The organism is Bradyrhizobium sp. Ash2021, from assembly GCF_031202265.1.
Classification (GTDB): domain Bacteria; phylum Pseudomonadota; class Alphaproteobacteria; order Rhizobiales; family Xanthobacteraceae; genus Bradyrhizobium.
In genome coordinates this window covers 6,595,700-6,823,158 of sequence record NZ_CP100604.1, presented here as the reverse complement: position 1 = coordinate 6,823,158, position 227,459 = coordinate 6,595,700, and the positions used below count along the sequence as shown (strand labels likewise).

203 protein-coding genes and 21 pseudogenes (2 of these 224 running past the window's edge) are annotated in these 227,459 nt (G+C 60.9%); 141 read left to right on the top strand and 83 right to left on the bottom strand.

Going from position 1 to position 227,459, the window contains the following annotated elements; genetic code table 11:
* A pseudogene (locus NL528_RS32980) lies at positions 1-740 on the top strand (IS630 family transposase) (its annotated part extends 334 nt beyond the left edge of the window); the annotation flags it as partial.
* A gap of 418 nt (positions 741-1,158) precedes the next feature.
* On the opposite strand, the gene NL528_RS32975 reads toward NL528_RS32980, so the two are convergent.
* Positions 1,159-1,854 (bottom strand): hypothetical protein, encoded by a 696-nt coding sequence (locus tag NL528_RS32975; protein WP_309178531.1) that lies wholly within the window; start codon positions 1,852-1,854, stop codon positions 1,159-1,161.
* A 19-nt stretch (positions 1,855-1,873) separates the two neighbouring features.
* Between NL528_RS32975 and NL528_RS32970 the strand changes: the two genes are divergently transcribed.
* The 7 genes from NL528_RS32970 (at position 1,874) to NL528_RS32940 (ending at position 6,774) form a co-directional block, all read left to right on the top strand.
* Positions 1,874-2,086 (top strand): hypothetical protein, encoded by a 213-nt coding sequence (locus tag NL528_RS32970; protein ID WP_309178530.1) that lies wholly within the window; start codon positions 1,874-1,876, stop codon positions 2,084-2,086.
* Between the two features lie 1,477 nt (positions 2,087-3,563).
* The gene (locus NL528_RS32965) at positions 3,564-3,734 is read left to right on the top strand and encodes a hypothetical protein (RefSeq protein WP_154070762.1); all 171 of its coding nucleotides are present in this window, start codon (positions 3,564-3,566) and stop codon (positions 3,732-3,734) included.
* Between the two features lie 45 nt (positions 3,735-3,779).
* The gene (locus NL528_RS32960) at positions 3,780-3,959 is read left to right on the top strand and encodes a hypothetical protein (RefSeq protein ID WP_309178528.1); all 180 of its coding nucleotides are present in this window, start codon (positions 3,780-3,782) and stop codon (positions 3,957-3,959) included.
* On the top strand, positions 3,956-4,114 hold the full coding sequence (locus tag NL528_RS32955) for a hypothetical protein (RefSeq protein ID WP_309178527.1): 159 nt from the start codon (positions 3,956-3,958) through the stop codon (positions 4,112-4,114). Before NL528_RS32960 ends, NL528_RS32955 begins: the two co-directional genes overlap by 4 nt.
* A 267-nt stretch (positions 4,115-4,381) precedes the next feature.
* On the top strand, positions 4,382-5,455 hold the full coding sequence (locus NL528_RS32950; protein WP_309178526.1) for an integrase core domain-containing protein: 1,074 nt from the start codon (positions 4,382-4,384) through the stop codon (positions 5,453-5,455).
* Positions 5,456-5,558: 103 nt separating this feature from the next.
* Positions 5,559-5,984 (top strand): hypothetical protein, encoded by a 426-nt coding sequence (locus tag NL528_RS32945; protein WP_375143920.1) that lies wholly within the window; start codon positions 5,559-5,561, stop codon positions 5,982-5,984.
* A gap of 181 nt (positions 5,985-6,165) precedes the next feature.
* Positions 6,166-6,774, top strand: coding sequence for a helix-turn-helix domain-containing protein (locus NL528_RS32940; RefSeq protein WP_309178525.1), 609 nt, complete (start codon positions 6,166-6,168; stop codon positions 6,772-6,774).
* Here NL528_RS32940 and NL528_RS32935 read toward each other — a convergent pair.
* The 3 genes from NL528_RS32935 to NL528_RS32925 all read right to left on the bottom strand — a co-directional run bounded on the left by NL528_RS32935 (position 6,765) and on the right by NL528_RS32925 (position 8,700).
* The gene (locus tag NL528_RS32935; RefSeq protein ID WP_309185104.1) at positions 6,765-7,160 is read right to left on the bottom strand and encodes a VOC family protein; all 396 of its coding nucleotides are present in this window, start codon (positions 7,158-7,160) and stop codon (positions 6,765-6,767) included. The genes NL528_RS32940 and NL528_RS32935 overlap by 10 nt on opposite strands.
* A 75-nt stretch (positions 7,161-7,235) precedes the next feature.
* On the bottom strand, positions 7,236-7,931 hold the full coding sequence (locus NL528_RS32930) for a glutathione S-transferase N-terminal domain-containing protein (protein WP_309178524.1): 696 nt from the start codon (positions 7,929-7,931) through the stop codon (positions 7,236-7,238).
* A 139-nt stretch (positions 7,932-8,070) separates the two neighbouring features.
* Complete coding sequence (locus tag NL528_RS32925; RefSeq protein WP_309178523.1) at positions 8,071-8,700, bottom strand: glutathione binding-like protein; 630 nt, start codon at positions 8,698-8,700, stop codon at positions 8,071-8,073.
* 466 nt (positions 8,701-9,166) lie between these two features.
* On the opposite strand from NL528_RS32925, the gene NL528_RS32920 reads away from it, so the two are divergent.
* The 11 genes and pseudogenes from NL528_RS32920 to NL528_RS32875 all read left to right on the top strand — a co-directional run bounded on the left by NL528_RS32920 (position 9,167) and on the right by NL528_RS32875 (position 17,195).
* Entirely contained in the window at positions 9,167-10,834 is a 1,668-nt protein-coding gene (locus NL528_RS32920; RefSeq protein ID WP_309178522.1) for a PQQ-binding-like beta-propeller repeat protein, read from the top strand.
* Positions 10,835-10,915: 81 nt separating this feature from the next.
* Positions 10,916-11,347 carry a c-type cytochrome gene (locus tag NL528_RS47305; protein ID WP_375143919.1) on the top strand — a complete coding sequence of 144 codons (432 nt, stop codon included), beginning with the start codon at positions 10,916-10,918 and terminating at the stop codon, positions 11,345-11,347.
* Positions 11,348-11,442: 95 nt separating this feature from the next.
* Positions 11,443-11,523, top strand: a complete 81-nt coding sequence (gene pqqA, locus NL528_RS32915) for a pyrroloquinoline quinone precursor peptide PqqA (protein ID WP_074277548.1) — start codon at positions 11,443-11,445, stop codon at positions 11,521-11,523.
* A 170-nt stretch (positions 11,524-11,693) separates the two neighbouring features.
* A complete protein-coding gene (locus NL528_RS32910; RefSeq protein WP_309178521.1) occupies positions 11,694-12,371 on the top strand; it encodes a glutathione binding-like protein in 678 nt (225 codons plus the stop codon).
* 166 nt (positions 12,372-12,537) lie between these two features.
* The gene (locus NL528_RS32905; protein ID WP_309178520.1) at positions 12,538-13,233 is read left to right on the top strand and encodes a glutathione S-transferase family protein; all 696 of its coding nucleotides are present in this window, start codon (positions 12,538-12,540) and stop codon (positions 13,231-13,233) included.
* 93 nt (positions 13,234-13,326) lie between these two features.
* On the top strand, positions 13,327-13,617 hold the full coding sequence (locus NL528_RS32900) for a DUF1330 domain-containing protein (protein WP_309178519.1): 291 nt from the start codon (positions 13,327-13,329) through the stop codon (positions 13,615-13,617).
* 146 nt (positions 13,618-13,763) lie between these two features.
* Complete coding sequence (locus NL528_RS32895) at positions 13,764-14,057, top strand: ribbon-helix-helix domain-containing protein (protein WP_309185103.1); 294 nt, start codon at positions 13,764-13,766, stop codon at positions 14,055-14,057.
* A 122-nt stretch (positions 14,058-14,179) separates the two neighbouring features.
* Positions 14,180-14,440: pseudogene (locus NL528_RS32890) on the top strand (VOC family protein); the annotation flags it as partial.
* Positions 14,441-14,539: 99 nt separating this feature from the next.
* Positions 14,540-15,823 carry an IS256 family transposase gene (locus tag NL528_RS32885; RefSeq protein WP_309176990.1) on the top strand — a complete coding sequence of 428 codons (1,284 nt, stop codon included), beginning with the start codon at positions 14,540-14,542 and terminating at the stop codon, positions 15,821-15,823.
* Between the two features lie 37 nt (positions 15,824-15,860).
* Positions 15,861-16,001 (top strand): annotated as a pseudogene (locus NL528_RS32880) (lactoylglutathione lyase); the annotation flags it as partial.
* Positions 16,002-16,178: 177 nt separating this feature from the next.
* On the top strand, positions 16,179-17,195 hold the full coding sequence (locus tag NL528_RS32875; protein ID WP_309178518.1) for an integrase core domain-containing protein: 1,017 nt from the start codon (positions 16,179-16,181) through the stop codon (positions 17,193-17,195).
* Positions 17,196-17,235: 40 nt separating this feature from the next.
* Here NL528_RS32875 and NL528_RS32870 read toward each other — a convergent pair whose 3' ends face one another.
* The gene (locus tag NL528_RS32870; protein ID WP_309178517.1) at positions 17,236-18,519 is read right to left on the bottom strand and encodes a S41 family peptidase; all 1,284 of its coding nucleotides are present in this window, start codon (positions 18,517-18,519) and stop codon (positions 17,236-17,238) included.
* Positions 18,520-18,883: 364 nt separating this feature from the next.
* On the opposite strand from NL528_RS32870, the gene NL528_RS32865 reads away from it, so the two are divergent.
* A complete protein-coding gene (locus NL528_RS32865) occupies positions 18,884-20,677 on the top strand; it encodes a Rieske (2Fe-2S) protein (protein ID WP_309178516.1) in 1,794 nt (597 codons plus the stop codon).
* A 142-nt stretch (positions 20,678-20,819) separates the two neighbouring features.
* Here NL528_RS32865 and NL528_RS32860 read toward each other — a convergent pair whose 3' ends face one another.
* On the bottom strand, positions 20,820-21,305 hold the full coding sequence (locus tag NL528_RS32860; protein WP_309178515.1) for an adenosine-specific kinase: 486 nt from the start codon (positions 21,303-21,305) through the stop codon (positions 20,820-20,822).
* A 606-nt stretch (positions 21,306-21,911) separates the two neighbouring features.
* On the bottom strand, positions 21,912-22,118 hold the full coding sequence (locus NL528_RS32855) for a DUF2905 domain-containing protein (RefSeq protein WP_249727198.1): 207 nt from the start codon (positions 22,116-22,118) through the stop codon (positions 21,912-21,914).
* Positions 22,119-22,271: 153 nt separating this feature from the next.
* On the opposite strand from NL528_RS32855, the gene NL528_RS32850 reads away from it, so the two are divergent.
* From NL528_RS32850 to NL528_RS32835, 4 genes are all read left to right on the top strand, one after another.
* Entirely contained in the window at positions 22,272-22,787 is a 516-nt protein-coding gene (locus NL528_RS32850) for an SAM-dependent chlorinase/fluorinase (protein ID WP_309178514.1), read from the top strand.
* A complete protein-coding gene (locus tag NL528_RS32845; protein ID WP_309178513.1) occupies positions 22,784-22,999 on the top strand; it encodes an SAM hydroxide adenosyltransferase in 216 nt (71 codons plus the stop codon). The genes NL528_RS32850 and NL528_RS32845 overlap by 4 nt, the downstream gene beginning before the upstream one ends.
* A 503-nt stretch (positions 23,000-23,502) precedes the next feature.
* Positions 23,503-24,543, top strand: coding sequence for a radical SAM protein (locus tag NL528_RS32840; RefSeq protein WP_309178512.1), 1,041 nt, complete (start codon positions 23,503-23,505; stop codon positions 24,541-24,543).
* An 882-nt stretch (positions 24,544-25,425) separates the two neighbouring features.
* Positions 25,426-26,229, top strand: coding sequence for a class I SAM-dependent methyltransferase (locus tag NL528_RS32835; protein WP_309178511.1), 804 nt, complete (start codon positions 25,426-25,428; stop codon positions 26,227-26,229).
* A 293-nt stretch (positions 26,230-26,522) separates the two neighbouring features.
* Here NL528_RS32835 and NL528_RS32830 read toward each other — a convergent pair.
* Both NL528_RS32830 and NL528_RS32825 read right to left on the bottom strand, forming a co-directional pair.
* Positions 26,523-27,114: pseudogene (locus NL528_RS32830) on the bottom strand (malonic semialdehyde reductase).
* A gap of 65 nt (positions 27,115-27,179) precedes the next feature.
* Positions 27,180-27,539 carry a GYD domain-containing protein gene (locus tag NL528_RS32825; RefSeq protein ID WP_161852522.1) on the bottom strand — a complete coding sequence of 120 codons (360 nt, stop codon included), beginning with the start codon at positions 27,537-27,539 and terminating at the stop codon, positions 27,180-27,182.
* 173 nt (positions 27,540-27,712) lie between these two features.
* Here NL528_RS32825 and NL528_RS32820 point away from each other — a divergent pair, with 173 nt between their 5' ends.
* The 3 genes from NL528_RS32820 to NL528_RS32810 all read left to right on the top strand — a co-directional run bounded on the left by NL528_RS32820 (position 27,713) and on the right by NL528_RS32810 (position 29,519).
* On the top strand, positions 27,713-28,030 hold the full coding sequence (locus NL528_RS32820) for a hypothetical protein (protein WP_309178510.1): 318 nt from the start codon (positions 27,713-27,715) through the stop codon (positions 28,028-28,030).
* 135 nt (positions 28,031-28,165) lie between these two features.
* Positions 28,166-28,429 carry a hypothetical protein gene (locus NL528_RS32815; protein WP_309178509.1) on the top strand — a complete coding sequence of 88 codons (264 nt, stop codon included), beginning with the start codon at positions 28,166-28,168 and terminating at the stop codon, positions 28,427-28,429.
* A gap of 160 nt (positions 28,430-28,589) precedes the next feature.
* Positions 28,590-29,519, top strand: coding sequence for a glutamate cyclase domain-containing protein (locus NL528_RS32810; RefSeq protein WP_309178508.1), 930 nt, complete (start codon positions 28,590-28,592; stop codon positions 29,517-29,519).
* Between the two features lie 530 nt (positions 29,520-30,049).
* Here NL528_RS32810 and NL528_RS32805 read toward each other — a convergent pair.
* From NL528_RS32805 to NL528_RS32780, 6 genes and pseudogenes are all read right to left on the bottom strand, one after another.
* Positions 30,050-30,832, bottom strand: coding sequence for a 3-hydroxybutyrate dehydrogenase (locus NL528_RS32805; protein ID WP_309178507.1), 783 nt, complete (start codon positions 30,830-30,832; stop codon positions 30,050-30,052).
* A 42-nt stretch (positions 30,833-30,874) separates the two neighbouring features.
* Positions 30,875-32,481, bottom strand: a pseudogene (locus tag NL528_RS32800) (MDR family MFS transporter).
* 58 nt (positions 32,482-32,539) lie between these two features.
* Positions 32,540-33,663 (bottom strand): annotated as a pseudogene (locus tag NL528_RS32795) (HlyD family secretion protein).
* Between the two features lie 32 nt (positions 33,664-33,695).
* The gene (locus NL528_RS32790) at positions 33,696-34,082 is read right to left on the bottom strand and encodes a DUF3734 domain-containing protein (RefSeq protein WP_309178506.1); all 387 of its coding nucleotides are present in this window, start codon (positions 34,080-34,082) and stop codon (positions 33,696-33,698) included.
* 520 nt (positions 34,083-34,602) lie between these two features.
* Complete coding sequence (locus NL528_RS32785; protein ID WP_375144088.1) at positions 34,603-36,504, bottom strand: sigma-54-dependent Fis family transcriptional regulator; 1,902 nt, start codon at positions 36,502-36,504, stop codon at positions 34,603-34,605.
* Between the two features lie 399 nt (positions 36,505-36,903).
* Positions 36,904-38,751, bottom strand: a complete 1,848-nt coding sequence (locus NL528_RS32780; protein ID WP_309178503.1) for a sigma-54-dependent Fis family transcriptional regulator — start codon at positions 38,749-38,751, stop codon at positions 36,904-36,906.
* A gap of 318 nt (positions 38,752-39,069) precedes the next feature.
* Here NL528_RS32780 and NL528_RS32775 point away from each other — a divergent pair, with 318 nt between their 5' ends.
* The 10 genes from NL528_RS32775 (at position 39,070) to NL528_RS32730 (ending at position 48,804) form a co-directional block, all read left to right on the top strand.
* Positions 39,070-40,113: an NAD(P)-dependent alcohol dehydrogenase gene (locus NL528_RS32775; protein ID WP_074271293.1), complete on the top strand. Its 1,044-nt coding sequence runs from the start codon at positions 39,070-39,072 to the stop codon at positions 40,111-40,113.
* Between the two features lie 95 nt (positions 40,114-40,208).
* Positions 40,209-40,535, top strand: a complete 327-nt coding sequence (locus NL528_RS32770) for a hypothetical protein (RefSeq protein ID WP_309178502.1) — start codon at positions 40,209-40,211, stop codon at positions 40,533-40,535.
* Positions 40,528-40,761 carry a hypothetical protein gene (locus NL528_RS32765; protein ID WP_309178501.1) on the top strand — a complete coding sequence of 78 codons (234 nt, stop codon included), beginning with the start codon at positions 40,528-40,530 and terminating at the stop codon, positions 40,759-40,761. The genes NL528_RS32770 and NL528_RS32765 overlap by 8 nt, the downstream gene beginning before the upstream one ends.
* A 122-nt stretch (positions 40,762-40,883) precedes the next feature.
* Positions 40,884-42,554, top strand: a complete 1,671-nt coding sequence (locus NL528_RS32760; RefSeq protein WP_309178500.1) for an aromatic/alkene/methane monooxygenase hydroxylase/oxygenase subunit alpha — start codon at positions 40,884-40,886, stop codon at positions 42,552-42,554.
* 122 nt (positions 42,555-42,676) lie between these two features.
* Complete coding sequence (locus tag NL528_RS32755; RefSeq protein ID WP_309178498.1) at positions 42,677-43,717, top strand: FAD-binding oxidoreductase; 1,041 nt, start codon at positions 42,677-42,679, stop codon at positions 43,715-43,717.
* Between the two features lie 72 nt (positions 43,718-43,789).
* Positions 43,790-44,875 carry an aromatic/alkene monooxygenase hydroxylase subunit beta gene (locus NL528_RS32750; RefSeq protein ID WP_309178497.1) on the top strand — a complete coding sequence of 362 codons (1,086 nt, stop codon included), beginning with the start codon at positions 43,790-43,792 and terminating at the stop codon, positions 44,873-44,875.
* Positions 44,876-44,911: 36 nt separating this feature from the next.
* A complete protein-coding gene (locus tag NL528_RS32745; RefSeq protein ID WP_309178496.1) occupies positions 44,912-45,265 on the top strand; it encodes an MmoB/DmpM family protein in 354 nt (117 codons plus the stop codon).
* Between the two features lie 91 nt (positions 45,266-45,356).
* Positions 45,357-46,373, top strand: coding sequence for an amidohydrolase family protein (locus NL528_RS32740; protein ID WP_309178495.1), 1,017 nt, complete (start codon positions 45,357-45,359; stop codon positions 46,371-46,373).
* Positions 46,370-47,122, top strand: coding sequence for an iron-sulfur cluster assembly protein (locus NL528_RS32735; RefSeq protein WP_309178494.1), 753 nt, complete (start codon positions 46,370-46,372; stop codon positions 47,120-47,122). The genes NL528_RS32740 and NL528_RS32735 overlap by 4 nt, the downstream gene beginning before the upstream one ends.
* A 44-nt stretch (positions 47,123-47,166) precedes the next feature.
* Positions 47,167-48,804 carry a molecular chaperone GroEL gene (locus NL528_RS32730; protein WP_309178493.1) on the top strand — a complete coding sequence of 546 codons (1,638 nt, stop codon included), beginning with the start codon at positions 47,167-47,169 and terminating at the stop codon, positions 48,802-48,804.
* A gap of 164 nt (positions 48,805-48,968) precedes the next feature.
* On the opposite strand, the pseudogene NL528_RS32725 reads toward NL528_RS32730, so the two are convergent.
* Together NL528_RS32725 and NL528_RS32720 are read right to left on the bottom strand one after the other, a co-directional pair.
* A pseudogene (locus NL528_RS32725) lies at positions 48,969-49,184 on the bottom strand (tyrosine-type recombinase/integrase); the annotation flags it as partial.
* Between the two features lie 208 nt (positions 49,185-49,392).
* Positions 49,393-50,778 carry an IS1380 family transposase gene (locus tag NL528_RS32720; protein ID WP_309185101.1) on the bottom strand — a complete coding sequence of 462 codons (1,386 nt, stop codon included), beginning with the start codon at positions 50,776-50,778 and terminating at the stop codon, positions 49,393-49,395.
* A 984-nt stretch (positions 50,779-51,762) separates the two neighbouring features.
* Between NL528_RS32720 and NL528_RS32715 the strand changes: the two genes are divergently transcribed.
* A complete protein-coding gene (locus tag NL528_RS32715; protein WP_309178492.1) occupies positions 51,763-52,425 on the top strand; it encodes a phosphoribosyltransferase in 663 nt (220 codons plus the stop codon).
* Positions 52,426-52,586: 161 nt separating this feature from the next.
* Here the strand turns inward: NL528_RS32715 and NL528_RS32710 are convergent, their stop codons facing one another.
* Positions 52,587-53,036, bottom strand: coding sequence for a YbhB/YbcL family Raf kinase inhibitor-like protein (locus tag NL528_RS32710; RefSeq protein WP_309178490.1), 450 nt, complete (start codon positions 53,034-53,036; stop codon positions 52,587-52,589).
* Between the two features lie 297 nt (positions 53,037-53,333).
* Here NL528_RS32710 and NL528_RS32705 point away from each other — a divergent pair, with 297 nt between their 5' ends.
* The gene (locus tag NL528_RS32705) at positions 53,334-54,353 is read left to right on the top strand and encodes an MBL fold metallo-hydrolase (RefSeq protein ID WP_309178489.1); all 1,020 of its coding nucleotides are present in this window, start codon (positions 53,334-53,336) and stop codon (positions 54,351-54,353) included.
* A gap of 79 nt (positions 54,354-54,432) precedes the next feature.
* Positions 54,433-55,512: a CapA family protein gene (locus tag NL528_RS32700; protein WP_309178488.1), complete on the top strand. Its 1,080-nt coding sequence runs from the start codon at positions 54,433-54,435 to the stop codon at positions 55,510-55,512.
* Between the two features lie 210 nt (positions 55,513-55,722).
* On the opposite strand, the gene NL528_RS32695 is transcribed toward NL528_RS32700, so the two are convergent.
* Positions 55,723-56,892: a saccharopine dehydrogenase NADP-binding domain-containing protein gene (locus tag NL528_RS32695; RefSeq protein ID WP_309178487.1), complete on the bottom strand. Its 1,170-nt coding sequence runs from the start codon at positions 56,890-56,892 to the stop codon at positions 55,723-55,725.
* Between the two features lie 581 nt (positions 56,893-57,473).
* Between NL528_RS32695 and NL528_RS32690 the strand changes: the two genes are divergently transcribed.
* Entirely contained in the window at positions 57,474-58,154 is a 681-nt protein-coding gene (locus tag NL528_RS32690) for a protein-L-isoaspartate(D-aspartate) O-methyltransferase (protein WP_309178486.1), read from the top strand.
* Between the two features lie 30 nt (positions 58,155-58,184).
* Positions 58,185-58,574, top strand: a complete 390-nt coding sequence (locus NL528_RS32685) for a hypothetical protein (RefSeq protein WP_309178485.1) — start codon at positions 58,185-58,187, stop codon at positions 58,572-58,574.
* A 216-nt stretch (positions 58,575-58,790) separates the two neighbouring features.
* Here NL528_RS32685 and NL528_RS32680 read toward each other — a convergent pair whose 3' ends face one another.
* The 4 genes from NL528_RS32680 to NL528_RS32665 all read right to left on the bottom strand — a co-directional run bounded on the left by NL528_RS32680 (position 58,791) and on the right by NL528_RS32665 (position 64,871).
* Positions 58,791-59,537: a C13 family peptidase gene (locus tag NL528_RS32680; protein WP_309178484.1), complete on the bottom strand. Its 747-nt coding sequence runs from the start codon at positions 59,535-59,537 to the stop codon at positions 58,791-58,793.
* A 395-nt stretch (positions 59,538-59,932) separates the two neighbouring features.
* Complete coding sequence (locus NL528_RS32675) at positions 59,933-62,356, bottom strand: DNA topoisomerase (protein ID WP_309178482.1); 2,424 nt, start codon at positions 62,354-62,356, stop codon at positions 59,933-59,935.
* 194 nt (positions 62,357-62,550) lie between these two features.
* Complete coding sequence (locus NL528_RS32670) at positions 62,551-63,000, bottom strand: GrlR family regulatory protein (RefSeq protein ID WP_309178481.1); 450 nt, start codon at positions 62,998-63,000, stop codon at positions 62,551-62,553.
* 215 nt (positions 63,001-63,215) lie between these two features.
* Positions 63,216-64,871 (bottom strand): transposase family protein, encoded by a 1,656-nt coding sequence (locus NL528_RS32665; RefSeq protein ID WP_309178480.1) that lies wholly within the window; start codon positions 64,869-64,871, stop codon positions 63,216-63,218.
* Here NL528_RS32665 and NL528_RS32660 point away from each other — a divergent pair.
* Positions 64,870-65,142, top strand: coding sequence for a hypothetical protein (locus NL528_RS32660; RefSeq protein WP_309178479.1), 273 nt, complete (start codon positions 64,870-64,872; stop codon positions 65,140-65,142). The two genes, NL528_RS32665 and NL528_RS32660, sit on opposite strands and share 2 nt — an antisense overlap.
* Before the next feature lie 646 nt (positions 65,143-65,788).
* On the opposite strand, the gene NL528_RS32655 is transcribed toward NL528_RS32660, so the two are convergent.
* Positions 65,789-65,968, bottom strand: coding sequence for a hypothetical protein (locus NL528_RS32655; protein ID WP_309178478.1), 180 nt, complete (start codon positions 65,966-65,968; stop codon positions 65,789-65,791).
* A 124-nt stretch (positions 65,969-66,092) separates the two neighbouring features.
* On the opposite strand from NL528_RS32655, the pseudogene NL528_RS32650 reads away from it, so the two are divergent.
* Positions 66,093-67,159, top strand: a pseudogene (locus NL528_RS32650) (IS256 family transposase); the annotation flags it as partial.
* On the opposite strand, the pseudogene NL528_RS32645 reads toward NL528_RS32650, so the two are convergent.
* The 6 genes and pseudogenes from NL528_RS32645 to NL528_RS32620 all read right to left on the bottom strand — a co-directional run.
* Positions 67,117-67,914, bottom strand: a pseudogene (locus tag NL528_RS32645) (IS5 family transposase); the annotation flags it as partial. The pseudogenes NL528_RS32650 and NL528_RS32645 overlap by 43 nt on opposite strands.
* A 619-nt stretch (positions 67,915-68,533) precedes the next feature.
* Positions 68,534-71,365, bottom strand: a complete 2,832-nt coding sequence (locus NL528_RS32640; protein WP_309178477.1) for an EAL domain-containing protein — start codon at positions 71,363-71,365, stop codon at positions 68,534-68,536.
* The gene (locus tag NL528_RS32635) at positions 71,365-72,258 is read right to left on the bottom strand and encodes a transporter substrate-binding domain-containing protein (protein ID WP_309178476.1); all 894 of its coding nucleotides are present in this window, start codon (positions 72,256-72,258) and stop codon (positions 71,365-71,367) included. Before NL528_RS32635 ends, NL528_RS32640 begins: the two co-directional genes overlap by 1 nt.
* Before the next feature lie 124 nt (positions 72,259-72,382).
* Entirely contained in the window at positions 72,383-73,093 is a 711-nt protein-coding gene (locus NL528_RS32630; RefSeq protein ID WP_309178475.1) for a VTT domain-containing protein, read from the bottom strand.
* Between the two features lie 3 nt (positions 73,094-73,096).
* Positions 73,097-74,494, bottom strand: coding sequence for a pyridoxal-phosphate dependent enzyme (locus tag NL528_RS32625; RefSeq protein ID WP_309178474.1), 1,398 nt, complete (start codon positions 74,492-74,494; stop codon positions 73,097-73,099).
* A gap of 1,289 nt (positions 74,495-75,783) precedes the next feature.
* A complete protein-coding gene (locus NL528_RS32620; protein WP_309178473.1) occupies positions 75,784-75,963 on the bottom strand; it encodes a hypothetical protein in 180 nt (59 codons plus the stop codon).
* A gap of 351 nt (positions 75,964-76,314) precedes the next feature.
* Between NL528_RS32620 and NL528_RS32615 the strand changes: the two genes are divergently transcribed.
* Positions 76,315-76,551 (top strand): hypothetical protein, encoded by a 237-nt coding sequence (locus NL528_RS32615; protein WP_309178472.1) that lies wholly within the window; start codon positions 76,315-76,317, stop codon positions 76,549-76,551.
* An 806-nt stretch (positions 76,552-77,357) separates the two neighbouring features.
* Complete coding sequence (locus NL528_RS32610) at positions 77,358-77,660, top strand: hypothetical protein (protein WP_309178471.1); 303 nt, start codon at positions 77,358-77,360, stop codon at positions 77,658-77,660.
* A 629-nt stretch (positions 77,661-78,289) separates the two neighbouring features.
* Here NL528_RS32610 and NL528_RS32605 read toward each other — a convergent pair.
* Complete coding sequence (locus NL528_RS32605; RefSeq protein ID WP_309178470.1) at positions 78,290-78,535, bottom strand: PilZ domain-containing protein; 246 nt, start codon at positions 78,533-78,535, stop codon at positions 78,290-78,292.
* A 1,363-nt stretch (positions 78,536-79,898) separates the two neighbouring features.
* On the opposite strand from NL528_RS32605, the gene NL528_RS32600 reads away from it, so the two are divergent.
* On the top strand, positions 79,899-81,809 hold the full coding sequence (locus NL528_RS32600) for a S9 family peptidase (RefSeq protein ID WP_309178469.1): 1,911 nt from the start codon (positions 79,899-79,901) through the stop codon (positions 81,807-81,809).
* 1,068 nt (positions 81,810-82,877) lie between these two features.
* On the opposite strand, the gene NL528_RS32595 is transcribed toward NL528_RS32600, so the two are convergent.
* Positions 82,878-83,117 carry a hypothetical protein gene (locus NL528_RS32595; RefSeq protein WP_171985686.1) on the bottom strand — a complete coding sequence of 80 codons (240 nt, stop codon included), beginning with the start codon at positions 83,115-83,117 and terminating at the stop codon, positions 82,878-82,880.
* 48 nt (positions 83,118-83,165) lie between these two features.
* On the opposite strand from NL528_RS32595, the gene ltrA reads away from it, so the two are divergent.
* Together ltrA and NL528_RS32585 are read left to right on the top strand one after the other, a co-directional pair.
* A complete protein-coding gene (gene ltrA / locus NL528_RS32590; RefSeq protein ID WP_309185100.1) occupies positions 83,166-84,695 on the top strand; it encodes a group II intron reverse transcriptase/maturase in 1,530 nt (509 codons plus the stop codon).
* Between the two features lie 206 nt (positions 84,696-84,901).
* Positions 84,902-85,213, top strand: a complete 312-nt coding sequence (locus NL528_RS32585; RefSeq protein WP_309178468.1) for a DUF3237 domain-containing protein — start codon at positions 84,902-84,904, stop codon at positions 85,211-85,213.
* A 58-nt stretch (positions 85,214-85,271) separates the two neighbouring features.
* Here NL528_RS32585 and NL528_RS32580 read toward each other — a convergent pair.
* Positions 85,272-86,404, bottom strand: a protein-coding gene (locus NL528_RS32580) for an IS3 family transposase (protein WP_143206051.1) whose coding sequence is annotated in 2 segments (ribosomal slippage) — positions 85,272-86,149 and positions 86,149-86,404 — 1,134 coding nt in all. Because the reading frame shifts where the segments join, the coding sequence is not laid out codon by codon here.
* On the opposite strand from NL528_RS32580, the gene NL528_RS47300 reads away from it, so the two are divergent.
* A complete protein-coding gene (locus NL528_RS47300; RefSeq protein ID WP_375143918.1) occupies positions 86,378-86,638 on the top strand; it encodes a DUF3237 family protein in 261 nt (86 codons plus the stop codon). The two genes, NL528_RS32580 and NL528_RS47300, sit on opposite strands and share 27 nt — an antisense overlap.
* Before the next feature lie 285 nt (positions 86,639-86,923).
* Positions 86,924-88,048 (top strand): annotated as a pseudogene (locus tag NL528_RS32575) (IS256 family transposase); the annotation flags it as partial.
* A gap of 33 nt (positions 88,049-88,081) precedes the next feature.
* On the opposite strand, the gene NL528_RS32570 reads toward NL528_RS32575, so the two are convergent.
* Together NL528_RS32570 and NL528_RS47295 are read right to left on the bottom strand one after the other, a co-directional pair.
* On the bottom strand, positions 88,082-88,546 hold the full coding sequence (locus NL528_RS32570) for a hypothetical protein (RefSeq protein ID WP_309178467.1): 465 nt from the start codon (positions 88,544-88,546) through the stop codon (positions 88,082-88,084).
* Between the two features lie 228 nt (positions 88,547-88,774).
* A complete protein-coding gene (locus NL528_RS47295) occupies positions 88,775-89,290 on the bottom strand; it encodes an SIR2 family protein (RefSeq protein ID WP_375144087.1) in 516 nt (171 codons plus the stop codon).
* A 463-nt stretch (positions 89,291-89,753) separates the two neighbouring features.
* Between NL528_RS47295 and NL528_RS32560 the strand changes: the two are divergent.
* A pseudogene (locus tag NL528_RS32560) lies at positions 89,754-90,833 on the top strand (IS630 family transposase).
* Positions 90,834-91,066: 233 nt separating this feature from the next.
* Positions 91,067-91,366 (top strand): cupin domain-containing protein, encoded by a 300-nt coding sequence (locus NL528_RS47290; protein WP_375143917.1) that lies wholly within the window; start codon positions 91,067-91,069, stop codon positions 91,364-91,366.
* A 193-nt stretch (positions 91,367-91,559) separates the two neighbouring features.
* On the opposite strand, the gene NL528_RS32555 is transcribed toward NL528_RS47290, so the two are convergent.
* The 3 genes from NL528_RS32555 to NL528_RS47285 all read right to left on the bottom strand — a co-directional run bounded on the left by NL528_RS32555 (position 91,560) and on the right by NL528_RS47285 (position 93,401).
* Positions 91,560-91,721, bottom strand: coding sequence for a hypothetical protein (locus NL528_RS32555; RefSeq protein WP_309178465.1), 162 nt, complete (start codon positions 91,719-91,721; stop codon positions 91,560-91,562).
* A gap of 93 nt (positions 91,722-91,814) precedes the next feature.
* Positions 91,815-93,098, bottom strand: coding sequence for an IS256 family transposase (locus NL528_RS32550; protein WP_309176722.1), 1,284 nt, complete (start codon positions 93,096-93,098; stop codon positions 91,815-91,817).
* A gap of 219 nt (positions 93,099-93,317) precedes the next feature.
* On the bottom strand, positions 93,318-93,401 hold the full coding sequence (locus NL528_RS47285; protein ID WP_375144086.1) for a hypothetical protein: 84 nt from the start codon (positions 93,399-93,401) through the stop codon (positions 93,318-93,320).
* A 213-nt stretch (positions 93,402-93,614) separates the two neighbouring features.
* Between NL528_RS47285 and NL528_RS47280 the strand changes: the two genes are divergently transcribed.
* The 4 genes from NL528_RS47280 to NL528_RS32535 all read left to right on the top strand — a co-directional run bounded on the left by NL528_RS47280 (position 93,615) and on the right by NL528_RS32535 (position 98,099).
* Entirely contained in the window at positions 93,615-93,932 is a 318-nt protein-coding gene (locus NL528_RS47280; RefSeq protein WP_375143916.1) for an integrase core domain-containing protein, read from the top strand.
* Between the two features lie 279 nt (positions 93,933-94,211).
* Complete coding sequence (locus NL528_RS32545) at positions 94,212-95,030, top strand: gluconate 2-dehydrogenase subunit 3 family protein (RefSeq protein ID WP_309178464.1); 819 nt, start codon at positions 94,212-94,214, stop codon at positions 95,028-95,030.
* A gap of 42 nt (positions 95,031-95,072) precedes the next feature.
* Positions 95,073-96,839: a GMC family oxidoreductase gene (locus NL528_RS32540; RefSeq protein ID WP_309178463.1), complete on the top strand. Its 1,767-nt coding sequence runs from the start codon at positions 95,073-95,075 to the stop codon at positions 96,837-96,839.
* Between the two features lie 30 nt (positions 96,840-96,869).
* Positions 96,870-98,099, top strand: a complete 1,230-nt coding sequence (locus NL528_RS32535; protein WP_309178462.1) for a cytochrome c — start codon at positions 96,870-96,872, stop codon at positions 98,097-98,099.
* A gap of 551 nt (positions 98,100-98,650) precedes the next feature.
* Here NL528_RS32535 and NL528_RS32530 read toward each other — a convergent pair.
* Complete coding sequence (locus NL528_RS32530; RefSeq protein ID WP_309185344.1) at positions 98,651-99,241, bottom strand: hypothetical protein; 591 nt, start codon at positions 99,239-99,241, stop codon at positions 98,651-98,653.
* Here NL528_RS32530 and NL528_RS32525 point away from each other — a divergent pair.
* Positions 99,173-99,394: a hypothetical protein gene (locus NL528_RS32525; RefSeq protein ID WP_309185099.1), complete on the top strand. Its 222-nt coding sequence runs from the start codon at positions 99,173-99,175 to the stop codon at positions 99,392-99,394. The genes NL528_RS32530 and NL528_RS32525 overlap by 69 nt on opposite strands.
* Positions 99,327-99,803 (top strand): hypothetical protein, encoded by a 477-nt coding sequence (locus NL528_RS32520; RefSeq protein ID WP_309185098.1) that lies wholly within the window; start codon positions 99,327-99,329, stop codon positions 99,801-99,803. Before NL528_RS32525 ends, NL528_RS32520 begins: the two co-directional genes overlap by 68 nt.
* 4 nt (positions 99,804-99,807) lie before the next feature.
* Here the strand turns inward: NL528_RS32520 and NL528_RS32515 are convergent, their stop codons facing one another.
* The 4 genes from NL528_RS32515 to NL528_RS32500 all read right to left on the bottom strand — a co-directional run bounded on the left by NL528_RS32515 (position 99,808) and on the right by NL528_RS32500 (position 104,823).
* Positions 99,808-101,610, bottom strand: a complete 1,803-nt coding sequence (locus NL528_RS32515) for an NAD(P)/FAD-dependent oxidoreductase (RefSeq protein WP_309178461.1) — start codon at positions 101,608-101,610, stop codon at positions 99,808-99,810.
* Between the two features lie 879 nt (positions 101,611-102,489).
* Positions 102,490-103,668, bottom strand: coding sequence for a LysM peptidoglycan-binding domain-containing protein (locus tag NL528_RS32510; protein WP_309178459.1), 1,179 nt, complete (start codon positions 103,666-103,668; stop codon positions 102,490-102,492).
* 537 nt (positions 103,669-104,205) lie between these two features.
* A complete protein-coding gene (locus NL528_RS32505; RefSeq protein ID WP_309178458.1) occupies positions 104,206-104,424 on the bottom strand; it encodes a hypothetical protein in 219 nt (72 codons plus the stop codon).
* A 177-nt stretch (positions 104,425-104,601) separates the two neighbouring features.
* Complete coding sequence (locus NL528_RS32500; protein ID WP_309178456.1) at positions 104,602-104,823, bottom strand: hypothetical protein; 222 nt, start codon at positions 104,821-104,823, stop codon at positions 104,602-104,604.
* 61 nt (positions 104,824-104,884) lie between these two features.
* Here NL528_RS32500 and NL528_RS32495 point away from each other — a divergent pair.
* Positions 104,885-105,080: pseudogene (locus NL528_RS32495) on the top strand (SDR family oxidoreductase); the annotation flags it as partial.
* Between the two features lie 21 nt (positions 105,081-105,101).
* Here NL528_RS32495 and NL528_RS32490 read toward each other — a convergent pair.
* From NL528_RS32490 to NL528_RS32475, 4 genes are read right to left on the bottom strand one after another with little or no spacing between them, the layout of a single operon-like run.
* Positions 105,102-105,809: a substrate-binding domain-containing protein gene (locus tag NL528_RS32490; protein ID WP_309178455.1), complete on the bottom strand. Its 708-nt coding sequence runs from the start codon at positions 105,807-105,809 to the stop codon at positions 105,102-105,104.
* Positions 105,806-107,947, bottom strand: coding sequence for a molybdopterin cofactor-binding domain-containing protein (locus NL528_RS32485; protein WP_309178454.1), 2,142 nt, complete (start codon positions 107,945-107,947; stop codon positions 105,806-105,808). The genes NL528_RS32490 and NL528_RS32485 overlap by 4 nt, the downstream gene beginning before the upstream one ends.
* Positions 107,944-108,414 carry a 2Fe-2S iron-sulfur cluster-binding protein gene (locus NL528_RS32480; RefSeq protein ID WP_309178453.1) on the bottom strand — a complete coding sequence of 157 codons (471 nt, stop codon included), beginning with the start codon at positions 108,412-108,414 and terminating at the stop codon, positions 107,944-107,946. Before NL528_RS32480 ends, NL528_RS32485 begins: the two co-directional genes overlap by 4 nt.
* Before the next feature lie 26 nt (positions 108,415-108,440).
* Positions 108,441-109,415, bottom strand: coding sequence for a tripartite tricarboxylate transporter substrate binding protein (locus tag NL528_RS32475; protein ID WP_309178452.1), 975 nt, complete (start codon positions 109,413-109,415; stop codon positions 108,441-108,443).
* Positions 109,416-109,561: 146 nt separating this feature from the next.
* On the opposite strand from NL528_RS32475, the gene NL528_RS32470 reads away from it, so the two are divergent.
* The 5 genes from NL528_RS32470 (at position 109,562) to NL528_RS32450 (ending at position 115,805) form a co-directional block, all read left to right on the top strand.
* Complete coding sequence (locus tag NL528_RS32470) at positions 109,562-110,632, top strand: extracellular solute-binding protein (RefSeq protein ID WP_309178451.1); 1,071 nt, start codon at positions 109,562-109,564, stop codon at positions 110,630-110,632.
* 5 nt (positions 110,633-110,637) lie between these two features.
* On the top strand, positions 110,638-112,011 hold the full coding sequence (locus tag NL528_RS32465; protein WP_309178450.1) for an MmgE/PrpD family protein: 1,374 nt from the start codon (positions 110,638-110,640) through the stop codon (positions 112,009-112,011).
* A gap of 6 nt (positions 112,012-112,017) precedes the next feature.
* On the top strand, positions 112,018-112,770 hold the full coding sequence (gene fabG / locus NL528_RS32460; RefSeq protein WP_309178449.1) for a 3-oxoacyl-ACP reductase FabG: 753 nt from the start codon (positions 112,018-112,020) through the stop codon (positions 112,768-112,770).
* Between the two features lie 84 nt (positions 112,771-112,854).
* On the top strand, positions 112,855-114,951 hold the full coding sequence (locus tag NL528_RS32455; RefSeq protein WP_309178448.1) for a molybdopterin-dependent oxidoreductase: 2,097 nt from the start codon (positions 112,855-112,857) through the stop codon (positions 114,949-114,951).
* Between the two features lie 71 nt (positions 114,952-115,022).
* Positions 115,023-115,805, top strand: coding sequence for an enoyl-CoA hydratase/isomerase family protein (locus tag NL528_RS32450; protein WP_309178447.1), 783 nt, complete (start codon positions 115,023-115,025; stop codon positions 115,803-115,805).
* Between the two features lie 74 nt (positions 115,806-115,879).
* Here NL528_RS32450 and NL528_RS32445 read toward each other — a convergent pair whose 3' ends face one another.
* Positions 115,880-116,974, bottom strand: a complete 1,095-nt coding sequence (locus tag NL528_RS32445) for a hypothetical protein (RefSeq protein WP_309178446.1) — start codon at positions 116,972-116,974, stop codon at positions 115,880-115,882.
* A gap of 1,878 nt (positions 116,975-118,852) precedes the next feature.
* On the opposite strand from NL528_RS32445, the gene NL528_RS32440 reads away from it, so the two are divergent.
* The 11 genes and pseudogenes from NL528_RS32440 to NL528_RS32390 all read left to right on the top strand — a co-directional run bounded on the left by NL528_RS32440 (position 118,853) and on the right by NL528_RS32390 (position 129,450).
* Positions 118,853-119,140, top strand: coding sequence for a helix-turn-helix domain-containing protein (locus NL528_RS32440; RefSeq protein ID WP_309178445.1), 288 nt, complete (start codon positions 118,853-118,855; stop codon positions 119,138-119,140).
* 1,007 nt (positions 119,141-120,147) lie between these two features.
* On the top strand, positions 120,148-121,098 hold the full coding sequence (locus tag NL528_RS32435) for a zincin-like metallopeptidase domain-containing protein (RefSeq protein WP_309178444.1): 951 nt from the start codon (positions 120,148-120,150) through the stop codon (positions 121,096-121,098).
* A gap of 101 nt (positions 121,099-121,199) precedes the next feature.
* A complete protein-coding gene (locus tag NL528_RS47275; RefSeq protein WP_375143915.1) occupies positions 121,200-121,634 on the top strand; it encodes a hypothetical protein in 435 nt (144 codons plus the stop codon).
* Positions 121,634-122,704 (top strand): toprim domain-containing protein, encoded by a 1,071-nt coding sequence (locus NL528_RS32425; protein ID WP_309178443.1) that lies wholly within the window; start codon positions 121,634-121,636, stop codon positions 122,702-122,704. The genes NL528_RS47275 and NL528_RS32425 overlap by 1 nt, the downstream gene beginning before the upstream one ends.
* A 1,183-nt stretch (positions 122,705-123,887) precedes the next feature.
* Positions 123,888-124,667 (top strand): hypothetical protein, encoded by a 780-nt coding sequence (locus NL528_RS32420; protein WP_309178442.1) that lies wholly within the window; start codon positions 123,888-123,890, stop codon positions 124,665-124,667.
* Positions 124,668-124,678: 11 nt separating this feature from the next.
* Complete coding sequence (locus NL528_RS32415) at positions 124,679-125,143, top strand: DUF6152 family protein (protein WP_309178441.1); 465 nt, start codon at positions 124,679-124,681, stop codon at positions 125,141-125,143.
* Positions 125,144-125,147: 4 nt separating this feature from the next.
* Positions 125,148-125,654 carry a DUF6644 family protein gene (locus NL528_RS32410; RefSeq protein ID WP_309178440.1) on the top strand — a complete coding sequence of 169 codons (507 nt, stop codon included), beginning with the start codon at positions 125,148-125,150 and terminating at the stop codon, positions 125,652-125,654.
* Positions 125,654-126,157, top strand: a complete 504-nt coding sequence (locus NL528_RS32405) for a DUF6644 family protein (protein ID WP_309178439.1) — start codon at positions 125,654-125,656, stop codon at positions 126,155-126,157. The genes NL528_RS32410 and NL528_RS32405 overlap by 1 nt, the downstream gene beginning before the upstream one ends.
* A 184-nt stretch (positions 126,158-126,341) precedes the next feature.
* Positions 126,342-126,626 (top strand): hypothetical protein, encoded by a 285-nt coding sequence (locus tag NL528_RS32400; RefSeq protein WP_309178438.1) that lies wholly within the window; start codon positions 126,342-126,344, stop codon positions 126,624-126,626.
* A 269-nt stretch (positions 126,627-126,895) separates the two neighbouring features.
* Positions 126,896-127,074: pseudogene (locus NL528_RS32395) on the top strand (ferredoxin--NADP(+) reductase); the annotation flags it as partial.
* 267 nt (positions 127,075-127,341) lie between these two features.
* Positions 127,342-129,450, top strand: a complete 2,109-nt coding sequence (locus NL528_RS32390) for a methyl-accepting chemotaxis protein (protein ID WP_309178437.1) — start codon at positions 127,342-127,344, stop codon at positions 129,448-129,450.
* A 318-nt stretch (positions 129,451-129,768) separates the two neighbouring features.
* Here NL528_RS32390 and NL528_RS32385 read toward each other — a convergent pair whose 3' ends face one another.
* From NL528_RS32385 to NL528_RS32380, 3 genes are read right to left on the bottom strand one after another with little or no spacing between them, the layout of a single operon-like run.
* On the bottom strand, positions 129,769-130,716 hold the full coding sequence (locus NL528_RS32385; RefSeq protein ID WP_309178436.1) for an alpha/beta hydrolase: 948 nt from the start codon (positions 130,714-130,716) through the stop codon (positions 129,769-129,771).
* A 59-nt stretch (positions 130,717-130,775) separates the two neighbouring features.
* Complete coding sequence (locus tag NL528_RS47270; protein ID WP_375143914.1) at positions 130,776-130,970, bottom strand: SDR family oxidoreductase; 195 nt, start codon at positions 130,968-130,970, stop codon at positions 130,776-130,778.
* Positions 130,942-131,496 (bottom strand): SDR family NAD(P)-dependent oxidoreductase, encoded by a 555-nt coding sequence (locus NL528_RS32380; protein ID WP_375143913.1) that lies wholly within the window; start codon positions 131,494-131,496, stop codon positions 130,942-130,944. Before NL528_RS32380 ends, NL528_RS47270 begins: the two co-directional genes overlap by 29 nt.
* 502 nt (positions 131,497-131,998) lie before the next feature.
* On the opposite strand from NL528_RS32380, the gene NL528_RS32375 reads away from it, so the two are divergent.
* Complete coding sequence (locus NL528_RS32375; protein WP_309178435.1) at positions 131,999-132,802, top strand: glucose 1-dehydrogenase; 804 nt, start codon at positions 131,999-132,001, stop codon at positions 132,800-132,802.
* Between the two features lie 118 nt (positions 132,803-132,920).
* Positions 132,921-134,519, top strand: coding sequence for a flavin-containing monooxygenase (locus NL528_RS32370; protein ID WP_375144085.1), 1,599 nt, complete (start codon positions 132,921-132,923; stop codon positions 134,517-134,519).
* Between the two features lie 958 nt (positions 134,520-135,477).
* Here the strand turns inward: NL528_RS32370 and NL528_RS32360 are convergent.
* Positions 135,478-135,615, bottom strand: coding sequence for a hypothetical protein (locus tag NL528_RS32360; protein ID WP_309178433.1), 138 nt, complete (start codon positions 135,613-135,615; stop codon positions 135,478-135,480).
* 89 nt (positions 135,616-135,704) lie between these two features.
* Positions 135,705-136,280 (bottom strand): annotated as a pseudogene (locus NL528_RS32355) (IS3 family transposase); the annotation flags it as partial.
* A gap of 19 nt (positions 136,281-136,299) precedes the next feature.
* Here NL528_RS32355 and NL528_RS32350 point away from each other — a divergent pair.
* The 3 genes from NL528_RS32350 (at position 136,300) to NL528_RS32340 (ending at position 140,057) form a co-directional block, all read left to right on the top strand.
* Positions 136,300-137,431 (top strand): IS3 family transposase gene (locus NL528_RS32350; protein ID WP_309178432.1). Its coding sequence is split into 2 segments (ribosomal slippage): positions 136,300-136,559 and positions 136,558-137,431, totalling 1,134 coding nucleotides; the frame shifts between segments, so codons are not numbered across the junction.
* Positions 137,432-137,501: 70 nt separating this feature from the next.
* Positions 137,502-139,481 (top strand): acyltransferase family protein, encoded by a 1,980-nt coding sequence (locus tag NL528_RS32345; protein WP_309178431.1) that lies wholly within the window; start codon positions 137,502-137,504, stop codon positions 139,479-139,481.
* A 372-nt stretch (positions 139,482-139,853) separates the two neighbouring features.
* Complete coding sequence (locus tag NL528_RS32340; RefSeq protein WP_309178430.1) at positions 139,854-140,057, top strand: hypothetical protein; 204 nt, start codon at positions 139,854-139,856, stop codon at positions 140,055-140,057.
* 336 nt (positions 140,058-140,393) lie between these two features.
* Here the strand turns inward: NL528_RS32340 and NL528_RS32335 are convergent, their stop codons facing one another.
* Entirely contained in the window at positions 140,394-141,329 is a 936-nt protein-coding gene (locus NL528_RS32335; RefSeq protein ID WP_309178429.1) for a LysR family transcriptional regulator, read from the bottom strand.
* On the opposite strand from NL528_RS32335, the gene NL528_RS32330 reads away from it, so the two are divergent.
* From NL528_RS32330 to NL528_RS32285, 10 genes are all read left to right on the top strand, one after another.
* Positions 141,313-142,602, top strand: a complete 1,290-nt coding sequence (locus NL528_RS32330; protein WP_309178428.1) for a muconate/chloromuconate family cycloisomerase — start codon at positions 141,313-141,315, stop codon at positions 142,600-142,602. The genes NL528_RS32335 and NL528_RS32330 overlap by 17 nt on opposite strands.
* A 2-nt stretch (positions 142,603-142,604) precedes the next feature.
* Positions 142,605-142,895, top strand: coding sequence for a muconolactone Delta-isomerase (gene catC, locus NL528_RS32325; protein WP_309178427.1), 291 nt, complete (start codon positions 142,605-142,607; stop codon positions 142,893-142,895).
* A 39-nt stretch (positions 142,896-142,934) separates the two neighbouring features.
* A complete protein-coding gene (gene catA, locus NL528_RS32320; RefSeq protein ID WP_309178426.1) occupies positions 142,935-143,864 on the top strand; it encodes a catechol 1,2-dioxygenase in 930 nt (309 codons plus the stop codon).
* A 53-nt stretch (positions 143,865-143,917) separates the two neighbouring features.
* Positions 143,918-145,261 (top strand): benzoate 1,2-dioxygenase large subunit, encoded by a 1,344-nt coding sequence (gene benA / locus NL528_RS32315; RefSeq protein ID WP_309178425.1) that lies wholly within the window; start codon positions 143,918-143,920, stop codon positions 145,259-145,261.
* Positions 145,262-145,353: 92 nt separating this feature from the next.
* Positions 145,354-145,878, top strand: a complete 525-nt coding sequence (gene benB, locus NL528_RS32310) for a benzoate 1,2-dioxygenase small subunit (RefSeq protein WP_309178424.1) — start codon at positions 145,354-145,356, stop codon at positions 145,876-145,878.
* Between the two features lie 26 nt (positions 145,879-145,904).
* Positions 145,905-146,921, top strand: coding sequence for a benzoate 1,2-dioxygenase electron transfer component BenC (gene benC, locus NL528_RS32305; RefSeq protein ID WP_309178423.1), 1,017 nt, complete (start codon positions 145,905-145,907; stop codon positions 146,919-146,921).
* Positions 146,918-147,706 (top strand): benzoate diol dehydrogenase BenD, encoded by a 789-nt coding sequence (gene benD / locus NL528_RS32300; RefSeq protein WP_309178422.1) that lies wholly within the window; start codon positions 146,918-146,920, stop codon positions 147,704-147,706. Before benC ends, benD begins: the two co-directional genes overlap by 4 nt.
* Before the next feature lie 10 nt (positions 147,707-147,716).
* Positions 147,717-148,550, top strand: a complete 834-nt coding sequence (locus NL528_RS32295) for a 3-keto-5-aminohexanoate cleavage protein (RefSeq protein WP_309178421.1) — start codon at positions 147,717-147,719, stop codon at positions 148,548-148,550.
* Positions 148,551-148,871: 321 nt separating this feature from the next.
* Positions 148,872-149,045 carry a hypothetical protein gene (locus NL528_RS32290; RefSeq protein WP_309178420.1) on the top strand — a complete coding sequence of 58 codons (174 nt, stop codon included), beginning with the start codon at positions 148,872-148,874 and terminating at the stop codon, positions 149,043-149,045.
* A complete protein-coding gene (locus tag NL528_RS32285) occupies positions 149,042-149,236 on the top strand; it encodes a (2Fe-2S)-binding protein (RefSeq protein ID WP_309178419.1) in 195 nt (64 codons plus the stop codon). The genes NL528_RS32290 and NL528_RS32285 overlap by 4 nt, the downstream gene beginning before the upstream one ends.
* Positions 149,237-149,419: 183 nt before the next feature.
* Here NL528_RS32285 and NL528_RS32280 read toward each other — a convergent pair whose 3' ends face one another.
* Positions 149,420-150,709, bottom strand: a complete 1,290-nt coding sequence (locus tag NL528_RS32280; RefSeq protein ID WP_309178418.1) for an MFS transporter — start codon at positions 150,707-150,709, stop codon at positions 149,420-149,422.
* A gap of 92 nt (positions 150,710-150,801) precedes the next feature.
* Here NL528_RS32280 and NL528_RS32275 point away from each other — a divergent pair, with 92 nt between their 5' ends.
* Positions 150,802-151,275: a MarR family transcriptional regulator gene (locus NL528_RS32275; RefSeq protein ID WP_309178417.1), complete on the top strand. Its 474-nt coding sequence runs from the start codon at positions 150,802-150,804 to the stop codon at positions 151,273-151,275.
* Positions 151,276-151,742: 467 nt separating this feature from the next.
* A complete protein-coding gene (locus NL528_RS32270) occupies positions 151,743-152,327 on the top strand; it encodes a hypothetical protein (protein WP_309185342.1) in 585 nt (194 codons plus the stop codon).
* Positions 152,328-152,389: 62 nt separating this feature from the next.
* Here the strand turns inward: NL528_RS32270 and NL528_RS32265 are convergent.
* The 4 genes and pseudogenes from NL528_RS32265 to NL528_RS32250 form a co-directional block, all read right to left on the bottom strand.
* Positions 152,390-152,716 (bottom strand): annotated as a pseudogene (locus NL528_RS32265) (NAD(P)H-binding protein); the annotation flags it as partial.
* 59 nt (positions 152,717-152,775) lie between these two features.
* Entirely contained in the window at positions 152,776-153,528 is a 753-nt protein-coding gene (locus NL528_RS32260; protein WP_309178416.1) for a cupin domain-containing protein, read from the bottom strand.
* Positions 153,529-153,610: 82 nt separating this feature from the next.
* Positions 153,611-153,805: pseudogene (locus NL528_RS32255) on the bottom strand (VOC family protein); the annotation flags it as partial.
* Between the two features lie 424 nt (positions 153,806-154,229).
* On the bottom strand, positions 154,230-154,778 hold the full coding sequence (locus tag NL528_RS32250) for a hypothetical protein (protein WP_309185339.1): 549 nt from the start codon (positions 154,776-154,778) through the stop codon (positions 154,230-154,232).
* On the opposite strand from NL528_RS32250, the gene NL528_RS32245 reads away from it, so the two are divergent.
* The gene (locus tag NL528_RS32245; RefSeq protein WP_309185096.1) at positions 154,671-155,573 is read left to right on the top strand and encodes a transglutaminase family protein; all 903 of its coding nucleotides are present in this window, start codon (positions 154,671-154,673) and stop codon (positions 155,571-155,573) included. The two genes, NL528_RS32250 and NL528_RS32245, sit on opposite strands and share 108 nt — an antisense overlap.
* A 40-nt stretch (positions 155,574-155,613) precedes the next feature.
* Here the strand turns inward: NL528_RS32245 and NL528_RS47265 are convergent, their stop codons facing one another.
* Positions 155,614-156,033, bottom strand: coding sequence for a hypothetical protein (locus NL528_RS47265; RefSeq protein WP_375143912.1), 420 nt, complete (start codon positions 156,031-156,033; stop codon positions 155,614-155,616).
* 297 nt (positions 156,034-156,330) lie between these two features.
* On the opposite strand from NL528_RS47265, the gene NL528_RS32235 reads away from it, so the two are divergent.
* From NL528_RS32235 to NL528_RS32225, 3 genes and pseudogenes are all read left to right on the top strand, one after another.
* Positions 156,331-156,516, top strand: a complete 186-nt coding sequence (locus tag NL528_RS32235; RefSeq protein WP_247832865.1) for a hypothetical protein — start codon at positions 156,331-156,333, stop codon at positions 156,514-156,516.
* A gap of 435 nt (positions 156,517-156,951) precedes the next feature.
* A pseudogene (locus NL528_RS32230) lies at positions 156,952-157,152 on the top strand (DUF4167 domain-containing protein); the annotation flags it as partial.
* A gap of 543 nt (positions 157,153-157,695) precedes the next feature.
* Positions 157,696-157,857 (top strand): hypothetical protein, encoded by a 162-nt coding sequence (locus tag NL528_RS32225; protein WP_309178414.1) that lies wholly within the window; start codon positions 157,696-157,698, stop codon positions 157,855-157,857.
* Positions 157,858-157,975: 118 nt separating this feature from the next.
* On the opposite strand, the gene NL528_RS32220 is transcribed toward NL528_RS32225, so the two are convergent.
* From NL528_RS32220 to NL528_RS32210, 3 genes are all read right to left on the bottom strand, one after another.
* A complete protein-coding gene (locus tag NL528_RS32220; protein WP_309177718.1) occupies positions 157,976-159,319 on the bottom strand; it encodes an IS5 family transposase in 1,344 nt (447 codons plus the stop codon).
* Positions 159,320-159,687: 368 nt separating this feature from the next.
* Positions 159,688-160,077 carry a type II toxin-antitoxin system VapC family toxin gene (locus NL528_RS32215; protein ID WP_309178413.1) on the bottom strand — a complete coding sequence of 130 codons (390 nt, stop codon included), beginning with the start codon at positions 160,075-160,077 and terminating at the stop codon, positions 159,688-159,690.
* Entirely contained in the window at positions 160,058-160,339 is a 282-nt protein-coding gene (locus NL528_RS32210; RefSeq protein WP_309178412.1) for an AbrB/MazE/SpoVT family DNA-binding domain-containing protein, read from the bottom strand. The genes NL528_RS32215 and NL528_RS32210 overlap by 20 nt, the downstream gene beginning before the upstream one ends.
* Before the next feature lie 328 nt (positions 160,340-160,667).
* Between NL528_RS32210 and NL528_RS32205 the strand changes: the two are divergent.
* A pseudogene (locus NL528_RS32205) lies at positions 160,668-160,787 on the top strand (ATP-binding protein); the annotation flags it as partial.
* Positions 160,788-160,961: 174 nt separating this feature from the next.
* On the opposite strand, the gene NL528_RS32200 reads toward NL528_RS32205, so the two are convergent.
* Positions 160,962-161,165: a VOC family protein gene (locus NL528_RS32200; RefSeq protein ID WP_309178411.1), complete on the bottom strand. Its 204-nt coding sequence runs from the start codon at positions 161,163-161,165 to the stop codon at positions 160,962-160,964.
* A gap of 464 nt (positions 161,166-161,629) precedes the next feature.
* Between NL528_RS32200 and NL528_RS32195 the strand changes: the two genes are divergently transcribed.
* Positions 161,630-162,982 (top strand): dihydroorotase family protein, encoded by a 1,353-nt coding sequence (locus tag NL528_RS32195; RefSeq protein ID WP_309178410.1) that lies wholly within the window; start codon positions 161,630-161,632, stop codon positions 162,980-162,982.
* Between the two features lie 12 nt (positions 162,983-162,994).
* A complete protein-coding gene (locus tag NL528_RS32190; RefSeq protein WP_309178409.1) occupies positions 162,995-164,275 on the top strand; it encodes a Zn-dependent hydrolase in 1,281 nt (426 codons plus the stop codon).
* Positions 164,276-164,315: 40 nt separating this feature from the next.
* Here NL528_RS32190 and NL528_RS32185 read toward each other — a convergent pair whose 3' ends face one another.
* On the bottom strand, positions 164,316-166,160 hold the full coding sequence (locus tag NL528_RS32185) for a LysR family transcriptional regulator (protein WP_309178408.1): 1,845 nt from the start codon (positions 166,158-166,160) through the stop codon (positions 164,316-164,318).
* 97 nt (positions 166,161-166,257) lie between these two features.
* Here NL528_RS32185 and NL528_RS32180 point away from each other — a divergent pair, with 97 nt between their 5' ends.
* Genes NL528_RS32180 through NL528_RS32155 form a run of 6 tightly spaced genes read left to right on the top strand, consistent with a single transcriptional unit; the run spans position 166,258 to position 172,232 of the window.
* Positions 166,258-167,769, top strand: a complete 1,512-nt coding sequence (locus NL528_RS32180; protein ID WP_309178407.1) for a UbiD family decarboxylase — start codon at positions 166,258-166,260, stop codon at positions 167,767-167,769.
* A gap of 40 nt (positions 167,770-167,809) precedes the next feature.
* The gene (locus NL528_RS32175) at positions 167,810-168,994 is read left to right on the top strand and encodes an ABC transporter substrate-binding protein (protein WP_309178406.1); all 1,185 of its coding nucleotides are present in this window, start codon (positions 167,810-167,812) and stop codon (positions 168,992-168,994) included.
* 59 nt (positions 168,995-169,053) lie between these two features.
* Entirely contained in the window at positions 169,054-169,923 is an 870-nt protein-coding gene (locus NL528_RS32170; RefSeq protein WP_309178405.1) for a branched-chain amino acid ABC transporter permease, read from the top strand.
* Positions 169,920-170,768: a branched-chain amino acid ABC transporter permease gene (locus tag NL528_RS32165; RefSeq protein ID WP_309178404.1), complete on the top strand. Its 849-nt coding sequence runs from the start codon at positions 169,920-169,922 to the stop codon at positions 170,766-170,768. Before NL528_RS32170 ends, NL528_RS32165 begins: the two co-directional genes overlap by 4 nt.
* Entirely contained in the window at positions 170,765-171,532 is a 768-nt protein-coding gene (locus NL528_RS32160; RefSeq protein ID WP_309178403.1) for an ABC transporter ATP-binding protein, read from the top strand. Before NL528_RS32165 ends, NL528_RS32160 begins: the two co-directional genes overlap by 4 nt.
* Positions 171,519-172,232 carry an ABC transporter ATP-binding protein gene (locus NL528_RS32155; RefSeq protein WP_309178402.1) on the top strand — a complete coding sequence of 238 codons (714 nt, stop codon included), beginning with the start codon at positions 171,519-171,521 and terminating at the stop codon, positions 172,230-172,232. The genes NL528_RS32160 and NL528_RS32155 overlap by 14 nt, the downstream gene beginning before the upstream one ends.
* 27 nt (positions 172,233-172,259) lie before the next feature.
* Here the strand turns inward: NL528_RS32155 and NL528_RS32150 are convergent, their stop codons facing one another.
* On the bottom strand, positions 172,260-173,417 hold the full coding sequence (locus NL528_RS32150; protein WP_309178401.1) for an IS630 family transposase: 1,158 nt from the start codon (positions 173,415-173,417) through the stop codon (positions 172,260-172,262).
* A 151-nt stretch (positions 173,418-173,568) separates the two neighbouring features.
* On the opposite strand from NL528_RS32150, the gene NL528_RS32145 reads away from it, so the two are divergent.
* The 5 genes from NL528_RS32145 to NL528_RS32125 all read left to right on the top strand — a co-directional run bounded on the left by NL528_RS32145 (position 173,569) and on the right by NL528_RS32125 (position 178,901).
* Positions 173,569-174,636, top strand: a complete 1,068-nt coding sequence (locus NL528_RS32145; RefSeq protein ID WP_309178400.1) for a DUF917 family protein — start codon at positions 173,569-173,571, stop codon at positions 174,634-174,636.
* Positions 174,637-174,655: 19 nt separating this feature from the next.
* Complete coding sequence (locus NL528_RS32140; RefSeq protein WP_309178399.1) at positions 174,656-175,261, top strand: glutathione S-transferase family protein; 606 nt, start codon at positions 174,656-174,658, stop codon at positions 175,259-175,261.
* Positions 175,262-175,263: 2 nt separating this feature from the next.
* A complete protein-coding gene (locus tag NL528_RS32135) occupies positions 175,264-176,922 on the top strand; it encodes a urocanate hydratase (protein ID WP_309178398.1) in 1,659 nt (552 codons plus the stop codon).
* Positions 176,923-177,074: 152 nt separating this feature from the next.
* Positions 177,075-178,076 (top strand): ornithine cyclodeaminase family protein, encoded by a 1,002-nt coding sequence (locus NL528_RS32130; RefSeq protein ID WP_309178396.1) that lies wholly within the window; start codon positions 177,075-177,077, stop codon positions 178,074-178,076.
* A gap of 12 nt (positions 178,077-178,088) precedes the next feature.
* Positions 178,089-178,901 (top strand): PhnD/SsuA/transferrin family substrate-binding protein, encoded by an 813-nt coding sequence (locus NL528_RS32125; protein WP_309178394.1) that lies wholly within the window; start codon positions 178,089-178,091, stop codon positions 178,899-178,901.
* 9 nt (positions 178,902-178,910) lie between these two features.
* Here NL528_RS32125 and NL528_RS32120 read toward each other — a convergent pair whose 3' ends face one another.
* From NL528_RS32120 to hutI, 3 genes are read right to left on the bottom strand one after another with little or no spacing between them, the layout of a single operon-like run.
* Positions 178,911-179,498, bottom strand: a complete 588-nt coding sequence (locus tag NL528_RS32120; protein WP_309178393.1) for a HutD family protein — start codon at positions 179,496-179,498, stop codon at positions 178,911-178,913.
* A gap of 14 nt (positions 179,499-179,512) precedes the next feature.
* Positions 179,513-181,177: a urocanate hydratase gene (gene hutU / locus NL528_RS32115; protein WP_309178392.1), complete on the bottom strand. Its 1,665-nt coding sequence runs from the start codon at positions 181,175-181,177 to the stop codon at positions 179,513-179,515.
* Between the two features lie 25 nt (positions 181,178-181,202).
* Positions 181,203-182,441, bottom strand: coding sequence for an imidazolonepropionase (gene hutI / locus NL528_RS32110; protein ID WP_309178391.1), 1,239 nt, complete (start codon positions 182,439-182,441; stop codon positions 181,203-181,205).
* Positions 182,442-182,553: 112 nt separating this feature from the next.
* On the opposite strand from hutI, the gene NL528_RS32105 reads away from it, so the two are divergent.
* Positions 182,554-183,915 carry a formimidoylglutamate deiminase gene (locus NL528_RS32105; RefSeq protein WP_309178390.1) on the top strand — a complete coding sequence of 454 codons (1,362 nt, stop codon included), beginning with the start codon at positions 182,554-182,556 and terminating at the stop codon, positions 183,913-183,915.
* The gene (gene hutC, locus NL528_RS32100; protein ID WP_309178389.1) at positions 183,912-184,652 is read left to right on the top strand and encodes a histidine utilization repressor; all 741 of its coding nucleotides are present in this window, start codon (positions 183,912-183,914) and stop codon (positions 184,650-184,652) included. The genes NL528_RS32105 and hutC overlap by 4 nt, the downstream gene beginning before the upstream one ends.
* Positions 184,653-184,680: 28 nt before the next feature.
* Here hutC and NL528_RS32095 read toward each other — a convergent pair whose 3' ends face one another.
* Genes NL528_RS32095 through NL528_RS32085 form a run of 3 tightly spaced genes read right to left on the bottom strand, consistent with a single transcriptional unit; the run spans position 184,681 to position 187,410 of the window.
* On the bottom strand, positions 184,681-185,721 hold the full coding sequence (locus NL528_RS32095; RefSeq protein ID WP_309178388.1) for an ABC transporter substrate-binding protein: 1,041 nt from the start codon (positions 185,719-185,721) through the stop codon (positions 184,681-184,683).
* 29 nt (positions 185,722-185,750) lie between these two features.
* Positions 185,751-186,599 (bottom strand): ABC transporter permease, encoded by an 849-nt coding sequence (locus NL528_RS32090; protein WP_309178387.1) that lies wholly within the window; start codon positions 186,597-186,599, stop codon positions 185,751-185,753.
* 16 nt (positions 186,600-186,615) lie between these two features.
* On the bottom strand, positions 186,616-187,410 hold the full coding sequence (locus NL528_RS32085) for an ABC transporter ATP-binding protein (protein WP_309178386.1): 795 nt from the start codon (positions 187,408-187,410) through the stop codon (positions 186,616-186,618).
* Positions 187,411-187,618: 208 nt separating this feature from the next.
* On the opposite strand from NL528_RS32085, the gene NL528_RS32080 reads away from it, so the two are divergent.
* The 6 genes and pseudogenes from NL528_RS32080 to NL528_RS32055 all read left to right on the top strand — a co-directional run.
* Positions 187,619-188,230: a UbiX family flavin prenyltransferase gene (locus NL528_RS32080; protein WP_309178385.1), complete on the top strand. Its 612-nt coding sequence runs from the start codon at positions 187,619-187,621 to the stop codon at positions 188,228-188,230.
* Between the two features lie 270 nt (positions 188,231-188,500).
* Positions 188,501-190,009 (top strand): hypothetical protein, encoded by a 1,509-nt coding sequence (locus NL528_RS32075; RefSeq protein WP_309178384.1) that lies wholly within the window; start codon positions 188,501-188,503, stop codon positions 190,007-190,009.
* Positions 189,906-190,343 carry a DUF3363 domain-containing protein gene (locus NL528_RS32070; protein ID WP_309178383.1) on the top strand — a complete coding sequence of 146 codons (438 nt, stop codon included), beginning with the start codon at positions 189,906-189,908 and terminating at the stop codon, positions 190,341-190,343. The genes NL528_RS32075 and NL528_RS32070 overlap by 104 nt, the downstream gene beginning before the upstream one ends.
* On the top strand, positions 190,280-190,768 hold the full coding sequence (locus tag NL528_RS32065; protein ID WP_309178382.1) for a DUF3363 domain-containing protein: 489 nt from the start codon (positions 190,280-190,282) through the stop codon (positions 190,766-190,768). Before NL528_RS32070 ends, NL528_RS32065 begins: the two co-directional genes overlap by 64 nt.
* A 106-nt stretch (positions 190,769-190,874) precedes the next feature.
* A complete protein-coding gene (locus NL528_RS32060; protein ID WP_375143911.1) occupies positions 190,875-192,017 on the top strand; it encodes a GSU2403 family nucleotidyltransferase fold protein in 1,143 nt (380 codons plus the stop codon).
* Positions 192,018-192,402: 385 nt separating this feature from the next.
* Positions 192,403-192,644, top strand: a pseudogene (locus NL528_RS32055) (conjugal transfer protein TraG); the annotation flags it as partial.
* 34 nt (positions 192,645-192,678) lie between these two features.
* Here NL528_RS32055 and NL528_RS47260 read toward each other — a convergent pair.
* The 4 genes and pseudogenes from NL528_RS47260 to NL528_RS32035 form a co-directional block, all read right to left on the bottom strand.
* Positions 192,679-192,891, bottom strand: a pseudogene (locus tag NL528_RS47260) (glycosyltransferase); the annotation flags it as partial.
* A gap of 403 nt (positions 192,892-193,294) precedes the next feature.
* A complete protein-coding gene (locus NL528_RS32045; protein WP_309178379.1) occupies positions 193,295-193,723 on the bottom strand; it encodes a heme-binding protein in 429 nt (142 codons plus the stop codon).
* 14 nt (positions 193,724-193,737) lie between these two features.
* The gene (locus NL528_RS32040) at positions 193,738-196,701 is read right to left on the bottom strand and encodes an FAD-linked oxidase C-terminal domain-containing protein (protein ID WP_309178378.1); all 2,964 of its coding nucleotides are present in this window, start codon (positions 196,699-196,701) and stop codon (positions 193,738-193,740) included.
* Between the two features lie 62 nt (positions 196,702-196,763).
* Entirely contained in the window at positions 196,764-197,552 is a 789-nt protein-coding gene (locus NL528_RS32035; RefSeq protein ID WP_309178377.1) for a GntR family transcriptional regulator, read from the bottom strand.
* Positions 197,553-197,671: 119 nt separating this feature from the next.
* Between NL528_RS32035 and NL528_RS32030 the strand changes: the two genes are divergently transcribed.
* From NL528_RS32030 to NL528_RS32000, 7 genes are all read left to right on the top strand, one after another.
* Positions 197,672-198,901: an alanine--glyoxylate aminotransferase family protein gene (locus NL528_RS32030; RefSeq protein ID WP_309178376.1), complete on the top strand. Its 1,230-nt coding sequence runs from the start codon at positions 197,672-197,674 to the stop codon at positions 198,899-198,901.
* A 61-nt stretch (positions 198,902-198,962) separates the two neighbouring features.
* Positions 198,963-200,255, top strand: a complete 1,293-nt coding sequence (locus NL528_RS32025; RefSeq protein ID WP_309178375.1) for an MFS transporter — start codon at positions 198,963-198,965, stop codon at positions 200,253-200,255.
* Between the two features lie 110 nt (positions 200,256-200,365).
* On the top strand, positions 200,366-201,439 hold the full coding sequence (locus NL528_RS32020) for a hypothetical protein (RefSeq protein WP_309178374.1): 1,074 nt from the start codon (positions 200,366-200,368) through the stop codon (positions 201,437-201,439).
* 353 nt (positions 201,440-201,792) lie between these two features.
* The gene (locus NL528_RS32015; RefSeq protein WP_309178373.1) at positions 201,793-202,992 is read left to right on the top strand and encodes an aminotransferase class V-fold PLP-dependent enzyme; all 1,200 of its coding nucleotides are present in this window, start codon (positions 201,793-201,795) and stop codon (positions 202,990-202,992) included.
* A gap of 43 nt (positions 202,993-203,035) precedes the next feature.
* Positions 203,036-203,833, top strand: coding sequence for an enoyl-CoA hydratase/isomerase family protein (locus NL528_RS32010; RefSeq protein WP_309178372.1), 798 nt, complete (start codon positions 203,036-203,038; stop codon positions 203,831-203,833).
* A gap of 262 nt (positions 203,834-204,095) precedes the next feature.
* A complete protein-coding gene (locus tag NL528_RS32005) occupies positions 204,096-204,530 on the top strand; it encodes a hypothetical protein (protein WP_309178370.1) in 435 nt (144 codons plus the stop codon).
* A 718-nt stretch (positions 204,531-205,248) separates the two neighbouring features.
* Entirely contained in the window at positions 205,249-206,196 is a 948-nt protein-coding gene (locus tag NL528_RS32000) for a Bug family tripartite tricarboxylate transporter substrate binding protein (protein WP_375144084.1), read from the top strand.
* A gap of 16 nt (positions 206,197-206,212) precedes the next feature.
* On the opposite strand, the gene NL528_RS31995 is transcribed toward NL528_RS32000, so the two are convergent.
* Positions 206,213-206,866, bottom strand: a complete 654-nt coding sequence (locus NL528_RS31995) for a class II aldolase/adducin family protein (RefSeq protein ID WP_375143910.1) — start codon at positions 206,864-206,866, stop codon at positions 206,213-206,215.
* Positions 206,867-207,024: 158 nt separating this feature from the next.
* Between NL528_RS31995 and NL528_RS31990 the strand changes: the two genes are divergently transcribed.
* The 4 genes from NL528_RS31990 (at position 207,025) to NL528_RS31975 (ending at position 211,260) form a co-directional block, all read left to right on the top strand.
* On the top strand, positions 207,025-207,900 hold the full coding sequence (locus tag NL528_RS31990) for an S-methyl-5'-thioadenosine phosphorylase (RefSeq protein ID WP_309178365.1): 876 nt from the start codon (positions 207,025-207,027) through the stop codon (positions 207,898-207,900).
* 41 nt (positions 207,901-207,941) lie between these two features.
* Positions 207,942-209,039: an S-methyl-5-thioribose-1-phosphate isomerase gene (mtnA, locus tag NL528_RS31985; protein ID WP_309178364.1), complete on the top strand. Its 1,098-nt coding sequence runs from the start codon at positions 207,942-207,944 to the stop codon at positions 209,037-209,039.
* Positions 209,040-209,177: 138 nt separating this feature from the next.
* On the top strand, positions 209,178-209,720 hold the full coding sequence (locus tag NL528_RS31980) for a tripartite tricarboxylate transporter TctB family protein (RefSeq protein ID WP_309178363.1): 543 nt from the start codon (positions 209,178-209,180) through the stop codon (positions 209,718-209,720).
* 22 nt (positions 209,721-209,742) lie between these two features.
* Positions 209,743-211,260, top strand: coding sequence for a tripartite tricarboxylate transporter permease (locus NL528_RS31975; RefSeq protein ID WP_309178362.1), 1,518 nt, complete (start codon positions 209,743-209,745; stop codon positions 211,258-211,260).
* Between the two features lie 42 nt (positions 211,261-211,302).
* On the opposite strand, the gene NL528_RS31970 is transcribed toward NL528_RS31975, so the two are convergent.
* Entirely contained in the window at positions 211,303-212,265 is a 963-nt protein-coding gene (locus tag NL528_RS31970; RefSeq protein ID WP_309178361.1) for an SDR family oxidoreductase, read from the bottom strand.
* A gap of 510 nt (positions 212,266-212,775) precedes the next feature.
* Positions 212,776-213,969, bottom strand: coding sequence for a CoA transferase (locus NL528_RS31965; RefSeq protein ID WP_309185095.1), 1,194 nt, complete (start codon positions 213,967-213,969; stop codon positions 212,776-212,778).
* Between the two features lie 415 nt (positions 213,970-214,384).
* On the opposite strand from NL528_RS31965, the gene NL528_RS31960 reads away from it, so the two are divergent.
* Positions 214,385-214,762 (top strand): tetratricopeptide repeat protein, encoded by a 378-nt coding sequence (locus NL528_RS31960; protein ID WP_309178360.1) that lies wholly within the window; start codon positions 214,385-214,387, stop codon positions 214,760-214,762.
* Between the two features lie 237 nt (positions 214,763-214,999).
* Here the strand turns inward: NL528_RS31960 and NL528_RS31955 are convergent, their stop codons facing one another.
* The 3 genes from NL528_RS31955 to gspD all read right to left on the bottom strand — a co-directional run bounded on the left by NL528_RS31955 (position 215,000) and on the right by gspD (position 218,885).
* On the bottom strand, positions 215,000-215,677 hold the full coding sequence (locus NL528_RS31955) for a hypothetical protein (RefSeq protein WP_309178359.1): 678 nt from the start codon (positions 215,675-215,677) through the stop codon (positions 215,000-215,002).
* Between the two features lie 206 nt (positions 215,678-215,883).
* On the bottom strand, positions 215,884-216,444 hold the full coding sequence (locus NL528_RS31950) for an A24 family peptidase (protein ID WP_309178358.1): 561 nt from the start codon (positions 216,442-216,444) through the stop codon (positions 215,884-215,886).
* 62 nt (positions 216,445-216,506) lie between these two features.
* The gene (gene gspD / locus NL528_RS31945; protein WP_375144083.1) at positions 216,507-218,885 is read right to left on the bottom strand and encodes a type II secretion system secretin GspD; all 2,379 of its coding nucleotides are present in this window, start codon (positions 218,883-218,885) and stop codon (positions 216,507-216,509) included.
* A gap of 187 nt (positions 218,886-219,072) precedes the next feature.
* Here gspD and NL528_RS31940 point away from each other — a divergent pair, with 187 nt between their 5' ends.
* The 9 genes from NL528_RS31940 to gspM are packed head-to-tail and all read left to right on the top strand — an operon-like array spanning position 219,073 to position 226,563.
* The gene (locus NL528_RS31940) at positions 219,073-220,761 is read left to right on the top strand and encodes an ATPase, T2SS/T4P/T4SS family (RefSeq protein ID WP_309178356.1); all 1,689 of its coding nucleotides are present in this window, start codon (positions 219,073-219,075) and stop codon (positions 220,759-220,761) included.
* A gap of 4 nt (positions 220,762-220,765) precedes the next feature.
* Entirely contained in the window at positions 220,766-221,980 is a 1,215-nt protein-coding gene (locus NL528_RS31935; RefSeq protein ID WP_309178355.1) for a type II secretion system F family protein, read from the top strand.
* A 19-nt stretch (positions 221,981-221,999) separates the two neighbouring features.
* Positions 222,000-222,452: a type II secretion system major pseudopilin GspG gene (gene gspG, locus NL528_RS31930; protein ID WP_309178354.1), complete on the top strand. Its 453-nt coding sequence runs from the start codon at positions 222,000-222,002 to the stop codon at positions 222,450-222,452.
* Positions 222,415-222,909: a prepilin-type N-terminal cleavage/methylation domain-containing protein gene (locus NL528_RS31925; RefSeq protein ID WP_309178353.1), complete on the top strand. Its 495-nt coding sequence runs from the start codon at positions 222,415-222,417 to the stop codon at positions 222,907-222,909. The genes gspG and NL528_RS31925 overlap by 38 nt, the downstream gene beginning before the upstream one ends.
* Positions 222,887-223,288, top strand: a complete 402-nt coding sequence (locus tag NL528_RS31920) for a prepilin-type N-terminal cleavage/methylation domain-containing protein (RefSeq protein ID WP_309178352.1) — start codon at positions 222,887-222,889, stop codon at positions 223,286-223,288. The genes NL528_RS31925 and NL528_RS31920 overlap by 23 nt, the downstream gene beginning before the upstream one ends.
* Positions 223,285-223,989, top strand: a complete 705-nt coding sequence (locus tag NL528_RS31915) for a hypothetical protein (protein WP_309178351.1) — start codon at positions 223,285-223,287, stop codon at positions 223,987-223,989. The genes NL528_RS31920 and NL528_RS31915 overlap by 4 nt, the downstream gene beginning before the upstream one ends.
* A 29-nt stretch (positions 223,990-224,018) precedes the next feature.
* Complete coding sequence (locus NL528_RS31910) at positions 224,019-224,924, top strand: type II secretion system protein GspK (protein WP_309178350.1); 906 nt, start codon at positions 224,019-224,021, stop codon at positions 224,922-224,924.
* The gene (locus NL528_RS31905) at positions 224,921-225,976 is read left to right on the top strand and encodes a PilN domain-containing protein (protein ID WP_309178348.1); all 1,056 of its coding nucleotides are present in this window, start codon (positions 224,921-224,923) and stop codon (positions 225,974-225,976) included. Before NL528_RS31910 ends, NL528_RS31905 begins: the two co-directional genes overlap by 4 nt.
* Positions 225,973-226,563 carry a type II secretion system protein GspM gene (gene gspM, locus NL528_RS31900; RefSeq protein WP_309178347.1) on the top strand — a complete coding sequence of 197 codons (591 nt, stop codon included), beginning with the start codon at positions 225,973-225,975 and terminating at the stop codon, positions 226,561-226,563. The genes NL528_RS31905 and gspM overlap by 4 nt, the downstream gene beginning before the upstream one ends.
* 68 nt (positions 226,564-226,631) lie before the next feature.
* Here the strand turns inward: gspM and NL528_RS31895 are convergent.
* A pseudogene (locus NL528_RS31895) lies at positions 226,632-226,991 on the bottom strand (autotransporter outer membrane beta-barrel domain-containing protein); the annotation flags it as partial.
* A 67-nt stretch (positions 226,992-227,058) separates the two neighbouring features.
* Here NL528_RS31895 and NL528_RS31890 point away from each other — a divergent pair.
* Positions 227,059-227,459, top strand: the start of a protein-coding gene (locus NL528_RS31890) for an IS701 family transposase (RefSeq protein WP_309176838.1). Its footprint extends 832 nt past the window's final position; 401 of the gene's 1,233 nt are visible here — the first part of the coding sequence; the start codon lies at positions 227,059-227,061; its stop codon lies beyond the right edge, outside the window.

Sequence of the window (227,459 nt, the reverse complement as noted above, 5' to 3'; positions counted from 1 at the left end):
CCGCAACCATGATGGCGAAGAGGCCGGCATCAGCGCCAGCTCGGTTCAGCGTATCTGGCGAGCGCACGGGCTGCAGCCGCATCGCGTCCGGCAATTCAAGCTCTCGAACGACCCCAACTTCGTCGAGAAGCTGCATGACGTGGTGGGGCTTTACGTCAATCCACCCGAGCATGCCATCGTGCTCTCGGTCGACGAGAAGAGCCAAATCCAGGCGCTCGATCGCACCCAACCGGGCCTGCCCCTCAAGAAGGGGCGCGCCGCCACTATGACACACGACTACAAACGCAACGGCACCACTACCCTGTTTGCCGCCTTCGACGTGCTCGAAGGCAAGGTCATCGGACGCTGCATGCAGAAGCATCGGCATCAGGAGTTCATCCGCTTTCTCAACCAGATCGAGGCTCAAGTCCCAGCCAAAAAAAGCGGTCCATGTCATCCTCGACAACTATGCGACCCATAAACACCCGAAGGTGCGCAAATGGCTCGATCGCCATCCGCGGTTCACCTTCCATTTCACGCCCACCTCGTCATCGTGGCTCAATGCCGTCGAAGGCTTCTTTGCCAAACTCTCCAAACGGCGCCTCAAACGCGGCGTCTTCCGGTCGGTCCGTGAACTCAAGGCCGCCATCAACCGCTTCCTCGACCAAACCAACAATGATCCCAAGCCCTTCACTTGGACCGCAGATCCAGACAAAATCGTCGCCGCCGTCAAACGAGGGCACCAACTGTTAGATTCGATCCACTTAGGTGGCGGCTTATCAATTGTTTGGGGCTTCGGTGGGGTGCTCACGCCCTCTCCCAGCGCTGTGTCTGCCCCAGCGCGCGAGCAAGTCTCAAGCGAGCTTCTCGAGACAACGAAGGGGCTTGAGGTAACTCAACAACAGGCCGTCGATCAATTGCAGGTCGTTCAAGACCAGCTGGTCGCTCAGCAGACCGAAACGAAAAAGCTTTCCGAGCAGATCGCGACGCTTACTGATAAGCTGGACGCCCTCCAGCAGTCGGTTGCTAATATCCCGGCGCCGTCCGTTGCCGCACCCCTTCCAACACCGAAGGCGCCGCCCTCCAAGAAATAGTTCCAGAAAAGGGCGAGAGCGGACATAGCCGCTGCATGACTCTAGGAAGCCCGCTGGTGAGTCCGGGATTTGGGGGATGCTTGTGTCATTTGCCTTCCGAAATCCGCTGTAGGCCGTCCTTAGTCAGGACGATGCCGCCCAAGACTTCCTTCGCGTAGCCGATATCCTTGAGCCGGGATTGAATGCGGGACGGAATGTGATGGGTGATCGGATGCGCGGCGAGCTGCCGCAGGGCCTCAAATTCCAAATCATTTAGCTCCGGGGGCAGAATTTGATCCATGCCCCCAATATGCGCCCGGCTCCCACGTTTTCCAGTCAGTAAGTCTGCCACAACTACCAGAACTTGCGAAGGCCGTTCGCCGGGCTTGAGAGAGTCGCTGGTGAGTCCGGCTTTCTCGGGCTGGAATTTGCCGGGCTTCACCTTCGGCTGATCCACGCGAGCTTCGCGAAACTCTGTCGGCCCCTTGGTTAGCCGTCGTCGGCGCTGGGCTTGTTCTTCCGGCGGTGCAGCGGGATCGATAATCTTTTCGATTGCCTTTGTGGCGAGCTCCTGAGCGCGCAACCTCCGGCCGGGCTTGCCGATGAGCTGCGCGGGCGTCTTGACCCTGAGCCCGAGCGCGACCAGGCGGCGAATGGCATGCGCTCTGGCGCCGATCTCACCGGAAGCGCAACCGGCAGCGGCTGGCCTCACACGCGAGACGGCTGCGGCGGTAGCTTTATCCACAACTCGGCGGCGCTGGTGTCGTGTTTCGGCGCCGCCGGGGTTCAGGATCAGAATCATCAGAACAATAGGAGCCAACATGGGAAACGAGAAGCCCGCGAGTTTGAGCCCCAAAGTCGAGAGGCGGATCGCAGAGATTGAAGGGATGAACCTTGATGAGGTTCAAGCGCTCACAGCCCGCATGATGTCCGAAATCGTCAAGGGAGACATAACCACGAGAGAGGCGCGTGCGATCGACCGCGCTGTCGGCCGAAGATTGAAGGCGATCGAGCAAGAACTGTTGGGCGCATGAGCTCGAAAAGAACCCTTGCGCAGGACCGCCGGCATGCAGCGGTGCATGAGGCCGGCCACCTTGTCGTTGCTGCCAGTTGCATCTGCATGGATAGCTCCAAACGAGCCTTCCGGCGATGACGAACGAACTTGGGTCGGTCGCGTGCAGTTTGTGACCGGCCTTAACCGTCTTGGCCCATTGGACCGGTGCATGGTTGGGGTTGCGGGCGATGTTGCAGAACATCTATGGCGCGGCGGATGGATCGAAGACTTCTTCCCGGACGGAATGTCCGAAAGCGATTGGCGTTTGGCCGGACGCGTTCCTGACGAGCCTGACGATGCACTTATGGATGCAGTCGGCGAAGTTGGGCAGCTATTCCACCGCGGAGGACCGGGCTGGCGGCAGCTTATCGCCGAATCCAGGCGGCTCATCCTTGCCAGCCGACCTCCGGCTTAGCTGCGGGACTCGCCCATGCGCCGGCGCCGATCGATGAAAACCCGGAACCGGCAGCGGCTGGCCGCTCATTCAAGACGGCTCAAGCGGTAACGCTAACGAGGGGCGCGGGTTCAGGTCCGCGCTCGCGAGCCCGCCGGTTCCACGCCGGCGGGTTTTTGCTTTTGTCGGGCGTGGTGACCCGTTGATGCTGCTGCTGCCCTTCAAGGCGATGCTCTTTGGCCGGGCCGGAAAATCTGGCCGCCCACCGCCGCTCGAACCTTCTCTCAAGGTCCAGAGGGATATCGCACATAACCAAAGCTCCGGGTTTGCTGTCGCCCCCGGGTCAAAGGCCTCAACGCGCGCGGGTCTTTAAAGGTCCATCCAAAATGGCGTTTCGAGGAATCAGCGCTGGCGCAACGTGCGATAGAAGGGATCGACCGGCACCATGACAGCCTGCAAGCCGAACCCGCACCAGCGACCCTCTTAAGCCGGTGGTGGGGCCGGGTGATCCGTTATCGGTTATCGGGCCGTCGCGCGCTTCTGCCTTGGGGGCTCTGTTGGCTGAACTACAGGAGCCTGCTGAGTACTCGCGAACGATTGTTGTAGGACTTCGATTTTGGCGCTCAGCGCTGTGACGTCGTCGGACAACCGCTTCACCTCGGCCCGATCGGATGAGACCGTTTGTTGAAGGGCCCCCAGTTGACCGACGGCCTGCTGTAGGGACGCCTGCAGGTCATGGATCGCCTGAGCAGTCGGATCTGGTGGTGGTGCGGTCACTTTGTGCTGCTTCACAGGAATAGTTTCGTAAACGCCCAAAGGTACGATTAAGGCGACGGCTAGCAACGTGAGGACGAAGATACGCCCGCTCCGAGAGTGGCGATTAGGTCCTGGTGGACGCTCGTATCTCGATTGATCGCCCATGAAACAAAAATCCTGGTTTGCAGGGTTCTGACATTTACGCGGCCCGGCTCAGCTTAAACGATTCCCCGGCCGCGCCAGCGTGGCGCACCGTGCGATTGCCGGGGAAAGACGAAATAAAGTTCGACAGCATAACGAGGGCGCCATGATTTCAGTTTTGATAGGGGTTTTAATTATCGTCGTCGTCGGCGCAATCTGCTTTTGGGCCATCGACAAGTTCGCCACCGACGGTCGACTAGCAAATCTGCTCAAGTTGCTCGTGGTGCTCGTTTGCCTCGGCGCGATTGTGCAACGAGTGCTGCCGCTGACATATTAACGAATGCCCCCCGCTGGTCGAGCTCGGGCTGAAGGCGAAGGTCAAATGAATGCGGAGCGGCTGCGGGAGTTAGAAGAAATCGCAGCAAAGCTGTTGGCGCTTGCTCGTGAACTTCCGCCGGGTGAGGAGCGGCACAAAGCTTTTCAACAGATCGGAAGCTTTCAGACCCGCATAGACACGCTGAAAAATATTATTACGCGCGGGCTCAAGGCGAAGGGGAAATGATAGACGCTCTCTCGGCCCTGCAATATCCGCACTGGTTGATGGTAGCCGGAGCCGTCCTGGTGGTGCTCGGTTTTATCGGTTACGCGCTGCGAAAGAACACGGAACCGAATCCAAAAGTTGGACCGAAAGAAAACTCGCAACGCGACGCGGACTAGGCCGGGTGCCTCTTATGTGTCTTGCCCTAAGGCAGCCCGAATCACGGACGCAGTTGCCTTCAACGACGCGCAGTCGTCGGCGCTGACCCCAGACTCTGCCTCATCCGAGATTTCGAGCCCCCAGCCCCTCTGGGATGGGGCTTTTCTCATCTTGGTCGCCATAGGCTACGCAGTTGTCCCTGTCGGAAACCTAATCCGGCTGGCAAGTGAGGCCGAATCGCGCGATGTTTCTGGCTTATGAGAGAAGCTTGCAGCCTGGTCTGGACGGTGCTGGTGCTATTGTTCCAGTCGCGGGCCTCGTTGGAAGCTGAGATCCTGATCCTTCGTCATCAGCTTAACATCCAGCGACGGCACCTGCCAAAGAGACTGACTTTCAGTGCCATGGATCGCCTCATCTTTGTTGGGCTGTCTCGTTTGGCGCCAAGTACCCTCAATGCGCTGACGATTGTGAAGCCGGAGACTGTCGTCCGTTGGCATCGTGCCGGGTTCAGATCTTACTGGCGCCGGAAATCACGACTTCGTTCCGGCCGACCGACGGTTGCGATCGAAATACGACGGCTGGTCCGCGAGATGAGCATTGCCAATCCTCTGTGGGGAGCGCCTCGAATCCATGGAGAACTCCTCAAGCTCGGCATCGTAATCGGACAAACCAGCGTGGCCAAGTACATGGTCAGGCGACGAGACCCGCCGTCCCAGGGCTGGAGGACATTCATCCGCAACCACGCTGACGGGATCGCTGCGATGGATATGTTCGTCGTGCCGACAATCTCGTTTCGCCTGCTCTATGGAATGCTGATCATGGGACACGGCCGGCGACATATTCTGTGGTTTGGTGTCACAACGCATCCAACCGCAGAATGGATCGCAAATCAGGTCACGGAAGCATGCGGGTGGGAACAGGCTCCCCGCTGTTTCATTCGTGACCGGGACGGGGCCTATGGGGAGATCCTTATTCGCAGACTCCGATCGATAGGCATCCGCGATCGACCGACGTCGCCACGCTCCCCTTGGCAAAATGGATATGCTGAAAGGCTGATCGGTTCGATCCGCAGGGAATGCCTTGACCACGTCATTGTATTCAGCGAGCGCCACCTTCGTCACCTGCTGCTCTGTTACATGAACTATTACAATGCGACCCGCACGCATCTATCCCTGGAGAAAGATGCGCCGGTCTCGCGCGCCGTCGATCGCGCCGGATACATTCTTTGTCGCCCAATCTTGGGCGGACTTCATCATCACTACGTCCGGGTTAGGTTTTCGCTACACACGGGGCTGTTTCCTTTCACTTCCGTGGTGCGCGGCCACTCGGTCTGCATTTTCTTGGCGGTCAGTCAGCGTTAGCGTCCTTGTAAGAGGGAGAGGCGGGCCGGGATGGGTTTGAGCCGGCGCGGTCGAGAGAGCGCCCTGCGGCTAGATCCTTCCCCGCTCTCTGAGGCTCCCCCCCATGACGATCATTCCCGCAGCCGTGGCCGCCGTTGCGGCCGCGCCGCTTCCCGTTACACCCAGTTCTCTGAACAAGGCCGGCGCGATCGCTAGCGCCGCGCAACATCTTCTTCTGCATCTAGAGCGCGGTCAGTGCGTCGTTGCGCCGATGCTGCGCACAGCGATGGAAAACGCCTTTGGCACCTCCGACTCTGATGGGGGATGGGACTGGAAGACGGCCTACGACGCCTGTGAAGCAGCCACTGTCCTGTTCCTTCGCAAGTTCGGTCCGGCCATGCGTGCGCATGCCGATTCGCCCGCCGCGATCCTGCCGATGCTGGCAAAGATCGCCGGCCTTCTTCCCACCCACACCCGCCGTTCGGAAGAGAGCGAGGCGCTTCAGCAGTTTAGCACGTCCATCGCGCTTGGATTGCCTGATTGTCTGTAAATCCCTGGGCGGACACGAAGTGTAAGTTTCCGTCGAGCGCGCGCCCTTCTGGTCTCGACCTCCCTTCTCATCTCCAGGTCTCGAGGTCATGCGCTAATTCTTGAGGCCGCCCATCTTGAATTCCGCCGTTTGTCGGAATATTTCACTCAGAACGATGTTAGCCCATAAGGACTTATAAAACGTGGCCCGTCCCCGCGAATTCGACTATGACGATGTTGTAAGAAAGGCCACGCACCTGTTCTGGCGGCGGGGTTATCAGAACACGTCCATCGACGACATCGAGACTGCAACAGGGCTCACCAAGGGCAGCCTTTACAAGGCATTCGACAACAAACGCGATTTGTTCAAGAAATGCCTCGACCATTATATGGTCCGCGACTCCTACAAGGCGATTTTCCTGCGCATGGTCGATCGGCCTCTGATCGAAACCTATGCGCACCTCCTCGATTTGCTGATTGAGAGCGTCAACAACGACGCGAAGCGGCCTTGCGGCTGCCTGGCAACGAACGTGATTCGTGAACTAAGCGCCTCCGACAGCGTGCTGGCCACGGAGGCATCCGAGGGCCTTGCTGGCATGCAACAGGCGATGGAATTTCGACTGAGCTGGGCGAGGGATAAGGGTGAGCTTAATCAAGATATCGACGTCAAGGCCCTGGCGTCTCTGATGATGGTGACGCTGCAGGGCATGGTTGTTCTGTCGACGTCCACGAAGGATGCAGCGTCCATGCGACGTGCTCGCGATATGGTCGTCGGCATGCTGGAAAACAGCCGCCCTAAGCGTCACCAATAGCGGCCGTGCCGCTCCAAGACCTCGATCTTGTATCCGTCGGGGTCTTGAATGAAAAAGAACCGCGCCATCAGCTTACCGTCACGGAGGAATTCCTTGACCTCTCCGGGCTCAAACCCGAGTCCCTTAAGCCGGTCGCGCTCGGCACCACAATTATCCACACATACGGCAAGATGACCGAATCCATCGCCGTGGGAGTACGGAGTCGCACGCCCTTTGTTGAGCGTCAGCTCGACTTCGAAATCATCCTCCGGATTACGCAGGTACACTAGCTCGAAATCATCGAAATCAAAATGACCAACGATCTTCAGGCCGAACGCCTTGTTGTAGAAATCGATCGCGCGTTCGATCTTGATGACTCGGATCATCACATGAATTATCTTGGCCATCGTCAAATCTTTTTTGCAGTTATCGAAGTTTCTCCCGGCCCGATCGGCAATCGGCCATTGATCTTTCCGGTCCAATCAGCGTCCGACGATTCCTTGGATCTTCGAGACCAATTTGCCGGTCTCCTGCTCATCGGCGATGTTGTAGTGCACCACGTGCGGCACTGTTACGCCCTTGGCGCAACCCGGGCGCTTCTCGATTGCTGCCATCCAGCGACGTAGATTCGACACATCGTCAACCGACACACCGGCCCAATTGTGAATCCGGCACCAGCTCCAATTCGCAATGTCGGCAATGGAGAAATCCCCGGCGAGCCATTCATGCCTGGCCAATTGGACATCGAGAACGCGATAGAGGCGCTGTACCTCGTTCTGGTAGCGATCAATGGCGCCCTGTAGGCGCTCGGGAAAGTAACGGTAGAACACGTTGGCCTGCCCCTGCATGGGGCCCACGCCTCCGATTTGGAACATCAACCACTGAAGGACGCGCGACCGCGCTTTGGCTTCGGTCGGAAGGAGCCGGCCCGCCATCTCCGCAAGATAGATCATGATCGCACCTGATTCGAAGATCGCGAAGTCTCCCGCCGAGCGATCGACGATGACCGGGATGCGTCCATTCGGATTGAGCGCCAGATAGAACAACGTCTTCTGCTCGCCCTTCATGATGTCGATTGGCACGACGTCATAGGGGATTGCCAGTTCCTCAAGCGTGCACGATGCCTTCCACCCGTTGGGCGTCGCCCAAGTGTAGAGATTGATTGCTGGCTCATTCATTCGGGTTTTCCTGTTTCAGGTCGCATTAGTACCGTGCGGCCAAAGACGTGTCTCGTCCCTTGACGGCGCGGAAGGAAAAGCCCGCGGGGAGAGTGGCAACCGCATGCGGGTGCGACTCTCGTCCGCGAGTCCTGAGCAGCTAAGCGGCAACCGGCAGCGGCGTTCCGTCAGGCGCGTGCTTCGGCACGCTGTCGCGCACGCTGGGCCGTTTCTGCATCTCGTCGTACCAACGCTGGACATGCGGGGCATTGTCCGGAATAGGCATATTGAGGGCAAGCCCGAAGTCGACAGTGACGATGGTTGTGATGTCAGCGACCGAGAACGTATCGCCGGCGACGAACCTGTTGTTGGCGAGTTGGGTGTTGAACTTCTGGTGGAAGTGAGCGACGCGCATCTTGCCGCGCTCGATCAGCGCGGAGATCTGCGGGATCTTCGCGTGGTAGCCGGGAAGGCCACGGTCGACGAAATTGAGATGGGAGTTCCGGAATATCTCGGCGTGGCCGATAAGGCCCTCGTCATAAGCGCGGCGCTCCCAGGCGCTGATCGTTGCCTTCTCAAGTGCCGTTCTCCCCATCAGCGCAGGCTGCGAATGGAGCGCTTCGAGGTAAGTCCAAATGGCGAGCGCTTCGCCGATCTGAGTGCCGTCCTCCAATTCCAGCATCGGCACCATGTAGTGCCGATAGCGCGCCTCGAAGGACTCATTCAACGCGATTTTCGGAGTAATGCACTCCACCCGTTCGATTTCCAAGTCCTTCTCGATCAGGAACATTCGAACGCGGCGAGCATTCGGCGCGAAGTCCCAATCATAGAGTTTCATTGATTTGAGCTTCATGGTTTTCGATCTCCCCAGGAAAACACGTTTCGGTCTCGTGAGCGAAACGGTGCGCGGATTTTCTAATAGGCCTTCCCTCATTACGGCGGGAATCACCTTCTCGACGGGACAGCGACTCTTTCCTTCGCTAGGCAAGTCAACGTTGACCAAAGTCGCACGTTTGGAACCTTGTAGTTCCTAACAATGAAGCGTGATGTACCGACGGTCAAGCTATTTTTGAGTTTGTAGCCACATTTTCGATTGACAAAAGGAACTCCATAGTTCCTAATTTTGGCAGCGCGGGATCGGCGGGCATCCGCTTCTCCGCGTATTCAATCGACCGCTCGATGCGTCGGCGTCGCCGATGGAAATAAGATCAACGAAAACAGCGGCCAGCGACGCAACCGCCGGCCAAGGAGGAAACATGAAAAGGACCTGGATCGGCGCGAGATTCGCGCTCGCAGTCGGCATTGGTGTTGCCGTCACGACAATGATGGGAAAAACCGTTGCTGCTGAGGACAATCCGGCGGATTGGCCCTCGTATTATCGCGACAATTCCGGCTGGCGTTACAGTCCGCTCAAGCAAATCACCACAGTGAACGTCAAAGATCTAAAGGTCGCCTGGCTACATCAGCCTGGCGATATTCAGGACGGGCTTCAGTCGACACCAATTGTGGTCAACGGCGTCATCTACTACATCGCGGCTAACAACAATGTCTTCGCGGTAAACGGCAAAACTGGGGAGACGATCTGGCACTACCAGCCGAAGCTCAACCCGATGATCAAGCAGACCTTCTGGGCCATGCGGAACCGAGGCGTCACGGTCGGCCACGGGATGGTCTACATCGGCACTGCCGACGGGCGCTATGTCGCGGTCGACCAAAAGACCGGCAAGGAACGCTGGCAGACGCAGATCACAGACTTCAAAAACTGCTGGGGCTGCAATTTCTCGGTCGCACCGCAGCTCGCCGGAGACATTCTCTTCTCCGGTCACACTGGTGGTGATTCACCCATTTCGGCGAAGATCTACGGGGTAAACGCTCTCACCGGCAAACTGGAGTGGACCTTCGACATCCTCAAGAACGATCAGAAAAGCTGGCCGGGCGACACCGGCAAATTCGGCGGCGGCGGAAGCTGGGGCGCGGGCGTATACGACGAGAAAACGGGCACCATCTACATCGGTACGGGCAACGCTGCGCCTGACTACTATCCGGAGGGTCGGAGGGGCGACAATCTTTATACCGACTCGATCTTGGCTCTCGACGCCAAGACGGGGAAGCTAAAGTGGTACCATCAGGAAGTACCCAATGACGCTTGGGACCACGACTCCACGTATGAGATCATGACGATAAACCAAAGCGGCAAAGACAAGCTCGTTCACTTGAACAAGGGTGGCTTCGTCACCGTCCTGGATAAAGAGACCGGTAAGGTCGAGAAGGTTTGGAGGTTCGCTAAGAACGTTACGTGGGTCGATAACGTTGATCCAAAGACCGGCGCGCTGATCGGGCGTCACGAAGCAGTGACGACGAAAACAAGCTTGGAGTGCCCATCTCCGCTCGGCGCTCGCAGCTGGCAGCACGCCGCCTACAATCCGAACACCAGGCTCTGGTACTCCAATGGGTGGGAGGTCTGTGCCAATGTGAAGTCTGGAGATCAGAACCCTGCTGAGGTCGGTCTCGCCGCCATGTACTTCGGCGCACCCGAATTCGAGATCGTCGCCCCTGCCGACGGACCCTCGGCCCGGCTCGACGCACGAGATCCGTTCACCGGAGAGGTCAAATGGTCGGTCGAATACAAGAAGGTCCCCGGCATTTCGCCGGTGCTTACGACAGGAGGAGGCCTTGTGTTTAACGGCGACGCGCTCGGCAATTTCTATGCTTATGACGCAGCGACCGGCAAGGAGTTGTGGAAGCTCGCCGCTGGTTCCGGAATCCGATCGGGCCCCGTAAGCTACGAGGTCGACGGCGAGCAGTACATCCTGGTCGGGAGCGGTCTCGGCGGTCTCGCTCCCAACTTCGCTGTTGGAGCATTTCCCTCCATGGGCGGTCTGCCGAGTGGTGCTGTGTTGATGGCTTTGAAGCTCGGACACTGAGTTTGTGCCTAAGCGGCGGGGGTGAGAGTTCGCTCTCTCGCCCCTCACTATTCCAACTATTGAGCATAACGGAAACAGAGCATGTCGTACCGGTTCCGAATGTTGCCGCCCCGCCGCGGGCGGAAATCGCGAAGCCTTGGCGTTGTGATCGGGATGGGTCTCGCGTTAGCGGCGCTCTTGCCGCAAACTTCCGTCGCCGCAGCGTCGGATGAACCAGATCTGCCTCAGGCAGGCCAAGACATAATCGCAACACCCGGCTCTGTGGCGGACGGGCAGAAGCTCTTTGGGCTCAACTGCACCTACTGCCACGGGGCTCGAGGAGTTGGCGGCCGCGGCAAACCCTTGCAGTGCCGCGACGATCTAACGGCTGCCACCGTCTACCAGACCATCACAGAGGGACGCGACTCGGCGGGCTTGTTCATGCCGTCGTGGAACGGTTCGATCGCCGAGCCCGATCGATGGAGGCTTGCCGCCTACATCCTTTCGCTTCGGAACTTGCCGAACTGCAAGTAATGCCCATTGCATCGCAGCGAGGCCAGAGAAGCAATCCGACGTCACCTCGCAGCCCAATCTCGAACGGCGAAATACGTAACCTTGGAGGAAGATCAATGACCTGGAAAACACCGAAGATCGTTGAAGTGTCGGTTGGCATGGAGATCAACATGTACGCCTGCGCAACACGCAAGTAAGCGACCCGCAACGACCTGCCCGGCTCCAGCGCTTGAGCTATACATTGTTTTCTCATTGCTGGAGCCGGGTTAGGAAGTGCGAGCTTGGCGGACATGGCCATCAGACGCACATCAGGCGAAACAAGCGTTCGGCTGACGGTGCAGCGATAGACACCAGATAGGAGGAAGCTATGAAACTGTACGAATGGGATTTCGCACCGAACTGTCGACGCGTGCGAATGTTTTTGATAGAAAAGGGGATCGAAATTCCGAAAGAGGAGTGCATTACTCCGGATATCGCTCTGAAGGATCCCTTTCTCTCGAAGTATAAGCATGCCATGGTGCCGATGCTCGAACTAGACAACGGTGTTCAGCTCGGTGAAGCCCTTGCGATCTGGATATATCTTGAGGCGCTCCACCCGAATCCGCCGCTCTTGGGGACCACGCCTCTGGAAAAGGCTGTCATTAGCGGGTGGGAACGCCGCGCTTACGACGAGGGCATAATCGGCCATGCTGAGATCTTCCGCAACTCTCATCCCCAGTTTGTTGACCGGGGACTTCCGGGTCACTTAGGACCTGTGCCGCAGATACCGGCACTGATCGAGCGCGGCAAGCAGCGCGTCGCGCGTTTCCATAAAAAATTCAACGAACAGCTCGCGAGCAACAAGTTCGTGGCGGGAGACAAGTTCTCCGTAGCAGACATCACTGCTGTCTGCGTCGTCGATTTCGGTCACGCGCTTGAGATGCAGATTCCGGATGATTGCCCCCACACGAAGCGCTGGTTCGACGAGATGCTACAGCGTGAGAGCGTGAAAAAGAGTGTCCCGACGCATATGCCGGACGGTTCTCCAATCCCGATCGCGGCTTAATAGGACACCGCGGGAGAGTCCTTAAACCTCGTTCCGCGGTGTCCTAACGGTCGGAAGGACCAACCACGACTGGATACGCGACCGCATCAAGCGGTCGCGATCAATCCGCACGACCCACCAGATATGACCTTGCATTACCGTAACGATTCACCGTTAAGGAGAGCCCATGAGCGCGTCGGGCATCGATCTGTACACCTGGGCCACTCCGAATGGGTGGAAGGCATCCTGTACCCTCGAAGAGCTTCAAATTCCGTATACGCCGTATCCCCTGGACATAATGAAGAGGCAACATAAGACACCCGAGTTTTCGAGGTTGAACCCCAACGAAAAGATTCCCGCCATAGTCGACCATGAGGCAGGAGATTTTGCGGTGTTCGAGTCTGGCGCTATCATGATCTATCTCGCCGAGAAGGCAGGTCGACTTTTGCCGACAGAGTTCAAAGCCCGCTCGCGCGTGATCCAGTGGTTGATGTTTCAGATGGGCGGCGTGGGACCGATGCAAGGTCAAGCAAACGTCTTCTTTCGCTACTTCCCCGAGCGCCTGCCCGGTGCTATCGCACGCTACCAGAACGAGGTCAGGCGATTGTATGGCGTTCTCGACCAACGTCTGGCGGACAACGAGTGGCTCGCGGCGGACTTCTCAATTGCGGACATCGCTAACTGGAGTTGGTGCCGGATCCATAACTGGGCAGGGGTAGCCGCTGACGATTTACCGAATCTGAATCGTTGGATGGCAGCTATCGAACAACGCCCTGGCTGCGCCAAAGGCGTGCGAATTCCGCACGAAACCAACTACAACAAATCGGATGCAGAAAGCGCCGGAGTCTTTGTTAAGGACGTGCAGTCGATTCTAGGTAGATAGGTTCAAGCTGAGGCTGTGACGTTGCCCCGAGAGACTTCCATTGCATTGGCAAGCGACTGAACACATTGTCATAACAAGAGAGAGATGACACAGATGACCGCCTATTTCGTCGCAATTCGAGACTCGATCAGCAATCCACAGGAGATGAAGACGTACGGTGAGAAGTCGGGGCCATCCCTGGCCGGTCATAGCGTTACGCCCTTGGCAGTATACGGACGGTTTCGCGTAATGGATGGCAGTCCTATCGAGGGCGCGGTTATCCTGGCGTTCCCGACCTTTGAGGAGGCTGAGGCTTGGTACGACAGCCCGGCATACCAGGACGCTGTGCAACACCGCTTTCGGGGGGCGAAGTATCAGACTTTCATTGTCCAGGGTACACGGTGAGCAGCCCGCTTTAGCGGGCAGACAACGATGATCAGGAGGAAATGATCATAAGGCTTAGGTCTCGCTATGCGGATGTACAGGCCATGTCGCTGATGACACGTTGTGACCCGAACAATCTGAAAAGAATTGAGTTCAGAGGAACTATCATATGTCGGTTGTACTCTCATCAGCCTCAAAGAAACTACGAACCACAGACGCGTTCCCTACGCATTAGCGGGCATCCCACCTCAATCCGCATGGAGCTATCGTTTTGGGATACTTTGGAGGAGATGGCAGCTAAGGAAGATACCGGCCTAGCACAATTTCTCACCATCCTCCATGACGAGATTTTGAAGCATCAAGGGGAAGTCGAAAATTTCGCCTCTATGCTGCGGTGTCGCTGCCTGATCTACAGGTCCACATCCGCAAGCGGTAAGCTCTACAGTCTTGACAGCGCTTAGTCGGAGCCGCCTCAGAGTCCAACTCTTATTGGTACGTCGATTTCGTTTGGCCGGCTTTGTGTGGAACGATGCGCGGCTAACGAAACCGCCGACTTTCATCACCTACCTCGAGGAACCGCTAAATGGCAAAGCCTGTTCACTCCATGATCCGCGTCTTAGATGAAGCAAGGTCGCTTGACTTCTACGCGCGCGCGTTCGGACTTTCGGTCGGCGAGCGCTTCGTCTTTTCCAGTTTTGCGCTTGTTTACTTGCGCCACCCGTCATCATCGTTCGAAGTCGAGCTCACCGTAAATTTTGATAGCAGAGAGCCTTATGCGCTCGGCGATGGATACGGGCATCTCGCTGTCGTCGTCGACAATGTAGACGCTGAACATGCTCGGTTCGGAGCTATCGCTGAAAGTTGGTGACGGCGGGAATCGGGAAGGCGGCATATCGTGGGGGTGCTTGACGCCTCCACTTCTCCACCAAAGGAGCGATATGCCGTGTCCAACGATAACATCATCAAGCTGATTCAGCCAGCAAACGTCGACGATCAACTCACGGAAATCCTGCGTACTGGGGCACGTGTTCTGTTGGCCCAGGCGGTCGAGGCCGAGGTCGCGGACTTTCTCGGCAAGCATGCCGATTTGAAGACCGCAGACGGCCACCAGCGGGTCGTGCGCCACGGTCACCTGCCGGAGCGCGAGGTGATGACCGGTATCGGTCCGGTCGCCGTCCGCCAGCCGCGTGTGCGCGATCGCGAGGCGGACGCTACCGACCCCGACCGCATCCGGTTCTCGCCCTCGATCCTGCCGCCCTATATGCGCCGCTCTAAATCGATCGAGACGCTGCTGCCGATCCTTTACCTGAAGGGTATCTCGACCGGCGACTTCTCCGAGGCGCTGGCAGCACTGCTCGGCAAGGATGCTGCCGGATTGTCGGCATCCGCCATCGGCCGCCTGAAGGACGGCTGGCTTGACGAACACACCGCGTGGCAGAGGCGCGATCTGTCGGCGAAACGTTACGTCTACATCTGGGCCGATGGCATCCATCTCCAGGCACGCCTCGAAGACGAAAAGCAGTGCATCCTGGTGCTGATCGGCGCGACGCCGGAAGGCCGCAAGGAACTGGTCGGCTTCACCGATGGCGCCCGCGAGAGCGCGCAGGACTGGCGCGATCTGCTGCTCGATCTGAAGCGGCGGGGGCTCGACGTGCCGCCGCGGCTTACCATCGCCGATGGCGCGCTCGGGTTCTGGAAGGCCGCCGGTGAGGTCTGGCCGAAAACGCGCGAGCAGCGCTGCTGGGTGCACAAGACCGCCAACGTACTCGCCAAGTTGCCGAAGAGCCAGCAGCCGAAGGCCAAACGCGCGTTGCAGGAAATCTGGATGGCCGAAACCAAGGCCGCCGCCGAACTGGCGTTCGACGCCTTCATCGAGAGCTACACGCCCAAATACGAGAAGGCGGCCGACTGCCTGAGCAAGGATCGAGACGCACTGCTGGCTTTCTACGACTTCCCGGCCGAGCACTGGAAACACCTGCGAACGACCAATCCCATTGAAAGCACCTTCGCTACCGTGCGCCACCGCACGATCCGATCGAAGGGATGCCTGTCCAACAGGACGGCGCTCGCGATGGTCTTCAAGCTGCTCGAGGCCGCGCAGAAAAGCTGGCGTCGTCTCGATGGCCACAACCAGTTGCCAAAACTCGTTCTCGGTGTGACATTCAACAACGGGATCGAGGTCATCGCTAAACCCGCTGACCGTCAGCCCATAACCGCCGCCGCCTGACCGGCCCGGCCGTCACCAAAATTTGGCGATAGCTCCTCGGTTCGAGCGGGAGAAGCTGTGGCCCGGGCCGCTACGTGATTTCAAGCACGACGGCGCGACTCTTGCGCGGTTCTTTTTCGTCGCCGATCCCGACGGTTACAAGATCGAAGTCATCCAGAAAGGCGGCCGCTTTCAGTGACCACCAAACAATGTGGTGCAATCCCAAGCCCCGAGGCGCCGACTAGCCTCAGACGCCTCTATGCGTTGGTCTCCCTCGGTTCGAACCCAAAGAGGCAGCATTGCACAAGAGTAGGTCCTGTGTGTACCAGAAACCCTATCGGGGCTATCGAATGATAGAATCGACTAAGTTGGAGCGATGATCGCGCTGATCTGCTTCGCTCTGGCCGTGCTGGCCTCGCCATTCAAGTCGAACATCCGGCTTGAGGCAGAGAATGCAGTGCTTCGACATCAGCTGATCGTCTTGCGACGCAAGCTGAAAGGCCGGGCTCGCCTCACAAACAACGACCGCTGGTTCTTCGTTCAGCTCTATCGCTGGTTCCCGTCGATCCTTCCGGTTCTCATGATTATTCGACCCGAAACGCTGGTGGGTTGGCATCGGGCCGGCTTTCGCCGTTATTGGCGTTGGAAATCGTGTCGACGGGGAGGGCGACCGCAGATCGAGACAGAATTGCGCGCGCTGATCCGGCAGATGCGCACAGAGAATTTGCTTTGGGGTGCGCCGCGCATCCACGGCGAACTGCTCAAGCTCGGTTTTAGCGTCGCTCAATCAAGTGTCGCCAAGTATATGGTCAAGCGACGCGGGCCTCCAAGTCAGGAATGGCGGACCTTTCTGCGAAACCACGCGCCGGACATCGCCGCCATGGATTTGGTCGTAGTACCGACCATTGGCTTTAAGCTGCTGTGTGGCTTCGTCATCATCCGGCTTGATCGCAGAGATCTCGTCTGGATCGGCGTCACAACCAACCCGACGGCGGAGTGGGTTGCACGTCAGATCACCGAGGCTTTTCCTTGGGATGGTGCTCCGCGCTATATGATCCGAGATCGAGGTCGAATCTACGGCACTGTCGTCACGCGCCGACTGCGTGCCATGGGTATCCGAGACAAGCCAATTGCACCGGCCTCGCCTTGGCAGAACTGCTTTGCCGAACGGCTGATCGGATCGATCCGGCGCGAGTGTTTGGACCACAACATTGTCCTGGACGAGGAACATCTGCGTCGGATTCTGAAAAACTATGCGGACTATTACAACGGCGTGAGAACGCATCGGTCATTGAACAAAGATGCGCCTGTCTCTCGCCAGGTTCAGCGATCCGGCGTCATAAGTTCGCGCGCCATACTGGGCGGACTTCATCGTCAATACGTTCGGATTTAGATTTTCGGTACACACAGCCAGCAGGGCTGCCTCCCGAGGATCAGGCCCCGGATAGGGCCGCGATTGCACGATTGAGTTGAGGATCACTACGACCCATGGAGTTCGGGTCAGCTTGGACCTCGATCGTGGGTGCGACGCCAACGCCTTCCAGCCGCTCGCCGTCGACCTGCACGTCCGCGACCGCGAGCAACAGCAAGCCGCCCCCAATGAGGAATGCCGTCGCAGCGAGGACAGCTCCCTCGGTCCGGCTACCGATGACCTCGCCAAGCCGATATTTCTTGAAGCCATAGGCAAGGATCTCCTTGCCGCTGCGGGTGCCACCGTTGACAAGCATGGCGACAGGCTTGCGCCACTTCACGTTCTCGAGTTCGCTGGCGCCATTGCGATCAGTGACCTGCATCGTCGGCGCTCGCGTGTTGAACAAATCAAGATACTCGGGGATCGCGCCGCCCCAGCCATCGCGCAGGTCCCAGATCAGCGCGTCGGCGTCGTTCAGCGGACCATGCGATAGAAGATGCTCGAGCGTCCGCTGATACACGGAGCCAGCGTAGCACCAGACATGAACATAGCCGATGCGTCGGCCGTTGGCCGGTATTATACGGGCGCTGGCCTTCAAGCCGTCCAAGAACATTTTGTTGGGCTCAATATCGACCGGGGTAACCGATATTTGCATAAACGCGCCGGCACGACGCAGGCCCAGCGCGACTTCCTTGCCAACCTGGTCACGGAATGACTGGACCGGCTGAAACGGTGCACCATCGGCGAAGACGATCATATCGCCAGCCAGCAGGCCGGCTTGTTGGGCCGGCGTGCCTTCTATAACACCGGTAATCATGCTGCGGCCCTGCATGTCGAGACGCGAGAGGACGCCAATGCCGGGATAGGAGATACGGCCACTCGGAAAAGCGCGTTCCAGTCCGCGCCGCCTTAGCGCACCAGCAAAGAAATCGGAAAGCTGGTAGTATTCTGGTTCGTACGGTGTGTAGTAGCGGGTGTGCGAAGCATGCAGCTCAGAGAGCATGGTATTAATGACGCTGGCCAGCGCCTCTTCGGAGCTCGCCTGTGTGGCGTCCGGCAAGTAAAATTCCCGGACCGCGGACCAATCGAGTCCGTGTAGGTGCTGATCGTAGAACCGGTCTCGCGCGGTCCGCCATACCTCCTCGAACGTGGCGAGGCGTGCGGACGCGGCCTGGGATGTGGCCGAATCCGCTGCTTCTCGCTGCTCGGCCCACAAAACTGTTGGAGCCAGGGCTGATGCCGCAGCCATTGATGTTAGCCGCAAAAAGTGGCGGCGCGACGGTGCCGAGTTGATGACCTTCTTCATCGTGCAACCTTGCGATGGAACTCGTCGCTGCGCGTCAGGTTGGAACGTGATGATGAACAAGCTCTTGGCTAACTTTCAAGGTGTTTGCCTGGACGGGATGTATAGCCCGCCGGTTTCGAGACTGCATCCGATCGTTCGGACTGATAGTGAAACAGCATAGAGGGATTGCCAGAAAGATTGGAAGAGGTGCGGGCGTTTATAGCGCATTTTTGAATACCTTGGGCCGCCTCGCATGGCAGTTCGCGAGCTGCTTCCGCGGCGCACTTTTGCGCAGCCCAATAGCATCCTCTCGCCTTTGCGCGAGAGGATGCCTATGTTGCGGAGTACCTGCAGCGGCCCCAAAGCGACAATGGAAGGTACGCTCATGGACGCGCCTAGCAAGGAATTTGCGCTGGCGGGAAGCCTTGAGGAGCTGACGATCAAGGGGCGGCTCGTTGTGCACGGTGGCCATCGTCCGATCCTCGTCATCTACGACCGCGGGCGCGTCTTCGCCCTCGACAATCGGTGCCCGCACATGGGCTTCCCGCTCGAGCGCGGCAGCGTCGAGGACGGCATCTTGACCTGTCACTGGCACCACGCTCGCTTCGATCTCGAAAGCGGCTGCACCTTCGACCTATGGGCGGACGACGTGCCGATCTGCCCGGTCGAGGTGCGCAATGGTGACGTCTGGGTGAAGACCAACTTCACCCATGCCGATCTCGCCGCGCACTGGCGTCAGCGGCTTGCGAACGGCCTCGCCCACAACCTCGGCCTCGTCATTGCCAAGGCCATGCATGGTCAGCTCGCGGCCGGCGTACCGCAGGCCGAAATCGTACGGGAGGTAGCTCTGTTCGGGGCGCAAAATCGCGACCGCTGGGGCGTGGGTCTTACGATCCTTACGGCACTCGCCAATATCCTGCCTGTGCTGCCGGAGGAGGAAGCCTATCTCGCTCTGTTCCAAGGCGCACGCCGCGTGGCGGCGGACTGCGACGGCGAGGCGCCGCGGCGGGAACGCGCGCCGCTTGGAAGCCGACCGGATCCGGCCGCGCTCAAACGCTGGCTGCGGCGTTGGACAAACGTGCGCCATCGCGAGGCGGCCGAGCGCACCCTGCTCACGGCGATTGCGGCCGGCTTCTCCCCGGCTGAACTCGCTGATGCCCTGTTCGCCGCCGAGACCGAGCGGGCTTTCGCCGACACCGGGCACTCGCTCGACTTCATCAACAAGGTGTTCGAGTGCCTCGACCTGGTCGGCTGGCAACACGCGGCGGCTCTGCTGCCGACTGTCGTCGGTCAGATGGTAGCGGCCCGTGGCGCCGAGGAATCGACTGCCTGGCGCCAGCCCGTTGACCTTGTTGCGTTGTGTGAGGAATCAGCCAGCGAACTCGCGGACCTGTTCGCTGCCGGACGCGGCTCGCGTGACTGGTCGGGCCACGCCGCACTTGCTCAAGAGCTGCTCGGTGACGATCCGGCCAGGATCGCCGACGCGCTCAAGGAGACGATCCGCGCCGGCGCGGCTCCTGCTGACCTTGGCCAATCCCTCGCGTACGCGGCAGCGCTCAGGGTGGCGCGCTTCGGCAATGCCAACGAGCACGCCGACTGGGAGACGGCGCATCACGTCTTCACCTACGCCAACGCAGTCCACCAGATGCTGACGCGCATCGGGACTGCCAACATCGACACTCACGGCACGGCCGTCCGCGGCGTATTGCACGGAGCGATGGCGCTCTACCTTGCTCGCTATCTCAATGTGCCGCCAGCGCGCATCCCGGGCGACGGCGGCGAGCAGCTCGATGATCTGCCCGCGGATCCAGAGACAATCGGCGCCGCCTTGCTCGACGCCTTCGACCGGCAGAGACAGGTCGATCTCGCCGCACGCCTGGTGGCAAGGCATCTCACGCTCGGTCATTCGCCGCAGGCGCTGATCGCCACGCTCGCGCATGCGGTGCTGCGCGAAGATGCAGGCTTCCATGCGTATCAGATGCTGGAGGCGGGAGTCCGGCAATTCGGCGCGTGGGGCGACACGGACGAGGGCCGGCACATCCTCATCGCGGTTGCCCGCTATCTGGCGGCCCATTCACCGACCGAACGCGCGTCACTGCAGACAGCCAACATCGCCCGCCGCTTGATGCGGGGTGGCGAGCTACATCAAGAGCTGGATCGTCCTGACGTCACGCGCTGAGGGCGCACTAAGGGCGATCTGAAAGCAGACCTGACGCGCTGCGATCTTGCCCGATCCTGGCGCGCGCTTCGTCGCGTTCGATCCGTGGCAGCGTCAGCTGCAGGTGGTGGTGCATCCTGTCGGCTTGGGCTTCATCCAGCCACTATAGCTTGTAGCCGATCTGGCGCAGTAGGTCTTTCCGCCACGCAATGTCGGTGTCGGTTTCGACACCCAGCGGCGAGGCGCCATCCACCACGCCGAGCACGCCGCGGCCCAGCTCCGTTTGTGCGACGATTACCTGTGTCGGATTGGCCGTCGCGCAATAGATGCGGCAGACCTCCGGCACCGCGCGCACCGCAGCCAGCACGTTGACGGGAAAGAACCCGTCGCCCAGAAAGATCAGGAAAGTGTGGCCGGCGCCGATGGCCAATGCGTTGTCGCGTGCGAGGGCGAGGGCGGGTTCGTCATTACCCGACCAGCGCACCAGCCGCTTACCAGAGGCCTCGCAGAAGGCCAGCCCGAAGCGGATGCCCGGAACCGTGCCCACAAGCGCCTCGTGGAGGTCTTCCACGGTCTTGATGAAATGCGACTGGCCGAAGATGAAGTTGGCGTCGTCCGGCTTGACGATGGGCACCACGGTGAGTTCCATGGCTGCGCTCCTGCAGGGTGAGCTACGCATTCCATGGTAGGCCGCCGGAAGGTGATTGCAAGCCGCTACAGGCGGCCGATTTCGCTGCCACCCACGCTTCGGCTTCCTCGCGGGTCTCGAACACCTGGACCACTTCGCCGGCCGCGTTGATGGCGCGGAACATCACGGCGGCCGGCGGGGAGCGGCCATGGTCACGGCAGCAAGTCTGCGAGCTTTCATTACCGGGAATGATGAGCGATAATCACCAGCGGGATGGAAGCGGTGCACGGAGATGGTGAGGGCCGATGCCTGAGCGGACATACAGTCGAGAGAGCGAGATCGATGCCACAAGAGCAAGCGCTCGTTTGCCCGGCCTCGACATCGACATCATTCACCGGCAATCGCCGAATGGTGATTGGGAGCAGATGTCAATTAACCTGCGGGCAACACCGTCCTTCGACGCTCTCGGGTCCTTGTTCGAGGCAGCTAACCCTTTCACGTTTTGGGTGCATGCCACGCGATTCATGTGGATGCCGTGGCTGCTCACGGCGCGGACGATGATGCTGCCGGCAGGCCAGCCGCGAACACTCCCGAGCGCCGTCCACCCAGAGCGAGAGGCACCGACGGCTAACGGTTAGCGAGCCAAAGGATCAGGGAAAGGATCACGCTGACCAGCAGCGATGTTGCGAGCGGGATATAAACGCGGAAGTTGTCGCGCTCGATGACAATGTCGCCGGGCAACCGGCCCAAGCCGATCTTGTTGATCACTGGCCATAGCAGCCCAAGCGCAACGAGCGACAAGCCGAAGATGATGAGCAGACGCGAGATCGACATTGCGCCGAGCCTACGATCACAGTGGGCGAGCCGATTTAGGGAGAGCAAGCGGGATTTGGCGTGCTGCTATGACCGCGTCCGTCGCACGGCTCGGATGGGTCAGTATAGCGTTTTCGAGCGAAGTGGACACACGCACTTGGGCAAGCTGACACCATGATTGCGCTGTTCACGGATTTTGGGTTGCACGGCCCGTATACGGGTCAGATGAAGGCGGTGCTGCACCAGATGGCGCCGGGCATACCCATTATCGACCTCTTCGCCGATGCGCCAGTTGGCAATCCTAAGGCATCGGCGTATCTGTTGGCGGCCTATGCGGCATGGTTTTCGGTGCGAACCGTTTTTCTCTGCGTCGTCGATCCCGGCGTCGGCGGGACGCGGCCATCCATTTTTATCGAGTCCGACAGCCGCTGGTATATCGGCCCCGGCAACGGCTTGTTTGAGCTGATCCAGCGCAGAGCCCGAGAGACGCGCAGCTGGGACATCGACTGGAAGCCGAAGCATCTCTCGGCCAGCTTTCACGGGCGCGACCTCTTCGCCCCGGTGGCAGCCATGCTGACGTGCGGTGATCCGCCCCCGGCCAGCCACGATACGATGGCGCAGATCGTCGGGCAAACTGGCCGGATGACCTCTGCGAAATCGTTTACGTCGATCACTACGGCAATGCCATGACCGGGCTGAGGGCGGCTATGCTGCCGCCCGGCGCAAGGCTGACTGCGGCAGGTCGGGTTCTGGACCGCGCGAGGACCTTCAGTGATCTGCCGCCAGGCGCGGCTTTCTGGTATGAGAACTCCAACGGGCTTGCCGAACTTGCCGTCAATCAGGGGCGGGCGGACCGCGATCTCGGTCTTGCCATCGGCAGTCCGGTCGAGATCGTCGCATGAACGAAGGCCTGCCGCTTTGACCCAAAGGCAACAACCGACCAAACAACGCCCTCATCCGCATCGGCCGAAGCCGCCGGAGCGCGGCGACGAGCCGCAGGCGAGCGCTAACAGGCGCCTTGCGGAGCAGACCCGCAAGATCCTGCGCAAACACTACATGAGCAAATACCGGGTGCAGTGAAATCGCGAAGACTGAACTTTGAAGCAAGCCTCCGACGGTCGCCGGAGCGCGATCGCGCTTCACCGGCCACCGCCAGCGCGCGGGAGCAGGTCCCATGAGCGATTTGACCAGACTGACAGTTTGGGACGACCCAGCCATCTGCGGCGCCTTGTCATGGTACCTGGCCGTTGCGGAGAACCGGCGACCGGCCAAGTTTCGCATTGCCGCGACGGTCGCCACGAAACTCGATCCGGCGGCCAGCGGCGAGGATGCGCTCTGGGCCGAACTCGACCGCCTCACGCCGATATTTCTCGCGCGCTGGGAGGCGATCCGGGCGGGTCAACGGTTGCCGCCGGCGGCGGAAGGACCGAGCCTCCTGGAGCTGTGCCGCGAGCTTGCCTACCGCATGCTCGGCCACTGCAATTTCTGTCCATGGGATTGCCGCGTCGACCGCGTGGCGGGGACCAGGTTCGGCGCCTGCATGCTCGCCGCTGGCTCACGTGTCAGCTCGTATTTCCATCACACCGGCGAGGAACTGTTCTATCGCGGCAGCGAAGGCTCGGGCACGATCTTCTTCACCTCATGCAACATGCGGTGCGCCTTCTGCCAGAACGGCGACATCAGCACCGACAAAGACAATGGCGAAGAGACGGACCCGCGCACGCTCGCGGCGATGGCCTGGACGCTGCGCCGCGAGGGTTGCCACAACATCAATTGGGTCGGCGGCGAGGTCGTCATTCACCTGCATTCCATCGTCGATGCCATCGCGTTGTTGGGCCGCGACTACACACCCACGCAGGCGGAGCTGGCGCGAGTCCGCAAAACGAAGGCTGATCGTTTTTTCTGGTTCGACGAGGTGCCCGACGCCGCTCTCTATGAGGGGGCGTTCAATGCACCGATGCTCTGGAACAGCAACTTCTTCATGACTCTCGAAAGCATGAAGATCCTGCGCGTCCTGACCGATGTGTGGCTCCCCGATTTCAAATTCGGTCCTGGCCGCTGCGCGACGACGCTGGCGAAAACGCCATGGTACTGGGAGACGGTGACGCGCAACATTGAGCTGCTCGACGAGTGGGGGGAGGATTTCTCGATCCGCCACCTGGTGATGCCCAATCACATCGAGTGCTGCACGTATCCGGTGCTGGAATGGATTGCCGAACGCGTGCCGGCCGCGCCGGTGAACGTGATGGCGCAGTTCCATCCCGACAATTTCTGCGATCCGGCGAGCGCCAAGTACCGGGACAAATATGCGGAGATCGCTCGCCGACCGACGCACGCAGAGCTTGAGGATTCCTGGCGCCGCGCTCGCGAATTAGGCCTCAAATTCGAGACCGCCACATTCGAGCGTCGCAATGCTTTCGGCATATCGGCAATGCTCGAGATCTGATGAATCGCTGACACGCGCTTCTAAATCAGCGGGTCCCAGGTTCGAGCCCTGGTGCGTTCACCGATGATTTTGCCGATTCATCTGTCCGCCTTCGGACCGGGCTCGGTGTCCAGCCGTATAAGTACAGTGATCCAGAGTAGGGGAGGCTTTCCTGCCTTTAGCTGGAGAGAGATCGGGGCAGTTTTGACAGTTCGGGAATTGCACCATTCCTGTTGCTGATCGAGAGTGCATCGGGGTCATAAAACCGTTCGGAGTTCTTCGGAGGAGACGTCGAGAATCGAAAACCCCCGCGTTAACGCCGGGGCTTTCGATTCTCGAGTGTGGACCATCGGGATCGCAATCACGGCCGACGCTGCGATGTCGGCGGCTGCGGCGGGATCCCGATCTCTCGCTCCTGCGCACGGATCTGACCATCATAGGCCACGCACGGAATGGACGCGCAGCAGATGGTGATACCTGTCGACGCGGCACCTTGCGGTCAGGTGCGGCCGTTCATCGATTTTCTGGTCGAACGCTTCGCGAGTCAGCCCGAAGGCGATCTAAAACTATAAGCCCAGGCACGATCGGCAATCCGCGACAGTCGGTCAGATTATGCTTGGTCCCGACTAGGAACGATCCCCCGGTCGCGGGTTTTGCACCCATGCTGGGCCGCCCGGCGATTTTCTGATTTTGACTGTCAAAGGGCGACTTTTGAGGGAACGGCCGTTTTTGGCGCGAAGCGGGCGTTTGCCAAACCATCGATGTCGGCAAAGGGCCAATAGCCGACCTAACCAGTGTCACGTTGGTCTTTATTCGCTACGCTGGCTGCGGTCCCCATCGCGTTCATGCGGCGGCATTTGCGACGCGCGCAAGAAGGGCGCCGCATGTAGGAGCGGTCGCGACATGAAAGAGCCTCGGCAAGATCCTCATCAGCCGTTGCATGATCGTGCATTGCTGTTGCACGGACAAAAGCGCAACAAGGTGCTGACCTTGGAAGAGGCCCAGCGGTACGGGAGCGACAGCTTTTCCGATCCCGATTACGTCCGGCTCTACGGAATGACACCGCAGCAATGGTACGCCCGCGGCATCCGACTACTTGGCCGAACCGCAGTCGAATGCACGCGTGATCCGCTTGCCGATCGCATCGGTCGTGACGTCGCCGCCGTGGCGGCCTCGCTACCGCCCGAAACCCGGTGCCTGGTGGTCGATCCATTCGCCGGTTCCTGCAATACGCTCTATTGGATCTTGCGACACGTCCCACTGTCGCGCGGGATCGCATTCGAGATCGATCCCAAAGTCTATGAACTCACCAGACGAAACGTTGGGGCGCTGGACCGGACGATCGACCTGATACACGGCGACTACGAATCCATGTCGGACAAGGATGATCTGCCGCGCGATGACGCGATCATCATCTTTGTAGCGCCGCCTTGGGGCACCGCACTCGATGAGGTCGCGGGACTTGATCTGCGCCGCACCGAGCCGCCGATCACTGAGATCATCGCGCGAATCGGACAAACGTATCCTGAACATCGGGTGCTATTTGCAATTCAGGTCTACGAGAAGCTGAACGCGGATTCGCTGACCGAACTGCACGCCAAGCTCGACTGGTGGATGTTGAAGATCTACGACCTTAATGTTGTGGGACGGAATCACGGCATTTTGCTGGGGACCAAAGGGTGGAACGAGTTGTTAAGAGCGGCTTGACGTTGCGCAGGAGTGCCAAGTCCGCGTGGGGTCAAGAGCGGTCACATGCACCTACTCCGTCGCCGCTCTCAGCCTGCTCCCTGGTTCGCCCGGTCGAGACCACGTTTCCCGCCGACTTAGTATGTGCGGGCCATGGTGCTTCATCAAGCAAGTTCGATAGATCGCTCTCTAAGTCCAGCGCCAAAACTCCCCGCTCAAAGGGGGCCCTTTTGGGCGCCGACACAGGTCCCAATCCAACGCCGATTGACACTCGAACGAGCCAGCATGGCGACCGCGCACGCTGCACACATCAGTTACACGAACAAGCACACCTCGTTGATATCTGGACGCGGCAGACGCTCAAACGAGCCCGCCGGATCGCCATAGCCGATGGCACAGATAAAGTTTGATTTGATCTGGCCACCGGGGAAGAATTCCCGATCGACAGCCTCATTGTCGAACCCAGACATCGGTCCGCAGTCGAGCCCGATGGCCCGCGCCGCCATGATAAAGTAAGCGCCCTGCAGGCTGCTGTTGCGGAAGGCTGTTGTTTCGGCAAAACCGGGCTTGTCGATAAACCAGGATCTGGCATCAGCGTGTGGAAACAGGCGCGGCAGCCAGTCGTAGAACCTGGTGTCGTAACCGAGGATCGCCGTCACCGGCGCGTCTGTCACCTTTTGCCCGGTTACCCTCGAGGACGAGGGGCTTTAGTCGCTCCTTCGCCGCCAAGGTCATCACGAACACGATGCGCACGGGGAAGCAGTTCGCGCTGGTCGGACCCCAGCGCATCAAATCGTACACGGCAGCGAGTTGCTCACGCGAAACCGGCTTATCGAACCACTTGTTTTGGGTACGCGCCTTACGAAAGATCGTATCAAGCGCGGAATCATCGAGCGGCGTCACCATAAGATGCCTCCTCGCTCTTAAAGCTATCCCTTTATTTAAGTTGCAGCTCACTACTCGTCGAGGCGTCACGCGCCGCGATACACGCCAAAGTACGGGACTTCGCTAGGCGGCGGCGTGTATCCTGCGTCCTTGGCCTTCTTGAGAGCCTCAAGCCCTTCGTCGAAGGTCACGAGCGGCGTGGTCTTGACGCTCTTAACCGCCCCACCAGCTGAGATCGCCATGGACAGCGCCGTGGCGCTCACATTGTCCGGCAGCTGACAGATCACCAGCACGTCGTAATCGCCGAACGTCAGCCAGCCGTCGACGACACTGCCGCCGAGCCGTTGAACAACGGGTTTGACGGCCTCCATGCGGTTCTGAGGATCTTTGAGCAGGGCTGCCCACCCGACAGGGGCGTAAGCCGTCTGCAAGGCATAAAGAGCCATGGAGGGTCTCCTTTCAGAGTTTGCCGCCCCCTCGCTCACGCGCAAAACGCATTGCCGCGTTGGGATATCTTAGTCTATCCCCTCGCAACGGCGAGCTCGCGGCACCGGTGTTGATATTGAAAATAGTGTAGCACTTCGCGCGACTCCCGTGAAGGCACGCTCGCGCTGGTTACTTGGCTAAACGGCCTCTACGCCATCCGGCGGCGCTGGGGCAGATACGCGTCGATTTTAGCCTGCATCCGCTCTTCGGCCCGGTGAAACTGCGTGTCCATTACACCTTCAATGGCCATTCCGCGCGCGCTGGCGGATCATTCACGAGCTTCACCTTCGTGGACGGCATCGTAACCGAGTTCACGGACATCGGCCATTTGCTTGACGAGCTCTTCCGGGGCGGACCGATGTCTGAAAAGGGGTCGAACAGCAAGCAGGTCCCGCCGATGATCCACGGGCATCAGATTGACGAGCAAGGCCGGATGACGGTTCTGACCTGATCAAGCTCGGTGATGATTTGCGCATCCCAGCGCTCCGCACTGCAGCATTCTGTTCTCCCAAACCGACCGTCCCAGCCTCGCGCCTTTTGACGATCAGGGCTATCTTTCCCTCTGATTGTGCTTTCGGCGAACTGCATGAAGCTCGGCCCCGGTGGTGGCTCCCGGGGGCAAGAAATGAGCCGCACAGCTTTCGTTGGAGATCAATTGATGCATGGCGGCCAAAAGGGCTTCGGCATGACCAAGCACGGCCGATCGGGGCACGCGACTCGATCGCCGCGCTTCCGGTTCCTGCAGAACCTCGAAGCACAGAAGAACGATCGCAAGGACCGCTCTCGGATCAGGGACCCGAAACAGTCCGTCGAAGAGCTGTTCCATCCCCGGAAGCCAACACGAACCTGACGAACGATCCTTGGATGATCTCCGGGTAGGCACATTCGGAAATTCGGGTCCTTGTGCTCGGTACGCGAACGGAGCTGAAGGACCGATGCCATTGCAGGGAGACCGGAAAAACCCGCCAGAACCAACCGGCACCTTTGAGAAGCCAAGTCGAGTGGATACAGTGAACGAGTCGGTAGCCCGGATCGAGGCGATCATCGGGCGCAAAGTCAAACGCGATATCGACCAGATGACCGAGTGGGCAAAAGGCAATCTTGCCCGCGCCGCAGAGGCCGTCATCAACACGCCCAACGCGCATGTCGGCATCGTTACCGGCTTCTATATACAGCACGCGGAGCCGCCTTCTCCAGAAACGGACGGGCTCGGCGGGATGGCCCATCTGGCCGCGGGCCTCGCAAATGCGGGCATCCTGGTCACGGTCATTACCGACACACCGTGTGCAAAGGCGGTATGGGCCGTGGTCGATGCACTGCCGATGCCCGTCAATCTTGAGGTCGTGTCGACGACGGAGAGTTCGGTTCTCCGCCTGCGGCAGTACCTGGAGACAGGCGATCGGCCGATCACTCACTTGATCGCAATAGAGCGGGTTTCTCCGGCTTCGGATGGAAAGCCCCGCCGGGAGCACGGATGGGACATGTCGCGCGAAACAGCGCCGCTCCATCTTCTCTTTAGCGACCCCGCCGCGAAGCATCGCTGGTACACGATCGGCATCGGGGACGGGGGCAATGAGATTGGGATGGGATCCTTGCCCAAAGAAATCATCGAAAGCGGAATTCCCAATGGCGAGGTGATCGCAGGGACGACCCCGGTCGATTCGCTCATCGTCGCCGGCGTGTCGAACTGGGGAGGGTATGGGCTCCTTGCTGCAATGGCCTGCACAAAGCCAGCGTTGCGGGAAGTTCTCCTGCGTTATTTCAATCGCGATATGGATCACCGGTTCCTTTCGGCGGCAGTAGAAACCGGGCAGGCGGTCGATGACAGCCGGATCGATAATCCCGGGCGACCGCAGATGAGTGTCGACAGCATACCCTGGGAGCAGCACGCGGCTCTTCTTGAGGAGATCTTCGCCGTGGTGGCGTCGAAGGCGCGCTGATCACCTTGAACTGATAGGCCATTCTAGCGATCAAGGGCGAAAATCGAGAGCCTCCGATCGCCGACTCCCCGCCCACGGTCGGGCATTCACGTAAAGTGGATTTTTGTCCCAACGAACCATCACGTAACCCGCCGGTTCTGAAGGAGGTCAAGGCGCTATTGGAGCAGCTCAGGGGTGACGCCAACTGTATGCACTAAGTGGCGCGGAACATCCGCTAATGGCGCGAAGCGGTCATTCGCGGTTCCGGACGAATTGGCGACCGAAAGTCTGCCGTGGGCCGGTCGATGCAACACATTTGCAACACGACGAACCTAAGCCATTGACATTGTTGAGCCGAAAAAGGTTTCCTAAACCGCAGGTCGGTGCGCGTCGCTAAGAGGGAGACGGCCGGCCAAGGGGGATGGCCGGCCGTCGTTGCGTACCCAGGCGCAGCGGGGGAACTGCCGGGTCGCATTGCCTCGAGTCAGCTGGCGATCGCGAGGATTCCGTCTGCGTGAGATCGTTCGGCACTCGCCCTCAACCGCTCCCGGCTACTGTGTCGTCCAGCCGCCATCGACGGAGATCGCCGTGCCCGTGATCTGGTCTGCTGCCGCTGAACACAGGAAGGCAACGGTGCCGCCAAGCTGCGAAGGAGAGGCGAAATCCGAAGACGGCTGCTTCTCAGCGAGGAGGACCTTGACTGCTTCCTTCTGGCTGATGCTTCTTTGCGCAGCGATGTCGCTGATCTGCTTTTCGACCAAAGGTGCTCGCACCCAGCCGGGACAGACCGCATTGCAGGTAACGCCGCTGCCGGCGGTCTCCAGGCCGACCACCTTGGTCAGGCCGACCAGCCCGTGCTTGGCCGCGACGTAGGCGGCCTTGTCTGTTGAAGCGACGAGACCGTGTGTGGAGGCGATGTTGACGATCCGCCCCCAGCGCTGCTTTTTCATCTGAGGCACCGCTATTGCGATGCCGTGGAACGCCGCCGACAGATTGATTTCCAGGATCGCGTTCCACTTGGCGGGAGGGAATTCATCCACCGGCGCGGTGAACTGGATGCCGGCATTGTTCACCAGGATGTCGAGGCGCCCGAATTTCTCCACCGTCGCGGCAATCAATCCGCGCACGGCTTCTCCCTTTGACATATCGGCGCCGTCGTAGACGACGCGCACGCCGTGGTCGCGTTCGATGCCGCTGCGGACCGCCTCGATCTCGCCGGCATTGCCGAGGCCGTTCAGCACCAAGTCGGCACCGAGCGTGGCCAGTTCCTTCGCGATGCCCAGCCCAATGCCGCTGGTCGATCCGGTTACGATCGCTACCTTGCCCTTCAACATGGGAATTCCTTTCAATGTTTGATGGGGTTGAGAGATGGATGATTAGTGTGCGCCGACGCCGTCGAGGCGATCGGGCTTCTTGAGCAGGAGGCCCGCCAGCAGCGCGACGATCAGCGCCGCGCCCAGCGTGTAGAAGGTGTCGCTGAAGGCAAGGATGTAGGCCTGCTTCTGCACGATATGGCCGATCGCGACATAGGCGCGGTGCGCTGCGTCAACGCGATCGATGACGCCGTGATTCACAAAATATTGCGTGAGCTGCTCGATCCGGGTGCGGGTCGCCTGTTCGAACATCGACACCGACTGCATCAGCACGTTGGAGTGATACCGCTCGCGCTTGGTCAGCCGCGTCTGCAGCGCGGCAATGCCGATGGCGCCGCCGAGGTTGCGCATCATGTTGAACAGCGCGGACGCGGACCCGGCATTCTCCGCCTCGATTCCGGCAGTCGCGACCGCCGAGAGCGGAGTGAACATAATGGCCTGACCAATGGCACGGACGATGTTCGGCCAGAACAGTTGATCAGCCGCATAGTCGTTGGTCATGGTGATGTTCATGAAGCTGGAAGCAGCGAACAGCGCAAAGCCAATGCCGATCATGATGCGCGGATCGACGCGCTTCATCAGCCGCGGCACCAGCGGGATCAGCACAAGTTGCGGCAGCCCGGTCCACGCGAGCACCATGCCGATCTGTTCGGAATTGTAGCCCTGGATGCGGGCGAGATAGACCGGCAGGATGTAGACCGAGCCGTACAGGGCGACGCCAAGCAGGAAGTTGGCGAGAACGCCGAAGCCGAAATTGCGACTGAACAGCAGGCGCAGGTTCAACAGCGGCTTCTTTGCGGTCGGCTCGATCGCCACGAACAGCGTCAGCGCGACCGCGGCGATGACGGCGAAGCGGAGGATGAAGGGCGAGCCGAACCAGTCGTCCTTGTTGCCTTCTTCCAGCACGGTCTGCAGCGCGGCGAGCCCGATCGCCATGGTGACGATGCCAAGCCAGTCGCCGTCACGCAGCAGCGACAGCTTCATGGGCTTGGCTTCCAGCGAGAAGAACAGCATGGCGATCATGATCGCGCCGGGCGTAGAAGATGTATTGCCAGCCAAAATTCTCGGTCAGATAGCCGCCGATGGTCGGGCCGATCGCGGGCGCAAACGTCGCGGAGATCGCAAACAGCGCCATGCCGATGGGCTGCTTCGCCTTCGGCAACAACGTGATGATCAGCGTGAACGCCATCGGGATCAGCACGCCCCCTGTAAAACCCTGAACCGCGCGGAGCACGACCATCTGCGGCAGGTCTTGCGCCAGCGCGCAGGCCGCCGAGAAAGCCAGAAACAGGGCGGCGTTGGTCAGGAGGTAGATGCGGACAGAGAACACCTAGGCAAGCCAGCCACTCAGGCGGATCACCACGATCTCGGCGATCAAATAGGAGGTCGAGATCCAGCCGCCGTCATCGATGCCTGCGCCGATCCCGCCCTGAATGTCGGCAAGCGAGGCATTGACGATCTGGATGTTGAGCACCGCCATGAAGGCGCCGAGCGGCGCCGATCACCGCGAACCAGGTTTTTGCGGAGACGGCAGGAGTCGTTGGAGCTGCGGCAGATGGCCCGCGATCGCTGGCGGGAAGGGCGTCGATGGTGGTTTGAAGCGTGGTCATGGCTGTCTCCTCTCGTGCGAGGCAAAATGCATTGGGGCCCGTTAGGACGCGCATTCGCTCAGCTGCGAGGCTCAGGGCCGCGCGACGCGAGCCGCTTCTCGACTTCGCGCTCGGCAACAACGGCCGACTTGGTGTTGACGGTCGGCACGGCCGACATGCCCGGCCGCAACAGGCCGTTCAGGCTCTGGCCGTCGAGCACGATCCTCACCGGCACGCGCTGCACGATCTTGGTGAAGTTGCCGGTGGCGTTGTCGGGCGGCAGCAGGGCGAATTCCAGGCCGCTTGCCGGCGACAGGCTGTCGACATGGCCCTTCAATCTAGTCGATTGGAAGCTATCGACGTAAAGCTCTACCGGCTGCCCGCTGTGCACATGGGTAAGCTGGGTCTCCTTGAAATTGGCGACTACATAGACCGCATCCAGCGGCACCACCGCCATGAGTTGCGTGCCGGCCTGCACATATTGGCCGACCCGCAACGAGCGCGCACCGACTGTGCCGTCGACCGGTGCGGTAATCAGCGTATAGGACAGGTTGAGCGCCGCCTGTTGCTCGACCGCGCGCGCGTGATCGAGTTGAGCAACCGCCTGGGCGCGCTGGGTCGAGAGGACATCGATCTTCTTGTTGGCCGCGATCAGGCCTGCCTTGCCCTGCTGCAACTGTGCAGTCTGCGAGCGCAACGCTGCGTCGGTCTGCTGGGCGCGCTGCACCGTGCCAGAGCCCGACTTCATCAACCCATCGTAACGGGTGCGCTCTTCCTGTGCGAACTTCAAATTGGCCTCGGACGCATCAACCTCGGCCGCCTGCTGCTGAATCAGCGGCTCCTGCAGCTCGATCTGGGCGTTAAGGTTGCGTACCGGTGACACTGGTTCAATGCGGTTTTGAAATCACGGTCGTCGATCCGCGCCAGAAGCTGCCCGGCCTTCACCGGCTCGTTGTCGGCAACCAGCACCTCGGAAATGTAGCCCGAGACCTTCGGTGCGATGATCGTCGAGTCGGCTTTGACATAGGCATCGTCGGTCGTTTCCAGGTAGCGGCCGATGGTGAGGTAGTAGTGGCCGAAATCGGCGACGCCAGCGACACCGAGCGCTACGGCAAGCGCGAGCGCCGCCCGCCGGATCGTCTGCCGGGACGGGCGAACGCTGGTTTTGGCTTTTTGCTCAGAGGCATAGGAAAGGGTCGACATGGCATTCTCCAAAATCTGTAGGGGGCTAAAGCTCAATCTCGGCGATGGACGTCATGGGTGACGATGCCGAGCTCGGGAGCCGGCGGTTCCAGGCGCCGCGGGTCGGCCAGCGTGCGTCGGATGTCGTCCAGCCCGCTCTGCCAATGGGCGCGCATCGCGCTCAGGCCGAATTCGTAGTCCTTTGACTGGCCCTCGTAGATCTTGGATTGGTAGATCAGGTGAATGATGTTGCAGGAGCAATGGCGCGCCATGTCCGCGATGGCGCGGAATTCCGGATCCTCCTTTGCGCTTTTCGGCAGCTTTTCAATCGTCCGCTGCAACGCCTGACGCATCTTCTGCATTCGCATCGCATGGTCCGTCATGGCGCGCGTACGGCTTGAATATTGAATGTGCTTCTGCCGGCTCGACACTTCCATCATTGGTGGCCTTCCGGGATTGGCTGATTGAAGAAGCGCGTCGCACTTAGGCGGTTGAAGGGCTGCTCCTGGCGCAAAGCGGCCGTTCGTACGCAGACAACATCCCGTGACTGATAAGGACTGAGTAGAGAGTCCATCAGTTTGGCATCAGGCTCGGGTAGGGCGCGCGTAGCCGTTCACAGTGGGAAGCCGCGACATCAATGGTTCAGTGGCGTGTGCGAACTTCGGGGCGTTCGTCGCATCCGCTCTCATCCCGTCCGAGCCGAACGCCGCCGTAGCGTCAGTGACCAATGTGACGTCATTCCGAATCCGTCGGCGGCTGCGTCGCGGAATATCGGGCTATATCGCAGATTCGGCGGGATGTAGGACGTGGAGGGATTCGAACCATCGTAAACATTGCTGTCCGGCGAACTGGGGAATCGCCTGTGCGACCAATCGCAAGAATCGGGTGTTGTGTCTCCATGATTTGAACCTACCACCCGACGTCGCTGCGACATTGCGTCGATCTGCAGCGAAGACGACGTTATCCTGACCGCGCCGGACACTGCTCCAGAACCCGATAGACGGTATTTCTTGAGATACCGAGACGTCGTGCGGTTTCGCTGATGTTGCCGGCGGTTTCGGAGTGGACGGCGAGGACGCGGGCGCGCTGGATGTCCTGCAACGAGCCGGAGGTCTTGTGCGGAGGCGGGCCGATCATGGCCCCGACCGCGGCCTCGTCGATGAAGCCGTCGGTGGCGGCAAGGGTGAAGCGCGCCAGCATGTTGCGCAGTTCGCGGATGTTGCCGGGCCAGGGCCGCATGGCGAGGTTGGCGATGGTGGCCGAGGTGATTTCGCAATCCGGATCGATAGCGCCGAGCAAATGGTGGACGATGGCGTCGAAGTCGGTGCGGTCCTGCAGCCGCGGCAGCGTCACCTCGAGGGTATTGAGGCGGTAGAGCAGGTCGGAGCGGAAGCGCCCTTCGAGGATGGCCTTGTCGAGGGTGGCGTTGGTGGCGGAGACAAGAAAGACGTCGACCTTGGCGCGCGCGCCGCCGATCGGACGCACGGTCCAGTCGTCGAGCAGGCGGAGCAGCACCGCTTGCAATGTGACGGGCATGTCGCCGATTTCGTCGAGGAACAGGGTTCCGCCGTCGGCCTCCTTGACGAGGCCAACGGCGCCGCCGCGCCGCGCGCCGGTAAAGGAGCCCTCGGCATAGCCGAATAGTTCCGCCTCGACGAGGCTCTCCGGAAGCGCGGCGCAGTTGACGGGGACGAAGGCGCCGGTACGTCCGCTGGCGGCGTGGGCGTGGCGGGCGAGCTGTTCCTTGCCGGTGCCGGTCTCGCCGCGGATCAGGATCGGCATCTTGCGGGCTGCTGCGGTTTCGACCTGACGCACGATCGCCTGCACCGCCGGATCGTGGGCGACGAAGCCGGTCACCGCCGGTTTGGGCGGCACCGCCGGCCGCCGCGGCATCTCGGTCGAACGGAGGTTCTCGGTTTGGCTGCTTCGATCTACGACTGCCACACGCCGGCGCGTGTGCAGCAATATGATGGCACCAATGTTGGAGCTTTCGTTCCTCACGAGATCGAAGCTCGCGTTCGGAAGGATCTCCTTCAATTTGAGCGGCCACTCGTCAAAGGGGATCGCTTTCAGAAATTGTGTGGGCGCACCATCGGCAACAAATTTGCGGTGACCCCTGACGACGCTCAGTGCGTGCTCGGTCGCATGGACGATCATGCCCCGTCGATCGAGCACGACGCAATCGTCGCTTGCCCACAACGACCTCTTGGAGAGAAAGTAACGCAGCAGATTTTCGTGATCCTGCCTGATCGATTGCGCCAATACGCTTTCCACATGATGGCCCACGGAAACGGCCAGCGCGAGACTCTGCGGGTTGAAAGTGTCTGCCGGACCCGAAATATCAACGACTCCCAGAAGTTCGCCGTCGGCGGGGTCATGAATCGGAACGGCAGCGCAGGTCCATCGCTGAATTTCCGAGCAGAAATGCTCCGTACCGCGAATCTGGACGGGTTTCGATTCCGCCATCGCGGCGCCGATGGCATTGGTGCCGATGTCGGCTTCGCTCCATCGTCCGCCATGCTCCAGATGAACCGCGCGACCGGCATCAATAACTCTGGCGTCTCCCTGTGTATCGATGATCAATCCGGAGGGATCAGTCAAAATCATCATGGAGTTCGCATCGCTCAGGAATGTTCCGGAGCTCTCGAGCGCGGAGCGTGCGGCATTGCGGAGCAAGGCGTGCTTGGAACGGTGACGATACAACTCGGCTTCCGGTACCAGCGGCGCTCTGGCGCGATCGACCGTGACGTGATGGTTTTTAGATCTCTGCCACGATGCTGCGACCGATGATCTCAAATTCGCCGACAGGGCTCCGCGCTCGACGAATTTTTCCCACGCCACGCGCACTTCTCGTTGGTCCATCATGGCTCCTCCGAGGTGACGACGTCGGCGACCCGCATCTCGACAGGTCTGCTATCGATCACCTTGATGTGGGTTGCCTGTCAAATAACCGTCTCCATGATGCAAAAAGCGCACTCATCGACCGGTGTCCCCGTCCATTCATTTGGAGGCCCATTCCAGGATCGAATTTTGGACATTTGTCCGGCGCTCTCGTCACGATGAACACGGCGTCATCCGATCAGACAACCTATCCCGCGTTTACTTCCCGGCTTTAGCAGGCGTTTCTTTCATGTCGCCTATCGGCACAGCCTATACTCCTTGTCTGCGTGCTGCAAAAGGAGACCGGGGCTACCAGGACGATGTTTTTCAATCAAATTGCAATCCGGAGGCTGGCGGCCGTCACATATAGGGCAGCGATGGCTATGGGCCGCTGTCCCGGCGGCTGTGGCCGAGCGCCCGATAGACGGTATTTCTTGAGATACCGAGACGTCGTGCGGTTTCACTGATGTTGCCGGCGGTCTCGGAGTGGACGGCGAGGACGCGGGCGCGCTGGATGTCCTGCAGCGAGCCGGAGGCCTTGTGCGGAGGCGGGCCGATCATGGCTCCGACCGCGGCTTCGTCGATGAAGCCGTCGGTGGCGGAAAGGGTGAAGCGTGCCAGCATGTTGCGCAGTTCGCGGATGTTGCCGGGCCAGGGCCGCAAGGCGAGGTTGGCGATGGTGGCCGAGGTGATTTCGCAATCCGGATCGATAGCGCCGAGCAAATGGTGGACGATGGCGTCGAAGTCGGTGCGGTCCTGCAGCCGCGGCAGCGTCACCTCGAGGGTATTGAGGCGGTAGAGCAGGTCGGAGCGGAAGCGCCCTTCGAGGATGGCCTTGTCGAGGGTGGCGTTGGTGGCGGAGACAAGAAAGACGTCGACCTTGGCGCGCGCGCCGCCGATCGGACGCACGGTCCAGTCGTCGAGCAGGCGGAGCAGCACCGCTTGCAATGTGACGGGCATGTCGCCGATTTCGTCGAGGAACAGGGTTCCGCCGTCGGCCTCCTTGACGAGGCCAACGGCGCCGCCGCGCCGCGCGCCGGTAAAGGAGCCCTCGGCATAGCCGAATAGTTCCGCCTCGACGAGGCTCTCCGGAAGCGCGGCGCAGTTGACGGGGACGAAGGCGCCGGTACGTCCGCTGGCGGCGTGGGCGTGGCGGGCGAGCTGTTCCTTGCCGGTGCCGGTCTCGCCGCGGATCAGGATCGGCATCTTGCGGGCTGCTGCGGTTTCGACCTGACGCACGATCGCCTGCACCGCCGGATCGTGGGCGACGAAGCCGGTCACCGCCGGCCTCGGCGGCACCGCCGGCCGCCGCGGCATCTCGGTCGAACGGAGGTTCTCGATCGTCGCGACAAACGCGCTCCCTACCGCGTCGTCCAACCGCTGGTGCTCCTGCCTGCGGCTTTCCGAGAGGAAGGATTGGAAGGGTGTCAGGAATAATTCCTCGAAGCGCTGTCCGGGGGTAGTGGTTAGACCCTGCAGCAGGTTCTTGGCACGTCCGTTCAATGCCAGCACCCGACCCTCGCGATCGACAGCGAGCAATCCGGCGCTGAGCGTATGCACGTATTCGCTCCGGCTATGGAACGCGATCAGCAGGTCGTTCTCGTGTTGGCGGCGAAACAGGCCGTTCTCGATCTGCGCCGCGGCCATGGCCACGAGCGCCTGGGTGTGTTCTTGACGCGATCGGCAGTCCGACGACGCATCCAGCACACCCGCCAAGGACCCATTGGGGGTAAAGACCGGTGATGCGACACAGGTGAGGCCGCCGAAACGTGGAAAGTAATGTTCGGCGCCATGGACAAGAACCTGGCGGCGCACGATGGAAGCGGTCCCCAATGCATTGGTTCCGCAACGTGCCTCCGACCAGACGGCGCCAGGCCTGATCGAAGCGCCATGCACCGACGTCCGAAAGCTGTCGTCGGCAACCATATCCAGCAACATGCCGTCAGGCGATGCGAAGGCGATCACGAAATTCGTTCCGGCGATCTGGCTGTGAAGGCTGTGCATTTCCGCCATGGCGAGCCGCAACACGAGTTCATGCCGCTGTCGCGCCGCCCGCAGCACTGCAGCTCCTTCTATCTGAAGCGGTGGCGGGCGGCGGGGATCCAATTGGACGTCGGCGCAGCGCTTCCAGCTTTCCAGAATATCCGGCGACAACAGTTCGGCTGGAACCGTGCCGTGCCGTTCTAGCTCGCGACGCGCAAGTGCGACGCGCTCCTCCGTGGACAGCATGTTTTTCCTCCGCGGATGTTTCTCTGAAGACCGCGTCGGCTCTCGCGCCAGTCTTGTCGGTCTCGGCCGGACATCGCGATCATCACCTTACCCGCGCGCGAGAAATATCAAAGGACGAAATATGCTGCGTCGCATGATGTTCCGCGGCTCAACATCGTTGCTCGGAAAGGTGTTCATCGGTGCAACAGTCCCGGCAGTCGTCTTCAAGCATTGCGCTGGAATTTCAAAGCGTTGATGCGCTGGCACGGCAGTTGCTGATCAGGGAGGAGAAAATGTCGAAGCCGCGCTGGGGCGGCGGAAAAAAGAAGGAACCGGGAGATGAAAGCCGCCGTCCTGCATCGGTACGACGAAACCCTGAGCGCCAAGGAATTCGTCAGCTACGAAGACGTCGTCGATCCGCGCCTTGAGAATCCCACGGACGTGATCGTCCGCATCGGCGGTGCCGGCGTTTGCAGAACCGATCTCCATATCGTCGAAGGCATCTGGCGTGAAAAATCCAACGTCAATCTGCCTTACATCATGGGGCACGAGAACGCCGGCTGGGTTGAAGAGGTCGGCAAGGGCGTCACCGGGTTCAAGAAAGGCGACCCGGTGATCTGCCATCCACTCGTCACCAGCGGCCATTGCCTGGCGTGTCGTCGCGGCGATGACATGCACGCCGAAGAGAGCGTCTTTCCGGGGATCAATGCCAATGGCGGCTATGCCCAGATTCTTCTGACTGGCGCGCGCAGTCTGATCAAGCTCCCGAAGACGCTCGCGCCCAAGGACGTCGCCCCCTACACCGACGCCGGTCTCACGGCCTATCGCGCCGCCAAGAAAGCCTCGCGCCATCTCCTGCCCGGCCAGTACGCAGTGATTATCGGAGCCGGCGGTCTCGGGCATATTGGCATCCAGGTGTTGAAAGCTTTATGTGCGGCCGAGATCATCGTGCTTGATCGCGCGCCGGGCGCGCTCGAACTCGCCCGCGGTTGCGGCGCGCATCATGTGGTGAACGCGGACGGCAACGAGGTCGAAGCAGTCCTGTCATTGACCGGCGGCCGCGGAGCGGAAGCCGTCATCGACTTTGTCGGAGAGGGTGATGCAATCGCCAAGGGCCTGGCGATGACGAGGAACGCCGGCTTCTATTACATCGTCGGTTACGGCGGACGTATCGACATTCCGACCATCGACATGATCACGTCCGAAAAGACCATCGTCGGCAATCTTGTCGGGACCTACGCCGAGCTTGTCGAACTCATGGCATTGGCGGACCGCGGTCTGGTCGATCTGAAGACGCGCGAATATCCACTGAGCGCAGCCAACGATGCGCTTCATGATCTTCATCACGGCCGTGTGCCCGGACGCGCGGTGCTTATCCCATGATCGCGAGCAATACGGCGCTGGAGTGCGCCATGCGATGCAGTTCATCGTTGAGCTGTTTCACGGCGCGGAGTTCGGCCCTCCCGGAGGGTGAAGAGATGGAATCCCAACGTGACGACAAGGCGCGCATGATGGCGCGGCACGAGATGGTGATGGGATTGATCGACAACAACGCGCGCCGGTTGCGCTGCGACAATCAGCGGCACGGCGTGGAGATCGAACGCAAATTGGCGGTCCGCGCAGCGGCGCTGCCCGGTGCGCCACCGTCTTCACAGGCGGCGATTGCGGAGTGCGACGAGCGCCTGGCGGTATTCGACGAGGAAGAGCACAGGCTCGCCGCCGAGCGCGATTGGTTGACCGCGACGCTTGCCGCATTCGATGCCGCTGCCGACGAGCCGAACACCAAGGAGAATTTCGATGGCTGACGCCAATACCATGGAAGCTCCCATTCAGACCGACGAGGAGCGTTCGAAGGACGAATTTTTCAAGCGTCTCGCCGTGATCGGCGAGGACATGATCGCCGCCCACGGCAAGGATTTCGCAATAGGGGCCCTGGTGCTGCTGGCGCGATTTCTTGTCGAGGGAAAAGAGCTCGCCAAGCCATCGGAACCGACGATTGGCGAGTGGATGAAAGGGGCGAAGCCGGCCTGACGATCGGCTCGCCGAAGACAGCCGTGAGGCCGCAAGCCGATCGGTGAGGATACCGCGGACGTCGTCCGCAACAACGATCTCACATGGAAGCGACGCTAACGCCACAGATAGGGAGAAGCTAAATGACGGCCAGTCTCACGCTCAACAAGATAACGGCACAGAAGGGTATCGGTATTACGGAGGCCGCGAACCGCGTCGCCGATCTCGGCTGGACACCGAGCTACGTTCAGGAAGCGATGACCTTCCCGACCGACTACAAGATCTCGAAAGTCGCCAGGGACCCGATGAAACAGGTCCTGCGGTCCTACTTCCCGATGCAGGAGGAAAAGGACAACCGCGTTTACGGCGCACTCGATGCGGCGCTGCGTGGCGACATGTTCCGCAATGTCGAGCCGCGCTGGGTCGAGTGGATGAAGCTGTTCCTGGCGATCATTCCGTTCCCGGAGATTTCGGCGGCGCGTTCGATGGCCATGGTCGGGCGGCTTGCACCCGGCGAGGAGCTACGTACCGGCTTCACCATGCAGATGGTCGACGAATTCCGGCATTCGACGATCCAGATGAACCTCAAGAAATGGTACATGGAGAACTACATCGACCCGGCAGGCTTCGACATCACCGAAGCCGCGTTCGGCAAGTGCTATGCGACCACGATCGGCCGGCAGTTCGCCGAAGGCTTCATCACCGGCGACGCCATCACCTCGGCCAACGTCTATCTGACGGTCGTCGCGGAGACGGCCTTTACCAACACGCTCTTTGTCGCGATGCCCTCCGAGGCCGCACGCAACGGCGACTACGCGCTTCCGACCGTGTTCCTGTCGGTGCAGTCGGACGAATCGCGCCATATCGGCAACGGTCATTCGATGCTGATGTCGATGATCAACAATCCCGACAACCATCTCTTGCTCGAGCGGGATCTGAAATACGCGTTCTGGCAGAACCACGCCATCGTCGATGCCGCCATTGGTACGTTCATCGAGTACGGCACCACCAATCGCGACAAGAACAAGGAATCCTATGCGGAGCTCTGGCACCGCTGGATTTATGAAGACTACTACCGGACCTACATGCTGCCGCTCGAGAAATACGGCATCAAGATCCACCATGACGACGTCTCCGAAGCGTGGGATCGCATCGTCAAGAAGAACTACGTCCACAAGGTTGCACAGTTCTTCTCCGTTGGCTGGCCGGTCAATTTCTGGCGCATCGAGGCGCAGACCGAGAAAGATTTCGAGTGGTTCGAGCACAAATATCCAGGCTGGTACGCCGAGTTCGGCGACTACTGGAAATGGTACGGCAGGAAGAGCAAGCCGGGCGAGACCAACATCCTGTTCGACCAGGAGAACGGCTACGTCTATCCGCACCGGTGCTGGAGCTGCATGGTGCCGTGCCTGATCCGCGAAGACATCGTTTGCGACGAAGTGGATGGCAAGGTCTACACCTATTGCTCCAAGCAATGTGCCTGGACCCATAAGGTGGCGTTTGCGGCCGAGTACGAGGGCCGTCCAACGCCGGCGATGGGCCGCTTCAGCGGCCGGCGCGAGTGGGAGGATTGCTACCACGGCTGGGACCTCGCCGACGCCATCAAGGACCTCGGCTTCGTTCGCCCGGACGGCAAGACGCTGGTGCCGCAACCGCATTTGCGCTTCGACGACAAGGAAATGTGGACGCTCGACCATGTGCGCGGTCACACCCTGCAGAGCCCATTGCGGCTGCTGCGGGAACTGAGTCCGGCGGATCGTGAGAAGTCGCTCGCGGAATATCGCAAGGGCTTCAAGATCCGGCCGTTCAACTGACGCTCCATCGAACTGACGCTGCACCGGGAACCGCCAAGGCGGCTCCCGGACCACCCCAAGCGGGCACCGTCGATCCGCACCAGGAACACCAAGAGCTTTGGGAACCATCCCAGGGAGACCCCATGCCGGCACCAGCAATTCATACCGTCCGTTTCGAGCCGCTCGGCGTCGAAATGGAAGTTGAAGAGGGCGAGACCGTGCTCGATGCAGCGTTCCGGCAGGGCATCTCCCTGATGCACGGCTGCAAGGAAGGTCAATGTGGCAGTTGCAAGTCCCGCCTGCTCGACGGCGACATCGAGCTTCTCAAATACTCGACGTTCGCGCTGCCGGATTATGAAAGTGAGACCAACCACGTTCTGCTATGCCGGACACACGCCTTCAGCGATCTGACCGTCGAACTTCTGAATTACGACGAAGATCTGTTGAGCCGCTCCATCGCGGTCAAGGAATTCGATGCGCGGGTCGTCGGCGTCCGGGCGCTGACCCACGATATCCGCCAGCTCGAGGTCGAGCTCGAAAAGCCGCTGCGCTTCTGGGCCGGACAGTATGTCGATCTGACGGTTCCGGAAAAGGGCATCACGCGCGCCTTCTCGATGGCAAGCGCGCCCAACAGTCCGACGACGCTTCATTTCATCATCAAGAAATATCCCGATGGCGCGTTCTCCTCGCTGCTCGACGGTGACTTGAAGCCCGGCGACAAGCTTATCGCCAAGGGACCGTATGGCACGTGTTTTCGCCGCGAGGAGCGCTCCGGCCCCATGATCCTGGTCGGCGGGGGCTCCGGGATGTCGCCGTTATGGTCGATTCTCGCCGATCATATCGAGAGCGGCGAACAGCGGCCGATCCGTTTCTTCTATGGGGCGCGCACGCGCGCGGACCTGTTCCTGCTGGACGAGTTGGCGGCCATCTCGAGCAAGCTTCCCGACTTCAAATTTATTCCGGCGCTGTCGCACGCGCAGCCCTCCGACGAGTGGCACGGCGAGAGCGGCTTCATCCACGAAGCCGTGGGCCGGCATCTTCGGCAAGAGCAACTGGCCGGCGAGATCGACAGCTATTCGTGCGGTCCGCCGCAGATGATCGACGCCGTTCTGCCGGTTCTGCAGATGGCCGGGGTCGAGCCGGATCGTATCTACTTCGACAAGTTCACACAGCCTACGCGATGAGAACGCCTGAACAAGCCCAGACCACACTCAGGACCACATACGACGACAACCAAGAAATCCGAGGAGGATACCATGAGCGCTCAAGTCCAAACTGCACCACAGAAGTCGGGAGCCGCGGGTGCGGCAATCTTCGCCGGTTCCGAAAGCCGGAAGTACAATTACTACGAACCGAAAGGCCGCAAGGCGACGCATTATGAAGACATGACCGTCGACGTTCAGCCCGACCCGGAACGCTATTTGTTGCAGGACTGGATCATCTCCTTCGGCGACGGACGCCCAGCCTATTCAAAAGACTCGACCGCCGCCAAAAGTTCGAACTGGCACAAGTTCCGCGCCATCGATCAGGAGTGGGAGCGCACCCATTACCAGCGTCAATCGACAATCTGCGGCATGATCCAGAACGTGATCGATAATGGTCGCAAGTCCGGCGCGGCATCGCGCTTCGACAAGACCTGGATCAAGGTTCTGCAGGATCACCTCGGCGCCTACAAACATGCCGAATTCGGCCTGGGGACCGCGACGATGCAGGCGCAGCGTTACGGCTATACCCAGATGATCAATAATGCCGTGTTGACCAACTCCTCCTACAAGCTGCGCTTTGCCCAGGATCTCACGCTCTATCTGGCCGAGCTGGGGATCGACATCGGTCCGACCCTCGATACCGCGGCGGGCAAGAAGCACTGGCTGGAGGATCCGGTCTGGCAGGGCACGCGCAAGTCCGTCGAGTCGATCATGGGCGCGACCGATTATCTCGAACAATACTTCGCGATCAATCTGGTGTTCGAGCCGCTCGTCGGCGAACTGTTCCGCAGCGGCTTCATCATGCAGTTGGCTGCCGCGCAGGGCGACTTCATCACGCCGGCGGTGGTCTCGGCCGCCGAGGCCGACTATGAGCGCAATCTCGCCAATGCGGTGGAGCTGTTCCATATCCTGGCCCACGAGCCGGAGTTCGCGGCTCACAACCAGGGCGTATTCAACGGTTGGCTCGCCGAGCATGGGGCGCTTGCGCTCGAGGCCGCGAAGAATCTGCAGCCGATCTGGTCGCAGCCACGGGCGAAGGTATCCAGCTTTGCCGATGCGCTGGCGGCCGCCAAGAACCGTATCAAGACCATCACCACCGAGGTCGGTATCCGGGCGCCTGCTTCGCTCACCGCCTAACAACCCGCAATCCCGTCAACAGAGAAGGAGGCAGCGATGTCCCAACACCAGGCCAACATTTTCAAATCGATGAAGGACGTCCGTTTCGAGGGGACGATTTCCCATCAATGCGGTGTGACCATGAACGACAGCGTCGAGGCGCGCGTCATCGCCGAGGTCATGGCGGACAAAGCCGGAATAACCGTCACCTATATGCCGGCGATGATCCGGATCGATGGTAACGGCAAAATCCTGTTCGACATGGCGGAGATTTCCGAGGCGCTCGGCCGCGTCATGACCCCGCATTTGTTCGAGATTTCGACCTCAACGCACTACGGCAGGATGGTGATGATCGACGACAACACCGTCGCGCTATTCGGCGACATGAACGATGCCCTTGCTTACGAATAGGCGTTCACGGCGACTAGCTGACGCGGCATCGATTGGCTCGCCCGGCAACACCGCATGGGCCGGGTGAAAATCAGGATAGGGGAGAAACAACATGTTTAAGACCAAGGACGGCGAAGAGATCTTTGTGATCGACGGGCATACTCATTTCTGGGACGGCAGCCCGCAAAACCAAAAGAATGTACACGGCAAGCAATTCATCGATTGCTTCTACGCCTATCACTCAAATCTCAGCCCGAAGGAATGGCTGTGGCCGAAGGAGAAGTTTGAAAAGTACGATGCGCAGACCATGCACGACGATCTCTTTGTGCATGGCTATGACGATATGGCGATCTTGCAATCGACCTACCTGTCCGACTTCTACAAGAAGGGCTTCAACAACATCGAGCGCAACTATGCGATGAAGAAGGCCTATCCCAACCGCTTCATCATCAATGGCGCGTTCGATCCGCGGGACGGCGAGCGAGGCCTCGATCAGCTGCGCGCCGACGCGGAGAAATACCACCTGAAGGGCGTCAAGCTGTATACCGCCGAATGGAAGGGAGACTCCAAAGGCTACAAGCTGACCGATCCGGCGTCCTACCGGTTCCTGGAAGAAGCAGAGAAGCTCGGAATCAAGAACATTCATGTTCATAAGGGGCCGACGATTTTGCCCCTGAACCGCGACGCCTTCGATGTCGCCGACGTGGATGATGTCGCGACATCCTTCCAGAACCTGAACTTCATCATCGAGCATTGCGGCCTGCCGCGGCTGGACGATTTCTGCTGGATCGCCACGCAGGAGACCAACGTCTATGGCGGTCTTGCCGTCGCGCTGCCGTTCATTCATACGCGGCCGGGCTATTTTGCTCACGTCATTTCCGAGCTGCTGTTCTGGCTCGGCGAGGATAAGCTGCTTTACGGCAGCGATTACGGCATCTGGACGCCGAAATGGCTGATCGAGAAATTCATGGCCTTCGAGCTGCCGGACGATGTGGCCAGGGAGACCGGCGTGTCGTTGTCGCTGACCGCGAAGAAGAAAATTCTTGGGCTGAATGCGGCGCGCCTCTACGACGTCGATATCACGGCGCAGAAGCAGAAGCTGATGGCTCCTCTGGCGGCCGCATCATGACCGTTGCCAGCGGACCATATGCCGGTCGTACGTCCGAGATCTGGGATCGGCTACACCATGTGACCGACCCGGAACTCGACGAGTCGGTGACAGAACTCGGCTTCGTCACTAGCGTGGAGGTGGATGCCATCGACCATGTCCACATCCAGTTCCGTCTACCGACCTATTGGTGCGCCGCCAACTTCGCCTTCATGATGGCGGACGATATGCGTGCGGCCGTGAGCGCCTTGCCATGGGTTCGCGGTGCGAGCGTCGTTCTTGGCGAGCACATGTATGCCGACAAGATCAACTGCGGTATTTCGCAGGGCCTGTCGTTCCAGGAAACCTTCGGCAGCGAGGCAACCGCAGATTTGAGTGAAGTGCGTCGCACCTTTCTCCTGAAGGCGTTTCAGCGCCGCCAGGAAGCACTGCTGAGTCAGCTGATGGCTCGGGGTTACACGGCGGAACAACTCGTCACGATGATCCTTGCCGATGTCCAGGCGCTGGTTGTCGAAAAGGAAGGCCAAGACCTGGTGGGGCGCTATCTGGAGCGGCGCGAGATCGTTGGACCGTGCAGCCCGGATGCGCCGGCATTCCTGTCGGCGGAGGGGCGGCGTCTCCCGGCCGAGGGCCTCGAGGTTTATGTCAGAGGCCTGCGGCGCGTCGGTGTCAACGCCGAGTTCAACGGCGCCTTGTGCCGTGGCCTGTTGTCGGCGCGCTTCGACATGACGACCCCTTTGCCCGAGCGTCCCAAGGTGAATCCGTCTTAGCGGGGCGCCGGAAGCCAACGGCAACAAAAATCGGGAGGAAATCAATGCCAAAGATGATGCTGCACGACGAAGCCGCGCGCGAGGCCCTGGGCCGCGGGGTTGCAAAACTGGCGCGGGCTGTCGCGGCGACGCTGGGACCGCAGGGTATGAACGCGATCATGGATCGACCGATCGGCACGCCGATCGTCTCCCGCGACGGCGTAAGCATAGCCGACGAGATCGAACTCGAATGTCCGTTCGAGAATATGGGCGCGCAGATCGTGCGCGAGGTGTCCCGGCAGACCAACGAGGTCGCCGGCGATGGCACCACGACAGCGACGGTGCTGGCGGATGCGCTTGTTCAGCAGGGGCTTGCGTGCCTCGCTGGTGGCGCCAATCCGGTGGAACTGGTTCATGGCATCGAAGCGGCCGTCGAGGCGACCATCGCAACCCTGAAACGAGAGGCAAAGCAGCTACAGGGCGGCGAGGGTGTGCGGGCGATCGCACGCGTTGCCGCCAACGATGTCGCGCTTGGAAATCTTGTCGCTGAAGCCTTTGAACGGGCTGGGGCGCAGGGCATCGTCGACGTGCAATTTGGCATCGGCGTCAACACCGTCCTGGAAGTTGTCGAGGGCATGGCGTTCGACCGCGGCTATCTGTCCCATCACATGGTGACGGATGTCGAGAGGATGCAGGTCGTGCTCGATAATCCCTACATTCTGATGACGGACCACAAGATCCTGTCGCCAGCCGAGTTGACGACGGCTTATGGATTGATAGCGAAGAGCGGACGGCCGCTGCTGCTGATCGCCGATGAGGTGGCCCCGTCCTGCATCATCGACATGCTGGCACGGCGCGAGCGCGACCAGCTCAGGGTTGCGGCCATTCATCCACCGGAATACGGACACTGGCGCAAGGCCCTGCTTGAGGATATCGCGATCACGACGGGGGGAAAGGTCATCGCCCGCGATCTCGGTGGCAGTGTCGACAAGTGCGGATTCGCCGATCTCGGCAGCGCGCGCCAGGTGCGGATCTCGGCTGAACGAACGCTGATCACCGCAGGCAATGGCAATCAAGTTGCCATCGACGCCCGGCGCGAACAGATCAAGCGGCAATATGACGCCGCGCCGGAGAACATCGAGCGCGACAAGTTTCAGGAGCGGCTGGCAAAGCTCGCGGGCGGTACGGCCATCATTCTCGCCGGCGGCGCAACTCCCGTCGAGCAGAAGCGACGTGTGCAATTGATCGAGGATTCGATTAACGCCACGCGCGCCGCGCTCGAAGAGGGTGTCGTGCCGGGCGGCGGCGTCGCCCTGGTGCGTGCTGCGCCGGCACTGGATCCGCTGATCGCCAGCCTCACCGGCAGCGCCCGGCAAGGCGCAGAACTTCTGCAGCAGGCCCTGATGCAACCGCTTTTCCGGATTGCCGCCAATTGCGGTCTGGACGGCAAGACCTACGTCAACAAGGTGGCAAAATCGCTTAATGGCGTTGGCCTCGATGCCCGCACAGGAGGCCTCGTTGATCTAGTCCAGGCCGGCATCATCGATCCCGTCAAGGTGAGCTATAGCGCGGTGCGCAATGCGGCATCGGTAGCGGGATTAATTCTCACGACGCAGACGTTGATAGCCAAGAAGCCGGACGATTTTGATCCGACGGCGGCACCGGCGCGGGGCGGCGGAGCAGAGCTTCTCGGCCGAGCCTGAAATACGCGGCTGATCAAGACGAGAGACGGTACTGGTCGCGGCATTAGTTGCGGCAAAGGAAACACGCGCGCGAGCGCGCCATTCTACAATCTCGTCAATACGCGGGAAGCGATGGCCGCTTCTGGCGCGTAAGCGACCACCGGCAGGATGCCAGTGGTCGACGATTAGAGCTCGATCTGCTCGGCGATATTTAGAGCGTCATCCACCTCGATCCCGAGATAACGGACGGTGCTCTCTAGCTTCGTTTGGCCGAGTAGGAGTTGCACAGCGCGCAGGTTGCCAGTCTTGCGATAGATCCGGGCAGTCTTCGTGCGTCGCATCGAGTGCGTGCCAAAAGCGGTTGACTCCAAGCCGATACTTTCAACCCAGCGATGCACTAGCCCGGATATCTCACACCACCATTGATAAGGCACGGGGTACGGCGTCAAGCGGTGCCTTGTCGCGGCCTCTGGTTAGGTGGAGGGGCGGTTATGGCCAAGCGGCTCGCGGCAAGCGAGTCTGGGTTTGGTCGTGCGCGGCATGCGGGTAAATCTGGGCGCGCCGGTCCCGTTGTGGGCCAACCTCGGCGATGTCGGCGAGGCCCGCGGCTCAGCTCGTGTTGGCGGCAGCGATGAGAGCCTGATGTGCAGTGGCAAAGACGGCCTTGTAGGGACAGCCGGACGCCATGGCGAACTTGATGCGGCGAACGCTGATGGTGACGAGCGCGCCGATCTTGAACAGCTTGCGGCGAATGGTGCCGCAGCTGGCATCGGCCAGGTCGGTCGCCTGCAGAGCGATGCGACGTAGGCCCTCGATCAGCACGTAGGCCATCGAGGCGCAGTAAAGCCGCAACTGGTTGGCCTTCATGGTGGCGGTGGAGGTGCGATCGGCGAACAGGTCCATCTGGCATTCTTTGATGCGGTTCTCCATCTCGCCGCGGGCGCAGTAGACTGCTTCGTAGAGATGCCGGCCCTCGCCATCGGCGCCGGTCAGCGAGGTGACGATGAAGCGCGGATTGGCCTCGCCTTTCGTCCACTCCGCCTTGACGATGACCCGCCGCTTGCGGCTCCAGCTCTTGCGGGTCGACCAGATCAGCTCCTTGAAGCGGCGCGCCGGCTCCCCGCTCGCCTGGCTCTCGTCGCGGGCCTCGGCCAATTCGGCCTCGATCGTGCGCGCAAGACGGACGTTCCTGGCAAGCCCGAAGATGAAGTCGACCCCATTGGCCTCACACCAGCTCATCAGCGTGTCGCGCGCAAAGCCCGAGTCGGCGCGCAGAATGATGCGCGTGTGCGGCCAGCGCGCGCGGATCTGCGCCACGATCCGGGCGATCTCCTCGACCGAACCGGCCGCGGCATCGATGTTGGCGGGCCGCAGCTTCGCCGCCAGCAAGTGACGGCCGCAGAAGATGTACAGCGGCAGATAGCAGTAGCAGTCGTAGTAGCCGTGGAAGAACCGCCCCTCCTGGTGCCCATGCAGCGGATCGTCGGTCGCGTCGAGATCGAGGACGATCTCCTGGGGCGCCGTCTTGTGCGCCTCCAGGAACAGCGTGACAAACAAGGCTTCAATCGCCGACGGATCGTGCGCGATCTTGTGGTAACGCGTCGCCACATCCCGGCTCAGCTCCAGTCGGTTCAGCGTCGATTTGCCGGCCACCGGTGCGCAGTCCCCCCGCCGGGCCGCCAGCTTGCCCGCCAGCACCGCCATCACCGGATCGTGCCGCAGCTCGTCGTGGTCGTTGATGTCCTCGTAACCGAGCGCAATCCCGAAGACCCGCTGCCCGACCAGCGTCGGTACAAGATGTTCGACGAGCCGGGGGTGCCGCCGATCGATGAAGCATTCGGCAAACCGACCAACCAGCCCGATCGCCCGATCGGTTGCGCCCAACAGCAGCGCCCCGGCGTCCGACGTGATCGCTCCACCATCAAAACCCGCTATCACCGGACGGCTTGCTACGGGTGCAAACTCGAACAGTTCTGCGCTACACTCTGTCGGCATCGGGGCGCTCCTCGAATCATCGGAAAGTGGTTGCGGCACAACAACTTTCGCTGATTCGGCGCTCCGTTGCGCTCAACTGTGTGAGATATCCGGGCTAGCCGTGCTTATTGGCGGATTGATATGTGGAGCCTTGCATGAAGTCGACTTGGGAAGAGAAATCGGGAACCAGTGATTCGGAGCATTGGCAGTCAGGCTTCAACGGAGCTCCTCGATTGCTCCGTGATCTCGAACTGGACTGGTCGACCGGTCTTCTTTTGAACAATCGTCGCTCGATGCCGCACCTTTGTTCCTGAGCAAATGTCGTCCAATCGAAGTTTGACCAGATCGCAGGCGCGAAGCTTGCTGTCGACGGCTAGGTTGAAGATGACAAGGTCACGCCGTGATCGGGCGATTTCTAGACGAACACGAATAGATCAAAACGTGCTTCGGTTCGAGAGGCTTCTTCCGTCCGATAAGCAATCCCTTGTTCCAAGGTCGTTGTTTTCTCCCTACAGGGCGAACAAGCATGAGGGCTCCTCCGCCACTCCACCCTCCGCGTCGCTCTACCGCGAGCGTGCTATTTATAACGATCAAGCAGGAGTCTGGCTCTCGTAGAGCGCTTGAGCGGCCGCTTCTGGCAGCGCAAAGCGGCCGTTCAAATGCAATAGCCATCTCGTAACTGATAAGGAATGAGTAGAAATGGAGTCAGTTCACACTGATAAGCAAATGAGCAAATATTGAAATCCTTATCAGTTTGCGGCTTTGGGCGTGTTTCGCACTACCACATTGTCGGCTGTCGGTTTGTAGCTCTCCGGCCGGCTCAGAAAGCTTACCTTACGAGTGAGTGCAGTCGCGCTGTTGTTCTCAGCATCTTCGTCCACGGCTTGGTTTTGCTGATCAAACGTGGAAAGCGCCATGACCAATTGAGGCCGCGGCCGGTTTGGTGCTAATCAACAATATGCCTGTCGGGGCCGATAATGTAGGACCTTGCAAGGGTCGCCCGTCATGCCGTTTCAGAACAGAACCGATGCCGGTCGGAAGTTGGCGAAGGAACTTCTCAAGTACAGGAGCCGCCACCCCGTGGTCCTGGCGCTTCCCAGAGGCGGCGTTTCGGTCGCGGCGGAAATCGCCGCCTCTCTCGATGCTCCACTTGATTTGATACTTGTCCGCAAGATCGGTCTGCCAAGCCAGCCGGAACTTGCGATGGGGGCCGTCGTGGACGGCGATAAGCCGACCGTCATTCGCAACAATGACGTTATCGAGTTATCTGGCGTGAGCGAGCGAACGTTCCAAAAGGTCTGCAGCGAGGAGCACGCCGAAATAGAGCGGCGACGTCAACGCTATCTGGGCGGTCGAGCAAGGTCAGAAGTAAAAGGGAAAGTGGCGATCATCGTCGATGACGGGATTGCGACCGGCGCAACGACGCTTGCAGCAATAAGAGCCGTTCGCAAGCGGGAGCCGAAGGAACTGGTGCTCGCGGTGCCCGTGGCGCCGGTTGATACCGTCGAGAAGCTGCATTCCGAAGTGGATGCAATCGTTTGCCTGGAAACGCCGCGGGATCTTGGCGCGATTGGATATTTTTACCGCGATTTTCGGCAGATCAGTGACGACGAGGTTATCGCTATTCTCAAACGATTTCCTGCGATCAAGCCGGCGCAAGCGCCGTGAGAGCCGATGCCGAGCGTGTTGCTCACGGACCAGGTAAGGTACGGCCCGGGCCTGGCTGATGGACGCCACCGCCCATTTGCTGCGCTGGAGAGGACCGATCTCAGTGTAGTACCGCAGCCGCAGACCGAATCCCGATCCCGAATTGGCCTAGCCGTAAGCGGCTATCTCTCATACCAACCGACGAGGATCGCTTCCGCGATCACAAATTTGCGTGCTTCCCGCTCGACGTCACGGCAGGACGCATTGGCCTGTGCCCGAAGATGATCCGTCGAGAGGGCAAGAAGCCGGAAGTGATAGTGGTGTGGCCCATGGCCGTGCGGCGGACAAGGGCCGCCATAGCCCGCTTTCCGAAAATCGTTGAAGGCCAGCTTTTTCTTTGTGTTCTGCCCGGCCCCCTCCGCAAGCTCCGTTACGGTCGGAGGAATATCGTAGACCGCCCAATGATGCCATGTTCCGGCGGGCGCATCGGGATCATCGCAGAGCAGGACAAGACTGCGCGTCCCTGCAGGCGCGCCGGACCATTGCAAGGGTGGCGAGAGGTTTTCGCCGTCGCAGGTAAAGCGTCGCGGAATTGCTGCACCATCGGCGAAGGCGCTTGAAACAAGTTTCATGGCTCTCTCCATCAGGCTGCAGGAGGCATCGGCGCGGGCTTGACGTGCCCTTCCAGATCCGCCTCGGCCAGCGAGCGAGCATCGATTGCCGTACCTCGTCGCGTAGCCGAACGAGCGTGATCAGATTGCAGAGCCGTAGTTCGATCTTGCCGGTGCGGAGTCCAAAAGTCTGCTTAAATCTGAAAGTTCATGGAGCATTGACCAAAATCAACCCGGTGTACAAAGGAGGGTTCCTTGGCCAGTGAAGGTAGAATGGCGCACAAGACGCGTGAAAAACCTGCTGCAGAATAGTTTGCCATGCGACCGATCTTCCATCCGAGCCTGGTCAACGGTCGCTACGGCGACCCGACGGTCTATGTGGAGACGCTGTTCAAAATACACAGTGTGCTGTTCGATCTCGGAGAAATCGCTTCACTGTCACCGCGGAAGATACGACGCGTCGACCAGATCTTCGTCTCGCATGCGCATATCGATCATTTCATTGGCTTTGATCATCTGCTCCGTTTGCTTGTGGGACACGAGAAAACAGTACACCTTTACGGCCCGGCCGGCTTTGCCGAGTGCGTCTATCACAAGCTTCAGGCCTATCGATGGAACCTGGTCGAGAGCTACGGCCCCGATCTAGTCTTCGTTGTGAGCGAGCTTGAGACGGCGAACTCCATCTCTACCAGGCAGTTCCGGTTGAAGAGGGCTTTTGCCGGGGAACCGTCGGCGTCGAAAACAACTCTTGACGGCGTACTCTGTGACGAACGGACCTGCCGCGTCTCAGCCGCCATCCTCGAGCATCGTACGCCCTGCCTCGGCTTTGCCCTGCAGGGAGCGGCCCATGTCAATATTTGGAAGAATCGCTTGTCCGAGCGCGGGCTTCCTGTCGGGCCGTGGCTGCGGTGGCTCAAGCAGGCCGTTGTGGAAGGCCGTCCGGACGATTATTTGATACCGATCGATGGAGCTGCGACTTCGGAAGGTCGCCTCGAGCGGCTCGGCAGCCTGCGTGACCTCCTGACGGTCACTGCCGGTCAGAAGATTGCCTATGTTACCGATGTCACCGACACGCCGGCCAATCGTGCCGCCATCGTGGCGCTCGTTCAGAATGCGGATATCCTCTTCATTGAGGCGGCATTTGCGGGGGCGGACGCCGCATTGGCGAGGGACCGGGCCCATCTTACAACCACGGCTGCGGGAGAAATTGCGCGGGAAGCCAATGTGCGCCGCGTCGAGCCGTTTCACTTCTCTCCGCGCTATGCGGGAGCGCAGGAGCGCTTGCTGGCAGAGGTGATGACGGCGTTCAGGGATCCCACACCTGACGCAAAAACCTGAGTGGTATTTCATGCCCGAGGAAAGACATTTGCCGGCTGGGCATCGGAAATCGGTGCGACTCTTCTTATGCGGAGATGTCATGTGCGGCCGCGGCATCGACCAGGTGTTGGCGCATCCCTGCAGCCCCGAAATTTACGAAGATTACGAACGATCGGCGGAGGGTTATGTGCTGCTCGCCGAGCAGGCGAACGGGCCCATTCCGCGGCGCAACGGGTCGTCCTACGTTTGGGGCGCTGCACTGGGCCAGTTGGAGCGCATGCAGCCGGACGCGCGGATCATCAATCTCGAAACGGCCGTAACCCGCAGCCACGACCGCGTGAACAAGGGCATCAACTACCGCGTGAGCCCCGAGAATGCAGAATGTATAGCGGCGGCCAAGATCAACTGCTGTGTATTGGCCAACAACCATGTGCTTGATTGGGGCCGCGCCGGCTTGCTGGAGACCCTGACGACTCTGCAGAAACTCAACGTCAAGGCGACGGGCGCAGGACGCAACGATCACGAAGCGCGTGCACCCGCGGTGCTGAACGTTGGCAAAGCGCGGCTCTTGATCTTTTCGTTTGGATCGACATCGAGCGGCATCCCGCTCGAGTGGGCTGCGACACCCGACGCTCCAGGTGTCAACTTGCTGCCTGACCTGTGCGAGGCGAGCGCGTTGGAGGTCGCTGACCGGGTCATGTCGCTCAGGCGGCCGGGCGATCTCATCGTCGTTTCGATCCATTGGGGATCCAATTGGGGATATCACATCCCGGATGAGCAGAAGATTTTGGCCCGGGCCCTCATCGACCAGGCAGGCGTGTCGATCGTTCACGGGCATTCTTCGCATCATCCGAGAGCGATCGAAATCTATCGGGACCGCCTCATTCTCTATGGCTGCGGTGATTTTCTGAACGACTATGAGGGGATCCATGGTTACGAGCGCTACCGGGACGACCTGGCCTTGATGTATTTCGCCGACCTGGATCCGACCAACGGAAGCCTCCATGCGCTCAAACTGGTTCCCCTGCAGATCAAGAACTTTCGTCTCTCCATTCCATCGTGGCGGGACATCGAATGGATCCAGCAGACACTGGATGGGAGATGTCAGCAGTTCGGAACAAGGGTCATTCCTGATTCCGAACGGCAGCTTGTAGTTATCAGGCCTAGGGCAGGGACCTAACTCTGGTCACAATACCTCCCGTGGACCGCTTTTGTGAATGTTTGCGGACGCCGGCCCCCGAGTGCGCCGCGCCACCTTCATGGGCTGGCATCCGAAAACCTTCACAGATGCGGCCATTGAACCGGATTTGAGGCTCGCGCTCGCCAAGCCGCGCTTTCGTTGGTTACGATCCACGTAATCCAGCACGCCGCTGCAGTTCCGAGCGTTACCTCAACGCGCGCTGAAGGTGAGGCCGGCGCGCTCCTTCAGACGCTCGCGCAACGTCGGCCCCATCAGCGCGCCCGGCGTCCAGGTGCCGCCCTCGCCCTGCACGTCGCGCACGAGGCAGAGAGCGCTCTCGGCGATCATCTTGCTGGTCGAGCCGTAGCCCGGATCGCGGTCGCCCGTAACTACCGCTTCGACCCGTCGGCCATCCGGCAGCTCGCCCAGGAAGAGGATGTCGTAGAAGCCCTTCTCGCGCTCTTCCCGAGTCGGGCCTGCGCCGGGTTTGAGGCCGCCGGTCCTGAACAAGGAAACCATCGTGGCGAACGTCTCCGTCGACACGCGAGCGATTTCCCCAAATCCCGGCGCGACCATCATCTCGTCGTAAACGAAGTCCGTGCCGTAGGGATGACCCAACAGGAAATTCGTGCGGTGCACGTTCTTGGTGTTGATCGGCGCCATTGGGAACGGCACGAGCCACGCGTTCATGCTCGGGTCGTAATGGGGGATGAGGCCCGACGGCTGAGACGGCCCGGTGAACCCCGGCGTCAACGCGAAGGGATCGGTCAGCAGCCGGATCAGCGCCGGGTCGCGCGCGGCGGCGGCCAACGTCGCCTGAGCGCTCGCCGCGGTGCCGCCAGACATGCCGCCTTTCACGTTACGCAGGCGAGCTTTGACCCGCCGCGCCGGGCGTCCGAATTTCTCGCGCGCCTTCTCCTGCAACGTGAGCACGCCAAGATCGAACGGGATGGAATCGAAGCCGCAGGAGAAGACGATGCGCGCGCCGGTCCGTTTCGCCTCTTCGTGATGGGCGTCGATCATGCGCCGCATCCAAGCCGGTTCGCCGCACAGATCAACATAGGCCGTGCCCGTGGCCGCGCAGGCCGCCACAAGCTCGGGACCGTGGAGTTGATAAGGCCCGACCGACGTGATGATCACGGCCGCACGCTCGCACATCGAACGCAGGCTGGCCGGCTCGGCGGCATCCGCCTTAACCAAAGGCAAATCGTCTGGTGCGCCGATGTCGGCACGCACCTTCTGGAGCTTGTCGGTCGAGCGTCCAGCGATCGCCCAGGACGGAGCATCGTCGCCGCGATAGGACGTCGCCAGATATTCGGCGATCAGACGGCCGGTGTAACCCGTCGCGCCATAGACGATGAGGTCGAAGTCCCGCTTCACGACGTTGGTCCTCCTCGAGACCCGGGAGCGCTATCTTCAGATCCGTGTGCAATCGCTCTGTACGCTTCGAGGTCTTCCGCAGCTATCAGTGAACTTCCATCTCGGGATACAGGACCAGCTCATTGTGATCTTCCGTTGCTTTCACCAAAGCGTTCCGCGCTGCAGGAGCAGCGCGAGCCTGCGAAATGTAAATGCCGGCAGCGCGAGCAAAGGAGCGGCGCCGGATTGCTAGTAAAATGCCTGCCGACGGCATGGTCGCTGCCCGTTCCGCCACAAAGATTTCGGCAGGTCCCGCTTCAAGGGCAGCTGTCGAGATTGTACAATCTTCCCGCCCGTTTGAAGGCGTCTCGTTGTCCTCAATGGACTTGCAATGTCTTCAGCGTGTCATCGGCGATAGAGTTCCACTTGAGGAACCTCCGCCGCGTTGCCCGCGAGAGTGGTCGTGGCGGTGGCCGGCTGCAACAGCCTGGCTGGGCGGGCGCGGGTGCACCGCCCATGCGCAATGCCGGCGTGAGCCGCGGCAAACGGCTGGAACATCAGTTCGGGCAAGCTTTCCGATCGCGTGCCCGTGAAGGTTACCAATGCGAACAGAAGATCTTGAGCCCCTGCGTAAGCACATGCTTGCGGTCATCGCCGCCGGCGCCTTTGAGCTGCGCGACGCGATCGGCAAGAATGCGCTAGACGAACGCGTCATGACGGCCATGGGCAAGGTGCCGCGGCACGAATTTGTGCCAATCGAACTTCAGCACTACGCGTATGACAATATTCCACTTCCAATCGGCTTCGCGAAGACCATCTCGCAGCCATTTGTCGTCGCCTTAATGACCGATCTGCTCGACATCAAGGCCGACGACAGCGTTCTCGAAATCGGTACCGGTCTTGGCTACCAGGCCGCTATCCTCGCGCAGCTGGCCCGCAGGGTATACTCCGTTGAAATAATCGAAGAGTTTGGTCAAGCGGCGAAACAACGACTCCGACAGCAGGGCTGCAGCAATGTCGAACTCAAGATTGCCAATGGCTATCACGGTTGGTCAGAGCACGCCCCCTTTGACAAGGTGATCGTAACGGCCGCTCCCGATCTGATTCCTCCTCCGCTGATCCACCAATTGAAAGCGGGTGGGAAAATGGTGATACCGGCCGGCCTGCCCAATACGCAGCAGCTCATTGTGGCCGAGAAGCTCGCCAACGGCAGAATGACGATGAAAGAGATTCTGCCCGTCCGATTCTCTCAACTCGAGGGGACTGAACCCGGCTTATCATAAGCCCGGTGATGCATCCGTAACGGAGCATAGATGACCACCTCGAAAACGATCGCCGGCCTGATCGGTCCCACCCTTGTCGCTATCGCCGCCGGCATGCTGCTGAACTTTGGCTCGTTCCCTACATTGGCGGAACTGGTTTCCCGCGACCCCGCGCTCATCTTCGTGTCAGGCATCCTCTTGTTCGTCGCTGGGCTTGCCATTGTGCGCGTTCACAATCGCTGGACGAACGGATGGCCGGTGCTTGTGACCGTCCTTGGCTGGCTGTTCGTCCTGGGTGGCCTTGCCCGAATGCTTTTTCCAACCGGACTCGCCGCGATTGCCGCCGGAATTGGCCAGATCACCGGCGCGATCATTGCAGGAGGCATCGTCCTCCTGGGGCTCGGCGCCTTTCTTTCGTTCAAGCCATATCGACGTGATTGAGCACGCGCACCCTTTCCAGCGAGCGTTTTCATGACAGCTGTGGGTCAAATGCGACCTCGCGGGGAGGGCAGCTCTTGGCGCGAAGCGGACATTCGACGAAACACCGACGTCAGCTAAGTGCCCCATTAGCAGAAATGCGGCGCGATTCCGTCACCAGATCAATACGGGCGAGGTTTTCGGCACACCTAGGCGTCGGCGGCGAAGGCGGCCGGTCGTTCAAGGTCGCGCAATCAGCAATGGCTGCACGTTTGCGCCGCCGGCCATTCGGGGACTCGACGGCTCGAAGTGCTCTCGCAGCTCTCGCTTCTGGACGAGCGCGCGCGCAACAACAAAGGCGTCCTTCAGGCCTTTAGCTCGCCGGAGTGCGACGTTGAAAAAGGCATCGCCGAAATAGGTCCACTTGGCCTTGTCCCGGCAGCCGAACGATGGATGGTCGGCATCGGCCGCAGTGATGACCAGCATATCGGGGTTCGCGAGACGAGGGATGAAGACTCCTGAATAGCAGGCCGAGATGACCACCACCTTGTGTCGCACGCCCGTCCGCGCCAGCATGTCCGCGAGATTAGACGGCGTGAGCGTTTGCGTGCGCCGCCCTGCTTTGACTGCAAGGCCGGCGGTGGAGCCGTGCGAGGTGAGTATCAAAAACAGAACATCGTTCTCGGCGTCCATCCCCTTGGCTGCCACTTGCAATGACATGGCCAGTGCTTCGATCGTTGCACCTCCGCCCCTCTTCGAATTGTACTGCACGTTGATCTGGCCGTTGCCGAAGCGGCTCGCTACGACCTGAGCTGCGCCGGTCGCCTCACTTTTAAACACGCCTTGATCGCCGAAGAGGCCGAAGGACACTACGCTAACCTTGCGAGCATCCTCAACGGCGTGCGCCGGCGGAACCGACGGCACGACGGTCAAAACAAAAGCCGTGAGCGGCGCGCCGAGCCGGCTGATCCAAGACTTGGACATCATGGCGAGCCTCGTTTCGTGATCGCCACCATAGCAGAGCAGCGTAAACGGAATTGCGGAATTACGGTCAGTCTCCATTCCTCGGGACGGCACTTCTCACGCCCCAAGCAGACCTTCTTGTATCTTTTCACGGCGAGCCACTCCAGGGCCGGCAGGGAGGCCTCTGGTTGTTTCGGTGTGGGTCGACGTGGTCCTCCACGCCGCTTCGAATCGGATCCAGCAGCGGCGCTTCTGAATGGCGCGCCAATTTAAATCAGGTATTTCTGACATTTTTGGCTGCGCGACGCGTGTCTCTATTTGTGGGGGGCACGTCGGGACGCAAAGTGTTCCTGTGCTGCCGATGCAAACTGGGGGCGATAGAAAACCCCTTTTGGGGTCACTATCAAAAGCAGCCGGCGCTACAGCCACCCGCGCTCGCCAAATGCAGAGAGATCAACTCCAGGCGGAGCGTACCATCCCGTCGAGCCATAACGGGCGCCCAGCTTCATAGCGACCTCTTTGTTGCCATAAGGAATTCGCAGTGGTGTACCTGTTCCGAGATTTGGCAGAGCAGGAGTCGCTTCGACGGCATCAGCCTTGCATTTCCGAGATCTCTTCGTCGGCGACGTCGATTGAGGTGAAATTGATCTCGCCGGCTTGTAGGCGGTCTTGCGACCGCTCTGGCGGCGCTTCGTGCCCTTGTTCGAGTCAATCCACGCGGCCATTGCAGCCGAGTTGGCCTTGGCCTCGTCGGGAATGACGACGCCTTTCCCGAGCGCGATCTTCGTAGCGTACAACAACTGTGCCGGGCTTGCCGGTTTAGGGTCGAGCCTCCCAGCCGCTTGACCGTCGGCTTTCTTGGGCGCGTGATCGCTGAGAAATTTTCGGCAGATCGAAATCGACGTCTTGTAGCCAGGCGGCGGTTTGATGCCCTTCCGGCTAAGGCTGTCGGCAAAGCGCTTCATCGCAGGCGTCGGCGGATACGCCGCCGCGCCGTTGCCGACTACGTCGCCACGCAACGGAGTTCCTCCGGCAGTGGCACTCTCCTTCAGTCTGCCGATGATGCGTTCGGCGACATCGCACACGGCGTCAATAGCACCGACCATCTCCTGTTTGCCGACGACGACATCGTCGAGCAGGCATTCGAGTTGCGCCGTCACACCCGGATCGACCAGTGCCGGATCAGCTTGTTTGAGAATACCGAACAGCGACAGGCCGGTTTCGGTTGGCACAATATTCTTTCCCTGGGCAATAAGAAAACCCTGCTTCTTCAGCCCGCCGATGATTTCGGCTCGGGTTGCCGGGGTGCCAATACCCTTGGCTTCCTTCAGGCGGTCCCGCAGAATCTCATCTTCAACGAAGCGCCAGGCATTTTGCATCGCCTCGATCAAAGTGCCTTCGTTGTAGCGCGGGGGCGGTCGGGTCTCCTTGTCCTCAATTTTGGGATCCTGCAGTTGCGCGGTCTCGCCGTTGTGCAACAGCGGCAGTAATTGCGCCTCGTCGCCCTTCTCATCGGCGGGTTGCCACTCCGGGAATGCTGCTCGCCAGCCGAGATCGATAGGCTGGCGTCCGGCGGAGCGGAATTCGAAGCCGCGCACGTCAAGCGTTGCGGTCGTCTGCCGGTAGCGGAAGTCAGGCATCAGCGCGGCTAGATAGGCCCGCGCGATGACGTCGAACAGTTTCTTCTCGTCGGACGACAGACGAGGCCAAATCTCCGGCAATTTGTCGATCGTGTTGACGTTGGGAATGACGGCGTGATGGCTCGCGCCCTCCAGCCCCTTGTCGTAGAACGTGCCGCTCGCGCCCCTGCGGATGACCGGCGGGTCGGGCAGGGGTATTGCGCTGAATGATTGGCGGGCCCGCAGTCCGGCCAGCATCCGTGGTACGTCCGAGATAAGGCTCTGCGGCAGGTAGCGCACCTCGGCGCGAGGGTAGGTGATTATCTTCTTACCCGGGCCATCATAGAGCTCCTGCGAAACATCGAGCGTTTTGCCGGCCGGCCAGCCGAACCGTGAGCTGCATAGTTTCTGAAGGGACGGCAAATCGTGCAGCTTGGGCGGTCCTTGACGCTTATCTTCGACGCGCACGGCGAGCGCGCCCTCGAAGCCTTCGGCTGCTTTGAGGACCTCCTCGGCAATCTCGCGCCGAACGATCCGGTCCTGCGGCGCGTGCCGCATCTGGAATCGCCCTCCGTCAACTTTCGCGGTGGCGACAACTTCAAAATAGGCCAGTGGAACGAAATCGCGGATTTCCAACTCACGCTTGCAAACGATTGCCAACGTCGGCGTCTTCACGCGACCAACACCTATGACCCTCCGCGCACCTTTTCCCAAGAGGACGGTCGCGGTGCGGGTAAGTGATAGATTGTAGATCTGGTCGGCCTGCCGCCGCGCGACGGCGGCTGCGTAAAGACGAGCGTACTCGGCATTTGGCTTTGCTCGGCCGAATGCATCGCGAATGGTCTGCGGGTCCTGCGCAGTAAACAGCACCCGCATGACCACGCCGCGGTACTTGTAATGCTCGAGAATTTCCTGACCGATGAGCTGACCTTCGCGATCGCAATCGGTGGCGAGCCAAACTCGTTTGGCGCTGCGGAGTGCCTCGCGAAGGGCTTTGAGCTTGGCGGCTTTGTTCCCTCCCGTTGCGGGGCAAGTGTCGTAGAGACCTTCGGGACGCAAAAGTATCGGCGACCACCGCTTCCAGGCCGGCACAACATCCTCTGGCTCAAGCAGGTCGAATAAATGGCCCTCAGCCGGGAGAATCTCTCCGTAGCGAGGACCAACAGCGGCGCGGACGTCTTTTGCCTGACTGGTCTTCTCAGTGATGACGATCTGTTGAGGCACGTCGGGCTCGTTTGGGAGAATAAATTCGACAGTATGAGAACATATAGCGAACATCGAAAGTGCGCAAGCTGCGTTTGATTTGAAGTGTGTACCTTGCCTCGGTCACCGACGCACCGCGTTTGAGCGAGCATTCGTGATCGACCGCTCATGGGCGCAAAGCGGCCGTTCACCAAAGACCGACGTGCCAGAGCAATTCAGGATCGGCGCTTAAATAGTATGGGCGCAAAAGGATTCCGCGTACGGGATCGACTATCGAAGCCCACAGGCAGTTTGTCGGCGCTGAAATTCGGCGCTGCGCGCTTCGTGTCTGACGCAGGTGGCTGATCTTGGCTAAGGAAAAGCGTAGCCTCGAAGACAACACCCGGTGCCTGTTCGGCCGCTCCCGAGCATGAAGCCATCATGCCTTTGAAGGTGCCCGTGAGCTTTACCTCGACCTCGTCGATGCCGAACACGGTGGACGGGCCTGCGGCGTACCTTTTGGTCGTCAGCGTTGCGGTGAATCGATTGTCATGAATTTCGTAGGAGCCGCCGTAGGTGAAGATGCTATCGCCACCCGATATTTTGCCATTTGCAAGATGGACGATGCCGGTGCCTTCTCCACGCGAAGTCCTAAACCATGCAGCATATTTGCCATCTTTTAGCATAGAAAAGTACTCGCACAGAGAGCGCTAACATTTGGTGCTTACCTGCGAGCGATACAATTAATTGCTTAGGACGCGTCTCCGATAGTTAACGATTCACAAAAAGGGCAGCAAGAACTGCGATCGTACGGCTCAATGAAGGAGTTGAAGGCAAAATCGGGAACGGGCTGATCGTCATCACTGTGAATAAGCGTCCAAGAGTGACCCCTCGTATTGCCTCATCTGAGGATGTTACTTTCGCTTGACGGATGTAGCTCCGACTGTCGGCCGGGCCGAGGTTGCGTCGTTGCTCGCAGGATCGGAGGGACTGGGGACGTCGCGGAGTGCCCATCACACGCAGCGCCGGCCCCAGTCCCGGGATCACCAATGGTGGCCGGTGCCGTACCCCCGGCCATGCGCGGGATGATCACCTCGGCTGCGTTGCGTCTGAGTGATCGCAACAAGCGCTGCACGATGGTGTGCTGCGGCGGCCCGAATTGTTCGGGGGAGTGTTCGGCGAGACGACCGAGGATGGCCAGCGCGGTCAGACGAGGTTCGGCCGCCAGCCAGCGCTCGATGTCGGCGAGGTGCGGATCGAGCATCGATGGCATTTTCATGCGCTTTTTGTATGGCTTGTGCATGCGCCGATGGATGATGCGCTGCTCCCCCAGATGCACATCATTGCCGAGCCCCTTCGCGAACGCTGCCGCGTTCGTTGCCGGAGCCGGTGGGCTGGCTGCTGCCGCGAGCTTGCCCGCTCGGGCGCCGACGCGCGTGCCGAGCTCCGTCTGGGCGTCCCTCATCTCGGCCAGCAGGGCCACGGGATCGAGCGTGCGATAAAGCTCTCGAAGACGCCGTTTGACGCCTTTGCTCAACTTCGGATGCGCCAGTGCGCGCGCATAGGGCGTGGCCGGAACATGATAGCGCTTGATCACTTTCGCGCCCTCGCGTCGCTTGTCCTTCAGTTTGAAGGACGGCTGGAAGAAGTTGGTGTGCAGCCGCGATGCGGCATACAAGCGTTCCAGCACGCGTGTCGTCTCGACGCCATCGAAGCGACCGTATCCCACCAGTCGCCGGACGACCGCGCCATTCTTCTGCTCGACGAACGCCTGATCATTCTTCTTGTAGGCGCGCGAGCGTGTCACCTCGATCTTTTGCATGCGACACCAGGGCACGACGACATCGTTCATAAACGCGCTGTCGTTGTCGAAGTCGGCGCCACGAATGAGCCAGGGAAACAGGTTCTGTGCGCACTCCATGGCTCGCACGACGAGGCCGCTCTCGCGCGTCACCAACGGCATGCATTCGGTCCAACCGGTCGCGACGTCGACCATCGTCAACGTCTGAATGAACGAGCCAGCTACAGATGTGCCGCCATGAGCCACCATGTCGACCTCGCAGAACCCCGGCGGCGGATCGTGCCAGTCGTTGAACGTCCGGATCGGAACTTCACGCCGTACCGCCGAATAAAAGCCGACCCGCCGGCGCTTACCGCCGGCTGCGGCAATTTTGGTCTCGACCAGCAGGCGATCAATCGTGGCTGCGCTGACGCCGAGCACCAGCGCTCGATCGGCATGGTCGAGCTTGAGCCGGCCATGCCGCTCCAGCGAAGGCAGCAACGTCGGAATCATTACCCTGAGCCGCTTGCCGCAGATCCGATCCGAGGCCTCCCACAGCGCCACCAGCGCATCCCTGATAGGGGCGCCATAGGTCGGCCTTCGCTGCCGCCGGGCCTCCGGCGAAATTGCGACATGGATGGCAAGCGCCCGAACCGCGTGCTTGCGATGCCAGCCCGTCACCGCGCAAAGCTCGTCGAGAATGCGCCCCTTATCTGCCCGCCCCGCAGATCGATAGCGGTCTACCACCGCCGCCGTGATCTCGCGCCGCGCACCCATGCTGATCCGTCCTGCCATCGGCGACACCGATCCGATTCGGTATCGCCGCCCTAATCCTGACGGTCAGTTCTCCGGTAACATTATTGATGAGGCAATGCGCCCCTTCGCCGCTAGGCAGATCAATAGCTTCAGCTCGCCGATCGGCGTCGGGACCCTAGGCCGATTAACACTCAGGGCCAACGGTGATGGCATCCTCAAGATCGGCCGAAAACTTGGCATTGGTACGAGCGTCGTGCAGCGGGTTTTCAAGCAACAGGAAGGCCGTTCATGACGATCAGCAAAACGCACACAATACGATCATGTCCTCGAGGCCATAGAACCAGTGCCGGGCTCCGGGCTGAGGGTCATGCGGTGCAAGGTTTGCGGCGGCGTGCCGGCCACCACTTTCGGAGCTTGAGCCTCTGGTATTGAGATCGCTAGAACCCTCACGCGCCATTGCTGCGGACGAATGCTAACGGACGATGAGACGTCCGAGATTGAGGAAGGTCTCGATTTCCGTGATGGCCAGTGGGTCACACCCAAATAGGCATCTGCGCGCCGAAGCACCCCGAAAGGGGATGGATTTTTAACGCAATCCGACTGCCGCACTGCATCCAACTCGGTGACTAGCGGGTAGAGCTAGGCTCGGGAAGCAGCCGTGAGGGCTTTGCCACTTTACTCTTTTTGACCAGTTGGGATCGCGCCTGGGGCGGGCGGGGTGGTTTCGGTCGTTGGCGCGGCGCCTCTAAGTTCCGCCGCGTTCGCGCAGTCGCCGGCCCAAAGCTTGGTCCCTTTAACCGTCCCGACGAACTTGCAGCCCATTGGCTCTTTCGGCTTTACCTGGGCCGGCGGCTTGTTGCCGGGTTTGGGCGGTGGAGTTTGAGCGAATGCGGTCGCCGCAAAGCAGACCGTGAAGAGAACCAGGAACGCCCGCATAGCTACTTTCCTCTCGCCTTTTGCCCGCGCGGAACAATATCTTTCAGCGTGTCTATGCGGGTCTGAAAGCTTCCGATCTGCTGAAAAGCCTTGTGTCGCTCCTCGCCCGGCGGAAGTTCACGAGCAAGCGCCAACAGCTTTGCTGCGATTTCTTCTAACTCCCGCAGCCGCTCCGCATTCATTTGACCGTCGCCTTCAGCCCGCTGGGTGCCGTCGCGGAGTTGGTAGGAATTGAGGTTGGCGTAGTCTCCGGGGTGATCAACCTCGAATCATCCGGCGTTGAAGCGTCGGACTAGAGACTACGCCATGAACAAGCTTACCACGAAGCCCGTTTCCTTGCAGCCTGCGACTGAGCTGGCTGTTGATCTTTTCGACAACTGGTTTGACCCGATCGAGAGCGAGGTGCGGGTTCGGTCTCGGCAGTTCATCGAAGAGCTGATCCGCGACGCGCTTGATGCCGCCCTGGCGCGGCCGCGTTACGAACGAAGCAAGATAGCCGGCAATCAAGCAAGAGCCGGCGTTACGGGCCACCGTCACGGCAGCCGGACGCGGTCGCTGACGGGCACGTTCGGGCCGATCGAGATCGCGGTGCCGCGCGCCCGGCTGACCACGCCCGAGGGCAGGACGACGGAATGGAAGAGCCAGGCGCTGCGGGCTATCAGCGGCGCACGCTTGCCGCCGATACGCTGATCGCGAGCAGCTATCTCGCCGGCACCAATGCCAGGCGGGTGCGCCGCGCGTTGGCGGCCCTGTTCGGCGCGACGGTCGGCAAAGACGCGGTGAGCCGGACGTGGCGCAAGGTCAAAAGCGACTGGGATGCCTGGAACAGCCGCTCGCTGGCTGGAGAGCCGATCGTGCGCCTGATCCTCGACGGCACCGTCGTTCGGGTGCGGCTCGACCGCAAGGCGACCTCGATCTCGCTGCTCGTTGTCCTCGGCGTGCGTGCAGATGGCCAAAAAGTGCTGCTCGCGATTTGGAGCATGGGCGGTGAAAGCGCCGAGGCTTGGCGTACGGTGCTCGGCGATCTCGTCAAACGCGGGCTGCCGCGTCCCGAGTTCCTCATCGTCGATGGCGCGCCGGGGCTCGACAAGGCCATTGCCTCGGTCTGGGACGGCTTGCCGGTGCAGCGCTGCACGCTCCACAAGCATAGAAATCGTCTCGCCCATGCTCCCCAGCGCCTGCACGACGAGATCACCACGGACTACAATGACATGATCTATGCGACGACCCCCGAGGAAATCGCGGCTCGCCGCAAGGCCTTCATTCGAAAGTGGCGGCTGAAGCATCGTGCCGTTGCCGACACCCTGGAGGAAGCAGGCGACCGTTTGTTCACCTTGGCGCCGCGCTGCCCGCGTTCCTGCTCGCGCACCCGCCGGCAAAGGCTGAGCAGGTGAGCGAAGCTGCCCTCGAGCCCATGGTCGCCGTCGATCTTGCGGGCAATGTCGCGGATGACGCGGCCCAGATAGGTCTTGAGCGTGCGCAGAGCCCGGTTGGCGCGCTTGAACTGCTTGGCATGGGCGTAACGCTGATGCTGGATCAGCGCGGACTTGCCGACCCGCGTGTAGGACTGCCGGAGCTCCACGCCCAGCTTTTTGGCCAGCGTCGCCAGCTTCTCACGGGCCCGGTTCAACAGCTTGGCGTCAGTCGGGAAGGCAACGTTCTTCGGCTGCACCGTGGTGTCGACAATGACGCGCGAGAGTTCCGAAGGCTTCATCGCGCCGGTTCGCGTCGCTACCGCCAGGCTCTCCTGCAACAGCGCTTGCAGCCGCTCCTCTCCCATGCGGTTGCGCCAGTGGGTCATCGAGGAGCGATCGAGCGGCAGCCGGTGCTGGAAAAACTCCTCGCCGCAAAAGTACTGGTAATACGGGTTCTCGATCCACTGCTCGCACACCACTTCGTCGCTGAGGTTGTAGGTGTGTTTGAGAATCGCCAGCCCCGCCATCAGCCGGGTCGGCAGCGGCGGCCGGCCGGAGCCGTCGGCGTAAACCGCCCCGAACTTCTCTTCCAGAAATCCCCAGTCGATCGTCCGCGCCAGCTTCGCCAGCGCGTGATCCATGTTGATGACCTGGTCCAGCCGCGAACGAAACAGATCCTGCTCGCCGCTTTCCCGCCGCTCCCGTGGCCGCATCGAATCCCCTCCGATCACATGATCGGTAGAGAATCACAGCTTCAGATTCGAGGGAATCCTCAACACGAATTTGCAAGAAAATCGACGCAGCAGCTACGATTGCTGGCAAATCCAATCACAGCAATCCCCGCAATTTCCATTGCCAATCAATCGCTTCGGGATATTTCACGGAGGACTTTCTCATCTCGAGAAGTCTCTAGAGACCGATGATCGAACTTTTTGGGCCGATAATTCCCAAAGGTCTCCAGCCGATTCAAGGAAAACTCCCGTTTTCTGGAGACGCTCCTTGGAGACCGGAGAATAAATCCACTGCGCGCTAGGGCTGGCAGGTGTATCCGGTCTCCCGTGTCCTCGATGTGCTGACGTCGCTGCTTACGGGTTCAAAGCAGACTTTGCGTACTCGCCAAAAGGTTTGAAATTAGCAGTAGCGGACATCTCGTGCCGCAGCTCTTTGATGTCCCGCTTTTAGGAGGCAATGCGGACGTGCCCTTCAACCGACCATCCAACGCAACGCTGATGGCACAAGCAGACGCTTGTTCAGGACACACTTTAATTTTGTGACGCCCGATTTAAGTGGAAGATCTCGCCCGGCTAGAGACTCCAAGCTAGTGGAGCTCTTCTAAAGACGCTTCATGCGAACATCCCGATCGACAAAAAGGCGTTCCTGCCTCGAACTGCGACGCGGCGAGAAAGCTCGGGCGAACCTCTCGAAATCTTCCGGCGGCAGGGGGCGACCGAACAAATAGCCTTGGTAATTGAGCTGTCCTTGGCTCGCCAGGAAGGCATATTGCTCATCCGTTTCGACACCTTCGGCGATGACGGAAAGGCCCAGGCTCTTGCTAAGCGCGATGATCAGTTGGGCTATGGCGGCGTCGTTGGGATCGACAAGAATATCCTTGACGAAACTACGATCAATCTTGAGCTGATCGAGCGGCAGCCGCTTCAGGTATGAAAGGGATGAATAGCCGGTTCCGAAATCGTCGAGGCTGAAGCCGATCCCGATCGCCTTCAATTTATCCATCTTGGCGATCACGTCGTCGACATTGCTGACCAATGTGGTTTCCGTGAGTTCGATTTTGAGGCGATGGGGATCGGCGCCGGTTTGCTCGATGATCGCGCGGACCTGTTCGACAAAATTCTTCTGACGCATCTGCAGGGCGCTGACATTGATCGCGACAGTCAGATGCTCGGTTGCTGGATCGGCAGACCAGCGGGCCAATTGACGGCAGGCGATTTTCAGCATCGAGGCGCCGAGCGGGAGAATTAGACCTGCGCTTTCCGCGACCGGAATAAATTCGCTCGGAGAAACCAAGCCTCTCTCCGCATGCGGCCAGCGCGCCAGCGCCTCCGCCCCCAGCAACCTTCCTTCATGATCGACCTGCGGCTGATAATGCAGCAGGAGTCTTTCCTTTTTGAGATCTTCTCGCAGATCGGCCTCGAGGGAAGCGCGCGCTGAAATCATAGTCTGCATGACAGGGTCGAAGAACCGGAGGCCGTTTCGGCCCGCGGTTTTTGCGTCATACATCGCCAGATCTGCCCGCTTTAGCAATTCATCGACGTTGCGGTCCTCGGGCGAAAACAAAGTCACGCCGACGCTGGGTGTACAGGGATATTCATACGGATCGAGCTGAAAAGTCTCAACGAAGGCAGAGAGAATTTTTTCTCCAATCGCCTCGGCTTGCAACGCAGCGGCTTTTGCCTTCTGCGTACCGAGATTGGCGAGAAGAACGACAAATTCATCGCCGCCGAAGCGGGCAACCGTGTCGTCCGCCCGAACACAATGGGAGATGCGCTGAGCCACCTTTTTCAGCAACTGATCGCCCACGTCGTGCCCAAGCGAGTCGTTCAGCGTCTTGAAATTGTCGAGATCGATGAAGAGCAGAGCGCCGAAGGATTTGTTGCGAGTATTGGCGTTGAGTGCCTGACGCACGCGGTCGATCAGCAGGACGCGGTTGGGCAGACCTGTGAGCTGGTCGAAAAAGGCCAGTTCCTGGATCTTTTCCTCGGCGTGCTTGAGTTTGGAAATATCATAATAAGAGCCGATGTAATTGGTAACTTCGCCCGCCTCGTTTTTTACGGCGGATATGGTGAGCCAGCGCGCGCAATGTTCTCCGCTCTTGGTCCTGAGGCTCATGTCGCCTTGCCAGCCGCCGGTACTTTTAACAGAATTCCACATTCTCTGGTAGAACTCGGCATCGCGGCGATGCGCCCGGAACAGGCGCGCCGTTTGTCCAACCAATTCTTCCATCGTATAGCCGGTCAAGCTGACGAAGGCGCGGTTGGCACTCAGGATCACCCCTTTGGTATCGGTGACGATCATGCCTTCCTGAGCATTAAACGCGGCGGCGGCTATGCGCAGTTCAGCATTCGTCTTGTCCAGCGCTTCGCTCTGCCGCTGCAGATCGGTCTCAATAGCTTCGCGACGCTTGATCTCTTGCGAGAGTGCGAGGTTATGTTCGGCCAGCTCGGCTCTATGGCTATTGGATTCGATGAACTTGATTTGCAGCCGCGCCGCATTCTGACGCATTCGCTCGAAGCCGATGGCCAATCCGAACAGTATGATGGCGAAAAGGCCAATATAAAACACGGAGACGGGCGAAAGCGTATTGCCGTAAAGCTCATCCTCGCTCGCCAGCCGCAGGACGGAAAGCCGTGTGCCTCCAATCGGCGAGCGCAGAGCGAGATATCCCTTCAGTTCGGGAGCCTCGAGATTTGACAGGGCCTGGATACGGCCGGATTGAAGGGCAGCCAGCGCGCGGCCGTGGGCGACAATGGGTGAGCGCTCCCATTCGACCGGCAGCAGCACGTCGCCGTCGTCTCCCAGCAGGAATTCCTTCGGCTGTCCGAGGTCGTTGGTAGACACCAGCGATGCAAGCAGATTAAGGCTGCTCACGGTCTCCACCGCTCCCCTCATCGTGCCCTTCTGCAGCACCGGCGCGCTCGCCACAATCAGGCGGCGCTTCTGATCGATCTGAATGCTCGGCTCGGCCGGGTTACCCGTCGGTGAAAGTGTTGGCGCGCTGGAGGCGCCTACATCAACTTGAGCTATGCCGTTGCGGTCGAAAAAAGCCAACCGCAGATAGGCGAGTTGCCCCTGATATTTCTCCTCGTCCAGGGTCGCCTGAAAGCGGCGCTCGATTGCGGCCAGATTGGCGAAGAGCCCATATCTGACGGACATTCCGAGATCGAGATTGCTGAAATAATTGGCGATGTCCTCGCCGCCGGCAAGCCGCACGGCGGCTTGCCGGCGCTCGCTTAAAAAGTCACTGATCTCGGCGGCGCGTGCTTCACCGATTGAAACCAGACGCGCATCGGCGTTGTGCCGCAATTCCATCTGCGACGAATAAAGATTGCCGATCAGGAAGAACATCGACAGCAGAAAGGCCCCTGCTGCGATCGAGAGCCAATGCGGAGCTAGAGATCGACTAAATCTGATCAGCGAAGACTGCATCAATCTGTCTTCGCGAAAAATTCCGGGAAAAATCGGCGGATGCCGGGATAGTATTTGTCTACGAGTCGGTCATAGACACCAGAGGCCTTGATGTCGCTCAGATAGGCGTTGAACTCGTCGCGCAGGGCCGGCGCGTCCTTGGGAAAGGCGGTTGCCAACATCTGCCGGCCGGAAATCGGCCCCAGAATCTTGATCCTGCCGGCCCATTTGCGCAAATCGAGAATGGCGTCCGGCACGTCAAGCAGCGTGAGTTCGGCTTCCTTGTTGAGCATGGCCGGAACCATCTCATTTAGGTTGGCGCTCTTGTTGTAGGACTTCAAGTCAAGACCGACATTGACCAGGCCGTAATTGGTCGGATCGAGACAGGTGCGCTCCATGACGAGCACGCTCCTTGATCCGATGGCCTTCCGGGTATTGGCGATATCCGCCGCGAGATCGACGCCGTCCTCAATCGGCTGGAGTTCGGACTCGGCCGGTGCCACCAGCAGAACCTGGGACGGAAGAACCGGATCTGAATACAGAAGGATCGCCTCGCGCCACGGCAGCATGGTGAATCCGGTCGATATCACATCACCCTTGACTGGATAGTCGCCTGTCAGCGTGACTTCGCCGTCTTTGCGCACTACATCCTTGCCGAGCAGGTCACGGATCACCGAATAAAAATCGGAGTAGACGAGCTTGTAGGACACGCCAATTCGTTTGGCGAAACCCTGCATCAGTTCGACGTCTAAACCGTCGCCCGCGCCGGTGACGAAATTGGCGTAGCGAATGCCGATATGGCGAATTTCGCCGCGCTGCTTGATCTCTGCAAGATCAGCTGCCCAGCTTGAGGTCACGAACAGAAAGGCCATGGCGCCGCTGAGCGACCCAAGGACGATACGTTTCGAGAGCATCGAGGCGCACCTTGCTTTTATGTTGGTAGCGCCTGGAACCTACAAGTCTGAACTTAAGAAAGGATGGCGGAATACAATAAAGTGGAATCCAATTTTCGGAAAATCCCTGTTTAAAGGTAAAAGATTACATACCAGATGCTGAGTGTAGCGAAAGTGTACTTGATCCGGATGAACCTTTCAGCAGCTTGAGCTCGTTCAACAGCGACCTCCAGGGGCCCATCGCGCTCAGCAGGGAGCTTAGGGTTAATATGATCAAGTATCCTGAAAATTGCTGCCAATGCGGAGTTTCGCCGGACAAGAAGTGATGCCCTTGCTGTCCTACTTGTGCATAGAACAGGACGAGTGGCGCATTGCCCAACACACTGGTCGTCAAATACTGAAGGGGGGAGACATCGAAGATTGCGGCAAAGAAATTCACCAGTGGCGCGGGCACGAGCGGCGAGAGGCGCAATCCGAGCAAGGTCAGCCAAATCTTCACGCCGGATTGTTCATTTAATTGAGCACTGGGACGTTGAATGTGCTTTCGATAAAATAGAAACGCGCTCAAACCGCCAAAGGCGCTGCCGAGCAGCACAGCGGCGCCTCCTTCAAACCCATCCATGTAAAAACCCGCCGCCATGCAAATCATTGGCATGGAGGGAAAGGCCAGAAACGCAAGGACGGCGGATGTGACCAAAAACATCAGCGCGGTGACGAGTAGGTTTGCGTGGGCCATTGCTTCAAAGCCCGGAAACAGCTGCCAAACAACTTCTCTGGAGATAGGCGATGCAAAATACGCCAACGACAGAAGCAGGACGGCCGACATATAGAAAATCAATGGTTTATAACTACGCATCAGCTATCCCAAACTGGATAGAAGAGTCGGCATGTAGTCAAAGCTGTTGTAGGTGTTCCAAAAAAGTACCTTCTTATTTTTTAGCGCGCCCGCTTGCGACATGGTGAGCAACGATCGCCAGGCTTTCAAGGTAAAGACTGGATCAAGGCTGAGGCCCGCCTCTTTCAACTCTTTCGCCCGTTCATCGTCGGCAGGTTCGATCAAGCCGTAGCCAGGCGCCCAGCTGGTGGCGTCCGGCAAGAAAGTCTCGTGTTGCATCACGCGAAGCGCGTCTGGCGAAATACCCGGGAAGCGGATCTTGTGCAGCCATTCCACCGTGCTGCGCGCGAGTTGGGCAACATTCCCTTCCACAAAGGGCACGGAGGGCTGCCGATTGACCACCCATCGCGTCAGAGGGGATTTGTCCTGATCGGCCACCCCCACCACCTTGGTATTCCATCCCATCAGATGGACGCCCAAGAGCAGGCCCAAAACCGTCGAACCGCTCCCCATGGCGACAAAAATGACATCCGGCGGCGCTTTCCACGCCTGAGCGGTATCGAGCAACTGCGCCAGCTCGGCGATCGCATTCATGTGTCCGAGGGCGCTCACTTCGTTCGAGCCGCCCGGCGGAACGAGCGAATCCGTATCCGGATGCAGCCAGTGCGCCCCGTATGCATACGCAGCCTCGCCCGCCAATTCGACATCGTTGCTGGCGAGAGAAATGTGCTGAACCAGGCTCCGTAAAATTGCCAAGCGTGCCATATCCGTCGGGGCTCCCGGAACTTCAAAAAGCACCATGTCCAGGGCACAATTCAGCGGCTGTCCATCGCCGGTCAAATCAGACACGCGATTAGCCAGGGCAAATTGCAACGCATGGTTGCTGGAAACCGCGCCCATTGTTCCGAGACGCTCGGATCCAGACCACTTCAGGTTTGGAAGCAGGAACTCATATTTGCGCGCCTTGTTGCCGAAGACGGGATAGTGCGTACTGCTCTCGTTCATCACCAAAAGATCAGAGCAGTCGATCTGGCGTGTCACGGACGGTGGCAACTGCAAAAGGTTGTTTTCCCGTACGAATATCGGTGCCCAGGGAATGGTGGCGCGGGCATCGGCCTGCCTCAGGAAGACGGAATTCCCGGGCTCGCCCCGGCGAATGAAGCCGGCAGACGAATCTTTACTGGAAAGCGTGTTGGCGATGAAAGGACCCTCGATGGCATCGGGATCCAGCAGGGTAGGAAAGATCTTCCCGAGAGCCAAAGATTGCGAGTTCAAGATCGCTGAGGGTGGCGTGAAGCTTGAAACGTCGGCCATCTGCGGCAGCGGCGGCATCGGGCGCCGGCCTTGAGATACGCCAACCGCGCCCAGCGCGGCGCCCCCCAGGACAACTCCTTGCACAAAGTTCCGTCGAGAGAGGTTCATTACACAACATCCGAGTTACAATCGGTATGTTTATAGATTAACTCTTTTTTTACCTTATTCCAATCCGAACAGGCCCTTCGCGAGGAATACTTTTAAGGTTTGATTAACCGAGACTCATCCGAAGGCCTGCCAGGCACCCGGTCTAGTTAGCTTTGTGAGAAAGGGCTCGAAAAGGAGCATTCGACAAGCCAAAGTATTTTCGGAGACGGATGCGTATTCAAAATTCGCAGCTCGTGGCTGCAAAAGTCTCCAAGCTCGAATTCCGGGGAAAGGAGGGAAATTTCCCCTGACATTTCAATGGGCTTTTTCAATTGGGAATGTGCGAGTTCGATCCCTCACTGAGAGAAAATGAACAGGGTCCTCGCAGAAAGGCCCGCCAATGGCGGGCTTCTGCAAGTTGGCGTCCAGTCTTCAGTCTCCAATTCTGCGCATTTCCCAGCGAAATTGCCGTTAGTCTCCGGCAGACATTTGAAAAACTCCCGTTTTTGGGAGACTGCGGCCGGAGACCGGGTTCGATCTGCACGACGTGGCCCAGCTTGCAGTGCAAACCGCGAAGTTCTCCGCCAAGATCACCGTCAATTGGGAATGCCGAGTTCGCATTACCGTGCTGAAAGTATCCTCGGTTCGAATCCGTCTCGCTCCGCCAGCTTGGCCGAAGTCGTGTACCCGGCTGAACGTTCGGCCGACTTTGAGGAATTGTTAGATCGTTGCAGGAATCGCCCACTCGGGAAATCTAGCCAAAGCTCCGCGTTCGTGGCCGCCCCGGTCTCAAAGGCCTCAACGCGGTTGGTCCTTTTAAGGTCCGCCGCAAATGGAGCTATCTCTTCGAGGAAATCACAGAAAGAGGCCACCAACTGAGGTGGACCTAGCTATAATTTTCGACAGGATTTGGGACTAGTAAGGGGGAGATGTTGGTTTGAATGGTGTTTATAGAGAATGGCGAAATCCTCGAAACTGGTGGCTGCGCGCCGGTGGTGACGCTGGTTCGGCCGCGGCCGGACCTGAGCGCGTAATGAGACAGCCCGCCGGTTCTGCCGGCGGGTTTTTCTGGATCAGCGGCGTAGTCGTGCATTCGCATGTCTGAATTGCAACGAGTTGCCCGAAACGGCGCCGACGGTGCTCATCCGCCGCAAGTTAACGTGTCGATTGTGCCGGCTGCGAAACGTTCCAACGTAGTATGATCCGTCTTGCGCGCCATATGGCTCATCATAAGCTGTGGCGGCGGCTGCCTGGGCGGCAGAGGCGTCTAGCTCCTGCTGGCGCATAGCATCTTACTCTTTCCCGTAACCTCAGGATCTTCGCCCTCTCGGCGCGTTCATTCCGCGCTCTGAGCGCATCGTCGTCAAGAAGCTGTCCTCCAGGTCCGTAGAGTGCTCAATGTCACCGGTGATTACCCTGACGGACTGCGCGTAGGCCGGTGCGGCCAAGCCCATGGCGGCAACAATCAAGCAAGCGAATTTCTTCGTCATGATCCGGCTCCCGTCAGGCCAGGGGTAAAGGTCCAAGTATCATGTAATGGCGGAAGCCGCCCCTGGGGCGGCGATCGGCGGGCCGTATTCGTTACCACCATCGTGCAGGGCCGGCGGGCCGCGCGATAGCACCGGTCGGGCCGCACATCGGCGCCCGGAAACCAGGCCCGCAGGACCGGCGGCCGTCCCAGACTCGTGTAGGGCCCATCTAGGGCGCGGGGCTTCGGTCCTGCGCCTGTCCGGTAACCGCGGATTAACCGTTCGGGGTCACCTTCGTGATGACCTGGATGGTCACGCGTATTGAGTAGAGCCGTCGCTGCCCCCAGCGGCGGCTTTTTCGCAGGAGCCTCGATGGACTATCAGGCCTTCACGAACGGCAGCCTCACCCTGATGTACGAGGCCGTGCGCGGTGCACTGGCATCCGACGATGCGCAGGAGCAGCGAGGCGAGGATCCAAGGTTTCGTGTTCGCGAGACGCCAGCGTGGAAGAAGCACGCCGCCGACCTCGAGGCCGAGATGCTCAAGCGCGGGATGCTTTTCGGCGTGATCGAATGGCATGACGGCCAGGCAAAACTGCCATTCGAATGATGCCCGACGCTCACAGCGCATGGATGCACGCTGAGGACAAAAGCCCACGCTCAAGAACCATGAGGGAAAGGGCGTCCAGATCGCTGGGGAGGCGCGTCCAGTTGCCGGGCTTTCGCTTTCCTGGTCACATAAGAAAGCCAAAGACCAGCGCGCCGACAATAACGGCAAGCCAGATCAGGGAAAGATAGAAGTAGAGGCTGTCACGCCGCATGGGTTGAACTCTAATATCCCGAACCCAGCGCCGTCACTTGCTCCAAAGGACAACTCAGGCGACCTTACTTCGGCGGATGTAGTTCGCCCGTAACCAGCCAATAGCATCTGATTCCATCGGATCAGACGGTATGGCGATTTGTTCGACGTGATCGCATTCGGAGCAGTTGAACCTGCGAAGTTCATATCCTGTAGGCCCCGGCGAGGTGCGCGCAAGCTTCATGCGCGCTCGGCATTTCGGGCAGCGAAGTTGCGGAATTGCGAATAGTGGGATTGCGGCTGGGTAATCTATCATGGCATTCCCCCTTGCTTCAGGCGGGAACTGGAGTCGGAAACAGGCCCGTACCTAAGTTACGTGCCGCTGACTGGCGGTTCACGCGACTCGTCGCCCACACGAGAAATACGCCGTATCTCGAAACGCTCTCCAAAGCGGAGCGGCGGAAGCATCGTGTGCGGTTCTGGAAGCCAGGAGTGCGCAGGCTGTGCGCATGATGGGACGTGACCAAAAAGACATCTCGACGGGGTCGAGATAAGGAAGAGCCGACTGCTGTAGGTCGGCCTCGGATATCACGGGGCTGCGCGTATTGATCCAGCGGATGAGCATGGAGAATCCGCTTTGGGGTGCGCCACGTATCCACGGCGAACTGCTCAAGCTCGGGTTTGAGGTCGCGCAGTCGAGCGTCGCCAAGTACATGGTCAAACGACGGGGGACGCCGTGCCAGGGATGGCGAACCTTTTTGCATAACCACGCGCCGGACATTGCCGCCATGGACTTGTTTGTTGTCCCGACCATTGGCTTCGACCTGCTCTATGCCTTCATCATCGTGCGGCTCGTAGGGACCTCGCGTGGATCAACGTCACAACCAACCCGACGGCGGAGTGGGTTGCACGTCAGTTGACCGAGGCCTTTCCTTGGGACGGGGCTCCGGGTTACATGATCCGAGACCGCGATCGGATCTACGGCACCGTCGTCACACGCCGATTGCGTGCCATGGGCATTCGGGACAAGCCTATTGCACCGGCCTCGGATAGATCCGGCGTGAGTGTTTGGATCACATCATTGTCTTAGGCGAGGCACATCTGCGCCGGATTCTGAAATCCTACGCTCGCTACTATAATGAGACGCGCACGCACTTGGCCTTGGAGAAGGATGCGCCCTTATCGCGCACCGTAAAGAGGGCAGGGCGTATTCCTTGCCGCCCAGTCATCGGCGGATTGTATCACGAATATGTCTGGATTTGATTTCCGACAGGCACAGGCGGAAGCAGATATGTTCGAACCTACGTCACACCTCGACTCTACAGATATTGTTGCAAAAGTCGAAAATCGAACAACCCTAAAAATCTCGCGAAAGTTGATCTTTGGATTTCTCTACCGCTGCGTCGCTTTTCAACGCCACTACGGAGATCCGTGATCGATTTTGGATGAAACGATATGGTCCCTCACGTCGCCGAGCGTAAAACGCATCGTTGTCTCTACGGCCCTTCTTTCGGCGCGGCTGGTTGATGACGCCAACGCGGGCGCGGCTTCAATTGACAAACCTGACGCCGCATGTAGTCCCGTGCCGCCACACGACATGGCAGCGCTTTGATGTTTTGAAGCCATCAACTGACAGATCCAAATCAGAAGAAAAGACGTAAAACGGGCACTGAAATTTGGCCCCCTGATCGCTGACATCTTTCACGACGCAGCAGTAAACGCCGGAAATTCGGTCAAAGTGGAGCACCGCGGCCTGGTTGATTTCAATCCGTTGCAGGGCGCGACGCTCAATCATCAGACCACCTACAAGAAAGCGTTGGATCAAAACACTTCGAGGCAGTGACCAGTGACCGGCACAGATTAGCTCTTGGGGTTGGGCTTAAAAAGTAAGGGAGGTTAACTTTTTAAAAATTGCATGAAATGACAAGGAAACGCGGAAACGATGGGATTACCTCGGGCAGAACCCATCAAAACCTACATTAAGGCATATGTTGCGCCCGTTTTTACCACGGCCGCAGCGATAAAACTTGCAACTGATATGGCTCACTACTTGAAGCGTCCGATTCGATAGGCTCGCCCGTTGAAAAAGGCGCCCAGCGTGAATCGGTTCAGAATTCCATCGTGTTGCAATTGATGCTGTTGACCAACGCCGTGCCCCGATGAAAACGCGGTGGGCCCTCGGGCTGTGATCGTGAATGTCGTGCGTGAAATTCAGGCTGAAGGTCGCCATGGCCCAGGCGTGCTCCGCGAGGGTGATCGGGCGGCGGTTCATGGAGGCGGATCCTCGTACCGTTGTGGGTTGCATCAGATTTTCAGGAAAACAAAAAAATCGGACAGGCGAGGATTTGGGAGGAGACAGCGAGGTGTGAAGGCGGCTCACAGGCCGACGTTCCGCTGGCCGAGGCGGTGTCCCGCCTGCAGGCGAGGGCCCGGCCGGGCGCCCTTGTGGCTGATGCCTTGTAGCCCGCGGACGCTGGATCCTGGGCGAGCAGGCCCTAGGAAGAGGGGGTATGTCGCATGCTGGCACGTTTGAGACATGCCGACCGCCTCGATCAATGTCCGCTTCCGGTGGGTGGAAGACCGGAAAACATCTGCTCTGGTTGAGTATTTCGCATTTTGACCCATTAAGCGACGTCTGCCACTTGCGTAACTACCGCTTCGTCTTGGCAGCCGACATTGACGGTAGTTAAGTTAAAAACGGCGCGGCCGGTGCCTTTTGCTACCAAAAGCGAATATCCTATGGCAGCGTTGGTCGGCGCGTTAGGACGGCGTGTTCACGCATGCACTCATTCCTTGCTTCGAGGATTGGTCCGGGGTTGGGCAACTCGGCGTCCGTGGCGGGAGCGAAGGCGCAAGCGCGTTTGATATTGCAGGTTTGTGGCTCGCGCTGGCGGGATAGCATGACGTGCGGCCGCTCGGGGCAACGTCACTGTCGCTTTCTCGGCTCTCCAGCATGGCGGCGCCAGCAGAGGCGCTGATCAGCCGCGTTGGCCGCTGCAGGCTGCAATCCCGCGGGGCTGCAGACGCGCCAACTCGACTTGAAAGGTCGAACGGCGCCGATCACGGCCTATGTAATCGGTCGTCATTCAGCCCGTCTTGCGGCCTAGGGCGCGCGAGTATTCGGGTGTTCTTGAACCCAACTGCGACGGAGAAGATTCATGGTGAGTCAGCAGACCGGGAATTTCGGATCATGGATCTCCCCCATCACAGCCGACGCGGCCGTGGCCGAAACCGGGTCACTCTCGGAGCCGCGGATTGACGGCGACAATATCTACTGGATCGAGGGGAGACCCCTCGAGAAGGGCCGCAACGTCGTGGTGGCCAGAGCCGCCGACGGCACGATCAGAGACATTACGCCGTCCCCCTTCAATGTGAGATCGCAGGTCTATAGTTACGGTGGGGGCGCCTATGCCGTCAGCAACAACGTCGTGTATTTCGTCAATTTCGGCGACAATCAAATCTACCAACAGGTCGCGGGCGGCGCGCCGACGAAAATCACGTCTAGTGCGAAAAGCTTGTTTGCAGATATTTGCGTCGACGCCGCACGAAATCGACTGATCGCAATAAGGGAGGAGCATCCGAACGGCGACGTCATCAAAGCGATCCATACGCTGGTCGCCATCGACATCGCTACGGGCCGCGAAGCAACGCTCGATAGCGGATGGGACTTCTACTCGTCGCCGACGCTCAACGTGGATGGGTCAAGACTTGCGTGGCTGAGCTGGCAACATCCAAACATGCCGTGGACTTCCACTTATCTGAATGTAGCAGGTCTCGATCAGGCGGGCACGCTGACAGACAAACAGATCGTCCAAGGCGGTTCCGAATCGTTATTTCAACCCCAATGGTCGCCAGACGGGAGGCTTTACTTCATTTCCGACCGCACGGATTTCTGGAACCTATACCGTTGGAACGCCTCCGGCGTGGAGCGGGTCCTAGCTCGAGACGCGGAATTCGGTGTCCCTCAGTGGCAACTCGGTCTTTCAACCTACGCGTTTATGTCACCAGACATTCTGATCTACTCGTTTGTCCAAAACGGTACATGGCGCCTGGGCTGGTTAGAAATACCGACACTGATCGCTCACGACTATCCGATGGAATTTTCCTCCTTGTCGGGTGTGCATGCGTCGGCAACAACCATAGTGCTGCGTTGTGCCACAATGACCTCGCCGCCGGCAATCGCGACCGTCGATGTGAACACGGGAGCGGTTTCGCCGATCAAGCTTTTGGTTCCATCAGACAGCTTGCAAAAATTCCAAAACTACTTTTCGACGCCGCAATCGATCGAATTTCCGACTAGCAACGGCGACATCGCCCACGCCTTTTATTATCGTCCGTACAATCCGGACTGGCAGGCGCCAGCTTCGGAAAGACCTCCCTTGCTCGTGAAGAGCCATGGCGGGCCGACCACCGCGACCGTTTCGGCGCTCAATTTTTCGGTACAATTCTGGACCAGTCGGGGATTCGGTGTTCTTGACGTGAATTATCGCGGAAGCACCGGGTATGGAAGGAAATACCGGGAAAGGCTTTACGGTCAGTGGGGTGTTATTGACGTCGCGGATTGCATTTCGGGCGCGAAATTCCTTGCCGCTCGTGGCGATGTCGACGGCGGAAGGTTGGCGGTCACGGGCGGCAGCGCTGGCGGCTATACGACGTTGTGCGGGCTCACTTTTCATACCGAATTTGCCGTCGGTGCGAGCTACTACGGAATCAGTGATCTGATCGCACTCGCCACCGAGACTCATAAATTCGAGCTGCATTACACCGACTGGCTTATCGAGCCGTTTAGGCCGAACAGCGCACTTTACTACGACCGTTCGCCGATCAATTTCACCGATAGGCTGTCCGCTCCAGTGATATTCCTCCACGGTAAGGACGATCAGGTCGTACCGATCAATCAGGCTCAAAGGATGTATTCGGCGCTTCAACGCCGAAATATCCCGACCTGTCTGCTTATATTCCAGGACGAGAAGCACGGATTTCGTCAGTCGGCACATCTTCGCCAGGCGCTTGAAGCGGAGCTTCTGTTCTATTCCATGAACCTGACACGGGCTCCGCTTACATCGTGATGTCGCGGCAGAGCACTCGAGCATTCGGCGCGATACCGGCTACACTACCCCCTGGTGGCTCCTTCGTCCTTGGCGGCCGAAGTCCGCTGTTCTGGTGATGTCGCGTTCTGGCCCTAATGCGAAGTCCGGGCGGGTTCTGAAATAGTCGGCTTGTCGGGGTAGTCCGGAGTGCGCCGGGAGACCGGCAAGGAGTAGATGGTGCAAGTCCATCACGATGAAGGAGTAGGTGCAGCGAGGCTAGCTGCCATTCTAGCGGGTGAGAGTCCCGCCAACAGAGGAGTCCAGTCGCTGTTGTAGTTATATCCTGCAGCGGGAAGGGCGACCAACCCGCTGAAAGCCCGGATGTAAAAGCCCCGCTGGCTGGGTAACCGGTCAGATCCGTGCAGGGGGCGAGCAAGCTGGCAGACCGTAGCAGATGTGTGAACCAGGAAGCCACGAAAGTCATCGCCCGCGTGAAACGGATTGCGGGAGTCTTGGGAGTGCCGAGCCGGTCTACTCTCGGCGAAGGCCGCGTCGACATCGCTGCGCTGGAACTGACGATGATCGAACTCCCCGGGGTCGGAGAGGACGGTATGCCAAGACAGAATGGATAGCGAAAGCCCGGAACCACTCGCGGGTCGCCTAGGCGCTCCCGCACAGCGAAGGCATCGCGTATAAGCCGCCATGCGGTGAAAATGCGATGTGCCCACGAGTGGGGCGGATGGGGTCGATTAAGTGATGACGGCTCGAGACAGCATAACTCGGGCAAGAGCGAGGACCCCTGGGGTTGTGGTGATCCCACTTCATGGCGGTGCACGATCGAATCCGCGCCCCGGCTCAGTACGGGATAACCGTTGGATCACGAGGTGTACGAAGGATGGATGCAAACTGGCAAACACGCCGCGAATGTCGGGAGCAGACTTAAGCTCGCGTGGAAGCCGGGAAGGCGCCATCTGAAAAGCCAGCCTTCCAGCCGTATCGGGGAAAACCCGCCGTACGGAATGATAGGGGGGATCGAGGAAACGTCGGCATCATTCGAAGCCCGATCCGCGCCTCGATCCTACCCGACCGAACCGCATCGACCCCGAGTCATGCGCCAGTACCCGTGAGGGTATTGGCGAAGCGTTGACAGGGGAGCGCATAGGCCAGCCATTGAGCCGCGAAAGTACCCTCATCCTGGGTGCCGACGTCGTTCCGGTGACGGAAGGCAACACGGATGGGCGCGATAACGCGAGCGCCCAGACGGCCCGGCGTGGTCTTAGACACTGGCATGTGCGCACGCTCTTTGCTCGGGAACCGGGAGATCTCATGGTCGGCCAGCACCAGCATGCGTGCTGCACTGGCCCGCGTCGGGAAGGCGAGGAGCCGTAGCCGATGATGTACGATCATGAGAAGTCTGACCCCGCCATAGTAGCTGTGAAGCCGACGAACAAGGCCGGGCAACCGGCTGCGGAGTTGGTGGAGCCAAGGGCGGGGGCCGAGGGGAATGCGAGTCAGCAAAGCACGGGCCGGGCACAGTACCGGGGAACCGTATCACAGGCGCTGAAGCGCATACGGCAAGCTGCAAGGCAAAGGAAGAAGGAGAAGTTCACCGCGCTCTTCCATCACGTCAGTATTGATCACCTCGCAGAGGCATTCTCTGAACTCAAGGAGAATGCTGCAGCTGGAGTGGATGGGCTGACATGTCGGGATTACGAGCAGCACCTTGAGCGCAATCTTGAGGACCTGCATGCTCGCGTCCATCGGGGAGCGTATCGGGCACTACCGTCGCGGCGGGTTTACATACCCAAGCCGGATGGTCGGCAACGCCCGATCGCGGTCGCCGCCCTTGAGGACAAGATCGTCCAGAGGGCGACGGCTGCGGTGCTGAGCGCGATCTACGAGGAAGATTTCCTCGGGTTCTCATATGGGTTCCGAACCGGACGCAGCACGCACGATGCGATGGATGCGCTCATGGTCGGGATCACCAGCACAAAGGTGAACTGGATACTGGACGCCGACATCCGCTCGTTCTTCGACACGGTGAGCCAGGAGTGGCTCATCAGGTTTGTGGAACATCGCGTCGGCGACCGACGTATCATCCGCCTGATCCAGAAATGGCTCAAGGCAGGCGTCCTGGAAGACGGGATCGTGACGGTCAGTGACAAGGGGACCGGGCAGGGATCGGTGATCTCACCGCTTCTGGCCAATCTCTACTTACACTACGTTTTCGACCTCTGGGCCGAGCGCTGGCGACGGCGTGAGGCCGCGGGCAATATGATCATCGTGCGCTACGCCGACGACCTCATTGTTGGCTTCGAGCACGAGACCGACGCCCGTCGCTTCCTCGACGAGATGCGTAAGCGGTTACAGGAGTTTGCACTGTCGCTTCATTCGGAGAAGACCCGGCTGATCGAGTTTGGACGCTTCGCGGCGGAAAACCGCAAGCGGCGCGGGCTCGGCAAACCGGAGACCTTCACCTTCCTGGGCTTCATCTTTATCTGCAGCAAAACTCGTCGGGGCAAATTCCAAATCAAACGGAAGTCTCGGCGGGACCGCATGCAGGCAAAGTTGCAAGCCATCAAACAGGAATTGCGACGGAGCATGCATCAGCCGATTCCCCAGCAGGGAAGATGGTTGCAGCAGGTCGTCACCGGCTACTTCAACTACCACGCGGTGCCGACAAACAGTTCGACACTGACCGCGTTCCTATTCCACGTTACCAATCTCTGGCGGCGCACGCTACGGCAGCGGAGCCAGAAAGACTGGACGACCTGGGAGCGGATCAAGCGGTTGGCAGACGACTGGCTCCCGAAACCGCGAATCCTTCATCCGTGGCCAGCGAGGCGCTTCGCCGTTAGACATCCAAGGTGGGAGCCGTATGCCCGAATTGGGCCCGTACGGATCTGTGCGGGGGGCGCGAGGTAACTCGCGTCCCTACCGCGAAAGCGGCTGGCCGTCTATCCGACCGGCCCTTTTGACCCAATGTATGGCGCTCCTTCCAAATTTGTCCCGGAAAAGCCAGAGCAACGAAGGAGCATGCGCTCGAGAAGCATAGGCGTAGGCGAGTTAAACCGAAAGGCTTAAAGTACATTTCGCAGCACATGGCGGATGCCAGTCATCGGGAGGCCTCTATGCCGGAGATCAACACCAGGTTTCTGTTCACGCTCGCTCTCGAAATTCAAGTATCCAGTCTCGGCGATACTCCCTACGGCCGCCGACGCATGTTTCATTTTGATGGCGGCAGCTTCGACGGGCCGAAGCTTAAGGGCAAGGTGTTGCCAGGCGGCGGGGGTTGGTCGCTGATCCGCCGCGACGACGTGATGGAGGTGGACGCGCGGTTGATCCTCGAAACCAACGACAACCATCAAATCTACGCGGCCTGGAAGGGACTTCGCCATGGTCCGAAAGATGTCATGGATCGCCTTTATCAAGGCGCGATTTGAGCTGGCCCCGGTTGTCTGAACAAAAATTCCGCGTCGATAAGTGGAGCCTCTGCCGAGGTTAGGCCGCCGCGCGGAGCGGCGGAAGATCGAAGTAGGCTTGATCCGGGGTCATGTCGTCAAGACTCGAATGAGGACGTCGGCCGTTGTAAAAGTCGAGATACCGGCCGATCGAATGTCGCGCCTCGCCGACGGTTTCGTAGGCTCGCAGATAGACCTCCTCGTATTTGACGCTGCGCCACAGCCGTTCGACGAACACATTGTCCCGCCAGGCCCCTTTGCCATCCATGCTGATGGCGATGCCATTGCTGGCGAGCAGGCCGGTGAACGCCGCGCCGGTGAACTGAGAGCCCTGATCGGTGTTGAAGATGTCCGGCTTGCCGTGGCGAGCCAAGGCATCTTCCAGGGTCTCGACGCAGAAGGCCGCCTCCATCGTGATCGACAGCCGCCACGACAGAACACGACGTGTCGCCCAGTCCAGCACCACGGCGAGATAGACGAAGCCGTGCGCCATCGGAATGTACGTGATGTCCATGGCCCAGACCTGGTTCGGCCGCCGGATCTCGATGCCGCGCAGCAGATACGGATAGATCTTGTGGCCGGGCTCGGGCTTGGTGGTGCGCGGACGGCGATAGAGCGCCTCTATCCCCATCCGCCGCATGAGCGTCTTCACATGCCGGCGGCCGATCTTGCACCCCTGCAAAGCCAGCAGGCCTCGCAACATACGCGAACCGGCGAAGGGATACTCCAGGTGCAGCCGATCGAGACGCTGCATGATCTCGAGGTCGGCTGAAGAGACTGGACGCGGCAGATAGTACACGCTGCCGCGACTGACCTTCAAAATCTCTGCCTGCTTGGTGATCGACAGATCGTGCTTACGGTCGATCATCGCTTTGCGCTCAGCAATCCCGCCTTGGTGAGCGCGCCTTCTAAAAAATCGTTCTCCAGCGTCAGCTCCCCGATCTTGGCATGCAGCGACTTCACATCGACCGCGGGCGTGGCCGGCGTCCCGCCCCCCGATCCGAAAATATCAGAGGCGCCGCCCTCAAGCTGTGATTTCCAGGCCGTAATCTGATTGGGGTGAACGTCGAAATGCTCCGCCAGCTGGGCTATCGTCCGATCGCCCTTGATGGCGGCCAGAGCCACCTTCGCCTTGAAGGCCGGTGAGTGGTTCCGCCGGGGTCGTCTGCTCATGGTCTCTCCTGTTCACGGCAATTATCGCCGCTGTCAGGCAGAAATTCCACTTATCGTTCTGTCCAGATTTCCGCGACCGGCTCTATTGTCGACCCGGGAGCCTACTATTTCCGCACCACACCTTACTTCGAGACGAGTTCAGAAAAGTACAGATGGATGAACCGCATCTGCTCGATCGCCAGCGGCTCGCTTTCTGCGAATGCACGAACGCTAGATGTTTTTCAGGTGTTGTAGTCGATGCATCAAACGTCCGCTGCTGGCCCTTACCGACTAACCCCGACAGTGGTCGCCACGTCGACTGTTAGGGGTAGACCAGACATCGCCCAAGCCAGGCTGGATCGGCGCTTTTGATCCGCAACAGACATTCATCTCAGTTGATCGAAAGGTAGGGAGGAAATACGGTTACCCTTTAAAGTGATATCCTGTGTGTACCGAAAACCCTATCCGGGTTTATCGAATGATAGAATCGGCTAAGTTGGCGCGATGATCGCGCTGATCTGCTTCGTTCTGGCCGTGGCTGGCCACCAACGCGTGGTGCGCCACGGTCATCTGCCCGAGCGCGAGGTGATGACGGGCATCGGCGCGGTCCCGGTGCGCCAGCCCCGCGTGCGCGATCGCGAGGCCGCAGCCGGCGATCCCCGCCGCATCCGCTTCTCGCCATCGATCTTGCCGCCCTATATGCGCCGCTCGAAGTCGATCGAGACGCTGCTACCGATCCTCTACCTGAAGGGCATCTCGACCGGCGATTTCTCGGACGCTCTGGCGGCCTTGCTCGGCAAGGATGCGCCCGGCCTCTCGGCCAGCGCCATCGGCCGCCTGAAGGACGGCTGGCAGGATGATCATGCCCAGTGGCGCAAGCGTGATTTGTCGGGCAAGCGCTACGTGTACGTCTGGGCGGACGGCATCCACCTCGAGGCGCGGCTGGAAGATGAAAAGCAGTGCATCCTGGTGCTGATCGGCGCGACGCCCGAGGGCAAGAAAGAGCTCGTCGGGTTCACCGATGGCGCTCGGGAAAGTGCGCAGGATTGGCGCGATCTGCTGCTGGATCTGAAGCGATGCGGGCTCGATGCCCGGCCCGAGCTGATGATCGCCGACGGCGCGCTCGGCTTCTGGAAAGCGGCCGGCGAGGTCTGGCCGAAAGCACGCGAGCAGCGCTGTTGGGTGCACAAGACGGCGAACGTGCTGGGCAAATTACCCAAGAGTGTGCAACCAAAGGCCAAGCGGGCGCTGCAGGAAATCTGGATGGCCGAGACCAAGGCCAATGCCGAAGTCGCCTTCGACGCCTTCATCGAAAGCTACACGCCGAAATACCAGAAGGCCGTCGATTGTCTGACGAAGGATCGCGACCTGCTGCTCGCCTTCTACGACTTCCCGGCCGAGCATTGGAAGCACCTGCGCACCACCAACCCGATTGAAAGCACTTTCGCGACCGTCCGCCACCGCACGATCCGATCGAAAGGCTGCCTCTCAAACAAGACCGCTCTCGCCATGGTATTCAAGCTGGTCGAAGGGGCGCAACGATCCTGGCGACGGCTCGACGGACATGCACACTTGCCAAAGATCATTCTCGGTGTGAAATTCACCGACGGGATCGAGGTCACCGCCAAGCTGGCCGCCCCTCAGCCCGCAACCGCCGCCGCCTGACTGATCAGGCCGTCACCAAAAATTGGCGATAGCTCAGCGGGCGTCGGGCTTTGAAAGTCGCGTGCGAAACTCTGTCCGGTACCAATCGAGCAACGCAACCCCGTCGATTTGGGTGCCTTTGTTTTCCGCCATGATAAGCAGGCTTAGGCCATTCAGCGCGCGCCAATGGCTTGACCCATGGAGCTTGAAATAGGGCTGAACGCGATCTTGGATCGTATAGGGAGAGTCGGCAGGCCTAAACAGACCTGGAGGGGCGTAAGGCGTGCCGTTGATATTTTCTTCCAGTAGTCCGGGTGAGCGGCAGGCGAACCACTTTCCCTGAGAGCCGTCGAGCAGCCCGGAATTGATGTATTGCTGCTCCAAAAAGGTGTCTTGGTTCAACGTGAAGATTGCGTCGAAACGGGCGAGGAAGTCCCTGACAAACGTTGGCTGTGGCCCCAATCCGGGATTTTTAACCGGTTCAAGGTCTCCGAAGCCTTGGTTCTTGGTGTTGAACATCCCAAGAGCATTTTATCGAACTCTTGGAGTGGCTTTGCGGTGTGATGGCCTTGGCTCTTCATGTAGTCGTCCCGCAATTCCTGCAGGACACCTTCAAAGCCCGTTCCGAGCTCGCGATGCTTCCATAGAAGGTTGCGGTGATGCGGCAGGCGATCTGAACACCCCAAGAGATATTCAAAGGCTTCGTCGGCAGCCAGCCACCCCAATTCCGGCTGAACCCAGCGCCCGTTAGAAGATATTGGCCCATGGCTGACCTAAAGAGCGGTATTGAGGTAGGAAACGGCCGTCGTGGAAAAATCGCTCGATCTTCATCAGCTCAACCATGTCTCGTCCAGACAGCGTGTTTCGGAGAGGCCGGCTGGATGCGCCAACGATCGCGTTTTTGACTACGGAGCCCGGATTTATGGTCTTGTTTTCCCAAATAGTCAGCGCGCCCTTGGGCCCAACGAGAAACAGCTTGAGGCCGTTGTTTTCGATGGCATCGAAAATCGTCCGATTGATGTGGGTATCCGCGAAGCTGTAGCCGATGACGATCAGTCTAGCGTTCGGCATATTGAGCCACATGCGAAACCGCGCGTGATAGGACTCAAGCAGGGGATGTTTGGCGATGTCGATCTCTTTGTCGCCTCCCAAGATGAGCACCATGTTGCGCCCGTCTTGGATGTCGATCGAGCCGTGAAGCTTGAAGTACGGTTGAAGGTTCGGGACTGGCGTGAAATCGTCACCGGCCTTGAAAAGCGCGATCCGCGAGTTAGCGCTCCCAAACGTGAGGGTTTCGTTCGTATGGACGAGGCCCGGACGGTGGGCGCCGATATTGCGTGGGCCTTGGTAGGTGTTTTTGGCGAAATCTTCCTGCTGGACGACGGGGAGGTAATGCGTTTCGCGAATGATGCGGCCATATTCGTTATATTGTTTGCGAAGATAAGCGCCGAACTCCGCACGTCCTTACCGGAGCGACCCCTGGATGACCAGATTCGCCTTCACCTCGCGCACCTGCGTCGCTGTGGTGAACCAGCGGTGAGCTGGGAGACCGTTTCCTTCAATGTCTTAATTGCGCCACGACGATACGCGGGGGTCACGCGCCCGCCTTGTCAATCGCGGCAATGCGGCGTGCCCGATTTCCATTCATATGCCCCTAGTGGATCAAATCTGACATTTGAATCCCCTGAGGGATTCCCGAGCAGCCGATTGCATGCGAATCTGGCCCATGCGAACAGGTATTTCGATCATCGTTACTCCGTCTGACCGTTTCCGTTTGGAGGCGCTCGTGCGGGATCGCAACGTGCCGCAGACGCAGGTGTGGCGGGCTGAGATCGTCTTATTGAGTGCAGACGGGCTCGGCACCAATGAGATCATGCACCAGACCGGCAAGTCCAAGACCTGCGTCTGGCGCTGGCAGGAACGCTTTATGCAAGAGGGCTTCGAGGGTCTGCTGCGCGACAAGACACGCCCCTCGCGCATTCCGCCGCTCGGAGCGGACGTTGCAGCACGCGTGGTGGCACTCACGCAGACCGATCCGCCAGGAGAGGCCACGCACTGGACCGCAACCATGATGGCGAAGAGGCCGGCATCAGCGCCAGCTCGGTTCAGCGTATCTGGCGAGCGCACGGGCTGCAGCCGCATCGCGTCCGGCAATTCAAGCTCTCGAACGACCCCAACTTCGTCGAGAAGCTGCATGACGTGGTGGGGCTTTACGTCAATCCACCCGAGCATGCCATCGTGCTCTCGGTCGACGAGAAGAGCCAAATCCAGGCGCTCGATCGCACCCAACCGGGCCTGCCCCTCAAGAAGGGGCGCGCCGCCACTATGACACACGACTACAAACGCAACGGCACCACTACCCTGTTTGCCGCCTTCGACGTGCTCGAAGGCAAGGTCATCGGACGCTGCATGCAGAAGCATCGGCATCAGGAGTTCATCCGCTTTCTCAACCAGATCGAGGCTCAAGTCCCAGCCAAAAAAAGCGGTCCATGTCATCCTCGACAACTATGCGACCCATAAACACCCGAAGGTGCGCAAATGGCTCGATCGCCATCCGCGGTTCACCTTCCATTTCACGCCCACCTCGTCATCGTGGCTCAATGCCGTCGAAGGCTTCTTTGCCAAACTCTCCAAACGGCGCCTCAAACGCGGCGTCTTCCGGTCGGTCCGTGAACTCAAGGCCGCCATCAACCGCTTCCTCGACCAAACCAACAATGATCCCAAGCCCTTCACTTGGACCGCAGATCCAGACAAAATCGTCGCCGCCGTCAAACGAGGGCACCAACTGTTAGATTCGATCCACTAGCGTTGATGAACTAGCGCGCCACCCTCAAGGTGCCAACAAGAAACCGCCATTAGAGTGATGAACACCTTGCCGTGCAAACACTGAGTGGGAGTTAAGACCTACAATTGGTGCAAGGCCGACCGGGCTGTGCCCGTGAGGGGCATTGTAGCGGAACAATTATTTTCGATTTACTTGAGTCCCGGTTCCGTTTGCGCGTCGGGCACACCTGACTTTGCTAACCGGGAGAACAAACAATGGACTCCGTGAATCTTCGGCCGCCTAGCGAACGCACTTACGGCTTAGAGCATGTAGCAGTTGGAGCGGACGTGCGGGTTTCGACTTTGAGCCTCGTGGGCGACGAATGTGTCGCGTGGCACTGGCATACTCATACAAGCGATATTTTCTTTTGTCTTGAAGGCACGGCCGTCATCGAAACTCGCAATCCAAGCAAATCCGTTCACGTGAATGTCGGTGACAGATATGACGTTCCGCCGGGAGTCCCGCATCGTGTTACATCGCTAGTGTCGGTTAGTCCTAGTGCAGGGTGTCGGTAAAGCGGATTTCCATCTGGGGCAGCATTAGCCGAACCAGCGATTCCCGATGTCGGCAAGTTATCACCATTCGAAATTCGAACGGTTTTCGTGTCGACATCGACCAAATCCCGGGCTCGCAACACCCGTTTCTTGCGATTGCTCGGTCTGGGAAGTCCCAGGCTGCCTTCGGATCATGCTTCAAGACAAAACCAGGTCACGGCTGTTCTTGAAGGATCGGCGCACCTAGTTCATCGAAACGAAAGAGCTGAAAGACCCGCTGGCCGTTGAAGTCGAGCACTCTCAAATCATCGGTCTCGTGCAGACCGCTCTCGACAGCTTGAAAATGCCCGCCGTAGCGCTGCCTAGCGAGCGACACTGGAACCTCAAAGGCAACGAACTTGCCAATCCCTTTGTGCTTGAGCTCCTCGAGGAGCGAGCTATCGCCAATTTTTGGTGACGGCCTGATCAGTCAGGCGGCGGCGGTTGCGGGCTGAGGGGCGGCCAGCTTGGCGGTGACCTCGATCCCGTCGGTGAATTTCACACCGAGAATGATCTTTGGCAAGTGTGCATGTCCGTCGAGCCGTCGCCAGGATCGTTGCGCCCCTTCGACCAGCTTGAATACCATGGCGAGAGCGGTCTTGTTTGAGAGGCAGCCTTTCGATCGGATCGTGCGGTGGCGGACGGTCGCGAAAGTGCTTTCAATCGGGTTGGTGGTGCGCAGGTGCTTCCAATGCTCGGCCGGGAAGTCGTAGAAGGCGAGCAGCAGGTCGCGATCCTTCGTCAGACAATCGACGGCCTTCTGGTATTTCGGCGTGTAGCTTTCGATGAAGGCGTCGAAGGCGACTTCGGCATTGGCCTTGGTCTCGGCCATCCAGATTTCCTGCAGCGCCCGCTTGGCCTTTGGTTGCACACTCTTGGGTAATTTGCCCAGCACGTTCGCCGTCTTGTGCACCCAACAGCGCTGCTCGCGTGCTTTCGGCCAGACCTCGCCGGCCGCTTTCCAGAAGCCGAGCGCGCCGTCGGCGATCATCAGCTCGGGCCGGGCATCGAGCCCGCATCGCTTCAGATCCAGCAGCAGATCGCGCCAATCCTGCGCACTTTCCCGAGCGCCATCGGTGAACCCGACGAGCTCTTTCTTGCCCTCGGGCGTCGCGCCGATCAGCACCAGGATGCACTGCTTTTCATCTTCCAGCCGCGCCTCGAGGTGGATGCCGTCCGCCCAGACGTACACGTAGCGCTTGCCCGACAAATCACGCTTGCGCCACTGGGCATGATCATCCTGCCAGCCGTCCTTCAGGCGGCCGATGGCGCTGGCCGAGAGGCCGGGCGCATCCTTGCCGAGCAAGGCCGCCAGAGCGTCCGAGAAATCGCCGGTCGAGATGCCCTTCAGGTAGAGGATCGGTAGCAGCGTCTCGATCGACTTCGAGCGGCGCATATAGGGCGGCAAGATCGATGGCGAGAAGCGGATGCGGCGGGGATCGCCGGCTGCGGCCTCGCGATCGCGCACGCGGGGCTGGCGCACCGGGACCGCGCCGATGCCCGTCATCACCTCGCGCTCGGGCAGATGACCGTGGCGCACCACGCGTTGGTGGCCATCCTCGGTCTTCAAATCGGCATGCTTGGAAAGAAACCCGGCGACCTCGGCCTCCACCGCCTGGGCGAGAAGGGCACGCGCCCCATCGCGCAAAATGTCGGTGAGTTGGTCGCTGAAAGTTCCTGGCTGAATCAGTTTTACGACGGTATCCTTAGACACGGCATATCGCTCCTTTGGTGGAGAAGTGGAGGCGTTGAACACCCCCACGATATGCCGCCTTCCCGATTCACGCCGTCACCAACTTTGGGCCATAGCTCTCGAGGAGCTTCGGATCGTGCAAGGACTCGTGCGACGTGAGAATGAGCAGCGGACCGCTCGCCGTAAGCAGCAAAAGCGATTTCATCGGACTCTCCTTCGCGGTTGGACTGAATTCACGCGTCATATCCAGTCTGGTTGGACAGTCTCGCCGACGCTCCCAGTATAAGCCAGTTCACCGTTGATAACGATTCCGGGGGCGGACATGATCTGGTGCTCTTGCACGGTCCCGGGATGCTCGGTCGCATCGAGCTAATGTCTGGAAATCGAGCTCACCATTCCGCCTTCGCTGCCCAGTTCGCGCTGACGAGGGGATCGTGCGTTCACTTCCGCAAGTGGCACTGAACTGACCTCCAGCGATGTCCGACTTGAGTCCGCTATCGGGGGCGTAGCGGACTATATGTGCTCCCGTCTAGGGTGATGTCTTCATCCGCCGCCTTCGGGCGATGGGCATTCGGGATCGGGCCAACCGCCGCGCGATCGCCGTGGCAGAACGGGTATTGTGAAAGGGCGATCGGTTCGATCCGCCGGGAATGTCTTGACCACGTTGTCGTGTTCGGCGAGCGGCATCTTCGCCATCTGCTGCGATCTTACACAACAAGGACGCGCCGTCGCCGCGAACAGTACATTCCGTTGGTCGCATTTTGCCTACGCCAGTTCTCGGCGGACTTCATCATCTGTGTGTGCGAGTTTGATTTCCGACAGGCACAACTCGTCACCGAACCCATGGGCAGCTAAGTGGCAGGAAGTGAACATCGACGCGACGGGCGGAATCCGAAGCGTTCCGCGAGGAGAAGCGGGTCAATCCGATCCAGGATTGACAGCGCGAGTGCTTCGTCGCCGACCAGCATGGCTGGCCATTCGCTGATTGCTTTTGTTCGAGGTGATAATCATCTCCGGGCCGCCTAAATTTCTGAACTCGAACCACGCGACTTGAGAAACCGTCAGACTGTGCTATGCTTTTGTCTTGACGCATCGCCACCTTGGAATTCCGTGTTCACGATCCAGGGGAGCACTATGGTCGCGAAAGAAATCCGGCTCAACGTCAACGGTATCGGTAAGATGGCCCCCGGTGGTGATAGTGCGGGGGAGGGAATGCCCGGCTCATCGCGCTCTGGTCCCGGCGTGCGCCGCCGCGAATTACTCATAACCACCGCCATGACTTTGGTGTTCTCGGCGACCTCCGCCCGGGCGCTGGTTGTCAAGGGCAGTTTGCCGTGGGCAACAAATGCCGGCACTCCACCAACAGCGGTGCACCCTGGACCATGGGCGTATTTCACTCCGGAGGAAGGCGCTGCGATCGAAGCGCTCGTCGACCGGCTGATACCGCCGGACCCGCAGACGCCAGGGGGCAAGGATGCCGGCTGCGCGGTCTTCATTGACCGACAACTTGCGGGATCCTTTGGCAGCGCAGAGGGGCTCTACATGCACGGGCCCTTCGCCGACGGAACGCCGCAGCAGGGCGACCAGTCTCCATTGACCCCCGCAGCTCGGTATCGCCAGGCGTTGGCCGCATTGGACAAATATTGTCGCGCCACCTACTCGGCAAAATCTTTCGTCCAGCTTTCCGACGACGAGAAGGACAAGGTCATCGTCGGGCTGGAGAAAGGCCAGGTGCAGCTGGAAGGAACGAGCGGTCGGACGTTTTTCGAGTACCTGCTGCAGAACACGCGGGAGGGGTTCTTCGCTGACCCCGTTTACGGCGGCAACCGCGACATGGTCGGCTGGAAGATGATCGGATTCCCCGGCGCGCGCTATGATTACCGCGACTGGGTGGAGCGGCACAACGAGCGGTATCCGCTGCCACCCGTCGGCATTGCGGGCCGACCCGAATAGGCTGCCAAAGGCGCAATAAGTCTCGTCCGGAGTATCGGGAATATGACGCGCAAATTGCCAGCAACTGATGTGGTGATTGTCGGGCTGGGCTGGACGGGCTCCATCCTGGCGCATGAGCTGACTGGTGCCGGATTGAACGTGGTGGCGATCGAACGCGGCCCGTGGCGCGACACGGCGACCGATTTCCCGCCGGCCTATGCGCAAGATGAGCTGCGCTACCGCATCCGCCACGATCTGTTCCTGCGGCCGGAGCAGCTGACGATGACTTTCCGTAACAACGCTAATCAGACGGCGCTCCCGATCCGCAGCTGGGGATCCTTCATGCCGCCCAATGGCGTTGGCGGCGGTGGCGTGCATTGGAATGCCGAGACGTGGCGCTTCCTGCCCAGCGACTTCGAGCTGAGAACGCATCTGGTGGGGCGCTATGGCGAAAAATTCCTGCCCGAGGACATGACGATCCAGGACTGGGGGATTACCTATGATGACCTCGAGCCCCATTACGACAAGTTCGAGTATCTGTGCGGCACGTCCGGCAAAGCCGGAAACATAAAGGGGCGGATAGAGGCGGGCGGCAATCCTTTCGAGGGAGCCCGCTCGCGCGAATATCCGACGCCGCCGCAGAAGCAGCCATACGGCCCGACGCTGTTCGCACAGGCCGCTCAGGAGATGGGCTACAAGCCCTTCCCGCAACCTTCCGGGAATCTCTCACAGGCATATACGAACCCGCTCGGCGTCACGATAGGCCCTTGTACCTATTGCGGCTTCTGCGAATGGTTCGGCTGCGGCAACTACTCGAAGGCTAGTCCGCAGACCACGATCCTGCCGGCACTCATCCGCCGCCCTAACTTCGAGGCGCGCACGCAGTGCGAGGTGTCGAAGATCAACCTGGATAAATCAGGAAAACGCGCCACCGGCGTCACCTATGTCGACACCAGTGGCAACGAATGGGAGCAGCCAGCCGACCTCGTGCTGCTCTGCGCCTTCCAGTTGTTCAACGTGCACCTGCTGCTGCACTCGGGAATCGGCAAGCCCTACGATCCGCGCGCGGGCGAGGGCGTGATCGGGCGAAATTATTCCTACCAAGTCACATCCAGCGTAGACGCGTTCTTCGACGACAAGATCTTCAATCCCTTCATCGCGTCGGGCTCGATCGGAATGTGCATCGATGAGTTCAACGGCGACAATTTCGATCACGGACCGCATGGCTTCGTCGGCGGCGGCTATATGGGCGCGGTGCAGACCAATGGCCGGCCGATCCAGACTGCGAGGACACCACAGGCAACGCCGAGATGGGGCGCCGAGTGGAAGAAGGCGGTGGCGAAGAGTTACTTGAGCAGCTATGAGGCCGTCACGCATGGCGGCTGCTACAGTTATCGCGACGTGTATCTCGACCTCGATCCGACCTACACGGATCGCTTCGGCCGCAAGTTGATGCGCCTGACGTTCGATTTCCACGAGAACGAGCTCAAGATGTCGACATACCTGACGGACCGGCTGGCTGAGGTCGTGCAGAAGATGGGACCGCGGCAGCTTGAGAAGCACCCGCGTCGCGGTCATTACGACGTCACCGTGTACCAGACAACGCACACCTGCGGCGGTGCCATTATGGGCGTCGAGCCCAAGACCAGCGCGCTCAATCGCTATTTGCAGAGCTGGGACGTGCCCAACCTGTTCGTCATGGGTGCCACGGCCTTCCCGCAGAACCCCGGATATAATCCCACGGATACTGTGGGCGCGCTCGCCTATTGGGCGGCAGACGCGATCGTAAACCACTACCTGAAGAGTCCCGGCCCGCTCGTGCAGATTTGACAGCCAGCACCCCGAGGTATTGGCATGAGAATGCGTAATCTGGTGACTCTTGCGCTCGCGGCCTGCGCGATCGGCCTGGCTGCCGCGCGCGCGGCGGAAGACAACCAGGCGTTCGAGAAGATTGAGCGCGGCCGGTACCTCGCCGTGCTCGGCGATTGCGTCGGCTGCCACACTGCGCCGGGTGGTAAGCCTTTTGCCGGCGGCGCTGCGCTGGAGACGCCATTCGGAGCGTTGGTCGGTCCAAATATTACGCCGGATGTTGCGACCGGGATCGGTGCCTGGTCCGAATCGGATCTCTGGCGGGCGATGCATGAGGGCATCGCAAGAACGGGGGCTCGCCTCTACCCAGCCATGCCCTATCCCGCCTACACCAAAGTTACTCGCGAAGACGTATCGGCCATCTGGGCCTATCTGCGCACATTGGAGCCGGTGCACAACGAGGTTCAGCCGAATCAGCTGGCGTTTCCCTTCAATGTCCGCCGGCCGGCAACATCCACCTGGGATTTGATCAATTTCAAGCCCGGCGTGTTTCAATCCGATCCGGCAAAGTCGGATGTGTGGAACCGTGGGGCCTATCTGGTCGAAGGCCTCGGCCATTGCGGAACCTGTCATACACCGAAGAACATCACCGGCGGCGATCGGAGTGGAGAAGCCCTGCAGGGGGCGTTGTTGCAGGATTGGTATGCGCCCGATCTGACCGCGGATCTCCGTACGGGCATCGGTAATTGGTCTACGGAAGACATCGTCCGCTATCTCAAGACCGGTGCCAACTCTTTCGACATTGCGTCCGGGCCGATGGCCGAGGCCGTTGAGAACTCCACCTCTCATATGACAGATGCCGATCTTCTCGCGATCGCCACCTATCTGAAGGATCGTGCTCCTCGAAGCGCGAAAACGGCGATTGCGCTGGCGCACGATGACCCACGCATGGTCGCGGGCAAGGCAATCTATGAAAACCGTTGCGCGGCATGCCACATTTCCAGCGGCGCCGGCGTTCCAACCCTATTCCCGCGCCTGGCACAAGCGCCTCTGGTCCAGTCCACTGATCCGACATCCTTGATTCGCGTCGTTCTGATCGGCAATCGCGCTGCCGCCACTTCAGCTGCGCCAACCGCACCCGCCATGCCCTCCTTCGGTTGGAATCTCAGTGACACAGAGATTGCGGACGTCCTGACCTATGTTCGCAATACCTGGGGAAATGCCGCGTCAGCAGTCCAGTCTACGGATGTCACTACGCTGCGTGGCCGTGTGTCTCGATAAGATCGACCCGTGCCTGTCACAAGTCAAATCCGGATGAACTGGTGATGCAGTCCGCCCAATCTTGGGCGGACTGCGTCACCGATATGCCCGGATTTAATTTACGAGAAGCACACCAAGGGCAACGTCAACCCGCCTAGCCAATGCGTTTTCCAAAAGTTCGAGAACTATTGCCACGCTACAAGCGTGATGAAATTGAAATTTCAAACTGAGACGCTTGTCCCTGTCGGAAACCTAATCCGGCTGGCAAGTGAGGCCGAATCGCGCAATGTTTCTGGCTTATGAGAGAAGCTTGCAGCCTGGTCTGGTCGGTGCTGGTCCTATTGTTCCAGTCGCGGGCCTCGTTGGGAGCTGAGATCCTAGTCCTTCGTCATCAGCTTAACATCCAGCGACGGCACCTGCCAAAGAGACTGACTTTCAGTGCCATGGATCGCCTGATCTTTGTTGGGCTGTCTCGTTTGGCGCCAAGTACCCTCAATGCGCTGACGATTGTGAAGCCGGAGACTGTCGTCCGTTGGCATCGTGCCGGGTTCAGATCTTACTGGTGCCGGAAATCACGACCTCGTTCCGGCCGACCGACAGTTGCGGTCGAAATACGACGGCTGGTCCGCGAGATGAGCATTGCCAATCCGCTGTGGGGAGCGCCTCGGATCCATGGAGAACTCCTCAAGCTCGGCGTCGATATCGGACAGACCAGCGTGGCCAAGTACATGGTCAGGCGACGAGACCCGCCGTCCCAGGGCTGGAGGACATTCCTCCGCAACCACGCGGACGGGATCGCTGCGATGGATATGTTCGTCGTGCCGACAATCTCGTTTCGCCTGCTCTATGGATTGCTGATCATGGGGCACGGCCGGCGACATATTCTGTGGTTTGGCGTCACAGCGCATCCAACCGCAGAATGGATCGCAAATCAGGTCACGGAAGCATGCAGGTGGGAACAGGCTCCCCGCTATCTCATCCGTGACCGGGACAGGGCTTATGGTGAGGTCTTTATCCGCAGACTCCGATCGATAGGCATTCGCGATCGACCGACGTCGCCGCGCTCCCCTTGGCAAAATGGATATGCTGAAAGGCTGATCGGTTCGATCCGCAGGGAATGCCTTGACCACGTCCTTGTATTCAGCGAGCGCCACCTTCGTCACCTGCTACTCTGTTGCATGAAATATTACAATGGAACCCGCACGCATCTATCCCTGGAGAAAGACGCACCGGTCTCACGCGCCGTCGATCGCGCCGGGCACATTCTTTGTCGCCCAATCTTGGGCGGACTTCATCACCGATATGGCCGGATTTAATTTACGACAGGCACAGCTCTACGGGCTGCTGCTACTGCATCACGATCGCCGCCAAATCCTGTGGCTGGGAGTGACTGCGCACCCAACGGCTGAATGGATTTCGCACCAACTCACCGAGGCCTATGGTTGGAAAGTAGCGCCGCGATACATCATTCGTGACCGCGACGCCGTCTACGGCGACGTCGTCATCCGCCGCCTTCGGGCGATGAGCATTCGGGATCGGCCAACCGCTGCACGAGGCTCGCACGCACCTTTCGGTCAACAAGGACGCGCCGTCGCCGCGAACAGTACATGCCGTTGGTCGCATTTTGCCTACGCCATTTCTCGGCGGACTTCATCATCTGTATGTGCGAGTTTGATTTCCGACAGGCACAGCCGTCTCCGAACCATGCTCAAAGCAATCGAATAGGCAATCAGCTCAGATGGTGGGCCTTCTGGAGACCGTAAACCGGTGTGGGAATGCCTTCCAATCGCGCTTTCAACTGGAGGGACAGAAACTGGGAGTAGTGACGTGACTGGTGCAGGTTACCGCCATGGAACCAAAGCCCCTCCTGCTGCGTCGGCTTCCACATATTTCGCTGTTCGCCTTCCCATGGGCCCGGGTCTTTGGTCGTATTTGAGCCTAGTCCCCAGACCTTGCCTACCTTGTCGGCAACTTCCCTGGAGATCAGGTCCGCGGCGAAGCCGTTCATCGAACCGTAGCCGGTGGCGTAAACGACGAGATCTGCCGGCAGCTCGGTCCCGTCGTTCAAGATGACGGAATGTTCCGTGAGCTTTTTGACATCGACGCCGCTCTTCAGCTTGATGCTGCCATTAGCTACCAATTCCGAAGCACCGACGTCGATGTAGTACCCGGATCCACGCCGCAGGTATTTCATGAACAAACCGGAATCGTCGTCACCATAATCGAGCAGGAAGCCTGCCTTCTCGAGGCGTTTGTAGTAATCGGCATCGCGTTCCCTGATCGCGTTATAAACCGGGATCTGGAACTCGTGCAGAATCTTGTAAGGCAGTGAAGCAAAGATCAAGTCGGCCTTAGCCGTCGTCATGCCAGACTGGACCGCCTGTTCGGAGTAAAGCGAGGCCAATCCGAGCTCCATCAGGGAGTCCGACTTCACAACATGGGTCGTCGAGCGCTGAACCATGGTAACGTCCGCTCCGGCTTCCCAAAGCGCGGCACAAATATCGTGGGCGGAATTGTTCGAGCCGATCACAACGGCTTTCTTGTTCTTGTATTTGTCCGGCCCCGGATGCTGCGACGAATGGTGCTGATCGCCCTTGAAAATGTCCATGCCTTCGAATTTCGGCATATTGGGCTTGGCTGACATTCCCGTCGCAAGTACGAGCTGTTTTGGCTTTAGGACGACTTCCTTGCCGTCGCGCTGCACGATAAGGGTCCATTCGCGGCTCTTCTCGTCGTAAGACGCCTTCTTGCATTCGCTTGAGCCCCAGTAATTGAGCTCCATCACCTTTGCATACATTTCGAGCCAGTCCCCGATCTTGTCCTTCGGCGAGAAGACCGGCCAGTTCCGCGGAAACGGCAGATAGGGCAGATGATCATACCAAACCGGGTCATGCAGGCAGAGTGACTTGTAACGCTTGCGCCAGCTGTCGCCAGGCCTTTCGTTTTTTTCGACGATGATCGTCGGCACATTGAGCTGGCGCAACCGGGCTCCGAGCGCGATGCCGCCCTGACCGCCACCAACGATGACGCAATAGGGCTGGCGCGAGTAGCCGAGTTCGGCAGCTTCCGCCTCGCGTTCTTCCTTCCATGTCTTTCGATTGCGTTCGGCGCCGTGTTTTGCCCCCATCGGACGATCGAAGCCCACCGGCTCTTCGTGTCCCTTAAGTTCGCTCATGGTCGTCAGCAACGTCCAGATCCGGCCGTCCTTCAGGCGCAGATGGCCAAAGCCGCGTGCGACCCCGGTTTCGAATTGTATCCAGCTCTCCGTAATTCCATCCGCTTCAGAAGCGTCCTCATTATCGGCAATTTTCCAGTTCGATGGCTTCGTATCGGCGAGCCGCGCCTTGAGCATGTCGCGAACCTGTTCCTTGCCCTCCATGGTCTTGATGTTCCAGGTGAAGGTCACGAGGTCGCGCCAGTAGCAGTCTGTCTGAAAGAGGTCGACAACGCGTCCTACCTCGCCAGCGGACAGTGCCTTGCCGAGCGCATTGAGAAGATCAGATACTTTTCCGTTTGGGGCTTTGTCGAGCATGATGATGTCCTCCCTTGTGCTGATGGCGAGAGCCTGCGCTCTTTTTCTTTGTTCAACGAACCGAAGCCGAGGCACTCGCGAACGCGACAAGCTCATGCGGCGTCATTCGATCTTTCAGGACAGACTTGAATTTAGCACTTTGCGGCGAAGAGGCGAGGGAGAAACAGCCAATCGGGTTAAAATGCGGGCCAGGCGGGTCGCTGGTCTCTGCCGACAGAACGTACACGCATGACGGTTCCTCCGCCACCCCGCCCTCCGCGTCGCTCTATCGCGAGCGTATTAATTGTAACGACTGAACAGTCTGACTCTCCCCAACGGAATTCGCGATCGACCGCTGTTGGGCCCCGCGCAAAGCGGACGTACGCAAAAGAACACTCCAATACATAACATGGTCAGGATAGAAAACTCATCGGATCGTTCTCGCGATATTCTTCCATAACCGCTCATCGGCGAAATTTTGGCGTGCCCCAAAAATGCCTAGCGGCCAGAAGGGCGAGCCGAACCGCGCCCGAGACGGCACTGACTGCAACCATATTGGTCAGGTTTTGCGTGGCCATCGAGACCATCGATGCTGCATAGGCCGGCGGCGGGCTGTTCCTGGATCTCTTGCGTTTCGCCGTTTGTGGTCTTGTCTTTGTACCCATTGCATTCCCCGAAGGATGGCGGGTCAGGCCGCTTGGCAACCTGACCCTGACGCTTTCCCTGTCGAGGTTTTGCCCCCGATCTGGAAGCCACCATGTTATGGGTTCGGCCGTGAAAGCCTTAGTGCCGTAGTCTGTCTAGCGAGGCAGGCACCCGCCGCAGGTGGCGAGCCGCGCATACTCGAGCGCGAGCGAAAAGGGCCAACAACTGTCTTTGCAGACGCTGCTATTGCCGCCTTCACTGCGTCGGAAGGACGAAGATCTGCCCGGGATAAATCAGATTGGGATTGCGGATCTGCTGGCGGTTCGCCTTGTAGATGACGGCGTAGCGCGTCCCCGCGCCATAGGTGAGGTGGCTGATGCGCCAGAGGCTGTCGCCGCGCGAGACGGTGGTGGTCGCGATCTTAGGCACAACCACGGTGGAGGGCGGCGAGCCTCCGGGCAGAACGGTGGTCCCGGCGGCGGCCAGCTGCGGCTGCTGTGCCGCGACTATGTCCGCCCGCTTGGACGCTGTAGCCTGCGCCGGCAGGGACCCGGTGACCACCGTGTCGGGAACGTTGAACGGCACTTCGGCGCGTGAGCGCACCGCGCCGGAACTTGACTCCAACTCGTCCAGCCTGACGCGGTAGTTGCCGGGTGCGACTCCTTGGTTGATCGTGACAGCAAAGCGTCCATCCGCGCCGGCCGTTACCGACGCAACAAAGCTGTCATTGAGATAAAGTCCCACTGCGGCGCCCGGTTGCGAGCGACCGCTCACATGGAACTTGCCGTCCGGCTCGATCTCGACCGCTTCCACAGCCACTGCGCCGGCCATCGGCTTTGGCGCAGCCGGCTGCGACAGCACGACGGTGGGTTTGTCCGGCGCCATCAGCGCCACGATGGGCCGGTCGGTCGGTCCCGGCTCAAGCGCTACCGCCACGCTCTGTTTGGACGTAGCCTGCTTGCCGTCTGGCTGCTTGGAGCGCAACGTCAGATCGTAAGTGCCTGTGGGAAGGCGGGGCGGGACCATAACGAATTGTCCGGATTGATCCGCGACCGCGCGATCATGCAGTTCGCCGTTGCGTAGCAATTCCACCGTCGCGCCCGGCGCCGCCCGGCCCGCGATTACGGCTTCGCCGGTCGGCTCGATACGCGCGATGTCGAAAAGTGGCGCGCCGTCTCCGCTGTCCGGCGGTGGGGGCGATCCGGCCAGCCCGGCCGACGCGGCCGTGGCTTCAGCTTGCGCCGCCGCGAGCGCTGCCGGACCCGGATCTCGTACGTCCGCTGTCGGCTTTGAGACCACCGGCGCGATGGCTGCGACCCTGGTGTCGCCCGGCGGTTCGCGGCGGACGTGCTGGACGGCGAAGACAAGCGCCACGCCACAGGCCGCAACAGCTATGAACGGCACGACCATTCGGCTCACAGCTGTGGCAGTCATGATGTTCATCCGTCGGCCGGAACGTTAGCAAGTCAGCATTATACAGCGTTTTCCAGCGAGAAGTAGGTACCGGTCAGACACCGAAAACGGGACGTTAGAGTTACCCACACCTGAAACTAATAGCGCCGCGTGTTTTGGCCTAGAAAGGCGCTTGTTGTCGTCCTTTCGGGTATTGCCTCCATCGGGCGAAGCCCCTGGCAGGGCGGTTGCAGGCGCTCCGTACGCTGGGTTACTTATCGTCGCGTGGGCCTATGTGGAGAAGGTTCGAACCCAGTTCCTCTCCCTCCGCCAGCTTGGCCGAAGCCGCGTGTTCTCTGCGTGAACTTGTTGGGAATAGGCCCAGTAGCAGCACAATTTCTCATTTGAACTCCCGACTTCTAAGGCTGCGTCCGGCCTGTGATTGGCTTATCGTTTGACGGCAGTATGTGTTGTGCAGCAACCGCCAAGAGCTGCCGTACGGTTTGTGTGTTGGCGCGTTCAGCGGCGATCCGTTGGCAGCGATCGATCAGCTCGAGCAGTCGCACTTTCTCAGCATGATCAGGCGACGATATCATGCTCAGTATCCCGAACCGACTCCGTCGCCACCTGCCGCCGTGTCATCCAACGGTCGATAGTCATCACAACGGCAGTTAGAGCGGCCTCCCGTGTCTTACGCTGGCCCGACTCTGCTGTGTCTCTATCTAGATCGACGGTCCATCTCCAAGTGTCCCGATCGACATCCTGGGTGACGGCATAATCAATACCGCGATAGTTCATGGGAAAAACTCCAACGATACTGCTTTGGTCGAAATTCACTGGACTGAAAGCGCTAATTTAATTCAATCTATTAAAGGAAATCAATGGTGAGCACCAATGCGGGCTGCTGCACTGCACCCAAGTCTGACCAACGCGCGGAGCGATTATCGTCAAGGCCATGATGCGGCTAACGCAGCATCACAGCACGCATCCGCATCGGGCAGATTTGGCGTAGGTCAACAGCCTAGGATCGGCTTCTGGAGAGGCCTCGCAAAAGTTGTCGATGATCGCGGCAACCCTCTCTTCGTACTCCGGCTGCCAATGCCCAAGCCCGTGCAGGGCACTCTCTTGGCAGGCGAGTGAGTCGAGGTGAAGTATGCGCTCCATGGATTTCAGCGCGGCATCATCGAGAATTGGCAAGCTAGGATCGCTGGCGAGTGCGAGAGATGGAAAAACATCCCACCACATATAGCAGACGCCGCAGCGGCCGGATATCTACAATCTCTATGCCGGTCACACGGTCTTCAATCGCTGGAGCAGCGCCGACGAAGTCGCGACCGCCGTCGTATATCTGGCTTCGGATGCGGCGAGCTATGTCAGCGGCAGCACCTTACAATGACGGCGGCTGGACCGCCATCGACGGTCCGCCGACGGGCTTGACGCAATTGTCGCGTTAAGTCTCGGTTCACTGGGTGAGGCTACTTTGGTCCGCTGACAAACCCTGCGCCCTTGCGCTGCTCCTGTGCTTCGGCGGCTGTCAGAAGATCGATCAGCCGCTGCGCCTGTTGCGCTGACGTGGCCTGCGTTGTGACCGCAGCCGTGTACATGGTCGCAAGCGCGCAGCCCGGTGGCAGCGAGCCGGACAGAACGACGCCGTCGGTGCTGATGATTTCGGTCGATTGCGTGCAGCCGATCGGGTGTCGCGCATCCGACTCGGCCAGATGACGCATCGCGGTGGCGCCGTTCGGAAAGATCTTCAGCCGATCGGCAACTTTCTCGGCAAGGCCAAGTTGCCCAAGCACCTTCGCGACATGAATCCCAGCCGTGGAAACCTTGGTGTCAGGCACAAAGATCGCGTCCGAGCCAAGAAATGCCTCCCGCAAGGCTGCGGCATCGGTGACCGATATCTTGGGGTCGCCGGCGCGAACCGCGAGCGCGGTTTCGACCAGGCCGATATCGCGGATCGATGCCGGGACTACCAGCTTCTCCTCGGCAAGTTGCGCGACGATCGCCGCGGTCAAAATCACCATGTCGGTGGGCGCGCCTTTGCGCAGTTTGTCGGCCATGGCACCGACCGCGCCGAACTCGCCGCCAATTTCGAAGCCGGTCTGCGTCCTGAGCGCCGGCGCCACGCTTCCGACCAATCCCTGCGCCGCGCCGCCGCTCAGGATGTTCAAGGTACTCATGAGCCCAATTCCATGGCTGCGATCAGGCTGTCGCGCGTGATCGGTAGATCGCGGACGCGCACGCCGAGGCAATCGAACACCGCATTGGCAATGGCTGCCGTGACGGGCCCGTGGGCGGCTTCGCCGGCGCCGACCGGGTCCAGTTCTACCCGTTGGATCACTTCAATTTCCACCTCGGGCACCTCGCTGAAACGCAGGATGGGATAGTCCGTCCAATTCGTGCTGGTGATGCGCTGCCGGTCGAAGCGGACCCGCTCCTTCAACACCCAGCTCGTGGCCTGGATGGCGCCGCCCTCGATCTGGTTGATGACGCCATCCGGATTGATGGCCTCGCCGACGTCGACCGCGAGCGTCAGCTTCCTGACACGGATATCCTTCTCGCCTTCGATCTCGGCCACCGCCGCGCAATAGGCGCCGGTGTTCTTGTAGCGGGCAAAGCCGATGCCGTAACCTATGCCGGCTTGCTTGTCCGGTCTCCACTTCGCGCGCTTCGCGGCCGCGCGGATCACGTCCTTTGCGCGCTCGTCGCGGAGGTGGCGGAGCCGGAACGCGACCGGATCTTCATGGCGCTCGGCCGCGATCTCGTCGAGAAAGGATTCGATCGCAAACACATTGCCCTGTGCGCCGAGCGTGCGTAGCGCGGAAGTGCGGACCGGCATGGTCTTCAGGCGGTGGCTCTCGATATTCCACGACGGGAAATCATACAGCGGAACCGAATTGCGATCAGCGCCGCCGCCATTCGCCTGTGGCGGATTGCTCGAGATCATGCGGGGGAACGGATTTTCCAGTTCGAAGGCCGCAAGCAAGGCAGGCTGCGCCGCGCGTCCCGGCCTCGCGGCATGGCCGTTGCTCCAGACCGAATGTCGCCAGTCCACGATTTCGTCCTCGGCATCGAGACCGGCCTCGATCTCGATCGCCATCGCGGCACCGAATGGCGCGTGTGACATCTCGTGCTCGCGTGACCACATCACCCGTACCGGCCGGCCACCCGTGGCTTTCGCCAGCAGCACGGCGTCGAGCGCGACGTCGTCGGCGGCGTTATGCCCGTAGCAGCCGGCGCCTTCCATATGTTCGACGGTGATATTCTCGACCGGCAGTCTCAGCACCAGCGCCAGATCGGCGCGCAAGAGATAGACGCCCTGGCTATGGGTCCAGACATGAACGCGGTCGCCGTTCCACTGCGCCATTGCGCAAGATGGCGCAATCGAAGCGTGAGCTATGTAGGGCCGGCTATATTGCCGCCGGATGGTGCGCGTCTTTGCAGGAGCGGCTGGCGGCGTTCTGTCGTCGATGATGGTCAGCTCGGACGGCTGGGCTTTCAGGAATGCCGAGAGGTCGCTTTCGTCAGGCAATGGCTCGCCGTCAGACCATGTTGCGCCCTTGCCCAAGCCGGCGAGCGCCGCCTCCGCGCCATGCTCGGTCTCGCTGACGACGCCTGCGAAACTGCCGTCGCGCACGACCGCGACGAGACCGGCAATCGCGCGAGCGCCATCTTCTTTCAGGTCGGCGAGTTTCGCGCGCGAATTCACCGGCCGTAGCACGCGGCCGTGCAATATTCCCGGCAGCGCGCAGTCGTGGATGAAACGCGGCCGCGCGAACACCTTGTCGGGAATATCGATACGCTGGACCGAATTTCCGGCCAGCGCGCGTCGCGTTGCCAGTTTGGCCGTCGCGCCAGGCGTCGCGTCGCGATCGAGCCTGATGTCACCGGCAAGCTCCCAATAGCTGGTCCTGACATTGCCGGGTCCCGAGATGGTGCCGTCCTCGATAGCGAGCGTGTCGATCTCCACACCCAGCCGTTCTGACGCCAGTTCGAGAAAGATCTGGCGAACCTCGGCGCAGACGTGTCGCAGCGCGCGCCCCGATTGCTGAACCGAGAGGCTGCCCGACGTGACGCCCTCGTTGGGACTGGTGGCGGTCGACGCGCGGACCATCTGCAGACGCGAAATATCGACATCGAGTTCGTCGGCGGCGATCTGCGCCAGCGCGGTGACGATGCCTTGCCCGATTTCGACCTTGCCGGGCGTGACAGTGACTTGGCCCTGCGCCGAGAATTTCAGCCAGGACGACAGTTTCGGGTTTGCCGCAAGACTTACGGGCAATTGGGCCGGCGGCTGCGAGGGCGTTTGCGGGCTCATCTCGCCGCCATTTCGTCTGCCGCGCGCAGCACCGCCCGCACCATGCGGTTGTGCGAACCGCACCGGCAAAGGTTGCCGTCGAGCGCTTGCTTCACCTCCTGGCTGGAGGGGGTGGGATTTCGCATCAGCAAGGCGGCCGCGCTCATCAGGATGCCGGAAACGCAATAGCCGCACTGCAACGCCTGCTCGGCGATGAAGGCGCGCTGCAGCGGATGCGGTCGCTCGGCGGTTCCGAGCCCCTCGGGTGTCGTGACGTCCTTGTCCACGATCGACCATAGCGGCGTATCGCAGGCGGCCACCGCGCGATCGCCGATAATGACGTTGCAGGCGCCGCATTCGCCGGCGCCGCAGCCGAAATGCGGTCCGGTCATGCCAAGCGGCCCGCGCAATATATCCAGCAGTGATCGATCGGGATCGGCGTCGACATCCATCTCGGCGCCATTGAGGCGAAATCGAACGCTCGGCATCGAGGCGGACCTTGGTTGAAGGATCTCTATTGCGGCTTATCGAATTTCTTGACGACTTCAGCCCATTTCACAATATCGCCGCGGAGGAATTTGTCGAATTCCTCAGGAGTCATCGACATCGGAACTGCGCCCTGCGCGGTCCAGAGTTTGACGATGTCGGGCCGTTTGATTGCGGCATTCACGGCCGCATTGAGCTTGTCGATGATCGGCTTGGGCGTGCCCGCCGGCGCCATCAGTCCGAGCCAGATTGTGGCCTCATAGCCGGGAATGCCGGCCTCGGTCACCGTCGGCACGTTGGGCAGCACCGTCGAGCGCGTCTTGCCGGTGGTCGCGAGTGCGCGCACCTGATTTTCGGCGATATTGGGCGCCATCGCCGGAACCGCGTCGATCATCATCTGCACCTGGCCGCCGATCACGCCGCTGCGCGCCTCGCCGCTGTTGCGGTAGGGTACGTGCAGTACGTCGATGCCGGCCATGGCCTTGAAGAGTTCGCCGGCCATGTGGTACGGCGTCCCCTGGCCGGAGGAAGCATAGTTCAGCTTGCCGGGCTGGGCCTTGGCGAGCGCAATGAATTCCTGCAGCGTCTTCGCCGGCACGGCGGGGTGGACCACGATCACGAGGTCGGAATAATTGACCGGCGCGATTGGCGCTAGGTCGCGCATCAGCTCATATTTGCGCTGCGGCACCAGCGATTCATTCGCGGTCTGGGTGTTCGACATCATCAACAGCGTATAGCCGTCGGGCGGCGACTTGGCGGCCTCCAGCGTGCCGATCACCCCGCCGGCGCCGGTCCGGTTCTCGACCACGAAGGGCTGGCCGAAACTTTCCTGTAAAATGCTGCCGATCTGGCGGGCGGTAACGTCCGCCGGCCCGCCGGCGCCGAAGGGAACGATGACCCGGACCGGCCGCGCCGGATAATCTTCCGCGGGTAACGGCGAGTTGAGGATCGGCATCACCAGCAGAGCGGCCGTCAGCGCCAGCGCAAACCTTGAGCCCGTCATTTCTCTCCCTCAAACTTTAGTCTTGTTCCTTGCAGCGAGTTTAGCTGCAATGCAAAGCCACTGTCGACGATAGACTCTGCATACGGCATCGGAATAAAAGACTAGAACCGGTGTACCCAACTTCGCCAACAAGCGCGGGGAATGAAATGATGAAACACCAAGGGATCTCTCGCCGCGCGGTGCTGCGAGGCACCGGCGCCGTGCTGGCAGGCGCGGCATTCTCGACCGGCGTCATGGCCGACGCGCCGCCGGCGGAATCGGTCACACCGGCGCTGATCGAGGCGGCGAAGAAGGAAGGCCAGGTGATCTACTACACCTCGACCGACCTGCCGGTCGCGGAAAAACTGGCCAAGGCGTTCGAGGCGAAATACCCGGGGATCGCGGTTCGCGTCGAGCGCACCGGCGCAGAACGGGTGTTCCAGCGAATCGGTCAGGAATATTCCAGCAACATCCACGCCGTGGACGTCGTGAACTCGTCGGATGCGGCGCATTTCATCGTCTGGAAACGCGACGGCATTCTGGCGCCGTATGTGCCTGAGGATGTCGCAAAATTCTATCCTGCCGACCACCGCGATCCCGACGGCCAGTTCGCAAGCTTCCGCGTCTGGCTCTCAATCATCGCCTACAATACCAATCTGGTGAAAGCGGAAGACGCCCCCAAGAGCTTTGCCGACCTGCTCGATCCCAAATGGAAGGGCAAGATCGTCAAGGCGCATCCCGGCTACAGCGGCACCATCATGACCGCGACCTACCAGATGCAGCGCGATCTCGGCTGGAGCTTCTTCGAACAGCTCGCCAAGCAGAACATCATGCAGGTGCAATCGTCCGCCGATCCGCCGAAAAAGCTCGAGCTCGGTGAGCGCGCCGTGATGGCCGACGGCAACGAGTACAACATTTTTCAGATGAAGGAATCCGGCCGCCCGGTCGAACCGGTCTATGCCACCGAGGGTTCGCCGCTGATCATCGGCCCGAACGGCATCTTCAAGGGCTCGCCCAATCCGAACGCGGCAAAGCTGTTTCAGTCGTTCAGCCTTGGCCGTGAGGCCCAGCAGCTTATCATCGACGTCGGCGGCCTGCGCTCCGTCCATGCGCAGACGGCCGAGAAAGCCGGACGCAAGCCGCTGAAGGACATCAAGACCATGAAGGATGACGCCGCGGCGGTGGAAAAAGAGGGCGATTCGATCAAGGCGCGCTACACCAAAATCTTCCACGTCTGATCCGAATGACCTCTGAACTGCCCAGGACGTCTGTCGCCGAGACGCTCGCTGCGAAGATTGTCGCGTTGCAGCCGGGCGGTTTGCCGGCCGCCACCACGCGCAAATGCGAGGATTTGCTGATCGATGTCGTCGGCCTCTGCGTCACCGCGCGCAACGAGGACTATATCAGGAGTGCGCTGGCGGGTTGCGACGATGATGGACCCTGCACGGCGATCGGGCACACGCGCACTCTGAACGCCGCCGGCGCCGCGTTCGTCAACGGCACGGCCGCACATGGCGAGGATTTTGACGATACATTCGAGGGCGGCCCGGTGCATGCCGGGGCTGTCATCGTGCCGGCGGTTCTGGCCGCCTGCGAGCGCCATAACCCCGATGGCCGCATGGCACTGATCGGGATTGCGGTGGGGACCGAAGTACTCTGCCGCTTAAGTCTCGTGGTGCCGAAGGCCGTCCACAAGGCGGGCTTCCATCCGACCGCAATCTTCGGCGCGATGGGGGCGGCGGCCGGTGTCGGTGCGGCGCTCGGCCTCAACGTCAGACAAATCGTCGATGCGCTCGGCATTGCCGGCAGCATGGCGGGCGGCATCATCGAATATCTCGCCGAGGGCGCCTGGACCAAGCGGCTGCATGCCGGCTGGGCGGCGCAATCGGGCATTCGCGCGGCGCTGCTGGCGCGAGGAGGATTCGTCGGCCCGCGCACGGTGTTCGAAGGCGTCCATGGCCTGTTCCACGGCTTTGCCCACACCGTCAAAGGCGACTACGACGCGCTGACCGGCGATTTCGGCGCGCGCTGGGTGACGGATACGCTGGCGTTCAAGCCGTATCCCTGCGGAACGATGGCGCAGCCCTATATCGATTGCGCGCGACGGCTCGCCGCGCGCGGTATCAAGCCCGAGGACGTCACAGGAATCGCCTGCGAGGTCGCAGAGGGGACGGTGCACCGGCTGTGGGAGCCGCTGGCCGACAAGCAGTGTCCGCGCAACGGCTATGCCGCCAAGTTCGCCACGCCCTATCTGCTGGCAACCGGTTTCGTGCATGGCGGGGTCGGGCTAGGCGCGTTCACGGAAAGCGCGATCCGCGATGCGCGCGTGCTGGCGCTCGCGGCCAAGGTGAAATTCGTGATCGATCCGGACAATCCCTATCCAAACAACTACACCGGCCATATCCGCGCCACGCTCGGCGATGGCAGCGTGATCGAAGAGCGGCAACCCTATCTGCGCGGCGGCGCGCAGGAGCCGCTGACGCGCCAGGACGTGACCGATAAATTCGCGCTCAACGCGCAGCATGGCGGCTGGAACAAGGCGCGGGGCGATGCGGCGTTGAAGCTGCTGGCGGGGTTGTATCAGGGCAAGATCGAATTATCGTCGTTGCGTGGATAGGTTTGCATGACCAAGGAACTTTCCGGCAAGGTCGCCATCGTTACGGGTGCGGGCCGCAATATCGGCCGCGCGATCGCACTGGCGCTGGCGAGCGACAGTGCGTCCATCGTGGTGAATGCGCGCAGCAACCGCGCCGAGGCGGAAGACGTTGCGCGCGAGATCGAGTCCGCGGGCGCCAGGGCGCTGGTCCATATCGGCGACGTCGCCGACGCCGAAGCGGTGCAGGCGATGGCGGATGCGGCTGCAAAACAGTTCGGCCGGATCGACATCCTCGTCAACAATGCCGCGCTGCGGCGGGAAAAGCCGTTCGCGGACATGGACTATGCCGCGTGGCGTGAAATCCTTGACGTCACCCTCGATGGCACCTTCCATTGCGTGAAGGCGTGCCTGCCGGCGCTGCGCAAATCCGGCGCGGGGACTATCGTCAATATCGGTGGCCTGAGCGCGCATACGGGTGCAAAAAATCGCGCGCATGTGGTGACGGCGAAAGCGGGGATCATCGGCTTCACCCGCGCGTTGGCCCACGACCTCGCCGATGACGGCATCACCGTGAACTGCGTGGTGCCCGGCCTGATCGGCGCGCCGCGGCCCAAGGACAAGCCCGAACCGGCGCATCATCTGACCCACCAGACCATTAGCGGCGAGCGGGGCCGGCCGGAAGACGTCGCGGCCACCGTGCGGTTCCTCTGCGGAGCGAGCGCACGCTACATCAACGGGCAGGCGATCCATGCCAATGGCGGGGCCTATCTGGGCGCCTGATGCATGGCTTTGCTGCCGTTTTCGCTGGGGTATTCCCGGATAATGCCTCTCGGCGAAAAGGTCATTTGATGTTACCTATCGGGCATGAACCAGCACGCCAAGGTCGACATCCGCCACTCCACCTGTCCGCATGACTGTCCGTCGGCCTGCGCGCTCGACATCGAGGTGATCGAGGGCAAGAGCATCGGCCGGGTCCGCGGGTCCAAGCTGCAGACCTATACCGCCGGTGTCGTCTGCGCCAAGGTCGCGCGCTACGCCGAACGTATCCATCATCCGGACCGGCTGCTCTACCCGATGCGCCGCACCGGGCCGAAAGGTTCCGGCCAGTTCGCGCGGATCTCCTGGGACGAGGCGCTGGACGAGGTCGCCGCGCGGTTCGATCAGGCCGAGCGCGAATTCGGCGCCCAATCGGTCTGGCCGTATTATTACGCCGGCACCATGGGGCTGGTGATGCGTGACGGCATCAACCGCCTGTCCCATGTCAAGAAATATTCCCGCTTCTACTCCACCATCTGCGCCAACATCGCCCGCGTCGGATTTTCCATCGGCACCGGCAAGATCGCCGGCGTCGATCCGCGCGAGATGGGCGTCTCCGACCTGGTCGTGATCTGGGGCACCAATCCCGTGAATACCCAGGTCAATGTGATGACGCATGCGATGCGCGCCCGGAAGGAACGCGGCGCCAGGATCGCAGCGGTCGACGTCTACAATAATGACACCATGAAGCAGGCGGATATCAAGATCATCCTGCGGCCCGGTACCGACGGCGCTTTCGCCTGCGGCGTCATGCATGTGTTGTTCCGCGAAGGCTATGCGGACCGCGCGTATATGGATCGCTACACCGATTGCCCGGATGAGCTGGAAGCGCATCTGGCGACACGCACGCCGGAATGGGCCTCGTCGATTTCGGGCGTGCCGGTGGCGGAGATCGAGGCTTTCGCCCGTCTGGTCGGCCAGACCAAGCGTTCGTTCTTCCGGCTCGGCTACGGCTTTACCCGCAGCCGCAACGGGGCGGCGCAGATGCACGCGGCGCTGTGCATTCCGGCGGTGACGGGTGCCTGGCAATATGAAGGCGGCGGCGCGTTCTTCAACAATGCCGGGATCTGGAAGTTCAATGAGTCGGTCATCGAAGGTCATGACGCGATCGACCGCACGACGCGCTGGCTCGACCAGTCCCAGATCGGGCGGATCCTGACCGGAGACACGGAAGCCTTGAAAGGCGGCCCGCCAGTCAAGGCGATGCTGATCCAGAACACCAACCCGATGACGGTGGCGCCGGAGCAGACGCTGGTGCACCAGGGCTTTGCCCGCGAAGACCTGTTCATGGCGGTGCACGAGCAGTTCATGACCGAGACAGCCGCCATGGCCGATATCGTGCTGCCCGCGACCATGTTCATGGAGCACGACGATCTCTATTACGGCGGCGGCCACCAGCATATTTCGGTCGGCGCCAAGCTGATCGATCCGCCCGGCGAATGCCGCTCAAACCATGAAGTGCTTCAGGGCCTTGGCCGGCGCCTCAAGGCCGTGCATCCAGGATTCGAAATGTCGCCGCGCGAACTGATCGACGTGACGCTGCAGAAGAGCGGTCATGGCGGTATCGAAGCCCTGGAGGCGGATCTGTGGCGTGACATCCAGCCCGATTTTCGTACCTCGCATTACCTCGACGGTTTTGCGCACGCGGACAAGAAGTTCCACTTCAAGGCCGACTGGGCGCATCCTCCCTTCGGCAACCCTGGTCTGGGGCCATGGCAGCAGATGCCGTCGCTGCCGGATCATTGGACCATTATCGAGGAGGCGGACGAGGCGCATCCGTTCCGGCTCGCGACCAGTCCATCGCGTAGCTTCCTCAACACCAGCTTCAATGAAACGCCATCGTCGACCGCGCGCGAGGGAAAACCCTCGGTGATGATGCATCCCGAGGATGCCGCCGCGCTTGGGGTCGTCGACGGCGAGATTGTCACACTCGGCAACGTCAGGGGCGAGACTAATCTGACCGTCAAGGTGTTCGACGGCCTTCGCCGCGGCGTGCTGATCGCAGAATCGATCCAGCCGAACAAGGCCCATATCGGTGGTCGCGGCATCAACACGCTGACCGGGGCCGCGGCGGTCGCACCCGTCGGCGGCGCCGCCTTCCATGACAACAAGGTCTGGGTCAAGAAGGTCGCGTCCGCGGGCTAAATCTCTCTTGCGGTCCACCGCCAACCTGCCGCAAATGTTCGCAGACATCTGACAAACAGGCGACTGGGACAATGACCGACCATAACAGCGTGATACGCGAAAAGCGCGGGCAGGCCCTCTGGATCACCATCAACCGGCCCGACAAGCGTAACGCCATCAATGCTGACGTGGTGGCCGGCATCGCGAAGGGCTATCGCGACGCGCATGACGACAAGGAAGTCCGGGTCATCGTGCTGACCGGCGCGGGCGAAAAGGCGTTTTGCGCCGGTGCCGATTTGCAGAACAGCGGTGCTGCGTTTGCGATGGACTTTTCCAGGCCGAACGTCGACTACGCCGATCTGTTGCGGCTGTCGCAAAATGCCACCAAGCCCGCGATTGCGCGGGTGGGCGGCGTCTGCATGGCCGGCGGGATGGGCTTGCTGTGCATGACGGATATGGCGGTCGCCGCCGAGCACGTCATCTTCGGGCTGCCCGAGGTCAAGGTCGGCGTGTTCCCGATGCAGGTGATGAGCCTGCTGCAATCGATGGCGCCGCCGCGCCTCGTCAATGAATGGGCGCTGACCGGGGAACCCTTCGACGCCAGAAGCGCGCAGGCCGCCGGGCTTCTCAACTACGTCGTGCCGTCGGCCGAGCTCGACGCCAAGGTCGAATGGCTGATCGGCCGCATCGTCGACAAATCGCCGACCGCGATCCGGCGCGGCAAATATGCCATGCGCGCGATCGCCTCGATGTCGTTCGATGAAAGCATCGCCTATACCGAAAGCCAGATCGCGCTATTGGCGATGACCGAGGATGCCAAGGAAGGCCTGAAAGCGTTCAGCGAAAAGCGCAAGCCTTCGTGGCCCGGCAAATAGCTCGGCGAACCGGCTCCCAGCTGAGCCCTGGAGAGCCCGTAGACTTAATCAATGATTTAGGACGCGTTAGGTGGTCATTCCGACGGGCGAGCAGGGGCTGCTTTTGTTCGCTCTTCACGGCGCTTCTTGGAGCCTGAGATCAGTTGTTTACGCGTGCGCTTGGCATAGGTTGGCAGTTGGTGTGGGGATCGATGGCGGGCCGCGGCGCGTAACTCAGCATCTGTGAGGTCGCTGTCGGCACCTTCGGTGAAGCCACCGTGGCGGAAGGAAGTAAATGAGAGTTCGCTTCGTAGCCCAGCTGCTGCGACAATCTTTTTTACGACACTCCGGAGGTAACGCAGGTCCTTGCGTTCCGTAATCCAAGGGAGCGGGGCGCGCGACCTGCGATGCCCATGATCGCGCCGAAAGACCAAACCCGAGGCCCCCGTTTCCTTGATGGCGTCGAGCTCCGCCATCAACTCGGGGAAAAGGGGCTCGCCGGTTTCGTCGAATAGGGGCCACCAGGCTTCTTCGCCATTCTTCGGATGCACAATCTTCACGCTGTTCGGCCGCTCCTTTGGCCGATAATGCGAGATTTCGAAGGCGCCGAATACGTGCTCTTGCCGCTGCAACCACTCCCAAGTCAACAACGCGGCCGTCCCGACTGAGCGGTATCCGAGCTTGTTCGCGGCTACCCTAAATGCAACGAGTTCATCCCAAGTCGCTGTCGGCGTCTCACGTACAGGCTGGCCAAGCGCGCGGGTTTTTAGGCCCATGCGTGAGAATGGATTGACCGCCGGCACTTCTGTTTCTCGAGCGCGTTGACCAACAAACCAGGCGCGCCTGCAAGCCGACATGGATGCATTTGCAGAGCGGCGACGCTCGCGCTTGACGACGTTGCCGTCCGCGTCTTCGTCTTCTACAACGAGCAGCTTCGCGTAAACTGCGTCGACGAATCTTTTCGTAAAGTCAGGAATCTGCTTTGAGCCCGCGCGGCTACCATCCTTCAGTTTGTGGTTTGCAAAAAGTGCCAACCCCTGTTCGTAAAAGCGCTGCGTCTTGTGATCAATTTCTTTCCATTTTTGATGTCCCTTGAAAAGATAAACCAGCCAATCGAAGGTGCCAGGCACTGGAGAAGCTGGAATCATGTCGGTCAATCCTCTTGAACGCCAGCTGTCGAAGGCGGGCAACAGAACATTCTTGGCTCGGTCTACGGCAGCTGCATATTCCTCTCCTAACGCTTCAGCCTGGACGTCGCAGCCCTGCTTGCGTGCCCAAGTTGGCGGCTCAAAGAAGTATGCCCATCGACCACTCTTCAGTGGCTTTCGCCGGCAGTAGCGGGGAAGCTTCAACGCAGTGTGGGGCAGTTTCATACGAGGGAGACCAAGTCTTGTCCTTCTAATCGATCTGGATCCATAGCCTTGCCAGGTGCCGTGACTTTATCGATAATCGCCTTTGACCAAACTGGCTCTCGAGCCCGCCCAACTCCGTGATAGCCGATTGGCGGTGGTGCCTCCCCGCGGCCCACGGCGCGCGCGAGTTCGCCTGTATCGCGGTAATCCAGGTAGGCGGCGGCCATATCCGCGCGCATGAGTGCAGGCCACGCGCCGATTGGTGGATAACGGGCAGGAAGGGCGACGCGTCGTATCATGACTGCCGGCTCGCGCGTTAATGGATCAGCTGCCTGAATTGCTAATTCATGCCACCGACGAAATCGCACGATCTTTCAGAGGATCGTCACCTGGTGCGCGACCTCAGAAGCTACAAGTTTAGGTAGTTCAGCCCGCTCTTGACCTTTTTCCGTGCTCTTTGCTTGCATGCTTCCTCACGTTTTTAGTCAACCGGGCCTTCGATATAGAGAACGAGAAGACTTCGGAGAAAAAGGGGGCTGCCAAGAGCTGGTGTGGGAATTGGGTGATCTGGCGTGCAAATAGGATGGGTGGACTAAGAAAAAAGGAGCGATCACAGCTCGCATGTACGGTGGCACTAGAAAGCCCGGTAGAATGCGCGCCGAAAGGTGGCGCTGAGGATAGCGGTGGGCCGCTGTTGGGCCGCTAGTACTCGATCCGTCTGAGCCGCACCTACGCCGGAAGGAAGGTCGTCGAGCACGATGCACGAATTCTTCGCGTCTCTTGGGTTGCCGGCGGTGCCACCCAACACCGTCGAACACATCTTGCAAGCGGATCCATACTCTTCTCGCGGCTAACGCCGGCATCACAGCGACACAGCTTGTCGAATGTACAGCGGCCGACTTTGCGATAGGCGCAACTACCTGAAGGGCGCGGCGGCGCTGATCGAGATATAGCGCGTTCCACTTCGGATGACCGCACATCAGCAGAAGCAGGATTGATAGATCGTAACGCAGCGGGGACCACAGGCTGTGGGCACATTTGCGCGTCCCCATGCTGGCCCGCTGGTTGAGAGTCATATGATTCTAGCAGGCTATCAACGGTCGATCCGACAAGTCTGTCGCTTACCCTACATTGAAACCACGACGAGCCTTCCCTTTGTCGGAATGATAGGCATCGCTAGATATCGCTGCCACCTTTGGTCCCTCGAACACGCATATTGATTTGCGGGCGACCACTGATTTGCCCGACAGTGCGAATCCAAACTTTGTTTGACTGTGCCCGTCAGGCTCGCTCGCGAACGAGCGACATTGCGCAATGTCCACGCTGGCCGTCACTGTTGAGGGAGGTACACACCATGCCGATGATGATCGGCCCCGATGAACGGGCGTTCGCCGCAAGGACGTCGTCAGCGCTCAGGCCAAGCAGGCGCGGGTGATTTATATGGGCCTGATCACATACCGATAGGGTTGTGGTGTGTCCCGTGTCCCCACCAGTAGTCGTGTTCGCCGACGAAATCGGAATGGTTGGATTTCCCGGCCAGCGCTTTCGCCAGCGCGCTGGCGGCGGCGTGTCCGTCGGCGGCGCCGACGGGACGTCGGGTCGTCGGCAGGGAGTCCCGCTGGACCGGCCAAGTTGTCGCCGAACGCTGACATTTTAAAATTGTCAACGAACGCCGACATATGCTAAAGTAAGCGAACGTTGACATCTGGAAATCCCATGCTCGTACGCACACCGGTCGAACTCGGCGCCTTCCTTCGCGACCGCCGCAAGAAACTCAAACTCGATCAATCGACGTTTGCCAAGAGCATTGGCGTCAGCCGCCAATGGGTCATCCACGTCGAGCACGGCCACGCGCGCGCTGAGCTTGGGCTGATCCTTCGCGCCCTTGACGCCCTGGACATCCGCCTAGATGCGGGCACCGAACAAACATCCGCCCGGGGATCCACCAGGCCTGCCGTCGATATCAACGCCATCGTGGCCAAGGCCAGGAAGAAAAAGGCATGATGAGCGAGTTCGTTGCTCTGCTGGATGGCAGGGAAGTCGGCTGCGTGCGCAACGACGCTCGCGGCCGGCTCACCTTTGTCTAGGACAACGACTGGCGCCAGTCCGAGGGAGCCTATTTAGCATTTCGGTGCGGGCCCCTTTTCGCTCTTATTCAAACGGAATGAAGCGAATTCATTCTATATGTCGCGCCGGAGGCAAAAACACTCGATAGCTTACAATGTGGTCAATGGAAGCATAGTCCCGCTGGCGCGATCTGAACGACTCACGCTAAACATTTGCCGTCGATCAGCTCCATGCGCGAAGGAACAAGATGGTTGCAACTGCCCATGAATTGCCCGCTTCAGGTTACGCGCTCGAAGTTGACGGCCGATTCAAAGCCGAGTTTGCGACCAGGGACGGGGCCAAGACCGGTGCAGAAGAGTTGAAGAAGCGTTTTCCCATGCTTCGGATTAGAATCTATGACGCCGAGACAAAGACTCGGGAAGAGGTCCAGCTTCCACCGGTGTAGGTTTTGGTTTTGATGCGCGTGCGGAAAGGGCCGCACCGGGCTCTTGTGAACCGAGCCGCCAGCGTCTCGGCCATGCGGCTTCGATCCCTCGCGCACAACAAGGTGTCCCTCGCCGGAGGCACTCGGTCCCGGGTCCCGCCGCGTTCCGCGCCGGCGCTATGCTGACCCTCCTGCGGGTGCCTTCTTAACCGGTCTCAGGACTGCAGTCGGTCCCGCGTCCCGCCTGACGGCGGCGCTATGCTGACGCTCCTGCGGCTGCCTTCTTTGGTCTCGCCGCCGGCGAGTAGCTGCGCTTGCGCTACGCAAACTGCTTTTCCCATCGCCTCTACGTCCAAATGGAGCCTCGCACCATGGCTCCTTGTTGGCCTTTGATGCGGATCGACCGACCAGCCCCTTAGGTTCTCGCAGCGTGACCGAAGAGTTAGAGAGACGGCCGGGTGTGCCGTGACGGGTTCATGGTCGCGAGAGAGGCTCGCGGCGCCCGTCGCGGAGAACCGCGATGCCCAGACATGTTCGCAAGGCCCGAATCGGCACCGACCGGACCAACTTCTATGAAGACATCACTCGCAAAATTATCGCCGAACTGGAGGCTGGGTGCGTGCCGTGGGTCCAGCCCTGGAAAACGGCTGCGGCTAGGGCGCCGCTTGCGCTGCCTCAGAACGCCGCGACCCGTCGGCGGTATGGTGGCATCAACATCCTGATCCTGCTGGGCGCCGCCGTCGAGCGGGGTTTTTCAGGCCAGAGCTGGCTCACCTTCCGCCAGGCATTGTCGCTCGGTGGCTGCGTTCGCAAAGGCGAGCGCGGTACGACCGTTGTCTATGCTGACCGCTTCGTGCCCGCCGAGGAGATGAAGCGAGCGAGTACGGCGGGTGATGAAGCCCATGCGATTCCATTCCTGAAGCGCTTTACGGTCTTCAATACCGATCAGTGTGACGGCCTGTCCGCCGATGTTTCTAGCATCGCACCATCGCCTCATATGGTCGAGCCGCAGGTCGAAGCGCTGATCGGTGCGACCGGCATCGACTTTCGTATCGGGGGTAATCGGGCCTTCTACTGTCCTGCCAAAGACTACGTTCAGGTGCCGCCTCCGGCAGCCTTTTTTGAGCCGATCAATTGGTACCGGACTGCTCTGCATGAGTTGGCGCATGCCAGCGGGCATTCCTCCCGGCTCAACCGCGACCTTTCGGGCGGTTACGGTACCAAAAGATACGCCTTCGAGGAGATGGTCGCAGAGATTTCCTCTTCGTTTTGCTGTGCGTCGCTCGGCATTGTGCCCACCGTGCGGCACGCCGACTACATCGGCTCATGGCTCGAGGTGCTGCGCGAGGACAATCGCGCGATTGTGCGGGCGGCTTCGCAAGCCAGCAAGGTCGCGGATTATCTCCTCGGTTTCCTGCCCGATCTCGCGGCAGGCCCGACGACGTTGGCCGCCGATCACGAGGCGGCGTGATGCGTCTCCGCTGTCTGCTGAGAGAGTGAGAGGACGGGCCGGTTTCTGTGACGGGTTGGAGGTCGAGAGAGGCTTTCGGCCGCCCGTCATGGAGATCTGAGATGACGAAGCCTATCCAAAAAATCTCGTTGTCGCCCTCTCGCGACATTCCTCTCAACAAGCCGGTGCTGAGCCAGTCGACCGTCCGCTGTGTAAACGCGGGTGTCTTGATCGAGCAACTGGCCGAGAGCATCGCGCGGCGCACCTTGCTGCAGAGTCCCAACGTTTGCGCCGTGCTGATGGAGGGCCGCACTGTCCTCACACTTGACGAAGGCCTCAAGCTCCGTCGGGTTCGCGTCATGGGCGCGTACCGCATCGAGCTGTCCGGCTTCACCGACGGCATGTGCAACCGCCTCAAGGCTTACGGCCTTTTCCACGGGATCATCTCCTGGAAGCTGCGCATGTTCGTGCCCACCGACGCGGCCGGCGTTGGCGTCTCGGCCAAGGAAGTGCAGCGCTTCCGCATCGCGTGCATCAGCGAGCGGGAAGTCGCGTGATGCCGCGCGACGCTTCCGAACTGGTGCACCGTCTCGCGCGCGATGCCGAGGCGGTGTGCCGCCACTATCTTTCCAACGGAAGGCGCCAGGGGAGCTACTGGTTGGTCGGCGATGTCAGAAACACGCCGGGCCGCTCCATGTTCGTCCGGTTGAGGGAATCGCCGAAACGACCAGCCGGCAAATGGACTGACGCTGCGACGGGCGAGCACGGCGATCTCCTCGACATCATCCGCGAAAGCTGCGGTCTCCTCGACTTCCGCGATGTCGCCGACGAGGCACGCCGCTTCCTGAGCCTGCCACGATCCGAACCCGGATCAGACTATCGACCGCATCTGTCACCGGTACCGACCGGCTCATCGGAATCGGCGCGGCGGCTCTTCGCGATGTCGAACTCGATTACCGGCACCGTAGTGGAAACCTATCTACGTCAACGCGGCATAACCGACTTGCATGGCATCGATAGCCTGCGATTCCATCCGCGTTGCTACTACCGTCCCGAGACAGACGCCACAACCGAAATGCGGCCCGCTATGATCGCGGCTGTTACCGACCTCCAGGGATACATCACCGGCGCGCACCGCACATGGCTCGATCCGTCTGGGCGCGACAAGGCGCCAGTCGATACCCCACGCCGGGCGATGGGCCACCTTCTCGGGCATGCGGTTCGTTTCGGTCCGGCTAGTGACGTGATGGCGGCGGGCGAGGGCATCGAGACCATGTTGTCGCTCCGCTGCGTTATGCCCCGCATGGCGATGGTCGCAGCGCTCTCGGCCGCGCATCTCGCAGCGATCCTGTTTCCAGCAACGCTGCGCCGGCTCTATATCGTCCGCGACGACGATCGGGCGGGCGATGGCGCGGTGGCAGGACTGTTCGACCGGGCGCAGGCGGCCGGCATCGAGGCGATGGTGCTGTCGCCGCAGTGTGGCGATTTCAATGAGGATCTGCGGAACTTCGACATCAACGCGCTGCGTGCTGCGTTGCAAATCCAACTCGCCCCTGAAGACGTGGTCCGGTTCTTGAATACGAGCGTTTGGACCGGAACAGGGGACAAGGCTGCTACGCAGCTCTGACGGTACGTCGTCGATCATGGAGCCTCTCCTGTTGTCGGAGGGGGCCGCGCTCACGGCCTTCTTGAGAGGGCGACCCTGCGGCGAGCGGTCCGGCCACGCAATGGCGGGAGCCGGCTATTTTCCGTCGCGCCCTAAAGGCGCTTTACATCGCGAGGCAAAATAGCCGGCTCCCGCCATCCTCCGCTTTGCTTCGGCCGCTGTCGCTGCGCTCGGCGGTGCAGGTCCGGTCCGCCCGCCGCCTTTCGTCGCCATGAAGGCCGCGATGGGCGCGGCCGATTCGACCAAAGGAGTCCCCCATGACGTTCGAGCACGACGAGACAGACCACGGGCTACCGTTCTTAGCATCGCGGTAAACGCCTCGCGCCAGCGCTCGTGACCGTCCTTAGGCCCGAGCGACGAAATAGCTTGACCATTGAGAAAAGCGTGCTCGCCTTCAATGTGTCCGAACCTCTCTAGGCTCGCGCCAAGAACGACTTCTGGAAGTCGCTCCGGTAGCTCCAAATGCAAGGTCTTAAAGTTCCAGGGGTCATGGAGCGATAGGCCGTTATCGTCCAATCGCAAGATCATTTGGATACCTTTGCGTATTGAATCGCCCGCCGCGTGCGAATGGACTGACGATTTGCATCGATTGAAACATCGGGAGAGTTCACAACTACTGTCTTGAATCCTTGAGTAGGTCAAGATCAGACGTTTTAGAGGTCTTTATTCGTATTGTGCGGTTTCAGCTGGTTAGAACTCCTTTCAAAATGCCTGAAATCCCTGCTCTGCCGGTGCGTCAAACATCGCATTGCTCCGACACGCATTGGCATCTTTGCGAATAACGCAAATGAGATGACCATCATTCGCGCGCCAATTTCTCGTGGGTCTAACGTATGAACAGTCCCGCGGAGGACGGAAACATCGCCCCGCGGGGAACGATCACCAGGGGGAGACTGAGGGATGAGGTTTGTTAGAACCATCATGCGCCGCAGCGGAAAAAGCCTAGCGTATGTTTTTGCGGTAACAGATTTTGCTGGGGGCGCGACGCGATCTGCTTGCGGTGAGCTTGGGAGGGTACAATGAACACGACTTCTGTCGGCAGCGCTATCGCTCTTTCGGCTGGAGCGACATACAGCAGGGCTTGGCAAGGACGCGATTGGCGTGGATTTGGCTGTACTGTGTCGACAACGAATGGTTAGCCAGCGTGAACAAAATCACGAAGAAGCTCGCAACCGCCTGCTACGCAGTGGCGCTGCTCGAGATGTTCGTCGTTTGCCCGGCGTTGGCGGAGCCGCCCGATCTCAGCGGCGTATGGATTCCGGACATAAGAGATCAGATGCGTCAGGAAGCGGAAAATGTGCCGCCCTGGAAGCCGGAAATTCTCCCGCAGGTCCAGCACTTAGTCGCCGAGGAAAAAGCCGGCCGGCCTTTTCTTGTTCTCAGTCATTGTCTGCCGCACGGCATGCCGAGCTGGATGCTGATCACGCATAATGCGTTCGAGCTTCTCACGACCCCCGGACGCGTCACCATGCTAGGAGAAGTCGATGGCAACCGGATGCGACGGATCTACGTGGACGGACGTCCACATCCTGAAGACCCCGATCTGACGCTTCATGGCCACTCGATTGGCCATTGGGATGGCGAGACGCTGGTGGTCGACACGACTGCGATCACGCCACAGGCCTATATTGCGATCAGTGAGGCAGTCGGCATACCAAACAATGGCGACATGCACGTCCTCGAGCGGCTGCATCTCGCCAAGCCGAACGTGCTTTACGACGACCTTGAAATAACGGCGCCGAAAGTTCTGAGCGCAACCTGGAAAACGACGCGAATCTTTCGTCGTTATCCCGAGCGTCATTATGAGATCACCGAAGGGGAATGTGCTCAGGAAGACCTTGTTGCGGGCAAGGATCAGCTCGGCAACGACATATTCGTTCTCAACCCGCAAAACCCGGACGGGTCCGTTCGAGCAGTTAAATAGGGATGGTCAACATGTCGTTTAAAATCGTGTTTCTGTCGGTGAGCCTGATCCTGGGCTTCATACCGGGTTTTGGCGGCATCGCCGCGGCGCACCATTCGGGTGCGGCATACGATCTCGACCATCCCCAATCCGTGGAAGGCACCGTCAAGGCCGTCAATTGGACCAACCCTCACATCACCTTCGTCGTCGAGCCGGACGCCAAGAATGCCGAGCCGGCAAGTACGCCAGCAAGTACTTCGCCAAGCGCTTCGCCGAGTACTCCACGAAGTACGCCGCCAAATACTTGGGTGTTCGAAGTCTCGAGCCCTGGGGTTTTGACACGCTCGGGCTGGACCAAGCGCTCTCTGCAGCCCGGAGATCATGCGGTCTTCCGCTATGCGCCGCTTCGCGACGGCAATCTTGGCGGGTTCTTGCTGAAAGTCACGCTGCCGAGCGGCCAGGAGTTGAGTTACAGCGTGACGCCCGCCGAACAATGACGTGATGATCGAGGCCGCCCTGAACGAATTTTGCAAATGGCTGGCGGCGACCCCGCTCAGCCATACAATCCAGACCGCCGTCTGGATCATTCCAACCCTTCAGACCATTCACATTCTTAGCGTTGCCGTGGTCTTTTCCTCCGCGATCCTCGTCGACCTTCGGATCCGGCGGCTGCTCCAGCGCGACGTCCCGCTGCCCGAAATCGCGCGGCGCTTCCTGCCGGCCATCTGGCCGATCCTGCTGATCCTCCTGATCACGGGAGGCCTGCTGATCGTCGGCGAGCCCCGGCGTTCGCTGGTCAATACTACTTTCTATCTCAAGATGTCGCTGCTCGCGGTCGCTATCATGCTGACTGCAGCGCTGCAATGGTCGATATCTTCGTCGCCGAATTTGTGGGACAAGGATCGAAGGTGGCGGGTGGCGGGACAGTTCGCGGTGACCCTCTCGATATTGGTCTGGTGCGGCATTCTATTCGCCGGACGATGGATTGCCTACACCCAGGCCGGATGATGCAGCAGCTTCAGAAATTTATCTCGTATTTCGAGGACAGCGGACTGGCGGACGATATTCGCGAGAACGATCTGCTGTTTCCCTTCATTGAATCAGTGCACGTGGTCGCAATCTGCCTGGTGGTTGGCTCCATTCTCGTTGTTGATCTGAGATTGCTTGGGCTCGCCTCGATCAATCGGTCCGTGAGCCGTGTCACGAGCGCAATTTTGCCTCTCACCTGGAGCGCGTTTGCCATTGCCGTTGCCTCGGGCTCCCTGCTCTTCATATCCAACGCCACCAAGTACCTGGACAACGGCTATTTCGTCGCCAAGCTCTTTCTTATCTGCGTGGCCGGCCTGAACATGGCGATTTTTCACGCCATAAGCGCCAGGGATTTGCCGCGCTGGGAGCACGAGACAAGGCTGCCGTTTTCGGCGCGGCTGGCGGGAGGATTGTCCATTTTGCTGTGGATTTCAGTCATCACTTGCGGACGCTGGATCGGATTTACAATGCAGGTTCGTTAACATGATCAACATCCGTCTCCTGCCCGCCACCATTGTCGCGTTGGTCATTGCGTGCGTGGCCTCATCGCCATCGATATCCGGTGACGCGGCCCCGATATCGCCCTTCCAACCTCATGTCGATATGAAGACCTTCGTGGACCATGTCCTTAGCCCGGCCGCGGCGATCATCTGGAAAGTCAACGGCGTGGTGATCGACGAAAAGGGTGAGCATGATCTTGCCCCTAAATCGGACTATGACTGGGAGCAAATCGTCAGCGGCGCGGCAACGCTGGCGGAGGCCACCAACGCGCTGATGATTCCGCAGCGGGCGCGCGATCCGGACTGGAATTCCTACGTCAAGAAACTGGCGGACGCGGCGGAAAAAGCCCACCGCGCCGCTGAAGCGCATGACCTGAAATCCATCTCGAAGGTCAGCGATCAACTCGACGGGATTTGCGCAGCCTGCCACCGTCACTATGGACTTGAATAAATTGCGATGGCTTGGAGGCAACTCTGCTGGCCGCGTCGTCGCGTGTCCGTAGCTTGGATTAGTTAGTTAGAACTGGCCAAGATTCGGTGATCTCACAGCTTCTCGACTCAGACAGACGATCTACTCCAAACGAAAGAGTTACACGACACCTGTGATGGCTCCTCTGATACCCCTATCGCAGCCGCCGCCTCGGCTTCTGGCACCGTTGGCTAGACAGACGGTGCCCCAGTTTGCCCGCCGGGCGCCCGTCCAACCGATGAGGAGACAATATGAGCGAAGCGATCAAACCCGTGTGCTGATTATTAGCGCCGGCCCTTGCGGACTGTTCGCCGTCTTTGAGTTCGGCCTTCTCAACATGAAGGCACATGTTATCGACATCCTCGACAAGGTCGGCAGCCAGTGCGCCGAGCTCTATCCCGAAAAGCCGATCTACGACATTCCACGGATATCTCATGACGAAACCTGGCCTTTCCCTTTCCTTCGTGCTGAACGACGTGGCTAGGGTCAAATCCATAAAAGCGTGCCTCGCCGCGGCCGCTTCCGGCCTGCCGCGCGTCCTTCGCCGCCTCGCTCAACCAGCGAGGTGCTTGAGCTGAACCTGATCGGACCGGCACCCAATCCGATCGACCCCCTCGCCATCTGCCGCGCCAAAGCGCGTCACACACAAATCGATCCTGCCAATAACTGCAATAGGTCCACTCCGCGGAGTCCACTCATGTCTTTCAAATTGAATTTACGCATTCGTGGCCGGCTAATTGCCGGTTTTGTTGCCGTATGCGCAATCTTTGCGCTTGCGGTCGGATATACGGTTTTTGCTGTTGGTGGAGTTTCCACGATCGTCAGTCGCATGGTGAATCTGCGTACGCCCGCGGCGCTCGCAAGCACGGAATTGGCTGGCAATCTCTATTCCACTCTAGCGACGCTCCGCGGCTACCTGTTGACGGGAAATCCGCAAGGTAAGCTCGATCGCATAGCGATGTGGAAGGAGATGGCGGCCACCGTGGCCGCCTTCGACGAGCAGTCGACGCATTTCACGAACCCCGAGAACAAGCGGAAATGGGCCGAGACCAAAGTCCTGCTCGCGGAGTTCCGCGCTGCCCAGGACAAGGCCGAGGTAATCGCCTTCACCTCCGATGCATACCCCGCGACGAAGCTCCTGATTACCGAAGCGAGCCCGCGCGCCGAGATGATATTTTCGGAGATCACCAGGATGATCAACGAGGAGGAAAGCCTGGAGGCGACAGCAGATCGGAAGAGATTGCTCAGGGCGATGGCGGACACACGCGGCAATTTCGCCGCCGCTACAGCTCAGCTCCGCATGTGTCTGTTGTCAGGTGATAAGACAGACAAGGAGAAATTCGTCAGACCGTGGGAGCTCTTCGAAAAAGGCTTTGCCGCGGTGAGCGCGCAAAAGTCGCTCCTCACCACCTCACAACTGGCGTCTTTCGACAATATGACGAGGGCACGTGGCGAATTCGCGGCGCTGTACGAAAAGATATTCGTGCTCCGGGAGTCCTCGGGCTGGAATGCTCCCGTCGAGATTCTCGTCACGGAAGCAGCGCCGCGCGCGCTCAAGATTGTGGATTTGCTGGATGGACCTAAAGGCCCCGACGGCACCCGCTCAGGAGGCATCAAGACGAACCAGAAGAGGATGCTCTCCGAAGAGGAACACGAGGTGGAAGCGAGCATATCGGTCCTCACAATGGTTCTGTGGGAATTGCTTGCGGCAGGACTGGGCCTCAGCGCGCTGATTGCAGTGTTCACGGCGCGCGCGATCGCAACACCGATCCAGGGGATGACCGCCGCCATGGGCAAACTAGCCGGCGGCGATACGTCCACCGTCGTGCCCGGGGGCGGACGTTACGACGAGATCGGCGAGATGGCTGGCGCCGTCCAAGTTTTTAAGGACAACATGATCGAAGCGGACCGCCTGCGCGCCGAACGGGCGCAATCGGAGGCCAGAGCCGCTGCCCAGCGTAAGGCGGACATGCACGCGCTGGCCAGTCAGTTCGAGAACGCCGTTGGGAAAATCATCGAGACGCTGTCATCGTCCTCGACCGAGCTGGAGGCCGCGGCCAAAACGCTGACCAAGACCGCCGACAGCACGCAGGAGCTATCCACTATGGTCTCCGCCGCTTCCGAGGAGGCATCCGTTAACGTTCAGTCGGTCGCTTCCGCCAGCGAAGAGATGAGCGCCTCGGTCACCGAGATCAGTCGGCAGGTGCAAGAAGCTGCCAGGATTGCCGGTGCGGCGGTAGAACAGGCGCAAAGGACCAACGATCGCGTCAATGCATTGTCGCAGGCGGCGAGTCGCATCGGCGCAGTTGTGGAGCTGATCAACACTATCGCCGGACAGACCAACCTTCTGGCCCTGAATGCGACTATCGAAGCGGCACGTACCGGAGAGGCAGGGCGCGGCTTCGCGGTGGTCGCATCCGAGGTCAAGGTGCTCGCCGAGCAAACCGCGAAGGCGACCGGCGAGATCGGTCACCAGATCGTGGGCATCCAGGCGGCGACCCAGGACTCCGTAATCGCGATCAAGGAGATCACCGGAACCATCGGCCGGATCTCTGAAATCTCGTCAACCATCGCATCCGCCGTTGAAGAACAGGGGGCGGCCACCCAGGAGATTGCCCACAACGTCATGCAGGCGGCGCAAGGCACCCAGCAGGTGGCTTCGAGTATCTCCGACGTGCAGCGCGGTGCGACCGAAACAGGTTCGGCGTCAAGTCAGGTGCTTGCATCTGCGCAAACGCTATCGAGCGACAGCGTAAGACTGAAGATCGAAGTCGAGAATTTCCTGACAACGGTCCGGGCAGCCTGACGCAAAGGGCGAGACGCGCAGTTCGTACGGCGGGTTAGCGGGAACGGGAATCATCGCGGTCGCCCATCAGCCAGTGCCGCGACCGCGGCCTTCAGCGTCGCCGCGTCGACCGCGCCCGTGATCCGCATCCGAGCGCCGGCCGCAAACTCGATCTCGACCGTCCCGTCCGGCCCGACTGGACCTGCCGCCGCGCCGGAGTCCGAGACTATCCTCGCTGGTCTTGGCGCTTTCAGCCAGCTTTCTATGCAAAGCGCTGGTCTGCAACATGAAAAACTGCAGATGAGGCCGGCGCCGGGGTGGCTCGGCGTTGCGTCTCAGTCAGGTCGGTGGCGCCTTCAGCCAACTGCTGATTTCGGCAATCGCGACATGTGCCTTGGGCAACAGTTTGCCCATGGTGATGAACCCGTGAAACTGACCGGGGTAAGTCCGATACGTCACCGGAACGTCGGCCTCGCTCAGACGCTTGGCAAATTCGTTGCCTTCATCGCGCAACGGGTCGGCGCCGGCAGTCAGGACAAAGGCCGGCGGCAGGCCGGCAAAGGTTTTGATCCGGGCCGGCGAGGCGCGCCAATTGTTGATGTCCGCGGCGCTGTTTAGATAGTGGTCGCGGAACCAGCGGATCACGGAGTGTGTCAGCAGACAGTCGGTCTCCGGCTCGCTATGGGAGGGATGGGTCATGGCGAAGTCGGTGGCGGGATAGATCAGCACCTGGCCGGCGAGTTTTGGGCCGGCCTCGCGCGCGGTGATGGCGACGATGGCAGCGAGGTTGCCGCCGGCGCTGTCGCCGCCGACAAATAGCTGGGCCGTATCGATCCCAAGTTGCGTGGCATTCTTGGCGATCCAGACGGTCGCGGCGATGGCGTCATCGGCTGCAGCGGGAAACTTGTGTTCGGGTGCCAGGCGGTAATCGACCGAGATCACTAACAACTGGGCCTCATGGGCCAGCGTCCTGCACATCACGTCGTGCGACTCGAGGTTGCCGATCACCCAGCCGCCGCCGTGGAAGAACACAAGGCAGGGCGACAGGCCGGCGGTTTGCCGCAGTGTCCGCGGTTTGTAGAGGCGGGCAGGGATGGGGCCGGCTGGTCCGGGGATCGCGAGCGTTTCTGCTGACGCGATCGGCGGCGGTTCGGGGTTGGTGACGACACGGGCTGCCATATAGGAGTCGCGGGCTTCCGGTGGGGTCAGTGTTTCGTAGGCTGGGCGGCCGGCCTCGCGAAATGCCTGGAGCACGGCAGCGGCTTCGGGATCGAGCGTAACTGGCATGTCAATGTCTCCGTCTTGATTTGAGCGCGTTGCATCGCTTGTGGTTTGATTGGGGGGCGTCAGCCCGCGGTGCGGCCGCCATCCACGGGATAGGACGATCCCGACACATAGCGCGCGTCGTCGGAAGCGAGAAAAGCGACGACGGCTGCGACTGCCGTTGCGAGTCCGAGCCGGCGCGCCGGGATGCGCTCGACGGTTTGTTCCATCGGCACCGGCTTGCCGTTGTTACGGCCATCGATGATCGACGACAGCATGCGGCTGTCGATCAATCCCGACGCGCACCTGGGTGTTGGCGCACTCGAGCGTCGCGCTCTTGGTCAGGCCGATGACTGCATTCTTGCTGGCGCTGTGAACAACGATATGGGAACTGCCGATCAGGCCCGCGATCGAAGCGGTGTTGATGATGCTGCCGGCATCCTGCCCGGTCATCACCGGGATCACATATTTCATGCCGAGGAACACACCGACCACATTGACATCGAGCACCCGGCGAAACGCCTCCAGCGGGTAGTCGGGAATCGCCGCGACGTCTCCTTCGATGCCGGCGTTGTTGAAGAAGATGTGCAGGCTGCCCGGTCCGTCGTTTGGCGCATAGGCGGCGACGTCGTCTTCACGGGTGACGTCTCGGCGGATGCCATGAGCGCCCCGACCGCGCGCTTCAACCCTTCTGCAATCGCAGTCAATCGCGACGATGCGGGAGCCACGCTCGGCCAGGAGCCCGACCGTTGCCGCTCCGATTTCCCCAGCGGCGCCTGTCACCAGAGCCACTTTGCCGCCCAACACGCCTTGGCCAGCTTTATCCATATCGAGTCGTTCTTTCTCGATGAGCCGGACATTGAATGACGGTGCGCCGAGATTGCCGCTGAAACAGGCGACATGGGTTGGTCACCCAGGCAACCGAGCGGATGATCGACGGTTTTCGCATGCGAAGCGCCTTCAAGCGTTCCGCCGACAGCAGTGGGTGACGAATAAGGCGCACATTATCCTCGGCGTTCACAAGCCGAGTGCCTTTAGTTGTTGCGGGCAGCTTGACGATAAGCTGACGAATTGCGCGAGCGTTGCCTCGCCAGACATGCTTGCAGACAGTACTGCACAGTACTGCGATGACCAAGCAAATCATGAGCTTAATTGTTGCTTGAATCGAGAAACTCCTGACCGGATTCCTTGATTGTCCTGCGCCTGGGTCCTTCGATAAAGTCGTGGTCTGTTCGGCTGAATTGAGTTGCCGAACGTGCGCAGCCACGAAGAATGGGTGCCGGTGGGGCGGTCGAGGGAGGGAAATATGGGTCAGGTCGCGGGCAAGGTCGCGATCGTCACCGGCGGTGCCTCGGGAATCGGCGCGGCGTCGGTGGAAACACTGGCGCGCGAGGGCGCCAAGGTGCTGGTCACCGATATCGGCGATGCGCTCGGCGCTGAGGTCGTCGCCAGGATCGAGGCGGCGGGCGGCGAGGCCTTCTTCCGTCACCAGGACGTCACCGACGAGTTGGCTTGGCCGGAGATCGTTGAGGCGGCCCTCGGCCGTTACGGGCGGCTCGACATCATGGTGGCGAATGCCGGGGTCTGCATGGGCGGGCCGATCGTCGAGATGTCGCTGGCCGATTGGCGGCGGCAGACCGCGATCAATCTCGACGGCGTCTTCATGTCGGTGAAATTCGCCATCCCGGCCATGGCCAAGACCGGCGGCGGCTCGATCATCATCACCTCTTCCGTCGCCGGGCTCCGCGGCTCGTCCGGGTTCGCCAGCTATTGCGCGAGCAAGGGCGGCGTCCGCCTGTTCGCGAAGGCGGCGGCAATGGAATGCGCGGCGATGGGCGTCAATATCCGCGTCAATTCGGTCCATCCTGGGATCATCGACACGCCGCTCTGGGACAAAATGCCGACCGGCAGCGCGGTCGGCCACAACGCTTCGCTCTGGGCGAAGGCGGTGGTGCCGCTGCCTTCGCTCTGGGCGAAGGCGGTGGTGCCGCTGGCGCGCGCCGGGCAGGCCCAGGACATCGCCAATGGCGTGCTCTATCTCGCCTCCGACCTTTCGAGCTACGTCACCGGCAGCGAGCTGGTGATCGATGGCGGGAGGACAGCCGGATGAGATGACGCCGACTCGGTCGTGCGTCATCTGATGTATCCATTTAATAAACGCGTAACTTCGAGGAGGAGAGCAGAGCATGGCTGCGTCACAAGCGGTCGCCCGCAAGCCGAGGGCAGAGATGGTCGTGGATTTTGATGCGGTTGTCATCGGCGCCGGCGTTTCCGGTCTGTATCAGCTCTACAAGTTGCGCGAGCTAGGGCTCAAGGTGAGGGTGTTCGAGGCCGGCTCCAATGTCGGCGGCACCTGGTACTGGAGTCGCTATCCAGGCGCCCGCTTCGATAGCGAGAGCTACAGTTACGGCTACTTCTTTTCAAAGGAAGTGCTCGAGGAGTGGAAGTGGGCAGAGCATTTCGCGGCGCAGCCCGAGACGGAGCGCTATCTCAACTATGTCGCTGACAAGTTCGACTTGCGTCGCGACATTCAGTTCAACAGTCGCGTCGTTTCGGCGTACTATCAGGAAGGAACACGTGCTTGGGAGATCACGCTGGAGGATGGAAGCCGCTGCAGCGCCCGCTTCCTGATCACGGCCATTGGTATACTCTCTGCGGCAACCTTGCCGGCAATCGCGGGTATCGACACCTTCAAGGGGCGGTCCTATCACACCAATCAATGGCCTAAGGAGCCGGTGGACTTCAAGGGCAAGCGCGTCGCAGTGATCGGCACTGGTGCGACCGGAGTACAGGTCGTTCAGGAAGTGGCCAAGACCGTCGCCCACCTGACCGTGTTTCAGCGCACCCCCAACTGGTGCCTACCCCTGCACAACCAAAAGATCAGCGATGAAGAGATGGAGCGGATTCGGGCCCGCTATCCCGAGATCTACGCGCGCTGCCAAGCGACCGCCGGCTGTATGATCCATCTCCCGGACCCGCGCGCCAGCTCCGAGGTCACTCCCGAGGAACGCGAGGCGTTTTGGGAGAAGCTCTACGATGAACCCGGTCACGGATTCTGGGTGGCGAACTTCCGCGACATCCTGGTCGATCGCAAAGTAAACGCGTTGGTCTCGGATTTTGTCGCCCGCAAGATCCGCCAACGCGTCAAGGATCCCGTCGTGGCCGAGATGCTGATCCCCAAAAACCATGGCTTCGGTACCCGCCGCGTACCGCTTGAGACGAACTATTACGAGGTCTACAACCAGCCCAACGTTGAACTCATCGATCTCAACGAGATGCCGATCGAGCGTATCACGCCGACCGGCATCAAGACGCGCAGCGCGGAATATGAGTTCGATATCATCGTCTACGCGACCGGATTCGACTCGTATACGGGCAGCTTCGATCGGATCGACCTCCGCGGGGTCGGCGGCGTATCCCTGGTAGACAAGTGGAAGGATGGGCCGCAGACTTATTTTGGATTCTTGGTCGATGGCTTTCCCAACTTGCTGATGGTGATGGGTCCGCATAGCGGGGTAGGCAACTTTCCGCGCGCCTCCGAATACAGTGTCAATTGGGTGACCCGCCTGATCGGCTACGCGCAGGAACGTGGCCTGACGCGCGTCGAACCCACTCCCGCCGCAGTGGCCGAATGGACCGATCACGTCAAATCGGTAGGCGAGAGCTTGCTGTCCAACGAGGTCGACTCCTGGGGAACCGGCGTAAACCGCAACGTCCCAGGCAGGGAGACCCGCAGGATCCTGCGCTACGGCGGTAGCCATCCCACTTTTCGCGAGCTATGCGAAGCCGTAGTGGCGGACGGATACCGCAAGCTGGCCATGGATTAAATTAGTACCTCTGCACAGGGCGTTGGTGCACTCGATGGATCGAGAGCGAGTTTCCCCCCAACCCGAGCGGGCTTTATGCGATTGCTTGCTGGCGGCGGATGGATTTCGGGCGTCCGGCCTCCAACATCCGGTTCAAGACGGCTACGCCGATAGCGGCCTCGGTCTGCTCGGCGGCGAATCTGCGTGCCCGCAGCCGAGGTCCGATGAGCGCCTTGTATCGACCCATTGTCGTTTCGACGACGGAGCGTTGGCCGTATAGTCTGTGGCGACCTGCCAAGCCAGCCGCCCCTGTTCTTTGATCGTCGCCAGATGGCGATCATGCTGGGAGGGTGGGTCCAGCCCACCACTGGGCATGGCCGTCGAGGGCGGTGGAATGATCACTTCGATGCCGTCGCCGTGCGCTGCGATCGTCTGGTAGGTGGGGCGCGACGATCGGGCCATTGCCGGCATCGGCGGCCAGGCACAACTTGCGCTATTTATTTCCTCCGCGATTTCGCGCAATGCTTGGCTTCCAGCCATTGGCCGTCCCGATCCATAAAGTCAGGCTGCCTCGCCGACGCAGTCCCGCTAGTCCGACCAGTTCTCGACCTTGAACGACAGCTTCGGGATTTTGTGAACCGCGTTCGTCATTATGCTTGTGCGGCATCGGGAAGACCAAAATAGACGGGCAATCCTCTATCAGATCCCCGGCTGCACCGTCACTATCGGAAAGTGCACCAACGCCTTGGCACACACACAACGATACTCGTCATGACGAGTTTGGGTGGAGAAGATGAAAAGCGAGTTCTCCACCATCATTCCAATGTCGTGCCACCTAAAAATTGGGCCGCTCGTTGAAGCGGCCCAATCCTCGAGAGAGCATGCACTTGGAAGGAAGATCCCGGGGGCATTCTGATCAGGTAGCCTTCTGGGAGACGAGACCGCCTGATGGGACCTTTAACATGATGCCTGCTTTCGCCTAGAAAGCCACCTTTATACCCGACACAAAGGTGGTGATGCCGTTGGTGAGATACCCGACTGCAAAACCATCCGCGACCGTCGTGTAGCTGATGCCCGTATAAATATCGAAGTGCTTGTTGTACAAATAGTCAACCATAAACGATGCCTGGGTGATATTACCGCTGCATGAACTGGTCCCGGTTGTCTGAACAACAATTCCGCGTCGATAAGTGGGGCTCTGCCGGGTTAGGCCGCCGCGCGGAGCGGAGGAAGATCGAAGTAGGCTTGATCCGGGGTGCGGTCGTCAAGGCTCGAATGCGGTCGTCGCCGGTTGTAAAAGTCAAGATACCGACCAATCGAGCTTCGCGCCTCACCGACGGTTTCGTAGGCTCGCAGATAGACCTCCTCGTATTTGACGCTTTTCCAAAGCCTCTCGACGAACACGTTGTCTCGCCAAGCTCCTTTGCCATCCATGCTGATGGCGATGCCGTTGTCGGCGAGGACGCCGGTAAAGGCCGCACCGGTGAACTGCGAGCCTTGGTCGGTGTTGAAGATGTCCGGCCTGCCGTGACAGGCGAGAGCATCTTGCAACGTCTCGACGCAGAAGGCCGCCTCCATCGTGATCGACAACCGCCACGACAGGACACGACGTGTCGCCCAGTCCAGCACCACGGCGAGATAGACGAAGCCGTGCGCCATCGGAATGTAGGTGATGTCCATGGCCCAGACCTGGTTCGGACGCGTAATCTCCAGGCCACGCAGCAGATACGGATGGATCTTGTGGCCGGGTTCGGGCTTGGTGGTGCGCGGACGGCGATAGTCGCCGTGAACAGGAGACACCATGAGCAGACGACCCCGGCGGAACCACTCACCGGCCTTCAAGGCGAAGGTGGCTCTGGCCGCCGTCAAGGGCGACCGCACAATCGCCCAGCTGGCGGAGCATTTCGACGTTCACCCCAATCAGATCACAGCCTGGAAATCGCAGCTTGAGGGCAGCGCTTCCGAGATTTTCGGATCAGGGGGCGGGACACCGGCCATCCCCGCGATCGATGTGAAATCGCTCCATGCCAAGATCGGAGAACTGACACTGGAGAACGATTTTTAGAAGGAGCGCTCACCAAGGCGGGATTGCTGAGCGCAAAGCGATGATCGACCGTGAGCACGATCTGTCGATCACCAAGCAGGCGGAGATTTTGAAGGTCAGCCGCGGCAGCGTGTACTATCTGCCGCGTGCAGTCTCTTCAGCCGATCTCGAGATCATGCAGCGTCTCGATCGGCTGCACCTGGAGTATCCCTTCGCCGGTTCGCGTATGTTGCGAGGCCTGCTGGCTTTGCAGGGGTGCAAGATCGGCCGGCGGCATGTGAAGACGCTGATGCGGCGGATGGGGATAGAGGCGCTCTATCGCCGTCCGCGCACCACCAAGCCCGAACCCGGCCACAAGATCCATCCGTATCTGCTGCGTGGCCTGGAGATTACGCGTCCGAACCAGGTCTGGGCCATGGACATCACCTACATTCCGATGGCGCACGGCTTCGTCTATCTCGCCGTGGTGCTGGACTGGGCGACACGTCGTGTCCTGTCGTGGCGGTTGTCGATCACGATGGAGGCGGCCTTCTGCGTCGAGACGTTGCAAGATGCTCTCGCCTGTCACGGCAGGCCGGACATCTTCAACACCGACCAAGGCTCGCAGTTCACCGGTGCGGCCTTTACCGGCGTCCTCGCCGACAACGGCATCGCCATCAGCATGGATGGCAAAGGAGCTTGGCGAGACAACGTGTTCGTCGAGAGGCTTTGGAAAAGCGTCAAATACGAGGAGGTCTATCTGCGAGCCTACGAAACCGTCGGTGAGGCGCGAAGCTCGATTGGTCGGTATCTTGACTTTTACAACCGGCGACGACCGCATTCGAGCCTTGACGACCGCACCCCGGATCAAGCCTACTTCGATCTTCCTCCGCTCCGCGCGGCGGCCTAACCCGGCAGAGCCCCACTTATCGACGCGGAATTGTTGTTCAGACAACCGGGACCAGTTCACAAATCGCCAAATGACTGCGCCGATCAACACAATTATTCTCGCCCACAACTATCGCCCCGATATCGACGGATTGCGGGCGGTAGCCGTGCTTTCGGTCGTGATCTTTCACGCCTTCCCTGATGAAGCGTGGCTTCCTGGCGGCTTTGTTGGCGTAGACGTGTTTTTCGTCATCTCCGGCTATCTCATCTCAAAAATCTTATTTAGTGAAATCGAGCAGCACCGGTTCTCCTTAGCGAGCTTTTATGGCCGCCGCATCAGGCGCATCTTTCCCGCCCTCGCTGTTTGCCTCGCCGCGGTGTTGGCATATGGTTTCGTCGTGTTGATGCCCTCGCAACTTGCTCAACTCGGCAAGCAAGTCTTTTTCGGGGCCAGCTTCCTGTCTAACTTCGCCCTCTGGAGCGATAGCGGATACTTTGACAGTGGCGCTACTTCAAAGCCGCTACTGCATCTTTGGTCTTTGGGCATTGAGGAGCAGTTCTATATCCTCTGGCCACCGCTGCTTTGGATCGCCTTCAAACTAAAGGCCGCGATTGGGCGATTGATAGTTGGGCTGCTGGTGGCTTCCTTTGCGGTCAATATCGCGCTCTCGCTCACTGACACGTCGAGCGATTTCTACCTGCCGGTCTCGCGCTTCTGGGAACTGCTGGCCGGTGCAGCACTGGCTTGGCGCCCGGATATCAATCTCAAAGCGGGCCTTAAGCATGTAATTTCATTGGCGGGCATGGCAGCCATCTTGATGTCCGCGAGATTGTTTGCATCGGAGATGCGCTTTCCCGGCTGGCTCGCTTTGCTGCCCGTGGCGGGTTCGGTTGCGGTCATCCTGGCCGGATCAAATGCCGTTGTTAACAAAACCATTCTTTCAAATCGCGTCGCGGTATCCATAGGGCTTATCAGCTATCCCCTATACCTATGGCACTGGCCACTGATCGCTTTCTCTTATGTTATCCGAGGCAAGCCGCCGACCTCTTTTATGGCCTTCGGAATTGTGATCGCGAGCTTGCTGTTAGCTTGGGCCACATACCGTTTCATTGAACGCCCTGTTCGCCTTAGTTCTAATCGCTTGCGGCGCACTCACATTGTCGCTGCCTGCGTCGCCGTGCTTGGTGCTTGTGGCTTGGCGGTATGGGTCGCAGGTGGTGTGCCGCAACGTTTTGCCGCCAGCCTCGATCTGGAAAAGATGAACGCCGCCACTCTCGACGAGACCTACGCGCCGACCAACGGCATGCACGTTCTTGAGTATAATGGCCGCGGATATTCCATGGTGGCTCAAATCGGCCAAGGCGCTCGCAAAGTAGCGCTGGCCGGCGACAGTACGATGTTTCACTACGGCCCTCGTTTGCAGCAACTCGCAGACGAAGGGCGGTTAGCGGTCCGTGCTTATTTCGTGACAGGCCCAGCCTGCCCGTTGGTACCTGGCGTGATCGCGCGCGATGAATTTGCACACTGCGCCAACGTCGCGAACAGATTGTCGGAGTTGGTACAAAGAGAGAAGGTGCAAACGGTCGTTCTCGGTCCTCATTATTGGCCCAGGAAAAATGCCTTCATCGAACGGGAGGGCAAGTCTATTCCTCTGGATGGGGGAGAGGAAGGGAGGCGTGCTTTTTATGCCAACCTCGAAGATTATGTTCGCGAACTGGAATTGAACGCGACAGTTTACCTCGTGCTAGGTGCGCCGCAGTCTCTTACAGTCCTAAACCCTCAACGTATGGTCACGCGAGGTGTCACCGGGATTCGCGTCGATCCGAATGCTGAGAAGTCCGTGCCAATTGCCGATTTGCGAGCGGTTTATGCTCGGCATGACGCTGATTTGCGTGCCGTCGCGGAGCGCACCGGAGCGAAGCTCCTAGATGTCCTTCCCGACGTCTGCGGGAACGGTGAAACGTGCTCACCCTTTTTCGGAGCACGCGAGCCGAAATTTACAGACGGTGTCCATCTGCGTCCTGTCTTCGTACGGGAGCATTTGCACTTCCTCGATTTTTTATTGATGTAGTTGTCTCTCGCCTTCCCGGAATGTCCGAAGCTGGCACATTTGAGACATACCGATTGCGGCTAATGATGTCCTCTAATCGAGCAAGACCGGAAGTGACCGGCGCCGCTATCAACGCCCTGTTCGACACCCTACCAGTTGATCGTGTAATCCTCATTTCCCTTGTCGGTTGCGACGATCGCAGGGACGGCGTCGGTGACCGCGGGTGCGGCGCCGTCAGACGGCAACCGAAGTCGAGGGGAACGACATGGATTCCCTGTTCTACCCGTATTTTTGCAACAGCCTTTGCGAATACTTTCTCGAAACCGGCGATCTGGCCCAGGCGCAAAAGCGAGCGGTGCAACTTTACGCCTTTACGTCCCAGGCGCCGGATCGTTGGCCCATCGCGTGCTGGCCAGGATCGCGTTCGTCACCGCAAATGTTGCGACGGCAAGGCGGCACTTGTCCGCTGCTCTTGCCATTGTCGGGACTGCCGAACTGCCGCTGGCCGCCTGCAAGGTCTATGGCGCGGCCGCGGCGCCTTACGGCAAATTCCTCAGTCGGTCCAATCCCTTGCAGGATCGAGTGGAGACAAAATAGATCAATAAAATGAAAGGCTTACGCTGGAAATTCTCCGCGGTTCCCATGATGGATTGGACCGAAAGTACAATTTATTCACAGAGTTAGAATGTGACGTGTGCACAGGGAGATCGAGAAAAATCTTACGACGCCAATATGGGCAGACGTTCTGAACCGTGTCCGGACAGCGCGATGAGATGCGCGAGAGCAGGGGATCGGCTGTTAACAAAAGCGCAGAGTTCATTGCGAAACGCTGAAGTGTTTGAAGCGCGTGGGATCATTCCTGTTCAGCGATGGCGTTCCTGTGGGCATTTGCACCGTTCGTTCGGATACGAGCCCAGCTTCGTCGAAATCGCCTCAGACAGATGCCGAGGCGGGTTGACCGGCGGGTGCGTCCCATTTGTCGAATTCGCGCACCAGCTTGATCAATTGCTTGAGCAGCACGGAGGTGTCATTCTTGCGATAGCTCATGATAATCGGAGAGATCATCTTCGGCTCGTCGAGATCGATGAAACATACGTCGTCTCGTCCCAGGCGTCGCACCGAAGCCGGCACGATGCAGATTCCTCCTCCGGAGGCCACCAGCCCGAGCGCGGTCTGCAATTCCCTCGCTTCCATCGCAATCCTCGGCTCAATGCCTGCATCGCGGTAAAATGAGAGCACCTGATCCGCGTAGCTTGGCCGCGGTGACTTGGGGTAGACGATGAGCGGCTCATCCGCCACCATGCGCAACCGTAGTTTTCCCCTCTTGGCCGCCAACTTGTGTCGGCGTGGTGCCACGAGGCACAGACGTTCTTCGCGGATGACGCTGCGGACGATCGCCTCATCGTCGAATCGCAGCCTGCCGAAGCCCACATCGATACGTCCGTCCTTCAAGGCAGCGACCTGCTCGAGCGTCGTCATCTCCAGAAGATTGACTTCCGCGCCGGGCACGATGATGCGAAAGCGGCGGATCAGTTCCGGCAGCGCGTCGTAAAGGGTGGATGCAACGAAGCCGATGTTGAATTGCAGCACCATGCCCTTGGCGATCCGCTTCGTCATCGCACGCATCTCGTCAATGCGCTGCAGAATCTGACGTCCCTGTTCAAAAAGGTATCGGCCCGGCTCGGTCAACGTAAGCGGTCGGCCACGATCGAGCAGCCGCACCCCCAGCTCTTCCTCGAGCTGTTGCACCTGGCGGCTCAACGGCGGTTGCGCAATGTGGAGCTTTTCAGCGGCGCGACTGAACGAGCCTTCCGCAGCCACAGTGGTGAAGTAACGCAGATGACGGAGCTCCATGGGATTGTCCTCCAAAACGGCTCCATACCTTTCGGGTATCAAAATAGACACAATCGATCCTGTGCTTCAAGCGGGTCGGGGCCTACACATTCCCCAACCAAGGACAACGCCCGTGCCGATTGCCGCCACCAGAATTGAGAATGTTGAGACCATCCTCGTCGACCTTCCGACGATCCGCCCGCATCAGCTGTCGATGACAACGATGAAAGGGCAGACGTTGATGATCCTTCGAATCCGCATGTCGGACGGGATCGTTGGCGTCGGCGAGGGGACGACGATCGGCGGGCTCGCCTACGGGCCGGAGAGCCCCGAAGGCATTAAGCTTGCGATCGACACCTATTTCGCTCCGATCCTTCTTCAAAGCGATCCGAACCGGATCGGTCGCACTATGGGCGCGATCAACAAGGCCGTTCAGGGAAACAACTTCGCAAAATGCGCCGTCGAGACGGCCCTTATCGATGCGCTTGGCAAGCGGAGCCGGGTCACCGCCGCGGAACTGATGGGGGGGCGCATCCATGACCGGTTGCCCGTCGCCTGGACGCTGGCAAGCGGTGATACTGCGACGGACATTGCCGAAGCTGAAGAGATGCTAGCGAAGCGGCGGCATAACATTTTCAAGCTGAAGATCGGCCGACATGACCCGCGGAACAGCATCGCCCATGTAGCCGCGGTCAAGAAGGCGCTGGGGGATCGGGCAAGCATCCGCGTGGATGTCAACCAGGCCTGGAGCGAGGCTACTGCGTCGAGGTGCTTGCCGCTGCTCAGCGATGCGGGGGTCGACCTGATCGAGCAGCCGATTGCACTGAGAAACGTCAAGGGCCTGGCGCGGCTTGCGCGTGAAACCACCATGGCGATAATGGCGGACGAAGCACTGAGCGGCCCGGAAACAGCGTTCCAACTCGCCCAATCGGCGGCAGCCGACGTGTTTGCCCTGAAGATTGCGCAATCCGGCGGCCTGTTCGCTACCGCTAAGGTCGCTGCGATCGGCGAGGCTGCAGGTATCGGTCTCTACGGCGGCACAATGCTGGAAGGTGCGGTTGGAACTGCCGCGTCCGCGCAGCTTTTTTCGACTCTTTCCCAGCTCGAATGGGGCACCGAACTGTTCGGTCCGCTCCTTCTCACCGAGGAAATCCTCGAAGAGCCACTCGAGTACGGCGAGTTCAGCCTGAAAGTGCCGACCGGCGATGGTCTCGGAATCTCGATCGATGAGGACCGTCTCAATTGCTTTCGTCGGGACCGCGCAGAGCGCAGCTTTCATGTGCTGCCCAATCTCAAGACGGGGTCGTAGCCATGCTGTTCCAGGTCGAAATGGATGTACGGCTACCGCACGACTTCCCGGCCGAGAAGGTCGAAGCGCTCAAGCAGACCGAGCGTGCCCGCGCACAGGAGCTGCAAGGCGCGGGTATCTGGCGGCACCTGTGGCGGGTGGCCGGACGCTATTCGAACGTCAGTATATTCGATGTGTCCGGCCCACAGGATCTGCACGACATCCTGTCCAGTTTGCCGCTCTTTCCGTTCATGGACATGCGGATCACTCCGCTCTGTCGTCACCCTTCATCTGTCCATGACGATGATCGATAGATTTCGGATCAATTGAGCTTCATCAAAGGGAGAACGCCAATGCCTGCCAATCTGATCAACAAAACCACAATCAAGGAACTCGCAGCGAAGGCCGCTGGGCTGGACAATGATCAAGGCGATCCACGCCTCAAGGAGGTGTTTAACCGGTTGCTTCATGACGTCATGGTCGCCATTGACGACCTCGACGTGTCCATGAACGAGTTCTGGAGCGCAATCGCCTATATCGGCGAGGCGGCCAAGGCGAATGAGCTGGGCCTGGTCGTACCCGGCACCGCGCTCGAACACTTTCTTGACCTGCGTCTTGATGAAGCCGAGCGCCGCGCGGGTCTCGGCGGGGGCACGACCCGAACGATCGAGGGGCCGCTCTACGTCGCCGGTGCTCCGCTGGTGAAGGGGGAGGCGCGCCTCGATGACGGCACGGACGAAGGCGAGATCCTGTTCATGGAGGGCCAGGTGTCCGACATCGCGGGGAATCCGGTGGCGGGCGCAATCGTCGACGTTTGGCACGCCAATTCATTCGGTTTCTACTCATTCTTCGGTCCGGCGCAGTCGCCCTACAACCTGCGTCGGCGCATCGAGACCGATCGCGAAGGTCGCTACCGCTTCCGTTCGATCATGCCATCGGGCTATGGCTGCCCGCCCGGCTCGAACACGGAGCAGCTGCTGACGAAGCTCGGCCGCCATGGCCAGCGTCCGGCACACATCCACTTCTTTGTGACGGCGCCGGGCTGTCGCCAGCTCACGACGCAGATCAACATCGACGGCGACAAGTATCTGCACGATGATTTCGCTTTCGGAACCCGGAATGATCTGATCCCGCCGGTCGAGCGTGTGTCGAACGCCGAGGAGATCCACAAGGCCGGCCTTAACAAGCCGTTCGCCCGTATTCGGTTCGATTTCAAATTGACCCGGGAAACCGCCGGTGCGCCGAGCACGATCGTGCATCGCGCGCATGCGGTCGCCGCCTGAGGCCAGTCTCAAGCGCCGGAAACGCCGGTCCACCCACGAGCGGAGTGACGCCCATGTCAGACAAGGTCATCGAACGCCTGGAAGCCTCCGTCGAGGATAACTCCGAGACGGGCGTCTTCCGCTGCCGTCGCGACATCTTCACGGACCTCGAGCTGTTCGAGCTGGAGATGAAGCACATCTGGGAAGGGAACTGGATCTATCTTGCTCATGAGAGCCAGATCCCCAACAACAACGACTACATCACCGGCTACATCGGCCGCCAGCCGATCGTCATCTCGCGGGATCGCAAAGGTGAGCTCCACGCTTTCCTCAACGCGTGCTCGCATCGTGGCGCCATGATTTGCCGCCACAAGCGCGGCAACAAGTCGAGCTATACCTGTCCGTTCCACGGTTGGACCTTCAACAACGCCGGCAAGTTGCTCAAGGCGAAGGATCCAGAGGGTGCTGGATATCCCGAGAACTTCAACAAGAACGGTTCGCATGACCTGACGAAGGTCGCGCGTTTCGAGAACTACCGCGGATTCCTGTTCGGCAGTCTCAATGCCGATGTGAAGCCGCTTGAGGAGCACCTGGGCGAAGCAAGGAAGATCATTGACTTGATCGTCGACCAGTCGCCCGAAGGCCTGGAGGTTTTGCGCGGGAGTTCATCGTACATCTACGATGGCAATTGGAAACTGCAGACCGAGAATGGTGCGGATGGCTATCATGTCGCATCCGTGCACTGGAATTATGCCGCCACCACCAACCAGCGTAAGGCCGCCGCCGAGGCAGCGGCGACCAAGGACACAATCCGAGCGATGGATGCCGGCGGCTGGGCCAAGCAGGGCGGCGGCTTCTACTCCTTCGAGCACGGGCATCTGCTGCTATGGACTAACTGGGCGAATCCCCAGGACCGGCCGCTTTACGAAAGGCGCGAAGAGCTGGTCGCCAAGTTCGGCGAGGCCCGTGCGGATTGGATGATCGAGAAATCGCGAAACCTCTGCCTCTACCCGAACCTCTACCTCATGGATCAGTTCTCGTCGCAGATCCGCACGTATCGGCCAATCTCTGTCGACAAGACGGAGGTGACGATCTACTGCATCGCGCCGAAAGGCGAGAGCGCCGAGGCTCGTGCGCGCCGTATTCGCCAGTACGAGGATTTCTTCAACGCGTCCGGCATGGCGACGCCGGATGATCTTGAAGAGTTTCGTTCCTGCCAGATCGGATATGGCGCGCGGAATGCCCCATGGAACGATCTTTCGCGTGGCGCCACGCACTGGATCAACGGCCCCGACAGGGACGCCGACGCGATCGGGCTGAAGCCGCTGCTCAGCGGCGCCAAGACCGAGGACGAGGGTTTGTTTGTGGTCCAGCACCGCTACTGGAAGGACGCGCTCGTCAAAGCGGTCGCCGGCTGACGCCCCGCTTCGACTGAGGTCGCGCCGACGGGTGCGATCATCCTTAGATCACTTCACCAAGATCCATGACCGCAATCATGGGGAGGCTGCCTATGTCTGTCATTCCGATGCCCGTCCCGAACGGTCGGCCCGTCACCATCGAGCAAGTCCAGGCTTTCCTGTACTCAGAGGTCCGTTGCCTCGATGACAAGGACTGGGACGGTTGGCTCGCGCACTATGCGCCGACCGCCACGTTCTGGATGCCGGCGTGGGACGATGACGACACTCTGACCGAAGATCCCCAGCGCGAAATTTCGCTGATCTGGTACGGCTCGAAGCAGGGTCTTGAAGATCGGGTGTTCCGCATCCGCACCGAGCGATCGAGCGCGACGAGCCTGCCCGAGCCTCGCACGTCGCACAACATCAGCAACGTGGAACTGCTGGAAGCAGCAGATGGTCTTGTAAAGGTGAGGTTCAACTGGGTCTCGTTGAGTTTTCGTTACAAAACGACCGACACCTATTTCGGTGCTTCGTTCTACACCATCGATACCTCGGGTGAGAGCTTCGCGATCACCGAGAAGAGGGTCGTACTGAAGAACGACTACATCCATCACGTGGTCGACATCTACCACATCTGACAAAGCAAGTCGGGAGGAACTAGGACATGGTGCACCGCATTGCCCTCAACTTCGAGGATGGAGTGACGCGCTTCATCGAGGCACGGCCCGATGAGCTGGTTGCGGACGCCGCCTATCGGGCCGGTCTTAACATCCCGCTCGATTGCCGGGACGGCGCCTGCGGCACCTGCAAGTGCCATTGTGAGTCCGGTGATTATAGTCTTGGCAGTTACATAGATGATGCGCTGACCGAGGACGAGGCGGCCGAGCGGCAGGTTCTCACCTGTCAGATGAAGGTGAAATCCGATTGCGTGCTTCGCATTCCGGCCTCCTCGACCATTTGCAAAGTGAAGGCTGGCTCGATGTCGGCCGAGATCGAAGCGGTCCAACAGCTTTCTGCGTCCTCGATAGGCTTTTCGCTCGCGCTGAAAGATCCAGGCGGGATGCGCTATCTGCCCGGACAATACGTTAACGTCTCGGTTCCGGGCACGACGCAAACGCGCTCGTACTCCTTCTCGTCCATGCCACGCGACGGGGTCGTTCAATTCCTGGTGCGCAACATCCCCGGCGGATTGATGTCATCCTATCTGGCCGAGCGGGCGAAGGCAGGAGACGTGGTAACCATCGCAGGCCCGATCGGGAGTTTCTATCTGCGCGATGTCACAAGGCCTGTGTTGTTTCTCGCCGGCGGCACCGGACTGGCGCCGTTTCTGGCGATGCTTGAGGAGTTGGAACGCGGGGGCGCGAACCAACCTGTTCACATGGTCTATGGCGTCACCAACGATGCCGATCTCGTCGAGCTCGACAAGCTGGAGGCCTTTGCTGCGAAAATTCCAAACTTTACCTTCACCACCGTCGTCGCGGCCGCAGATAGCACGCATCCGCGGAAGGGTTACGTCACCCACCATCTGCCTGAGACAGCGTTGAACGGCGGCAATGTGGACGTCTATCTCTGCGGCCCGCCGCCCATGGTCGACGCTGTACGCGCGCACCTCCACGAGAAGGGTGTCGTTCCCACGAGTTTCCATTACGAGAAATTTTCACCGTCCGAGGCGCACAAATGAGTTCCGCATCCCGCTTCGCGCGCAAGAGCATGGTTGTCACCGGAGCGGCGCAAGGCATCGGCAAGCAGGTTGCGATCGATGCGGCTGGCGAAGGCGCGTGCGTCACGTTGATTGACCGGTCGCCGCTCGTCGAGTTCGTTGCCGCTGAGATTACCCGTTCTGGAGGTCAGGCCACCGCTACGATCGCAGATCTCGAAACCTGGGACGGCAATGTGGAGGCGATGAACGCGGCACACAAGGCGCATGGAGCCATCGACATTCTGGTAACGAACGTCGGCGGTGCAATCTGGATGAAGCCGTTCCAGCACTTCGACGAGAAAGAGATCGTAGCTGAAGTGCAGCGCTCGCTGTTTCCCACGCTCTGGGGCTGCCGTGCGGCACTGCCCTACATGCTCGACCAGGGCCGGGGGGCGATAGTAAATGTTTCTTCGGTCGCAACGAGGGGAGTCAACCGCGCTCCGTACTCCGCAGCGAAAGGCGCCGTGAATGCGTTGACCGCGTCGCTCGGCTTCGAGCTGGGGACAAGGAATATCCGCGTCAATGCGGTCGCCCCGGGAGGGACGACTGCGCCGCCACGTGGCGTACCACGCAATGCTCTCGTCCCGAGCGACGATGAGAAAGGCTGGATCGAGGAGGTCGTTGCCCAGACGCTTGGGTCAAGTCACATGAGGCGCTACGGTCTCTTGCGCGAAATGTCGGCCGCGATCCTCTTTCTCGCGTCGGATGCCGCCTCCTATATTACTGGCACCGTGCTGCCGGTCGGCGGCGGCGACCAGGGTCAATAGAGGAACCCGAATGCGCCCGATCATCATCTCCGTTGCAATCACCGGTTCGGTTCCGCGCAGGAAGGATAATCCGGCGCTGCCGGTCTTGCCTGTAGAGCAGATCGAATCCACACACGCAGCCTACAAGGCCGGGGCGACCCTGGTTCACATCCACGTGCGCAACGATGATGAGTCCCCGTCCTCGGATCCGGATCGGTTAGCCGAGGTTCAGGCGGGCGTGCGGAAGCACTGCCCGGGCATGATTGTACAGTTCTCGACGGGGGGCAGGGGGCGCGATCCTGCTGCACGCGGCCTCTCGCTCGTACATCGACCGGACATGGCCTCGCTCTCGACCGGATCGACGAACTTTCCCACGATTGTGTACGAGAATCCCGCGGCGTTGGTGCTCGATCTTGCAACTCAAATGAAGCAGTTTGAGATTGCGCCCGAGATCGAGATCTTCGACCTGTCGCACATTCACGGTGCGAAGTGGCTGATCGATGCCGGTCTTATGCCGCCGAGACCGCACGTGCAATTCGTTATGGGAGTCCAGAACGCGCTGCCCGCGGACGAACATCTGCTCGATATTTTGGTTGCGGAAACCAGGCGCGTCATTCCCGGCGCGACCTGGACCGCGGCCGGCATAGGTCGCCATCAATCGCAGGTCATGGAATGGGCCCTGCAGCGCGGCGCGAATGCGGTGCGTACGGGCATGGAGGACAACATTCGGATCAGCAGGGATCGCCTCGCATCCGGCAATGCCGAGCTCGTGAGCGTCGCAGTGGGTTTGATCCAGAAGCACGGCTGCAGGCCGGCGACACCGGCCGAGGCACGGAATGCGCTCGGCCTTCGCGCAGCCCAGTGATTGGCGCGGGCTTCTGAAGCTGGCATTGAGGTGCGGGTGCGGCAGTTCTTATTACAGGAGCGCCGGAATCCCAGAAATGTGAGATCTGGTGGCTGTAGCAGCGGCCATCGAGGCCGGCGCCATGACAATTTTGGCTGGAAGCGTCGCGTCCTGGGCGCGGAGGAGGTCGGGATCGTTCAGCCCGAAGTGCTGTGCAAGCTTGACGCCTGGATGACGGCGCATGAGGCCTCATACTCGGCGGGTATCAAAATAGATACAAATGATCCTGTCTTGGGCGCGTAGCGATCACTACTGTGGTTTTCGAGAGGAAGGACCAACGTCATGTCTGCCCTGGCCGTCGATATTCAGGAACTCGCCTATGCCCCCATTTGGTCCGTTTCGGACCACGGTTCTAACGTCTTTTTCCCCATCGGCGCCGCTGACGGCTTCGACACAACCGCGGTCGGCTTCATCGCGCCAGCGCTGAAGCTCCCACCAGCCAGGAGCGCGACGTGATCATCTGCAGCTGTAACGTCCTCACCGACGGTCAAGTAAGATCTGCGATCGCAACCGCCGTATCCAGTGCGCAGATGAGAAGGGTCTACGCCACGCTCGGCTGTGTGGCGAAATGCGGCCGCTGCGCCCATACCATCAAAATCATACTCGAGGATACCTTCGCGCCGTTGGCGAAGGAGTCTGTGAGCTAGATCTGCCGGGCCGGGCAGCCGTCGATCGAGCGCCGCAATGAAAGACAAAACGAGCATGAGCAAAACGTGGTGAGCGCATTCGCCACAGCAGCAAGAAAGATCGACAATTTAGAAGATGTTCACAGCGTGCGGAACGCTGGGTGCAGATTCGAATCCCGCCACTCCGACTATTCTTTCAAGTGCCTATACTTTAGGCGATTTTCGTGCGCGATGATTTGAGGCAATGCTGCCGTGCTCGAAGCGTTCGCGTGCGGGCTGTGCATGCGCAAGAAACTGTCTCGCCAGCACCGCACCGATCATTGCAATCGCCGCCATCGCAAGCGGCCAGATGACGAAGAGCTGGTGACCGATCAGCGCACCACTCACGAGCGGGGCGCTAATGTTGGCGCCTGACATCAGCGATTGATTGAGGCCCATGATCATGCCCTGGCGATTCATTGCCGTGCTGCGCGACAGTTCTGCCGTTAGCGTGCTGCGGGTGAACATGGTGCCAATGATGATCAGCGTCAGGAACACCGCGAGCAGGCCGATGCCGTTCCTGATCGCAAGGCCCAGAAATCCAAGGCCCATGCAGGCAAACGCCGCTATGACGATGCTGCGATCGGATGCGAACTGGTTGGCGCGCGTGATCAGAAAACCCTGGACGACCAGGTTGATGAAGCCGGCATAGGCGAACATCGAGCCGAGTTCGCGGGCGCCGAATGGATGCCCGTCCCAGCTGAACCGCGCCGACAGGAAAAGGCCAATCTGCGACAGGAACATCGAGTTCACGAAGAAGAACACGATGAGCAGGCCGAGCAGGTGCCACGCATAGCGCATCCCGAGTATCGTGCGCGCCAGCGTCGGCTCAGGCGCGCGCTGCTGGTAGAGCGGTTCGGAGGCCGAGTGATCCGGCGGCAGCAGGACGATCGTGGCAAGAATGCTGATCAGCGACAAGGCCGTTGCTGCCCACACCGGCGCGGTGTCGCCATAGTGGACGAGAATGCCCGAGAGCGCAGGGCCCACCAGCAATCCGGTTCCAATCGCTCCGCTGGTCATGCCGAGCGCCTGCTTGCGAGTCGAGGGCGCGCTGTGCTCGGCGGCGTAGGCGTGAGCCACGGAGATATTGCCGGACGTAAGTCCATCGATGATGCGTGCCAAGAACACCAGCGTGAGGCTGGGCGCCATCGCGAGTAGCACGAAGCCAACGCAGGTCCCGATCTGGCTCACGACCAAAACCTTGCGGCGGCCGTAGCGGTTCGAGAGCATGCCGACGACCGGGCCGGCAATGAGTTGGCAGATCGCATAGACCGAAATCAGTGCGCCGATGAGGAACGGGGTGGCGCCGAGCCGCTGCGAATAGAACGGCAGCAGGGGCAGGATGATCCCCATCCCAGTGGCATCCACCGCCACGACGACAAAGGTCGGGATGAGCGCCAGGCTGCTTTCGCCCGGAATCGTCCCCCGTGTCTCTGTCGTGGAGCCGGCGCCCATAATGCGTTGTCCTCGTTCGCTTTTTTGGGATCGTCTGAAATATGCCAGCCTATATAGTTGCAAACTAATAGTTTGTGTCCTATCCAATATGCATGGCTCCATCGCAAGCCCGTATCCACGCTGAAATCGGCCGGCTGATCGCAAGGCTCGGCCGGATCTGGCGCCGCGAGTCTGACCAGGCGCTATCCGATCACGGCCTGTCATACGCGACCGCAGTTCCGCTGCTGGTGCTGTCGCGGCAAGGGGAAACGGTTCGCCAGGGCGTGCTGGCCGACGAATTGGGGATCGAGGGACCCTCGCTTGTGCGGCTGATCGATCTGCTGCAGGCCGAAGGCCTGGTGGAGCGCCGCGAGGATCCGACCGACAGGCGCGCCAAGACCTTGCATCTCACCGCGACCGGCGAGGCCAAGGTCGAGGAGATGAACCGGGTCCTGCGCCGCGTGCGGGCGAGACTGCTGAAGGATATTGGCAGCGAGGAGCTCGCGATAACCTTCGAGACACTCCAGCGCATCGAGCAGCGGGCGAGCCGCCTGCATGAAGCGAAGACTGTTTCAGAGGCGAAATAGTCATGCGCGCGGAAGAACCGTTTCCGATCCGCCGCGCGGATTTCATTTTCGCTTTGAAGACGTTCGCCGCATCGATACTGGCGCTAGTCGTCGCATTGGTCACCAGCGTGATGGTCGAGCATTACCCCGGAATGCCATTCAGCTTTTGCAACAATATCGGCACGTTTGAGACATGCCGCCAGGCTCTGAGGATGTCTGCCTGTTGGGGTAGACCGGACGGTACCGGCCGACGGGGTCTTGACCGTGTGAAAACGCGACGGCGCGCAAATTGCGGAGAAAAGCATTCCTTCTGACGCCGCTTCTGAGACTACGGAGAGCATACTGAACTCCAGTGCCGCGTGATCTGAGAAGTAGATTCTCCAGCGTTCGCAAGATTTCACGTTTTCACACAGCCAGGGACCCAAGGCGGACTACCAAGCCTTCAGCGGCGGAAAAGAGGCGAAAGCAGTCCCGCGCGAGCTTCCATCATGCTAATTTTCGGCGGCAATAGGGAGGCTTGGTGTGAGGTGAGACACGAAATAATCCCGAGCCTGGGCGCACGAGTGAGGCGCCGGGATTTTCTCGCCGCTCTACTGCTCACCACCGCGGCAGGCGCCCTTCAGGCGAACGATGCGTGGGAGGCGGCGGATGTTCAGACCAGCGAAGGCTCTTCGGTTTTCCCGTCTGCAACCTGGGAGGAGCATTCCAGCACAAATGAGTCAGGCTTTACGCCAGATAGCGTCACGTCTGTCATAATGATGCTCCGCGATCTTCCGACGACCTCGCTCATGGTTGTCCCGGGAGGAAAGATTGCTTTCAAGTATGGTGATGTTACGCAGGTGAGTTATCTCGCGTCGGCTCGCAAGAGCGTCCTGTCGATGCTGTTCGGAAATTACGTCGAAAGCGGCGAGATCAAACTTGAGCGAACCTTCGGTGACCTTGGCATCGACGATGTTGGGGGGCTGTTGTCGATTGAGAAGTCTGCAACGATTGCGGATCTACTTACTGCGAAAAGTGCATCGCCGAAGGCGGCCCGAACCGCCAGTTCGCCTTTGCCGCGCTTACGGATGTAGCGTGATTGTGAGGCGGCGTCGGCGCCGATTCCTGAAATGTGAACGAGCCGATCGACGCCGGCACGGAGTGCTTGAGCCGCTACCCGTTGGGCAGCCTCGACGTGAACGGAATGAAAAGTCTCCTCTCCGTGCTCGACGTAAAGGCTAACCGCATTAACAACGCCGTAGGCGCCGGCAAGCGCATCCGCGACTGACCGTTCGTCGTGAATGTTGGCCCCTACGGATTGAAGCTGCGGAAAATCGGGACCAAACAGTCTGTGCCCCCGATCCGGATGCCTTGACGCGGTCCGAACAGGAAATCCGTGAGAGCGCAGATGCCGAACGATGCGGCGGCCGAGAAAGCCGGCTCCGCCGAACACGGTGACGGTTCGATCGTGCGTTGCCACCATGATTCAATTCGCCAATTCATGTGGAGTCGAACGGTCCTCCGGAGCCGGGCCGCCACTAGCTATTGTTTCTTGGCTGGTGCGCCCGGAAGCACGGCCGCCACACCTTCCGGATTGATGTTGAAGGCCAAGAATATCAACGGCTCGTTGCCTGGGTTTCCCCATTGGTGCACGAGAGCGTACGGTTCATAGATCACGGAACCCGGTCCCCTTGATTCCGTCTTACCGTCGACCGTGTTCGCTCCGGTTCCGGAAATAACAAAGTATAGAGCCGCGCCTGACCGATGGTGTGGCGGGTTGGAGGGCATCTGCGCTGGAAAGGTGACTCGCGTGAGATTGAGATCATAACCACCTGGCTTCAGGTCGGGGATCGAATTCGCTGTGTGATACAATTCTCTCACGGCGGCAGGTGCTGTCTCGGCAGGCCGACCCAAGTCCCCAGCGGGAGCAAGGAGGAAGTGGAGGAAAGTCGAGGGCCCTCCGCGACCCGCCGCTAGCGCCGCAGTCTTTCCGCCGGCTATGAACAACCCCTCTCCGGCGTTGAGCATTTTGGCCTCGCCATCGAGCGCGACCTCGGTCGATCCTGATATCTGGTAGAGGATGCCGTTGCCCGCCGAGACGCTGCTCCTTTCGTCCGGCTGAAGAGTGATGCTCACCGCTTTGAAATGGAGCGGGGCGTCTATAACGGTTGGCAGTTTAGTTGCGGCGATCACTGTTCGTGTAATTGCCGGTGAAGCGGTGGTGGTTTGTGCGGCCCCGGAGGCGGGAAGTGCCATCGCGCCGAGCAACAGTAGTCCGGTTGTCCTGAACTGCATGATTGCCTCCCAGGTTCAGCGGATCATCGGAGCACCATACGCTCTCCCAGCGCCTCTCGGAATGGCAGGCCGCTTCGAGCTGCTATTGGAGGGAAACCGGGAGCAAAGGCCGAGCGAAACTGAGTTCGTGGCCGTCGGGGTCAACCAGGTGGAAGAAGCGCTCACCCCATTCGGCATCGCGGGGCACAGTAGCCGCCTGGTATCCTGCTGCGAGCGCGCGTTCGTAAAGTACGTCAACATCGGTGACGTAGAAGATGACCAGACCCCACCAGGACCAAGACCCCATGAAGTCCAAGGCCCTTGGACGCTGGCTTCAAGGCGATTTGCACCCGCGGAATTAAGGCCCGCCGGCGTGAACCGGCGGGTCGGGCGGCGCGGGACTAGCTCGCGCCCTCGTCGTCAGATCTCCTCGGTTTCAGCCTCCGGCTGGCTGCGATAGGCGTCTCGGAGCCACAGGCGATTGAGGGGGCCGTCCGCGCTAACGCGCGCGAGCCGCCGGGCTTCCCCAGCGGCTCAAGCGTTGCGTAGCGATGTGTTGCGACGCGCAGCGTCACGTGGCCGAACGTTGCGATGCGCCGAGGCGCGTCGAGTTGCCTACCGTGATGTCGGTAAGTCCTACGCGTCTCATCGACGACCCTAACGTGGTGCAGTCGCGAGGCGACTTCAAGACAGCGTTGCTGCCACAAAACGTGCGCCACTGATTATGATGGCATCTCTTTATGATCGTGCCTAAGAAGGCCGCAACTGCCGTAACGAGATGTAACAAAACCATGTAACAGACACGCGCGTTGTTTTTCGATTACGATGCCTGCCTCGTCCGAGCCGGTCATCCTCATCAGCGCCGACCTATTCAAGGAGTGAAGAGCTTTCGCCTGCTGCCGGGAAGGGTGAACGCTCAACATCAGGAGCACGGGACTTCCTGAAAGCAGTTGAATGCGATGTCGTAGCCTGCCCGGATCTTCAAGGTTGCCTCCATTTTTGAACTCGGCGAAGGCCCCGGCGGGCGCTAAAAGAGTAGGCAGATACACCGCCAGTACTTCGCACGGCACTTCCAGACCTGATTTATCGGATAGATAAAAATGGGCTTCGCAAGTGGCCTTCTTGGAAGCTAGAGTCGAATGACGGACTGGGCCTTTGCCGCTATGACTGTTTTCAGCGTCCATCACACGACGACGTATCGGTACAAGAAGCCGGTAATGCCGGGCCGGCATCAGATGCTGTTCCGGCCCCGCGATAGCTTCGATCAGCACCTGCTCGATTCCTGCCTTACGGTGACGCCGGATCCTGCCGAGGTTCGCTGGATCCACGACGTTTTCGGAAACTGCGTGACGCTGGTCGACTTTGCGGAGCGTACCCGGGTTCTGAAGTTCGAGTCTGTCATCCGCTTGGAACATACACCGGAGAACACTCCTGATTTTCGGATCGAGGATTACGCGCGGTCGCACCCTTTCGCCTATGCGGAGGACGAGTTGCCCGACCTGGCTGCCTACATCCGCCGCCATCATCCCGGAAGTGGAGTGGAGGACTGGCTGGCTAAATTCGTCACGACGGACGTAAGCAGACCGACGGGACAACTGCTCATGACGCTCAATGAAGCCATTGCGGAGGGCTTTTCATACAAGCGGCGGTCCTCCCGCGGAACCCAAACGCCGAGCGAAACTCTCGAAAGCCAGCAAGGGACATGTAGAGACTTCGCCTTGCTCATGATGGAAGGGGCGCGCTCATTGGGCTTTGCCGCGCGCTTCGTTACTGGGTATGTTTACGTGCCCGATCGCGACGGGCCGGTTCGTCTGGGCGGAGGCTCGACCCACGCATGGTGCCAAATCTACGTCCCTGGCTCTGGCTGGGTCGAATTCGATCCCACGAACGGGATCGTCGGCAATCGCGACCTCATCAGGGTGGGGGTCGCCAGAACACCTCAGCAAGCAATTCCGCTCTCCGGTAGCTACTGGGGCGATGCCGACGAAGAACTCGGGATGGAAGTCACCGTGAACGTGAAGACGGAGGGCGGCTCGCCGAGCCTGTCGGTGGTGGACGCAAAGTGACGAGGTAGGTTCGTTCCTCGAAGCCACACTTATAGACCGACTAAGTCAGCCGCGAACGAAATCGTAGATTTAAATCGCTTCGTCGGAAGCCGCTATCGCCGCCAGAACAGGCCGGCGAGGTGATCCCGAAATCAGATAACCAAGTCGCCAGCGACATCGCGGATTCTGTAGACCGAGCTACGCCGAGTTGGCTGCAAAGGGATTTTCGGATCATTGACCTGGACGAATTGCGCGCAGCCCCAGCTGGCTGAGGTCTAGGCGACTTCGGCAACCGCACGACCTTGCGCTCTGTCTCCGGTTTGCGGGCTTGCCGTTCGGGCGCCGCGCCCAAGCCTCCCATCTCGCTGTAATAAGCGCTGTAGACCTCGCGGAGGGCCAGCACCGTGGACTCGGCTTCGCTCATCGTTTCGAGCCGGGCTCGATAGTTGGTCAGAAAGTTCTGGGTTTGGCGGAAGGTCATCGAAACTGCCTAGCTTGGCCATCATGAGCCAAGTGGCAAAATCCGCTTCGACCTTGGAGCGAGCTCTCTTGGCAATATTGGTGCTGGAGGCCACGGTGGTCCGGGTGTTTCGCCGGCCAAACTCGCCGGCGTTCATGGCGATCGTTGGACAGCGCGCTTGGGAATCTCAATTGACGTGGCAAACTGAACCGGATTGCCGTCAATGACGCACGCAAGATATAAGCTCCGAAACGTAATGACTTTGTCGTCAAGACGGGCCTAATGTGTCTCGGAAAATGCATCTCCCAGGAGGTGACAATGAAAGACCTTGTGCAGTGCCGCAAGTTAGAGGCTAAGTTTCGCCAGCTCGCAGTGAGCGACCCGACTAAACGTTTCATATGGCTCGCCGAAGCTGAAAAATGGGAGAACGAGGCCGAAGCTGAAATCGCCTCTCACTTCGAAGCATGCAATGCTGTGCGAACTACCGGTGCAATTGACCAATAGCCACAAAATCTAGCACCGCCCCCTGGAGGCGCCGCTTTGCGTTACGCCGCAACTTGAAATCACCACCCTGCGCCCCTAAGTAGTGTGGGTTAGCATGCTCACAGTGCTCTTGATCAAGCGGCGATCCCAGTCGCACACGGACGACCGTTTTGCCGCTACGCAGACCGTTCCGATGTGAATGCGATTTCGAAGACAAGCGCCCGCTTGAGGTTGCCGATGCGGCCAGCGATCCGCCACGAGGCACAGCGCGCTCACATATCGACGGTACGACTAAGGCAACGCCGCGATAATCCCGGTTGGAAACCGAAACCTAACTCTTGCGGGTTGACGCTGAAAAAACTGAGCAAGTTCGTTGCCGCATCGCTGTGTTAATCAGCGTGACCGTTACAACTGCCATATAGGGAGCGAGCCGTGTGCGACGGCTCGAGGACATTCATGACTATGAATCAATCCAGATCCGCTGCGCGGTCGCGAAGACGGGCGGAGCGCTCACCTCCCGCGGAGGGGCGTTCCAAAAACCGCCAAAGCGTGAGGACCAACTATGAGCGGTATCTCGCGTTGGCTCGTGCCCAAACTCTAGCTGGCGATCAAGTCGAGGCGGAGAATTCCTACCAACACGCCGAACATTATTTCCGCTCCATGAGCGAGAGCGCGCGGTAACCGAATGGGAATCCGCCCTCGCTTCCTTCGAGTGACTCAAACCAGGCGCCGAGTTTCGAAGCTTCAATCGGATGTGTCGCTCAGCACGGGGGGTAACTGAAGGAAGATCGCGATAATTAGCAAGTCTACCACATTTGAATTGAATGGCTTTCTTTTTGATTTGCCGGAACGAACCACCCGTATGCTCGGTTGTCATATCTTCCCGACCATTAGGGAGACGTGATGACAAACAGAATGATCCCAACAAGTATAGTCAGCAGAATCGACAGGGCGATTAGTCCGCCAAGTCCGGCCAGAACCCGAATCAGACGCCTGGCCAACAGACGCAAATTCCAAACCAGGGCGGCCAGCAGAGCGGCGGCCAGCAAAGAGATCCGCAACGCTAATGGAAACGAACTGCTCGCTTCGACGAGCAGTTTTGTTTAGCAAAGTTCTTCCGGCTCTCAATCCGCCTTCTTCGACACTTCCCATTCTTAGGCGCACGATGCCCTTCGGTCCATGCCCTCAGAGGAGGTAGCTATGGAACATCAATTTTTCATTCGCCAGCAAAACCTTAGGCTCTATCGCAGTCTCGTGGCTGCATCGGAGGCGGCGGCAGCGAAAGCTGACGCGCGGCAGGAGAAGCTTTTAAAGCTACTGGCAGAGGAAGTAGCGAACGAACCGCAGCCCAGAAAGAACTAAGGCGCTTGATGCCGGCGTGAGTGGCTTAACCTGCCAACAGATGACGAAACCTGTGCTGAGCGTAAATCGCAGCGCGGTTTGCGGCTTGGGAGTTAGTCGTCCGTGAAGAACCCTAATTTCAGGCTGGATTGGTCGACGGCGCGGCGAAGAGAGCGGCCAGGATTTGGCGCAACAAAATCCTGAGCCAGCGGATCAGGCGGCGGAAGTTGTAGCCGACGGCGGCGAGGACGGCGTTGTTGGCGTCGCCGCGCCGGAACCAGAGATAGTTGCGGCCCATGCGGTGCTCGGCTTTGAGATGGCCGATGACGGGCTCGACGGCGGACCTGCGGCGGAGTTCGCGCTTGATCTGCGGCGTCACCCCTCGCTTTTGCCCCGAGATGAAGACCCTGAACTTGTAATCGGGCGGCGCATTGTGGCCGCGGTAGCCCTTGTCGGCGAGGATGCGCGCGATGGTGTTGCCGACGAGCGCTTCCATGTCCGGGATCACGGTTTCCAAGGTGTGGCCATCATATGGATTGCCGGGCAGCGCCTTCACATGGGTGACGAACTGGCCGCCCTTGCAGTGCTTGAGGGTGGTGGCAACGCTGACCTTGACGCCGAACTCGTAAGGCCGATGGGCCTTGCCCTTGCCGATGCATTCGACTTCCGGCGCATGCAGGGAATAGACCTTCGGTCCGCGTTGACGTTGCTGCTGCTCGCGCACGCGCCGCGCCAGCAATAGCAGCTGTGCGAACGTCCCTTCGAGCCCGCTGTTGCCCTCGATCTTGCGGCCGATGTCGCGGATGACGCGGCCGAGATAGGTGCGCAGCTTCTTGAGCATCCGGTTGGCACGCTTGAACTGCTTGGCGTGGGCATAGCGCTGATGCTGGATCAGGGCGAACTTGCCCAGGCGCGCATAGGACTGGCGCAAATCTACCCCGTGGCGCTGCGCCAGCCGCACCAGTTTCTCGCGCGCCCGGTTCAGAAGCTTCGCGTCGGTGGGGAACGTCACGTTCTTGGGCTGCACGGTGGTATCGACGATCACCCGTGACAACTCGGACGGCTTGATCGCCTTGGTTCTGGTGGCCACCGACAGGCTCTCCTGCAGCAATGCCTGCAGCCGCTCCTCGCCCATCCGGTTGCGCCAGCGCGTCAGCGACGAGCGATCGAACACCAGCCGGTGCTGGAAGAACTCCTCGCCGCAGAAGAACTGGTAATAGGGGTTCTCGACCCAGCGCTCGCACAGCACCTCGTCGGACAGGTCGTAGGTGTGCTTGAGGATCGCCAGCCCCGCCATCAATCGCGTCGGCAGTGGCGGGCGGCCGGGATCATCCGTGTAGACCGCCCCGAACTCCCGTTCCAGGAACTCCCAATCCACCGTGCGCCCCAGCGCCACCAGCGGATGCTTCAGGTCGATGATCTGATCGAGCCGGGAGCGAAACAGATCCTGCTCTCCCGTCTCCCGCCGTTCCGGTGGTCGCATCTGGTCCCCCGCCAAAACATCCAAAGGCGAGTGAATCACAAATCAAATTTGCAAGGAATCCCCTTCCGCACACCCGATTCCCGGCAAACTCGGTTGCCCCAGCCTGCCATTTCCAGATTCTAAATCAACGACTTGGGAATTCTTCACGGACGACGAGTTAACTGCTTCGCTGCTTACGACTTGGACAGACCAATTTGCTCAGGTTTCAACACGATGTTCCGGATAGTCGTTTCTTCTTATAGCCTTTAGGGTCTTTCTTGCGGGCGTTCTCCACCGAGCCGATTATCACCTCAAGCTGGTCGAGGAGCGGCGGGTGCGCATAGGCGGCTCCATGACGGCGATCTTACGTGCGCTCTGCGCGCTCGGTGTTAGGGCGTCCGCACCTTGATGCCGCCAAGGGCGTTGGCGGCCTTGGCGAAATCCTGGTCGAAGCTGATGAAGGCCTCACAGCCTTCCGCTTTGGCCAGATGCAGACCATCCGCAAAGTCCACGCCCTGCCGCATCCAGCCCAGCGCCTTCGCCGCGGCGGTAGCATCTTCCAGACTCGCGCGCGGCAGCCCCGCGAAATCGGAGAGGGCCTTGGCGCACTGGGCAGCGGAAAACCGATAGACGCTCCGCAGCACCCACTCGGTCTCTAGCAGGACTGTGGTGCGGACGAAGACGTCATTGCTGTCGATCAGCCTGCGCGCCCGGGCAGCCTGTCCGGGATCGTCGCCCACCAGATAGCGGACGATGAGTTTAGTATCGATTGCGAGCATGCCGCCGTTTCGCCTCGGCGGCGATCCCCGCCTCCATATCCGCGATCGACTTCGCCGGCCCCTTATAGGGTAGGGAGCCAAATACGTCTTTCGGCCGGGTGGGCGCAAAGGCGGGCTTCGTCTTCAGCAATACGCCCTCGGGGGTATCCTCCACCACCAGTTCCGTTCCGGCGGGCCAGTGCAGCCGTTCCCGGATCGCCTTGGGCAATATCACCTGGCCCTTGGTCGAGACGGTAGTGGTCAGTTTTTGCTTGGCGGACATCGCGGCTTTCATTCGGTAAGACAAAAGTAAGATGGTCCGACTTGGGCCGGATGGCAAGGCCTATGCCGGGACCTCGAGGTGAAGTGCAGGCGGTGTTCGACCTACTCGCTGATCGACCTCTCGGCGGTCGACCCTTACCGCTCATGGGCTGATTCATCGTTTGACTCACTTGATCGCTGGTTTGGGAAGGATTGTTTCGCGTTTTCCGCAATGAAGCGTAGTTCAGCGTGTACCAAGGGGCGCGGACGCCGGGTACAGGCGGCTCTTGGAGCAAAGCGGATAACCGTGATGTGAGTTACGGTCCGATCAAGAATTGTAGGATTCAGCGGTGTTCGGTGACCCGACCTATGCCGACGCCGTCCTCGACCGCCTGGTCCATAACGCCCACCGGATCGATCTCAATGGGGAGAGCCTGCGACGAACCCGTAAACCCGGCCGAAAGGCCTGAGCCCGTGGCGCTGTGGACATGCCGCTGCGCTTGGACAACGCAAGAGCGTTGCCCACATGCCCACAGCAGAAGCAGCAGAAAAACAAGTCCGCCGAGCCGCGATTCAAGATTGACCACGCGGCTTTGCCGATGCCAGAAACCAGACAGCCAGAACGCCTCGCGCCCCGGGCGGCATCAAATCGGAATGGTGGGCGAGATCATCTCGGAATCCTGGGCGAGATCAAATCGGTACACCCGGGCGAGATCGTCGGAATCAGCAAACACCATTCCATCGGGCCCCTCAAAGTAGAGAAATCTTGCCCCTGACGTCGGATGACGCCCCGGGCCGAATACGATCGGTACGCGCTGGTCCGACAAATGATAGTAAGAGCGCAGCACGTCATCATTGCTCTCGACCTGGTGGTTGACATGGTGGATGTGCTCCCCATGACGGTCTCGCCATCGCAGGGGATCGGCCCCTCGCGAACAACAGATGAGGACAGACCACGACTGCAATCGGATACGTCACCAAGAACGAAAACGGCGGCTACCGGGGCCAGCTCAAGACTGGAGCGACCGAGCGCACGAAGGTTTGCCAATCGCGAAAAATACCGATTGTGTTTCAATGTGCTATTTGGCCACCCAAAAATTGGCAAATCGGCGAAGTCAGCTACGTGCTCGCACTAACCGCCGGCCGACGGCTTAGGAAGCGCCGAGCGTCCCCCCGGCCTCGTGTACGAGCATAGCTTCAGTTTTTCCTATCGGTAGCTTTGATCAAACCGGATTAGTAGGTGGTCCGGCCTTCGTTATAGGTTAGACGCGGCGGTAATGCTGCGGACATTGCCGGCAACGAAAGGGCAGCGATGGCAGACATGGTCTTTGCGGGAACGATCGTTCTTCCTGACCGGATCCTCGACAACGGTTATGTTCTGGTTGGCGACGGCAAGGTGCAATTGGTTGGGTCCGGCGGTCTGCCCGACGGCGAAAAGCACGGTGGCCCCGGGGTTTTTGTGCTTCCGGGCGCGATCGATGCGCAGGTCCACAGCCGCAGTCAGTTGGGCCAGGAGGATTTCGTCTGGTCGACGCGTAGCGCCGCGGCGGGCGGCGTCACGACCATCGTCGACATGCCCTACGATGACAACTGCCTGATCGCGACGGCCGAGCGGTTTAGTACCAAGGCCAAAGAGGCGGCCGCGCAGGCGCGCGTGGATTTCGCGCTTTATGCGACCATCGATCCGGAGGAGGGGCCGGCGCGGGTCGATGAACTCGTTGAGGCCGGCGCCGCCGCGTTCAAGTTTTCGACCTTCGGCACGCACCCAAAGCGGTTTCCGCGCATCCCGCCGCACATGCTCTACCAAAGCTTCTGCGCCGTCGGCAAAAGAGGGCTGATCGCCGGCATCCACAATGAGAACGACGAGATGGTCCGCGCCTTCATGGCGGAGGTCGAGGCCAGGGGCATTACCGACTATACCGCGCACGGCTTGTCGAGGCCGCCGATCTCCGAGGCGCTGGCGACCGCTGAAGTGTTCGAACTCGGCGCGGGCGCCGGCTGCCCGGTGCATATCGTCCACAGCTCCATCGGCCGCGGCTATGAACTGGCCGCCGCCTACCGCGCGCAGGGCCATGGCGCGACGATAGAGGCCTGCGTGCACTACCTTACGCTCGACGAAGACAACGACGTTCGCCGGCTCGGCGGCAAGGCCAAGATCAATCCGCCGCTGCGGCCGCGTCACGAGGTCGAGGCATTGTGGCGTCATCTCGACGCAGGCAATGTCACGATCGTCTCGACCGATCACGTGAGCTGGTCGGAGGATCGCAAGACCGATCCGAACATGCTGAAGAATGCTTCGGGAATTCCGGGCCTCGAAGCCCTGTACGCGCTGCTGCTGAAAGGACTGGACGAGCGCAAGCTTTCCCTGACCCATGCCGCGCGGCTGATGGCCCACAATCCCGCTGCGCTGTTCCGGATCACGCATGTCAAGGGCGCGCTGGAGGTCGGCCGCGATGCGGACATCGTGTTGATGCGCCGCGACCCTTATCGTTACAATTCGGCGGCCAGCGGGAATAACTTCGTGTCCTGGAGCCCGTATGACGGAATTGAGTTGCCCTTCCGTGCGGTCGAGACCTATCTGCGGGGCGACTGCGTTGCCGCCGACGGGCGTGTGCTGGCCGAACCCGGCAAGGGCCGCTTTGTCAGCCCGCTTCGCGCCCACTAATCACGGGATCCGATGAAAACAAATCTTCCGCTCGACGCCGATCGCCTTTGGGCGGATGTGATGGCGCTGGCCGACATTACCGATCCGGCGCGGCCTTACACCCGGCGCTCGTTCACGGCGTTGTTTCTCGAAGGCCGCGCCTGGCTCGCGCAGCGCTTGGCAGAGGCGGGACTGACAACCCGGATCGATACGGCGGGCAATCTGATCGGCCGGATCGAGGGCAACAATCCCGAACTCGGCATCATCGCGATCGGCTCCCATAGCGACACCGTCCCGTCGGGCGGACGCTTCGACGGCATCGCCGGGGTGGCGACGGGGCTCGAAATCGTGCGCGCGCTGCGGCAGTCCGGCACGCGGCTGGATCACACCATCGAAATCATCGATTTTCTCGCCGAAGAGCCCAGCGAATACGGCCTGTCATGCATTGGCAGCCGGGGCATGACGGGATCGCTGGATGGCAAGATGCTCGATCTCACCGAGCCCGGCGGCGAAACATTGCGTGACGCCTTGCGACGGGTCGGTGGAAATCCTGATCGGCTCATCGAGGCCAAGCGCAATGATATTAGCGCCTTTCTGGAGTTGCACATCGAGCAAGGCATCGTACTGGAATCGCGGTCGCTCGATGTCGGTGTGGTCACATCGATCGTCGGCATCCGCCGTATCGAAATTGTATTCCAGGGCGAAGCCGATCATGCCGGTACGACGCCGATGGCGCTGCGCCACGATGCGCTGGCGGCGGCCGCCAACACCGTCGAGGCGGTTCGGCGCGCCGCCGAGCAGCTCGCCGCCGAGGGCGAGGATTATTTTGTCGCCACGGTCGGCATCCTGACGGTTGAGCCTTCTGCCTCGAACATCGTGCCGGGGCGCTGCCGGCTGGTCATCGATGCACGCACCACCAATCCGGAATTGACGGCGCGTTTCGTCGGCACCATCGACCGCGAGAGCGCGGCCCATGCCGCAGCGGCTAAGGTGACGCGCCCCAAATTCGAAACCTTGTCGGATGGCCCTCCGGTCGCCTGCGATCCGGATCTGCGCGCCGCCTTGCGGCAGTGCGCGCATGATCTCGGTCTTGGTGAAATGGACCTGCCGAGCGGCGCCGGCCACGATGCGGCGTTCATGAGCCGGATCGCGCCGTCGGCGATGGTCTTTGTACCCTGCCGCAAGGGCAAGAGCCACGCCCCGGAGGAATGGGCGGACCGCGAGGCAATCGCAGCCGGCGCGGCGGTCATTTATCAGGCGGTCAGGGCGCTCGATCAGTCCTTGCCGCGAAGCCGTGGTGGTGAAGCCGCATGACAGCGCAATTCCTCGAAGCCTCTTAGAAGAGGGCATCAGCTCACTTGGCCGGCTCCGACAATTTCCTTCGCAGCGAGTTGACCAGGCCGCGTTCGGATTCGCTCAGGGTGCGCTCGCCGGAATAGATCACGAACAACCGCCGCGAAATCGTAGGCTCGATGATCGGGTGGGCGGCGAGGTCGCCGGCGGCGATTTCGCGTTCCACCGCCGACGCCGGCAGCACCGTGCACACCGGCAGCCGCGCCAGGATCGCCACCGCCATCGGCAGCGCGTCGATCTCCATGTAGGGCCGCAGCCGGACGTCGTGCTGTTCGGCCGCGTCGTCGAGTAGCTGGCGCAACCCGAAGCGGTTGGTCGGCAACGCGAGTTGCAGCCGGGCGAGGTTGGCGAGCGTCACCGGACCCGGGGGCAGCAGGTCGTGACGGGTGTGGACGATCGCCGCCAGCCGTTCGGATGAGCCGAGCGGCAGACGCGGCATTTGCGGCAATACGGTTTCAACGATCGCCACGCCGACCAGACCGCGTATCACCCAGTCCTGCAGCGTGCCGTTCGGCGCCTCCCGGATCACAAGTTTCAGGGCTGGATGGCGCGCCTGGACGTCCAGCATGGCCTCTGTGATCCGGTTGACGAGGAAGCCGTGCTGGTTGACCGACGGCAAAATTCCCAAGGCGATCCGTCGGCTCTGCGCCGCCGCGGCAGCGGCATCACCGGTGGAAAGTTGCCGGAACCGGGCTTCGATCAGCCTCGCCATCCGATCGAATCGCTCTCCCTTGTCGGTCGGTATCATGCCGTCGCCATGCCGCTCGAACAGCGCGCCGCCCAGGGACGCTTCCAGCTTGTGGATCTGTTCGCTGAGCGCGGGTTGGCTGATATTGGCGCCGCGCGCCGCGGCGGACACACGCCGAAGCCGCTGCACCAGGTTAAAATAGCGAATTTGCCGCAGGCTGACGACGGGACGTTCGGCGCGAGATGGCTTGGTCTCCGTCAGTGCGCGCCGCAAATGGCGCACGAACAATGCCGTCACGGCGTCCGGCTCCGCCGCGCGGGCGATGATCTTCGTCGTCAGCGGTTTTTCCGGAACGACCGCTGCGACGTTGAGCAATCCGAGCCGCGGAGAAACCAGCGTCTCGGGCACAAATAGGGCTGCGTCCGGATAATCATCCATAATCCGCGGCAGATCACCCGGATGATCGCCGAGAAACCGCACGCCGCTGATCCTGTGCTGGCTGAAATAGCGTTCGGCCTGCTCGATCAAAGGCGGCGACAGCAACGGCACCACCAGCCGGCCTGCCGCCAGATCGGCCGCCTTCGGATAATGCGGGGTGCCCGCAGGCATCCGGCAGGCGAACACCCATCGATCCGACAGCAGCGTCGTGGCCCGCTTCGACGCCCGCGGACTTTCATCATCCAAGGCCAGGGTGATGCGGCTGGATTTTCCGTCGTCCCATTCCTCAGCCATGCCGCCGAGATGCGGAATATCCTTTTCGTCGGCCCATAGCGGATCGACGAAAACGTCAGGACGCTCAACACCCATTCGGTCGACGGCGTAACGAATCGCCTTGCTCAGTCCGCCGATGGTGAAACTGAGGCCGGCCTCGACGGTCAGGCGTCTAAGCCTCGCTTTCGCCGGTGCTGCGACCCAGCGGCGGGCGAACAGCTCAGCCATCAGCAAGGGATCTGCGCTGCGTATCAACGCCCGCGCCGAGTCGGTGGGATAAAGGTTGTTGTTGATCCGCCGGAAAAGGGAGAGGCCGACGTCGCGTTCGAGCGCCTTCATGGTGGTGCTGAGCGTCGATGCCGCGATGCCGAGATCCGCCGCGGCCTGGGTAAAACTGCCGGATCGGCAAGCGGTCGCGAAATAGGCCAGGGTGCGCAGTTCGACCATTGGATCTCGCGGGGTTGTGGCACATCATATTCCCTGCGCGTCGCTTCGTCACCAGGCCTTTCGTTTTTGCCTATGCCCTGATTCGCCGCAGGTAGACATGGACCGGGCCGCAATGGTCGATATGATCCTGATGCGGCAATCCGCTTCCGGATCGACGAATCCGGGGTTGCTCGCAGATATGTTTCGCGGGGGTCAGGCAGACGTGCACGCCAAAGATGCCATCAACAGCGAGGCGACGCATTCCCGCCAGTCGATGCGCGCCTTCCTGTCCGCCCTGCGCGGGGCCGGCGAACTCGCGTCGATCGCACAGCCGATACAGCTGGACTATGAAATTGCCGGGTGCCTTGCGGAGATCGACAGCGGCCCGGCGCTGCATTTTACCAATGTCGAAGCCGCTTCCGGCGCAGTTACGATGCCGGTGGTAGGCAATCTGCTTAATTCACTGCCACGGTTTGCCCTCGGACTGGGCACCACCGTCGACCAAATTCAGGCGTCGTTGCTGGCGGCGATCGAAAAGCCTCTATCACATCGCGTGCTGCCGTCCGGTCCCTGCCAGCAGGAGATCATTGCGGGTCCGTCGCTGGCGGACGAATTGCCGATCCCGCGCTTCTTCGAAAAGGAGGGCGGGGCTTATGTCACAGCCGGCGCCATCGTCGCGAAGGACCGGGTCACCGGCCACACCAACCTGTCGATCGCGCGCTTGATGCCGCTGGGTGGGAACCGCGCCTTCGTCGGCATCGCGCCCAACCACCATCTCGCGGTTTTGGCGCGGGCGGCTCACGCACGCGGCGAAAAACTGGATATCGCGGTCTGCGTTGGAAATCATCCCGCGGTTCTGGTGGCGGCCTGTCTTTATCTCGGGCTTGGCGAGGATGAACTTCCGATCGCCGGCGCGCTGCTGGGGGAGCCGCTCGAAGTGGTGCGCTGCGCCGGGTCCGGTCTTCTGGTCCCGGCGCATTGCGAATGCGTGCTGGAGGGCAGCCTCGATGCCGGTGAACCCTTCACCGAGGGACCGGTCAGCGAATTCCACGGTATGTATGAAAATTACGGCGCCGGTGTCGTCGCGACGTTTTCGCGATTGACCCGCCGCCGGGACTCAATCTTCCAGATCATCCTGCCGGGTTACCATCGCGAGCATTGCCTGCTTGGCGGCGTCGCGATCGCTGCCGGCCTGGCGCGCGCCATCCGCGGTGCCGTCTCCTCGGTTTCCAATGTGGCCGTCGGCCTCGGCGGGGCTGGCCGCCTGCATGCCGTGGTCGCGCTGCACGCGCCGCGTCCGGGCGAGGCACGCAAGGCGATGTTCGCCGTCTGGGCTGCCGTCAACCTGATCAAGCAGGTGATCATGGTCGATGACGACATCGATCCCTGGGATCCGCTTGAAGTGGAATGGGCGCAGGCGACGCGTAGCAAGCCGGAACGCGATTTTGTCATCATCCCCGGCGTTCGCGCCGATCGTTCCGAGCCGCTCGAACGCGGAGGCACTATCGGCAAGCTCGGCATCGATGCGACGCGCAAAGAGGACGACCGGCCCGACTGGGAATTGGCGCGGCCGCCGCAGTCGGCGCTGGCGCGTGCCCGCGAAATACTGCGCGAAAATCGGCTTGCCTAGGCTGCGTGACGAGACCAATACCCTTTCACTGGAGAAAGCCATGTTGAACCAGAACCCCAAAACGCCGGCGCGGAACAGGAAATTGGTTATCGGTTTCACCGGCGTCCTGATCCTTGGGCTTGCCGCAGTGATGCCGGCGCACGCCGACATCAAGATCGGCTTCCAGGTGCCGCTGACGGGACCCTCGGCGACCGACGGCAAATCGGCGCAGATCGCAGCCACCATGGCGGTCGAGGACATCAACGCCGCCGGCGGGGTGCTCGGCCAGAAAGTCGAACTCGTCACCTATGACGACCAGGCCAAATCCGACCAGGCGATCTTCACCGCCAACAAATTGATCGGCGAAGACAGCGTCAAGCTGGTGGTCAATGGCAGCTATTCGGCGTCGGGCCGCGCGGCGGCACCGGTGTTCCAGAAAGCCGGCGTCGTCATGATTTCGGCCTACGGCGTGCATCCAGACATCACCCGCGCCGGAGACTACATGTTTCGCCTCGTCCATCTCGGTCCGCCCCAGGGCGCGGCGACCGCGCTTTACATCGGCAAGAACCTCGGAATCAAAAAAGTATCCACCATCACGATGGATAATGATTACGGGCAGGCGACGATGGACGGATTCTTGGAGGCGTCCGGCAAATACGGCATCGAGGTCCTCAACAAATATAGCTATTCGCTCAAGGACCGCCAGTTCGGCTCAATCGTCGCAAGCGTGAAGCGAGACAATCCAGACGCGGTCTACGCGACCGGCTACTTCTTCACCGCCGGTCCGCTGGTTGCCCAGCTCCGCGCCGCCGGCATCACCGTGCCGATCGTCGGCTCGCAGGCGTTCGATTCCGAGAAGTTCGTCGAGATCGCCGGGCCGGCCGCCGAAGGGACCTACATCATGGACAGCTTCGACCGCGACCGGAAGGACGCGACGCTGCAGAAGTTCTTCACCGAATTCAAGAACCGCGCCGGCTATTCGCCGGAGGGGGTCGCCGCCGTAACTTACTCGGCGGTGAAGCTGATGGCCGACGGCATCAAGCGCGCCAACAGCGCCGATCCGGCCAAGGTGCGCGATGCGCTCGCGGCGACCAAGGACTTCCCGATGCTGGAGGGCAATCTCAACGGCTTCAACAGCCTGCATGAGATCGTGATGCCGATCAGCGTCAACGTGATCAAGGACGGCAAGTTCACACCGGCAGGCGTGATCACCGACCTCGCCGCCTTCGCGCCGCCCGAGAAATAGACGGATGCGGGTGGCGACGGCAGAGACGGCTTGCGCCACCCGCGGCAAAGGATAATCCGGTGTACTACATCGATCTGGCCGTAACCGGCATCAGCTTCGGCTGCATGTATGCCATGATGTCGGTCGGCCTGACCCTTGTGTACGGCCTGCTGCGCATCCTGCACGTGGCGCATGCCGCCGTATTCGCGCTCGGGGCCTATGTAACGGTTCTCGTCGGCAACGCGACCGGCAGCATCTTGCTCGGCTTTCTCGCGGCCGTCATTGTGACCCCGCTGTTCGGCATCGCGATTTATCGCCTGCTGTACGAGCCGCTGCTGAAATACCGGCCGGACGTCCCCATGATCGCTTCGGTCGGATTGCTGGTCTTGATGCAGGACGCATTCCGCATCGTGTTCGGCGAACAGGGCATTACGTTTCACCGGAACGCTTTCGCTTTTACGACCTTCAATTTTTCCGGCGTCACCGTCAGCGCGGTGCAGATCGCGATCGTGATGACGGCCGCCGTGGTGTTCACCGGGCTGCATCTGTTCACGACGCGAACCCGGATCGGAATCGGCTGGCGCGCCACCGTCTCCAGGCCGCAGATCGCCGCGAGTTTCGGGATCGATCCAATCAAGGTCCGCTATCTCAATTTTGCGGTTGGATCGGCGCTGGCGGCGGTCGCCGGCGGGCTGGTGGCGGAGCTGAACAATCTGGTCGACCCCGGTATCGGTTTCGTCGTGAGCTACAAGGCGCTCGCCATCATCGTTCTCGGTGGCCTCGGCAGCGTGCGCGGCACCCTGATCGCAAGCCTGGTGCTGGGCCTAGTCGAAGCTTATGGCACCATCTTTATTGGCGCCTGGCTCGATCGCGACGCGATCGCATTCCTCGCCCTCATCGTGCTCCTGATGATCCGGCCGCAAGGGTTCACCGGAGCGCGCACGGCATGAGCGCTTACGAAATCAGCATCATCTCGATCATCGGCATCAATGTCATTCTGGCCGTCAGCCTGAACATGATCAGCGGTTTCTGCGGACAGATCAGTCTCGGCCACGGCGCCTTTTTCGGCGCCGGTGCCTATGCTGCGGCGCTGACGATGACCGGAAAAGGTGGCGTTCCGCTGGCGATCGTAGCGGCGCTGATCACCGGGAGCCTGCTCGGGGTCATCGTCGGATTCGCCTCGCTGCGCGTGCGCACGGATTTTCTCGCGGTCACCACGATCGGCGTCAATTTCCTGTTCGTTGGTTTCGTCCGCAAGCAGACCTGGCTCGGTGGCGAGATGGGGATCAGCGGCATTCCGCCGACCGGTCTCGGCGCGGCCGGCAACATGGTGATGATCCTGCTGTTCGCAGCGGCGACCATTGCGCTGAGCCTTTATATCAGCCGGTCCTGGATGGGCTTTGCGTTCCGCGCCGTCGGCGAAGACGAAGGCGCGGCGGCCACGCTTGGTATCAATTCCGGCGCCTACAAGCTCGCCGCCTTCGGCATCGGAACGGCGCTCGCCGGTCTTGCTGGAGGGCTCTACACGTTTTTCACCCAATTCATCACGGTGGATGCCTTCGACTTCATATTCTCTGTCATGCTGATGGCAATGGTCGTGATCGGCGGTATCGGATCGACATGGGGCGTTGTGGTTGCTGCCGTCGGCCTGACCCTGTTGCCCGAGGCGATCCGCTTCGTGAACGACTATCGTCTGCTGGTGTTCGGCGGCCTGCTGGTGTTGGTGATCCGCCTGGCGCCGGGAGGGCTGACGGCAATGGTGCAAAACCTCTTCCTCGCGGTGAGGCGGTCATGAGTGCGGCGCTCGGGCTTGAGGATGTGGCGATCCGGTTCGGTGGCGTTCGGGCCATTGATGGCGTGTCGTTCGCGATCGAGGAAGGTGATTTCGTCGGGTTGATCGGGCCCAATGGCGCCGGAAAGACCACGCTGATCAGGGTCGTTGCCGGCTTGTTGCATCCGGACCGGGGGCGGGTATGGATTTCGGGCGTCGACGTGACAAAGGACGCGACCGCGGCGCGGGTGCGCCGGCGCATCGCGTTGACGCACCAGATCGTACGGCCGTTTCGCGAAATGACCGTGCTGGATAACGTCGCGCTCGGCGCCGGATATCGCCTTACATCGTCGCCATTGCGTGCCTTGATGCATCTCAATAGGCGAAGCGAATATGAGCGCGCCGCACACATTCTGGCGCAGGTTGGTTTGGCGGGAACGGAAAGCAAGCTCGCGGGCTCGTTGCCGCTCGGCCAAATGAAACGGTTGGAGGTCGCACGCGCGCTCGCGGTCGAGCCGCGGGTGATCCTGCTCGACGAACCCTTGGCCGGACTCAACCATACCGAGGCATCGAAGCAGGTCGAGACCATCGCCGAGGTTCATGCCCGCGGTATCACCGTGGTCCTGGTGGAGCACAATCTGGAAGAGGTCATGCGGATCTGCCGGCGCCTGATCGTCCTGAACAATGGACGGGTGATCGGGGACGGCGAGCCGCGCGCAGTCATGGCCGACCCTGTCGTACATGACGCCTACGTCGGTGGAGGGATGGCAAGCCATGCTGAAGCTTGAGAACGTCAACTGCGGCTACGGCTCGGTCGAGGCCGTGCACAATGTGTCATTCGAGGTTCCGTCAGCCTCAGTGTTCGCGTTGCTCGGTCCCAATGGCGCCGGCAAGACCTCGACCATCATGGCGATCATGGGCCATGTCGACGTCCACGGTGGCCGCATCTTCCTCGAAGGCGAAGACATCACGCGCCGCCGCGCCATCGACCGCGTCGGTCTCGGGATTTCTCTGGTGCCGGAAGGGCGGCAGCTGTTTTCCGATCTCACCGTCGACGAGAATTTGACGGCCGGCGGTTATGCGCGTCCGATCGCCCGGGACGCCGTCAAGCGTGACCGCGTGTTCAGCTATTTTCCACGGCTGTTTGAGCGGCGAACCCAGCTTGCAGCCTCGCTGTCAGGCGGCGAGCAACAGATGCTGGCGATCGGCCGCGCGCTGATGGCCGAACCTCGCTTGCTGCTGGTCGACGAGTTATCGCTCGGACTGATGCCGAAAATGGTCGATCTCTGCCTCGCCGCGTTGCTGCAGTTGAAGCGCGAGGGCATGACGATCGTTCTGGTCGAGCAGAACACGGCGCGCGCGCTTGATGTGGCGGACCAGGTCTGCGTGCTGTCGTCGGGCGTGCAGGTCTATCAGGGCACGGCGACGGAGGCGAAAGCGGCAGGCTCGATGTTCGCAACCTTCCTTGGTGTCAACGAGTCTGTCTAGGTCAGCGTTTCCTTGGTTCGAATCATATCAGGCGGCCTCGGCGAGTTTGTAAGACCAAGTATGGATAACCGGATGCCGATTGACGTCCTTGATGCCGAGCATGATGCGTTCCTTGAGTTCCTGTTTTGATGCTACGCGGATGTGGCGCAGGACGGAGCGGGCGAACTTGGAGAAGAAGCCCTCGATGAGGTTGAGCCACGAGCCGTGTTTGGGCGTGAAGGTGAACGCGAAGCGGCCGCTCGGTTGAGTAGCGAGCCAAGCTTGGGTTTCTCGGGAGATATGTGCCGAGTGGTTGTCCAGGATCAGCTTGATCGCCGTACCGGCCGGGTAAGCGGCATTGAGAAGTTTGAGGAATTCAATGAACTCGCGACTGCGGTGGCGGTCTTTGACCAGGGCGTGGACCTTGCCGGTGAGCAGGTCAATCCCAGCCAGCAGGCTGAGCGTGCCATGGCGCTTGTACTCATGATCGCGCGAGAATGTCGCGTAGGTGCCAGGCACCGGCGGCAAATCCGGCGATGTGGTCGCGATCGCCTGGATTCCCGGCTTCTCATCGTAGGAGACGATCGCTACCGGTTTGCCCGGTTTCTTAGGCTTGCTCTTCGCCTTGGCCGCGGCCTTTTTCAGGACCTGAACCTCGCGATAGACGCACAGAACCTCCGCCATCTTCTGCTCGAACTCGGCATCGCGGCGTTCCAGATAGTAACGCACCTTATGCGGCTTGACTTCCTCCTGGCCCAGAATCTTGCATACCGTGCCTTGGACAAGATTGGCGAGACATCCGTGCCCCGCCGCCGCCCCGTGTTTGCGCGCATGGCGCGCCAGCAGACGCGTCGTCCACAACTCGTGCGGATAGCCGTGATCCTTGGCCTTGTCACAGGCCAACGACACCAGCCAGGCCTTGGCCTCCGGCGTAATCGATGGCTCCTTGCCCGGTCGGGGGCGATCATCAAGCGCCATCAATGGCCCATAGGCCAGTGCCCGCTCGATGCAGCGTTGGACCGTCTGATGATGCACGCCCAACCGTTGTCCCACGGCAAAAAAAGATGGGTTCTCGCGATAAGCCAGAAGCATTTGCGCACGCTCCACCCGGCTCGCCGGCTCGGTTCGAGACCGCGAAAGGGCCACCAACCGCGCGACCTCCTCATCCGTCATCGCCACCTCAAGCGCTTGTCGCCATGTCGCCATGATGTCTCTCCTCGTTCAGCTCTTCTCAAACGAGGAATCCGCCAACATCCTTCCGGTTCCATGGTTCGCGCTTCATCGATGCCGGTTTCATGGAATCGGTCGTCTAGTCATCGAATGTGAAAGCGCGGCCTTGAGGCCGGAGGATAAAGCAATGGCGCGAATGCTGACGGTGGACGATGTGGAAGCGGGGCTTGTCGGGGGATTGTTGCTCTCGGCGGGCGGCAGCGGCAGGAATGCGGTCGCCAAAAATCGCGGGCTCGGCCGCATGGCGCTGGACTATGGCGGCGTCCGTCTGGTCGCGCTCAACGAGTTGGCGCCTGACGCAACCATCATCACCGCAACCGCGGTCGGCGCGCCGGGTTTTGCGAACTGGCAAATCAAGCCTCGCGACTCCATCAATGCGGCACGGCGGCTGATCGAGAAACTGGACAAGCCGCCGGTCGGCGTCATCTGCGGCCATGTGCCGGGCTTCAATGCCTGGCTCGTCGCCGCCGCGCTCGGGCTCGACTATATCGATGCGGCCTCGAATGGGCGCGGTCATCCAACTGTGAAAATGGGCGGCATGGGACTAGCGTCGCGGCTCGATCTTTCCATCACCCAGGTCGCGAGCAGCGGCAGCAAGGCCGAGAACTCGGAATTCGCCATCGAGGTGGAAGGCGACATTGTCCGCACTTCCAACGTGATGCGACAGGCGGCGGTGATCAATGGCGGATTGATCTATGCCGCGCGGGGTCCGTTGACGGCGGGATTCATCGGGGAGAATGGCGCTCCGGGCTCCATCACCTTCCAGCTCGATCTCGGCCGCGCCATGCTGGCGGCCAGCGGCGCCGATCGCGTTCGCGCGACGGTCGAATTCCTCGGCGGCGAGCTGCTGGTCGACGGCGAGGTCACGGAAAATAGCGTGACCTATGGCGGCGGCTTCGATCTCGGCCAGATGACCGTGCGCGGCAAGAACGGCGAAGCGGTGCTCGGCGTCTACAACGAGTTCATGACCGCTGATTTCGCCGGCAAGCGCGTGGCGACTTTCCCCGACATGATCGGAACGCTGGATCCGTTAACCGGGGAGGTGGTGTCGATTTCGGAATCCAGGCCCGGCAGCCGCGTCGCCGTCATCATCGCGCACCGGTCGAAATTCCCGGTCGGCAAGGGCGCGCTCGACCCAGCCGTGTTCCCCGAGGTCGAGAAGGCCATGGGTGTCGACATGCGATCCTATCTCTGAAGGAAAGGCCAAGTTAGCCATGCTGCGTCTCTACGACAGCCGGTTGTCCGGCAACGCCTGGAAAGTGCGCATCCTGCTCACGCAACTTGGCATCCCTTTCGAGCGTGTCACCCTCGATCTCGCCAAGGGCGCAACCAGCGATCCGGCGTTCCGCGCCAAGAGCCGCTTCGCGCGCGTGCCCGTGCTCGAACTCGAGGGCGGCCGCACTATCGTGGAGTCGGCGGCGATCATGCTCTATCTGGCGGACGGCTCGCGGCTGCTGCCAGACGATCGCTATCTCCGTGCCGAAGTCACGAGCTGGCTGACGTTCGAGCAGGCGGATTTGCTACGCGCGCTGGCGCTGCCGCGATTCTACCATATGCGCGGCATCGCTGATCAGATGAAAGGCCGCATCGCCGATTTTCAGGAAGGCGCCTATGTGGCGCTGGCCAAGGTCGACGATTGGCTTGCCAGGCACGATTGGCTTGTCGACAATCGCTACACCATCGCCGACATCGGCATGTTCGGCTACGTCTCGATGGCGGGCGAAGGCGGCTACGATATGGAAAGATTTCCGGCGATCCGCGCCTGGCTCGCGCGCGTCAAGGCCCAGCCCGGCTGGATCCCTCTGGTTGAGGAGGCCTGACGATGAACATTCCCATCCGCCGCGGCACAGAGGTCAAGGCGGGACGTGGCAACGTCTTGCGCTGCAAGGGCTGGCGGCAGGAGGCGATCCTGCGCCTGCTGGAGAACAATCTCGAGAACGGCGAGGATCCCGACAATCTCGTGATCTACATGTCGATTGCACGCGCGGCGCGCGACTGGAAGAGTTTTGATCGTATTGTTGCGACGCTGGCGTCGATGCGTGAAGACCAGACGTTTGTCATGCAGTCGGGCAAGCCGGTCGGCGTCTTTCCGGGTCAGTCCACGACGCCGCTCGTGATCATGGCCAACGGCAATATCGTGGGTGAGTGGAGCGGCGAGGAGAGCCGCCGCAAGCTCGACGACATGGGTCTCACCGTCTATCCCGGCATGACGGCGGCGGCCTGGCAATATATCGGCAGCCAGGGCATCCTGCAGGGTACGTTCGAGACCTTCATGGCGATCGCGCGCCAGCATTTCGGCGGCACCCTGGCCGGCCGCTTGCTCCTCACGTCGGGATGCGGCGGCATGAGCGGCGCGCAGCCGCTGGCCGGAAAGCTCGCCGGAGCATCGACGCTGGTGATCGAGGTCGATCAGGCCCGCATCGACCGCCGTATTGCCTCCGGCTATTGCGATGCCACCACCGATGATCTCGACGATGCGATCGCGCAATGGCAGGCCGCGCGCGACGAGCGGCGTCCACTGGCGCTGGCGCTTTGCGCCAACTCAGCGGTCGTACTACCAGAACTGGCCCAACGCGGCATCCTGCCCGACATCGTCACCGACCAGACCTTTCCCGATCCTCTGAAGGGTTACGTGCCGGCGGAATTGTCGCTCGAACAGGCCCGCGCCATGCGGACCAGCGATCCGCAAAAACTGATGGCGCTGGCGCGGCAATCCGTAGCCGCGCATCTTCGGGCGATGCTGGGGTTCATGGACCGTGGCGCGATTGTGTTCGAATACGGCAACAGCCTGCGCGCCGAGGCGAAATCCGCCGGCGTGGAAGACGCATTTCGGATGCGGTCTTTTGTCGACCTCTATATCCGCCCGCTGTTCTGTCAGGGCATCGGACCGTTTCGCTGGATCGCGGTTTCGGGCGATCCACAGGACATTTACACCATCGACGAGATGATTCTGGATACATTCTCGTCCAACCATCCGATCTCGTCCTGGATCGGGAAGGCGCGCGAACATGTCAAATTCACCGGGCTGCCGGCGCGGATCGGTTGGCTCGGCTATGGCGAGCGCAGCCGTCTAGCCTCGCTGGTCAACGAAGCCGTAGCGAGCGGCCGGATTTCCGCGCCGGTCGCCTTCACCCGGGATCATCTCGATTCCGGCTCGGCCGCGCTTCCGCACCGGGAAACCGAGAACATGAAGGACGGCTCCGACGCGATCGCGGACTGGCCTATCCTCAATGCGCTGTTGAATTGCTCGTCCGGTGCCGACCTCGTGGCGATCCATGGCCTCGGCGGACGCGGCGTCAGCGCCGGCGTCACGATCGTGGCCGACGGAAATCCGGCGACCGCCGAGCGGCTCAAGCGTGTGCTCGACGGCGATCCCGGCATCGGCGTGTTGCGTCATGCCGACGCCGGCTACGATATCGCGATCGAGCAGGCCGAGCGTTCGGGGCTCGCCGCGACGGTTCCGCCCGGCCTTGCATCCTAGGCAACCAGTCTGGCTTGTCGGACCGGTTGACTTTCCCAAGCCCCTCAATAATGTATAGACATATTAAGTCGGCCCGCGACTTGCCCGCGGCGTCCCGGCCTTGGTCGCGCGCCGGAGGGCGACCGCGGTCGCCCTGTCGAGGAGGTTCAATCTTGCCGCCGATCTACATCGCCTATCTCAACCGCCTCGATATCGACGAACTCAAGATCACCGACGAGGAAATCCTGTCGGCCATCGAAGCAAGCCTTGCCAGTCAGGGCAGGGGCGAAACGGTGATCGAGCCGCGCGTTCATCTCGAACCCGGGGTTGCCAACGGCCATTTCAACGTGCTGCGCGGCGCCATCAAGCCGCCAATCGATTCCGCAGGCGTCAAGATTGTCGGCGACTTCGTCGACAACTACAAGCTCGGCTTTCCCTCCGAACTTGCGATCCTCGCTTTGTTCGACCCGCGCACCGGGGCGCCGAAGGCCATCCTCGATGCCAGCGGCATCACCGACATGCGCACCGGCGCGGTGACCGCGATCGGCGCCAAACATCTCGCGCGGAAGAACTCGAAGATCCTCGGCCATATCGGTGCGCGGGGCACCGCCTACTGGAACGTGCGGCTACTCAACCATCTGTTCGATTTCGACGAGATCCGCGTTCACTCCCGGCGAGAAGAGAGCCGCAACAGCTTTGCGGAGCGGCTGAGCCGCGATCTCGGCAAGAAGGTTGTTGCCACCGAAGACTGGCAGAGCTGCGTCGAGGGCGCCGACATCGTGGTCGAGGCTTCACGGCTCGACAAGCCGACGCCGATGCTGAAGACCTCCTGGATCAAGAAGGGGGCCTTTGTGGTTCCCTATGGGACGATGAGCGCGATCGAGCTGTCGCTCACCGACATCATGGCGAAGCTGGTGGTCGACGACTGGGGCCAGTGCAAGGGCGGAAAGTTCGGCAGCCTGCGCGCCCATGTCGAGGCGGGAAAGCTGTCCGAAAAGACGCTTCACGCTGAACTCGGACAGATCGTGGCCGGTCTGAAACCGGGACGGCAGACCGACGACGAAACCAATCTGTTCTGGCATCGCGGACTGTCGCTGTCCGATATCGCGCTTGGCCATGCGATGCTGGAGAAATCCCAACGTCTGGGGATCGGACAGCGTCTTCGCTTTGCCTGAGGAACAATGCCGATGCCGTACGTCGCGAATGCACGAATGTATTCGGTCAATCCGGCGGCGGCATCGGCATGGAAAGAGCTGTTCGGCTGGCTGGCGCGGGAATCGCACGTCGATTTGCGCGCGATCGACCATGCGTTTCCATTGCCGCTTGCCGAACTCTGGACGCGTGCCGATCTCGCCTGCGGCTTCATGTGCGGCTTTCCCTATGCGCTTGCAGCGGTGAGGCCGCAGCCGGTCGCAGCCCCCGTTCCCGCGGGCGCGCCTGTTCCTGGAAAACCGATCTACGCCACGCGCCTCGTGGTGCGCGCGGATTCGAGGTTCTATTCGCTCGAGGACACGTTTGGCGGCCGGCTAGGATATACGGTCGAGGATTCCCATTCCGGCTATAACGCGCTGCGGCATCATTTGCTGCCGTATCATTCCGCGCGCGGGGGGCGCCTTTACCGCGAAAGCGTCGGCCCGCTGTTCACGCCGCGCCGGGTCATCGAGGCCCTTCTCGCCTGCGATATCGACGTCGGCCCGCTCGATAGCTACGCGCTGGGCTTGATGCTGCATCACGAGCCGGATCTGGCGGCCCGGATCAGGATCGTCGCGACCACCGATCCTGCGCCGATTCCGTTTCTCGTCGCGGCACCGGACTGTCCCGTCGAAACCGTGTCGGCGCTGCAGGCTGCGCTGGCGACCTTCGCGGACGCGCCGGCCTGCGCCGATTTGAGGGATCGGCTTTGCCTTGAGGCATTTGCTCCGGTCGACACCGAAGACTACGAACTGATGATGCGGTGGGACGCCGAAGCCCGCGCGGCAGAGTATGGCGAGCCTGGTTGACCGCGTAGCTTAAGTCGCCTGATGTTCGTGCAAGAGCACCAGATAGCAATCGCTCGATCTTGTCGGCACGATCCGGAAGGAATCCTCTCGTGCGCCGCTCAAGATGGCAGCATCGCCGTGATCCAGCGTCGCGATATCCTGGTCGGAGGCCAGCGTCGTGCTGCCGTTGAGCGACAGCACGACCGCGATTTCCTTGCCGCCACATTTGCAGGAGGTGGGCTGCCCGATGCGCCGCAATCGATGGCTGAAGCGCGACCGCCGCGTCATCACGTTGAGGTCGGTGATCTCGCCTGCGGTTAGCCGCGCCGATGTCCGGAAATCACCGGCGAAGCTGATCGGATCGGAGCCGCGTTCGAGGCGGATCGGTGCGTTGCCTCCGATGGTGAGCATCAGGCCTTTCCCGTTGATGACGGCAAGCGTGCGGTCGATTCCGGCAAATTCGGAGAAGGGGCCATCGGTGGCGACCCTTGCCATGCTGATGCGCCAGTCGAAGTCGTCGAGCGAGGCGCCGGGTGGCTCGGCAACGATCTCGGTCGTCGAGCCGCCGCCATTCTTCCATGGCGTGGTGCGGCAACTTCCGGCGCGGATGATGTTCAATGGCGCGTCTTTCCTCAGCGCAGGCTCGGCAGGTCGAGCTTGTTGGCGCGCGCGCAGTCGATCGCGAGGTCGTAGCCGGCATCGGCGTGACGCATCACGCCGGTGGCAGGATCATTCCACAGCACGCGGCCGATGCGGGTAGCGGCCTCCGGCGTGCCGTCGCAGACGATCACCATGCCGGAATGCTGGGAAAAGCCCATGCCGACGCCGCCGCCATGGTGCAGCGACACCCAGGTGGCGCCGCTGGCGCAATTCAAGAGCGCATTGAGCAGCGGCCAGTCGGACACCGCATCGGAGCCGTCCTTCATCGCCTCGGTCTCCCGGTTGGGGGAGGCCACCGAGCCGGAATCCAGATGATCCCGGCCGATTACGACCGGCGCTTTCAATTCGCCGCGCGCAACCATTTCATTGAAGGCAAGCCCGAGCCGGTGGCGATCGCCAAGACCGACCCAGCAAATGCGCGCCGGCAGGCCCTGGAACGCGATGCGCTCGCGCGCCATGTCGAGCCAGTGATGCAAGGCGGCGTTGTCCGGCAGCAGCTCCTTGACCTTGGCGTCGGTGCGATAGATGTCTTCGGGGTCGCCGGACAAGGCCGCCCACCGGAACGGTCCGATGCCGCGGCAAAACAGCGGCCGGATATAGGCCGGGACGAAACCCGGAAAATCGAACGCGTCCTTGACGCCTTCCTCGAAGGCCATTTGGCGGATGTTGTTGCCGTAGTCGACGACCGGTATTCCCATTCTGTGGAAATCGAGCATGGCGCGGACGTGTTCCGCCATCGATTTCCGCGCGGCGCTCGCGACCGCCTTCTGGTCGGTCTCGCGCCGGGATTCCCACTCGCTGGTGGTCCAGCCTTTCGGCAGATAGCCGTTGACGGGATCGTGCGCGGAGGTCTGGTCGGTGACGGCATCGGGCCGAACGCCGCGCCGCACCAGTTCAGGAAAAACGTCGGCGGCATTGCCGAGCAGGCCGACCGATACCGGCTTGCCGTCGCGGCCTGCCTGTTCGATGATCGCCAGCGCCTCGTCGAGACTCCCAGCCTGGCGGTCGAGATAGCGGGTGCGCAGACGCATTTCGATCCGCGACGGCTGGCATTCGATGGCGAGGCAGGATGCGCCCGCCATCACGGCCGCGAGCGGCTGGGCGCCGCCCATGCCGCCAAGTCCCGCGGTCAGAAACCATTTGCCCCGGAGATTGCCGCCATAATGCTGGCGGCCAAGTTCGACGAAGGTCTCGTAGGTGCCCTGAACGATGCCCTGGGTGCCGATGTAGATCCAGGAGCCCGCCGTCATCTGGCCGAACATCATCAGGCCCTTGCGGTCGAGCAGATTGAAGTGCTCCCAATTGGCCCAGTGCGGCACCAGATTGGAATTGGCGATCAGCACCCGTGGCGCGTCGGCATGGGTGCGAAACACCCCGACCGGCTTGCCCGACTGCACCAGCAGGGTTTCATCGCCTTCGAGCCGTTTCAGAGTTGCGACGATGCGATCAAAACTTTCCCAGTCGCGCGCGGCGCGCCCGATGCCGCCATAGACGACGAGTTCGCTCGGCTTTTCCCCGACCTCGGGATCGAGATTGTTCATCAGCATGCGCATCGGAGCTTCCGTTTGCCAGGATCTGGCCGAAAGCTGGTTGCCGCGCGCGGCGCGAATGACGCGGGCATTGTCGATGCGGGTCATGGTCAAAAGATCCTTGCAGAAGAGGTCAGAGGAGGCCCGCGGCCACGGCGTGTGAATCGCCATGCCAGACGCGAGCGTGGAGGGGGTTGAAGCCGATCCGGTAGACGAGCTCCGCCGGACGCTCGATATTCCAGATGGCGAGATCGCAATATTTGCCACGCTCGAGACTTCCGATGTCGTCAAAGCGCCCGAGCGCGCGCGCAGCCTCCCGCGTGACGGCCGAAATGCATTCATCGACGGTAAGGCGAAACAGCGTCGCGCCCATGTTCATCGCCAGCAGCAGCGACGTCAGCGGCGAGGTGCCGGGATTGCTGTCGGTGGCGAGTGCTATTCGTGCGCCGTGGCGCCGCATCGATTCAATCGGCGGCGCTTTCTCCTCGCGGATGAAATAGAACGCGCCCGGCAGAACCACCGCAATGGTGCCGGCCCGGGCCATCGCCGCGATGCCTTCGTCGTCGGCATATTCAAGATGATCCGCCGAAAGCGCGCCGAAGCGCGCGGCAAGCGCGGCGCCATGCAGGTTCGAGAGCTGATCGGCATGAAGACGGACGGGCAGGCCGAGTGTTTGCGCTTTCGCAAATACCCGCGCGGTCTCCTCCGGCGAGAATGCGATCCCTTCGCAGAAGGCGTCGACTGCATCGGCCAGGCCCGCGGCGGCGATCTGCGGCAGCATCGCGTTGCAGACCGCGTCGATATAGGCGCCGCTGTTGCCCTTCATCTCGGGCGGCACCGTGTGCGCGCCGAGAAAGGTCGTCTGGATCGACACCGCGCGCTTGGCTCCGAGCTTCCGCGCGGCCTGTAGCTGTCGCCGCTCGGTGTCGAGTTCGAGGCCATAGCCCGATTTGATCTCGACCGTGGTGACGCCTTCGGCGATCAGCGCGTCGAGCCGTGGCAGCGAAGCGACCATCAACTGTTCGGTATCAGCCTGCCGCGTCGCCTTCACGGTCGAGACGATGCCGCCGCCCGCGCGCGCGATCTCCTCGTAACTCGCGCCGGCGAGGCGCTGCTCGAATTCCTGGGCGCGGTTGCCGCCATAGACCAAATGGGTATGGCAGTCGACCAGCCCGGGTGTGATCCAGCGGCCGTCGCAGTTGGTTCGTTGTTCGGCGTCGAGCGAGAGCGGAGCGTCCGCGGCGGGGCCTGCATAGACAATGCGCCCATCGGCGGCGGCGATCAGGCCGTCTTCGACCAGACCGAGGCCTTGGCGTGACGGCGAAAGCGTTGCAAGACGGCAGCCGTGCCAGATGTGATCGACCGATGCCATGAACCCCCTTGGCCCATCAGAGGCGTTTAACGTGCTTGGCAGATTGCCTATTTGTCTATACATATTCGCGACGAACCTGTCCAGCGTTTCGCTGACTTCGGAGGCGTGAAGGGTGGCCGGAATATTCTTCGACGAAGCCTTGTTGCCGCAGGGCTGGGCGCGCGACGTCAGGATCACGGTTGCCGACGGCCGGATCGCGAGCATCGCGAACGGCACGGGGGCCGAGCCCGGCGACGAGCGCCACCGGATCGGGCTTTCCGGAATCTGCAATCTGCACAGTCACGCCTTCCAGCGTGGAATGGCGGGTCTTGCCGAGATTAGGGGAACATCCGCGGACAGTTTCTGGACCTGGCGCGAGCTAATGTACCGCTTCGTCGGACGCATGACCCCCGAGGAAATCGAGGCAGTGGCGGCGCGGGCCTATGTCGAGATGCTGGAGGCTGGATTTACTCGGGTCGGCGAGTTTCACTACATCCATCACGATGTGTCTGGCGCGCCTTATGGCAATCCGGCCGAATTGGCCGAACGGATCGCCGCGGCGGCGCAGGCCACCGGGATCGGCCTGACGTTGTTACCGGTGTTCTATGCGCATGCCGGATTTGGTGGTCGAGCTCCCGATAGTGGGCAAAGGCGCTTCATCAACGATATCGACGGGTTCGCACGGTTGCACGAGGCAAGCCGGCGCGCTCTGGCGGGGCATGAGGGCGCAATCGCCGGTATGGCACCGCATTCGCTCCGGGCCGTTACGCCGGTGGAACTCACGGCCCTGGTGAGCCTTGCCGGATCAGACCCGATTCATATTCATATCGCCGAACAGACCCGCGAAGTCGATGAATGCATCGCCTGGAGCGGCCAGCGGCCACTGGAATGGCTGTTCGACCACGCCGCCGTCGGCCGCAACTGGTGCCTCGTCCATGCCACGCATGCGACCGTTGCCGAAATCCGCTCCATTGCGGAGAGCGGCGCGGCGGCCGGACTATGCCCGGTGACCGAGGCGAATCTCGGCGACGGCACCTTCGACGCGCCCGAATTCATCAAGCGTAGCGGCGTGTTCGGCGTCGGCTCGGATTCCAATGTCCTGATCGGCCTCAGCGACGAATTGCGGCAGCTCGAATATTCGCAACGTCTCGCTCTGAGGGCGCGTAACGTGATGGCGTCGGGCGGCGCCGCTTCAACGGGCCGCGCCTTGTTCGACGGCGCGATGCGCGGCGGCGCGCAAGCGCTTGGCGTGAACATTGCCGGGCTGGTGGAAGGTGCCGTCGCCGACTTCGTCAGTTTGGACGCACAGAGTGTCACCCTAGCCGGCCGCTCCGGCGATGCAATCCTCGACAGCTGGATCTTCGGCACTCGCCGATCGCTGGTCGATTGCGTGTGGGCGCGCGGCCGAAAAGTGGTACAGGACGGCCGGCATCATGGCAGGGAAGCGGTCGCAGAGCGCTTTCGTCGGGTGCTCGAGGGGTTGCTGCAGACATGACCGCGAAACTCAAGCCGGCCACGAAAACCACGCCCAAGGCGCTGTATCAAGTTATCCGCGGGGACATCGAGGCCAAGATCACCTCGGGCGACTGGCCGCCTGGGCATAAGGTGCCGTTCGAGCATGAACTGATGGAGACCTATTCCTGTTCGCGGATGACCGTGAACAAGGTCATTTCGGCGCTCGCCGAATCCGGTCTGGTGGTGCGTCGCCGCAGGGCCGGCAGTTTCGTTTCACGGCCGCGGGTGCAATCCGCCATCCTTCAGATTCCCGATCTCAAGGGTGAAGTCGAAAAGCGCGGGGAGCGCTATGCCTACCGGCTGATCGATCTCGGCAAGCGCGCCGCTTCGGCGCGCGACAAAGCCCGACTCGGCGTCGACGGACGCGCGCAAGTGCTGGCGGTGCGCTGTCTGCATCAGGCCGAAGGACAACCCTTCGCGCTCGAAGATCGGCTGATCAACCTGCAGGCTGTGCCGGACGCGCTGCGGGAGGATTTCTCGAAGACACCGCCGAACACCTGGCTGGTCGGTCATGTGCCGTGGACCGAAGCCGAGCACCGCATCACCGCCTGCAACGCCGATGAGAAAATCGCCAAGGAGCTCAACATCGAGGAGGGGACCGCGTGCCTGGTGATCGAGCGGCGCACCTGGCGCAACGGGGAGCCGATCACAGCGGTGCGGCTCACCCACCCCGGTCACCTCTATTATCTGATCGCGCGATTCACGCCGACCGGCTGAGCGCTTTCCGCGCAGCCTGGCTGCCAACTCATTTCCTGGACGCGCGCTCCACGAATTGGTTGGTCCAGAGATCGTTCTCCGAGGCGGTCGCGTCAAAATCCTTGCCGAAGACGGTGCCGACTTCCTTGGAAAACACGAACTGGTTCTCGAAGGCCTTCACGTCCAGCTTGCCGCCGTCGGCGACGCCGCTGTTCATCGCCTTGACGGCGGCGACGATGGCCGCGGGAACGGCTTTGGCAAAGAATTGTTTCTGGATCGCCTCCGCAGTCGACTCCGGCTCCTTGACCAGGGCAGTGCTGGCCGCCTGCATGGCCCGCGCGGTCTTGGCAATCAGCTCGGATGCCTTGTCGTCGATCGGCTTCTTGGCGACCAGGACCAGATAGGGCTGATGCGCGAGCAGCGGAAAATCGTCGCCCAGCAAAACCAGGATCGTGCCGGCGTCCGATTTTGCCGCGAGATAGCCTTCCGGCGGCGACAGCACGAACGCATCGATGCGCTTGTTTTCCAGCGCCGCCTGCAGCGCGACGGGACCACCGACCTGGGCGATCTTGATGTCGGTCTTCGGATTGAGGCCGCCCTTGGCCGCGAGCCAGCGCGCGGCCGTCTCCTGGGTACCGCCGACAGCGGCGACGCCAACCGTCGCGCCTTTCAGGGCCGCAATTCGTTTCTCGAGGGGATCGCCGGCCTTCACGTCGGCCTTTTCCAGAAGGGAAGGCGCCACCACGAGCTCGAGGGTCACCTTCGACATCAGGTTATAGACGATCTCGAACGGCTGGCCCTTGGCAACGGCCCGCAGCGCCGATTCGGTTCCGACGGCGGCGAGATCGGCGTCGCCGGCGTCGAGCGCCGCCAGTGCTGCCGGATCGCCGCCGGGTGAATTCAGCACGGTGTGGGTCAGCCCCTCGGGCGCGAATGTGTTCAGCGCACGCGCGCCCCAGAGCGGGAGGAAACTCAGCGAGGCGAACCCTTGCGCGATGCGGACGCTTTGCTGGGCCGATGCCAAGGTCGGAAGCAACGACAATGTCGCCGCGAGGGTCAGCGCTCGGATCAGGCCTCTGGTCGACTGCATGCTCACTCCTGTCACGTATTTTCTGACCTTCAGATGTCGCTTGGTGCGTGGGCGATCGGGGTTTTCCAGCGCAGGATGCGGCGCTCCAGCTTTCCGGCCAGAATGTTGGCCACGACCACGAAGGCGAGAAGGATGACGATGCCGGCGAACACACCGGCGGGATCGTAGGTCGAGGACGCTTCGTGGATGAACAGGCCAAGGCCTTGCGTGGAAGACGTGAACTCGCCAACGATCACGCCGATGACGCTGTAGGGCACGGCCATGCGCATGCCGAGCAGGACGTAGGGCGCGGCAGCGGGAAGATAAACGTGGTAGGTTAACTGTCGCTGGCTGGCACCCATCACCAGCGTCAGGTTAACGAGTTCGCGATCGACCGAGCGGACGCCGGAATAGACGTTGTAGAAAACCAGGAAGAACACCATGATCCCGGCGAGCGCGATCTTCGACCAGATTCCGATGCCGAACCAGATGATGAACAGTGGCGCCAATGCGATCTTTGGAATGCCGTAAAACGCCATGACGTAGGGTTCGAAGATGCTGGCCAGCCGCGGCGAGCGGCCGAGCGCATAGCCGGCCAGAATTCCGGCGCTGACGCCGAAGACGTAGCCGAGCACGAGCTCCTGGCCGGTGGTCCATAAATGCGGATAGATCTCGCCGGAGCTGAACAGCTCGTACAGCCGCTCCGCGACCGCGGTCGGCTTGCTGACATAGATCTCCTTGATCAGCCGGCCGGAGGCCCATTGCCAGAAGACCAAGATCGCGATGCCCGGCAGCAGCAGCGCCAGGCGGTGCAGGGCCTTGCCGAACCATGCGCGCCTCCTGGCCGCCGGCCGCTCGGCCTCGCTCGGTGGGGTCGCCGTGGCGGCGATGTCGTTCATCGTCCTGCCTTCCTTGTCAGTGCGGCCGTTGCCGAATGTCGATCTGCGACCGGAACACCGACCACACCGCATCATAGGCGGCATCAAAGCCGGGATTGCGGAACGGCTCGAACACGTCGCGCGGCCGCGGCAGGTCGATCGCGATATTGGCGAGCACGCGGGAAGGGCGCTGACTCATGATCACGACCTTGTCCGCCAGCAGGACGGCCTCAGTGATGTCGTGGGTGATGAAGAGGACGGTGGCTCCGGCCGCGTGCGACAGCATCTGCAGGTCCTCCTGCATTACCATCCTGGTTTGCGCATCGAGCGCGCCGAACGGCTCGTCCATCAGGATGACGTCCGGCCGGTACACCAATGTCCGGGCAATGGAGCCACGCTTTTGCATGCCGCCGGACAACTGGCCGGGAAAATAATGTTCGAAACCGCTGAGGCCGACGGCTTCCAGCGCCGCGGCGACACGCTGCTTGCGTTCCGCGCCGGCGACGCCGCGCAGCACCAGCGGCAGCTCGACGTTTTCGGCCAGCGTTTTCCAGGGAAACAGCTGGGCCTGCTGCGGCACGAAGCCGACCTCGCGATTGACGTCGTTGACGGGTCGTCCGCGATGGCGCACGCCGCCGCGCGTCGGCATCAACAGGCCGGCCGCCATCTGCAGCAGGGTGCTCTTGCCGCAGCCGCTCGGCCCGATCACCGCGACGAATTTACCGCTCCCGACCTCGAAGCTTATGCCGTCGATCACCCGGATGGCCGACTGGGCGCCCGGCGCCGGGAAATCCTGTCGGATGGCGTCAAAGGAGAGGACTGCTTCGCTCATGACGGCCGGGCCCTGCGCGTAAATCATGTCTAGACATATCTAACATGTATAGACATATTTGAAAAGGCTGCCCCTTGGCAAGGGGAGATGATAGGCATCCCTTGTGCAATTGCGAGGCAAATCCGATGCGCCACGTGATGGTTTTGACTTGGACATTTGTTCTCGATCGTACGCCGTACTGTCGGCGCACCACCGGAGAACGATGTTGATGGACCGCCCGGTTCCAGCTCAGCGCCGCCTCGTCGTCGGCATTTCCGGCGCATCGGGCGTCATCTATGGCGTGCGCGTATTGCAGCTGTTGCGCAACGCCGGCGTCGAGGCGCATCTGGTGATGTCAAAGACCGCCGAAATTACCTTTGCCTATGAAACCGCGCTGAAGATTGCCGACGTCAAGGCGGCCGCGCACGCGGTTCACGACATCGACGACATGGCAGCTTCCATCGCCAGCGGATCGTTCCCTACCGGCGGCATGATCGTCGCGCCGTGCTCGATCCGCTCGATGTCGGAAATCGCGACCGGCGTGACGACGACCCTGCTGACGCGGGCTGCCGATGTCACGTTGAAGGAACGCCGTCGGCTGGTGCTGATGGTGCGGGAAACGCCGCTGCACGGCGGCCATCTTCGCACCATGGCCGCCTTGTCCGACGTCGGCGCCATCATCGCGCCGCCGGTTCCCGCCTTCTATGCCAAGCCGGAATCGATCGAAGAGATGGTGGATCACACCGTAGGACGGATGCTGGAATTGTTCGAGATCGATGTGGGCAGCGTTCGCCGCTGGGGCGAAGACCGGGATCTGCGAGCGCGCCCCGTGAAACGCTGACGGCCCGATCGATGTTACGCGCCTTGCACGGAAGCCCGAGACGCTATGCAGGAGTTAGAATGGATGGATCGTTTCAACCTTGGTAGCCATTCCAGGACAATCTCGACGGCCTCGCCGGAAGCACAGCGTTGGTTCGACCTGGGCCTGAACTGGTGCTTTGCATTCAACAAGGCGGAGGGCGTCAAATGCTTCCGAAAGGCGCTCGAATTCGATCCCGAATGCGTCATGGCCTATTGGGGTATCGCCTTCGGCTGCGGGCCCTTTTACAATATGACCTGGCGCGACCACAGCGAGGAAGAGGCCAATACCGCGACTAGAATAGCCCACGAGCACATTCAGCAAGCGCGAGCGCTGACACACAAGGCGACGGCGCTCGAAAATTGGCTGGTCGAGGCGCTGGCATGCCGCGTTCAAAGGCCGCATTCGGTGCCGCCGGAAGAGTTTGATCGTTGGGACGACGACTACGCTGCGGAGTTGCGCAGAGTCTATCACCAGCATCGCGACGATCACGATGTAGCGGCGCTTTTTGTCGAAGCCCTAATCATGCGGACGCCGAGACGCTTGTGGAACGTCAAGACCGGATTGGCGGCGGGAAATTCCGACGTGATCGAAGCCCTCGAAGTCTGCGAGCGCGCGATCGACGCGGCCCAACGACAAGAGAAGAGCAAGCATCCGGCGCTGCTCCATCTGCATATCCATATTCTTGAAATGTCGAATGAGCCGGAACGCGCGAAGGCCTCGGCGGTAGCACTCGCGACGATGTGTCCGGACGCAGGTCACATGAACCATATGCCGGGACATGTCTATGTCTTGTGCGGGCAGTACCGTAAAGCGCAGATCGCCAGCGAACGGGCGATAGCGGCAAACGACAAATATCTCGCTTATGCCGGCTTCCTCACCCCCTACACGACGGCTTGTGCGCATGATCTCCTTTTGATGATGCATGCCAGCATGTTCATGGGCCGATACGGGGACTCGATCGCCGCAGCGAACAAATTGCGTGGCATGCTAACAAAAGACGTTCTTGGGGTGAAGGGCCGGCCCAAATTCTCAACGAGTCTCGAAGGCTACTATTCGATGAGCTTGCACGTGATGGTGCGTTTCGGACGCTGGCAGGAAATCATCGACGCGCCACTGCCAGACGACCCCGGGCTTTATCTGGTTTCGACAGCGATGCACCATTACGCCAAGGGTATCGCTCACGCCTCGCTCAAGCGTTTCAACGACGCCGACCGCGAGCGACAGCTGTTCCACGATAGTGTGAGACGCATCCCGCCGGAGCGAAAAGTCTTCAACAACAGCGCCCTCAGCATATTAGCGGTGGGCGAGAAGATGCTCGACGGCGAACTCGAATACCACAGGGGTAAGCATGAAGTCGGCTATGCTCACTTACGGGAAGCCGTCGATCGCGACGATAACCTCGAATATATCGAGCCGTGGGCCTGGATGCATCCACCAAGGCATGCGCTGGCGGCCCTGCTGTCCGAACAGGGTCAATACGGTGAGGCGGAGCAGGTCTGTCGCGACGATCTGGGCTTGAGCGGCCGAATTCAACGGTGCGCGCAGCACCCGGATAACGTTTGGGCGCTACATGGTCTGGCGGAATGTCTGCAGCGGCGGGGCGAGGTGGAGGAATTGGCTGACGTGCAAAGAAGGCTTGCGCTCGCGATGGCCCTTGCGGATATGCCAATCATGTCTTCGTGCATGTGTCGGACGGCGGTTCGCACCGAAAAGCCAGGCTGCTGTTGCGCCGGCGGGATGGACGCAACCGACCGCTAGAGTCAGTCCTTGGCAGATATGCTTCTATAAATGCGTCCGTCTCCCGCCTCGAACGCAGGGCGGCGAGTTGACTGACAGCAAACGGCATGTCGCCCCGAAGGCGGTCGACCGTACGATCGCGGAGATCGCGTCCCGCAATCATGGTCTTTACAGCACCGACCTTCATCGCGACGCCGACCTGCGCGCGTCCGCTGAATTTATCCAAAGCCATGTCCGCCGGCTTGAGGCGATGCGGCGGCAGAGCCTCGCTGAGAGGTTGCCGGATGGAGAATGGCGGGTCGGGCCGGATCATCTCGACCGCTCGGCGCAGAAGCTGATGTGCTCGCACCGATAGGGCTAGGGTCGGAGGTCGGTACAGCCCTTCGGGCTCGGCGCCAATGGCTGCTTGAGCAGGGGCTTGCGCGCGAGCAGGGCGGTCGCCTCATCTATGCGCGCAATCTGCTGCAAGTTCTGGAGCGCCGCGAGCTTGCAGAGGTCGGTGCGCGGATTGCCGGCGAAACCGGTCTTAGGTTTGCTGAGATCAAGGCGGGCGACCGGTTGACCGGGACCTATCGGCGGACGCTGACGCTGAACAGTGGGCGGTTTGCTCTGATCGAGCGCGCGCAGGAATTCAGCCTGGTACCATGGCGGCCTGTGCTTGAACGCGCCAAGGGCCAGAGCGTCACCGGTATCCTAGGTGGTGAAGGAATTTCATGGTCGATCGGACAAAAGCGCGGCTTGGGCTTGGTCAGCTGGCGTCAGTTCTATTTAAGTATCTGATATGTAAGTATATTATACTATTTTAGCGATTTTAGTATAACTAGCTTGCCCCTGCCGTTCATTGATTATACTATTTTCGCGTAAATAGTATAACGGATCATCCGCCATGGCTCCCACCCAACGTCTCGATATCACCTACCAGACGCTCTATTCCGAACTGGTCCAGCGCAGCCTCGACGAGAGCTTCACCTCCGAGTTCTCCTCGAACGGCAGATTCGTGGCCGTGGAGGTCAAGAACAAGAAATACTGGTACTTCGACACGCCCAAGCCCGAGGGCGGCGCCCAGGATCGCCGCTACGTCGGTCCGGTGGACGATCCCGAAATCACCAAGAGGGTCGAGGCGTTCAAGGATCTGAAGGCCGACCTGAAGGGACGTCGCCGCCTCGTCTCCACGTTGACGCGCGAGGCCTATCTACCGCGCCCCCTGCCGATCACTGGCCAAGTGGTGGAAGGACTGGCGAAGGCCGGCTTCTTCCGCTTACGGGGAGTGCTCGTCGGCACCGTTGCCTACCAATGTTACTCTGCCGTGCTCGGTACACGCCTTGATGCGGTCGCCATGCAGACCGGCGACGCCGACTTTGCGCAATTCCACGAAATCTCGGAGGCTATCAAGGATTCTATGCCACCCATCCTGGAGGTGCTTCGACAGGTCGACCCGACCTTTCGCGAGGTTCCAAGCCAAATCGACGGCAGGGTCTCAACCCAATTCGTCTCAAGGGGCAACTTCAAGGTGGAATTCCTGACACCCAACCAGTGGTCCGACGACCAGGAAGGGAAGCCAGTCCCGATGCCAGCGTTGGGCGGGGCGGCGGCATTCCCGCTACGCTTTCTCGACTATCTGATCTACCAGCCAATCCGCGCGGTGCTGTTGCACGGTGCTGGCGTGCCAGTCCTCATCCCATCACCGGAAAGATACGCCATCCACAAACTCATCGTTGGATCTCGCCGGAAGGAGGACCGCGACGCGACCGCAAAGAGTTCGAAGGACCGGCTTCAGGCCAGATCAATCATCGAAGCGATGATCGCGAACCGGCAGCACGCTGATCTCGCCTCTGCCCTTACGGAAGCCTGGGATCGCGGCGATCATTGGAGAGCAGCGATCCGCACTAGCATCGCGACCTACGATGACGGCTTCCAGAATTCGTTCCGAACCGAGCTTGCCAAGGGCGTAACCGAGATCGGCTCCGACCCCGCCGATTACGATCTTGCAGATAAGCCAACCGATGCCTCTACGCCGCGCGCAAAATGACGCGCGAATTGCGGGCCCCGCGTACCGGTCCCGAGCTGCCGGCGCTAAAATGACTGAATGGCCTCAAAACCCAAGATTGCCGAATAGAATCGGCGGATCGCTGGGTCGTGGAGAACGCAGACTCGGGGTGTTCCGATCAGAATGTTCCAGCAGTCCATGGTCCGCCAGATAGGTGCTGAAAGCGTGAGCCAGCGTCGTCACACAGCTCACATTCTATTGACGTGTTTCCTGACATAAGCTGACGTTGAATCATGCGTGATCTCTTCTCAACACATTTGATCAACGCGGATTTCGTTGCGGAGCGCGATTTTTATTTCGATTGAATGTGCATCGTTCTCGCCCTTTTCATCGCGCCATTCACGTCACGCTGTGAATGGGGCAGGGAATGTTTCCGGCAAAAATCTATGTTGGTCAGATCGCTGTTGTGTTCGGCATCGTCGTCACCTCGACGTGGGGCGCGACGCAATGGGCGGCTCACGCACTTGGCTATCAGGGTGGTCTCGGCTCGCGCTGGTTCACGCTGTCCGGCTATCCAGTCTACCTGCCGTGGCGGCTGTTTGAGTGGTGGTTTGCCTACGAGGCCTCGCGCCCGAGATTTTCGAGCGTGCTGGCGCCATGTCCGCAGGCGGCGCGCGCGGCCGATTTCCCGGCCGGCGTAATCGATAAAGATGCGATGCCCATAGACAAAATCGATGTCCGGCCGCCGCTGGAAGAAATCGGCAACGTAAGCAAGCGTTCCCGGCAGCAACGTATCGTCACTGTTCAGGTACGCCATGACGTCGCAGTCGACGCCTGCGAACCCCAGGTTGATCGCGTCTGCCTGCCCTTTATCCGGCTCGCTCCGCCACGAGATCCTGTCGCCATAGTTCTTCAGGATATCGACGGTGTCGTCGACAGATCCTCCATTCTGGACATGAACGATAGCCGCGGATGGTTTTGAGCGAGCACGTATCGACCGTCGCGCGCAGGAAACGGCCGTGATTGAAGCTCGGCGTTACGATGGCAATGCGCAGCGGCTGTTTCGGCAGGGCTGGCGGCGCCGGCAGCGAACGCAGGTCGAGCGGCCGAGGCGGATGCTGCTCATATGTCCACATCGGCGGACGCAGCCACAATCGTCTGAGATGGGAGCGCGATCTCGCGTAAGCGTCCTTCAGCTGGCTCTGGCGTCGAAGGCGTCGAGCCGTTGCTCAATCGCCTTCAGCCGTTCCAGAAGTTGCTGCCTGAGCTCGTCGTCCATTCCGTCCGTATCCGATCAATTGCCGATCGCCGGTCGGTAGCTAGCCCGCGTTCGCCTTCAGTCCGGCCGCCTCGATGCCCGCGACCGCGCAAGTCTCGTCATTGTCCGAGGTGTCACCGCTGACACCAACGGCCCCCAGCAGGATGCCGCCGTCTTGAATTAGCACTCCGCCGGGCACCGGCACCATGCGTCCTTGCGCCAGCGTATTCACGGCGTCGATGAAAAAGGCCTGCTCCTGTGCGCGCTGAAACAGCGCCCGCGATCCCATGCCCATCGCGAGCGCACCATAAGCTTTACCGTGCGCGATCTCGGCCCGCATCAGGCTGGTGCCATCCTGCGCCGCGGTCATTTTGACGCAGCCCCGCGCATCGAGAATGGCGATGACCAGCGGTTTAAGCTTTTTCTCGACGCCTTTCGCGAGCGCAGCATCGAGAATCTTGCGGGCGACGTCGAGGGTGAGTTCAGCCATGGGGGTCGGTTCCTTTACAACGGGTGAGGGGGTGAATCGGCTTTTGCGCGGTCGAGGCTCATGGCCAGCACGCGCGCGACGTGAAGCGCGGAGCGCTCGCTGCCATCCTTGATCTGATGCCGGCAAGAGGTGCCATCGGCAACGATCAGGGTTGCCTGATCGGCGCGGCGCACCGCCGGCAGCAGCGACAGCTCGGCCATTTCCATCGAGGTCTGGTAGGTGTCGGCGCCATAGCCGAACGCGCCGGCCATGCCGCAGCAACTGGATTCGATGGTTTCAACCGCGAGATCGGGAACGAGACGAAGCACTTGTTCGACCGGCCTGAAGGCACCGAAGGATTTTTGATGGCAGTGGCCATGAACCAGGGCCTTGCCGGCGATCGAGCCGAGTGGTAGTTGCAGCCGGCCGGCCTCCGCCTCGCGTACCAGAAATTCCTCGAACAGCAGCGCATGGGCGCTGACGCTCCGGGCGTCATTGTCCGAACGCAGCGATAGCAGTTCGTCGCGGAGCGTCAGCAGGCAACTTGGCTCAAGTCCGACGATCGACACGCCGCGCGCCGCAAACGGCGCGTAGGTCGCGACCAGCCGGTTCAATTCCCCGCGGGCTTCATCGACGAGACCCGCCGAGAGGAACGTCCGCCCGCAACACAACGGCCGGGTTCCGTCTGCGGGCTTCGGCATGTGCACCCTGTATCCGGCTCCGACCAGCACGCGGAGCGCGGCGTCCAGATTTTCCCGCTCATAGGCCCGGTTGAAAGTGTCGGCGAACAGCACGACTTCGCGGCCATCGATGGGCCCGATCACCTCGGCATCGGGTTTGAAAATGTCACGCCGGAACGCAGGCAGTGCGCGTCGCGCGCTGATACCGGCAAATCTCTCGAACAGCCTTCGCAACGCCGGACTGCGGTTGCGCCAGTTGGCAAGCGGGGCGAGGCGCGACGCCAGGCCGGCATAGCGCGGGAGATAGCCGACCAGCCGGTCGCGCAGCGAAAGACCGTGCTTGGCCGCACGCGCGGCCAAAACTTCGATCTTCATCTTGGCCATATCGACGCCGGTTGGGCACTCGTGGCGGCAAGCCTTGCAGGATACGCAGAGTTTCAGCGCATGCATCATCCCGTCGGAGGAGAGTGCGTCCGGTCCGAGCTGGCCTGAGATCGCCAGCCGCAACGTATTGGCGCGGCCTCGCGTGACGTCCTCCTCGTTGCGGGTTGCGCGATAGGACGGGCACATCACGCCGCCCTCGAGCTTGCGGCAGGCGCCATTGTTGTTGCACATCTCGACCGCGCCCTGGAATCCGCCGCCGGCGCCGGGATAGGCCGACCAGTCCAGCGCGGTTCTCAGTTCATCGATGCGGTAGTCCGGCGGATAGCGGAACAGCACCCGGTCGTCCATTTTGGGCGGATCGACGATCTTGCCGGGATTGAGGACGTTGTCGGGGTCGAAGCGCTGCTTGACCTCCCTGAAGTCGGCAACGATGCGCGAGCCGAACATCGCTTCATGGAATTCGGAGCGGACCAGGCCGTCGCCATGCTCGCCGGAGTGCGACCCCTTGTATTCGCGCACCATCTCGAACGTTTCCTCGGCGATGGCGCGCATCGCCTTGACGTCTTTCTCCAGCTTGAGGTTGAGCACGGGGCGCACATGCAGGCAGCCTTCGGACGCATGCGCATACATGGTGCCGCGGGTGCCGTGCCTGGCGAAGATGGCATTCAGGCGCTCGGTATAGTCCGCGAGATGCGGCAGCGGCACTGCGCAATCCTCGACAAAGGAGACCGGCTTGCCTTCCTGCTTCATCGACATCATGACGTTGAGGCCGGACGTGCGGAAATCCGAAATCGCCGCTTGCGTCGCGGGCTCGACGACATCGACCACACCGCCCCATTTGCGTTGCGAATTGTTCCAGCCGAAGCCGAGATCCGACATCAGCTCGGAAAGCTGCTTGAGTTTTTGCAGATTGTCAGCCTGATCTTCCTCCGCGAATTCGACGATCAGCAGCGCATCGGGATCACCGCGCACGGTCGCATCGATCACCGGCCTGAACATCGCAATGTCCCGTCCAAGCGCAATCATCGTGCGGTCGACCAGCTCGACTGCGATCGGACGCAGTTTCACCAGATGCTGGGCGGCATCCATCGCCTCGTAGAAGCTGCCGAAATGGCACACACCCAGCACCTTGCTGCGGATCACCGGCCACAGCTTGAGCTCGACCTGGGTAGTGAAGGCCAGCGTCCCTTCGGAGCCGACCAGAAGATGCGCCAGATTGTTGGGCGTATTGCGCGGCACCAGCGCGTCGAGATTGTAGCCACCGACCCGGCGTTGCACCTTGGGGAATTTTTCGGCGATCTCCGTGGCCTCGCGCTCGCCGAGATCGAGCATATCGCGAAACAGGGCAAGTCCGCTCTCGGGCGAATTCACCCGCGCCAGATCGCGCGGCACCTCGCCAAAATGCAGCCGCGTGCCGTCGGCCAGCGCAGCGTCCATCGCGCGCGTGTTGTCGCGCATGGTGCCGTATCTGAGCGAACGTCCGCCGCAGGAATTATTGCCGGCCATCCCGCCGATCGTGGCGCGCGAGGCCGTGGAGACGTCGACCGGAAACCACAGCCCGTGTTTTTTGAGTTGCCGGTTGAGATCGTCGAGCACGATGCCGGGTTCAACCACGCAAGTTCGGCCTTCGACATCGAGCGAGAGGATGCGGTTCAGGTGTTTGGAAAAGTCGACGACGATCCCCTCATTGACGGTCTGGCCGCATTGCGAGGTGCCGCCGCCGCGCGGGGTAACGATCCGGCCCGCATCCTTGGCGATGGCGAGCGCCAGCAGCGCCTCGTCCATGGTCCGGGGGACCACCACCCCAAAGGGCATGATCTGGTAGAACGAGGCGTCGGTCGCATAGCGGCCGCGATTGAACGCGTCGAAGAACACGTCGCCGGTAATCTCGCGGGCAAGCCTGTTTTCGAGCGTCACTGAGCCTTTGTTGGACATTCCACCCCCGCTGCTACCTGCAAACGTCGCTCGCTCGTACTTGGGCGGTGAAATAAATGCAATTATTTTGTCTTTGTTTCCATTTTGAATTCAAAACTGCTAGGCTCGTGAGCGGCGCCCTGTCCGGCCTCGACGGCGACGCCGTCCTTCAGATGTTCGACGGCAGCAGTCCGCTTGTTGCGCAAATGTATAAACAGAATGTCGCTGAGTTCGCTACCAGCGCGGCGACGCAGTGCGTCGAGGATGGTCTCGTGTTCGCGCATGGCTTCCCCCCACCGCTCGCGCTTGCGGGCAAAATTGGCGGAGTAGCGGACCCGGCGAATGCGGCCGGCGAAGTTGGCGTAAGTATTTCGCAGCGTTGTGTTGCGCGAGGCTTCGACGATCTTGTGGTGGATCAGCTGATTGACGCGGAAATAGCCGTGCATGTCGCGGTTCAGGTAGAATCCGTACATCTCGTAATGCAGCCGCTCGATCTCGGCGATTTCGGTATCGGTGATGTTTTCGCAGGCGAGACGGCCAGCCAGGGCTTCGAGCCCGCCCATGACGTCGAACAGTTCGGCGAGATCGTGCTCGCTCAATTGCCGGACGCGAGCGCCGCGGTTGGGTAGCAATTCCACCAGCCCTTCGGACGCCAATACTTTCAGGGCCTCGCGCAACGGCGTACGCGAGATGCCAAGCATCTCGCAAAGCTGGCGTTCGGGAACGCGGCTGCCGTCCGGAATGTTGCCTTCGACGATGTGGTCGCGCAGGCGCGTCAGGATCTCGTCGTGCAGGGATTGGTCTTCGCGGCCGGGACTCGTGCCGCCTGCAAGCGTTGTCGAATCGGTATCGTGGGGAATCAGCGGTTTCATAGCAGGAGAATAGGCCTCGAACGCGCGGTCGTCGATCCAAAACTGTGTACAATATTTTAGTTGATATCATAAAAAATGAATGCAATATTCCTCACTCAACAGACTCAGGCGAGGAATTCATGACTCAGGGACGCCATTTCTTGCAGATTCCCGGGCCAAGCCCGGTTCCGGATCGCGTGCTCCGCGCCATGGACATGCCGGTCATCGACCACCGCAGTTCCGAGTTCGCCGAACTCGGCAGGGCCGTTTTCACCGGCTGCCAAAAGATCTTCAAAACAAACGGACCTGTCATCATCTTCCCTTCGTCGGGTACGGGTGCCTGGGAAGCGGCGATCGTGAATACGCTCTCGCCCGGCGATAAGGTTCTGATGGTCGAGACCGGCCATTTTGCCACGCTGTGGCGGCAGATGGCGGCGCGCTGGGGCATCGAGGTCGATTTTCTGCCGGGCGACTGGCGCCACGGCGCCGATCCTGCGGCGATCGAAGCTGCGCTGGCGCAGGATATCGCGCATGCCGTCAAGGCGGTGATGGTGGTGCATAACGAGACTTCCACCGGTGTCACCAGCCGGATCGGCGACATTCGCGCCGCGATGGACAAGGTCGGCCATCCGGCGCTGCTGCTGGTGGATACGATTTCCTCGTTGGGCTCGGTCGATTACCGGCATGACGAGTGGAAAGTTGACGTCACCGTCAGCTGTTCGCAAAAGGGATTCATGCTGCCGCCGGGGCTCGGCTTCAACGCCATCTCCGAGAAAGCCCGCGCTGCTGCGAAGACCAACAGGATGCCGCGGTCGTATTGGGATTGGGAAGAGATGCTGAAGCCCAATGCGGCGGGCTTTTTCCCCTACACGCCGGCGACCAACCTGCTCTACGGATTGCGCGAAGCCACTGCGATGCTGCTCGAGGAAGGGCTGGACGCGGTGTTCGCTCGACACCAGCGCCTGGCGGCGGCCACCCGCGCTGCCGTCGCGCATTGGGGCCTTGAAGTTTTGTGTCTCGAACCGGCCGAATATTCACCCGTGCTGACGGCTGTGCTGATGCCGCCGGGACACGATGCCGACAAGTTCCGCAAGACCGTGCTCGACACCTACAACATGTCGCTCGGCTCCGGTCTGAGCAAGCTCGCCGGCAAGGTGTTTCGCATTGGTCACCTCGGCGAGTGCAATGAACTGACGTTGATTGGGGCCCTGTCCGGCGTCGAGATGGGTCTCTCCGCTGCGGGCGTGCCGCATCGGGCCGGCGGTGTCGAAGCTGCAATGAAATCGCTGGAAGAGCGGACGCAGTCAAATTCTCCGGCGCACCTGAAGGTGGTCAAACCTGACAGGGTCGCAGACCGTCACGGCGTTTAGCGCCGTGGGTTCAGCGCAGCCGTTGAAGCAACACAATAAAAAGCGGAACGGGGAGAGAAATATGCGGCTTCGGTTCAAAGCCACCCATGTCGTGCTGGCGATGTTGTGCATCATGTACTTCATCACCTATGTCGACCGGGTCAACATCGGCACGGCGGCCAGTGATATCCAGAAAGAACTCGGTCTGAGCAACACGCAGCTCGGGTTGGTATTCTCGGCCTTCGCCTATCCCTATCTCCTGTTCCAGGTGGTCGGCGGCTGGGTCGGAGACCGCTTCGGGCCGCGCAAGACCTTATTCTGGTGCGGCATGATTTGGGCGGCCGCGACCATCATGACCGGCTTTGTAACCAGCCTGCTGACGTTGTTCATTGCCCGCGTCGCACTCGGCTTCGGCGAAGGGGCGACTTTTCCGACCGCCACGCGCGCCATGCAATACTGGACTCCCGAGACCAAGCGCGGTTTCGCGCAGGGCCTTACGCACGCCTTTGCACGGCTCGGCAACGCGGTTACCCCGCCGTTGATAGCGGCGCTGATAGTTTGGCTTACCTGGCGCGGCTCGTTCATCGCGCTGGGACTGGTCAGCCTGGTTTGGGGTGTGATCTGGGCGCTGTATTTCCGCAACGAACCCAAGGATCATCCCGGGATCACCGAGGCCGAGCTGGCGTCGCTTCCGCCACGCCCGGTCAATATGCGGCCGCAGGTACCATGGGGGCCGCTGTTGCGGCGGATGTGGCCCGTCACGCTGACCTACTTCTGCTATGGCTGGTGCCTGTGGCTATACCTGAACTGGCTGCCGTTATTCTTCAAGAACAGCTACAATCTGGACGTCAGGAATTCGGCGCTGTTCGCCTCGGGTGTCTTCTTTGCCGGCGTCGTCGGCGACAGCCTGGGCGGAATCCTCTCTGATCGCATTCTCAGGAACACAGGCAATGTTCGCCTTGCGCGCTTGAGCGTCACGATCGTCGGCTTTGCCGGCGCCTTCCTGTCGCTGCTTCCGATCCTGTTCATTCACGACATCACGATCGTCGCGCTATGCCTTTCCGGCGGCTTTTTCTTTTCTGAACTCGTGATCGGTCCGATGTGGTCGGTGCCGATGGATATTGCTGCGAAATATTCCGGTACGGCCGCCGGGCTGATGAATACCGGCTCGGCGCTGGCGGCGATCGTTTCGCCTTTGGTCGCCGGTTACGTGATCGACGTCACGGGCAACTGGTACTTGCCGTTCCTGATGTCGATGGGATTGCTCCTGCTTGGCGGATTTTCGGCGTTTCTGATGCATCCTGAAAAACCCTTTGAAGAACTTGCGGAAGTGAATTCGGTCAAGCGAGGTGTACTAGCTCAACAGCTAAAATGATTTCTTTACCACGACTGAGGCGGTCGAGGTCCCATCCGATCCATTTTCAGATTGCGAGAGTGCCTACGCGGCGAGCCTTGCCGATATCCAATCAACACCGGAGCCAAACTATGCCCAACTACAAGATTCTTATTCTCGGTGCGTCGTACGGTTCGTTACTTGCGTCCAAAATGATGTTCGGCGGCCACAACGTGAAACTTGTTTGTTTGCCGGCTGAGGCTGCTCTCATCAATTCCGAAGGCTTTCGCGTGCGGATGCCGATCCGGGGCCGCAAGGAGCAGATCGAGATCGATTCCCGCAAGTTGCCGGGCAAGGTGTCTGCTTCCGGTCCGGCCGATATAGATCCTAAAGACTATGACCTGATCGGGCTGGCGATGCAGGAGCCGCAATACGGCTCGCCCGGTGTGCGCGAATTGCTCGATGCCGTGGCGAAGTCGCGCGTTCCGTGCATGTCGATTATGAACATGCCGCCGCTGCCTTACATGAAGCGTATCCGCCATCTGAACAGCGAATTGCTCGCGCCAGCATACACCATGCCGGCGGTATGGGACAGCTTCGATCCCGGCACGTTGACATTGTGCAGCCCGGATCCGCAGGCGGTCCGGCCTCCGGAGGAGAAGGTCAACATACTACAGGTAACTTTGCCGACCAACTTCAAGGTTGCACGCTTTGACAGCGAGAAGAGCAATGTAATTCTTCGCAACATCGAGAAGGATATCGATGCCGTTCGTTTCGATGCCCGGGAAGGCAAGATCGAGCTGCCGGTAAAGTTGCGTGTTCACGACTCGCTTTTCGTGCCACTGGCCAAATGGGCCATGCTAATGGCCGGCAACTACAGGTGTATCACCCAAGACGGCATGCGAACCGCACAGGAAGCGGTGCATACCAACCTCAAGGAAGCGCGTTCGATATACGAGTTCGTCGTGGACGTATGCGTCAAGCTCGGTGCCTCGCGCGATGAACTTGTACCATTCGAGAAATATGCCGCGGCTGCGGAAAGCCTGTCGCGTCCTGCTTCGGCTGCGCGCGCGCTTAACAATGGCGCGACCAATATCGAACGTGCCGACAAGCTGGTGCAACTCGTCGCCCAACAACAAGGCATGAGCCATCCCGTCCTCGACGCCATTGTCATCCTCGTGGACGAAAGGATCGCAGCAAATCGTAAGAAGGCTGTGGCGGCCTAACAGATCAATGGTCGACAAGAGACCGGCGCGATTGACTTAGACAAGATTTGCGGCCAATCGCGGGATCAATCCTGCTCCTACCCGTCGGGAATACCGCGAGCCTGTCTGCCTTTGAAATGGGGATCAACATCACAAACGGCCGTAAGCCGTAAGCACGTCAAACATTGTGCAGCGCGTGGTCGACTTCCGCCGAGTTTGCCGATCACAAACTTGAATTTTACGGAAGTTGGGGCCTCGCCGCTCCCGGTAAACCTTCTTATGTATTGACGGCACCCGCCGGGCGCGGGACAAGCCCGCCGAATGGTGATATTCGAGCGGCTCGCGAGACCACGGCTCTACCGGGAAGGACGCCTATGACCCTGCATACTGGAAGGCATTTTCTGCAGATTCCGGGACCAACCAATGTGCCGGACCGGGTGCTGCGGGCCATGGATATGCCGACCATGGACCATCGCGGTCCCGAATTCGCCGAGATCGGACAAGCGGTGCTGGCCGCCATGCAGCGGGTGTTCCGCACCAAGCAGCCGGTGATCATTTATCCGTCGTCCGGGACCGGTGCCTGGGAGGCCGCGATCGTCAATACGCTGGCGCCTGGCGACAAGGTGCTGATGGCCGAGACCGGGCAGTTTGCCCTGCTATGGCGCGGCATCGCCGACAAATTCAAGCTGGACGTCGATTTCCTGCCTGGTGACTGGCGCCATGGCGCCGACCTCGATCAGATCGAGGCGCGGCTCACGGACGACCGCCAGCACAAGATCAAGGCGGTGATGATCGTGCACAACGAGACCTCGACCGGCTGCGTCACGCACCCGCTCGACGTCCGCAAGATCATGAACCGGGTCAAGCATCCGGCGTTGTTGATGGTCGATACCATCTCCGGCCTCGGCTCGCTCGAATATGAGCACGATGCCTGGGGCATCGACGTGTCGGTGGCCGGATCGCAGAAGGGATTGATGCTGCCGCCGGGCCTCGGCTTCAACGCGGTGTCGGAAAAGGCGCTTGCGGTGGCGAAGGCCAACCCCGCCATGCGGTCCTATTGGGACTGGCAGGAGGTTATCGCGATCAACAAGGCGGGCACCTGGCCCTATACGCCGGCGACCAATCTGCTGTTCGGGCTGCGGGAAGCGATCAAGATGCTCGAGGAGGAGGGGCTTGAGAACGTTTTCGCGCGCCACAAGCGCCACAGCGCCGCGACGCGCGCCGCAGCCAAGGTGTGGGGCCTGGAAACGCAGTGCCAGGAGCAGGGCGCCCACTCGCCGGCGCTGACCGGCGTGGTGATGCCGGAAGGCCATGACGCCGACAATTTCCGTAAAGTGGTGCTGGAGAATTTCGACATGTCGCTCGGGACCGGCCTGAACAAGATCAAGGGCAAGGTATTCCGGATCGGCCACATCGGCCACTTCAACGATCTGATGCTGATGGGCACGTTGTCGGGCGTCGAGATGGGTCTCGATCTCGCCAAGGTGCCGCATCGTGGCGGCGGTGTATTGGCGGCGATGGAAGTCCTCAAGGGACGCGATGTCGTGCCGATGCCGAAGACTGCCGTTGCCTGAATTGGCCTGGATCCAAGCATAGAACACAACAGAAAGAGCTGCGATGAACGCCCCGGTAGCTGCGACCGAAGACCTGATCTATTCCGTTGAGGACGGCATCGCCCGGCTGACGTTCAACCGTCCGCAGGCGCGCAACGCCTTGACCTTCGCGATGTACGAGCAAATGGCCGTCATTTGCGAGACTGTCAACGCCGACCGCTCGATCAAGGCCATGATCCTGACCGGCGCCGGCGACAAGGCGTTCGCATCGGGTACCGACATTTCGCAGTTCCGTGCCTTCAAGACCGCGCAGGATTCGCTCGATTACGAGGCCCGGATCGATCGCGTGCTTGGCACGCTGGAGCAGTGCAGGGTGCCGACGATTGCGGCCATTGCCGGCGCCTGCACCGGCGGCGGTGCCGGGATCGCAGCGTGTTGCGATATCCGCATCGGCACCGAGTCGACGCGGATCGGCTTTCCGATCGCGCGCACGCTCGGCAATTGCCTGTCGATGTCGAATATCTCCAGGCTGGTGTCGCTGGTCGGCCCGGCGCGGACCAAGGATCTGATCTTCAAGGCGCGGCTGGTCGAGGCGCCGGAAGCGCTGGCGCTGGGGCTGCTCAATGAAGTGGTGCCCGACGTCGCGACATTGCAGCGGCGCGCCGACGAAACCGCAAAACTCGTGGCCGGCCATGCGCCGATCACGCTCGAAGTCACCAAGGAAGCGGTGCGCCGGATTCGCCGAACGTTGACCCGCGATGAGGGCGAAGACCTGATCCTGCGTGCCTATATGAGCGAGGATTTCCGTGAGGGAATGGATGCCTTCCTCAACAAGCGCACGCCGAATTTCAAGGGCAAGTAGGGTTCTGCGCCCTCCAAGAATGCTATGCATCCGGGCAAGGCCGCAATCGAGGCGCTGGTGCTGTAAGTCGTGCGCCTTTTTGTAACCGGCCGCGCGAGCACAGGGATTGTAACTTGGGCAAATGTCGGGTCGCCCCTGGCAATAAGGACAAGGAAAGTGCGGTGGATGATGTTCATACCGCAAAGACGGTGAATCGCTCAGAGGTCGCAACGCACCACAGCCTATGCTCCTAGGACACCCACCGTGGTAGCGGGAGGGCATTATGTGTATCGGCTGGCCTGGGAAATCGTTGCTCGTCAGCGCTGCGTTCGGCCTCTATTTCATCGCCGCGCACTGGTCGGTCGCAACCTACATCCCCGACCCCAACAGTCCGCCGCCGTCGGCGGGCATCCGCGTCCAGCTGCACCCACTTTACGTCTATGGCGAGTTTTCCGCTTCGACCGGTGAGACCACGGGGCTATTTCAGCAATTGGCCGATCACAGCGAGGCTGATTTCAGTTCGCCGACCGAACTATGGGAAGGCAATGAGCGGCTCGGTCCTGCGCACAGCACGTTGAACGAGATCGTGTCGTTGGGGAAAGGTCGGTTTTACCACCACACCGAGCGCGCCGATTCCGTAGTGGTGTTCTCCTCCAGTGACAACACGAGCCCGATGACGAACGGCCGGACCTATTGGATCGTCAACCCGGGGCGTTAGTGGTTCTCCCGCAGGCCTTTCATCCGCTGCAGAAGGATTATTCCCGGCCGCCTCGACTTTGTTGAACTGCCCGCGGAGATAGAACCAATTGTTGGCTGGCGACGAGGCGGCCCAATGTTTATTGTCCGCTCCTTCCAACTCAACGACTTCGACGCGGCTGATGCGACCGATAAGATACCGCCCACTTGCCTGCAGTCGCCCCGGCTCTCTCCGCCCTTGTCAATGCCTCGTTCGGCCATCAACATCGGTCCCGGCGTGTCCTTGATCACTGCCACGCGAGGATCGAATGATCGTCCCAACGGGCGGGTACACGCGAGACCGGAACTTCACCCAAGCCAAGATGCAGCGGCAGCCGGCGCAGATTGACGAGGGCATCGCCGTATCTATCGCACCTCGACAACACCGATTGCCAGGGAAAGCGGTACCGGAATCCGCAGGATCTGCTGATCGTGTGAGCTGGCGATAGCAGACGATTTCGAACAACAACGCGGGCTCTCAATGAGCCCGCGTTTTTTTTGAAATGTCGAAATCCACACGGCGAGGCATGCGATTTGCAATCTCATGCGAAAGTCATAAGCGGCAGCGGTGCGGTTCAGCTTGAACTGGGGCTGTTTACCACGCACAATGGCAAGCCAATTCGGATTTTAACAAGCCGAACAAAGACATAGGGAAGAAACACGTGGGACATATTCTAAAAGCCACGGCCGCGTTGGCGGCCATGATCGTCAGCGCGCCGGCGTTTGCCGCCTGGGAGCCGACCAAGCCGGTTGAAATCGTGGTCGCCGCGGGCGCTGGCGGCGCATCCGACCAGATGGCGCGCATGATGCAGGCCGCGATCCAGAAGAACAATCTGATGAAGCAGCCGATGGTGGTGTCGCTCAAGGGCGGTGCGTCCGGCGCCGAGGCGCTGATGTACATGAAGTCCAGCGACGGCGACGCCAACAAGATTTTGATCGCCTACTCGTTGATCTACATGCTGCCGCTGTCCGCAAAAATTCCCTTCAACTGGCGCGAACTGACGCCGGTGTCGGTGATCGCGCTCGATCAGTTCGTGTTGTGGGATAATGCTGCCGGGCCTAAGACCGTGAAGGAATTCATCCAAGCCGCCAAGGCCGCAAGCTCGCCGTTCAAGATGGGCGGCACCGGTTCGAAGCGCGAGGACCACGTGCTGACCGTCTTCATGGAGCAGAAGACCGGCGCGAAATTCTCCTATCTCCCCTACAAATCCGGCGGCGAGGCCGCTACGCAACTGGTCGGCAACCACACCGAATCCAACGTCAACAACCCATCCGAAAATCTCGAAGTCTGGCGCGCCGGTCAGGTTCGCGCGCTCTGCGTGTTCGACAAGGAGCGCATTTCCTACACGACCAAGGTGACCGACACCCAGTCGTGGCACGATATTCCGACCTGCAAGGAAGAGGGGCTCGATGTGCAGTATCTGATGCTGCGCGCGATGTTCCTGCCCGGCAAGGTGACACCGGAGCAGCAGGCGTTCTATGTCGACCTGTTCCAGAAGGTGACGCAAACGGCCGAGTACAAGGACTATATGGAGAAGCAGGCGCTGAAGCCGATCTTCCTCACCGGCAAGGACATGGTCAAGTTCCTCGAGGAGGACGACAAGTTGAATGTCTCGCTGATGAACGAAGCAGGCTTTGTCGCGAAATAGTTTCTCCGCAAGCCACCTATTTCCCGGCCGGGCCGTACCCGGCGATCCGGCCGAGAACATTCTTGATTTCCTTTTTCGACAGCAGTCGTGGTTTGCCGATTTGAAGGCAGCCATGATATTGCCGCGCCAGCGTCTCCACCTCGACCGCAATCCACATCGCTTTCGAGAGCGACGGCCCGATCGCAATCATGCCGTGGTGTTCCAGCAGGCAGGCCAGCCGGCCCTCAAGTGCGCGGACGGCATGTTGCGAAAGCTCCTGCGTGCCGAAGGTCGCGTAGGGCGCGCAGCGGATCGTATCGCCGCCGGCAACGGCGATCATGTAGTGGATCGGTGGAATCTCCAGCCCCATGATGGCCAGGATCGTCGAATAGGGCGGATGGGCATGAACCACGGCGTTCACTTCCGGCCGGGCCTTGAGGATATCGAGGTGAAAACGCCACTCGCTCGACGGACGCTGGGCGGGATCGAATGAGCCGTCGAGGCCCATATAGACGATCTGCTCGGGCTGCATCGTCTCGTAGGGCACGCTGGTCGGCGTGATCAGCATGCCGGCCTCGTGGCGCAGGCTGATATTGCCTGATGTGCCCTGATTGATGCCGAGCGCGTTCATGCGCAAACATGCATCGATGATGGATTGGCGCTTTTCCCGGTCGTTTGCGGCTTGCATCAATTTTCTCCGAAGCCTGACGGCGCACTGCCATTCAATCACAAGCCCTTTGCAGGCCGAGAACAATGGTTGATTATTGTGTCGCAGTATAGTCGAACATCTGGATGCTTTGGGGGCGGGCTGGAGCAGCCGTCTGCCGTTGAAAAATTCTGGGAGAAATCATGACGAATGCCGTGCTTGGCATTATCGGCGGATCCGGCGTCTACGATCTGCCGGGGCTGGAAAATGTCCGCGACGAGACGATCGAAAGCCCTTGGGGTGAACCTTCCGCGCCGGTCCGGCGTGGCACCATCGCCGGCCTTCCGATCGTGTTTTTGCCGCGGCACGGCAAGGGGCACGTGCTGTCGCCCTCCGACATCAACTACCGCGCCAACATCGATGTGCTGAAACGGGCAGGGGTCACCGACCTGGTTTCGCTGTCGGCCTGCGGATCGTTCAGGGAGGAACTGCCGCCCGGCGCGTTCGTGCTCGTCGATCAGTTTGTCGATCGGACCCACAAGCGCGAGAGTTCGTTCTTCGGCAAGGGCTGCGTCGCCCATGTCTCGATGGCGCATCCGGTGTCGCCGCGATTGCTGGCGCATCTGGCGGCGGCGGCGAAAGCCGAGAGCATCGCGGCCGTGCACGGCGGCACCTATGTCTGCATGGAAGGTCCGCAGTTCTCGAGCCTCGCCGAGAGCCTGACCTACAAGGCGCAAGGGTTTTCGGTGATCGGCATGACCAACATGCCGGAGGCCAAGCTCGCCCGCGAGGCGGAGATCTGCTACGCCAGCGTGGCGATGGTCACCGATTTCGATTGCTGGCATCCCGATCATGACGCGGTAACGGTGCAGGACATCATTCGCGTGCTGAACTCGAATGCCGAGAGGGCGAAAAATCTGGTTGCGCGGCTGGCGCGGGATTTTCCGCGCCAGCATGAGCCATGCCCGGTCGGTTCGGACAAGGCGCTCGACACCGCGCTGATCACCGCACCTGAGGCCCGCGATCCCGCGCTGTTGCGGAAGCTCGATGCGGTGGCGGGACGGGTGTTGCGGCCGTGAAAAAGTCTCCCAGCGGGCGCGCGACGCGAAGGGCGTAGAGCATGAAGGTCGACGGTCGACATTTCCGCAGTATCTGGCTCGAGCCCGACGGCTGGTCGGTCGGCGCGATCGACCAGCGGCGGCTGCCGCATGAATTTGTTGTCGCGCGGTGGACCAGCGCCGATGACGCGGGCGAGGCGATCCGCTCCATGCTGGTGCGCGGTGCGCCGCTGATCGGCGCCACCGCCGCCTATGGCGTCGCGCTGGCCATGCGCGCCGATAGCTCCGATGCGGCGCTCGCTCAGGCCTACAAAATGCTGATCGCGACGCGGCCGACCGCGATCAATTTGAAATGGGCGCTCGAGGAGATGCAGCGGACGCTTCGGCCGCTGGCGCCTTCGGCCCGTATCGAGGCCGCCTATCAGCGCGCCGCTTCGATTGCCGAAGAGGATGTGGCGATCAACCACGAAATTGGCCGGCATGGTCTGGCGCTGATCGAGGCGATTGCCGCGACCAAAAAGCCCGGCGAACCCGTCAACATATTGACGCATTGCAACGCCGGCTGGCTCGCGACAGTGGACTGGGGAACGGCGACGGCGCCGATTTATCAGGCGCAGGATCGTAGCCTCGCCGTTCATGTCTGGGTTGACGAAACAAGACCCCGCAATCAGGGCGCTTCGCTGACCGCGTGGGAGCTCGGCCATCACGGGGTGCCGCACACGGTGATCCCCGACAATACCGGCGGCCATCTGATGCAACACCGGATGGTCGATCTCGCCATCGTCGGAACCGACCGGGTCGCCGCCAATGGCGACGTTTGCAACAAGATCGGGACCTACCTGAAGGCGCTCGCCGCGCACGACAACGGCGTGCCGTTCTACGTTGCGCTGCCGTCGCCAACCATCGACTTTAGTATCGACGATGGCGCGAGGATCCCGATCGAGCAGCGCGCGGCCAGCGAAGTAACGCACCTTACCGGGCGCACCGCCGACGGACGGATCGAAACCGTGCGCGTCGTTCCCGAGGGCTCGCCGATCGCCAATTATGGTTTCGACGTCACGCCGGCACGGCTGGTGACCGGATTGATCACCGAACGTGGCGTGCTCAAGCCTGAGCGTGCTGCACTTGCGAGCGCGTTTCCCGAGCGAACTTCCCAATAGCGTTTTCAAGCGAAGTGGATTCCGGTTCGCGTTAAGAAAACGCGTCAAAACAAGGCGCACGCTGAAGGCTGCATTGACGCCGGCAACGCCAGCACTGTATCCAGTATGCCAGCGTAGCCAGCCGGATCAATCTCATCCATGTCCAATACCGATATCGAAATTGTCGTCGAGGATCCGACCGCGCCGGAGGCGGATTCGCCGGCGGTGGCCAGCACCGGCGTCGTCGAAGTCGTGGTGTCGCTGTTGCTCCTGGCGCTGGCGCTGACGCTCGGATGGGACAATTGGCGCACCGGCGCCGCCTGGGACTCGACCGGCCCGCAGGCGGGCTATTTTCCGTTCTATCTGTCGGTGATCCTCGGCGCCGCCAGCCTCTATGGCCTCGCCACCGCTTTTCTGTCGCGCAAGGAAGCCTCCGAGACCTTCGTTACGCGCGCGCAACTTCGCCGTGTCATGGCGGTGTTCGTGCCGACGCTGCTGTTCTGCCTCGCTACCCAATTTCTCGGTCTCTATGTCGCAAGCTTCCTCCTGATCGCTGCCTTCATGCGAATGGTCGGAAAAATCGCGCTGTGGAAGTCGTTGCTGACCGCCTTCGTGTTCACCGCCGTGATGTTCGTGACCTTCGACATCGCCTTCGACGTCATCATGCCGAAGGGACCGCTCGAAGCGGCCTTTGGCTATTAAATAGATCAACAGGACTCGCGTAATGGAAGCCTTCGGTCTGCTCATGCACGGCTTTGCGGTTCTGCTGACATGGAAAACGCTGCTGCTGATGATGGTTGGGCTGGTGCTCGGCATTTTCGTCGGCGTACTGCCGGGGCTGGGCGGCCCCAACGGGGTCGCGATCCTGCTGCCGCTGACCTTCACCATGGATCCGACCTCGGCCATCGTGATGCTCTCCTGCATTTACTGGGGCGCACTGTTCGGCGGGGCCATCACCTCGATCCTGTTCAACATCCCCGGCGAAGCCTGGTCGGTCGCGACCACCTTCGACGGCTATCCGATGGCGCAGCAGGGCAAGGCGGCGGAAGCGCTCACCGCGGCTTTCACCTCGTCCTTCATCGGCTCGCTGGTCGCGGTGCTCCTGATCACGTTCCTGGCGCCGATGATCTCCTCCTTTGCGCTGAAGTTCGGGCCGCCCGAATTCTTCGCGGTGTATCTGCTGACCTTCTGCTCTTTTGTCGGGCTCGGCCGCGAGGCCAAGCACAAGACCGTAATCTCGATGTCGCTCGGCCTGCTGCTGGCCGGCGTCGGCATGGACACGGTGTCCGGCCAGCTGCGCATGACATTCGGGTCTACCGACCTCTTGCGCGGCATCAATTTCCTGGTCGCCGTCATCGGCCTGTTCGGAATCAGCGAAATCCTGCTGACGATGGAAGAGCGCCTCGCGTTGCGCGGACACGCCGCCGCCATCAGCCTGCGCGTGGTGCTGTCGGTGTGGAAGGACTTGCCGAAATACTGGGTGACGCTGCTGCGCTCGTCCTTCATCGGCTGCTGGCTTGGCATCACCCCGGGCGGCGCGATCGCCGCCTCCTTCATGGGGTACAATCTGGCAAAACGCTTTTCCAAGGACCCGGACGGTTTTGGCAAGGGCCGCATCGAGGGCGTGTTCGCGCCGGAAACCGCCGCCCATGCCTCGGGTACCGCGGCGCTGCTGCCGATGCTGGCGCTCGGCATTCCCGGTTCCGGCACCGCCGCGATCCTGCTCGGCGGCCTGATGGTGTGGGGCCTCAATCCCGGGCCGCTGCTGTTCGTCGAGCACAAGGATTTCGTCTGGGGTCTGATCGCCTCGATGTATCTCGGCAATGTCGTTGGCCTCGTGCTGGTGCTGAGCACGGTGCCGATCTTCGCCTCGATCCTGCGGGTGCCGTTTGCCGCCGTAGCACCGATGATCGTGGTGTCCTGCGCGATCGGCGCCTACGCGATCCAGAACGCGATGTTCGACATCTGGCTGATGCTGGGCTTTGGCGTCGTCGGCTATGTCTTCAAGAAGATCGGTATTCCCCTGGCGCCATTCACGCTGGCGCTGGTGCTCGGTAGTCGTGCCGAAGATGCGTTCCGGCTGTCGATGATCGGCTCCGGCGGCGACATGAAGGTGTTCTGGTCCAACGGACTCGTGGGTTCGATCAGCACGCTCGCCATCGTTCTGTTGTTCTGGCCGGCGATCGACAAGGCCTTTGGCGGCGTCACGCGCCTATTGCGGCCGGCGAAGACCGTAAGTTAGATCGGCAAGGCGTATTGAGGCGGCACGTCGCAAGAGGTGACGTCACGAGAGGCCCGATGTGCGCCGGAAATACGCGATCGTCTCCTTCAGTCCGTCGTCGAGCGCGACCTTCGGTTGCCAGCCCAGAAGCGCATTGGCGCGGGAAAGATCGGGTTGGCGCTGCCGCGGATCGTCCTGCGGCAGCGGCTTGAATATCAACTTCGCTTTGGAGTTGGTGAAGCGGATGACCTTCTCCGCCAGCTCCAAGATCGTGAACTCCGAACTGTTGCCGAGGTTGACAGGCCCGGTGCACGCATCTTCTGTCAACATCAGGCGGCTGATCGCCTCGACCAGGTCATCGACGTAGCAAAACGACCGGGTCTGCCCGCCATCGCCAAAAATGGTAATTGGATCGCCCCTGAGCGCCTGCACGATAAAGGAGGAAACGACGCGCCCGTCGTCGGGCTGCATCCGCGGGCCGTAGGTATTGAAGATGCGCGCCACCTTGATCGGCAGCGCGTGCTGGCGCCAATAGTCGAAGAACAGCGTTTCGGCGCAGCGCTTGCCTTCATCATAGCAGGAACGGATTCCGACCGGATTGACGTTGCCCCAATATTCCTCTGTCTGCGGGTGGATCAACGGATCGCCATAGACCTCGCTGGTCGAAGCCTGGAAGATCCGGATCTTGAGACGCTTGGCGAGGCCCAGCATGTTGATCGCGCCGTGGACGCTGGTCTTGGTGGTTTGCACCGGGTCGCGCTGATAATGGATCGGGGAGGCCGGGCAGGCCAGGTTGAAAATCGCATCGACTTCAACATAGAGCGGAAAGGTCACGTCGTGCCGCATCGCTTCGAATAGCGGGTTGTGCAGAAGATGGGCGATGTTGCGGCGGCTGCCGGTAAAGTAGTTGTCGACGGACACCACTTCCGCACCCTCGGCCAGCAGCCGTTCACACAAATGGGAGCCGATGAAACCAGCGCCGCCGGTGACGAGTACCCTGCTGTCCTTGTAATGCTCAAACGACATGATTGCGTCCGGGTTCGTCGGTTTCGACTAGTTCCGATTGGCTTCAGAGTGGTATCGGCAATCGGCCGGTCAGCCAATTGTCATATTTCGGATTGCGGTAACATGGCACTGTTTCGAGGCCATGTGCTCAGCCCGTGTGGCCGTCACCTCGGACCCGTCTCAGCCGCCGCTGCAGCAAGGCCACGTGCGGGCGGCCTTCATGGGAGCCTTTTCACGTTCAAGCCTCATCATGGTCGAGGCCGCGAGATGTACCAGCGAAGACGGGAAGACCTTCGCGCGTGGCGCCAAGAGGGCTTGGAGTAGGGCAGGCCGCTTCGAGCCCGACCGTCGCGATCTTGCCGTTAGATACGAAGCCACCCAAGCCAAGTTGCGGATTTGACCGATATTTGTCGCAAGACTCGATCACGGCCGCGAGCACCTCGGGAACAACGACCTCGGCATAGGTGCCGGTTACCGGGTTTTCGTTCTCGCGATTTCACGCGTCTGCTGCGGCAAGTGAAGGCGTAACGCTCACACCACCTTGCGCTGCCTCAAGCCCGCGATCTCGTCCTTGCTGAAGCCGAATTCGGCCAGCACTTCTTCGGTCTGCTCGCCGAATTCCGGCGGGCGCGCGGCCATCTTGCTCGGCGTGCGCGACAGCGTCAGCGGCTGGCCCACCAGTTGAATGTGCCGGTTCTCGTCATTCGGTACATGCTGCGCGATGCCGAGGTGCTTGACCTGTGCGTCCTCGAACATCTGATCGATGGAGTAGATTGGCCCGCAGGGCACACCGGCGGCATTGAGTTCGTTCACCCATGTTTCGGTAGATTTCTTCGCGGTGAGCTTGCCGATCGCCGCATTCAGCGCGTCGCGGTTCTTCGAACGCGCGGGCGCGGTGGCGTAATCGGGATTGGTGAGGAGTTCAGGTGCGCCGATCGCCTGCGCGCAGCGCTCCCAGATCCGCCCACCGGTGGTGGCAATGTTGATGTAGCCGTCGGAGGTCTTGAAGACGCCGGTCGGGATCGAGGTCGGGTGGTTGTTGCCGGCCTGTTTTGCCACCTCTTTTTCCATCAGCCAGCGCGAGGCTTGGAAATCCAGCATGAAGATCTGGGCCTGCAGCAGCGAGGTTTGCACCCACTGGCCTTCGCCGGAGACGTCGCGTTCCAATAGCGCGGTGAGAATGCCGATGGCGCAAAACAGTCCGGCAGTGAGGTCGGCCACGGGAATGCCGACCCGCATCGGCCCTTCGCCCGGCGCGCCGGTGACCGACATCAGCCCGCCCATGCCTTGGGCAATCTGATCGAAGCCCGGCCGCTTGTGATAGGGGCCATCCTGTCCGAACCCCGAGATGCTGCCATAGACGATGCGCGGATTGATCTGGCGCAGGCTGTCATAGTCGATCCCAAGCTTTGCCTTGACGTCGGGGCGGAAATTCTCGACCACCACGTCGGCCTGTTCGGCGAGGCGCTTGAACACTTCCAGGCCCTTCGGGTCCTTCAAATTCAGCGTCATCGCGCGTTTGTTACGGTGCAAATTCTGGAAATCCGATCCCTGGCGCGGCCCGCCCGGCTGCTCGCCGGCGGCGTCCTCCAGCAGCGCATCGATCTTGATGACATTGGCGCCCCAATCCGCGAGCTGGCGCACGCAGGTGGGTCCGGAGCGGACACGAGTAAGATCGAGCACGGTGAAGCGGGACAGGGCTTGCGAGGCGCGTGGAAAGGGCATGGGCATGTTGGGGAAAACTCCGACAACGCAAAGAGGTTAACGCGGGTAAGACGTTTATCCCGGCTTGTCGGCGATGACCACTGTCCTGCAAGATGGAAGGCGCGCGAATTTTCGATGCAGACAGGGTAGGCGAAGCCGCATCTTGGCGTGCGGCCGGTAGATTTTTTCAGCCCGCAGCTATACTGTGGCCCCAGTGAGTGGCGAGACGGACAAGATCAGCGTGAGCAATGGCCAAGACATGACCTCCGACTTGAAACCGGGAGCCGGGCGGGGATGCCGTTTTGCCTCCGGTTGGTTGATCCGGACGCTTTGCGTCGTCGCAGCTACCTTTGTAATGCTGTCTTCGAGCCGCGATCTAGCGCAAGCCCATTCCCTCCGGCAGGGCATTTCCGCGTTCAATCGTCAGGACTACTCGTTGGCGTCGCAGATCTTCATTCCGCTGGCCGAGCAGGGCCAGCCGTCGGCCCAAGCCTATCTCGGTTTCCTGTTCCAAACCGGCCGCGGGGTTCCGCAGAACTTCACCGAAGCGGCGATGTGGTACCGCCGCGCCGCGGAGCAGGGCGACAGCCTCGCGCAATATTCACTCGGCCTGCTCTACGACAGGGGGCAGGGGGTGCCGCGCGATATCGTCGAAGCCAGCAAATGGCTCAATCTGTCGACCGCGGGCGCCCCGCGCAGGGCGCGGGAAGCCCGCGCGCGGATTCGCGATGCCGTGACCACCAAGATGACGCGCGGCGAGGTCGCGCGGGCACGCCTGCGGGCGCTGGAGTGGGCGCCGATTCGCGAACGCTGATGACCGGTTCAGCGGCGCCTCGGCGCGAAGCTATGGCTGTTCGTCGCAATTCACGCCGAGCACCCGCTATCGCTCGCGCGTTTCGTCAGCTGTTATAGGCGGTGTTTGAGGATTTTCTGGGTGCATTTCTTCCCGGGCGGCGCACCCACATTGACACAATAGCGATCCCGGCCGATTTGAACCTCAGGAATCTTCTCTTTCACGCCGGCAGGAAACACCTTCCTGACGATGCGCGGCTCAGCAGGCGCCCACGGATGCCTGATTCAGGCCATCGACGATGACCCTGCGCCAGGCGATGCCGTTGCAGGTATCGGTATTGGGGATGCAACTGTTGCCGCCAAACCAGGGGCGGTTGAGATTGGAGCTCGTCCAATTGATACCCACCGGTTTGCCGTCCGCGAGTTTATTGACGTTGGTGACCCACGGCAATTTCGCACGCCCCTGTTCAAACGGTGCGGCGTCCAGCTCAAAGCCGATGAAATTCGACACCGGCGCCTTGAGCACGAACTGACAGAAATAATCGCCCACCGGCAGATAATTGTTCGGCATCGGGCTGGCCTGGAAAAATTGCGTCGCGTCCGTCGGTGCGACGCTCGGCCAGACGATCTTCCGGGCGCGTCCTTTGGCCTTCAACCAGGGAAACAGGAACAGATTCCCCGCGCTGTAAGACCCTTGATTCCCGCGAACGAAGGTCATGCTGACGACGCCAGCGAGCCCGAGATCGGTAGGGTTCTGCCGGAACAGCCGGAAGTTCATCCGTGAGGCGCAGTCGACGGTCAGCCGATTTGGCAAGAAGCCCGGCAGCGAACCGCTGACACACTGAGGTGCCGCGATCGCTGAAACCGAATAACGTAAAGTCCCTACGGCGACCACCGACGCGCCAATGAAGGCGCGGCGACTAAAATGATCTAACACGACGAACCCCCGTACGACGCAGAAAATAAACTTAGCAATAATGACCTGATGCCTAGACCGATAATGTTAGGCGAAGACCATCCATCGTCAAACAATCATGGATAGTAAGAATTTCTTGCTGCTACCTGAGCTTTAACAGCTGGATGCGGGGCAGGCTTGGGTTCAGGCGTCAGCCGCGGCCGGCCGCCAAAAGCAAGACAGGCTCGTTATCTTAACATCGCCTCGACCAGCCAGCCGATCCAGATCGCCGGTGCGAGGAACAGCCCGAATGGAAGCCGCGCCGTTGCCTTGAGCGGACGCTTCCTGAGATAGCCGCTCACGAAGTAGGCGCCGAGCGCCGACAGGGTCGCGAGCTCGACCACTGCAAAGACCGTTACGAAGTTGAGCCACGCGCCGGCGACGGCGGCGAGCTTGATATCGCCGAGCCCGAGCCCGTCGCGGCCGCGCCACCATCGGTAACCGGTCATCAGGGCCAGGAAAGGCAGCGCGATGGCCAGCCCCCTCCCGGCGGCCCAGATCAGCGCCTCCCAACCCGCCTCCGGTCCGGCCGCCCCGGCGCGGAATAGCGCCAGCGCCAATGCTGCGCCCGTCAGTTCGTTGGGAATGATGTAGCGGCGGAAGTCGCTGGCCGCGATTGCCAGCATCAGCGCGCCCAGGAACGCGCCCAGCACGCCGTCGAGTCCGGGCGCCGCGGTAAGGCTGACCCCAACCACCGCCAGCAGCATCAGGCCGAGAAGGGCTTGCCGGCCTGTCGATTGGACGATCACGCGATCAGACCGGCTTGCGGATAATGCATTCCCAAAGCCCGCACCGCTGTCGCGACGGCGCGCTAGCGCGTGGCGCGCGGCGGATCGACCACGACCACGGGATTGCTGGTGCCGACCAGGCGGTTGTTCATCTTGCTGCGCATTTCCTCGGCGATGACATGGGCATCGATGGGGTCCCTGATCACCGTCGGACGGATGAACAGGATCAACTCGGTCCGCGCCCGCGAGTTGGTCTGATGCGAAAATGCGTCGCCGAGGCCGGGAATGGAATCCAGCACCGGAATGCCTTGCCGTTGCCTGTTTTCGGTCTCGCTGATCAGGCCCGCCAGCAGCACGGTCTGGCCGCTCGTCACCGCGATCGAGCTCTTGACGCGCCGCTGCGAAATCGTCGGCGTCAGCGATCCCGCGCTTCCCGCCGCCACGCTGGAGATCTCCTGCTCGATGTCGAGCACGACGTTGCCGTTGGCGTTGGCGCGCGGCAGCACGCGAAGGATGATGCCGGTGTTCTTGTAGTCGATGGTGTTGACCACGGTGTTGTTCGCGGTCAGCACGGTCGCGGTGCCGGTCGAGAACGGCACCTGGTCGCCGACCTGCAAGGTCGCGGCCTGATTGTCGAGTACGACCAGCGACGGGTTGGACAGCACCTTGACATTGGTGATGTTATGCAGCGCGTCGAGAATGACGCGCGGCGAATTCTCCGCGCCGACCAAGAGATTGAATCCGGGAAGCACACGCCCCAGCAGCGCACCGGCGGCGGCGTTGACGGCGTTGCTGGCGGGCTCGATCGCCGTGGTCGTGGTACCACCGGTGGTCGTGGTACCGGTACCGGTAGTGGTGACGCCGGGAATCGTGCTGGAGATCGAGCCTTTCTGGCTCGCCAGGAAATACTGCACGCCGTAGTTCAGTTGATCGTTCAACGTGATCTCGGCGATCGTGGCCTCGATCGCGATCTGGCGCTGCGGCCGGTCGATCTGCTGGATCGTCTGTTCCACGATGCGTTGCGATTCGCTGTTGGCGTAGACGAGAATCGCATTGTTGGTGACGTCAGCCGTGATCCGGACGTTCTGGAGATAGCCGCCGCTGCCGACCGACTTCGCGCCGGAGCCCGACCCGTTGCCGGACAGGGAATCCAGACTCGAAGTTTGAGCTTGACCTTGAGCTTGAGCGGGAGCCGGACGCGCGCCCAGCGACAACCCCGGACCTCCGGTGATGGGCACGGGAGCGCCGGCACCCGCGGTCGGCAATGCGCTCAGCGAGGCGACTGGATTGTTGCCGGAGGAGGACAACGAAAGGCCGGCACCGGGCGAAATCTGGCTCGCGGCACTGTCGAGGCTCCCGCCGCCGCCACCGCGGCCGATCAGCATTTCGTTGAGCAGCGCCACCACAGTTTTCGAATTCCCGTAGCGCAAGGGGTAGGACTTCATGTTGGCGGCTTCGGTATCGGATTTGTCGAGCCGCGCGATCCAGGTGCCGGCGCGCTTGAGATATTCGGACTTCTGGCTCACCACCATGATGGAATTGAGCCGGCCGATCGGCTGGAACTTGACCATGTTCTGGGTGAGGCCGCCGTCGCCCGAATCCATGATCTTCTCGAGTTCGGAAATCAGCGGCTCCGGGGTCGAGTTGCGCACCGGGAAAATGCCGACCGATTGTCCCTTCATCCAGTCGGCGTCGAAGCTCAGGATGGTGTCAATCGCCGCCGCCCGGTCGGAGCCGCTACCGGTGATCATCAGGGTATTGCGTCCGTTGTCCGGGCGAACGGTGGCAGCTTTCACACCGAAGGCATCGAGCAGCTTGAACACCGTCTGCGCCGAAACATAGCGCAGCGGAACCACGCTGATGCCCTGGCCGGCTTCGGCGGAGGCGGTGCGGTCGAGGCCGCCGGGTCCGGCTTCCGCCGACGGCAGCAGCCGGTATCCGTTGCGATCGCGCGCCAGCGCCACGCCGGACATCTTGAGTGCGTTTTCCAGCACGTACAGCGCGTCAGCTTTCGCCACCGGGCGAACCGAGGCCAGCGTCACGGTTCCCTGCACGCGTGGGTCGATGCTGTAGCCGACGTTCAACACGTCGCCAAGGATGACCTTCGCCACCGTGGCGACCGGCGCGTTTTCGAAATTGAGATCGTAGCCGTTGCCACTTCCGCCGGCGCCATCGCGCTCCGTCAGGGCCGCGCCTTGCGGTGTCGAGCCGTCGCTAAGGTAGATCGCCGGGCGCGATCCGCTCGGCTGCCGGAGGCCGGTGGCTTCGCTATCCGCGGTCTGGCGCGGCAGCAGATCGATGGACTGGATCCTTTCGCCGACGTCCTGGGCGCGCGGGTCTTTGGGATTGCTCTCGATCGACTGATCGGCGGTCACGATGCACGCGGTTAGCGCGAAAGCGGACAAAAATAGAACGAGCGTTCCAGCCAGTCCTGAACGCAGGCGCGAAAGCGGATGGACCACTTTGATCAAGATACGCCTACCAACGCTGTGCTGTACTGAAAAAATACGCCCGATCCCCCATGGTCCGGGCGTTCAATTGTTTGCGCCACGATTATGTTTTTGCTACTAAATAAGTCAAGGGCAAAGGCCGTCTTGCTGCACGCAAGAGCTGTTGTATTCCAGTAACAAGGTTAGCGGTGGGAATTCGATGCGAGACCTGTCCGCAGAGACCTTCCGGCAGCACATCCTGGAAAAATATTCGTTGCCGGCGCGGGCGCGGGCGCGCGTCGAAAATCCTGTGAATTCAACCCTGACGCGCCCGCTGCGCGAGCTGTGGGAAGCGACCGACCTTTCGGCGGCCGAATTTGCCGACGAGGTTTCGGATTATTGGGGCGTGGTGCGGTTGAGCCTGCCGCAACTCCTGGCATCGACGCCCTGCCTCGACGGATTTTCCCGCCGCTTCCTGCGCGAGTCCACGATCTTCCCGGTGCGGGCGCCGAATGGAAGTTATCGTCTGGCGGTCGCCGATCCTTCCGACACCGCGGCCATCCGCGCCGCCGAAATCGTATTCGGTGAGCCGGTCGAGGTCGCGGTGGGCTCGTTCGAGGACATCACCACCGTACTCGACCAGCGCATCGAGGCCGATGGTGCGGCGGCGGAAGAGGGGGCGAGGGGAGCGAGCCAGCAATCCGACGACGACATCGAGAGCCTGCGCGATCTGGCCAGCGGCGCTCCCGTGGTGCGCGCGCTCAACGATCTCCTGGAGCGCGCGGTCGAGCTGCGCGCCAGCGACATCCACATCGAGCCGTTCCGCACCGGGCTCGTGGTGCGGATGCGCGTCGACGGGCTGCTGCGGGCGATGCCGTCGCCGTCGGGCATCCCGCCGCAGGCGCTGATCTCGCGCGTCAAGATTCTGGCCGGCCTCAACATTGCCGAGCGCCGCTTGCCGCAGGACGGCGCTGCGCGGGTGCGCGTCAGCCGCGCCGAGCTCGACGTGCGCGTCGCCACCATGCCGACGCAGGCCGGCGAGAGTGCCGTCATTCGTCTCCTGCCGCGCGACCGCGGCCTGCTCGAAATGGGCAAGCTCGGCCTCTTCACCCGGGACGAGCAGATCATGACGCGGTTGCTGGCGCTGCCGCATGGCATGATCGTGGTGACGGGGCCAACCGGCAGCGGCAAGACCACGACGCTTGCGACCATGCTGTCGATCCTGAACGAGCCGACCCGCAAGATCCTCACCATCGAGGACCCCGTCGAATACGAGATCCCCGGCATCAATCAGTCGCAGGTCAAGCCCTCCATCGGCCTCACCTTTGCGTCCGCGATGCGCTCGTTCGTGCGCCAGGACCCGGACGTCATCATGGTCGGCGAGATCCGCGACGCCGAGACCGCCCATATCGCCATCCATGCCGCGCTCACCGGCCATCTCGTGCTGACCACGCTGCATACCGAGACCGCGGCTGCCGCCGTGCCGCGGCTGATCGATCTCGGCATCGAAGGCTTTCTCCTGAAATCGACGCTGCGGGCCGTGCTCGCGCAGCGGCTGGTGCGGGTGCTGTGCGACCGCTGCAAGGTGCCGCACACATTGACCGCCCACGATATCGACAACGACCCGCGCTTCGCCGTGATCGGCTTCAGTGCAGGCGAGGTGGTTCATGAAGCGGGCGGCTGCGAGCGCTGCGGCGGTACCGGTTTCCGCGGCCGCAACGGCGTTTTCGAGATCCTCGAAATGTCGGAAGACGTGCGCAAGCTGGTCGGGCCACAGACCGACTCGCACACCATCGATTCCGCCGCGATGGCGGGCGGCATGACCACGATGCTGGCGGACGCGGTCGCCAAATGCCGCGCCGGGGTGACCACCGTCCCCGAGGTTTTCCGCGTCACGACAGTGCGGTGATCCGATGCCCAATTACCGCTACCGCGCGCTCAACGGCAATGGCGAACTGGTCTCCGGTGCGATCGCCGCACCCGCGCCCGGCGACGTCGCGCAGCGGATCGAGCGTCTCGGTCTGGTGCTGGTCGACAACGTCACGCTGGAGGAGGGCGGCTCGGCACGCAACGCCTTCAGCAGCCTGTTCAACAAGCCCAAGGCCGAGGACATCACGATTTTCACGCGCGACATGGCGCTGTTGCTGCGCGCCGGGGCGCGGATCAATGACGGCCTAGAACTGCTCGCCGCCGATCGCGATTTCGGCCGGTTGCGGCCGGTGGTGGCCGATATCAGGTCGCGCGTCGTTGCCGGCGAGAGTTTTGCGGAAGCGCTGTCGCGGCACGAGGGTCTGTTCCCGCCAATGTATGTGGCGCTGATCCGCGTCGGCGAGGCCTCGGGATCGCTGGACCAGGTGCTGGAAGTGCTGGCCGATGAACGGACCCGCACCGAGGCGCTGAAGCGGCGGCTGGTCGAGGCGGTCCGCTACCCGCTGTTCGTGCTGGGCGCCGCCGGATGCGTGCTGTTGTTCTTCCTCACGTTCGTGCTGCCGCAATTTGCCAGCGTGCTGCAGGATTTCGGCGCCAAGGTGGACCCGTTTATTCTGGGTTTTCTGAACCTTTCGACCTTCCTGCGGGCCAATTCCGACGCCGTGCTGGCGATACTCGGTGCAGTCATCGCGGGTAGCTGGTTGCTGCTGCGTCAGGAGGGCGTTCGCCGCGGTTTCATGAACACGCTGACCCGGCTGCCCGCCATTCGCGAGGTTATGAAGTATTACCGGAGCTCGCTGTTCTGCCGGAATCTCGGCCTTTTGCTCGGCAGCGGCGTCAATTTGACGACGACGCTGCGCATCCTCGTCGATATGATGTCGACCGCAGGTCCATCCGAGGTCTGGACCGACGCCGCCGATCGGGTCCGCCACGGCGCAAAACTGTCGGATGCGCTGGCCGAGACCCAGGCGCTGCCGTCGATGGCGGTGCGGATGCTGCGGCTCGGCGATGAAACCGGACAATTGCCCGCCCTGGCGGGCCGGGTGGCCGAATTCTACGAGGCCAAGCTGCAGCGCACGCTCGATCGCGTGGTCGGGATCGCAGGCCCCGCGGCAATCATCGTCATCAGCATTGTCGTCGGTGGATTGATCGTGTCTGTCATGACAGCGTTAATGTCCGTCAGTCAGATCGTAGGTTAGAGGTTTTCAGGAGATACCGGTGCGTCGAAATTTGACAGTCAGCGCGGCAAGACGCCGGCGCAGGTCGCAGGCCGGCTTTACGCTGGTCGAAATCCTCGTGGTGATCACCATCATCGGCCTGATCATGGCGCTGGTCGGACCGCGGGTGCTGAATTATCTCAGCGAGTCCAAGGCGAAGGCCGCCAAAATCCAGATCGAAAGCTTCTCCAGCGCGCTCGATCTCTATTATCTGGACCTTGGGCGCTATCCCAACAGCAACGAAGGCCTCGCGGCGCTGACGCGCAGCAACAATGCGCCTGGATGGAACGGACCATATTTGCGCGGCGGGGTGGTGCCCAACGATCCCTGGGGTCGCAGCTATGTCTACCGTGCGCCGGGTGAGCACGCGCCCTACGAGATTATTTCCCTTGGCTCCGACGGTCAGGAAGGCGGCAGTGGAACGGCAGCCGATATTGCCAGCGGCACGCGCTAGAAGCGGCGGAGGCGACAGAGGGTTCGCATTGATCGAAATCCTTTGCGTACTCGCCATCATCGGCCTGCTTGCCGCGATCATCCTGCCCGCAATTCCGCGCGCCACCTCGCGTGCGAAGCTGGAGAGCTATGCGGTCGAAACCGCTGCGCTATTGAAGACGGATCGCAATGCCGCGTTGCGCCGGCAAATCCAGGTCGCGACCCTGGTCGATGCGGAGACGCGGTCGATCCGCTCCGGCGTCACCGGCCGCGTCATCCGTCTGCCCAATGACGTGTCCGTGAACGCGCTACTGGCATCGCGCTGCGCGGATCGCGTTGCCGGCAGATCGATCGATTTCTTTCCGTCCGGGATGTCGTGCGGCGGCGTGATCGCGCTGGTACGGCCGGGGATGGGATTTGAAGTGCGCGTCAACTGGCTGACCGGAGGCGTCGATATTGTCCCGCAGAAGCTGCTCTGACGGCGAAAAGGGTTTTACGCTGATCGAGGCGCTGGTGGCGCTGGCGATCATCGCGGCCGTGCTGTCGTCGATCGGGGCGGTCATCGGCACCACCGTGAAGGGCACGCGCTCGATCGACCAGCGGCTGGCCCTGACCGGAGCCGCCGAGACGCTGCTGGCCGCGCTGCCGGCGCGCAATCTCCTGAAACCTGGCCGCCAGTCCGGCGAACTGGCGGGCCATCGCTGGCGGATCGATGTCGCGCCGCTGAACATGGCGGTGCCGGACGGTGCGCAAACCAGCCCGTTCGTGCCGATGGCCGTCAACATGCGGATGCAGGCGCCAGGCGGCCCAGCCATCCAGGTGGTGACGGTGCGGATCGTGCCGAAGCTCGCCGAATGAGCGCGATCCCGCGACGCGCGCCGGCCGGTGAGGCTGGCTTCACGCTGGTCGAAGTGTTGCTGGCGACGCTGCTGATGACGGTGATCCTGGCCGCGCTGGCGACGGTGACGGCGCAGTGGCTGCCGAACTGGAACCGGGGCATGGCGCGCGTGCAGCGCGCCGAGCGACTGGCGATGGGTCTCGATCGCATCGTGGCCGACCTCTCGGTCGCGGAGACGATCCCGGTCAACGGCGATGCCAAGACGCCGCTGTTCGAGGGGTCCGAGCTGGCGGTTACCTTCCTGCGAACCGCGGTCGGTCCCAATGCGCGTCCCGGGCTCGAAATCATCCGGCTGATCGAGAAGGCCGACAGTCAGGGTCTTGCCATGGTGCGCGAGCGCGCACCGTTCACGCCGATGCCGTCGGATGCGCAAATTCGCTTTGCCGATCAGGTCGTTCTGATCCGTGCGCCGCTTCGCGTATCATTTTCCTATGCCGGGCCGGATCAGGTCTGGCAGCCGGACTGGCGCGGCAAGACGCGGCTTCCGGATATGGTCCGTGTCACCGTGCGCGACAGCGCGACCGGGCAGGTGCTTGCAGTCTCCCGCGCCGCTACCGTTCACGTCAATGCGCCAGCCGAATGCGTGCGGGCGAAGAATCCAGCGACCTGTCTGACGGCGAAGCAGAAGCCGGATGCGGACAAAAAAGAGGAGCAGCTCTGAGAGCTGTGCCGGCCGGGATGCAATTGGGTTTGACGTCGAAAGCGGGCGCGCGTGGCTTCATCGTCGTCGCCGTGCTGTGGATTCTCGCAGCGCTGTCGGCTCTGGTACTGATTTATCTGGTCTATGTCACCAACACCGCGGTGGTAGTGGCCGGGAGCACCGACCGGATCCAGGCCGAGGCACTGGTGACAGCCGGGGTCGAGCTTGCCGCTTATCAGCTGATGACCGTCAAGGAAGGCCTCCGTCCGACCAGCGGCACGTTTAACGCCCGGGTCGGTCAGGGCCGCGTGTTTGTGACCTTCCGCTCCGAGGCCGCGCGCGTCGACCTCAACGCCGCGCCGAAGGGCCTGCTCTCCGGACTGATGATCGGGCTTGGCGCCAGTCCGTCGGACGCGCCCGGCTATGCCGATCGTATCCTCGCCTGGCGCGCCCCGACCGAACTCGGCGACGACGACCCCGAAAACTCGTTCTATCGGACCTCGGGAGCGCCTTATATCCCGCGCCACGCGCCGTTCCCGTCGTCCGAGGAACTGTGGCTCGTGCGCGGCATTCCACCCGCCATCATCGAGCGCATGCTTCCGTTCGTGACGGTGTTCAGCAATCTGGCGACGATCAATGTCCTCGATGCCGCGCCGCAGGTGCTGGCGGCGCTCCCGAACATGACACCGGAGAATCTGCAATCCGTGCTGACGCAACGCAGCGATCCCACGATCGACCCGCAATCCCTGATCGGGATGGTCGGCGGCCAGGGCGCGACACTTTCGGGCTCCCGGGCCTATCGGATCGCGGTCGACGTCGAACTGCCGGACGGACGGCGCAGCGGGGCCGAAATCGTGATCCTGCTTCTCGAAGGCGGCGACGAGCCTTATCGTGTATTGTCGTGGCGCAATGCCTCCGACGGCAGCACAACAGCGCAAAGGGCCTCATCGAGATGAACCTGTTCCAGCCGATCGGCGCGGCCTTGGGCGCATGGACTGGCAGCGTGGCGGCCGCGCTTATCGCCGGGCTCGACCGCATCGTCTCGCCGCGCGTGGTCCGGCTGGTCGAGGGCGACGACGGCGGATTTGCCGTGGAGGCGGCGGGCAAGGCCGAAAACATTCCCGCACGGATCGGGTTCAGCGACGGAACCCTGTCCGCCCCCAATCTGGCGCCGCTGTTCAGGGGAAGCCGGGTCGAGATCGTGCTGCAGCCCAAACGATTCCTGTTGCGTCCGCTCGAATTGCCGGCGCGCGCGGCGGATTTCCTCGAAGGCATCGTGCGCGCGCAGATCGACCGCCTGACGCCGTGGAGCGCCAGCGAGGCGGTGTTCGGCTGCAGCGCGCCTGCGGCAAGCGGCGCCGAGAGCATCACCACCATGATCGCCGCCACCACGCGCAAGGTCGCGATGTCCTATGTGCAGGCGGTGTCGGGTTTTCATCCCGCTTCCATCGCGGTCTGCACCGATGTCAGCGAACGCGATGCGGGGCGGGTCAAGGTGTTCGAGCAAAAGGCCCGCGGCCATCTCGATGCGGCGCATCTTAGCCGTGCGCTGCTGATCGGGCTCGGTGCGGTCGCGGCGGCGGCGCTGGTTTCGGTCTCGGTGGCGGCCTATGTGGCCGATAATCTCGGGGCCCAGGAGGATGAGCTGGCGCGGCAGATTTCGGCGCGGCGCGCGGCGATTCGCGCCGGCGCCGATGGCGGCGATCGGTCGCCGGTCGCGGCCCTGGAGCGGCGCAAATACGAGACGCCGGCGAGCGTCATCGTGCTCGAGGCGCTGAGCCAGGTTCTGCCCGACCATACCTACGTCACCGAATTGCACCTGGCCGCCAACAAGCTGCAGATATCCGGCATCACCCGCGACGCGCCGTCGCTGATCCCGCTGATCGAGCAATCGCCGCATTTCGCCCGCGCCACCTTCTATGCGCCGACGACGCGCGCGCCGTCCGATCCCGGCGAGCGCTTCCATATCGAGGCGCGGGTCGAACCGAAGAATACGGTGGCGCCATGAGTCCAGGCAACATAAGCGACGCCAATTTGAGTTCGGGTAACATCGTCACGCGCACGCTGACGCATTCGCCGCTGATCGCGGTCGTGCTCTATCTGGCCGTCACCTGCGGCCTGCTGGCGACCGCTGGGCTTGCGATTGCGAACATCCTCGATCACCAGCGGGCGCTGGCGCAGACCTCCGATCTGCTCGACCAGTTGCGCGGCCGCAAGGCGCACGGCGCGTTATCATCCTCGGCCGAGCATCCCGGCACGCCATTCCTGGAGGGACCGACGGTGACGGTCGCGGGCGCTGCGCTGCTGCAGCGGGTCGCCACCGCCGTCAGCAATGTCGGCGGCACCATCCAGTCCTCGCAGGTCGATGTGCTGGGCACGCAGGCCAAGGACGGTTTCGTCGGCCTCGTCGTCAGTTGCGAGATGGAGCAGCCGGCGCTGCAAAAGCTGCTCTACGACCTCGAGGTCGGCATGCCCTTCCTGTTCGTGGATCAACTCGATGTGCAGGTGCCGCAAACGACGACGGCCAATGAAGGCGGCGCGGGGCGGATCAGGGTGGTGCTCGGCGTTTCCGGGCAATGGCAGGCAGGCAAATAGGCAACGGTCGAATTGCCCCCGCCGTCTTCCGACGCAGTCGGCGATCAGCGCTGCCGGCGGGATCAGGCCTACCAGCTGTATTTGGCGACGCCCTTGCCGGCATAGCTGGTGACATTGCCGGAGAACTCGCCCTCGAAGGTCGCCGCCAGCGAGAAGCCGTTCAGCCACTTCATTTCGGCGCCGGCGCTGACCAGCGCCGCATCCGGATTGCCGCGCGCGCCGTTGACGACGAAGGTCGCACCCGGCAACGACTGGAACAGTGCCGTGACTGCGCGGTCGGGGTTGTAATCGTGCGCCCATGCGGCGCGGCCGCGCAGCGTCAGCATCGCATCCTGCATCGCAAACGATTTGTCGGTGCGCAGGCCGAGTTCGGTGCGGGTCGCGGTCGTGGTCTGGGCGGCGTAGTTCAGCGCGAACAGCGGGCTGCCGATCACTGCCTGTTCGGCATAGCAATACAGTTGCCTTTTGTGAGGTTTTCTGAATCCATGGGCAACCATGATTCGAACATCGTGGACGCGGACAGCGTCGATTGAAGAGACGCTTGCGTTGTGGGCGGCGTCGCTTCGGGAGATCAAGAAGCGGATACGTCCATTGTTCGGGCAAGAGCGTGTTGCGAAGAATGCTGGCTTGTTTCTGGAAGGTCTGCTTGGAGATGAGCAACGCAAGACTGGTTGGATGCGCGCTGAGGCCGCAGGCGATCCTGGTCCATGGCGGCAACAGGCGATCCTGGGTCGCAGGGATTGGGATGCGGATGCCTTGCGCGATATCGTCCGCGATTATGTCATCGAGCATTTGGCGGACGATGACGCGGTCCTCGTGATCGATGAGACCGGCTTTCTCAAACAGGGCAAAGCGTCGTGCGGCGTGGCGCGTCAGTACACTGGTTCGGCGGGCAA

What these genes read in the sequence shown, in the direction of transcription:
- NL528_RS32085 (WP_309178386.1), bottom strand. Translation starts at nt 187,410, where the DNA reads ATGAGCGAAGCAGTCCTCTCCTTTGACGCCATCCGACAGGATTTCCCG.
- NL528_RS32785 (WP_375144088.1), bottom strand. Translation starts at nt 36,504, where the DNA reads ATGGACCAACGAGAAGTGCGCGTGGCGTGGGAAAAATTCGTCGAGCGC.
- NL528_RS32700 (WP_309178488.1), top strand. Translation starts at nt 54,433, where the DNA reads ATGTGCGGCCGCGGCATCGACCAGGTGTTGGCGCATCCCTGCAGCCCC.
- mtnA (WP_309178364.1), top strand. Translation starts at nt 207,942, where the DNA reads ATGAAGGTCGACGGTCGACATTTCCGCAGTATCTGGCTCGAGCCCGAC.
- NL528_RS32015 (WP_309178373.1), top strand. Translation starts at nt 201,793, where the DNA reads ATGACCCTGCATACTGGAAGGCATTTTCTGCAGATTCCGGGACCAACC.
- NL528_RS32605 (WP_309178470.1), bottom strand. Translation starts at nt 78,535, where the DNA reads ATGATTGAGCGTCGCGCCCTGCAACGGATTGAAATCAACCAGGCCGCG.
- NL528_RS32045 (WP_309178379.1), bottom strand. Translation starts at nt 193,723, where the DNA reads ATGGCTGAACTCACCCTCGACGTCGCCCGCAAGATTCTCGATGCTGCG.
- catC (WP_309178427.1), top strand. Translation starts at nt 142,605, where the DNA reads ATGCTGTTCCAGGTCGAAATGGATGTACGGCTACCGCACGACTTCCCG.
- NL528_RS32660 (WP_309178479.1), top strand. Translation starts at nt 64,870, where the DNA reads ATGCTGATCCGTCCTGCCATCGGCGACACCGATCCGATTCGGTATCGC.
- NL528_RS32765 (WP_309178501.1), top strand. Translation starts at nt 40,528, where the DNA reads ATGGCTGACGCCAATACCATGGAAGCTCCCATTCAGACCGACGAGGAG.
- NL528_RS32225 (WP_309178414.1), top strand. Translation starts at nt 157,696, where the DNA reads ATGGAACATCAATTTTTCATTCGCCAGCAAAACCTTAGGCTCTATCGC.
- NL528_RS32600 (WP_309178469.1), top strand. Translation starts at nt 79,899, where the DNA reads ATGGTGAGTCAGCAGACCGGGAATTTCGGATCATGGATCTCCCCCATC.
- NL528_RS32510 (WP_309178459.1), bottom strand. Translation starts at nt 103,668, where the DNA reads ATGACTGCCACAGCTGTGAGCCGAATGGTCGTGCCGTTCATAGCTGTT.
- NL528_RS32965 (WP_154070762.1), top strand. Translation starts at nt 3,564, where the DNA reads ATGATTTCAGTTTTGATAGGGGTTTTAATTATCGTCGTCGTCGGCGCA.
- NL528_RS47285 (WP_375144086.1), bottom strand. Translation starts at nt 93,401, where the DNA reads ATGTCCGCCCCCGGAATCGTTATCAACGGTGAACTGGCTTATACTGGG.
- benB (WP_309178424.1), top strand. Translation starts at nt 145,354, where the DNA reads ATGTCTGTCATTCCGATGCCCGTCCCGAACGGTCGGCCCGTCACCATC.
- NL528_RS32755 (WP_309178498.1), top strand. Translation starts at nt 42,677, where the DNA reads ATGCCGGCACCAGCAATTCATACCGTCCGTTTCGAGCCGCTCGGCGTC.
- NL528_RS32710 (WP_309178490.1), bottom strand. Translation starts at nt 53,036, where the DNA reads ATGAAACTTGTTTCAAGCGCCTTCGCCGATGGTGCAGCAATTCCGCGA.
- fabG (WP_309178449.1), top strand. Translation starts at nt 112,018, where the DNA reads ATGACCAAGGAACTTTCCGGCAAGGTCGCCATCGTTACGGGTGCGGGC.
- NL528_RS32540 (WP_309178463.1), top strand. Translation starts at nt 95,073, where the DNA reads ATGACGCGCAAATTGCCAGCAACTGATGTGGTGATTGTCGGGCTGGGC.
- NL528_RS32135 (WP_309178398.1), top strand. Translation starts at nt 175,264, where the DNA reads ATGAACATTCCCATCCGCCGCGGCACAGAGGTCAAGGCGGGACGTGGC.
- NL528_RS32705 (WP_309178489.1), top strand. Translation starts at nt 53,334, where the DNA reads ATGCGACCGATCTTCCATCCGAGCCTGGTCAACGGTCGCTACGGCGAC.
- NL528_RS32440 (WP_309178445.1), top strand. Translation starts at nt 118,853, where the DNA reads ATGCTCGTACGCACACCGGTCGAACTCGGCGCCTTCCTTCGCGACCGC.
- NL528_RS32470 (WP_309178451.1), top strand. Translation starts at nt 109,562, where the DNA reads ATGATGAAACACCAAGGGATCTCTCGCCGCGCGGTGCTGCGAGGCACC.
- catA (WP_309178426.1), top strand. Translation starts at nt 142,935, where the DNA reads ATGCCTGCCAATCTGATCAACAAAACCACAATCAAGGAACTCGCAGCG.
- NL528_RS32160 (WP_309178403.1), top strand. Translation starts at nt 170,765, where the DNA reads ATGAGTGCGGCGCTCGGGCTTGAGGATGTGGCGATCCGGTTCGGTGGC.
- hutI (WP_309178391.1), bottom strand. Translation starts at nt 182,441, where the DNA reads ATGGCATCGGTCGATCACATCTGGCACGGCTGCCGTCTTGCAACGCTT.
- NL528_RS32065 (WP_309178382.1), top strand. Translation starts at nt 190,280, where the DNA reads ATGGCGGGTCGGGCCGGATCATCTCGACCGCTCGGCGCAGAAGCTGAT.
- NL528_RS31975 (WP_309178362.1), top strand. Translation starts at nt 209,743, where the DNA reads ATGGAAGCCTTCGGTCTGCTCATGCACGGCTTTGCGGTTCTGCTGACA.
- NL528_RS32655 (WP_309178478.1), bottom strand. Translation starts at nt 65,968, where the DNA reads ATGAATGCGGAGCGGCTGCGGGAGTTAGAAGAAATCGCAGCAAAGCTG.
- NL528_RS32005 (WP_309178370.1), top strand. Translation starts at nt 204,096, where the DNA reads ATGTGTATCGGCTGGCCTGGGAAATCGTTGCTCGTCAGCGCTGCGTTC.
- NL528_RS32465 (WP_309178450.1), top strand. Translation starts at nt 110,638, where the DNA reads ATGACCTCTGAACTGCCCAGGACGTCTGTCGCCGAGACGCTCGCTGCG.
- NL528_RS32670 (WP_309178481.1), bottom strand. Translation starts at nt 63,000, where the DNA reads ATGCTAAAAGATGGCAAATATGCTGCATGGTTTAGGACTTCGCGTGGA.
- NL528_RS32620 (WP_309178473.1), bottom strand. Translation starts at nt 75,963, where the DNA reads ATGACGAAGAAATTCGCTTGCTTGATTGTTGCCGCCATGGGCTTGGCC.
- NL528_RS47290 (WP_375143917.1), top strand. Translation starts at nt 91,067, where the DNA reads ATGGACTCCGTGAATCTTCGGCCGCCTAGCGAACGCACTTACGGCTTA.
- NL528_RS32180 (WP_309178407.1), top strand. Translation starts at nt 166,258, where the DNA reads ATGGACCGGGCCGCAATGGTCGATATGATCCTGATGCGGCAATCCGCT.
- NL528_RS32735 (WP_309178494.1), top strand. Translation starts at nt 46,370, where the DNA reads ATGACCGTTGCCAGCGGACCATATGCCGGTCGTACGTCCGAGATCTGG.
- NL528_RS32475 (WP_309178452.1), bottom strand. Translation starts at nt 109,415, where the DNA reads ATGACGGGCTCAAGGTTTGCGCTGGCGCTGACGGCCGCTCTGCTGGTG.
- NL528_RS31940 (WP_309178356.1), top strand. Translation starts at nt 219,073, where the DNA reads ATGCGAGACCTGTCCGCAGAGACCTTCCGGCAGCACATCCTGGAAAAA.
- NL528_RS31970 (WP_309178361.1), bottom strand. Translation starts at nt 212,265, where the DNA reads ATGTCGTTTGAGCATTACAAGGACAGCAGGGTACTCGTCACCGGCGGC.
- NL528_RS32815 (WP_309178509.1), top strand. Translation starts at nt 28,166, where the DNA reads ATGAAGCTCGGCCCCGGTGGTGGCTCCCGGGGGCAAGAAATGAGCCGC.
- NL528_RS32290 (WP_309178420.1), top strand. Translation starts at nt 148,872, where the DNA reads ATGTCTGCCCTGGCCGTCGATATTCAGGAACTCGCCTATGCCCCCATT.
- NL528_RS32835 (WP_309178511.1), top strand. Translation starts at nt 25,426, where the DNA reads ATGAAAGAGCCTCGGCAAGATCCTCATCAGCCGTTGCATGATCGTGCA.
- NL528_RS32025 (WP_309178375.1), top strand. Translation starts at nt 198,963, where the DNA reads ATGCGGCTTCGGTTCAAAGCCACCCATGTCGTGCTGGCGATGTTGTGC.
- NL528_RS32245 (WP_309185096.1), top strand. Translation starts at nt 154,671, where the DNA reads ATGACTGTTTTCAGCGTCCATCACACGACGACGTATCGGTACAAGAAG.
- NL528_RS32865 (WP_309178516.1), top strand. Translation starts at nt 18,884, where the DNA reads ATGGACGCGCCTAGCAAGGAATTTGCGCTGGCGGGAAGCCTTGAGGAG.
- NL528_RS32375 (WP_309178435.1), top strand. Translation starts at nt 131,999, where the DNA reads ATGGGTCAGGTCGCGGGCAAGGTCGCGATCGTCACCGGCGGTGCCTCG.
- NL528_RS32900 (WP_309178519.1), top strand. Translation starts at nt 13,327, where the DNA reads ATGACCGCCTATTTCGTCGCAATTCGAGACTCGATCAGCAATCCACAG.
- NL528_RS32075 (WP_309178384.1), top strand. Translation starts at nt 188,501, where the DNA reads ATGACCTGGCGCGACCACAGCGAGGAAGAGGCCAATACCGCGACTAGA.
- NL528_RS32155 (WP_309178402.1), top strand. Translation starts at nt 171,519, where the DNA reads ATGCTGAAGCTTGAGAACGTCAACTGCGGCTACGGCTCGGTCGAGGCC.
- NL528_RS32570 (WP_309178467.1), bottom strand. Translation starts at nt 88,546, where the DNA reads ATGTTCAACACCAAGAACCAAGGCTTCGGAGACCTTGAACCGGTTAAA.
- NL528_RS32220 (WP_309177718.1), bottom strand. Translation starts at nt 159,319, where the DNA reads ATGCGACCACCGGAACGGCGGGAGACGGGAGAGCAGGATCTGTTTCGC.
- NL528_RS32035 (WP_309178377.1), bottom strand. Translation starts at nt 197,552, where the DNA reads ATGAAACCGCTGATTCCCCACGATACCGATTCGACAACGCTTGCAGGC.
- pqqA (WP_074277548.1), top strand. Translation starts at nt 11,443, where the DNA reads ATGACCTGGAAAACACCGAAGATCGTTGAAGTGTCGGTTGGCATGGAG.
- NL528_RS32690 (WP_309178486.1), top strand. Translation starts at nt 57,474, where the DNA reads ATGCGAACAGAAGATCTTGAGCCCCTGCGTAAGCACATGCTTGCGGTC.
- NL528_RS32775 (WP_074271293.1), top strand. Translation starts at nt 39,070, where the DNA reads ATGAAAGCCGCCGTCCTGCATCGGTACGACGAAACCCTGAGCGCCAAG.
- NL528_RS32905 (WP_309178520.1), top strand. Translation starts at nt 12,538, where the DNA reads ATGAGCGCGTCGGGCATCGATCTGTACACCTGGGCCACTCCGAATGGG.
- NL528_RS32615 (WP_309178472.1), top strand. Translation starts at nt 76,315, where the DNA reads ATGGACTATCAGGCCTTCACGAACGGCAGCCTCACCCTGATGTACGAG.
- NL528_RS32295 (WP_309178421.1), top strand. Translation starts at nt 147,717, where the DNA reads ATGCGCCCGATCATCATCTCCGTTGCAATCACCGGTTCGGTTCCGCGC.
- NL528_RS32850 (WP_309178514.1), top strand. Translation starts at nt 22,272, where the DNA reads ATGATTGCGCTGTTCACGGATTTTGGGTTGCACGGCCCGTATACGGGT.
- NL528_RS32920 (WP_309178522.1), top strand. Translation starts at nt 9,167, where the DNA reads ATGAAAAGGACCTGGATCGGCGCGAGATTCGCGCTCGCAGTCGGCATT.
- NL528_RS32390 (WP_309178437.1), top strand. Translation starts at nt 127,342, where the DNA reads ATGTCTTTCAAATTGAATTTACGCATTCGTGGCCGGCTAATTGCCGGT.
- NL528_RS32910 (WP_309178521.1), top strand. Translation starts at nt 11,694, where the DNA reads ATGAAACTGTACGAATGGGATTTCGCACCGAACTGTCGACGCGTGCGA.
- NL528_RS32760 (WP_309178500.1), top strand. Translation starts at nt 40,884, where the DNA reads ATGACGGCCAGTCTCACGCTCAACAAGATAACGGCACAGAAGGGTATC.
- NL528_RS32280 (WP_309178418.1), bottom strand. Translation starts at nt 150,709, where the DNA reads ATGGGCGCCGGCTCCACGACAGAGACACGGGGGACGATTCCGGGCGAA.
- ltrA (WP_309185100.1), top strand. Translation starts at nt 83,166, where the DNA reads ATGTACGATCATGAGAAGTCTGACCCCGCCATAGTAGCTGTGAAGCCG.
- NL528_RS47305 (WP_375143919.1), top strand. Translation starts at nt 10,916, where the DNA reads ATGTCGTACCGGTTCCGAATGTTGCCGCCCCGCCGCGGGCGGAAATCG.
- NL528_RS32745 (WP_309178496.1), top strand. Translation starts at nt 44,912, where the DNA reads ATGTCCCAACACCAGGCCAACATTTTCAAATCGATGAAGGACGTCCGT.
- NL528_RS32275 (WP_309178417.1), top strand. Translation starts at nt 150,802, where the DNA reads ATGGCTCCATCGCAAGCCCGTATCCACGCTGAAATCGGCCGGCTGATC.
- NL528_RS32385 (WP_309178436.1), bottom strand. Translation starts at nt 130,716, where the DNA reads ATGCCAGTTACGCTCGATCCCGAAGCCGCTGCCGTGCTCCAGGCATTT.
- NL528_RS32870 (WP_309178517.1), bottom strand. Translation starts at nt 18,519, where the DNA reads ATGAAGAAGGTCATCAACTCGGCACCGTCGCGCCGCCACTTTTTGCGG.
- NL528_RS32680 (WP_309178484.1), bottom strand. Translation starts at nt 59,537, where the DNA reads ATGATGTCCAAGTCTTGGATCAGCCGGCTCGGCGCGCCGCTCACGGCT.
- NL528_RS32925 (WP_309178523.1), bottom strand. Translation starts at nt 8,700, where the DNA reads ATGTTCCTGATCGAGAAGGACTTGGAAATCGAACGGGTGGAGTGCATT.
- NL528_RS32780 (WP_309178503.1), bottom strand. Translation starts at nt 38,751, where the DNA reads ATGCTGTCCACGGAGGAGCGCGTCGCACTTGCGCGTCGCGAGCTAGAA.
- NL528_RS32740 (WP_309178495.1), top strand. Translation starts at nt 45,357, where the DNA reads ATGTTTAAGACCAAGGACGGCGAAGAGATCTTTGTGATCGACGGGCAT.
- NL528_RS32610 (WP_309178471.1), top strand. Translation starts at nt 77,358, where the DNA reads ATGAGCATGGAGAATCCGCTTTGGGGTGCGCCACGTATCCACGGCGAA.
- NL528_RS32930 (WP_309178524.1), bottom strand. Translation starts at nt 7,931, where the DNA reads ATGAATGAGCCAGCAATCAATCTCTACACTTGGGCGACGCCCAACGGG.
- NL528_RS31905 (WP_309178348.1), top strand. Translation starts at nt 224,921, where the DNA reads ATGAACCTGTTCCAGCCGATCGGCGCGGCCTTGGGCGCATGGACTGGC.
- NL528_RS32720 (WP_309185101.1), bottom strand. Translation starts at nt 50,778, where the DNA reads ATGCCGACAGAGTGTAGCGCAGAACTGTTCGAGTTTGCACCCGTAGCA.
- NL528_RS32730 (WP_309178493.1), top strand. Translation starts at nt 47,167, where the DNA reads ATGCCAAAGATGATGCTGCACGACGAAGCCGCGCGCGAGGCCCTGGGC.
- NL528_RS47270 (WP_375143914.1), bottom strand. Translation starts at nt 130,970, where the DNA reads ATGCTGTCGTCGATCATCGATGGCCGTAACAACGGCAAGCCGGTGCCG.
- NL528_RS32860 (WP_309178515.1), bottom strand. Translation starts at nt 21,305, where the DNA reads ATGGAACTCACCGTGGTGCCCATCGTCAAGCCGGACGACGCCAACTTC.
- NL528_RS32545 (WP_309178464.1), top strand. Translation starts at nt 94,212, where the DNA reads ATGGTCGCGAAAGAAATCCGGCTCAACGTCAACGGTATCGGTAAGATG.
- NL528_RS32805 (WP_309178507.1), bottom strand. Translation starts at nt 30,832, where the DNA reads ATGTTGAAGGGCAAGGTAGCGATCGTAACCGGATCGACCAGCGGCATT.
- NL528_RS32515 (WP_309178461.1), bottom strand. Translation starts at nt 101,610, where the DNA reads ATGCTCGACAAAGCCCCAAACGGAAAAGTATCTGATCTTCTCAATGCG.
- NL528_RS32345 (WP_309178431.1), top strand. Translation starts at nt 137,502, where the DNA reads ATGACTGCGCCGATCAACACAATTATTCTCGCCCACAACTATCGCCCC.
- NL528_RS32955 (WP_309178527.1), top strand. Translation starts at nt 3,956, where the DNA reads ATGATAGACGCTCTCTCGGCCCTGCAATATCCGCACTGGTTGATGGTA.
- NL528_RS32945 (WP_375143920.1), top strand. Translation starts at nt 5,559, where the DNA reads ATGACGATCATTCCCGCAGCCGTGGCCGCCGTTGCGGCCGCGCCGCTT.
- NL528_RS32425 (WP_309178443.1), top strand. Translation starts at nt 121,634, where the DNA reads ATGCCGCGCGACGCTTCCGAACTGGTGCACCGTCTCGCGCGCGATGCC.
- NL528_RS32960 (WP_309178528.1), top strand. Translation starts at nt 3,780, where the DNA reads ATGAATGCGGAGCGGCTGCGGGAGTTAGAAGAAATCGCAGCAAAGCTG.
- NL528_RS32010 (WP_309178372.1), top strand. Translation starts at nt 203,036, where the DNA reads ATGAACGCCCCGGTAGCTGCGACCGAAGACCTGATCTATTCCGTTGAG.
- NL528_RS32595 (WP_171985686.1), bottom strand. Translation starts at nt 83,117, where the DNA reads ATGCTGGTGCTGGCCGACCATGAGATCTCCCGGTTCCCGAGCAAAGAG.
- NL528_RS32410 (WP_309178440.1), top strand. Translation starts at nt 125,148, where the DNA reads ATGATCGAGGCCGCCCTGAACGAATTTTGCAAATGGCTGGCGGCGACC.
- NL528_RS32665 (WP_309178480.1), bottom strand. Translation starts at nt 64,871, where the DNA reads ATGGGTGCGCGGCGCGAGATCACGGCGGCGGTGGTAGACCGCTATCGA.
- hutU (WP_309178392.1), bottom strand. Translation starts at nt 181,177, where the DNA reads ATGACCCGCATCGACAATGCCCGCGTCATTCGCGCCGCGCGCGGCAAC.
- benD (WP_309178422.1), top strand. Translation starts at nt 146,918, where the DNA reads ATGAGTTCCGCATCCCGCTTCGCGCGCAAGAGCATGGTTGTCACCGGA.
- NL528_RS32875 (WP_309178518.1), top strand. Translation starts at nt 16,179, where the DNA reads ATGATCGCGCTGATCTGCTTCGCTCTGGCCGTGCTGGCCTCGCCATTC.
- NL528_RS32190 (WP_309178409.1), top strand. Translation starts at nt 162,995, where the DNA reads ATGAAAACAAATCTTCCGCTCGACGCCGATCGCCTTTGGGCGGATGTG.
- benA (WP_309178425.1), top strand. Translation starts at nt 143,918, where the DNA reads ATGTCAGACAAGGTCATCGAACGCCTGGAAGCCTCCGTCGAGGATAAC.
- NL528_RS32435 (WP_309178444.1), top strand. Translation starts at nt 120,148, where the DNA reads ATGCCCAGACATGTTCGCAAGGCCCGAATCGGCACCGACCGGACCAAC.
- NL528_RS32825 (WP_161852522.1), bottom strand. Translation starts at nt 27,539, where the DNA reads ATGGCTCTTTATGCCTTGCAGACGGCTTACGCCCCTGTCGGGTGGGCA.
- NL528_RS32585 (WP_309178468.1), top strand. Translation starts at nt 84,902, where the DNA reads ATGCCGGAGATCAACACCAGGTTTCTGTTCACGCTCGCTCTCGAAATT.
- NL528_RS32270 (WP_309185342.1), top strand. Translation starts at nt 151,743, where the DNA reads ATGCTAATTTTCGGCGGCAATAGGGAGGCTTGGTGTGAGGTGAGACAC.
- NL528_RS32080 (WP_309178385.1), top strand. Translation starts at nt 187,619, where the DNA reads ATGGACCGCCCGGTTCCAGCTCAGCGCCGCCTCGTCGTCGGCATTTCC.
- NL528_RS32845 (WP_309178513.1), top strand. Translation starts at nt 22,784, where the DNA reads ATGACCGGGCTGAGGGCGGCTATGCTGCCGCCCGGCGCAAGGCTGACT.
- NL528_RS32185 (WP_309178408.1), bottom strand. Translation starts at nt 166,160, where the DNA reads ATGGTCGAACTGCGCACCCTGGCCTATTTCGCGACCGCTTGCCGATCC.
- NL528_RS32750 (WP_309178497.1), top strand. Translation starts at nt 43,790, where the DNA reads ATGAGCGCTCAAGTCCAAACTGCACCACAGAAGTCGGGAGCCGCGGGT.
- NL528_RS32370 (WP_375144085.1), top strand. Translation starts at nt 132,921, where the DNA reads ATGGTCGTGGATTTTGATGCGGTTGTCATCGGCGCCGGCGTTTCCGGT.
- NL528_RS32415 (WP_309178441.1), top strand. Translation starts at nt 124,679, where the DNA reads ATGTCGTTTAAAATCGTGTTTCTGTCGGTGAGCCTGATCCTGGGCTTC.
- hutC (WP_309178389.1), top strand. Translation starts at nt 183,912, where the DNA reads ATGACCGCGAAACTCAAGCCGGCCACGAAAACCACGCCCAAGGCGCTG.
- NL528_RS31915 (WP_309178351.1), top strand. Translation starts at nt 223,285, where the DNA reads ATGAGCGCGATCCCGCGACGCGCGCCGGCCGGTGAGGCTGGCTTCACG.
- NL528_RS32145 (WP_309178400.1), top strand. Translation starts at nt 173,569, where the DNA reads ATGGCGCGAATGCTGACGGTGGACGATGTGGAAGCGGGGCTTGTCGGG.
- NL528_RS32060 (WP_375143911.1), top strand. Translation starts at nt 190,875, where the DNA reads ATGGCTCCCACCCAACGTCTCGATATCACCTACCAGACGCTCTATTCC.
- NL528_RS32790 (WP_309178506.1), bottom strand. Translation starts at nt 34,082, where the DNA reads ATGATGGAAGTGTCGAGCCGGCAGAAGCACATTCAATATTCAAGCCGT.
- NL528_RS32260 (WP_309178416.1), bottom strand. Translation starts at nt 153,528, where the DNA reads ATGCAGTTCAGGACAACCGGACTACTGTTGCTCGGCGCGATGGCACTT.
- NL528_RS32140 (WP_309178399.1), top strand. Translation starts at nt 174,656, where the DNA reads ATGCTGCGTCTCTACGACAGCCGGTTGTCCGGCAACGCCTGGAAAGTG.
- NL528_RS47275 (WP_375143915.1), top strand. Translation starts at nt 121,200, where the DNA reads ATGACGAAGCCTATCCAAAAAATCTCGTTGTCGCCCTCTCGCGACATT.
- NL528_RS32330 (WP_309178428.1), top strand. Translation starts at nt 141,313, where the DNA reads ATGGGATTGTCCTCCAAAACGGCTCCATACCTTTCGGGTATCAAAATA.
- NL528_RS32210 (WP_309178412.1), bottom strand. Translation starts at nt 160,339, where the DNA reads ATGTCCGCCAAGCAAAAACTGACCACTACCGTCTCGACCAAGGGCCAG.
- NL528_RS32165 (WP_309178404.1), top strand. Translation starts at nt 169,920, where the DNA reads ATGAGCGCTTACGAAATCAGCATCATCTCGATCATCGGCATCAATGTC.
- NL528_RS32030 (WP_309178376.1), top strand. Translation starts at nt 197,672, where the DNA reads ATGACTCAGGGACGCCATTTCTTGCAGATTCCCGGGCCAAGCCCGGTT.
- NL528_RS32630 (WP_309178475.1), bottom strand. Translation starts at nt 73,093, where the DNA reads ATGCGTAGTTATAAACCATTGATTTTCTATATGTCGGCCGTCCTGCTT.
- NL528_RS32970 (WP_309178530.1), top strand. Translation starts at nt 1,874, where the DNA reads ATGGGAAACGAGAAGCCCGCGAGTTTGAGCCCCAAAGTCGAGAGGCGG.
- NL528_RS32480 (WP_309178453.1), bottom strand. Translation starts at nt 108,414, where the DNA reads ATGCCGAGCGTTCGATTTCGCCTCAATGGCGCCGAGATGGATGTCGAC.
- NL528_RS32090 (WP_309178387.1), bottom strand. Translation starts at nt 186,599, where the DNA reads ATGAACGACATCGCCGCCACGGCGACCCCACCGAGCGAGGCCGAGCGG.
- NL528_RS32625 (WP_309178474.1), bottom strand. Translation starts at nt 74,494, where the DNA reads ATGAACCTCTCTCGACGGAACTTTGTGCAAGGAGTTGTCCTGGGGGGC.
- NL528_RS32715 (WP_309178492.1), top strand. Translation starts at nt 51,763, where the DNA reads ATGCCGTTTCAGAACAGAACCGATGCCGGTCGGAAGTTGGCGAAGGAA.
- NL528_RS32935 (WP_309185104.1), bottom strand. Translation starts at nt 7,160, where the DNA reads ATGGCCAAGATAATTCATGTGATGATCCGAGTCATCAAGATCGAACGC.
- NL528_RS32635 (WP_309178476.1), bottom strand. Translation starts at nt 72,258, where the DNA reads ATGCTCTCGAAACGTATCGTCCTTGGGTCGCTCAGCGGCGCCATGGCC.
- gspM (WP_309178347.1), top strand. Translation starts at nt 225,973, where the DNA reads ATGAGTCCAGGCAACATAAGCGACGCCAATTTGAGTTCGGGTAACATC.
- NL528_RS31980 (WP_309178363.1), top strand. Translation starts at nt 209,178, where the DNA reads ATGTCCAATACCGATATCGAAATTGTCGTCGAGGATCCGACCGCGCCG.
- NL528_RS31965 (WP_309185095.1), bottom strand. Translation starts at nt 213,969, where the DNA reads ATGCCCTTTCCACGCGCCTCGCAAGCCCTGTCCCGCTTCACCGTGCTC.
- NL528_RS32770 (WP_309178502.1), top strand. Translation starts at nt 40,209, where the DNA reads ATGGAATCCCAACGTGACGACAAGGCGCGCATGATGGCGCGGCACGAG.
- benC (WP_309178423.1), top strand. Translation starts at nt 145,905, where the DNA reads ATGGTGCACCGCATTGCCCTCAACTTCGAGGATGGAGTGACGCGCTTC.
- NL528_RS32000 (WP_375144084.1), top strand. Translation starts at nt 205,249, where the DNA reads ATGATCGTCAGCGCGCCGGCGTTTGCCGCCTGGGAGCCGACCAAGCCG.
- NL528_RS32095 (WP_309178388.1), bottom strand. Translation starts at nt 185,721, where the DNA reads ATGCAGTCGACCAGAGGCCTGATCCGAGCGCTGACCCTCGCGGCGACA.
- NL528_RS32405 (WP_309178439.1), top strand. Translation starts at nt 125,654, where the DNA reads ATGCAGCAGCTTCAGAAATTTATCTCGTATTTCGAGGACAGCGGACTG.
- NL528_RS32235 (WP_247832865.1), top strand. Translation starts at nt 156,331, where the DNA reads ATGAAAGACCTTGTGCAGTGCCGCAAGTTAGAGGCTAAGTTTCGCCAG.
- NL528_RS47280 (WP_375143916.1), top strand. Translation starts at nt 93,615, where the DNA reads ATGTCTTCATCCGCCGCCTTCGGGCGATGGGCATTCGGGATCGGGCCA.
- NL528_RS32360 (WP_309178433.1), bottom strand. Translation starts at nt 135,615, where the DNA reads ATGGTTGACTATTTGTACAACAAGCACTTCGATATTTATACGGGCATC.
- NL528_RS32640 (WP_309178477.1), bottom strand. Translation starts at nt 71,365, where the DNA reads ATGCAGTCTTCGCTGATCAGATTTAGTCGATCTCTAGCTCCGCATTGG.
- NL528_RS32175 (WP_309178406.1), top strand. Translation starts at nt 167,810, where the DNA reads ATGTTGAACCAGAACCCCAAAACGCCGGCGCGGAACAGGAAATTGGTT.
- NL528_RS32855 (WP_249727198.1), bottom strand. Translation starts at nt 22,118, where the DNA reads ATGTCGATCTCGCGTCTGCTCATCATCTTCGGCTTGTCGCTCGTTGCG.
- NL528_RS32975 (WP_309178531.1), bottom strand. Translation starts at nt 1,854, where the DNA reads ATGATTCTGATCCTGAACCCCGGCGGCGCCGAAACACGACACCAGCGC.
- NL528_RS32450 (WP_309178447.1), top strand. Translation starts at nt 115,023, where the DNA reads ATGACCGACCATAACAGCGTGATACGCGAAAAGCGCGGGCAGGCCCTC.
- NL528_RS32685 (WP_309178485.1), top strand. Translation starts at nt 58,185, where the DNA reads ATGACCACCTCGAAAACGATCGCCGGCCTGATCGGTCCCACCCTTGTC.
- NL528_RS31990 (WP_309178365.1), top strand. Translation starts at nt 207,025, where the DNA reads ATGACGAATGCCGTGCTTGGCATTATCGGCGGATCCGGCGTCTACGAT.
- NL528_RS32535 (WP_309178462.1), top strand. Translation starts at nt 96,870, where the DNA reads ATGCGTAATCTGGTGACTCTTGCGCTCGCGGCCTGCGCGATCGGCCTG.
- NL528_RS32125 (WP_309178394.1), top strand. Translation starts at nt 178,089, where the DNA reads ATGCCGTACGTCGCGAATGCACGAATGTATTCGGTCAATCCGGCGGCG.
- NL528_RS31935 (WP_309178355.1), top strand. Translation starts at nt 220,766, where the DNA reads ATGCCCAATTACCGCTACCGCGCGCTCAACGGCAATGGCGAACTGGTC.
- NL528_RS32485 (WP_309178454.1), bottom strand. Translation starts at nt 107,947, where the DNA reads ATGAGCCCGCAAACGCCCTCGCAGCCGCCGGCCCAATTGCCCGTAAGT.
- NL528_RS32455 (WP_309178448.1), top strand. Translation starts at nt 112,855, where the DNA reads ATGAACCAGCACGCCAAGGTCGACATCCGCCACTCCACCTGTCCGCAT.
- NL528_RS32505 (WP_309178458.1), bottom strand. Translation starts at nt 104,424, where the DNA reads ATGAACTATCGCGGTATTGATTATGCCGTCACCCAGGATGTCGATCGG.
- NL528_RS32490 (WP_309178455.1), bottom strand. Translation starts at nt 105,809, where the DNA reads ATGAGTACCTTGAACATCCTGAGCGGCGGCGCGGCGCAGGGATTGGTC.
- NL528_RS32150 (WP_309178401.1), bottom strand. Translation starts at nt 173,417, where the DNA reads ATGGCGACATGGCGACAAGCGCTTGAGGTGGCGATGACGGATGAGGAG.
- NL528_RS47265 (WP_375143912.1), bottom strand. Translation starts at nt 156,033, where the DNA reads ATGACCTTCCGCCAAACCCAGAACTTTCTGACCAACTATCGAGCCCGG.
- NL528_RS32215 (WP_309178413.1), bottom strand. Translation starts at nt 160,077, where the DNA reads ATGCTCGCAATCGATACTAAACTCATCGTCCGCTATCTGGTGGGCGAC.
- NL528_RS32040 (WP_309178378.1), bottom strand. Translation starts at nt 196,701, where the DNA reads ATGTCCAACAAAGGCTCAGTGACGCTCGAAAACAGGCTTGCCCGCGAG.
- NL528_RS32020 (WP_309178374.1), top strand. Translation starts at nt 200,366, where the DNA reads ATGCCCAACTACAAGATTCTTATTCTCGGTGCGTCGTACGGTTCGTTA.
- NL528_RS32195 (WP_309178410.1), top strand. Translation starts at nt 161,630, where the DNA reads ATGGCAGACATGGTCTTTGCGGGAACGATCGTTCTTCCTGACCGGATC.